Source organism: Cryobacterium sp. Hz9, from assembly GCF_004402825.1.
Lineage (GTDB): Bacteria > Actinomycetota > Actinomycetes > Actinomycetales > Microbacteriaceae > Cryobacterium > Cryobacterium gelidum.
Genome location: NZ_SOFC01000023.1, coordinates 1 through 230,686, shown reverse-complemented (window position 1 = coordinate 230,686; position 230,686 = coordinate 1). Strand labels below are relative to the sequence as shown.

Genomic DNA, 230,686 nt, shown 5'->3' with positions numbered 1-230,686 from the left:
CAAGCAGAGCCAGCTGATCGATGCGGCCATTGCGACGAAACCCGACGGACTCATCGTCTCGATGGCCAACCCCGACGGTGTCAAGAGCGCGGTTGAAAGGGCTGTCTCCGCCGGAATCCCGGTGATCACGATCAACTCCGGGCTGGAGCAGTCCAAGGAATTCGGTGCTCAGACCCACATCGGTCAGAGTGAGTTCATCGCCGGCCAGGGCGCGGGCGAGCAGCTTGCCGACGCCGACGTCAGCAACGTCATCTGCGTCATCCACGAGGCCGGCAACACCGGACTGGAAGAGCGCTGCAATGGTGCAGCGGACACCCTCGGCGGCACGGTCAGCAACGTTCAGGTCGATGTGGCCAACGTCGCAGACGCCCAGAACACGATCAAGAGCAAGCTTCTGGCCGACCCGTCCATCGATGGCGTGCTCACCCTGAACCCGGGCATCGCCGTCGCAGCCAGCCAGGCGATTGAGGAAGCCACGAGCACAGCCGTGCTGGCAACCTTCGATGTGTCCTCCGACGTGACCCAGCTGATCCTCGACGACAAGATCCTGTTCGCCGTGGACCAGCAGCCGTACTCCCAGGGTTACCTTCCGGTGACGTTCCTCACCCTGCAGGCTCGTAACGGCGACGTTGTCGGCGGCGGTCTGCCGGTCTATTCCGGCCCCGGCTTCGTCACCAAGGACAACGCGGATCAGGTCGCGAAGTTCGCGAAGAATGGGACGCGATGACTATCACCGCACCCGCGGTGACCGATGAACGGATCAAGCAGGCCGGTCTGATCATCACGCTGCTGCGCCGACCCGAGGTCGGCGCAGCGGTTGCAGCCCTCGCCATTTTCACCTTCTTCTCGGTCTCGACCCAAGCATTTCTGACCCCGGCCGGGGTGGCCACCTGGCTCTACTCCGCGTCGCTATTCGGCATCATGGCCGTCGCGGTCGCCCTGCTCATGATCGGCGGCGAGTTCGACCTTTCTGCCGGTGCCATGGTCGGCACGACCGGACTGATCGTCGGGATCGTCACGACCGAGTGGGGCGTCAATATCTGGCTCGCCCTGGTCATGGCCCTGGCTATTGCCCTCGCCATCGGTGCCGCGAACGCCTTCGTGGTCATGAAGACGGGCCTGCCGAGCTTCATCGTGACGCTCGCCACCTTCTTTATTCTGCAGGGAGTGAACCTCGCTGTCACGAAAATCATCACCGGCACCGTGTCGATTCAGGGTATGGGCGCAGTGCCCGGCTTCGACGCCGTCAAGGTGTTCTTCGGCTCCTCGTTCAACCTGTTCGGCATGGACGTGAAGGTCTCCATCGTCTGGTGGATCGCCCTGACCGCCCTCGCCACTTGGATTCTGCTGCGTACCCGCTCCGGAAACTGGATCTTCGCGGTCGGCGGCCAGATCACCAGCTCCCGTCAGGTCGGCGTGCCGGTCATGAAGGTCAAAATGGGCCTGTTCATGACCACGGCCGGCGCGGGCTGGCTGGTCGGAATGCTGCAACTGTTCGACGTGTCGACGGTGCAGGCCACCACCGGAATCGGCCAGGAGTTCATCTACATCATCTGTGCCGTGGTCGGTGGCTGCCTGCTGACCGGCGGCTACGGATCGGCCATTGGTGCGGCGCTCGGTGCCCTCATCTACGGCATGACCCTGCAGGGCATCGTGTTCGCCCAGTGGGACAACAACTGGCTCAAGGCGTTCCTCGGTGGCATGCTGCTGCTGGCCGTGCTCGTCAACCTCTATGTACGCCGCCAGGCAGGAGTTCGCTCATGACGCACGCAGAAGCATCCGCTGCCCCGCCCATCCTTGAAGTTCGAGACATCGGCAAGACGTACGGTTCCATCCTGGCGCTGCAGGGAGTGGCCGCCTCGGTGGGTGTCGGTGAGGTCCTCTGCGTGCTGGGGGACAACGGTGCCGGCAAGTCCACCTTCATCAAGATTCTCTCCGGGGCACACGTGCACACCCAGGGCAAGCTCCTCGCCTACGGGGTCGAGCGCACCTTCGGCAGCCCGCGCGAGGCCCTGGACCTGGGCATCGCGACGGTCTACCAGGACCTTGCCGTGGTTCCACTGATGCCGGTCTGGCGCAACTTCTTTCTCGGTTCGGAGTTGACTCGCGGGTTCGGCCCGTTCCGGCAGCTGGACGTCAAGGGCATGCGGCGAATCACCAAGGAAGAGCTCGCCAAGATGGGCATCGACCTGCGTGATGTCGACCAGCCGATCGGCACGTTGTCGGGTGGCGAACGCCAGTCGGTGGCCATCGCCCGAGCCGTGTACTTCGGAGCGAAGGTCGTCATTCTCGACGAGCCGACCTCTGCCCTGGGCGTCAAGCAGGCCGGAGTGGTGTTGAAGTACATCGCGCAGGCCCGCGACCGCGGCCTCGGCGTGGTGTTCATCACGCACAACCCGCACCACGCCTATCCCGTCGGTGACCGGTTTCTGCTGCTCAAGCGCGGAACCAGCCTTGGCAACTTCAAGAAGAGCGAGATCACCATCGAGGAGATGACCAAGCTCATGGCCGGCGGAGCAGAGCTCGACGCTCTGACGCACGAGCTCGCTCGCGCCTAGCCTCGCTTGCTGCGCCAAAAAGTCTGGCCGTCTCATCCCGTTTGGGTCCGGCGGCCAGACCTCGACGTGCTACTTTTCGACCAGCGTCACCTCGAAGGAGTACAAGTCGGGGCGGTAGCAGTGCTGGCCGAACTCGACCGCGCGGCCCGAATTGTCAAACGCAGTTCGGTCCATCGTGAGCAGCGCCGAGTTCTTCTCGATCTCCAGCAAGGCGGATTCTTCGTTGGTGGACTTGCGGGCGCCGATGTGCTGGCGGGCGACCCGCATCGTGACACCTCGTGAACGCAACACCTGGTACAGGCCGTGCGCGACGAGATCACTCGGTTCGATGCCGATGAACTCCTCGGGGAGCCAGTTCTCCATCACGGCGACTGGCACGTTGTCGGCCAGGCGCACCCGCCGGATGTACAGGGTGGGACTGCCCTCGGCCACGCTGAGTCGCTCGGCTGTTTTCGCATCCGCTACCCGGTTTTCCAGGGTGAGGAGGTGTGTCGAGGGCACTTTGTGGGTATTGGTGAGGTCGTCGTAGAGACTGGTCAGTTCAACCTTGCGCGTCACCTGGCCGTGTACGACCTGGGTGCCGATGCCGCGACGGCGTACCAGCAGGCCTTTGTCGACGATTTCCTGGATGGCGCGGCGCACGGTTGGGCGGCTGAGGCCCAGCCGCTGGCCGAGGGCGACCTCGTTCTCCAGCCGTGACCCGGCCGGCAGCTCACCGCTGAGAATGGCCTTTTCGATGCGCTGGGAGACTTGAAAGTACAGCGGAATCGGGCCGGACCGTTCCAGGTCCATGAACATTCCCATGGGGAGGGTGTTTTCTTCCTTCGCGCTCACCTGATACCTCGCTGACAAGCCAACCGGTTTGGCCAATTGTCCTGACAATATCAGGTCATGCTGTAGGTCGTCAGTGATTTAGGCGCCGAGGCTGGCCACCGCGGCGACTGCTGCGCGAACGGATGCTGCCGCCTCCGTCGCCTCCGCCGCCGTCGTGCCAGCACCCAGCGTGAACCGCACCGCCGTCTGGGCCACGTCGGCCGGCCAGCCCATCGCCGTGAGCACGTGCGAGGGCTCGCTGCTCCCGGCAGCGCAGGCAGACCCGCTCGAACAGACGATGCCGCGTTGTTCGAGCTCGAGCAGTACCGCCTCGCCGCTGGTGCCGGGAAAGACAAACGACGCGGTGCCGGGCAGGCGTTCGGTGGGATGGCCGGTGAGCCGGGCTGTCGGTGTTTCTCGTAGTATGGTCGTGACGAACTGGTCGCGGAGAAGGCTCGTGCGCATCGCGGCGTCCGCTCGTTCTTCCGCAGTGAGGCGCAGCGCGACGGCCAGGGCTACTGCTCCGGCAACGTTCTCGGTGCCGCTGCGTTTACCGCGTTCCTGGCCGCCACCGTGCAGCAGCGGTTCGATCGGGAGACGGCCGCGCAGAAAGACCGCTCCGATACCGGGGGGAGCGCCGAGTTTGTGGCCGGACAGGCTGAGCGCGTCCACGCCGAGTGTGCTGACGTCGAGGTCGAGCCAGCCGCCGGCCTGCACCGCATCGGTGTGAAACGGCACACCTATGGTGTGGGCAATCGCAGCCAGTTCGACGAGGGGCTGCACCGTGCCCACCTCGTTGTTAGCGTAGTGCACCGAGACCAACGTGGTGTCGGGGCGCAGCGCCCGGGCGAGGGCCGCGGGGTCGACGCGGCCGTTAGCATCCACGGGTAGCAGGGTGATCTCGAAACCGTGCAGCCGGCGCAGGTAGTCGCAGGATTCGAGTACGGCCTCGTGTTCGATCGGTGTGGTCACGATGTGCCGGCCACGCGGGGCGCCGAGCGAGATGCCCTTGATCGCGAGGTTGTCGCTCTCGGTGCCGCCGCTCGTGAACGTGACCTCGCCGGGGCGGCAGTGAAGCGACCGGGCCACACTGCGCCGCGCCTCCAGCAGCGTGGCAGCCGCCGCCTCGCCGACCTCGTGGTGGCTCGACGGGTTGCCGAAGTTCGGCCCGAAGTGCGGCCACAGGGCCTCGAGCGCCTCGCGGCGCACCGGGGTGGTCGCGGCGTTGTCGAGATAGATCATGGGTTCACGGAGCGGGCGCGAATCCGGCCGGCGTACCGTTCACCCGAATGGCAATATCGAGGCCGAGGTCGAGTGAGTGCACACTGTGGGTGAGCGCACCTACCGAGATCACGTCGACACCGGAGGCCGCAATGTCACGAACCGTCGCAAGCGATACCCCGCCGCTGGCCTCGACGATCGCGCGCCCGGCGACCTGGGTCACGCCCGCCCGCAGATCGTCCAAGCTGAAATTGTCGAGCATGATGGTGTCGATACCCGCCGCGAGCACCTCGTCGATCTGGTCCAGCCGGTCCACCTCCACCTCGAAGTGGGTGGTGTGGGAGAGCCGAGCGCGCACCTCAAGTAGTGCCTCGGTGAGGCTGAGCGGACCGGCTGCGAGCACCGCGAGGTGGTTGTCCTTGGCCATGACAGTGTCGGAAAGGCTGAACCGGTGGTTGTGCCCGCCGCCATCGCGTACCGCCGCTCGTTCCAGGGCACGCAGCCCCGGTGTGGTCTTGCGGGTATCGACGATGCGGGCGTGAGTTCCAGCGGTTTCCGCGACGTATCGGGCGGTGAGGGTAGCGATTCCGCTCATCCGCTGCACGAAGTTGAGGCCGATGCGTTCCGCCTGCAGGATGCCGCGGGCCGGGCCGGTCACCTCGGCGAGCGTCGCGCCGGTGTCGAACCGCTCGCCGTCGGCCACGAACTGACGCACCTCAATGCGGGAGTCGGTCAGCGCGAACGCGGCAGCAAACACGGCGCCACCGCTGAACACTCCCGGTTCGCGTGCCTCGAGCCTGGCCGTGGCGATGGCGTCTTCGGGAATGAGTACCGCCGAGGTGAGGTCGCCCCAGGGGGCATCCTCGTCGAGGGCAGCCTGCACGACAACGTTGATGGAGTGGTCGGTCAGCATGCGATGGCCTCCTTGGCCGGTACGAGTTCGGGGTGTCGGGTTGCGCGGTGACGTGAGTGCGAGCGGGAATGGGCCAGTTCGGGCCGGGTGTCGGCGAAGTCCGAGCGGTAGTGTGCGCCGCGCGACTCTTCGCGGGCGAGCGCTGCCGACACGAGCAGGCGGGCCAGGTCGAGCAGGTTGCGGTCTTCGAGGGCGGCGACCGACCTGCTGGTGGCCGGCGGTGCGGCCCACTCGTCGAGGGCACCGGCGGCGTGGACCAGGCCGACACCGGAGCGGTGCACGCCGGCGAAGTCCCAGAGGAGCTGCTGCAGCTCCCGGCGTTCGACCCGTGGGGAGGAGAGATGTGTGGAACGGGTCGCGGTGTCGGACGGGGCGGATGCACTCGCCGGCCACGGCTGGCCGAGGGCGCGCACGGCGCGGTCGGCGAAGACGGCCGCCTCGAGCAGCGAGTTGGAGGCGAGCCGGTTGGCGCCGTGCGCTCCGGTGCGGGCGGTTTCGCCGACCGCGTAGAGGCCGGGCAGGCTGGTGCGAGCCCAGGCATCTGTGGCGACGCCGCCCATCCAATAGTGCGCCGCCGGCGCCACCGGAATCGGATCGACCGCCCAGTCGAGGCCCGCCACGCGGCAGGCGGCCGTGATCGTTGGAAACCGGGTTTCGAGCAGCGTGCGCCCCAGGGCGGTGGCATCGAGCAACACGGGGGCGCCGCCCTGCAACTTCATTTGTCGGGCGATGGCGCGGGCGACGACGTCGCGCGGAGCGAGTTCGGCGTCGGGGTGCTCCGCGAGCATGAAGCGCCCGCCGCTGTGATTGCGCAGCACGGCCCCTTCGCCGCGCACCGCCTCCGACACGAGCGGCGTACCGGGTACAGCGAGGGCGGTCGGGTGAAACTGATAGAACTCCAGATCGGTCACGGATGCCCCGGCGCGCCACGCCGCCGCCACCCCGTCGCCGGTCGCGACCGACGGATTGGTGGTGTGCGTGTAGAGCGCGCCAGCACCTCCGGTAGCGAGGATCACAGCATCGGCGCTTAGCGCGAGCTGCGCGCCGTTCGGGCCGAGCACCCGAACGCCACGGACCGCCCCCGTCGCGTCGACGTTCAGGTCAACGAGCATGGTGTGTTCCCGCACCTCGATGGCGGCACGGCGTCGCACGGTTGCGACGAGGGCGGCCTCGATGACGGCTCCGGTCGCGTCGCCGCCGGCGTGCACGACCCGCGAGCGCGAGTGCGCTGCTTCCAGCCCGCGGGCCACGCCCGACTCGTCCCGGTCGAAGTCCACCCCGAAACGAATGAGGTCGCGCACCCGCGCTGGACCCTCCGCACAGAGCACCCGCACGGCGGCCAAGTCGCACAACCCGGCGCCGGCGCGCAGCGTGTCGAGCATGTGTGCGTCGACCGAGTCGTCGCGAAACAGGGCGGCGGCGATGCCGCCCTGCGCGTACCGGGTATTGCTCTCGGGCAGCACCGATTTGGTGACGAGCACGACGCGGTGGCCGGCATCAGCTGCCCGCACCGCGGCCAGCAAACCGCCGAGGCCGCTGCCGACGACGAGGATGGAGGCCATGTCAGACGCCGACCAGCTGCGACACGGATGCCGCCAGCATCCGCTCCAGGGCCACCCTGGCGTACCGGGCGATATCAGGCGACACCGTGATCTGGTTGAGTACCTGCGCCGACTGTTCGCCACCGCCGACGAGTGCTTCGAGCACCCAGGCCAGGTAGCCGGCGTGGATGCGGTACATGGTCGAGCAGGGGCAGATCACCGGGTCGAGGCAGAAGATCTCATGCTCGGGGTGTTGGGCGGCGAGCCGGTTGACGAGGTTGATCTCGGTGCCGATGGCAAAGGTCGTGCCGGCCGGGGCTGCGGCGATGGCCTTGGCGATGAAATCGGTCGACCCGGCCGAGTCCGCCGCGTCGACGACCGCCATGGGGCATTCCGGGTGCACGATGACCTGCACGCCCGGGTGCTCGGCGCGGGCGGCATCGATCTGCGGCACGGTGAAGCGGCGATGCACGCTGCAGAAGCCGTGCCAGAGCACGACCCGGGCGGCGTCGAGTTCGCCCCGCGTGTTGCCGCCGAGTGGCCGGGTCGGGTTCCACATCGGCATCGCTTCGAGCGGAACGCCCATGGCCTTGGCGGTGTTGCGGCCCAGGTGCTGGTCGGGAAAGAACAATACCCGCTGGCCGCGTTCGAACGCCCACTCCAGCACGGCCTGCGCGTTCGACGAGGTGCAGACGATGCCGCCGTGCTCGCCGCAAAAGCCCTTGAGCGCGGCGGAGGAATTCATGTAGGTGACCGGAATTACCGGAACGCGGCCGGAGGCATCGGCGTCCGTGCCGTAGAGCTCTTCGAGCTGCTCCCAACACTCGGTGACCGAGTCGATATCGGCCATGTCAGCCATGGAACAGCCGGCGGCGAGGTTCGGCAGAATCACGGCCTGGTCGCGCCCGGAGAGCAGGTCGGCGGTTTCGGCCATGAAGTGCACGCCACAGAACACGATCGCCGCGGCGTCGGGACGGCTCTGCGTGGCCTGGGCGAGTTGAAAGGAGTCGCCAACGAAATCGGCGTGGCGCAGCACCTCGTCACGCTGATAGAAATGGCCCAGAATGACCACCGAATCACCCAGCGCCTGTTTCGCTTCGACGATGCGGGCGCTGAGTTCTTCCGGCGAGGCGGTGCGGTAGCGCTCCGGCAGCGCGCCCTGGCGCGGCGACCCGGCCGGAATCACGTCGCCCATCGAGGAGCCCGGCCCGTAACCGGGCGTGCCGGCATCGAACTCCCACGGCGGAGTCGCCAGGTCGGGGCTGCACGTGCTGCCGGCAGCGGCGCCGGTACCGATGAGACGAATGGTGGTCTCGACCGAGGGAATCGTCATGTTCGTGCTCCTTGCAAGTAACGGGATGAAAGGTAGGGGAGTTAGAGCGTCGGCCCTGGCGGGTCATGCGCGGAGGCCCGATCGTTGTACCGGTAGAGCCGAGCGGGTCGATGCCGGGCCCCGGCCACGTGTTGATCGGTGCCGATCAGGCTGCCAGACGACTCGATCGACCGGCGAAAATTGGCCGGGTCGAGCGCTTTTTGCAGAACGGCCTCGTGTACCTCGCGCAGCTGGGCGAGGGTAAACGTGTCGCCGAGAAAGGCATGCGCGATGCGCGCGTACTCCACCTTGGTGCGTAGCCGCCAGAGGGCGTATTCCACGATGTGGTTGTGGTCGAAAGCGAGCGGCGGAAGCGAGTCGGCAGCGAACCAGCGCACGTTCTCACCGACGGATGCCCGCGCCGCGACCTCGGAACGCACGAGCGCCCAGTAGACGACGGAGACCACGCGCACACCGGGGGAGCGGTCGATATCGCCGAAGGTGTACAGCTGCTCCAGATAGCGCGGGGAGAGATCGGTGGTCTCGCGCAGGGTGCGGGCGGCGGCCGCTGCGAGTTCTTCGTCGGCCGGAAGCCACCCGCCGGGCAGCGCCCATAGGCCGAGGTGCGGGTCGCGGGTTCGGCGCACGAGGGGCAGCCACAGCGTCTTCAGGCCCGACGAATCGTCGGGGCGCAAGGTGAAGATCACGGTCGAGACGGCGAGGGTCGCGCGAACGCTGCCGCGTTTGAACGGGCTCTGCTCGGTCAGGTGGTCCAGCATAAGGATCCAGTCGTAAAGGTCGGTGTGACTTTAACAGCTGGGTCCATCATATAGTCAAATTGACCCAAACACCCGAAGGTGACGAATTCGGCGAGAGTCAGGCTCCGCGTGTGGCCGCAGCTGCCGCGCGGGCACCGGCCCGGCTGATGCCCATGCCGGTCACGCCCCACAGAGTCACCCGAGCCATCGCCTCGACGGCGATGCGCGGACTCATCTTGGACGACCCGCGCACCCGTTCCACAAACGTGATCGGTACCTCGACAACGCGCAGGTCGGCGCGCACGGCGTGCAGCAGCATCTCAATCTGAAAGCAGTAGCCGAGGCTGTCCACACTCGAGAGGTCCATGCGCTCGAGTGCTCGGGCGGAGTAGACGCGGTAGCCGCCGGTGGCGTCCCGTTGCGGCAGCCGCAGCAGCAATCGGGAGTACAGGGATCCACCGCGGGACAGGGCGCGTCGATGCCAGGGCCAATTCTCGATGGCCCCGCCGGGCACCCAGCGTGACCCCATCACCACGTCGGCCGTGTCGGCCGCCGCCAGCAGCCGTGCGAGTTGCTCGGGCAGGTGGGAACCGTCGGCGTCGAGCTGCACCAGTTGGGTATACCCGCGACTGAGGCCCCAGCCGAAGCCGTCGAGGTAGGCCGCACCGAGTCCGGTCTTCTGCGTGCGGTGCAGCACGTGAACGCTCGCGTCGCGCGCCGCAATGCTGTCGGCCAGCGCGCCGGTGCCGTCGGGGGAGGCGTCATCGACGACCAAAATGTGCACCTCGGGCACGCTGAAGCGCAGTCGATCCACGATCGCGGCGATGTTCTCGGCCTCGTTGTAGGTCGGAACGAGTACCAGGGTGGTAGGCGCGGGGGTGGTGGGCACGGGTTACCTCGTCATTTCAATGATGCGGGTGCGGTTCACCAGTGTCGTCTCAGCAACGTGGAATCCCTGGAGTTGAAGGGTGTGAACATTCGTTTCTTTTCGCGAATCTCCACTACCCGAGTTCTGCAGCAGCCAGACCGTGTCAAGGTTCGATAGGGCCGGCAGCACATCGGTCAGCGGTGCGACCTCGTCCCAGAGCCAGCCCGTGTCAGCATACGACCGGGTGAGCGTCACATCCTCGAGGCCGTGAAAGGCATCGGGGTAGAGGTGCATGGCCAGTCGTGGCAGGCGTGATGGCCGAACGCTCTGATCGAACACGATGCCGTCCCCTGGCGTCGCGCGGGCGGCGATGATGTCGGACGCCTGGCGCCAGTCGCTTCCTTCGTTCTTGCCGTAGTCACCGCGCTGCACAGCGTAGGCGGGCACGATGACGGCGACCAGAGCGATGAGGCTGGCGGCGCGCAACCAGTTGTTGGCAAGCGCAGCCACGCCGACGGCGATCACGACGCCCACCGCCGGGGTGCAGAGCGACAGGTAGCGAAGCGAATACATCGGGGTGACCAGGTGGGTACCGATCAGAAGAATGGCGCTGGGCACCACCATCCAAGCCAGAAAAAACGCCAGTCCGGCGCGGCCAGGCAGCCCGGCGGACCGGTGCGTGTGGGGGCGGCGCAGAAACACCGCGACCACGGCGATGGTGATGAGCGCCCAGGCCATGATCGCTACCGGAATCGTGTCGAACCACTGCATCACTGCCGCTTCGGTTACCTTGACCTGCGGCCTGCGGCCGATGAACGCGATTTGCTCCCGCTGGGCCGAGCCGGCGAGAAAAATGGGAAGGGCCAGCGACAGCCCCAGCAGGCTTGCCCCCAGCCAGACGACACGGCTGCGCCAGAACGGATGCTGCCGGCTCGCCGTGAGAACCGCCACCGCGTGTACCGGAAGCAGCAGTGCCAGGTAGAGGAAGACATAGATTCCGACGGCGAGCAGCAGCGAATAACCCAGCCAGAGCACGACCTGGCGGCGTCGGGTACCGGTGCTGCTGCGCAGCGCGAGGACGAGCAGCACGGTGAGCCAGACGCCGATGGCCGTCGCGATCGCGGTGGATCGCGTCTCGGAGCCCATGTAGGTGACGCGGGGCAGAATGGCGAAGACTATTCCGCCGCCGATCGCCACTCGTGGCCCCATGAAGAAGCGCGCCAGAACCACCGTGCCCGCAGCGGCCACACCGATCGCGATCGCGCTCGGCAAACGCGTGGCGAGCTCGGACGCGCCGAAGAGGTCGATCCAGCCGTGCAAAAACAGGTAGTACAGGCCGTGCACAGCATCGACGTTGTCCAGCATGCCAAACAGTGAGGGGAGTGGTCGTTCAGCCGACATGATGCTCGCGGCCTCATCACCCCAGTACGACGGCTGCCAGGACCAGGCGAACGACAGGAGAAACGCCACGAGGCCCACGAGCCACGCTGACAGCCCGGTCGACAGGTCCCGCAAACGGCGTCGCCCGTTCGCCGGGGGCGCTACGACATGCGGGGTGAGAACGGAGGTCACCCAGACAACATACCCAGCATTGGTTAACGCGAGCCATCGAACGCCCCCGAGTTGCCTGCAAAGACCAATCTTTTCGGCGGTTGGCCCCGGCATGGGCACCGGGCTGCGCGCTAGGCTTTCGGCATGACCTCAGTCGTTGAACCCGACGGATCCACCGCGGTCGGCGTGGCGGTCGCTCAATTCGCACCGGGACCGGATCAGGCGCGCAATCACGCCATGCTCCGCAAGCTCGCCACGACGGCCGCCGCGCGCGGAGCACACCTCGTCGTCTTTCCCGAGTATTCGGCGTTCTTCGAACCGAAACTGGGGCCCTCGTTCGTGGCGGCTGCCGAACCGCTCGACGGAGCCTTCGTGTCGACGCTCGCCGCGCTCGCCGCCGAGCTCGGCGTACACATCGTGGCCGGCATGCTCGAGACGACCGACGATCCCGCCCGGTTTTCGAACACCCTCGTCGCCGTCGACCCGACTGGACGGCTCGTGGCGACCTATCGCAAGCTCCACCTCTACGACGCGTTCGGCGACCGCGAATCGGACTGGGTACTGCCCGGCACGGTGACTGAACCGGAAATTTTCGATGTCGGTGGCCTGCGAGTCGGGATGCAAACCTGCTACGACATCCGCTTTCCAGAGGTCACCCGTCGGCTCGTCGATGCCGGGGTGACCCTCGTGCTCGTGCCGGCCGAGTGGGTGCGCGGCCCCCTCAAGGAACACCACTGGCGCACCCTGCTCACCGCCCGGGCACTGGAGAACACGGTTTTTGTGGCCGCCGCCGATCACGCACCGCCAATCGGCGTTGGAACCAGCCTCGTCATCGATCCGATGGGCGTTGCTGTGGCGAGCCTCGGCGAGTCAGTGGATGTCGCGGTCGCATTCCTGACACCGGCACGCGTCGTTGCGGTGCGTGCGATCAATCCGGCGTTGGCCATGCGCCGTTTCACCGTCGTGCCACGCTAACGCTCGGTAACGCTCGCTTTGGTTGATCGGGTTTGGGCGGCTACCCGAATTCCGAGGGCTGGTTCCACCTTGGGCAGGAGATTGGCGTCGACGGTGGCGCTTTCCTCTGCCGTGACCACGAGCCCCTGCGAGCTGTTGGCCGAGCGGGTGAGCTGGGCGACCCAGCTCGGGTTGATGGTGGGTGCGTGGCCCCCGGCGAACTTGAAATACAGCGGGATGGAAGGGTGCAACCATGCGGAGCTGCGGCCGTCGCCGACGATGGCCGCGTCTCGCCAGGAGAGCATGAAGCTCTCGCCGCGGCGCAGCTTTTGAATGATCACGAGCTGCAGGTGCGCCAGCATTCGGTCTTCGAATTCCACGACGACACGATCGTACGTGAGAGAACCCATGAGTGCCACTTCCATTTCATTGGGACCGGTTGCGCCGAGTGAGAACACGGAGGCCGGAACGAATGAAAGTGAAACACGCTCTTTGGCGTGGAACCGGGTACTACCTTCCAGTGTGCCTCGTACGGGGGGTAAATGCAAGGATTTTAGAAAGCATCCCGTGCATTGTCACGTGGTGATCCACGCCGCGCGGGTTCGATCCGGCTCGACATTATCGGCAAGGGAACGGCGAATTCGAGCCGGAGCAGCACCTCGAGGGGGCGTTCGATCTGACCGAAGTGCCCGGCTCCCGGGACCGTGCTGCTCACGCAGTGCGCCACCAGGGCGTGAAGTCGCTTGTCGTCGTCGGCCGTGACAAAGATGTCGTCGTCACCGTGCACCGAGCGCACCGGGCAGCGAATCTGCGCCCACTGCGTGCCGGCGTCGTAGGCGCCGGCACGATCGGCGGCCAGGACGAAGCCGGCCGGGCGCAACTCGGCGCCGAGAGCAGCGATCACTGTAGGGTCGACGGCCCTGGGGCGGCTGAATAGCGGAGCCACGAGCGCTGGTAGCAGACCGAGACACGTGACGGCCCGCACCAGGCCACGGTTGAGGGGGCCGGCGAGCCGCAGCATCCGCATGGTCATGAGCAGTGCCGTGAAAGCGGGTAGCACCCAGAAATCGCGAATCGGGTGACGAACGCTGTTTTGGATCGAAAACGAGGTAGCTGAGACCAAGCCGACGGATGACGTGGCGCTCGGCTCGCTCGCCGCCAGCTGCAGGGCGATGAACCCGCCCATGGAATGACCAACAACGTTCCAGCGTTCGTAGCCGAGGGAGCGGGCCACATCGGCGACCAGCTCCGCCATCGACTCGACACCGACGGACGATTCGTCGGCCGCACGTGGGGAGTCGCCCCATCCTGGAAGATCGGGAATGATGAGATCGGTCAGATCGCGGGCGGTCGCCTCGGCGGCCTGCAACAGGGGAGTCCAGGTCGTCCAAGACCCGGCGGCTCCGTGCAGCAAAATGGTGGCCGTATCGCTATTGCTTCGGCGACCGTGCCGCACGACGACCGTTCCGCCCTTGAGGTGCATTGCACTTGTGGTCAGGCCGAAATGATGAGCGTCGGCATCGAGGGGAAAGGGGCTGTAGCCCAGCGCGATGGCCGGTGGTGCCGGTTTCGGCCTGGTAGCGGGCTGCGGCCTGGCGCCGGGGCGCGGACCGGGCGTCGGAGAGTCCAGGACGCCGACGGATGCCACCGAGTGATTTCGAGTCGCGGGTCGGGACAGCAAGATGCTCATGCCCATAGTTCGGTGCCACGGGCCTAACGGATTGCCCCTGGATCGCTCGAGACGGCAGGGCATGGTTCGTGCAGCGAATTGGCAGGCAGGAATATCGCGCGGTTCGTGTCCGTTGCCGCCTATGGCCGCACAGGAACTCCCTGGTGCTGCCCCAACGAAGGTATCCGGTCTGACTGACCGGCTGAATGTGAGAAAGAAGTGCCCGTGAATCTCTTTTCCCCGCTAAACCTCGGCGACATCGTGCTCCCCAACCGTCTCGTCATGGCGCCGTTGACCCGCATCCGCTCGGGCAAGTCCGGTGTTCCTGGTGAACTCGTTGTCCTGTACTACACGCAGCGCGCCTCGCTCGGCCTGATCGTGAGTGAAGGTACCTACCCGAGTCACGCCGGCCAAGGCTTTCCGGGCCAGCCCGGGCTCGTCGAACCGGAACAGCTCGCCGGTTGGAAGGCCGTGACCGACTCGGTGCACGCCGCCGGCGGTCGTATCGTCGCCCAGGTCATGCACGCCGGTCGGGTCACCCACGAAGCCACCACAGGTGGCTACCCGGTCGTCGGACCGAGCGCCATCGCGATCGACGGCAGCACGCGCACCTATGACGGCAAGAAGGACTATCCGGTACCGCACGCTCTGACCACCGACGAACTGGCCGGCATCGTGGCTGAATTCGTGCTGGCGTCGAAGAACGCCATTGCGGCCGGATTCGACGGCGTTGAGCTGCACGCCGCCAACGGCTACCTGCTGCACGAGTTCCTGTCGCCGGCCTCCAACGTGCGGGACGATGCGTTTGGCGGCTCGCCCGCGACGCGCGCCCGGTTCGTCATCGACGTGGTGACTGCAGTCACCCTGGCGATCGGTGCCGACAAGGTGGGCCTGCGCATCTCACCCGAACACAATATTCAAGATGTGCTGGAAACGGATTCCGACGACGTCAAGGCTACCTATGGTGTCCTCGTCGACGGGCTCGCCTCGCTCGATCTGGCCTACCTGAGCGTGCTCCACGACGACCCGCGCGGCGAATTCGTGCAAAATCTGCGTACCCGCTTTGCTGGTGTCTTCCTGGTCAATACTGGATTCGGCGCCATCACCGCGCGCGACGAGGCCCTCGCCATCGTTCGTGACGACGTTGCCGACGCCGTCGTCGTCGGTCGCGCGGCCATCGCCAATCCCGACCTCGTGCGGCGCTGGCGCGATGACCTGCCGGTGAACGAGCCCAACCCGCTCACCTACTACGCCGACAGCGCAGAGGGCTACACCGACTACCCCGCACTCGCTTCGTAAATTTCCCACGAAGAGCGCAAAGAGTGCCCGTATGACAGGTTCATACGGGCACTCTTGTCACTCTCGCGCCCGGGGGCGCGACAGTGCCGCGAGTTGTGACGAGGCCTGATCGAGCAAGGCCTCTTTCTTGCAGTAGGCGAACCGGAGAAGCGGCGCATACTCGGCCCGGTGTGCGGGAGAGCAGAACGCCGTGATCGGCACCGCGACCACGCCGACCAGCGCCGGCAGTTGCCGGCACAGTTCGGCACCATCCGAAAAACCGAGCGGCGTCGCATCCGCCACGATGAAATACGAGCCCTGTGGCACGCTGATCGCGAAGCCGGCCGCGCGCAGTCCCGCAGCGAGCACGTCGCGTTTGTGCATCATGCTGGACGCGATGTGCGCGAAGTACGAATCGGGCAGGTCGAGCCCGACGGCGATTGCGGGCTGAAAGGGTGCCGCATTTACATAGGTGAGAAACTGCTTGACTGCGAGGATCGCCGTCACGATCGCGGCCGGGGCGCTGAGCCAGCCCACCTTCCAGCCGGTGAGGCTGAAGGTTTTGCCGCCCGATGAAATGGTGATCGTGCGCTCCCACGCCCCGGGGAGGGTTGCGATCGGAATGTGCGGCGCCCCAAAGGTGAGGTGCTCGTAGACCTCATCGGTGACGATGAGCGCGTCGTGCCGGTGCGCGAGTTCCACGATCAGCTCCAGGGTGTGCCGCGGAAAGACCGTCCCCGTGGGGTTGTGCGGATCGTTCACGATGATCAGACGCGTGCGGTCGGTGACCACAGCTCGAAGCGCGTCCAAGTCGGGCTGAAAATCCGGGGCCCGCAGCGGCACCGTGCGGTGAATGCCTCCGCCCAAGCCGATCAGGCCGCCGTAGGCGTCGTAGAACGGTTCAAAGGTGACGACCTCGTCACCCGGCTCGATCAGCGCCAAAATGGTCGCCGCGAGGGCCTCGGTGGCACCGGCCGTGACCAATATCTCACTGCCAGGGTCGACAGGCAGATCATAGAACCGCTGCTGATGCCGGGCTATCGCCTCAAGCAAGACCGGCTGGCCACGGCCAGGCGGATACTGGTTCACCCCGTCGCTGATCGCTTGGCGGGCTGCCTCGAGCACCACAGCCGGTCCGTCTTCATCCGGAAAACCCTGGCCGAGGTTGACGGCTCCGGTGCGCACGGCGAGAGCGCTCATCTCGGCGAAGATGCTGGCCGCAACGGTCCCGTCAGCGGCGAGAAGCCCAGCCCCGCGAGCCGTGCGTCGCCACGCGCCGGAAATGGTCATCGCTGGCTTGCCTGTCTCAAATCCTGCATGGTTCCAAACTACGACATGGGCAAGATCTCGGCTGGATCATTGAATGCTCTCAGGAGGTACATATCGAATGTTCAGGTTCGGGCGCAAAGCTGGCAACGCTTGGAAGGAGCACCCGATGACTGATAACACCCAAGATCCCGGCCCCACCCCCGACAGGTCCGCGAATGCCGCCGATTTTACCGTGAACGAATCCGGCGAGGCAAACTCGCCCACGTCTTCGCCCACGTCTCCGCCCTCTTCTCCGGACGCTCCTCCCGCTCCGCCCGCCCAGCCGGTCAGTTCCCAGCCAGCCGATGCCCGGCCGGTCGAGGAACCCACCGTGCCGGTCGTGGATGCACCGGCCATGCCGGCAGCATCCGCAGCAGCCCAGGGCCAGCCAGACCAGGCCCAGACGGCCGCGTACCCGACGGATGCCTTCGGTCAACGGATCGAGACGGCCACCGCGTCGAACCCGGCCTATGCCACTGCGGATGCTCACCCCACGAACTCTTACCAGTCACAGACGTACCCCGGGCAGCCCGTCGCGTCCAGTATGACCAAGGAATCCGGTCGCCGTAGGGGCAGCGTCGCGCTGATCGCCGCGCTCGCCATCGGTGCGCTGGTCGGTGGATCGTCCGGCGCCGGCATCACCGCCCTCATGATGAGCGGCCAGAATAACGGTGTGCCGATCAGCCAGGCCTCCGGCCCGAGCAACGTCGTCGTCAACAACACTAAGAGCGTCAACCAGGTCACCGCCGTCGCTGCCAAGGCCTCCCCGAGTGTGGTGACCATCGATGTTGCGGGCAGTTCGTCCGGCGGCACCGGATCCGGCGTGATCCTCACCGCCGACGGCTACGTGCTCACCAACACCCACGTAGTCACGCTCGACGGCGCCGCCTCCGATGTGAAAATCGAGGTCAAGAGCAACGACGGCAAGCTCTACACTGCCACCCTCGTCGGCACCGACCCCATCTCCGACCTCGCGGTGATCAAGCTGACCGACGCAAGCGGCCTCACCCCGGTCGCCTGGGGCGATTCGTCCCAGCTCAACGTCGGTGACAGCGCCATCGCCATCGGCGCCCCGCTCGGCCTGTCCGGCACGGTCACCGACGGCATCGTGAGCGCGCTCAACCGCAGCATTACCGTCGCGAGTTCGGCCGCTCCGTCCTCACCCGACACCACCACACCCGACGGGAGCCAGGGCCAGAACCCGTTCTTCTTCGACTTTCCGAAGCAGGACGGCTCGCAGTCGCAGGGTCCCCGGGCCGCTTCTGCCAGCATCGCCCTCCCGGTGATTCAAACGGATGCCGCCATCAACCCGGGTAACTCCGGTGGCGCCCTGCTCAACGGTAAGGGTGAACTGATCGGCATCAACGTTGCCATTGCCAGTGCCGGCAGCACGACGGCCTCGTCCGCGGCGGGCAGCATCGGAGTCGGCTTCTCGATTCCGTCGAACTTTGCCAAGCGCATTTCCGATGAGATCATCGCCAATGGCACCGCCACCCACGGCCTGCTCGGGGCGAGCGTCACAAACGCCTCGAGCTCGACCAGCAGCACGGTCGGCGCCCTGATCAGCGAGGTCAGCTCGGGCGGCGCCGCCGAAAAGGCCGGCCTGAAAGCCGGTGACGTGATCACGAACTTCAACGGTGTTCCCATCACGGATTCGATCGACCTCACCGCTCAGGTTCGCGTACTCGCCGCCGGGGGGACTGCCGACCTCACGTATGTGCGAGGCGGCAAGTCGACCACCATCCCTGTCACGGTCGGCGAGCTCGCGAGCTAACCGCCGGCTCCTTCGCCCACATCGCGTCGCCGGCTCTCCGGCGGCGCGATCGTGCGTTCCTGGCTGCCGGCACTTCACCATTTGCCGGGCTGGTAGGCTCGATCGTCCTACCATCAACCGGAAAGCTGGCTAGCAGGGTGCACCAACGTGGTACGGGATTTCTTGCCGGAGTGTCGTATGTGATGCCTGTGCTCAACGAGGCGACCCACGTGCGTGCCGCTGTCGAGAGCCTATTGGTGCAGGACTACCAGGGCCCATTCGAAGTGACATTGGCCCTCGGACCGAGCATCGACGGTACGACCGAACTGGTCGCAGAAATGGCCGCCGTTGACTCGCGCATTCGCGTTGTGGCCAACGAGGTCGGCTCGACGCCGGCCGGCCTGAACATCGCCATCCTTGCGTCCCAGTATGCGGTGGTCATTCGCGTGGACGCCCACTCGGTACTGCCGCCTGACTACGCGCGCGTCGCGGTGGAGACGCTTGAACGCACCGGCGCCGCCAATGTCGGCGGCATCATGGACGCCCGCGGTATCAGCTCCTTCGAGCGAGCCGTGGCCCGCGCCTACGGCACCCGGATCGGCCTCGGCGGCACACCGCACCACGTCGGCGGGGCGGAGGGCGCGGCCGATACGGTATACCTCGGCTGTTTTCGCACAGAGAGCATTCTCAACGTCGGGCTCTTTGACGAGGGAGTGAAACGCGGCCAGGACTGGGACCTCAACCGGCGTCTGCGCGAAGCCGGCGGTACGGTCTGGTTCACCCCGAAGCTTCGGGTGCTCTACCGGCCGCGGCCGACTTTGGCCCAGCTGGCACGGCAGATGCTGTCGACCGGACTGTGGCGCGGGGAGCTGGCCCGGCGCTATCCGGCGGCCAACGGCCTTCGCTATTTCGTGCCGCCGGCCATGGTGCTGGCAGTGGCTCTCGGACTGCTCCTCGGCCTTGGCGGCCTCGTGCAGGGCGCTCTCGGTGCGGCGCCGTGGCTGCTACTGGGCCTGATCGTTCCCGCCGGCTACCTGCTCATTGTGGTGGGCGCGACGCTCATCGTGGCCAGGCCGGACGGATTTCGTGCGTCCGTGCATTTTCTCGTAGTCTTGCCCTGCATTCACTTCTGCTGGGGGGTCGGGTTCGTGCTCGGTTACCTGAAACTCACCAGCAACATCACGGCACACACGGGAAGGTGAGCAGATGACCAGTTCGCCGAATATCTCACACCAGCGGCCGACCCGACCGGAGTCGATCGCCCAGCTGCGCGCGGTCGCCCAGCCGCCCGAGGTGCGCCTGCGCGCCAATGCTGAGCACTGGACGGCGAGCCTGTACCTGCGGGACCTGTCGCCGTACCTCACCTGGATGCTGCTGAAGACCCGCATCTCCGCCAACGGCGTGACCGCCCTGATGATCCTGGCCGGTTGGTCGACCGCCGCCGCCCTGCTGATCCCCGGAATCTGGGGAGCCCTGCTCGCGCTCGCGCTCAGCCAGGTGCAGATGCTCATCGACTGCTGCGATGGTGAGGTAGCGCGCTGGCGGGGCACCTCCTCGCCCGCAGGCGTGTTCCTCGACAAGGTCGGACACTACTCCACGGAATCGCTCATCCCCGTCGCCCTCGGAATTCGGGCGGCCGCGTCCCCATTCGAATCGCCCGCAGACTTTCTGTGGACCAGCCTGGCGATGCTGCTGGCCCTGATCATCGTGCTGAACAAGGCCCTCAACGATATGGTGCACGTCGCCCGCGCCAACGCCGGCCTCACCCGACTCGCCGACACTCACGGTGAGAAGACACCGACCTCGAGCCTGATCGCCCGGGTACGTCGCCTCGCCCGCTTCCTGCCGTTCCACCGGCTCTACCACTCGGTCGAGCTGACCATGGTCATCTTCGCGGCGGCCGTTGTGGGGTTGGTTCTCGGGCAGCCGGTCGTGGACCGTGCCGTGCTCATCCTCCTGGTCCCGCTTGCATTTTTGTCGCTCATCGGCCATTTCGTGGCGATCATGGCGTCCAAGCGTGTTCGGTCTTAACGAAGCGGCCGGCACTGTGACGGCCGGTACCGTGACGGTCGGTGTCGTGGTGCTCACCCAGGGAACCAGGGCAGATGACCTCGAGCGGGGCATTCGGTCGGTGCTGGCCCAGCAGGGGGTGACTCTTGATGTGGTCTGTGTCGGTAATGGCTGGCAGCCGACAGGTCTGCCTACCGGCGTGCAGTCACTTGGATTGCCGACCAACCTGGGCATTCCGGCTGGCCGCAACCGCGGGGTGTCGCTCGTTACCGGCGAGTACCTGTTCTTTCTCGACGACGACGCGAGCATTCCCGATCCGAACTTTTTGATCGACGCGATCAGCAAGTTGCGCGCCGACCCGACCATCGGAATGCTCCAGCCGCGGGTCGAAGACCCGACCGGTGTGCAATCGCCCCGGCGGTGGATTCCCCGCATCCGCAAGGGTGAGGCCACGACGCCCGGACCGGTGTTCTCCGTCTGGGAGGGCGCCGTTCTGCTGCCGCGCAGCGTCTTCGACGCGACCGGAGGCTGGGCCGAACCGTTTTTCTACGCGCACGAAGGCATCGAACTGGCGTGGCGGGTCTGGGACCAGGACCGGGTCGTCTGGTATGCCGGCGACCTTGTGGCCAACCATCCGGTCATCTCCCCTACCCGGCATGCCGACTATTACCGGTTGAATGCCCGCAATCGGGTCTGGCTGGCCCGCCGCAACTTGCCCGCCCTGCTGGTGCCGCTGTACGTGGGCTCCTGGACGGCGATTCAGATGCTGCGCTGGGCCCCGAGCAACCGGCCGGCACTGCGCGCCTGGTTCGACGGCTGGCGCGAAGGGTGGCGCAGTGACCCGGGGCCGCGGCATCCGCTTCGAGCACGCACGGTCTGGCGGATGACCTGCGCCGGGCGCCCCCCGATCATCTAACGAAAGGTAGTCTTATTCGGTGGTCATTCGGAAAGACGTCAGGCGTGCAGTCAAACTGGTCAAGGATGTTATAGCCTCCCGCAAGGTCCAGCACCAGCTGCGTGGGCCGCTGCAAGCGCGGGAGCTGCGCGAGGACAATCACTTTAAGATCGCCGTCTACTTTGCCGACGGCCCGGTCAACATGTACCAAATGCGGCAGTGGTACCAACCCCTCGCCACCCTCGCCAAAACCTGGCCGGTACTCGTTCTCAGCCGGACCGGTGGTGGAACCCTGAGGCTCATGAACGAGTCGCCTGTGCCGGTGGCCTACGCCCGCACGGTGCCGCAGCTGGAGCAGATTGTCGCCGAGCAGGACATTCGTATCGTGTTCTACGTCAACCAGAACCCGCGCAACTTTCAGATGATGCGCTACGGGCGGTGCTGGCACGTTTTCATCAACCACGGTGAGAGCGACAAAATGTACATGATCACCAATCAGTTCAAGGCCTACGATTACTCGTTCGTGGCCGGTGATGCCGCGCTGGCCCGACTCGACCGGGTGCTGTGGGACTACGACTTCGACAAGCGAGCCATCAAGATCGGGCGCCCGCAGGCCGACTACTTCAGCGGTGAGCTCCCCTACACGCCCGATGAACGCCAGGTCGTGCTCTATGCTCCCACCTGGGAGGGCGACCGGGCCGCCGCGGCCTACGGCTCAGTCGCAACCCACGGGGTCGCGCTCGTCACCGCTCTGCTGGCCAGCGGCACCCACCGGGTCATCTACCGACCGCACCCGCGCAGCGGCGTCGTCGACCATCTCTACGGGGCCGCCAACAAGAACATAATCGCCGCCCTCGCCGCGGCCAACGCCCGCGACCCGCGCGCGCAGCACATCTACGACTCCGGTCCCGATCTCGGCTGGCAATTAGCCGCAGCGGATGTGGCCATCGTCGACATCTCCGCCATGGTCTACGACCGACTCGCCACCGGTAGGCCGCTCATTGTCACCCGGCCGGTGAACCCGGCGGCCATCATCGACACGAGCGGCTACCTCTCCGATTGCGAATGGCTCCCGGCTGAGCGCGCCGACGGCATTGTGGCTGCCGTTGAACGGCTCACTCACGATGACGCGGCGGTGGAACACCTGCAGGGCTGGGTGCAGCGTTACTTCGGAGACACGACCCCCGGTGTAGCGACCCGACGGCTGCATGTGGCCGTGCAGCACCTGATGGATGAGTGGGATCGGTTTGCGGCCGTGCCTGACGTGGGTATCGCACATGTTCGAGATCCCGCAATGATTGCACGCGACGAGCTATAGCGGCGGGTCCTGATCGGGCGCTGGCCGGGGTGCGGCCTGGAGAAACCTGCGTCGTCCCGGGTCGCGCACGGTCTTTTGCAGTACGGTGATCTCCCGTACGCGCGGGTCCAGGTCTGGTTGAAAACCGCTTGGCGCCGGACCGAACGCGAGGCGCGCGGCATGCATGACCTTGTTGCCCAGGATATGGTTTCCTGCACCGCCGATCACCGCTCCGATGCCGAACGGGAGGGCTTTACCGAGCAGGCTGGCGCCGCCGCGGGCGGCGAACTGGCGTAGAAATGCACTCTTGAGGCGGTCGGTGAACGGGCCGAGAATTGCCCGGGGAAGACTGTTGGTGATGAGCTCACCCCAATAGGTGGTGCGTGCTGTGCCCGACCCGGTCACCTGACTGGCGAGCTGCCGCACCAGGTCGCTGCCCTCACGGCCCAGCATCATGGTCATGACGAGGGCGCGGGCGCGGTCGGGGTCTTCCACGGCGATCCCATGCACCTCGCTGACCGATTGTGTGAACAGCGCCGTCGTTTCGAGAAAACCAGCGGTCTCTACCCCCGATAACGCGAGTGTGATTGCGGTACTGACGCCGGGAATGACCGCGGTGGCGCCCACGGCGGCACCGCCGGCCGTGACCGCGGCGAGGTAACGCTTCTCCAGGATGCGCACGATCTGTTCGGGGGAGGCGTCGGGATGGCGACGTCGGAGGCTGCGGATATGCGCAAGCACAACGGGGCGGTGAATGGAAAGCACCCGATCGAAGCCCGTGACGAACCCGGTCGGAAGTGCGCCACCCTGCGGAGTGCCGCCGGTGGACGATAACATCGGTGCGCTCTTCCGTGCCATTGCTCGCCTTCCCTGCATCCGTTTGCTTGAGTGTACGGGGTGAACCGGGGCAGAAGCCGGGGCGCGCGCTGGGCCAGCCTGATCCAAATACCATCTTCCACCAAATGTCCACCCGCTAGTCAAGACCGTTCCGGGCCGCTACAACTGAGGAATGCTTGAGTCTAAATCAGAAGCGTCCCGACTGCTCGGCCTCCGCCTCCGGGAGCGTCGCCTGGCGCTCGGTTTCAAGCAGGAGTCCGTCGCGCTCCTCGCCGGACTCAATGTGTCGAATTACGCCCGCATCGACCGCGGTCACGGCAACCCGACGATGTATACGCTCATTCGGTTGGCGGCCGTGCTGCAAATCGAATTGAGCGAACTCCTGGCCGGTCTCGCCGTCGAGCAGCTTCCGCCTACTCGCGACGCCTACATCGCGATAGATTTTCGTCGATCCCAGGAATCGATAGCCAATCGACGACTCGGCTAGGCTCCAGCCGCGGGTTTGACGCCGTAGTCGGTGTTGTACCGGGCGAGCACCTCGGTGATCGGCCCGTCGAGCACCAGGTCACCCTTGTCGAGGTAGAGACCCCTGGTGCAGAAACGCCGGAGGTCTCGTTCGTTGTGCGAGACGATGAACAGGGTACGACCTCCCGCCAGAAGTTCTTCGATGCGGCGGTAACACTTCTCTCGAAATGCCTTGTCACCTACGGCCAGAACCTCATCGACGAGCAGAATCGGTTCCTCCAGCCGCGAGATCACGGCGAAGGCGATCCGTACCTTCATCCCGCTCGACAAATGCTTGTACGGAGTGTCAATGAAGTCGGCGATCTCGGCGAATTCGATGATTTCGTCGAACCGATCGGTGATCTGCTTGCGCGTCATGCCGTGCAGGCCCGCCGTCAGATAGACGTTGTCGCGCACACTGAGATCGTCGACGAACCCGCCGGTGATCTCAATCAGTGGAGCAACACCCTCGGTGACGTGTACCGAGCCCGTGTCGGGCAGCACGACGCCGGTGACGAGCTTGAGCAGCGTGGACTTGCCCTGCCCGTTTCGACCGACGACGCCAATGGCTTCACCCGGTTGCACCGTGAAGGTCACGTGCTGCAGGGCCCAGAACTCTCCCGGCCGGCTCCGCCGCTTGCGCGCACCGAACAGGTCCTTGAAATTGCGACGCCCGCGCCGATTCCTGCGAAAGCGGATGCCGACGTCGTGCAGCGAGATCACGGGTGCTGCCGAGGGTGTCACTGCCATCGTGGCCACTAGATCTCCTTCAGAACGGCACGTTCACTGCGGCGAAAGACCAGCAGTCCGAGCCCAAGGAACGCGAGGGAGATGACCGCGCTGAGCGTGACCGCGAACCAGTCGAGTTGCTCGGGAAAAAAAGCAGCCCGATACAGGCTGAAAATGCCATTGAGCGGGTTGAAAGCAGCCCAGAAATGCAGTTCAGGCGGCAGATCGGTGGTGCCGTAGATTATGGGGGAGGCGTAGAACAGAAAACGCAGAATGAGTTTGACGGCCCGCTCGAGGTCGCGAAAGAACACCACGAGCGGGGCGACGAGCAGTCCGACGCCAGTAGTCAACATCGCCTGAATCACAATGGCGAGGGGAAAGAAGAACGCCTCGACACCCAGTTCGGCCCCGTACACAATAACGAACAAGACGAGCACCGGGATCGATGCGACGAACTCGATGCCCTTGGACAGCACAAGTCGGTTCACCCAAATGGTGCGGGGGATGCGGGTGGAGCGGATCAGCTTCGCCTCGCGCAGAAACGCCCGGGTGCAGTCGGAGACGGCACCGTTGAACCACATCCAAGGCAGCAGGGCAGCCAGGAGGAACACGATATACGGGCCGTTGCCGACGCTGCGGTCAAATACCTGGGTGAAGACAAACCAGTATATGCCTGCCATCACGAGCGGATCGAGAATGGACCAGAAGTAGCCGAGCACCGAGGTGGAGTAGCGCACCCGCAGATCGCGCTGCGTCAGCAACCACAGGGAATGCCGATAGCGGGCGATCGGCGTGCGCTGTTCGGGGCGCACTTGGGCGTAACTACTCACGCGGTCTATCGTATGGGAGCGCGGGGAGCGTTCCGTGCCAGCCGCCGCCGCGTTGCAGACGCACGGACCACGAAACCCCCATGCCGTGGCGAGGGGGTTTCGGGCGGTGCGGTTTCGCGTCGGTTAGACGAACAGGTTGGCGCGCTCGAGGTCTTCGGCGAAGTCCACCTCGACGGCGTAGAAGTCGGAGATGTTCACCGGCTCCACCAGCATGCGGTTCTGTTCGATGGCCAGCTCAATGCCGCGCTCGAAGTAGTCCTGGTCGGCCACCTTGGTCAGCTGGCGAATGAGGGTCGCCTTATCGGCACCTGAAACGTAATTGATGCCGACGGCTTCGCCGAGGCCGCCCTTCACGGTCTTGGACAGCTCCTTGATGTAGCCTTCGGCGCTCGTGGTGTACTTGACCTCTTCATCGGATACCTTGTCGGTGTTCACGGTGACGAAGGACTGGTCGCGCGCCATCATGGCGGCAGCGCGGTCGAGAATAGCCGGATCGAAGACCACGTCTCCGTTCATCCAGAGCACGCCGCCCGACTTCGAGGCCTGCAGGGCACGCAGCAGGCTCTTCGACGTGTTGGTCTGGTCGTACTCCTCGTTATAGACAAAAGATGCCTGCGGGAACGCTTCGATGATGTGCTCGAGCTTGTACCCGACGACGATCGTGACCTTGGCAGCTTTGCCGAAGGCGTGCGCGATGTTATCGAACTGCTGCTGCATGATCGTGCGGCCATCGCTCAGTTCGGTGAGCGGCTTCGGAAGCGAGCGCCCGAGACGGCTGCCCATACCGGCCGCCAGAATGACTACTTGCGTCGTCACGATTATCTCCTCAAAAATGGTTGGGGCTACGCCTGAAAACCCACTCAGTCAAGAAGAGTTTGCTTAGGATTCACCCACATGTTCATGTAAAGACACACCATTATGTCATCCTCACCATAACCTGTCGGGCAGTTCCGGGGGAGGAAACGGTTCAGCACGTGTCCATTTCGTGACCCGGTACTGAGCGTACTCACAGGTTGTAACGGTTGCTGCGCAGGCGTTCGCGCCCCAGAGGCAACGGTCCTTGATAGGTTAGCGGAGTGACTTTCGTGCCGCCCCACCTCGAACCCGATGACGAGTCTGCCGCGGACCGTGCCGTCGAATCGGAGGCACCGCCCACCGCCAAGTCGACGGCCAGCAAGCCCGCTGTTCGGACGCCAGCGGTACGCAAACCCGCGGTACGCAAACCCGCTGCACGCACACCCGCTGCACGTGAACCCGCTGCACGTGAACCCACTGTGCGCAAACCCGCTGTGCGCAAACCCGCTGTGCGCAAACCCGCTGTACGCCCGGCGACTGCGACCGAGCCGACCGTAGCCAGACCTGCGACCGCGGCCGAGGCGACCGCATCCGGCCCAGAAGTTTTCAAACCGGCCGAATCGCAGCCGACTGCAGAAGCGGATATGAAACCGGTCGTGACCAAACCGGCCGTTCGTAAGCCGGCCGTTCGTAAGCCGGCCGTTCGCAAGCCAACAGTGCGGAAGCCGACGACAACGAAGAAACCGGCTGTTGCCGCGCCGGCGACAGCGCAGATTCTCGCTGAGAACGCAGCCGACGACACTACGCGGCCCTACGTAACCCGCGATGCGCTGGTCACCACGACCGCGACAGAAAAGCCGCTTACAACGCCGATCTCACCGCCGCCTGAACCGGCAGCCACGCCGGCTCCTGACGCGACACCGAAGGCCACGTCAAAGGCCACGTCAAAGACCGCGTCGCAGCCCACGTCGAAGACCGCGTCGCAGCCCGCCGCGAAGACCGCGACCTCACCAGCGGCCACGGCCTCGACGCAGCCGGCACCCCAGGTGGCACCGATTGTTCAAGGCCCGATTGTCATTGAGGCCCGCGGACTGATCAAACGGTTCGGCCATAACGCCGCGGTCTCCAACCTCGACCTGACTGTGCGAGCCGGGTCGTTCTACGGCATCGTCGGACCCAACGGTGCCGGAAAAACGACTTCCCTTTCGATGATCACCGGGCTGCTGCGCCCGACCGCCGGCACGGTCATGGTGCACGGCATCGACGTCTGGGCTCGACCCAACGAGGCCAAACGTGTCATCGGTGTTCTGCCCGACCGGCTTCGGCTATTCGATCGTCTGACCGGCGCACAACTCCTCTATTACGCGGGTACCCTGCGCGGACTCGACAATGACACCGTGCGAAGCCGGTCGGCCGACCTCGCCGCAGCTTTCGGCCTCGAGGATGCCCTCAATCGCCTCGTCGCGGACTACTCCGCCGGCATGACCAAGAAGATCGCCCTGGCCTGCGCGATGATTCATTCCCCACGCGTACTCGTGCTCGATGAGCCCTTCGAGTCGGTCGACCCTGTGTCCGCGGTCAACGTCACCGAGATTTTGCAGAAGTATGTGGCTGCCGGTGGAACCGTCGTGCTGTCCAGCCACGGTATGGACCTGATCCAGCGTGTCTGCGATCACGTCGCCATCATTGTGCAGGGGCGTGTTTTGGCAGCGGGAACCGTCGACGAGGTCCGTGGGCAGAAGACCTTGGAGGATCGGTTCGTCGAGCTCGCCGGTGGTCGCAAGGTCGCGGAGGGCATGGAATGGTTGCACAATTTTTCGGACTGAAACTACGGCTGGTCGCCAATCTGTTTCGTCGTAGCCCGTGGCAGGTCGTCGGCCTCGTTGTTGGCCTGCTGTACGGTCTCGGCCTCGCCGTGGCGCTTCTCGTCGCTCTGATCGGCCTGCGCTTCATCGGTGACCCCGCTCTCGTCCGGGATTCGCTCACGGTGGCCGGATCGGCCGTGGTCCTCGGCTTTCTCGTCATCCCGATTGTGGTCGGCATCGACGACAGCATGGATCCGCGCAAGTTTGCGTTCCTGGGTATTCCCAACCGATCTTTGTCGCTCGGTCTGGCCGGTTCGGCACTGATCGGAGTTCCGGCGCTCGCCTTGACCATTGTGTTGCTCGGCACGGTTTTCACCTGGTCGCGCGGCATCGGCCAGACCCTGCTCGCCCTGGTCTCGGCGGGGCTGATCCTCGTGACCTGCATTCTGCTCTCGCGGGTGAGCGCATCCCTCGCAGCTTTTCTCCTGTCGACCCGGCGTTCTCGGGAGTTCACCGGGCTGATCGGTGTCGTCGTGCTCGTACTGATTTCTCCGCTGGTAGTGGTGCTGCTCAGTACGGACTGGGGCCGTAACGGACGCACCCTGCTGGGCACCGTGGCTGCGATTCTGGGCTGGACCCCGCTCGGTGCAGCATGGGCTGTTCCCGGAGACGCCTCCACGGGCGCCTGGGGTGCGGCGATTCTCAAACTATTCATTGCCGCGGCGTCTGCCTATGTCCTCTGGCTGGTCTGGCAGCTCGTTGTGGCCCGCATGCTGGTGTCACCCGGCCGTGAGGCAGCGGCGAAGCAGTATTCCGGGCTGGGTTGGTTCGACCGGCTGCCGCACAGCTCCGTTGGCGCCATCGCCGCTCGCACCTTCACTTACTGGGCGCGAGACTCGCGGTATTGGATGTCGCTGATCATGATCCCGATCGTGCCGATCATCGCGATTCTTCCGCTGAGTATCGCCGGGGTACCGCTGAACTACCTCGCGCTCGTCCCCGTACCACTCATGTGTGTCTTTCTCGGATGGACCATGCACAATGACGTGGCCTACGACAGCACCGCGATCTGGCTGCACGTGGCGTCGGGAACGCGCGGCATGGCCGACCGTGTCGGCCGACTCCTTCCCGCACTTCTCATGGGCATACCGCTCATTGGTATCGGCTCAGCCCTCAGCATCGCGTTTTACGGAGACTGGTCGGTGCTGCCGTCCATGCTGGGCGTAAGCACGTGCATCCTCTTGGCAGGTTTGGGCTTCTCCAGCTACACCTCGACCCGGTTCCCCTACCCGGTGACCAAACCCGGTGACAGTCCGTTCGCCCAGCCGCAGGCGTCCGACACCGCTTCGGCACTCGTGCAGTCGCTGACTTTCACGGGATCGATCGTCGTGGCGCTTCCCGCGCTCATCTTCGCCTATCTCGGAATCTTCGAGGACCCCGCCTGGCATCTGCGTGCCCTCGGTGTCGGCCTCGGCATGGGACTGGTAACCGTGATCGTGGGAATCTGGGTCGGCTCGCGTACCTTCAACCGGCGCGGGCCAGAGATGCTCGCCTCCGCGCAGCGCGCCTGACCACCAACCGCCACAGTGCTTAGACTGGTCATATGACTGAAATCATTCGTGCGAGCATTGCAGAGCCCGGCCAGCCCGGCGGCGGAACGTCCACGCTCGACCGAGAGCTCGAAGAACTCCTGAACCAGGAGCAGATCGAACCCGGCGACCACGAACGTTTTTCGCACTACGTACCCAAGGACAAAATTCTCGAGTCCGCCATTTCGGGCAAGCCGGTCAAGGCACTGTGCGGCAAGAAGTGGTTGCCGGGCCGCGATCCGGAAAAATTCCCGGTGTGCCCGACCTGCAAGGCCATCTACGAGAAGATGAAGGCGAAGTAGCTCAGCGATACGTGGTCGGAATAACGGCCTCGCCGCGCCCCAACCGAAAAGCCTCGATCGGCAACTCCTGCATAACGGATGCGTTGTGCGCGCGTGCACGAAGCGTTCCGGCTGATCCCAGATAACGCTCGTCGACGGTGCCGTTCGTGATCAGCGGAACGAGAAGCGCTCGTTCCAGCCCGCTTGGGGAATCGCGTTGTGCCTCGGCGTCGGGGCCTTCGCCGAGCAGAATGATTTCTTCCTGGGCTGTGCCACCGGCATCCAGCCGGCGCAGGGCGCTCTTGCGGCCGCCGATGGAAAGTTTTGCGGTCGACGTTTTGGCGACGGAGATCCAGTCGTCGCCATGCCCCTTGTGCGCGACGAGCTTGTACACCAGGCCGGCGGCTGGTTCGCCCGACCCGGTCACGACAGAGGTGCCGACACCGAAGGCATCCACCGGGCTCGCCGACAGAGCCGCAATGGCGAACTCGTCGAGGTCGCTCGTGACGGTGATCTTCGTATTGACCGCGCCGAGTGCATCGAGTTGGGCTCGTGCCGCGGCAACGACAGTGGGCAGATCGCCCGAATCGATGCGGATCGAGCCGAGCTCCGGCCCTGCGGTCTTGACGGCCAGGGCGATTCCGGCGGGAATATCGTAGGTGTCCACGAGCAGCGTGGTTGCGCTGCCGAAGGCATCCACCTGCGCCTGGAACGCCTCTTCTTCGCTGTCGTGCAGCAAAATGAAGGAGTGTGCGGCGGTTCCCATGGTCGGAAGGCCCCACTGGCGGCCAGCTTCCAGGTTGCTTGTCGACGCGAAGCCGGCAATGAACGCGGCACGGGCGGCGGCGACCGCTGAGTGCTCGTTGGTGCGTCGTGATCCCATTTCAGCGATTGGGCGTCCGAGACTCACCGAGACCATGCGCGCGGCGGCGCTGGCCACGGAGATGTCGTAGTTGAGCACGCTGAGAATGAGCGTCTCCAGAATGACGCCCTCGGCGAAGGTGCTTTCTACCAGCAGCAGCGGCGATCCGGGAAAGTAGGCATCGCCCTCCTGGTAGCCCCAGGCATTGCCGCTGAAGGCGTAGTCGGACAGGTAATCGAGGGTGCGCGTGCGTACGATGGTGTTCTCGGCGAGCCAGGTCAGTTCCGAGGTCTCGAAGCGAAACTCAGCGATCAGCTCGAGCAGGCGACCGGTGCCGGCGACGATGCCGTAGCGACGGCCGGCGGGCAGGCGTCGGGCAAAAGCCTCGAACATGCACTCCCGGTCGGCGGTCCCGCTCTGGATAGCGGCATCCACCATGGTGAGCTCGTACCGGTCGGTGCGAAAAGCGGGGGTGTAGGCAGCTGGTCTGCGCTGTGTTGACACGGGGAAAGCAGGGGACGGGGTCACCCGGCACAGCTTAGCCGCTACGTCGGGCTAGGCTAGATCACCGTGACGGATGCACCGATTGGTATTTTCGATTCCGGAGTGGGCGGCTTGACCGTCGCCCGGGCGATCAAGGACCAGTTGCCGGGCGAATCCATTCTCTATATCGGCGATACTGCACACTCGCCGTACGGGCCGAAGAAGATCGCCGATGTGCGTGGCTTCGCCCTCGACGTGCTTGACGACCTTGTGGCGCAAGACGTGAAACTGCTCGTGATCGCCTGCAACACGGCGTCGGCAGCGATGCTGCGGGATGCCCGCGAACGCTACAGCGTGCCCGTGATCGAGGTGATCCAACCGGCTGTGCGCCGCGCTGTCTCAACCACCCGCAACCAGCGGGTGGGGGTCATTGGCACCCTGGGCACCGTCAATTCCCGGGCCTACAATGACGCCTTCGCTGCCGCGCCCCAGATCAGTCTCTTCAGCCAGGCCTGCCCACGCTTCGTCGAGTTCGTGGAGGCCGGCGTTACGACCGGATCCGAGGTGCTCGCCGTCGCCGAGGAATACCTCGCACCGCTGCGCGCCGCTCAGGTCGACACCCTCGTGCTCGGCTGCACCCATTATCCATTTCTGCGCGGCGCGATCTCGTACGTGATGGGCGAGGGCGTCACCCTGGTGTCAAGCGACACCGAAACCGCCAATGACGTCTATCGGGTCTTGGTGAGCCAGGGCCTGGAACGCGCAAGCACAAGCCCTCCCAGCTACCGTTACGAGGCCACCGGCGACAGCGCCGAGGACTTTCTGGCCCTCGCCCATCGTCTGATCGGACCCGAAATCAGCCGCGTCGACCTGATCGAGACCGGCACGCTCAACCTGAGCGCGTTGGCTACACCCCCGCTTTTCACCGGAACCGCCACCGGGGCCCGAACCACTAGGAGTACACCGTGACCGAAATCCTGCGCGCCGACGGGCGCACCAACGACGAGCTTCGCCCGATCACGATCGAGCGCGGCTGGAGTGACCAGGCCGAGGGCTCGGCATTGATCTCCTACGGAGGCACCAGGGTGCTCTGCACGGCGTCGTTCACCAACGGCGTCCCTCGGTGGATGAGCGGCAAGGGTAAGGGCTGGGTCACCGCCGAATATTCGATGCTGCCGCGTTCGACCAATAGCCGCATGGACCGGGAATCGGTCAAGGGTAAGATCGGCGGCCGCACCCACGAGATCAGCCGCCTGATCGGTCGCAGCCTGCGCGCGGTCGTCGATATGAAGGCGCTCGGCGAGAACACGCTCGTGCTCGACTGCGACGTGCTGCAAGCCGACGGTGGAACCCGTACCGCGGCCATCACCGGCGCTTATGTGGCCCTCGCCGACGCCCTGGAGTGGGGGCGCGCCAAGAAATTCATCTCCCAGAAGGCGCAACCGCTCACCGACAGCGTCTCGGCCGTGTCCGTCGGCATCATCGGCGGAGTTCCCATGCTTGATCTCGCCTACACCGAAGACGTGCGCGCCGACACCGATATGAACGTCGTCGTCACCGGTCGCGGCAAGTTCGTCGAGGTGCAGGGCACCGCCGAAGCGGCACCGTTCGACCGCAGCGAGCTCGACACGCTGCTCGACCTCGCCCTCAAGGGGGCCGTCAGTCTGACCGAGTTCCAGACCAGCGCGTTGGAGCGCTGAGCGGTGCAGCTCGTTCTCGCCACGCACAACGCCCACAAGGTTGAGGAGTTGCGGCGCATCCTGGCCCCTCAGCTGCCCGGCATCGAGGTGCTCGCCTACGACGGCCCCGAACCTGTCGAGGACGGCGTCAGTTTCACCGAAAATGCCCTGATCAAGGCGCGCGCCGCTGCGGTTCATACCGGGTTGCCGGCGATCGCCGACGACTCGGGCATCTGCGTCGACATTCTCGGAGGGGCTCCTGGAATCTTCTCGGCACGCTGGTCGGGACCGGCCAAGGACGCCGGCGAGAACCTGCGCCTACTGCTCTGGCAGCTCAGCGACGTTGCCGAGCAGCACCGCGACGCCCACTTCACCTGTGTCGCGGCTCTCGCCTTGCCCGACGGCACCGAGCGGGCCGTCACCGGCGAATGGCCGGGACAGCTTCTGTTCGAACCGACCGGTGCCAACGGTTTCGGTTACGACCCGATCTTTCTCCCCGACGGATACGCCATCTCGGCAGCCGAGCTCTCGGCACACGTCAAGAACCAGGTCAGCCATCGGGCGATCGCGTTCGACGCTCTCGTCCCGGTGCTGCGAGAGGTGCTCGGCGTCTGACTTTGGGGATGCTGAGAACGGCATTCATTCCCAACTAGCCGGTCGGCTGGCAAGCGGCGCGCTACAGGCCTAACGTTGCGCCATGGGCCACGATCACGAGCACGGCACCGGATCGAACCGGAGACGATTGTCGATCGCCATCGGCATCGTGGCATCCGTGCTGCTGGTCGAAGTGATCGGAGCATGGCTCACCGGCTCGCTTGCCCTGCTCGCTGATGCCGGGCATATGCTGTCCGATCTGTTCGGCCTCAGCGTTGCGCTGGTCGCGACCGTGGTCGCGGCCCGGCCGCCGACCGACCGGGCCACCTTTGGGTTTCAACGCGCTGAGGTGTTCGGGGCGCTCATCAATGGGTTGATCCTGATCGGTGTGGCCAGTGTGGTCTCCGCCCTGGCCATCGCCCGGTTGATCAGCCCGTCGGGCACCGAGGTGCTCGGCACGCCGATGCTCGTCGTCGCCATTATCGGACTGGCCGCCAACGTGGCCGCGATGGTATTGCTGCGCCCGGCTGCTATCGGGTCAATCAACATGCGCGGCGCGTACCTCGAGGTGCTCGGCGACGCTCTGGGATCGGTCGCGGTTATCGTGGCCGCCATCATTATTCTGACCACCGGCTTTGCCCAAGCGGATGCCATCGCCTCGCTCGTCATCGCCGGAATGATCTTGCCGCGCGCCTACTTTTTGCTGCGCGACGTCGTGCGGGTGTTCAGCCAGTCGACCCCGGCTGACACCGACGTGAGCGAAATTCGACGCCACCTGCTCGCCACGGTGGGGGTGGTCGCCGTGCACGACGTCCACGTCTGGGCGATCACGAGCGGTGCCCATGTGTTCACCGCCCACATCGTCGTCGAGCCCAACGTGCTCGCTGCCGGTACCGACGCTCTCCTCGATGAGCTGTCGGGATGCCTCGCCGTGCACTTCGACGTGGCCCACTCAAACTTTCAGCTCGAACCAGCCGAGCATGCCGAGCACGAAGACCAGCAGCACCGCTGAGCTGATCAGACCTCGTGACGACCATTGTGATTGGTCTTGAACGTGTCCGGATCGAGCAGGTGGCTGCTCGGTGCGGTGGTCGGCTGGCCGCGCAGGCGACGGGCTTTCAGCATCGACTGCACGTAGTGATACACCGTGGGAATGAGGGTGACGACGACCGCGCCGAGCAGGATGAGGTCGATGTACTTCGTGACGAATTCGGCCACCGGTGGAATGTAGCCGAGAAAGTACCCGCCGAAGGTCAGGCCGGTACCCCAGAGCAGAGCACCGATGAGGTTGTACAGGGTGTACTTGCGGTAGTCCATGTGGCCGACGCCGGCGGCGACCGGTGCGAAGGTGCGCACAATCGGCACGAACCTGGCCACGATGACGGCGACGCCACCGAATCGAACGAAGAAGGCATTGGTGCGGTCGACGTTCTTGATGCTGAACAGGCCGGATTCCTTGCGCTCGAAGACGCGGGGACCAAATTTATGCCCGATCAGGTAGCCGACTTCGCCGCCCAGAAAAGCGGCAAACCCAATAGCCAGGGCCACCCACCAGATGTCGATCTGGATGACGCCGGCGGCGGGGAACGCGAGCAAGCCGGTGATGATGAGGAGGGTATCGCCCGGCAGTAGAAACCCGACCAACAGGCCGGTTTCGGCAAAGACGATCGCACAGACGACGAGCAATGCCCACGGGCCGGCCGATTCAATGATCTGGGTCGGGTCGAGCCAAGGAATCAGAGCGGTGTGAATCACGCGGGTGTGCTCCAGTCGGCGGCGGGCAGACGTTCGGGTAACGACGGCGGATACCGAGACACAGGGTATCGCCTTATGGTGAGAATGCTCCGCCGATTACCCCCTGAAACAGGGGGAGTCGGTCGATTGTGGCCCTGGTTTCGCGACCGTCAGTGGCGGCGTGCGCTCAACGCTGCTGAAATCTGCTCCATGTGCGGGAGAGGGGACTTGAACCCCCACGCTCGAAAGCACAGGAACCTAAATCCTGCGTGTCTGCCAATTCCACCACTCCCGCGGGTGTGGCCCCAGTCTAGTTGGGTTGATCATCGCTGCGAGCGCTAGCTGGGGTGTCGTGGCCGCGCAGCGCGGTCGCGTAGGACGCCATTCGAGCGCGAAGCGCACCCACGAGCGCCGCCACCGCCGGCAGTCGCAGCGATTCGGTGCGCACGACCATCCAGTATGAAAGTCGTTCCTGAAATTGCTCCGGCAGCAGACGCACCAAATCGGCGTGCTGATCGGCCATGAAACACGGCAGAAAGCCGATTCCGGCGCCGGCCCGGGTGCCCTCGACGTGCACGAAGACGTTGGTGGAACTCAGCGACTCCCGCATCTCTGGCACGAGTCGTCGGGGGGCGTCAAGGTCGTCGACCTGCAGCATCGAATCCACAAAATAGACGAGCGGATGCTGAGTCAGCTCGGCAATGGTCCGGGGCGTTCCGTGCGTCTGCAGATAGAGACGGGAGGCGTACATGCCCAGGTTGTAATAGCCGAGCAGAATCGACTCCGCCCGGTGCACTTGCGGCTCGCCTACGACCACTTCGATGTCCAGCCCGGAACGGTGCTGCAGGGCACGTCGGGTGACGGTGACGATTTCGACCCGCAGCAGCGGATGTTGTCGCTGGAGGCCGGCGACAGCGGGGGCGGCGATGAAGGCACTGAAGCCGTCCGTCGCCGACATGCGCACCACGCCGGCAATCTGCTGTGCTTCAGCGGCGGAACCGCGCAGCAAAGCGACGGCGGATTCCACCCCCTCCGCCGCGGTGCGGGCGCGTTCCCCGAGTTCGGTCAGTTCCCAACCAGCCACGGCATGGGCCAGGAGACGACCGTCCAGGGCTTTTTCGAGGGCGGTGATGCGCCGCGACACCGTGGTGTGGTTGAGCCCGAGGCTCTCGGCCGCGGTCGTGAATCGACCGGTGCGGGCGACGGCCAACAGGATGAGGAGATCATCGGGATTGGGGGCGGTGCCAGCCAGCGGAGAGGTCATATCTGCAATTATGCACACGTGCTCTGTCGTTTTGGTTCTTGTTGCCCGTTCGTCGTGCGGGAATACTCAATCAGGTCGTGTTTCTCTAGAGACGACCAAGCTCTTCCCTAGTACTCAGGCCAACGACGTGTCATCGACGACACAAAGGAGATAGACAATGAGTGTCAATCAACGCGTTGGGGCTGCCGATTCCGGCACGGCCACGCGCCTCGCCGGAAGCGAAACCGAAAAATCAGGTTTGAAGAAGATTGTCGCCGCTTCCATGGTGGGCACGGTCGTGGAATGGTACGAGTTCTTCTTGTACGCCACCGCCGCGAGCCTGGTCTTCGGCACGGTCTTCTTTCCGAACGCTGGCAGTGAGCTTGACGGCATCATTGCCGCCTTCCTCACGTATGCGGTGGGGTTCATCGCCCGGCCGCTCGGTGGCATCGTGTTCGGTCAGATCGGCGACAAGCTCGGCCGCAAGCACACCCTGCAGGTGACAATCATCATGGTCGGGGCAGCCACCTTCCTGATGGGCTGCCTGCCCGGTTTCGACACCATCGGCTACTGGGCACCGGCGCTCCTTGTGGCCCTGCGCTTCATACAGGGTTTCGCCGTCGGTGGTGAGTGGGGCGGCGCTGTTCTTCTCGTTGCCGAGCACAGCCCGAACCAATCCCGTGGCTTCTGGTCGAGCTGGCCGCAGGCCGCTGTTCCGGTGGGCAACCTACTCGCCACACTCGTACTGCTCACCATGACCTGGATTCTCCCGCCAGAGCAGTTCCTCAGCTGGGGCTGGCGCGTGGCGTTCTGGCTGTCCGCAATCATCGTCGTGATCGGTTACTACATTCGTACCCACGTCAGTGAAGCCCCGATCTTTCTCGAGGCTCGCGCGCAGGTCGAGGCCGAGAAGGCCGTCAATTACGGGGTGCTCGAGGTTGTGCGCAAGTACCCCAAGGGCATCCTCGGAGCTATGGGACTGCGTTTTGCCGAAAATATTTTGTACTACATCATCGTGAGCTTCTCGATCGTCTACCTGAAAACGGTGCACGAGTACGACACCGGCCAGCTGTTGATTGCTCTGCTGATCGCGCACGTCGTGCACTTCATCGTGATTCCGCAGGTCGGTCGTCTCTCGGACCGCGTGGGGCGCAAGCCCGTGTATCTGGCCGGCGCCGTGCTCGGTGCTACCTGGGCGTTCTTTGCCTTCCCCATGTTTGACACCCTGAACCCTGTGCTCATCATCCTGGCCGTCACGGTCGGGTTGTGCTTCCACGCCCTGATGTACGCGGGCCAGCCCGCCATCATGAGCGAGATGTTCCCGACTCGCATGCGGTACTCGGGTGTGTCGCTCGGTTACCAGGTCACCTCGATCCTGGCCGGGTCGATGGCGCCGATCATCGCCGCCGCACTACTGCAGGAATATGGCACCTGGGTGCCCGTCGCGATCTACATCATGATCGCCTGCGCGATCACGGCGGTCGCTGTGGTCACCCTCAAGGAAACCAAGGAAGTATCGCTGCGCGAGGTCGACGCCGTGGATGCGCGCAAGCATGGGCTCGAGCCCGTCACCCAGAAGAACTGACCGGCTCGATCTGTCGGGGCGAGGCGGTGCCGTTGGTGCCCCGCCTCCCACCGCCCTGCTCGTGCAACAAGCGCGCAATCAAAGGAACAACATGACTGATCTCACCGACGCCGTTGGCGACACGCCTGTGCGCACCAGCGAACAGCCCCTCGCCGGGCGTCGAGCCCTCGTCACCGGCGGAGCGAGCGGAATCGGCGCCGCCGTGGTGCGGGCGCTCGCCGCCGGTGGCGCGCAAGTCGTCGTCGCCGACATCGACACGGCCGGTGCCACCGCCCTGGCGGAGGAGATCGGGGGATCAGTCTGGACCGTCAACCTCATGGACACCGATACCCTCACCGACGATGCCCTCCGACTCGCGCTGGACGGCGTCGACATTCTGGTCAATAACGCAGGAATTCAGCGGATCAACCCGATCCAGGACTTCAAGCCGACCGATTTTCATAACATCCTCACGCTGATGCTGGAGGCGCCGTTCCTGCTGATTCGGGCAGTGCTACCGCAGATGTATGCGGCTAATTTTGGGCGCATCGTCAACGTGTCGTCGGTGCACGGCATTCGCGCCTCACCGTTCAAGAGCGCCTACGTGGCGGCCAAACATGGACTGGAAGGCCTGTCCAAGGTCACCGCTCTCGAAGGGGGAATCCACGGCGTCACGAGCAATTGTGTGGCTCCCGGTTATGTGCGAACGCCCCTGGTCGAAAAGCAGATCACCGACCAGGCGCTCGTGCACGGAATTCCGGAGGCTGAGGTACTGAGCAAGATCATGCTCACCGAGAGCGCGATCAAGCGTCTGGTCGAACCGGCCGAGGTGGGGTCGCTCGTGGCCTGGCTCGCCTCCGACGACGCCGCTATGGTCACCGGGTCGAGCTACACGATGGACGGCGGCTGGTCGGCCCGCTGACGTTGGGTCGGGCGGGCTGGCAGGCTGAGTCGGGCGGGCGGGCAGGCAGGCCGGGTCGGGCACGGATGGCCGCGACGGATGCCGAGGCATTCGCCGCCGCCATTTTTGCTGTTCAGAGCACCGAAAAACAAGCCCTGTGGAGAACTTGCACAAAGAACTGTGAATGAGGCCATCATTCGGGGATGACCGAAGCCGTTCGTATCATTACAGAGCAAGTTCGACTACGGGTGCGCCGCGAGGGCGTTGACCTGTCAGCCAACAACGCGTTGGTGGAGCAGTATGTGCGCGACGAACTGCGTCGTTACAGCGAGCGGGCGCTCGGCGGGCTCGCGCCGATGATCGCCGACGAACACCAGGCCACCCGCGAGGTTGTGGCGGCGCTCACCGGTTTCGGCGTGCTGCAGCCTTTTTTCGACGACCCCGACATCGAGGAGATCTGGATCAATGGCCCAGCCCGGGTGTTCGTGGCGCGCGACGGGGTTCCCGAGCTGACGACGCTGCTGCTCAGAGAGCAAGACGTGCGCGATCTGGTCGAGCGGATGTTGCAGGCCTCCGGTCGCCGGGTCGACCTCTCGTCACCGTTCGTAGATGCCTCGTTGCCGGACGGGTCCCGGCTGCACGTGGTGATTCCGGATATAACGCGCAAGCACTGGGCGGTGAACATTCGCAAATTCACTCGACGTATCCGCGAGCTCAACCAGCTGGTCGGGCTCGGCGCGCTCACCCAGCAGGCCGCCGATTTTCTGCGAATCTGCGTACTCGGCGGGCAGAACATTCTGGTGTCCGGCGCCACTCAGACCGGCAAAACGACGATGCTGAACGCTCTGCTCTCATCTACGCGTCCGGGCGAACGCATCGTGACCGTGGAGGAGACTTTCGAACTGGACCTGTCGGCCCGCGACGTGGTCGCGATGCAGTGTCGGCAGCCGAGCCTGGAGGGAACCGGGGAGATCACCCTGCGCCGGCTGATCAAGGAGTCGCTGAGGATGCGTCCCGACCGGCTGGTGGTCGGCGAGGTTCGCGAAGCGGAAAGTCTCGACCTGCTGATTGCGCTGAATAGTGGACTGCCCGGCATGTGTTCGATTCATGCCAATAGTGCACGGGATGCGCTCGCGAAACTCTCGACCCTGCCGCTGCTTGCCGGCCGCAATATTGACTCGTCGTTCGTGCTGCCGACCGTGGCGGGCTGCATCGACATCGTGGTGCACTGCGAGATCGATCGGCATGGCCGCCGACGGGTCACCGAAATCATCGCGCCGAGCGGCCAGCTGGCAGGCTCGGCCATCGAGGCGAGCCCGCTGTTTCTCTCCCCGCACGGACACCTCGAACCAACCGGTTCGCACCCTACCAAGCTCGCCAAGTTTCGAGCTGCCGGCGTCGACCCGGCGCAGGTGTTGCGACAGGGGGCCGCATGACGCTCGTGCTGGGGTGCCTGTTTGGCAGCGGACTCGTGCTTGTACTCGCACCATTCCTCTGGCCGGCCGGGTCCGTTGCCGAGCGTACGCGCGTGGGTGAGCGGATGCGGGTGCGCCTGGTTCAGGGCGGGCTGCGGTCGGCGCCAGTGCCGGCGTTCCTGGCGCTGTCGGCGATCGTGGGTGTGGCATCCGCTGCCCTCGTGCACGGAATCTTCGCGGTGCTCGCGCTCAGCGCTGTCGCCGGCCTGGCCGGGCTGCTGCTGCCGTGGTTGATCGTGTCGTGGCGGGCTGCGGCGCGGCGCCGGGCTAATCGCACGGTGTGGCCCGACGTTGTCGACCATCTGGTGTCGGCGCTCCGCTCCGGGCTGGCGTTGCCAGACAGCGTGAGCAGCCTCGCCCAGGCCGGGCCGCCCGCGACCCGCATCGCGTTCGCGCAGTTCGAGCGTGAATACCGCGCCACCGGCAATTTCAGCTATTGCGTTGACGAGCTTAAACGATCCCTCGCCGACCCGGTCTCCGATCGTATTCTGGAGACCTTGCGGATGGCACGGGAGGTCGGCGGGAGCGATCTCACGATCGTGCTGCGCAGCCTCGCTGCCTGGCTGCGACAGGATGCCGCGGTGCGGCTCGAAGTGGAAGCCCGCCAGTCGTGGGTGGTGAACGCGGCCCGGCTGGGCGTTGCGGCGCCGTGGATCATCCTGATTCTGCTCGCCTCCCGGCCGGAAGCCGCCATTGCCTACAACTCGCCGGCCGGCGTCGTCGTGATCGCGAGCGGCCTGGCCCTGTCGATCGTTGCCTTTCGCGTCATGATTGCCCTGGGTCGTCTGCCGGAGGAACGCCGATGGTTCGCCTAGACATCAACCTGTGCATAACTCTGACGTGTTTCGTCGCTATGCGTCACTATTCACGCATGACCCCCATGAGTGTTCTGAAGTCGTGGGACCGATGAGCGCCGCGCTGGGCTGGGCCGTGTTGTGCGGAAGTGGCCTCGGCGTGGGGTTGTGGTCGCTCGTGAGCTTGACACCGCGGCTGACCCGGCCCCGCTTGATCGACCGGGTGGTGCCCTATATCCTCGACATTTCCCCGGAAGCGCGCCGCATCGTCGCCCGGCGAACGGTGAATCCGATTCCCGTGCTGGGCAGCCTATTCGCGCCGATGTTCGGTGCGCTCACCCGCGGGCTGTCGAGTCTGCTCGGTGGCAGCGACACCATTGCGCGTCGCCTGCACCAGGCCGGGTCGGTGAAGACGGTCGAGGAGTTTCGCTCCGTGCAGCTCGTCTGGGCGTTGCTGGCCTTTGCCGCCGGAACAGTGCTCACCATCGTCGCCCTCCCCGAGCTGTTACTTCCTGCCCGTCTGTCCGTGCCGTTCGTGGCCGCGGTCGGGGGCGCCATGCTGCGGGATTGGCTGCTCCAGCGTGCAGCCACCGCCCGGCTGGCACGCATGCGAAGCGAACTGCCGACCGTCCTCGAATTCCTCACCTTGTCGCTATCGGCCGGAGAAGGCATCCTGGACTCCATCCGACGCGTATCGCGGACGAGTTCGGGGGAGTTATCGCGAGAATTCGCCGGGGTGGTCGCGGAGGTGCATACCGGGGTTCCGATCGCATCGGCGTTGCAGGCACTGTCGCGGAGTATCCAGTTGCCGGAGGTGACCCGGTTGGTGGACCAGGTCACGGGCGCACTGGACCGGGGGTCGCCGCTGGCCGAGGTGTTGCGGGCGCAAGCGCAGGATTCCCGCGACCAGACCAAGCGCACGCTGCTCGAGCTGGCCGGCAAGAAAGAAGTCGCGATGCTCGTGCCATTGGTCTTTTTGATTCTGCCGATGACCGTACTGTTCGCTGTTTTTCCAGGGCTCGTTGTGCTTCAGGCCGGGTTCTGACGCACCACCGCACCACCGCACCGCTGCACTGCTGTACTGCCTTCGCACCGTCCGCGCTCAAGCTCACGAGAAAAGGGAATGCCATGAACCGATTCACGCTCCGCCTCCGCAGTCTGGTCCGCGATGAAACGGGTGATGTCCCCGGTTGGGTGCTGATCACGCTGATGACAGCCGGTCTGGTTTTGATTATCTGGGGACTCGCGGGCCCCGCCCTCAGCGGGGTGTTCCAGCAGGCCATGGATCGCGTCAGCAGTTTCTGACCGGGCGGCATGTACGAGAGCTGCAAGCGGATGCGACACCGCAACTGGCTGCGCCCGAACAGGTTCCGAGACGAGTCGGGTTCCGCTGTGGCCGAATTTGTCATGGTGGTGTCGCTGCTGACCTTTCTGACGCTCATGGTCATGCAGCTTGCCCTTGCACTGCACATTCGCAATACCGTGCTCGACGCCGCCGCCGAGGGCGCACGCTATGCCGCGCTCGCGGACAGCAGCTTGCTCGCGGGAGCCCAACGCACGCGCGATCTCATCACGACGGCCATTGGAATGACCTACGCCACCGATGTCGTGGCGAAATACGGCGTGAGTTCCGGATACACCACCGTTGAAGTGCGGGTGATCGCGCCGCTGCCGCTCATGGGGTTGCTCGGCGCCCCGCGTAAGTTGGAGGTGGTCGCTCATGCTGCGGTCGAATCGCTGGGGTAGGGGCAGCGCTCGCGCCGTGCTGCGCGATTGGGAGGCTGGCTCGGCGTCGCTCGAGTTCATCACGGCGGGCATGATTCTGCTCGTTCCACTGGTCTACCTGGTGCTCGCGCTGTCGGCCTTGCAGGGCGGTGCACTCGCCGTGGAGGGCGCCGCGCGGCAGGCGGCCCGGGTATACGTGCAGTCCCCGGATGAGGTCACAGGCACGGTGCGGGCTCGCCGGGCCGTCGCGTTCGCGCTCGAGGACTACGGTCTAGACCCGGGCGATGCCGAGGTGCAGATCGAGTGCGCTGGTGGTGCGAGTCGCTGTCTGACCCGCCAGGGGCTCGTGACGGTCACCGTGCGCATTGGCATTTCACTTCCGCTGGTGCCCGACCTGCTCGCGCTGAACCAGAACGCGAGTGTGCCGATGACGGCGTCGTCGACGCAGATCGTGTCCCGGTTTGGAGAGCTCGGATGACCATGCGCCTTTCGCACTCGTCGAACGAAGACGGGTCCACACTGCTGCTCACTATTTTCTACGGCTTTCTGGCCTTGAGCCTGGTGCTCGTAGCCCTGTCTGCGACGTCGCTCTATCTCGAACACAAACGGTTGCTGAGCCTCGCCGACGGGGCGTCGCTCGCCGGGTCTGAGGCGTTCACCCTCGATGCGGTCCAGCTCGGCATCGTTGGACCCCGGCCACAATTGCGATCGGACGCGGTGTCAGCGGCGGTGGACGAGTACCTGCGCCTCGTTCCGCACGACTCGTTCGAGGCGCTCGCCGTGACGAGTGCGGCATCAGCAGATGGGCAGAGCGCGTCGGTGACGTTGCGCTCGTGGTGGCGCCCGCCCGTGCTCACCCTCGTGGTCCCTGACGGTGTACCGCTCGAGGTGACGGTGGTATCCCGGGCGGTGTTTCACTAGCGCCGATTTCAGCAGCACCGGTTACACAGATTCAGCCCACGGAGCCTAGGTGCGCCAGGGTGGTTCTGGCCGGCTGTTGCTGTTGCTGTTGCTGGTGCTGGTGCTGGTGCTGGTGCTGGTGCTGGTGTTGGCGCGGTGGTGCGGGCGGGTCGCCAGGTTTGGGTCGGGTCCCAGATGAGTGGCCCTTGTATCTGGGGTCTTCCTCGGATCATGCGGATTTTCCATCCGGCGGTGTCGATGGTGTGGTGGTGGTACCAGCACAAAAGGGTGCCGTTACCAATGTTGGTGGGTCCGTTCTGCTGCCACGGGATAACGTGGTGCACTTCGCACCAGCGGGCCGGGATGGTGCAGCCGGGGATGAGGCAGCCCTCATCGCGGGCGGCAATCGCGGCGCGTTGCTTCGCGGTGAAGCAGCGGAGTGTATCGCCGAGGTTGAGGACGTTGCCGTTCTGGCCGAGCAGTACTTGTTGGTAGCCGCCGGCGCAGATGAGTTCACTCACGCGGCGGAAGCTAAGGGGGGCGTCGATGCCGTCGATCCAGCCGACACCGCGGCCCTGGTCAAGGTCGACGGCATTGATGTGCACCATCACGGTCGGGGCGGCGCCGCCCATGGTCGGGGTGTGTGGGTCGCGGGCGGCGAATTCGAAGATGGTGCGGAGCATGTCGGCGCGTTTCTCCCCACCGGTGCGGCGGTCACCACTGGTCTGATCAACACCGAAGCGGGTGTCGCCGCTGAACGGTTCGTCGCTGAACGGCTCCGCGCCGGTGCCGGTGCCGGTGCCAGCCGTGCCGTTGAGCAGTTCGGTTGGCAGAAACCTGGGTGTTGTCGACCGCGCCGACAGATAGGTGTCGAACAGGGTGTCCATGATGCCGCGGAGTTCGGGGGTGACGTCGGCGCGCAGCGGGTAGAGCCCATTGCGCAGCAGCCCGAACGTGAGGGTGCTTGTCGCTTCGACGGCATCGTCGTTGGGGGCGGTGCCGTCGGGATCGAGGCGGCCCTGCCATTCCAGGGCTTGCGCCTGTAGCAGGTCGGGCGCAAAGCGGATCCCCGCGCCGGGTAGCCCGGCGGTCTCGGGGGTGATGGCGCCGGTCGCCGAGGCGACGAGGGCGCGTTCGACCCGGTCGAGGTCGTCCTGCCCGACCCGGCCGTGCAACGCGGTCAAGGTGGTGGCGATGATCTCCGCCGACTCGATGCCGAGGTCACCGCTTTTGAGGCCGGCGGCGATGACCGGGTAGCGGGCCGGCACGGGCAGCCCGAGCGGGGTGCGTTCCACGGCGGTCTCACCCAGCTTGAGGCGGCGTTTGGCTTCGCGGGCGGAGATGCCAGCAAGGTGGCTGATGAAATCGACCCGGTTGCGGCATCCGTTCCTGTAGGCGAGCGACCCGGTGCCAAGATCGGCCTCGGCACGAGCACCGAGGTCGGTGGTGGCTCGAAGCCTGGCCCCATCAACCTTGCGACCAAGAGCTTCCAGGGCCGCCATAACCGCGATGGCTTCGGTGTCGTCGAGGTGACCAAACCGCACCCCATCCAACGCCGCAGCCAGAATCGCACCAGCCTGGGCAATCGCCGCGACCCGGGAAACCTCGGGTTCCGGCACAGAGCCGGCTGCGGCGGGCGGGGCGGTGAGGGTCATGGCGGCGGTGCCTCCTTCACCCACAATTATAGCCCAAACCATACCTGAAAACGAGAGAAACTCAGCTTAATGCTGATGTTTTATAAGAGTTGTCTACGATCTTTGAGAGCGGCAAACGGTGTGCTTCACACTCGAGACGCGATCATCGCTCTCGCTCTCGCTCCGTGTCGAGCCATTGCATATGCGCAACCTGTGACCGATATTTCAGGACCCGTCGTCGCCGGCCCGACCCGAGCCTGCATCAATACTCGGGTGGGGGAGCGTTCGGCGGCGCCCGCGTAAGGTAGACGGGTGCCTACACGTCTCTCCAACTACTTTCTCCGTACTCTCCGCGAAGACCCCTCCGACGCCGAAGTGACCAGCCACCGCCTGCTCGTGCGGGCCGGCTACATCCGTCGTCAGGCGCCGGGTATTTTCGCCTGGCTGCCGCTCGGCTTGCGGGTGAAGGCCAAGGTGGAGCGCATCATCCGTGAGGAGATGCAGGCCGCCGGAGCGCACGAGGTGCACTTTCCCGCCCTGCTGCCACGCGAACCCTACGAGGTGACCGGCCGCTGGGACGAATACGGCGAGGGACTGTTTCGCCTGAAAGACCGCAAGGGCTCCGATATGCTGCTCGCGCCGACCCACGAAGAGGTCTTCGCGCTGCTGGTGAAAGACCTGTACAGCAGTTACAAAGACCTGCCACTGTCGATTTATCAGATTCAGGACAAGTACCGCGATGAGGCCCGTTCGCGGGGCGGACTGCTGCGCGGCCGCGAGTTCACCATGAAGGACGCGTACTCCTTCGACTACACCGATGCCGGCCTCGACGTCAGCTATCAGTTGCAGCGCGACGCCTACGAGCGCATCTTCTCCCGATTCGGTCTCGACTATGAGATCGTGCAAGCGGATGCCGGCGCGATGGGTGGCTCCAAGAGTGAAGAGTTCCTGCACCCCACCTCCGTCGGCGAAGACACCTTCGTGCGCAGCAGCGGTGGCTATGCGGCCAACATCGAGGCGTTCCGCACCCTCGTGCCGGCCGACAAAGATTTCACCGCTCTGCCCGCCGCGCAGGTCTTCGACACCCCGAACACCCCGACCATCCAGACGCTGGTCGACAAGGCCAACGCCGAACACCCCCGCCCCGATGGCCGGGTGTGGACGGCAGCCGACACGCTCAAAAACGTCGTGCTCGCGCTGACCAGCCTGGACGGCACGCGAGAACTCATCGCCATCGGCGTTCCTGGCGACCGCGAGGTCGACCTCAAACGCGTCGAGGTGGCATTCGCGCCCGCCGAGGTTGAGGCCGCCAACGAAGGCGACTTCGCCAAGAACCCCGGCCTGGTCAAGGGTTACATCGGCCCGTGGGGCCTCGGCGTCGATGAAACCCGTGGTGCGGTGCTCGGTGAGAAGTCGACCACCGGCATCCGTTTCCTGGTCGACCCGCGCGTGGTCGCCGGCACCGAGTGGATCACCGGCGCCAACGAAGCGGGCCGTCACGTGTTCGGCCTGGTCGCCGGCCGCGACTTCGCGATCGACGATGTGGTCGAGGCCTCCGATGTGCGCGCCGGCGACCCGGCCCCCGACGGGTCTGGCCCGGTCGAACTCATTCGTGGCATGGAAATCGGGCACGTTTTTCAGCTCGGCCGCAAGTACGCCGAGGTGCTCGGCCTCAAAGTTCTCGACGAGAACGGCAAGCTGGTCACGGTCACAATGGGCTCGTACGGCATCGGCGTCACCCGCATCCTCGCGGTCATCGCCGAACTCAACAATGATGCAAAGGGCCTGATCTGGCCCGAATCGGTCACTCCGTTCGATGTGCACGTGATCGCCACCGGCCGTGACGAAATCGTCTTCGACACGTCAGAGGCCGTTGTCGCGGCGATCGAGGCCACCAATCGTGAGGTGCTCTACGACGACCGCCGCAAGGTCTCGCCCGGCGTCAAGTTCGGCGACGCTGAACTCATCGGCGTGCCGTGGATCGTCATCGTCGGCCGCGGCGCCGCCGACGGCATCGTCGAACTGTGGAACCGCCGCACCGGCGACCGCGAGCAGGTCGACGTCGCCGACGTTGCGAAGCACTTCGTCTGAGAGCCGCCCGATTCGTTTGGAACGGATGCTGACCGACTGGCAGCATCCGTTCTGTAGCGAGCCCGCCAGAACCAGCCAGGCACGGCTGAGTGGGTGACGGGGCGCCGCAGAGTCAGGTACCGTAGTATCCAGCCCGCTGCGCGGTTTCGCGGCGGCAAGATCTGAATAGAGGAGGCCGGCCATGGACATCGACCTCAGTGTTTTGCGGCTACTGGAGCGCGAAAAAGAGATTCCCTTTGAGGAACTCGTACAAATCATTGAACAGGCGATTCTGACCGCCTATGTCAAGCACATCCAGCAGGATGTGACAAAGCTTGAAGCTTCGAAGATTGCCGACGCCAATCATTCCAGTCAGGAAGTTCCCGAAGCGCGCGTCGTTCTCGACCGCAAGTCCGGGCACGTCGACATTTACATTCCCGAGCACGATGATGAGGGCAACGTCATCGGCGAGGCCGTCGACAACCCGACCGATTTCGGTCGAATCGCTGCCTTTGCCGCCAAGCAGGTCATCAACCAGCGTCTGCGCGACCTGGCCGACGACGCTGTGCTCGGTGAGTTCAAGGGCCGCGAGGGTGACATCGTTGCCGGGATCATCCAGCAGGGCCCCAACCCGCGCATGATTCACGTCGATCTCGGTACCATCGAAGCGATCATGCCCCCCGAGGAGCAGGTTCCCACCGAAAGCTATGTGCACGGCGCGCGCATTCGCGTGTTCGTCACGGCTGTCGGTCGTGGGCTCAAAGGCCCCCAGATCACCGTGTCGCGCACGCACCCGTCGCTCGTGCGCAAGCTCTTCGCACTCGAGGTGCCCGAGATCGCCAGCGGAGTCGTCGAGATCGTCTCGCTTGCCCGCGAAGCTGGCCACCGCACCAAGATCGCCGTGCGTGCGACCGAGCCCGGCGTCAATGCCAAGGGCGCCTGCATCGGCGAACTCGGCCAGCGCGTGCGCGCCGTGACCGTTGAGCTCAACAACGAGAAGATCGACATCGTCGACTTCTCGCCCGACCTCGCGACCTTCGTTGCGAGCGCCCTGTCGCCGGCCAAGGTGACGAGCGCCTACGTGATCGACGAGTCGATCAAGGCTGTGCGTGCCCTCGTGCCCGACTACCAGCTCTCGCTCGCGATCGGCAAAGAGGGGCAGAACGCCCGCCTCGCGGCCAAGCTGACCGGTGCGAAAATCGACATCCAGCCCGACAGCATTCTGGAGGATGCCGAATAGGGGGTACGATGAAGTCCGTAAGAACGTGTATTGGCTGCCGTTCGCGCGCCCCTCGATCCTCACTATTGCGGATCGTTGCTGGGAATTCAGAAATTGTGGTGGATGAAACCGCCACACTCCCCGGTAGAGGTGCGTGGCTGCATGCCCGCCACTCGTGCTTTCAGGACGCCGTAAGGCGACATGCTTTCGGGCGTGCCTTTCGTGTGACCAGGTCACTGGACGCGAAACAACTAGAGAACAGGCTGAATTGGCTTATGGATAACTAATGAGCGGCTCGAAATGAGACCCGTCCGTTACTAACGGTCTGCCCCTTTCCGGGTGCAGGCCCGGAACAGGAGAATTGTGGCTGCGAAACCACGCGTACACGAGATCGCTACCGAGCTCGGAGTCGACAGCAAGTTAGCTCTTGCGAAATTGAAAGAAATGGGCGAGTTCGTCAAGGGACCGTCTTCCAGTGTTGAACCGCCGGTAGCGCGTCGCCTTCGCGCTGCGCTCGAGGCGGAGAGTGCCGCTGCCAAGGCTGCAACACCCGCGCCCGCCGCAGGTGCTGCCGTTGGTGCCGCCACTACGGCAACGCCCGCTCGTCCGAGCCACGGCGCCAAGCCGGGTGCTCGTCCCGGCCCCAAGCCCGTCGCTGAACCGGTAGCCCCGGTTGTGGTCGAGTCTGTCCCGGCAGCGGATGCGGCGCCCCTTCCGGTAGCGCCGCTGACCGTGGCCGAGCGCCAGGCTCAGGCCGCTGAGAAGGCTGCTGCTGCCCAGAAAGCTGCCGCTGCCGACCAGGTCGCCGCAGCTAATGCCGCAGACAAGCCCGGCACGGACACCCCCGAAGCGAAAACCACGGAACGTTCGGCTACGCCGGTCAAGCCTGGCATGCCTCGCCCCGGAGCAGCACGACCGGGCAACAACCCGTTCGCCAGCAACCAGGGCATGGGTCAGCGTCCCACCCAGCCGCCGCGTCCGGGTAACAACCCGTTCGCGAGTGCGCAGGGCATGGGCCAGCGCCCCGCAACACCCACCCCGAGCAACATTCCGCGGCCGCCAGCGCCTCGTCCGGGCGCACCGCGTCCCGGCGGACCCGGTCAGGCTGCACGCCCGACCGGTTTCGGCCAGCGCCCAGGCGCTTTCCAGCGCCCGGGCGGCGCCCCGGGTGGAGCGGGCGCCGCACGCCCCGGATTCACTCGTCCTGGCGCTCCGGCCGGAGCGCCCGGCTTCGGTCCGCCCCGCCCGGCCGGTGGTGGCGGCGGAGCCGGTCGCGGTCGCGGCCCGGGCGGTGGCACCGCTGGTGCCTTCGGTCGCGGTGGCGGCAAGAACAAGGCGCGCAAGTCGAAGCGTACGAAGAGAGCAGAGTTCGAGCTGCGTGAGGCCCCGTCGCTGGGTGGAGTATCCGTACCCCGCGGCGACGGTGGCACCGTTGTTCGTCTCCGTCGCGGAGCATCCATAACGGACTTCGCCGACAAGATTGACGCGAGCCCCGGAAATCTCGTCACCGTGCTGTTCCACCTCGGTGAAATGGCCACGGCAACGGAGTCCCTCGACGAGGCCACGTTTGACGTGCTCGGCAGCGAGCTCGGCTACAAGATCCAAATGGTCTCTCCCGATGACGAGGACCGTGAGCTGCTGCTCGCGTTCGACATCGACATCGACCAGGAACTGGAAGACGAAACCGATGAAGACCTCGAGATTCGCCCTCCTGTCGTCACCGTCATGGGCCACGTCGACCACGGTAAGACCGCGCTTCTTGACGCGATCCGTAACGCCAAGGTCGCCGAGGGTGAAGCCGGCGGAATCACGCAGCACATCGGTGCGTACCAGATCATCACCGAGCACGAGGGTATCGACCGCGCGCTGACCTTCATCGACACACCGGGCCATGAGGCGTTCACCGCCATGCGTGCTCGTGGTGCGCAGGTCACCGACATCGCCATTCTTGTGGTCGCCGCCGATGACGGCATCATGCCGCAGACGATTGAAGCGCTCAACCACGCCCAGGCCGCCAACGTGCCGATCGTGGTCGCAGTGAACAAGATCGACAAGCCCGGCGCCAACCCGCAGAAGGTGCGTCAGCAGCTCACCGAATTCGGTCTCGTCGCCGAAGAGTACGGCGGAGACGTAATGTTCGTCGACGTGTCGGCCAAGAACAAGACCGGCATCCAGGAAATCCTTGACGCTGTGCTCCTGGTCGCCGATGCCGGACTCGACATGCGCTCCAACCCGAACAAGGATGCCCGTGGTGTCGCCATCGAGGCCCGCCTCGACAAGGGCCGCGGCGCGGTGGCAACCGTGCTCATCCAGTCCGGAACGCTGCACGTGGGAGACTCCATCGTCGCCGGAACGGCCTACGGCCGCGTTCGTGCGATGGCCGACGAAAACGGTGTTGCCGTTCTCGCCGCCACACCGTCTCGCGCCGTGCAGGTGCAGGGTCTCTCGAGCGTTCCCCGCGCCGGTGACACCTTCCTCGTCATCGAGGAAGACCGCACCGCGCGTCAGATCGCCGAGAAGCGTGAAGCCGCCGAGCGCAACGCACTGCTGGCCAAGGCCCGCAAGCGCATCAGCCTCGAAGACTTCACCCGTGCCCTCGAAGAGGGCAAGGTCGAGTCGCTCAACCTCATCATCAAGGGTGACGTTTCCGGTGCCGTTGAGGCCCTGGAAGAGTCGCTGCTCAAGATCGAGGTCGACGATTCGGTTCAGCTGCGGATCATCCACCGTGGTGTCGGTGCGGTCACGGAGAGCGACGTCAACCTCGCGACCGTCGACAACGCCATCATCATCGGGTTCAACGTGCGCCCGGACACGAAGGCCCGCGAGCGTGCTGCTCGCGAAGGCGTCGACGTGCGTTTCTACTCCGTCATCTACTCCGCCCTCGAAGACATCGAGAATTCCCTCAAGGGAATGCTCAAGCCCGAGTACGAAGAGGTCCAGAGCGGTATCGCCGAAATTCGCGAGGTCTTCAGCTCGTCGAAGTTCGGAAACGTCGCCGGTGTCATCGTGCGCTCCGGTACCATCACCCGAAATGCCAAGGCTCGCGTCATTCGCGAGGGCATCGTGGTGGGGGACAACCTGGGTATCGAGTCGCTGCGCCGGTTCAAGGACGATGTCACCGAGGTTCGTACGGACTTCGAGTGTGGTATCGGACTGGGCAAGTTCAACGACATCCGGATTGGCGATGAGATTGAGACCATCGAAATGAAGGAAAAGCCGCGCGTCTAGCGTTTGGCTTTCCGGGGTCGGGCTCCGCTGGGGCCCGACCCCGGTTGGGGTTGGGTCGGTGGGTGGCCGTCCTTTCTCTTCGCGGACAGAAAAGTACAGAGAATGACCGGGCGCCTCGGCGCCCGCTAACAAGGAGTGAGTCATGGCAGATCCGGAACGCGCCAGAAAGATGGCGGACCGCATTAAGGTCATCGTCGCCAAGCGACTGGAACGCGGCCTGCGCGATCCTCGGCTCGGGTTCGTGACCATCACCGACGTGAAGGTCACCGGGGATCTCCAGCATGCCTCGGTGTTCTACACGGTCTATGGCTCGATCGAGGAGCGCACCGACAGTGCAGCCGCGCTGAAGGCCGCGACCGGCCTGATGCGCAGCGAGGTCGGCAAGAACATCACCGCACGGCTCACACCGTCGATCGAGTTCATCGCCGATGGCATTCCCGAGAACGCGGCGCTCATCGACGACCTTCTGCGCGAAGCGCACGATCGTGACAGCGCGACCGAAGACAGTAAGGGCACAGCCACCTACGCCGGCGACGCCGACCCCTACAAGAAGCCGCGCGACTACGACCTCGGCGACGACGAGTCAGACGACCTCGACGGGCCGGACTCGGCCAGCACCGCCAAACACTAGATCCAGCAGCACCATATCGAACCGGGCCCGGGCCCGGAATGCGGCCCATGATCAATCTGGGCTCTCGTTCCGGGCCCAGGCCCGGCCTGGTTTAACGCGCGGGTTCCTGGGCGGGCGAATGCTCGGCACGGCCGCCGGTGCCGAAGGCTCGCTGATAGCGTGCGAAACGAAACGGCAGGCCGGTGCTGGAGCGAAGCCATCCGTGTGCTGGGTCTGAGTCAACGCGGTTCCAGGCCGCGGTGATCGCGGGGGCGATGGTGTCACCGGCAATCTGGGCGTCGATCTCGGTCACCTCGAGGGTGTCGGCGTATGGCAACGCGAGCCGATAGATTTCGGCCCCACCGATCACCCAGACCGGCCCCTCGGTGAGGGCGTGCGCGTCGTCGAAGGTGTGCGCGACGGATGCCCCGGCCCCGGCCCAGCCGCGCTGCCGGGTGATCACGACATTCTGTCGGCCGGGCAGGGGGCGAAAACGCTCGGGCAACGAGTCCCAGGTGCGCCGACCCATGATGACGGCGCCGCCCTGGGTGACGGAACGAAAATGGGCAAGGTCTTCCGGCAGATGCCAGGGCATCACCCCGTTGGCTCCGATGACGCCGGCGAGGGTCTGCGCCCAGATCAGGCCGAGCATCAGACGGCGACGCGCCCGCGGATGGCGGGATGGTGCTGGTAGTTCTCGAGCACGAGGTCGTTGTAGTCGTAGTCGAACAGGCTCCTGCGGCCCGGCTTGATGCGCAGAGTGGGGGAGGGGAACGGGGTGCGGGAGAGTTGCTCGGCAACCTGCTCGACGTGGTTGTCGTAGATGTGGCAGTCCCCTCCGGTCCAGACGAACTCGCCGAGCTCGAGGCCGGCCTGCTCCGCCACCAGCTGGGTGAGCAGGGCGTAGCTGGCGATATTGAAGGGGACGCCGAGAAAGAGGTCGGCGCTGCGCTGGTACAGCTGGCAGGAGAGTTTGCCGTCGGCGACGTAGAACTGGAACAGGGCGTGGCAGGGTGCGAGCGCCATTTTCTGCAGGTCGGCCACGTTCCAGGCGGAGACGATCATGCGACGGGAGTCCGGATCGGTTTTCAGGGTGTCGATCACCTGGCTGATCTGGTCGATGGTGTCGCCGCCGGGAGTGGGCCAGGAACGCCACTGCACCCCGTAGACCGGGCCCAGCTCACCGTTCTCGTCGGCCCACTCATTCCAGATGCGCACGCCCTTCTCCTGCAGCCAGGTCACGTTGGAGTCACCGCGCAGAAACCAGAGCAGTTCGTAGGCGATCGACGCGAAGTGCACGCGTTTCGTGGTCACGAGCGGAAACCCGGCGGCCAGGTCGAAGCGCAGCTGACGGCCGAACACGCTTCGGGTTCCGGTTCCGGTGCGGTCGGCTTTCTTCGCGCCGTTCTCGAGGGTGTCCCGGAGCAGCGCCGAATACTGAGCATCCGCGGTGGGCGAAGATGTGGGGAGTGTCGTTGATGTCACCGGTCAATCGTACGCACTACTCAGGCAGCGTGTACCCGTCGGCCGCCGGTATGGCCAGACCGTCGGTCACGAGGCTGGCCAACGCGCGCCGCAACTGTGCCGGATCGGGCCAGAGTGTCATGATCTCGGCATTCGTTACCGAGCGGTGCGCCCCGCGCAGCTCGGCCATGATCAGGCCGCGCACCTGCCGGTCGCTGCCCTCGAACTTCTTCTGCGCCGTTTTTCGGATCCCGGTGTACTCGGGGTAATCGGCAGCCCGCCAGGCACACGCATTCCGAATCGGGCAGAGGTCGCACTGCGGGCTGCGGCTGGTGCAGACGACCGCGCCCAGTTCCATGATCGCGGCGTTGAACAGGGCCGCTTCGTGCGCGCTCTCCGGCAGCAGCAGTCCCATCGCCTCGAGGTCCCGGCCGCGGCTGGGCGGTGCGGGTTCTCCGGCGCCGGCGATTGCGCGGGCGATCACGCGCCGCGTGTTGGTGTCGACGACCGGATGCCGATGGCCATACGCAAACGCGGCCACCGCCCGCGCGGTGTAATCCCCGATACCGGTCAATGCCAGCAGATCGTCCAGATCGGAGGGGACCACACCCCCGTGAAACTCGGTGATCTGCACGGCTGCGGCATGCAACCACAGCGCGCGCCGCGGGTAGCCGAGGCTGGACCAGGCCCGCACCGCCTCACCGGGGGGCACCGCTGCGAGATCGGCCGGTGTGGGCCAGCGCGCCAGCCACTCCTCCAGCCGGGGAATGACCCGGTTCACCGGTGTCTGCTGCAGCATGAATTCGCTCACCAGAATGCCCCAGGCCCCAAAACCGTCGCGGCGCCACGGCAGGTCGCGCGCGTTGGCCAGAAACCAGGCGTTGAGTGTTGCGCTGACGGTGGCCGAATTCACCTGCGGGGTGTGATTGGCGGGTGTGACGTTCATCCGTTCTAACCTAGGCTCGATTCATGAAGCTGGTTTCCACACCCCGCACGGAGTTCCTGCGCACGATCGCCGCCGAGATTCTGCACAACTACGGTCGCGGCCGCACGATCATCGCCATCGATGGAACGGACGCCCGCGGTCGAGCCGACTTCGCCGACGACCTCGCCGCGGTATTCCACGAAGACGAACGGCACATCTTCCGGGCGAGCCTGCGCAACTTCCAGCACTCTCGCGCCGAACAGCAACGACTCGCGCCGGAACTGCCGGATACCGCCGAGCGGCTGTACCGGATCGGCTACGACTACTCGGCGCTGCGCCGGGTGCTCGTGGAGCCCTTTCGCATGGGCGGCAGCACTGGATTCGTCACCGAAGAATTTGATCCCGACCGGGATGCCTGGATTCAACCCACCTGGCAGACCGCGCCGGCCGACGCCATCCTGATCATCGACGGCGACTACATCAACCGCCCCGAACTACACGGACTCTGGCTGTACAGCGTGTTGTTGGAAGGCGAAGCCGACAGCGGGTCCGCGACTGATTCTGCCGCGCGTTACCTCGCCGAGGTACACCCGCGCGACATTGTGTCGGCCGTCGTCGATACGACGAATCAGCAGGCCCCGCGCCGCGTGCTGACGGACCGCTGCTGAGTGACCGACCGACCGACCGGACTGACCGACCGGACTGACCGACCGGACTGTGCGCCGCTCCGCATCAGCTTGACAGCGCCCGGCCCTTCCTAGGTAAACCGGGCGAGAACGTCTCCCGGCCGCAGGAATTCGCCGCTTCGTTCAACCTCGTGCACGAGTTCGGTCAGCAGCGCGTTCACCGGCGCGGCCACGCCGATTCCTGCGGCGGCCTTCGCCACGGCCCCATTCAGAAAATCGATCTCGGTGCGCTGGCCGCGCCCCAGGCTCTGCAGGGTCGAACCCTGGTTGGGCACCGTGCCCATGCGCGAGCGCATCGACAGCGGCAGCAACTGGCCGGCCCAGAGCGGAGCCAGTGCAAACATACGCAGCCGCCGGTGGGAGAGGCCCTGAAGCGAGCCGAACCGCACTTGCGTTGCCAACCCCACCCGAACGGTTTCGCGCATGCTCCGAGTCATCAACCGGCGCAGGCCCGCCTGCCCGATCACCTCCTGCACGCTGAGCCCGGTGATGGCTGGCAGAGCGTTGAGCATGTTGACGACGAGTTTGGTCCACTGCGCGCCGACGAAGTTATCCACGGCCAGGGTGGGCACTGCGGCGTCGAGAACCGCCTGCCAGCGCAGGGTCGCCGCATCGGCCGGGCCGTCACCGCGCCCGAGATAGCTGGGCGCCGCGGTCGTCACCCGCACCCGGCCGGGCCCCTCATAGTGAGCGGCAATGATCGTGATCAGCCCAAAACACGCGGACTGCGGCAGCAGCCGTCGTGCGGTCGTGACCCCGTCGAGCCCGTTCTGCACGACGATCACCGGGGTGCCATCGAGCACGGCAGCGTTCTCGGCAATCGCCGCCGCAGCATCCTGCGCCTTGGTGCAAACCAGTGCGAGGTCGCACGGCGCAACCAGCCGTTCAACGACCAGCGGCCGCGCGAGCCGGTCACCGTAGCCGCCGATCAAACGGATGCCGTCGGCCTGTACCACCGGCAGCGCGGCCCCGCGGGCGGTCACGATCAGATCGTGCCCCTGCTCCGCCAGCAGGCAGGCGAAGGTACTGCCCAGGGCGCCCGCACCGATCACCGCGATTCTCACGGCACATATACTACGCGTCAGAAGCACCGCCCCGATGTGCACCGCGGCCACGGTCGCACGCTGGTATCCTCGGGAAGTGACCAGCGGCCTTCTACTCATTGACAAGGCGCAGGGCTGGACCAGCCATGACGCTGTCGCTCGTACCCGACGTCTGGCCGGAACCCGCAAGGTCGGTCATGCCGGAACCCTCGACCCGATGGCCACCGGTCTGCTCGTCCTCGGCATCGACAGCTCGACCCGGCTGCTCACCTACGTCGTCGGCCTCGACAAGGAATACCTCGCGACCATCCGCCTCGGCCAGTCCACCACAACGGATGACGCGGAGGGCGACGAGCTCACCCGCGCCGCGCCCGGGCAGGTCGTCGCTCTTGATCCCGCAGCCGTCACGGCCGGCATCGAAGCACTCACCGGCGACATCATTCAGCAGCCGAGCGCGGTCAGCGCCATCAAGATCGACGGCAAACGCGCGTACGCCCGGGTGCGCGCTGGCGAGGACGTGCAGTTGCCGTCCCGCCCGGTGACTGTGAGTGAGTTTGAACTGCGCTCGAGCACACACCGAGACGGTTTTCTCGATCTCGAGGTGCGCGTCGCGTGCGCCTCCGGCACCTACATTCGCGCCCTGGCCCGCGACCTCGGGCTCGCGCTCGGCGTCGGTGGACACCTCACGAGCCTGCGTCGCACCCGCATCGGCCCGTTCCTCATCGCGGACGCCGCCACACTGGAACAGGTCGACGTTGGCGCCGACCTCATTTCTCCAGCGGATGCCGCCACCCGGCTGCTCCCGCGCCTCGACGTGTCGGCAGAGCAGGCGGTCGACCTCGGCCACGGCAAACGCATCCGTGCTGAAGGGGATGCCACCCGCACGGGACCGGTTGCCGCCATAGCGCCCGACGGCCGCCTGATTGGACTGGTCGAATATCGCGGCGACCAGGTCAAGTCGCTGCTGAACTTTCCGCCGGATGAACCAGGCACCACCGAACCGAGGCAGACTTCGTGATCGATTGGTTCACCTGGCTGCAATTGGCCATCGCCGTGCCCGGTGGCCTGCTCTGTGTCATCCTCGGCCTGGTTGGTCGCAAGCCCACCGACCTCACTATGGGGGCGACCGCGCTCGTAGAGTTGTTGTTGATCGTGCAGCTCGCTGCCGCGATCGCGGCGCCGCTGGCCGGCAACAATGCCACCGGCAGCCTGCTCGAGTTCTACACCTACCTGGTCAGCGCCATTTTGCTGCCGGTCGCGGCCGGGTTCTGGGCCCTCGTCGAACGCAGCCGCTGGAGCACGGTCATTCTCGGCGTGACCTGCCTGTCGGTCGCCGTCATGATCTATCGCATGAACCAGATCTGGAACGTGCAGGGAATCTGACCCGTTCCCGGGTTCGCTGCGGATGCTGCAATAATTACCAAGCAATGATGAATGCGAAGCGATGACAGATTCCCAGACCGAAGCGCGCGTGCCCGCCAACCGGGTGAGCGGCATCGGCCGACTCCTCATCGCCGTCTACGGCGTGCTGGCCCTGGCGGCCACCGGACGTTCATTCGTGCAGATCGTCGCGGCGTTTGATGATGCCCCGCTCGCGTACTCGCTGTCGGCTCTGGCCGCCGTGGTCTACATCGTCGCGACAGTCGCCCTGATCAAGCGCAGTGCGCTCTGGTATCGGATCGCCTGGACCACGATCAGCTTCGAACTGCTCGGTGTGCTCGTCGTCGGAACGCTGAGCCTCATCGACCCGGCCCTGTTCCAACACAAAACGGTCTGGTCGGTCTTCGGTCAGGGCTATGGTTTCGTTCCACTCGTGCTCCCGCTACTCGGCATGTGGTGGCTCGCGCGCCACCCGGTGTCGCACGATGAAAGCCACGCATGAAAACCCTCTACGGTGTGGACTCGGTACCGGGTGACTGGCCTGCCTCGGCCGTGTGCATCGGCAAGTTCGACGGCGTGCACGCGGGGCACCGGGCAGTCATCACCGACCTGAAGGCCATCGCCGCGCGGGAACAGCTGACAGCCGTCGTCGTCACGTTCGACCGGCATCCGCTTGCCCTGCTCTCACCGGCAACCTGCCCGAGCACGCTGGTCAGCGCCGGGCAGAAGCTGACGCTCCTGGCCGAGACCGGGGTCGACGCGACACTGCTGCTCGAATTCAACCACGCCCTGTCCAGCCTGCCGCCGCGTGAATTCGTCGAGCGCATCCTGGTTACCGCCCTGCACGCCCGCTTCGTGCTGGTCGGTCGCGACTTTCGGTTCGGCGCGGGTGGCGCGGGCGATGTCGACCTGCTGCGTGATCTCGGCGTGGAGTTCGGCTTCGAAGTACGCACGATCGACGATGTGAAGCCGGACGGGGAACGCCGGGTGTCGTCAACCTGGATTCGCGAGCTGCTCGGCACCGGCGCGGTGACCGCAGCTGGCCAGCTGCTCGCACACCTGCCGACCGTGCGCGGTCTCGTCGTGCACGGTGCTGCTCGTGGTCGCGAGCTGGGCTTTCCCACCGCCAACCTGTCGGCCGATTCCGAGGGCTTGATTCCCGCTGACGGTGTGTATGCCGGCTGGCTGACGGATGGCGGTCGCCGCTATCCAGCAGCGATCTCGGTGGGAAACAACCCCACCTTCGACGGCGTTGCCCAGAAGCAGGTCGAAGCGTATGTGCTCGACGAGGTTGATCTCGACCTCTACGATCACGTCGTCGACGTCTCATTCGTGGAACGGATTCGCGGAATGGTCGCGTACTCGGGCATCGACCCGCTGATTGAGCAGATTCGCGATGACGTCGTTCGGGTGCGTTCGATCCTGGCCCGCGAGAGCTCGCACTAGTCCCGGAACAGCCGGTGTGACGGCGAACCGCGCCGTCACACCGTTGTAGGCTCATTCGTGGCGGTCAGTTCGCCCGGTACGCTGCGGGCACGAGCATTTTCCTGGGGGTTCCATGCCACAACAAATACGAGCGCAAGAAACGCGCGCGGCCATCATTCGCGGCGCTGCGGCGGCCTTTGAACAACGCGGGTACGGAAGCACATCCCTGGCGCAGGTGAGTGCTGCCGCCGGCGTCACCAAGGGTGCGTTGTACTTCCATTTCGATTCCAAGGAAGCCCTCGCGGTCGCCATCATCGATGCGCAGCACACGGAATCGGTCGGTGCCGGTCGAGAGCTGCTCGACAACAACGTGCCGGGCCTGCGTGCCCTCGTCTCGATAACGTACGAGCTGGCTCGCCAGCTGCGTGATGACCTCATCGTCAGTGCCGGGGCGCGACTGACCATCGAGGCCGTCAACTTTTCGACGCCGGTGTCTGCCTCCTATCTCGATTGGATAGCAGCCTGTGAGGAATTCGTGCGCCGGGGGATCGCCGACGGCGATGTGGTTCCAACGGTCGACGTGCGTGCAGCGGCTTGCTTCGTCACGGCCGCTTTCACGGGGGTGCAGGTCGTCTCCGACGTGCTGACCAGGCGTGGGGACATCGATCAGCGACTGACCGAGATGTGGACGCTGCTGCTGCCTGGCCTCGTCGCCCCCGAGCGCTGGGACGACCTGAAAGACCTACCGGAGCGCGTCCAGCGGGAGCGCGTCGCAGCCCGGCCGTAGAATGGTCGAGTGATAACCGCTCTGTCCCGCCGACTGTGGCCGGGACGCGGCCTCACCCTCTTTGGCATTATTTTGGTCGCCGCGAACCTGCGCACCGCCGTCGCCGCCCTCTCGCCGATCGTGGCCGAAATCAATGTCGACATCTCCCTCGGTGCGGTGTCGCTCGGGGTGCTCGGCATGCTCCCACCGGTGTGCTTCGCCCTGTTCGGCATCTTCACCCCTATGATCACCCGCCGTCACGGCCTGGAAGCACCACTCGTGTTCGCACTCGTCGCGATCCTGCTCGGTCACGTCACCCGCGGCCTGTCCGGCTCGATCATCATGCTCATCATCGGCAGCGTCATCGCTTTCGCCGGGCTCGGCATTGGCAACGTGCTGCTGCCTCCGCTAGTCAAGAAGTATTTCCCCGACCGGGTCGGGCTCGTGACGAGCCTCTATGTCACCGTTGTGGCCCTGAGCACCCTGGTACCGCCGCTGATCGCGGTTCCGGTAGCGGATGCCGCCGGCTGGCGCATCTCGCTGGGCATGTGGATGCTGCTCGCCCTGCTCGCTCTGGTGCCCTGGATCACCATGTTGGTGCGGCACCGGGCGCGAACGCCCGGCCCGATCGTCGACGAGGCCGACGCGACCATTCTCGGGCGCCTCTGGAAGTCGTCAATTGCCTGGGCCCTCGCGGGCGTCTTCGCGGTCTCGTCGCTCAACGCCTACGCCATGTTCGCCTGGCTGCCGCAACTGCTCGTCGATACCGCCGGGGTGAGCCCCGCCCAGGCAGGAACGCTCCTCGCGGTCTATGCCGGCATGGGCATTCCGTGCGCACTGATCATTCCGGCTCTCACGGCTCGCATGACCAACGTCGGGCCGCTCGTTTACATCGGTGTGTTCGCGTTTGTCGCCGGTGACCTCGGGCTGCTGTTCGCACCGGAGACCCTGACCTGGCTCTGGGTGAGTCTCGCCGGCCTCGGACCACTGTTCTTTCCCCTCGCGCTCGTGCTCATCAACCTGCGCACCCGCACACACGCCGGTGCAGTCGCCCTCAGCAGCTTCGTGCAGAGCATCGGCTACACCCTGGGAGCGCTCGGGCCGCTGGTCTTCGGCTTGTTGCATGAACTCAGCGGCGGGTGGACCTGGCCGCTCATTTTTCTGTTGGCGACCGCGCTGGCCATCATCATCGCCGGCGCGGTGATCGGGCGTCCGCACATGCTGGAGGACGGCCTGACACCCTCGCACTGAGTGACCTCAGGGCACGAGCTCGGCGCGGTGGATCAGCGCCGCGGCGCCGATCAGCGGGCCGTCGCCTGACAAAGCTGATGGGACCACGCGCACCCGGGTCGCGTAGGCGAACTGCACGCGCTGTGCGATCGCCTCCCTGGCGAACTCGAGCAGGTCCGGGGTGACGTTGGAGAAGCCACCGCCGATGGCGACCAGGTCGAGGTCGAGCAGGGTCGCGGCGGAGGCGATCGCCTGGCCGAGCGCCCGGCCGCTGCGCGCCACCGCCGCCACGGCGCTCTGATCGGCGGCGGCGTAGGCTGCCGCGAGGTCTTCGCCCGATTCGCCGGCGAATCCCTGTGTGCGCGCCCACGCGACGGTCTTCGGCCCCGAGGCGATCGCCTCGATGCAGCCGATTCCGCCGCAGGCGCACGGGTCGTCGAAGCCGCCTACCTCGATATGACCGATATGACCGGCATTTCCGGTCGGCCCCGACGTGGTGACGCCGCCGAGAATCAGGCCGCCGCCGATGCCGGTCGACACGATCATGCCCATCAGGTTATCGATGCCCTGCCCGGCCCCCACCCAGTGTTCGGCGAGGGTGATGCACAACCCGTCCATCCGCAGGCGCACCGGCAGATCCGGCACGAGCGCGGCGACCAGATCTTTCAGGGGGTACTCGCGCCAGACCGGAAGGTTCAGTGGTGACACCGCCCCCTCCCGCAGGTGAATCGGGCCGGCACAGCCGATCCCAACTCCGACCAGGGCCGCGCCAGCGGGCAGGCTCGCGCGGGTCTGGGTCACCACGGTGCGCACAGCGGATGCGAGTTGCTCGCTCGAAGCGTCGGCGCCGGTCTTCGCCCGGTGCCGGCTGGCCCCGAGCACGACTCCCCGGTCGTCCACGAGAGCGGCCTCGGCCTTGGTTCCCCCGACATCAATGGCGAGAACGTAACGGGGCGCTGCACTGCTGCTCATGCACCGATCGTACCGGTGCCCACTGCGGCTGGTGTCTGGTCAGGTCCTCCTGCTCAGATGAGCGAAGATCCCTACGGCTGTTGATTCGCGCGGCCGGTCAACGTAGGCTGGGCGCAAACGATTGGACCGCGACACCTTCATGAGCGACACCGACGAACTCCTGTCAATCCGCGCCGCCGAGCTCTATTACGAAGAAAACCAGACCCAGGACGAGATCGGCGTCATCCTGCGCCTGACCCGCTGGAAGGTCGGCCGGTTGCTCGCGAGTGCCAGGGCCAACGGGTTCATCCGCATCGAGATCGTGCATCCGCGCGCCCGCCGCCTGCCGATCGAGCGGCGTCTCCGCGAATCGACCGGCCTCACCGACGCGATCGTGGTCTCCTCCGCCGGGGTATCAACCGACGCCGAACTGCAGTCGCGCACCGCGCAGGCCGCCGCCGACTATCTCACCAGCCTCCGTCCGATTCCGCGCACCCTCGGCATCAGCTGGGGTCGTACCCTGCACGACGTGTCCCTGCACCTGAAGCAGGGCTGGGCGTCGGGGGTGAACGTGGTGCAGATCAACGGCGGTGTCAGTCTGAATCAGCGCACCGGCACCGCGGCGTCCACTGCCGTCACCATCGCGCACAAGGCCGACGGTTCGGCCACCCTGCTGCCAAGCCCGGCTATTTTCGAACGCCTCGAAACCAAGCAGGCGATGGAAACCGACCGCACCGTCGCCGGGGTACTCGCCCTGGCGCGCGACGCGCAGGCCTACGTCTTCAGCGCCGGCCAGGCGGATGCGAATTCCGCCCTCGTCGACAGCGGCTACCTGACCGTCGACCAGATCAACGACCTCGTCGCGCGCGGCGCCGTCGGCGACGTGGTCGGCCGCTACATCGACCAGAACGGGCGCATCGTCGACCCGGAACTGAACGAACGCACCGTCGGGATTCAAATCGATCAGTTGCGCCGTGCCCCACTCACCATCGCTGTCATCTCCGGAAAGACCAAGCACGCCATCGCCCGCGCCGTCGTACGCAACGGCCTGTGCACGGTGCTGGTGACCGACGAAGATACCGCGAACGCCCTGCTTCACGATTGATTTCTGTGACAACTAAATTCGGTGACAACGCCCAAAAGGACACTCCCATGACCAGTAGCCCCTTGGCGACCTACCAGCCCGATCAGCGCGCCGTCGCGCTGATCGGGGGGGAAGCGACCGATGCCAACCTGCGCCGGTACCTGCACGGCATCCCCGGAATCGACGCCGTCGGCCTCGAAGCCCGCGCTGCCGACCTCGGCACCCGCTCGATCAAAACCAGCTCTAAACGCTGGGCGATCGACACCATTATCGGCCTGATCGACCTCACCACTCTCGAGGGCGCCGACACCCCGGGCAAGGTGCGTTCCCTCGTAGCCAAGGCCCTCGTGCCCGACGCGGGCGACCCCGGCTGCCCCCGTGTCGCTGCGGTCTGCGTCTACGGCGACATGGTCGGTTCCGCCGTCGCGGCCCTCGGCTCGGCCCACGCCGCCGGTGGTGCAGAGGGGGTCAACGTCGCGGCGGTCGCGACCGCCTTTCCGAGCGGCCGTGCCTCACTCGCGGTCAAGCTCGCCGACGTGCGCGACGCCGTAACGGCCGGCGCCGACGAAATTGACATGGTCATTGACCGTGGAGCGTTTCTGGCTGGCCGTTTCGGCCAGGTCTACGACGAAATCGTCGCCGTGAAAGAGGCCGGCCGCCGCGCCGACGGAACGCTCGCCCACCTCAAGGTGATTCTCGAGACCGGCGAACTGAACACCTACGACAACGTGCGCCGTGCCAGCTGGCTGGCCATTCTGGCCGGAGGAGACTTCATCAAGACGTCCACCGGCAAGGTCGCCCCGGCCGCGACGCTGCCGGTGACGCTGTCGATGCTCGAGGTCGTGCGGGACTGGCACCGTCTCACCGGCGTGCGCATCGGAGTGAAGCCGGCCGGCGGCATCCGTACCTCCAAAGACGCCATCAAATATCTCGTGACGGTCGCCGAGACAGTGGGAGAAGAGTGGCTCAGTCCGCACCTGTTCCGGTTCGGCGCCTCCAGCCTGCTCAACGACGTGCTTCAGCAGCGCCAAAAGATGACGACCGGGCACTACTCCGGCCCCGACTACGTGACGATTGACTAGGGAACGACCATGAAATTTCTTGACTACGCCCCGGCCCCCGAGTCGCAAGCCCTGCTCGACCTCAAAAGCGACTACGGGCTGTTCATCAACGGCGACTTCACGGCCGGCCGTGGCACCCCCTTTGCGACCATCAACCCGGCCACCGAGCAGCGGATCGCGATGATCGCCACCGCCAATGAAGCGGATGTCGACGCCGCCGTCTCGGCAGCGCGTCACGCCTACGACGGGGTCTGGTCGCGCCTGTCCGGCAGCGACCGCGGCAAATACCTGTTTCGCATCGCCCGCCTGGTGCAGGAGCGCGCCCGCGAACTCGCCGTCGCGGAAACCCTCGATAATGGCAAGCCGATCAAGGAATCCCGCGACGTCGATATTCCCCTCGTCGCGGCCTGGTTCTTCTACTACGCCGGCTGGGCCGACAAACTCGACCACGCCGGAGTCGGCCCGAACCCGGCCTCCCTCGGCGTCGCCGCCCAGGTCATTCCATGGAACTTTCCCCTCATGATGCTCGCCTGGAAGATCGCCCCGGCGCTCGCCGCCGGAAACACCGTCGTGCTCAAGCCCGCCGAAACGACCTCGCTGACCGCGCTGCTGTTCGCCGAGATCCTGCAGCAGGCCGATCTGCCCGCCGGCGTGGTCAACATCATCACGGGCGACGGCAGTACCGGCCACACCCTGGTCAACCACCCCGGCGTCAACAAGGTCGCCTTCACGGGCTCGACCTCGGTCGGTCGGGCCATCGCCCGGTCGGTCGCCGGAACTGACAAAAAGCTCAGCCTCGAACTCGGCGGCAAGGGCGCCAACATCGTCTTCGACGATGCCCCCATCGACCAGGCCGTCGAGGGCATCGTGCGCGGCATCTTCTTCAACCAGGGCCACGTCTGCTGCGCCGGCAGTCGCCTGCTCGTTCAGGAGAGCATCCACGACGACGTCATCGACCGGCTCAAGCGCCGTATGCAGACCCTGCGCCTGGGCGACCCGCTCGATAAGAACACCGACATCGGCGCCATCAACAGCGCCGAGCAACTGGCCCGCATTCGTGAACTCTCCGACCGCGGTCAGCAGGAAGGGGCCGAGCGATGGAGCGCCGACTGCGAAATGCCAGCGAACGGTTTCTGGTTCGCGCCGACAATCTTCACCAACGTGGCGACCAGCCACCGCATCGCCCGCGACGAGATCTTCGGCCCGGTGCTCTCGGTGCTCTCCTTCCGCACCCCGGCCGAGGCTATTGCCAAGGCGAACAACACGCCGTACGGACTCTCCGCCGGAATCTGGAGCGACAAGGGCAGCCGCATTCTCGCCGTCGCCGACAAGCTGCGTGCCGGCGTGATCTGGGCGAACACCTTCAACCAGTTCGACCCGTCGAGTCCGTTCGGTGGCTACAAGGAGAGCGGGTACGGCCGTGAGGGTGGCCGGCACGGCCTCGCCGCGTACCTCAAGCCCGCCGTGCGCAGCGGCGCGCGGTCGATCTCCGCAGCCGCTGATCACACGACGACACCCGTCAGCAAGAAGTCCGCACCTGCAAAGAAGGCAGCCAAGTGAACCGCCTCGCCATCCCCAAGACCTACAAGCTCTACATCGGCGGCAAGTTTCCGCGCAGCGAATCCGGCCGCGTCTACGAGGTGCTCTCGCACACGGGCGACTTTCTGGCCAACGCCGCCAAGGGCAGCCGCAAGGATGCCCGCGACGCGGTCGTAGCCGCCCGCGGCGCCCTCGGCGGCTGGGCCGGCGCCACGGCGTACAACCGTGGCCAGGTGTTGTATCGCATCGCCGAACTGTTGGAAGGCCGCCGGGCGCAATTCATCGCCGAAATTATGAGCTGTGAGGGCGTGAACGCCGCCGGCGCGGGTGCCCAGGTCGATGAGGCCATCGACCGCTGGGTCTGGTACGCCGGCTGGGCCGACAAATACGTGCAGGTCGCCGGCAACGCCAACCCGGTCTCCGGCCCGTTCTTCAACCTGTCGGTGCCCGAACCGACCGGGGTCGTGGCGATCATCGCGCCCCAGGGCGACGAATCGTTGCTCGGGCTGGTCAGCGCGATCGCGCCGGCCGTCGTCGCCGGCAACACCGTCGTCGTCGTCGCCAACGAGAACGCTCCGCTGTCGGCGATCAGCCTGGCCGAGGTGCTCGCCACGAGCGATGTACCCGGTGGGGTGATCAACATCGTGACCGGTTCGCCGGCCGAGATCGCACCGTGGCTGGCCAGTCACGCCGACGTCAACGCCCTCGACCTCGTCGGTGCCGGCGACCTGGACTGGGTGGAGCTGCAGATCAGCGCCGCCGACACGCTCAAGCGGGTGCTCCCGCCCGAATCAGGTGCAGATGCCGCGGCACCGGCCCTGTCCCGCATCCTCGCGTTCACCGAACTCAAGACGATCTGGCATACCAAGGCCATACTCTGATTCGGTTCGGGGCATCCACTCAGCGCCCGGCCGGGGGAACAAGATAAACTCCGGCGCATGACCTCACGCAGAGCACTTGTCACGGGCGCTACGGGCTACATCGGCGGACGCCTCGTGCCCAGACTACTCGAAGCCGGCTTCACCGTCCGGGTGCTGGTGCGCACCCCGTCGAAGCTGCAAGACGTGCCCTGGGCCGACCAGGTGGAGATCGCGGAGGGTGATCTGGGTGACCTCGCGTCGGTACAGCGCGCCTGTGCCGACATCGACGTGCTGTACTACCTCGTACACTCCATGGGTGCGCCGGGAGACTTCGAGAAAACCGAGCACCTGGCCGCCGAGAACGTCGCCCACGCTGCTGCCGAAGCCAACGTTCAGCGCATCGTCTACCTCGGCGGTCTGCACCCCGACACCGACACGCTCTCCGCCCATCTGCACTCCCGCAGGGAGGTCGGCCGCATCCTGCTTGACAGCGGCGTGCCGACCATCGCGTTTCAGGCCGGCGTGGTGATCGGCTCTGGTTCAACCTCGTTCGAGATGATCCGCCACCTCACCGACGTTTTGCCCTACATGCCCGCACCGAAATGGGTGCGCAACAAGATCCAGCCGATCGCCGTGCGCGACGTACTGTACTACCTGCAGGCCGCGGCCGACCTTCCGCACGAGGTGAATCGCACTTTCGACATCGGCGGCCCCGACGTGCTGCGCTACGGCCAGATGATGAACGGTTACGCCCTCGAAGCCGGCCTCAAGCAGCGAGCCATCGCCGCTTTGCCCGTGCTCACCCCGTGGCTCGCCTCGCAGTGGGTAAACCTGGTCACGCCCATTCCACGCAATCTCGCCATCCCCATCATCGCCTCCCTGCAATACGACTGCGTCATGCACGAGAGCGACATCAACGAGTACATACCGCAGCCGGAGGGTGGCCTCACCGGCTACCGGCATGCGGTGCGCCTGGCGCTTGGCCGTATGCGCGACGGTGACGTCGAGACCAGCTGGCGCAACTCCTCGATCGACGGCGCGTCGAGCAACCCGCTGCCGAGTGACCCGGACTGGGCCGGCCACTCCGTCTACACCGACCTGCGCGAGAAGACGACCTCGGCAGCGCCCGCGGCGCTGTGGCGAGTAATCGAAAGCATCGGCGGCGAGAACGGATGGTATTCCTTTCCGCTGGCCTGGGCCGTGCGCGGTCTCATGGATAAGGCCGTCGGCGGCGTCGGGCTGCGCCGCGGCCGCCGAAATCCCGACCACCTGCACAACGGCGAGGTGCTCGACTTCTGGCGGGTCGAGCGGATCGACCACGGCAGTTTTCTGAGGCTGCGCGCCGAAATGCGCGTTCCCGGCCGAGCCTGGCTCGAGATGAGCGTCACCCCCACGGTTACCGGCGGCTCGGTCTATCGCCAGCGTGCGGTCTTCTTTCCCCGCGGTCTCAGCGGTCGGCTGTACTGGGCGGCGATACTCCCGTTTCACGGCATAATCTTCGAGGGGATGGCCACTCGCATCACGGCGACAGCCGCAGCGGAAAGCGTAGCCGCGGCGCAGCATCCGCTCGCGTCTGTCTAACACGGCGACTGACACCGCGGGTAGAACGTGCGTATAGTCTGAGAATTCTGGCGACACGGCCCGGTTCGGGGCATGATGGTTTATAAGTAGGAGGTCAATATGTCAGTTTCTCTCGTTTTTTTGGGCGACGGCCTCGTTGCGGATGGTCGGTGGGACGAATGGTTTCCCGAGCACGACGTGCACAATCTGGCCGTCAGCGGCAACTCCACCGACGAGGTGATTGCCCAGCTCGAACAGGTGATTGAGCTCGGGCCCGACGCCATCGTGATCGGGGTCGGAACCAATGATCTCGGCTGGCGCAGGTCCGACGAATACGTTGTCCGCAACCTCGAGACCATTTTGTACACCCTGCGTCGCGCCCTGCCGGATACCCGCATCATGGTGCAATCCGTTTTGCCTCGTGACCGGGACTTTGCCGAGACAATCCGCTCCATCAACCGACATGTTTGGCAGTACGCGCCCACCCAGCACGTGCAATACCTCGACCTCTGGCCCGCCCTCGCTCTGCCAGACGGCGAACTCGACCCGGCGCTGGGCATCGACCGCCTGCATCTAAACCCGGCCGGTTATGCGGCTTGGCTGGCCGAACTGAAGCCCGGGCTGGAGATGTTGTTCGAACGCCCGCCGTCGACGACGTCGATCCCTATCCAGCACGCCTGAGGCCCCAGCCCGCGTTGACCGGGAAGTGGCCTGCGCTGCGCGCTCGGTAGACTGACGTCATGCTTTGCTCCGCCCGCCCCGCATCTGTCCTCACTCTCGGTGCCAGCTCATCTTCCGCGCCCGAGACCGCATCGTGCGCAAGGAACTCATCGAGTCCCGGCGGCGGTTTCTCTGGCGGCGGTCTCTCAGGCAGCGGTCTCTCAGGCAGCGGCAGGGGCGTCTGATGGGCACGCCAGCCGCACCGACCTTTACCCGCTCGGCCCTCGCACCCGGCCTGCTCGGTGCCATCGTTCTGCTCGCCGGACTTGCGCTGCTGGACAGTGAAAGTTTCATCATCATCCGTTACGCCGTGAGTATCCTCGCGCTGATTATCTGTGTTTTCGTGATCCAGGCACGCTCTTGGTACTGGCTGATCGGACTCGTTCCGATGGCCATTCTGTGGAACCCGATCGTGATCCTCGACCTCAGCGGTCAGGGCTGGGTCTCGGCGCAATTCATCGCGGCAATCGTGTTCATATTCGTTGGCCTTCGCACCAAGGTGCCGGTTCGCAAGGGTTGAACGTCGGGCGTAGACTACTATCGCGTTGAGAGAACCGGGTCAGGTCCCTACTGTGCGCTCGCACGCGGTGGCAGAACCCGTTGAACCATGTGGGTTGAAACATTCGGGTTGAAACATTCGGGTTGAAACATTCGGATTGAACCATTGGGTCGAACTGCTTGGTCTGATGGTTGTCACCGCTGTGGCAGCATCTGCTTGGCCTCGGGTTCGGCGTGATGATCGTGACCCATGCTGTGTTTCGTGAATCGGTTGTTTCTGGAATAAACGGCAACAATTTGGGGAATGCGGCGTTTTCGGTAACACCAGAATGCCGTGTCCGGCAAGTTCGGTCCCCGTACCGTGCTGCTTCGAAGTGGAGAACAATGGCTTATTCCCGTACCGATGCCTCGAGCAGCCGGAACAACCCCGGCCGTGGCGGAGTCACCCGCAATCGGGCTCACACGCGTTCCCGTGACGATGACGCGCCCATCATTCCCATTCTCGCCCGCAAGGTGCGGGAGGTCGAAGCGAAGGCGCAGTCCGGCACCAAACTCGGACCGACCAACCGCACGAAATATCAGGTCATCGCCCTGCTCATGCGCGAAGAACGTGCCCGTGTCAAAGGCGACAAGGAACTCTCCGACGGTAACCGAGCAGAGTTGCTCAAACGCCTCGACGGGATCGCTCAGATTCTGGCAAAGACCGCGGCCCGTGACACGAGCCTGATCACCCTGCTCGAGCCCGACGCCGGCGTCTCCACCGTGGCTCAGCGCTTTCGCCGGGACTGGCTGCTCGAATCCGGTGCCGAACTGAGCCCCGACGAACTCATCATCACCCGCGAGCCCGAAGCCCAGCCGGTCGTGCTGCAGAACCAGGTCATTCCGCAGTCGGTGAAGGCCCGTCAGCTGGCCAACCCGTTCCTCGCCCCAGACTTCAGCGCCACTGCCCAACCGATCGTGCACCCGCGAAGGCTTGCCAACTGGGAACTGCTCGGCCCCCTGTTTAAATCGTTCGAGTACGGCTCAGGCGGCCAGGCAGCCAGCATGGACATGCCGGAGGCCCCCCGCCTCGATCGGCTCTCGCCGAGCGGCATGGAGCTCATGCGGCACCAGGCCCGTTTTATTGAGAGCGCTCGTCTGGGGCACCGCAGCTACCTGCTCGCCGACGAGCCGGGTCTCGGCAAAACCGCGCAGAGCCTGCTGGCAGCATCCGTTGCCGATGCCTACCCGCTTTTGGCCATCGTGCCCAACGTGGTCAAGATGAACTGGGCCCGTGAAGTGGAATTGTGGACGCCGAACCGGCGTGCGACCGTCATTCACGGTGACGGTGACAAGCTGGACGCCTTCGCCGATGTCGTCGTGGTGAACTACGACGTCCTGGACCGGCACCTGGCCTGGCTCGGCACCCTCGGCTTCAAGGGGATGGTCGTGGACGAGGCGCACTTCATTAAGAATTTGTCATCTCAGCGGTCCAAACACGTACTCTCGCTGGCCAACCAGATCCGGCGGCGTACGCCCGGCGGCAACCCGCTGCTCATGGCGCTCACCGGAACCCCGCTCATCAACGACGTCGACGATTTTCGAGCCATCTGGCAGTTCCTCGGCTGGATCGATGGAGACAAGCCTGCCCCCGCCCTGCTGAAACGCCTGGAAGAGACCGGACTGACCCCGGCCGACATGGGCTTCTATAAGGAAGCCCGCGCCGCCGTCATAGACATGGGCATCGTGCGCCGCCGCAAGGTCGACGTCGCCGCTGATCTGCCGGCCAAGCGCATCGCCGACCTGCCGGTCGAACTGGATGACGACCTCGGCCGTTCCATCCGCCAGGCCGAGCGCGAGCTCGGTGCCCGTCTGGTCACCCGTTATCAAACGCTCGTCGCGGCCCGGCATGCCGGCTCGGGCGGCCCGGCCGTTCCCGACGAAGATCAGCGGGATGCGTACATACGCGCCGTCGCCCACGCCGAGCTCGAGGATTCCAAAGGCCAGACCACCGGCGAGAACGTCTTCACCATGGTGCGCAAGATTGGCCAGGCCAAGGCCGGGCTCGCGGCGGACTACGCAGCGCAGCTGGCACGCTCGGTCGGCAAGGTCGTGTTCTTCGCCAAGCACATCGACGTCATGGACACCGCCGAGGAGATCTTCGCCAAGCGTGACCTGCGCACGGTCTCGTTGCGCGGAGACCAGACCGCACTGGCCCGGCAAGCCGCGATCGACTCCTTCAACAACGATCCTGACGTCGCGATCGCGGTCTGCTCGCTCACCGCGGCCGGTGTCGGCGTCAACCTGCAGGCGGCGTCGAACGTCGTGCTCGCTGAACTCAGCTGGACCGCTGCCGAGCAGACCCAGGCCATCGACCGGGTGCACCGTATCGGCCAGGACGAACCGGTCACCGCCTGGCGCATCATCGCCGCCCACACCATCGACGCGCGAATCGCCGACCTGATCGGTAGTAAGCAGGGTCTCGCAGCGCGCGCCCTCGACGGTTCCCAAGAAGAGTACGCGGCGGCCGATTCTGTGCAGGCGAGTGCACTCATCTACGTACTCACCCAAGCTCTCGATGGAAAGTTGTAGACCGACCGGCCAGGTCGGCGGGGTACGGCCGATTTGAGTCGGACCTACTCGAGGCACCATGATTGTGGCAATGCCATTGTAAGAACATGGTGTGACCGAGCGCGGGTCACGCCATGATTCGTGTCACGCGACGTGTCCCGCTACCAAGATCGGCCAGATATGAAAATCGGTATTCTCACGAGCGGTGGCGACTGCCCCGGACTGAACGCGGTCATTCGCGGCGCCGTGCTCAAGGGTGTGCGCACCCACGATTTTGAGTTCATCGGAATTCGCAATGGTTGGCGGGGGCTCGTGCAGAACGAGTTCATGCCCCTCGATCGGCACAGTGTGCGCGGTCTGTCCCGCCAGGGTGGCACCATCCTCGGCAGCTCCCGCACCAACCCGTTCGAGGGCGAGAACGGTGGCCCGGCGAACATCCAGCGCACGCTCGACGCCAATGGCATCGATGCCGTCATCGCGATAGGCGGCGAGGGCACGCTCACCGCCGCCCACCGACTCACCGAGGCCGGCCTGAACATCGTCGGGGTGCCCAAGACGATCGACAACGACCTCGAGGCCACCGACTACTCCTTCGGGTTCAATACGGCCGTCGAAATCGCCACCGAGGCCATCGACCGGCTGCGTACCACCGCCGAATCCCACGGACGCTGCATGGTGGTCGAGGTTATGGGACGTCACGTCGGCTGGATCGCCCTGCACTCCGGCATGGCGGGCGGCGCCCATGCCATTCTCATTCCCGAACAACCCAAGTCGATCGATCAGATCTGCGGCTGGGTTGAGCACGTACGCGACCGTGGCCGGGCCCCGGTCATCGTCGTCTCCGAGGGCTTTCTGCTCTCCGGCATGGAGGAAGCGCACTCCACCAAAGGTCTCGACGCCTTCCATCGGCCCCGGTTGGGCGGAATCAGCGAGGTGATCGCCCCGCTCATCGAGGAACGCACCGGCATTGAGAGCCGGGCTACCGTTCTCGGCCACACCCAGCGCGGTGGCGCTCCCTCGGCCTACGACCGCGTGCTGGCCACCCGCCTCGGCATGGCCGCCGTCGACGCGATCCACAACGCGCAGTGGGGGTCGATGGTGTCGCTGCGTGGCACGGAGATCGACGTCGTGAGCATCGCCTCGGCCACTATCGGCCTCAAGCGGGTCTCGCCGGCGCGCTACGACGAGGCCGCCGTCCTTTTCGGCTAGGCCCCGTTACGCGGGTCCGACGATCGGGTGAGGACGATCGGGTGAGGACGGTCAGGCGAGTTTAGCCTGCACCTGGGCCAGCGAGGGGTTGGTCGCGGCCGATCCGTCGGGATACAGAATCGTCGGCACGGTCTGGTTGCCGTTGTTGAGGCTCATCACGAGCTCCGGCGTGCCTTCAACCCGCTCGATGTTGACCTCGGTGTATCCGATGCCGGCGGCCTCCAGCTGCTTCTTCAGGCGTTTGCAATAGCCGCACCAATCGGTCGTGAACATGGTGATGGTTCCGGTTGCGGGTACAAAGTCCATGTTCGGAGCATATCCGAGCTGCCTTTGAATTCACTCCGTGCGCGTTAAGCTGGGCCGATGACTTTGCCCCAGGTATGCGTGTGCTATCTCACTCGGCTCTCTCCCGAAGGTAAGCGGCAGGTTTTGCTGGGGCGTAAGAAGAAAGGCCTCGGCGTGGGCAACATAGTCGGCCTCGGCGGCAAGCTCGAAATCGGTGAGAGTGCGGTGGATGCTGCGGTGCGCGAAATCGAGGAGGAATCCGGTCTCGTGGTGGCGGCATCCGCTCTGACCGAACTCGGATTTCTCACCTACCTGTTTCCGCACCGCGAGCAGTGGAGCCAGGAGTCGACCGTGTTCGTCTGCGACGAGTGGTCGGGTACCCCGCGTGAATCGAATGAGCTGAATCCCCTGTGGTTTGACGTCGCGAGCCTGCCGGTTGACGAGATGTGGGACGATGCGCGCCACTGGCTGCCTGGAGTGCTGGCCGGGGTGCCGGTGCGCGCCACGTTCACCTTCGGCGCCGACCTGGAGAGCGTGGTGTCTCGTGCCTGATTCGGCCTCATCATCGTTTTGGTCATCGCGCTCACGCTTATCTTTGACTTCAGCTTGAACGGGCGCGCAAGGCGGCCGCGGCCAACCCGCTGACCTCTGGGCTGAAGCTCGTGGCGCTCTACGGCGGCGACGCCTGCCTCATTCTCTGCGGCGTCTACCCGGTCGTGCCGACCCTGCACCGCTGGTCGCGCCATTTTGCACCGGACCGAACACGTTGGGTGGCCGTTACGCAGTCTTGCGCACCCGACCGAGCCAGGTCATCAGGTGATAGATGACGATGGCGGCGACCGTGCCGAGGGCGATGCCGTTGAAGCTCAGCGCGCCGGCGTTGAGCGTGAAATCCGCGATGCCGATGATGAGCGCGGTCGCGGCCGTGAATTGATTCACCGGCTTCGAGAAGTCGACCTTGTTGTCAAGCCAGATCTTGACGCCGATGACACCGATCAGCCCGTACAACGCCGTTGTGACACCGCCGAGCACACCGTCGGGAATCGTGAAGATGATCGCACCGACCTTGGGGGAGAGGCCGAGCAGAATCGCGACGATTCCGGCCACCCAGTAGGCCGCCGTCGAATAGATGCGGGTTGCTGCCATGACGCCGATGTTCTCGCCGTATGTCGTGGTGCCGCTGCCCCCGCCTAAGCCGGCGAGCATGGTGGCCAGCCCGTCGGCCAGCAGAGCCCGCCCGGTGAGCCGGTTGACTTTCGCACTCGTCATCTGGGCCACCCCCTTGATATGGCCAACATTCTCGGCGATCAGCACGAGCACAACCGGCAGGAAAGCGGGCAGGACGCCAAACACGGCTGCGGGGTTCTCAAACGGATTGGCCGGCGCGATGAACGGCGGCAGACCGATCCACGCGGCGTCGGCGACCCGGCTGAAATCGACCTCGCCAAAGAAAACCGCCGCGACGTAGCCCACCAGCACACCGAGAAAAATCGACAACCGACCGAGGATGCCGCGAAAGAGCACCGTGCACAAAATGACGGCGACGAGGGTGATCAGTGCGGTGAGCGGTGCCTTGTCGAAGTTCGCCTTAGCGACGGGGGCGAGGTTGAGGCCGATCAGTGCGACGATGGCGCCCGACACGATCGGGGGCATGAGCCGGTCGATCCAGCCGGTGCCGGTGAGCTGCACGATGAGGCCGACGAGGGCGAGCAGCACACCGACGGCCATGATGCCGAACAGGGCGCTTCCCATTCCGGCCGAGGCCGTTGCCGCGGTGATCGGTGCGATGAACGCGAACGATGAGCCGAGGTAACTGGGTAGTTTGTTGCCGGTGATCAGCAGAAACAGCAGGGTTCCGATGCCGGAGAAGAACAGTGTCGTGCTCGGCGGAAAGTCGGTGAGCAGCGGCACCAGAAAGGTCGCACCGAACATGGCGACGACATGCTGCGAGCCGATACCGATGGTCAGGGGCCAGCTCAGTCGCTCGCCCGGGCCGACGACATCTTGCGCCCCGACCGTTTTTCCATCGCCGTGCAGGGTCCAGGGCAGTGCCATGTGCGTTCTCGTCTCGTCTGGTACGTGATCAGTTCTGTTGCGTGAGCACTGTCGAGCGTAGTGCTAGCGGATACCGCCTCGAGCAAGCTCCCAATGTGCCGGCGCGCCCCATAGACTCGGGCGTATGAGCCAGCTCGCCGATTCCAGCGCCATGGCGGGTCTTGAGGTGCGCGTGGCGACCGGCCTGCTGCGCGGGGTGCGCGAGCGCGGCGTGCTGGCATGGCGGGGTATTCCCTACGCGGTGGCACCGGTTGGCGATCGACGTTTTCGTGCCCCACAGCCGGCGCCCGCCTGGCGCGGCGTGCGCGACGCGAGTGCGTGGGGCCTGATCGCGCCACAAAGCTACAAGGGCCAGTTTCGTGGCGCTCACCCGCGTATTCCGCAGGGGGAAGATTGCCTCAACCTCAACGTGATCGCGCCCGACGAACGCATGCGACCCGGCGCGCAGGTGCAGGACGCCCTTCGACCGGTGATGGTCTTCATCCACGGCGGCGCCTACAGTGTCGGCTCCAGCCGCGAGGTGCCCCGGCAGGGGGAGGGGCTGGTGCGGCGGGGCGGCATCGTCTACGTCAGTGTCAACTACCGACTGGGCGCTCTCGGATACCTGGACTTTTCCCGGTTTGCCACGCCGGAGCATCCGTTTGAGAGCAATCTGGGGCTGCGCGACCAGGTCGCCGCCCTCCAGTGGGTGCGGGACAACATTCGTGCCTTCGGTGGGGACCCGGATGCCGTCACCCTGTTCGGCGAATCGGCCGGCGGTAACGCGGTCACCACCCTGATGACCGTGCCGAGCGCGGCCGGCTTGTTTCACCGGGCCATAGCGCAGAGTGCGCCGCCCAACGCGGTTTACCCGAGCGACCTCACCGCGCGCTGGGCGGGTGAGTTCGTTGACAGCCTGATCGAGGGCAGCGAGCCTGGCCAGTACAGCACCACCGAGGCCGCGCGGCTGCTACTCGCCGTCGATCCCGCGGTGCTCGCCGCCGCGACGACGGCGCTGACCGTGCGCACGCCGGACCAGGACCCTGGCACGATTCCGCTCTGCCCGGTCATCGATGGTTCTTTTCTCCCGGAACGGCCTCTTGATGCCTTTCGCGACGGCCGAGCCACGCGCATTCCGCTGATCATCGGCACCAACGCGCGCGAAGGCTCGCTGTTCAGCGGCCGGATCGACATTCTCGCCACGACGCCCGCGCGCATCCGGGTCATTTTCAAGAAGACCACCAAGAAAGCGAAGAAGGCCCTCAAAGCACAGTATCCGGGCATTCCGGCGCTGCGGGCCGCGCTCGATTTCGGCGGCGATTACTCGTTCTGGTACCCGAGCGTGAAAGTCGGCGAACGACATTCGCGGTATGCGCCGGTGTACTTTTATCGGTTCGATGCCGCTCCGCGGCTGCTGCGGTTGATGGGCCTCGATGCCACGCACGGACTTGAACTGTTTCCGCTGTTCGACCGGCTCGACGGCTGGTTCGGCCGCGGCATGACGGCGCTCGGTGGGCGTCGTACCTTTCAGGACATCGCCGCGCGGATGCAGGGCTGGTGGCTTGGCTTTGTGCAAGACGGGGTGCCGTCGGACGCGTGGCCGCGCTACGACGAAACCACCCGTGAGACGCTCATCATCGATCAAACCGACCACGTCGAATCCGACCCGCATCGGGAACGGCGCCTGGCCTGGGGACGGTTCGTGCCGCACGTTTGAACCGGCTGCCCGCCCCGGTCGTAGACTAGAGCCTTGCGTTGAGAGCCACGGCACCGGGAGCACACTATTTCGAACACTAAGACAACCAGCGAAGCGGCATCGCCGCAGCCGGCAGCACGGGGCCTGAAGGCACGTCTCGACGCCTACTTTGAGGTCACCAGCCGCGGCTCCAGCTGGTCCCGAGAATTTCGCGGCGGAGTCGTCACCTTCGTCACGATGGCCTATATCGTCATTCTCAACCCGCTGATTCTTGGCGGGTTCAGCGCCGGTCAGGCTGCCGTCGACGTGGAGGGCGGCTGGCTGCCCAACGAGCAGGTCGCCGCGGTCACCGCACTGACCGCGGGCGTCATGACGATTCTGTTCGGCGTCATCGCCCGACTGCCCTACGGTTTCGCGGCCGGGCTCGGCATCAACTCGTTTCTCGCCGTGAGCGTCGTCGGCCAGGTCACCTGGGCCGAAGCGATGGGCCTCGTCGTCATCAACGGTCTCATCATCGTGTTGCTCGCCTCGACCGGCCTGCGCGAGCTCATCTTCAATGCCATTCCCCGCCAGCTGAAAATCGCCATCACGGTCGGCATCGGTCTGTTCATCGCCTTCATCGGCCTGGTCGACTCTGGCTTCGTGCGGGCCAGCGGCGCGAACTCGCCGCCGGTTCAGCTCGGTGACGCCGGCTCGGTCGCCACCCTGCCGACCGCGGTTTTCGTGGTCGGACTCATCATCATCGGCGTGCTCCTAGCCCGCAGGGTCAAGGCCGCCCTGTTGATCGGCATCGTCGCGACGACGGTCATCGCCGTGATTTTGGAAGCCATCTTCAAGGTCGGCCCCTCACTCGGCACCAACCCGGCCGGCTGGAACCTGAACGCCCCCGTGCTGCCGACGAGTGTCGTTGCCCTGCCCGACCTCGGCCTGATCGGTCAGGTCTCCTTCGGCGCATTCGAGCGCATTGGCATGCTCGCCGCCGTCATGCTCGTATTCACCCTCGTATTCACGAACTTCTTCGACGCCATGGGCACGATGACCGGCCTGGCCAGTGAGGCCGGGCTCGCCGACCAGGACGGCAAGTTTCCGCGACTGAAATCCGCACTGATCGTCGAGGGTATCGGCGCCGTCGCCGGCGGCGCAACCAGCGCCTCTTCAAACACCGTATTCATCGAATCAGGGGCCGGGATCGGTGAGGGAGCGCGCACCGGCGCAGCCAACGTGATCACCGGCATCCTCTTTCTGGCCGCCATGTTCTTCACCCCGCTGACCCAGATCGTGCCGCTTGAAGTGGCCGCCGCCGCCCTCGTCATCGTGGGGGCGCTCATGGTGTCGCAGATTCGCCACCTCGACTTCACCGAGTTCTCGAGCACGCTGCCCATCTTCCTGACCATCATCGTGATGCCGCTGACCTACTCGATCGCCAACGGCATCGGCGCCGGGTTCATCAGCTGGGTGCTCGTGCGGAGCTTCTCGGGCAAGGGTCGCGAGATCAGCCCGCTACTCTGGGTGGTCGCGGTCGGTTTCGTGCTCTACTTCGTGCGCGGCCCGGTCGAGGCACTGATCGGCTGAGTGGCCCAGCGAGCGAATGTTGCGGCTCGCCTGCTTGAGATGGGGCGACGCCAGAGGGGCCTAATCGAGAAAGCCGCGCAGGAGCAGGGCGGTACCGCTCAGATGATCGCGCATGGCCTCGGCCGCGGTATCCGGCCGACCGGTGAGAATCGCGATGACGATCTGTTCGTGCTGCTGATTGGAATGTGCGATGTTGGGCGCCAGCAGGGGAATGGCATCGAGCAATTCGTTGACGCGCATACGCACGTCGGCGAGGAGCGGTACGAGCGACGGCGACCCGGCCAGCTCACCGATATACAGGTGCAGGCGGGCATCGACACGGCGGTATTCACCTGCGCCGGCGTTCACGGCCGCTCCGAGGCTGGACCAGAGCAACTCCCGCTCCGGCGGTGACAGCAACCGGCCGGCGGCGGCGCGGGCAGCGCCGACCTCGAGAATGTCGCGCAGGGTGAGCACATCATCGATCTCCGCGGCAGTGATCGACGGGTGCAGGTCGCCAGCTAGGGGCTCAGTGGCATTCACCCGCGGCATGGGAAGGACCTCGCTGACAAAGGTGCCGCCGTATCGCCCGCGCTTGGCGATCAGGTAGCCAGCCTCGGCCAGCGACCCGATCGCCTCCCGCAGGGTGTCGCGACTGACGCGCAACTTGGCCGCAAGTTCGCGCTCCGGCGGCAGCCGAGCGCCCGGAGCGATGAGGCCCAGGCGCACGGTTTGCAGGAGGCGTTGAACCGTCTCCTCGAACGTGTTGGTGCCCGAGACCGGGCCCAACAGCAGATCACTGTTCAGACCCGCTGTCGGTGTCGGCGCACTACTCTGGCGTGACATAGGCCGAGCTGATGCCACCGTCGACGAGAAAGGTCGAACCGGTCATGAAAGAGGAGTCGTCACTGGCCAGAAAAGCAACGGCCGCCGCGAGTTCCTCGGGTTCGGCGAAGCGACCTAGCGGAATATGCACGAGCCTCCGAGCGGCGCGTTCGGGGTCTTTCGCAAACAAGTCCTGCAGCAGCGGTGTGTTGACCGGTCCCGGGCAGAGCGCATTCACGCGAATACCCTGGCGGGCAAACTGTACGCCCAGTTCCCGGCTCATTGCGAGCACTCCGCCCTTGGACGCGGTGTAGGAGATCTGGCTGGTCGCCGAACCCAGAACGGCCACGAAACTTGCCGTGTTGATAATGGAACCGCTGCCCTGCCGAACCATGTGGCGAAGAGCCGCGCGGCAGCAGAGGTACACCGACTTCAGGTTCACGTCCTGCACTTTTTGCCAGGCGGGCAGTTCGGTCGTTTCGATGGAGTCGTCGTCGGGCGGTGAAATACCCGCGTTATTGAAGGCCACGTCCACCGAACCGTAGGTCTCAAATGCGGTGTCGAAGAGGTGGTCTACCTGCTCCTGATCGGTGACGTCGACCCTCACGAACAGACCCCCCACCAGCAGTGCGGCCGCTTGGCCGGCCTCGTCGTCGAGGTCACCGACGACGACCGTGGCGCCCTCGGCTCTGAAACGTTTCGCGGTGGCCAGACCGATGCCGCTTGCCCCGCCGGTGATGACGGCGATCTTGCCGGCCAGGCGCTGGGTCAGGTCGATGGGAGTGATGCTCACAGGTTCTCCTTAGTGTGGGACTAGTCCGCCGCGATGAAAACGTTCTTGGTTTCGGTGAAGTGCAGGGGCGCATCCGGCCCCAGCTCCCGACCGAGTCCGGATTGCTTGAACCCGCCGAAGGGGGTCGAGTAGCGCACCGAGGAGTGCGAATTGATCGACAGATTGCCCGATTCGACCCCGCGTGCCACGCGAATGGCTCGGCCGACATCGCGAGTCCAGATCGACCCGGACAGTCCGTACAGGGAATCGTTCGCCAGCGTCACAGCGTCGTCTTCGTCGTGGAAGGGCAGCACGGTCACAACCGGGCCGAAGATCTCCTCGGTCACACATCGGTCCGTGCGGCTCGGGGGAAGCAGCACTGTCGGAGCCATCCAGAATCCGGCACCGGTCGGAGCGCTGCCGCGGAAGGCGATCGGTGCGTCCTCCGGCAGATACGCCGAGACGAAAGCGTGGTGCTGGCGGGAGACGAGGGGCCCCATCTCGGTGACCGGGTCGGTCGGGTCGCCGACCCGCACCGCGGCCACGGCCGGTTCGAGCAGCTCCATGAACCGATCCATCGCGCTGGACTGCACCAGGATTCGGCTTCGAGCGCAGCAATCCTGTCCCGCATTCTCAAACACGCCGGACGGCGCCGCGGCGGCCGCACGTTCCAGATCCGCATCGGCGAAGACGATATTGGCGCTCTTGCCGCCCAGTTCGAGCGTCACCCGCTTGACCTGGTCCGCGCAACCGGCCATGATCTGCTTGCCGACGGCGGTCGAGCCGGTGAACACGATTTTGCGAACGTCGGGGTGCGTCACGAACCGTGTTCCCACGACCGAACCACGACCCGGCAGTACCTGGAACAGTCCCTCCGGCAGCCCGGCTTCGAGGGCGAGTTCACCCAGACGGATGCTCGACAGCGGTGTCCACTCCGCCGGCTTCAACACCACGGCGTTGCCGGCAGCGAGGGCCGGCGCGAAGCCCCAGGCGCCGATCGTCATCGGAAAGTTCCACGGGGTGATCACTCCGACGACGCCGAGCGGTTCGTGAAAGGTGAGATCGATACCGCCAGAGACCGGAATCTGTTGGCCGAAAAGTCGCTCAGGTGCCGCCGCATAATACTCGAGAACATCACGCACATGCCCGGCTTCCCAGCGCGCTTGCGTGATCGGATGCCCAGAATTGCGCACCTCGATCCCGGCCAGGTTTTCTCGGTCACCGTCCACGACCTGGGCGAATCGGCGCAAGACGCGGGACTTGTCGGCGGGAGCCACGCGCGCCCACAACTTTTGGGCTTGGACGGCGCGGGCGATCGCCTCGTCTGTTTCGTCCCGGCTCAGGTGTTCGACGGTTTCACCGACCGATTCATCGGCCGGGTTGACGACGGTGTAGCTGCTCATGCTGTTGCGTCTCCTTCCACGTAGAGTGCGCGCCCGGACGCGCGCGCCTCTGCTGCGCGGTAGCCGCGGGCGGCGCTGACCAGTCCGGTGAAGAGGCGAAGGTCGTCGGGCGCCTGCTCCGGATGCCATTGCACGGCCACCCCGAACGGCACAGTCGTGAGCTCGATCGCCTGCACAATGCCGGCATGCGTTGTGGCCGTCACCCGCAGCCCTTCGGCGACGCGGTCGATGGCCTGGTGGTGGTACACCGGCACCCCGGGCAGCAGGGTTTGGCCGCCGAGAAGCGTACTGAGCGTCGAGTCCGGTTCAACGGCAACGTCGACGACGTTGAACACACCATTGCCAGCCTGATAGGTCGTGTTGCCAATCAGATCGGGCAGATGCTGGTGCAGGCTGCCGCCGAGGGCGATATTGAGCATTTGCGCTCCCCGACAGATGCCGAGGAACGGCAGCTCGCGGGCGATGGCCTGGTGCAGCAGGACATCCTCCCAGGCGTCTCGGTCGGGTCGGGGGTCGTCGGTGTGGGCGTGCCGAAGCTGCCCGTAGCGGGCCGGGTCGACGTCTTTCCCGCCGGTGATGATCAGGGCGTCGAGCCCGTCGAGCACGCGATTGGCTATGGCGGCGCTCACCGGCTGTGGTGGTAACAGTACGGCTATGCCGCCAGCGCGCGTGATCGCGTCGAAGTACACGCGCGGCAGAATCGCGGCTGGTACATCCCAGACCCCCGTCTGGGCTTGTTCCAGATACGTGGTCAGGCCGATGACCGGTCCGACGTCAGAGTCGCTCAAATCCGCGCACCCGCTCCCAGTCGGTCACGGCGGCGTCGTAAGACTCCACCTCTATGCGGGCGTTGTTCAGATAGTGGTCGACGACCTCGTCACCGAAGGCCTCACGGGCCACAATGGAACCGGCGAACAGTTCGGCCGATTCGCGCAGGGAAGACGGAACTCGCGGCACGTCGCTGGTGTACGCATTCCCCTGGTAGGCAGGATCCAGTTCTAGTTCGTGCTCGATGCCGTAAAGGCCGGCCGCGATCAGGGCGGCAACGGCCAGATATTGGTTGACGTCGCCCCCTGGCACCCGGTTCTCCACCCGCAGAGCAGGGCCGTGCCCGACGACGCGCAGCGCGCAGGTTCGATTGTCGAAGCCCCAGGCCAGCGCGGTCGGCGCGAAACTACCCAGAACGTAACGTTTGTACGAGTTGATGTTGGGTGCGGAGAACAACGTCAGTTCACGCATGAGGGTGAGCTGTCCGGCCAGGAAGTGTCGGAACAACTTCGACATACCGTTCTCGGCCTCCGGGTCGTGAAAGACCGGTTCGCCACCCGGGCCCTGCAAGCTGATGTGGATATGGCAGCTGTTGCCCTCGCGCTCGTTGAACTTGGCCATAAAAGTAAGGCTCTTGCCGTGCGCGTCGGCGATCTCCTTCGCACCACTCTTGTAGACGGAATGATTGTCACAGGTTGCCAGTGCCGTCGCATACCGAAACCCGATCTCCTGCTGCCCGAGATTACATTCGCCTTTCACCCCTTCGCAGTACATGCCCGCGCCGTCCATGGCCAGACGAATATCGCGCAGCAGCGGTTCCATTCGCGTCGATGCCAGCAGCGAGTAATCGATGTTGTAGTCGCTTGCTGGGGTGAGGCCGTGGTACCCCTTTTTCCACGCCTCGCGATACCCGTCGTCGAAGATGATGAACTCGAGCTCGGTCGCGCAAAATGGAGTGAGACCGTGTTCGGCCAGTCGATCCAATTGCCGACGCAAAATCTGGCGTGGCGAGGCGAGCACGGGTTTTTCATCGAGCCAGTGCAGGTCGGCGGTGACCAGGGCGGTTCCGGGGAGCCAGGGAACCAGGCGCAGCGTGTCGAGGTCGGGGATCATGGCCATGTCGCCGTAGCCGTGCGACCAGCTCGACGTGGAGTAGCCCTCGACGGTGTTCATTTCCACGTCGACGGCGAGAAGGTAATTGCAACATTCCGCGCCATGCGCGGCCGCATCCTCCAGGAACAGCCGAGCGGAGAGTCGTTTACCCACGAGGCGGCCCTGCATGTCCGTGAACGCGACGATCACCGTGTCGATCTCGCGCCGGGAAACCAGAACGGTCAATTCGTCGAGGGTCAGGTTTCCGGATCGAGTAGCCACTGAGCTTCTCCTCATTGAGCGGGTCAAGGGGGTAGAGCGGGTCAATCGTGCGATTTTCCACCATTAGACCACACTTCGCCCGCTCAAAGTGCAGCACTACCGCCTGGATCGAGGTCCTCAATTTTTCTCAAAGGTATATACACCGCACCATTCAGCCCCTAGCATCATGCCAACCTCACTGAACGATTGCTCCCCGACCGCAGATTTCGTCATCGGGCGCGCAACGAGCGAAAAGGAATTGAGATGTCCAAAGACACCTTGAAAGTTTCAGGCGTGAAGTACAGCACGGCGCAGGCTGGATATTTTGAGAAGCGCCGGCTGACCCGCAGTGCGGGCATCTGGGGCCTGTGGGGTCTGGCCGTGGCAGCGGTGATCTCCGGGGACTTTTCGGGCTGGAATTTCGGTATCGACTTTGCCGGTTTTGGCGGAATGTTGATCGCCTTCCTGGTGCTCATCGTCATGTATTACGGCATGATCTTCAGCATCGGTGAGATGGCGGCAGCTATGCCGCATACCGGCGGGGCCTACTCGTTTGCCCGAGCGGCAATGGGGCCCTGGGGCGGATTCGTCACGGGGCTCGCCGAGACCATCGAATACGTGGCGACCACTGCGGTCATCGTGTATTTCTCCGCCTCCTACGCCGACGGAATAACGCAGGAACTTCTCGGCATCTCCCTGCCGCCGTGGCTGTGGTGGGTCATACTGTATGTGGCCTTCATCGCTCTGAACGCTGCCGGGGCGGCCATATCCTTCAAATTCGCCATTGTTGTGGCGATCATCTCCATCGTCATTCTGTTGGTGTTTTCGGCCATGGCCGCCTTCTCGGGGTTGTTCAGTTGGGACCGTCTTTTCAACATCGCGCCGGATGCCGGCCAGAGCGCATTCCTGCCCCACGGGATCATTCCGATCCTGTTCGCTCTGCCGTACGCCATGTGGTTCTTCCTGGGCATCGAGGAACTTCCACTGGCCGCCGAGGAATCGCACAATCCGGTGCGAGATATTCCGCGTGCCGGCCTCATTGCCCGCACCACGCTGATCGTCACCGGGCTGCTCGTCTTGTTTCTCAATACCGGCGTAGTCGGCGCTTCCGAGATTGCCGGATCGAGCGAGCCCTTGCTCGATGGGTTTCGGGCTATCGTAGGCGACGGCGCCGCAGCGGTGCTGGCCCTGTTCGCGTTGATCGGGCTTCTGGCATCCTTGCAGGGGATCATGTTCGCCTACGGACGCAACATGTACTCGCTGTCTCGGGCCGGTTACTACCCCAAATTCTTGTCGCTCACGGGCAAGCGGCAGACTCCGGCCATCGCCCTGCTGGTGGGTGCGATTATCGGTTTTGTGGCGCTCGTGCTGGTCGATTCGCTCGGCGGGGCCGGGGGCGTCGCCGGTGCTATCGTGCTCAACATTGCCGTCTGGGGCGCTGTGGTCGCCTACGTGCTGCAGATGGTTTCCTTTGTGCTGTTGCGCAGAAGGTTTCCGAACGCCAGCCGCCCCTACCGCAGCCCGTGGGGGGTTCCCGGAGCTGTTATCGCCGGCATCCTCTCAGTAGCGATCTTCTTCGGATTCTTCATCAACGAGCCGGCCCGGCCAGCGATTGCGGCTATTGCCGTGGTCTACGTCGTCATGCTGGCGGCATTTGCCATCTGGGGGCGCAAACGGCTGGTCCTCTCGCCCGAGGAGCAATACGCGGTTTCGGGCGGATTACACCGAGACCCGCAAGCGGATGGCTACGGCGGCATCGTCGAGGACGAGCTGCTCGCCCTCGACGGTAAGGACGACCCCCGACTTTGACGAGCTGAAGTGAACGCGGTTAGATTTCGCGGCAGTGCGTGGTGAGCATGCCGATCTTGTCGATCGAAATGGTCACGGTCGACCCTTCGCCGAGGAAGATCGGGGGTTTGCGGCTGTAACCGGCACCCCCCGGGCTGCCGGTGGAGATCAGCGTTCCGGGCAGCAGCGTAGACGTTTTCGAGAGGTAGGAGATGATCTCCGCGACCGTGCGCACCATGTCGCCGCTCGACGCGTCCTGCAGAATGCGACCGTCGACGTGGGTGGTCAGCCAAAGGTTCTGTGGATCGCCGATCTCATCGGCGGTGACCACGAGCGGGCCGGTTGGGGTGAATCCGTCGAAGGACTTGCAGCGCGACCACTGTGCCTCGGAGAACTGCAGGTCGCGCGCGGTGATGTCGTTGACGACCGTGTAACCGAAGACATAGTCCAGGGCGTCGGCGACCGACACGTTGCGGGCCGGGCGGCCGATGATGACGCCGAGTTCGGCTTCGTAGTCGACCTGGGTGGTGAGGTCGCGCGGCCAGGTGATGGTTGAGCCGTGCCCGGTGAGCGAGTTCGGCCAGAGCGAGAACACGGTCGCCGACGTTTCGAGGCGCAGGCTCAGCTCGGAGGAATGGGCGGCATAATTGGCGCCGATCGCGATTATCTGCGGCGGTCGGAGCACCGCGGAGGAGTGCCGCAGTTCGTCGACCGGGGTCAGCACGGCACCGTTGGAGACGGCGTCCAGGCTGATCGCGCGGATGCGTTCATACCCGGCGTCGCCCCGTTCGAGCAGGTCTTGCAGGTCGCGGGGGGCGTCGTCCGTGACGTCGTCGAGAAACAGTGCCGCATCGTCGAAGATCACGGCCAATCGTGGAACGGAGGAGCCGTCAACTCTCAGATGCGCAAATTTCACTCTTCTAGGCTAGCTGGCCCTGCCCCGGGGTCGCCCTGTGGGGTACTCCAACCCTCGAACGGTCTGCTTGGAGGATATCGGGGAAGTCGCCAGCCACAGGTGCATTCCGGCATAGCTGCGCCACGGAGCCCAGTCGGCCCCGCGGGCAGCCAGAGCACGCTGTTCCCCGGCGAGCCCGAGACGGACGGCACCCTGCCGCAGCGCCAGGTCACTCGTCAGCAGAATGTCGGGGCTACCGAGCACCCGCATAGCCACATACCCGGCCGTCCACGGTCCGATTCCGGGCAGCGCTACGAGGCTGGCCTCCAGCTCGGCGCGCGTCTGCCCGAACGACAGCGCCAGATCGCCCGATGTCAGAGCCTGCGCGACCCGCAGAATGGTCTCGATGCGGGCACCCGGCCCGCGCAGTACCGCGCGACCGCCCGCGGCGATCTGCGCCGGGGTGGGAAACAGCAGCCGCGGCTCCGGGCCGGGTAGACGCTCACCGAGTGCGTCGGCCAGTCGCGTCAGCGCGGTGCGGGCGGCTGCGACCGAGATCTGCTGCCCGATCAGCGCCCGAAAAAGTGTCTCCTCGGCATCCATGCTGCCCGGCACGCGGATACCCGGGGTCTGGGTGACGGATGCAGCCAGCGCCGGGTCTGCCTCGAGGTGACGGTCGATCGCCGATGCATCGGCATCGAGGTCGAACAACCGGCGCACCCGGCTGACCAGCGGTGCCAGATCGGCGAGATGCGCGAGACGGATGCTGCAGGCCAGCGCGGGGGCCGCCTCCGTTCCCGACAGGGTCACCTCAACCGCGGCCGTGCCGTGCGGCAACCGCACGGTGCGGGCGTAGCTCGTGCCGGTGGCGCTCTCGACGCCGGGCAGCGCGCGCGTGCCGAGAAACCGCAGCACGCCGGCACCGTCGAACGGTGCCCGTGCCGGCAGCTGCAGCGTGATTCTGGTTTCGGCCTGATCGACGACCGGAGCGGCGTGCTCAGGCGCTGTCCGCCGGGCAGCGCGCACTTCGGACGGGGTACGTTCGTACACGGCGACGACGGTGTCGTTGAACTGGCGCACACTGCCAAACCCGGCGGCGAAGGCCACGTCGGTGATCGGCAGGTCGGTGCTCAGCAATAGCAGGCGGGCGGTCTGCGCACGATGCGCCCGGGCGAGCGCGAGCGGACCGGCACCGAGCTCGGCGACGAGCACTCGGGTGAGATGGCGCGGAGTATAGCCGAGTCGGGCGGCCAGGCCCGGAACACCATCACGCTCCACGACACCGTCAGAAATGAGTCGCATCGATCGGGCGGCGAGATCGTCTCGCATGTTCCAGGCGGGGGAGCCGGGTACCGCGTCGGGCAGGCAGCGTTTGCAGGCCCGCAGCCCGGCATCATGGGCGGCCGCAACCGTGAGGTAGAACGAGACATTGCCGGGTTTGGGCGTGGTAGCCGGGCAGCTCGGCCGGCAGTAGATTCCGGTCGTGCGCACGCCGGTGATGAACTGGCCGTCGAACCGGGTGTCTCGCGAACACATGATGCGGTAACGCTCGGCGAAGACCGGGTCGGTCAGCCCGGTCCGGGTGGCGGGAGAGGTGGTCACCCCTTGAGCCTGCCACGCCTGACCGCCCCGGGGTAGCGGAAATCAGACATGGAACGGCTCGATAGGCTGGAGCGATGAACGCACTGCTGCGCCTCCAGTCCGAGCTCGGACGTCTCGTCAGCGTCGACCCCCATGACTTGGCGGCCAGCCGCACCGACAAGTCTGGCTGGGTGGCCGACGGCACACCGCTCGCCGTCGTTCGCGCCACGACGGTGGACCACGTTCAAGCGGTGCTGCGCATAGCAACCGAATTCCGGGTACCGGTGGTAACCCGCGGCGCCGGAACCGGCCTGGCGGGCGGTGCCTGCGGCACCGACGGTTCCATCGTGTTGAGTGTGGCCGGACTGGGCCGCATCCTCGAGATCAACCCCGACGACGAACTCGCCGTCGTCGAAGCGGGCGTGATCAATCAGCACCTCAACGACGTGCTCGCGCAGCAGAACCTCTGGTTCGCCCCCGATCCGGCCAGCAAAGCCATCTCCACCGTCGGTGGCAACATCGCCACGAACGCCGGCGGCTTGCTGTGCGCCAAATACGGGGTCACCCGGGAGGCGGTACTCGGCCTGACCGTCGTGCTCGCCGACGGCAGCCTGCTGCGCACCGGGCATCGCACAGTCAAGGGCGTCACCGGCTACGATCTCACCGCGCTGCTGACCGGATCCGAGGGCACACTCGGGGTCATCGTCGAGGCGACCGTGCGGGTGCGGTCGCTGACCCCGGGCACGGTAGCCACGATCGGTGCGGTCTTTGAGACGGTCACGGCGGCGGCCGCAGCCAGCGCTGCCGTCACGGCTGCACGCATCCGTCCCGCCATCATGGAACTAATCGACCCGGTCGCACTCGGTCTGGTCGCCACCTACCTTGGGCCAGAAGGCTCGGCCGGACTGCCGTTGGGGCGGGGTGCGTTTCTGCTCGTGCAGACCGACGGCCCGGCAGCGCTCGCCGAGGCCGAGGCGGCTCTGGCGGTACTGCGGGCCGCCGGCGGGGAAGCCAGCCTGTCCACGGATGCTGCCTCGGGCGACCGCCTGCTGGCCATTCGCCGTGCCATGCACCCGGCCCTGGAGCAGTTCGGTCGGGTGCTCATCGAAGACGTGGCGGTGCCACGCTCGCGCATGGCTGAAATGTTCGCCGCGATCGCTGAGATCAGCGCCCGCACCGGCATCGCCATTCCTACGGTCGCCCATGCCGGCGACGGCAACCTGCATCCCAACTTCGTCATTCCGCGCGGCGACACTGCGGATGCGTCGGTGCCAGAGGAAATTTGGGCGGCCGCTGATGAGCTGTTCCAGGCGGCGCTCGCCCTCGGCGGCACGCTCACCGGCGAACACGGCGTCGGTGTTCTGAAGCGTCGCTGGCTGCAGGGCGAGATCGGCGACACGAGCCTCGCCTTGCAACGCCAGCTCAAAGCGGTCTTTGACCCGTTGGGTATTTTGAACCCCGGCACCATGTTCGACGCCTGAGTGGCGCGGGCGGTGCCCCGTCGATTTTCACATCGTTCCCGGTACCGGGGCCGGTATTCTCTAATCATGAGCCTCGACCAGCCACCAGGCCACGACCCGGCCCCCGTGCAGAGGCCGGAACAGTCTCTTCCCGTGCAGGCGAGTCCGGCCCCGGTGCAACCGGTCTGGAGTCGGCCGGTGCGCCCGTCGCGCGCCGGCCGCATCGTCGTCGCCGTTGTCGGCATCGTGCTCGCCGGGCTGGCCCTGCTCGTTGTGTTCGTGTATTTGACCACCTTCCTCGGAACCGGCGCGCTGCTGTTCGGACTGCTCCTGGCTCTGCTGCCGCTGGCTGTCGTGCTACTCGCGGTGCGCTGGATCGATCGCTGGGACCCGGAGCCGCGGCCCGCGTTGATCTTCGCGCTGCTCTGGGGTGCCGGAATCTCCATTTTTAGCGCCCTGGTGTTCGACCTCGGCGTGCAGATCACGATTGCGGCCAGCGCGGGCGCGCTCACCGGGAGTGATTTCGCATCCGCTGTTATTCAAGCCCCGATTGTGGAGGAAGTCGCCAAGGGCTTTGGCGTGCTCGTGTTGTTCTGGGCGGTGCGACGACATTTCGGCGGCCCCGTCGACGGCATCGTCTACGCCACCACGATCGCGGCCGGCTTCGCGTTCTCGGAGAATATTCAGTACTTCGGCCTGGCCATGACCGAGGGCACCGCGCAGAGCCTTGGCATCACTTTTCTGCTGCGCGGGGTATTCTCGCCGTTCGCGCATGTCACGTTCACGATCTGCATCGGGCTCGCTCTCGGCCTGGCTGCGCGCCGCGGCGCCACCAAGAGCGCAGCGGTCGGCTACTTTCTGCTCGGCCTGGTGCCCGCGATCGCCCTGCACGCGCTCTGGAACGGCTCAACCTTCGTGCTCGCCGCCGACGCCTCGGTGCTGTTCTACTACGTGGTTGTGCAGGTGCCGTTGTTCATCGTCGCCATCCTGATCGTGGTGTTCCTGCGCCGCCAAGAGGAACGCATCACCCTGCGCCGGCTGCACGAATACTCGCAGGCCGGGTGGTTCACGCCGGCGGAGGTCTCCATGCTGGGAACCGGCGCCGGCCGACGCCAGGCGCTGGCCTGGGGCAGACGACAGGACCGACCGAAGAAACTCGCAATGAGGCGCTTCATAGCGGATGCCACGCGACTCGCCTTCGTGCGCGACCGCCTCGTTCGTGGCCAGAGCACCCCGGCACTGCACGCCTATGAGGCGCGACTGTTCCAGCTCCTGATGAATCATCGGGCCGACGTACTCGGGCCGACACTGCCCGGTGCGGCGCCAGCGGCACGGTAGTCGCGCTCACCCGGACCGCGATTCTGCGGTTGCAAGATCGGCAGCACCAACAGAAACCCGCCGCCTCGGTGGTGTGGCAATGCCGACGACTCTACCGATGCGACGAGTTGGTGTACGTCAAGAGTGCACCCGTCGGCGACCGGGCGCAAGCATTATTTTTGAAGGTCCCGCTCGGTGTGCATTCCGGCGCTGAATCCGGTTGGATAGGGGCATGACTGATTTGAATTCCAAGCCCGAAATTGACTTCCCCGAGGGCGCAGCGCCCGAACAACTCGAGATCACCGATGTCGTCGTCGGTGACGGCGCCGAGGCCACCGCCGGTGCCACCGTTGACGTGCACTACCTTGGCGTCGAGTTCTCGTCCGGCGATGAATTCGACTCGTCCTGGAACCGGGGCCAGTCGATCAACTTTCCGCTGCGTTCGCTCATCGCCGGCTGGCAGCAGGGTATTCCCGGAATGAAGGTCGGCGGCCGGCGCAAGCTCATCGTGCCCCCGCACCTCGCCTACGGGCCAGCCGGTTCCGGCCACCGTCTGTCCGGCCAGACCCTGATCTTCGTCATCGACCTGCTCGGCGTGAGCTAGGCGCAGTCCCACTGAAGTGCCACACCGGCCGGGATGCCGCTGATAAAGTCGCATCTCGGCCGGTGCAGTTCATCGTGTTTGCCCCGGTTCGTGGCGACAGGGGAGCAACGCCACCAGATATCAGCGCAGGGCGGCTAGAGCAGGGTCGCTGCCGGCTCCGGGTCGAGTGGGAACCGCCGTCCGGTGATCGATGCGGGCACGATCTCGACGAAGACCGGCTTGACCGTTGGAATCAGCGGCCGCAACGGCAAGCCCCCGGCAACATCGATCTCACCCTGGGTGTCAAGCGCCCTGGCTGTTCCATGCACGACGACGCTCCACGCGTCGTCCCGGCCCACGCCATCCGTTTCAAAAGCAACCCGGTTGTTGACCGTGAGTTCGACCAGTTTGGTGCCGGCTGCGGTGCGAAACAACAGCCGCCGGTCGGCCGCGATGAAGTTGACCGGAAAAATATCGGGTATCCCGCCCACGGACACCGCGAGGCGCCCCAGACTGGCCGAGAGCAGCGCATCCCAACATTCTTCATCGCTGAGAATCTGCACCGTTACTGCAGCCGCGTTCGCATCGTCGAGAGTCATGATCCATCGTGACACGCCGGAAGCTTCAGGGCGAGGGAAAGAGACCCGATTGCTGTGCTGGAACTGGCCAAAGGCGGCCGGGTATATTGCCCCGACAACGTGGGGCGCGTACCGTCAATCAGGAATTTTTCCGGATCGACGGCCGCGCTGCGCCGTCGCCCCAAAAAACAGCGCCGGCAGCAGCGGTCAGGCGGCTACATGCCGTTGGCGGCCCTGACCCGGTTGACCAGATCGCGCCACGGACCGTTCATCTCCTGTTCGGCGAGCACCACTTCGTGTGGGGCACACCGAATGCGGTAGGCGAACCGGTCGGGGGTGGCCTCGCTGTCGGTGACTTCGTCCCAGGGCAGGGAGTTTAGAAACTCGGTCCAGAGATTCGGGTCGGGTTGTTCTTCGACCTGGACTTCCCAGGTCTGGCGGATGCCCGCCATCCCGCCGCTGCGGGAGACGATGACTTTCATAGCGCGATGTTACTCCGATGGTTGGGGCGGGGGCGGGGCCGGGGCCGGGGTCGGGGCTGGTGGCGTCGGCGTTGTGGGTTGCGTGAGTGCCGGTGCAGGGGATGCCGCCACCACACCGACCGTCGCCCAGGCCTGCAGAACCGCGTCGTGGGCGGTGGAACTGGTGCCGTAGAGACGAGCGGCCGTGTCGGCCGTGGCCGCCGCGAAGGCGGCAAAGTTGCTCCTCCGGTCGAGACCGGTACCGGTCAGCGTGTCGTACCAAATGCGACCGGGTGTTTCCCAGGCATTGCCGCCGAGACTCTCCGCAACCAGGAAGAACGCACGGTTGGGGATGCCCGAGTTCAGGTGCACCCCGCCATTGTCGTCCTCCGTTTCAACGTAACCGGCCATGCTGGCGGGCTGCGGATCCTTACCGAGGACATCGTCGTTGTACGCCGTACCGGGCGCTTTCATCGAACGGAGGGCTTCGCCCTCGACCTGGTCGGTGAACAGGCCTTCGCCGATCAGCCAGCTGGCCTCGGCCGTCGATTGTTTTCTGGCGTGCTGCTCGACCAGGGCGCCGAAGACGTCGGAGATGGACTCGTTCAAGGCCCCCGACTGGCCCCGGTATTCCAGGTTTGCCGTGAACTGAGTGACGCCGTGTGTGAGCTCGTGCCCGATCACACTGAGCGAAATCGTGAATCGGTTGAAGACCTCCCCGTCGCCGTCGCCGAACACCATGCGTTCGCCGTCCCAAAAAGCGTTGTCGTATTGCTTGCCGTAGTGCACGGTCGCGTCCAGCGGAAGTCCGAAGCCGTCGACACTGTCCCGACCGAACTGCGACCAGAACAGGGTCTGGGTGGAGCCGAGACCGTCGTAGGCCTCGTTCACGGCTGGATCGCTACCGGGCGCTTGGCCTTCGGCGCGCACCCGGCGACCGGGCAGGCGCTCCTGGCCGCCGGCATCTGAAATTGTGCGGTCAAACTCGCCCGGGATACGAGTAGGCAGAGTGCGAGCCCCGGAATAGGCAAACGGACGCGCCCCACCGCGCAATTGCCGAATCTGCGAGTCCCGCAGCAGCGACTGCCGCGCGGCCGCCGCAGCCTGTGCGAATCGGGGGCCGTCAAGTTTCGCCAGCCGCACCAGCAGGTACGGCGGAACGATCGTGCAGTGCGGGGGGAGTCTGGGATTCAGCGGAAACGGCGCAGTGTCCATGAACAGAGTCTGGCACCGGCCACCGACATTGCAACCGCTCCGGCGCCGAGCAGTACGGCTTCGATCATGCCTTCACCTCCGATCACCTGTCGTGGCGGTCGCTCGCCGACGGGCCATGGAATGCGACCATGCCCACCCTGACCGCGCGAGCGCGGCATCTTCGCCGGTGACGAATCCATCCCCGACACGGTCGCGGCCACCCTCGAGTGAATCAGCCAAAGAGCCGGTCGATCGAGGTTTCTGCGTAGCGGATGTCTAGGCTGGGTGCATGCGCGCACAAGACGACCCCACGCCCTTGGTTTCTCGTACCCCGCTGACCGACCGACTCGGCTGGCTCGGATTGCGTAGCGGGCAGATTCTGCTCGTCATCCTCCTGTCCGCCGTGGTCATCTACGGGCTGGTGCAGCTCAAGCTCGTCGTTATTCCCGTGCTGATCGCCATCATCCTCGCCGCGGCATTGAGCCCGGTCATCAACGGCCTGCGCCGGCGCGGCGTCGCTGCGATTCTGGCCACCTGGATCACCCTGCTCGGCGGCATTGCCTTTTTCGGCGGCATCATCACGCTCATCGTCTTCGCGGTGCGCGATCAGTGGAACGAGCTATTTTCCTCGGCCTCCCAGGGCATCGATCGTCTGCAACAGTTTCTCATCGAGGGGCCGATCCAGATTGACGAGAAGCAGATAGACGACGCGCGCACCGCGGTGGTTGATTTCCTCACCAGCAGTCAGTTCGGCACCGGAGCGCTCGCCGGAGCGTCGGTAGTGTTCGAGCTGGTGACCGGGGCCGTGCTGCTCGTGGTTATTCTGTTCTTCTTTCTAAAGGACGGCGACCAAATCTGGAACTTCTTCCTGACGCCCTTCAAGGGCGAGCGCCTCGCCCGCGGGCGCCGCATCGGCCAGACCTCGCTGCGGGTGCTCGGCGGCTACGTGCGCGGCACGGCGATCGTCGCCGCCGTCGATGCAACCGCGATCGGTGTCGGCCTGGCCATTCTGCAGGTGCCGCTTGCCCTGCCGCTGGCGGTGATCGTGTTCCTCGGAGCGTTCATTCCGCTGATCGGTGCGACCGCGGCCGGTGTCCTCGCCGCCCTGGTGGCCCTCGTCGCGAGCGGGCCGGGCGTCGCGCTGATCGTCATCATCATCGTGATCGCCGTCAACCAGCTCGAGGGCAATTTTCTGCAGCCGGTTGTCATGGCTCAGTCGCTCAAGCTGCATCCGCTCGTCATTCTGGTGGGGTTGACCGCCGGAACCATCCTCGGCGGCATCGTCGGCGCCGTGCTGTCGGTGCCGATCGCGGCCGTCGCGTGGGCCATCGCCAAGGCCTGGCACGCAGCGGATGTTCCGCGCCCGCGCGCGATCCCGCCCAAGCGTCGCGTACGTAAGCGCTGACCCGGCGCATCCATGTCGCCTCGTCGGTCTACCCGTGCTCGTGCCACCCGCGTGACTGGAGAACAATGACCACGCACAGCCCCTTCCACCTGCCGCGCCCACGCCTGACGCTCGCGCAGGCGACCCAACTTGCCCGCGATCGGTTTGGAGTCACGGGCGCCGTCAGGGAACTCGGCAGCCACCAAGACCGCAACTTTCGCATCGAGACGGATACCGCCACCGTCGTTCTCAAAGTCTCCAACCCGGCCATCGCCACGGTCGAGCTCGAGGCTCAAAACGCTGCCCTGGCGCACCTCGACAGCGCTGGACTCGACGTTCCCGCAGTCGTTGCCGGGATCGACGGCCGTGCGATTCAGCGCGTCACCGTCGACGGACAAAACCTGGACCTGCGCCTGCTGACCTATGTCGACGGGCATCCGCTGACCGACTCCGTGCGCCTCTCGAACGAGCAGATCTGCTCGCTCGGTGACGTGGCCGGTCGCATTGTTCGCGGCCTCGCCGACTTCGAGCACCCGGGAGCCGACCGGTTTCTGCAGTGGGACCTGCGGCGCGGCGGCGAGGTCATCGACGCCCTCCTTCCCGCTGTCGACGACGATGCCCGCCGCGAGCGACTGCGCAGGGTCACCGACGCCGCCCGGCAGCAGCTCGCACGGGTCGCCGCCGACCTGCGGGTGCAGACCATTCACGGTGACCTGACCGACGACAACGTGGTGAGCCGGGAGGACGTCGCCGAGACCATCACCGGCGTGATCGACTTCGGCGATGTGGCCCACGGCTGGATCATCGCCGAGCTTGCCGCGACGTGTGCGTGCGTGCTCTACCGCAGCCCGCAGCATCCACTCGCCATTCTCGACACGATCGAGGCTTTCGCCGCGCAGGTGCCGCTCACCGACGCCGAACTCACCGCCCTGTGGCCCCTGATCGTGCTGCGCACGGCGGTACTCGTCGTGAGCGGCGAACAGCAGGTGCACCTCGACGGTGACAACGACTACGCCGACGCCAACCGTGCCAGGGAGTGGCTCGCCTTCGACACGGCGGCCGACCAAACCGCAGCGCAGATCGAAGCCCTCATTCGTCTGGCGCTGACCGACGAGGGCGCGCCGGTCGTGGCCAGCAACCACCCCCTGTTCGGCCCACTGGAGCCGGCGGCCATCATCGACCTGTCGGTCACAAGCGCCGTGTTCGATGCCGGAAGCTGGCTCGAGCCCGGCATTGACGAGCGGGTGGCAGCGGATGCCGCAGCCCATCTCGGCCACGCCGTCACCCGTTACGGCGAGTACCGGCTGTCGCAGACCCGCCGAGACACGGCCGACGAGTCGATCACCCTGGCTCTCGGCGTCGAGGTGTATCTGTCTGCCGAAAGCCCGGTCATGGCACCGATCGACGCGACCGTGGTGGTGGTCGATGCCGATACGGTTCGGCTGGAAGGCGGCAACTACGACCTCTGGTTGACCGGCGTCGACGCTGCCGCCCTCGACGGCCAGGCCATTCAAGCCGGAAACGCTCTCGGCACGATCTCCGGCGCCGTGGGCGCGCGCTCCATCGGAGCACGGCACGGCACGGCCATCGCCCGCGTGACGGTGCAGACCAGCCGGCTCCGCGGCATCCGCCCCCCGTTTTTCGTCGCACCGTCGAGCGCTTTGCTGTGGCAACGGGTCTGCCCCGACCCCTCTGCCCTGCTCGGACTGGCGACCATGCGCCCGCTCGCCGACCCAGCCGCCCTGTTGCAGCGCCGCGACACGGTCTTCGCGCGCGTGCAGGAACACTATTACGCGGCACCGCCGCAGATTGAACGCGGCTGGAAACACCATCTCATCGACACCCACGGCCAGAGCTACGTCGACATGATCAACAACGTCACGACCGTCGGACACGGTCACCCGCGGATTGCCGAGGCGGCACGCAGCCAGTGGTCGCTGCTCAACACCAACTCCCGTTTTCACTACGAAGAGCTCGTGCGGTTCACCGAGCGCCTCGCCGTACTCGCTCCCGACCCGCTCGACACCGTATTCCTGGTCAACAGCGGCACCGAGGCCGTCGACCTGGCCCTGCGCCTGGCCCTGACCCATACCGGCCATGACACCGTGCTTGCGGTGCGGGAGGCGTACCACGGCTGGTCGATGGCAGCGGATGCCGTCTCCTCCTCGGTCGCCGACAACCCGCGGGCGCTGGAGACGAGGCCGGACTGGGTGCATCTCGTCGAGGCACCGAACGCCGTGCGCGGCAAATACCGGGGCCTGCAGTCGGCGCCGCACTACCTGAGCGATCTCGACGGCGACCTGCAGACCCTCGCCGGAGACGGACGCACGGTCGCCGCGTTCATCGCCGAACCGGTGTTCGGCAACGCCGGCGGTGTGCTGCTGCCCGATGGCTACCTGGCCGGAGTCTACGAGAAAGTGCGCTCGCGCGGCGGGCTCTGCATCGCCGACGAGGTGCAGGTGAGCTACGGGCGCCTCGGCCAATACTTCTGGGGCACCGAACAGCAAAACGTGGTTCCCGACATCATCACCATCGCCAAGGCGATGGGCAACGGGCATCCGCTCGGGGCGGTGATCACCCGCCGGGACATTGCCGAACGTTTCGCCGACGACGGACCCTTCTTCTCCTCCGCGGGTGGCAGTCCGCTCAGCTGCCGCATCGGCCTCACCGTGCTCGACATCATGCGCGACGAAGGCCTGCAGCAAAATGCCGAGGCGGTTGGTCGGCACCTGAAGCGGGGACTCGAGCGTCTCGGCGAACGATTCGATCTGGTCGGTGCGGTCTACGGCACGGGGCTCTACCTCGGCGTCGAACTGGTGAGTGATCGGGCCGACTTCACGCCGGCCACCGCCGTCGCCGCCGTGATCTGCGACGAACTGTTGCTGCGCGGCTGCATCGTGCAGCCCACCGGCGACTTCAAGAACGTACTCAAGATCAAGCCGCCGCTCTGCCTCAGCGTCGCCAGCGCCGACCATTTTTTGCTCGCTCTCGAAGACGTGCTGGGCGTACTCACGACCTGAGACGGGTCTCAAATTCGCCCAGCGTGACCGCGTCGGCCGCCCACTCTGCTAAAGTATGAAGGTTGCCGTTCAACGGCCGCGGATAAAGAGAGCTCAGGCATTCAGCCAAGGGCACCGCGCAGTGAGAGAAAGGGGATCCCACTTTATGGCACTCGAACCAGATGCTAAGAAGGCGATCATCGAAAAGTACGCTACCCACCCAGGCGACACCGGGTCCCCGGAAGTTCAGATTGCAATGCTCACGCAGCGCATTCTCGACCTCACGGAGCACCTGAAAGAGCACAAGCACGACCACCACTCACGTCGTGGCCTGCTTCTTATGGTTGGTCAGCGTCGCCGTCTGCTCGGTTACCTGTCGGACATCGACATTACTCGGTACCGCACACTGATCGGCAGCCTCGGCCTGCGTCGCTAACGTTCTTCCAGCGAATGCAGCGTTGATAACGCGAACTTCTTACAAACGGGTCGTCACCTTGCAGGTGGCGGCCCGTTTTGTTTGCCCCGCGTTGTGAAAACGGATGCCTCTGGCCAGATTTAAACGGAGATGCCGACCCAAAAAACCTCGCCCGGTCGCGTGCGGACCCTCGAGCGCTAGCATGGAGAGTCGGTAATAAACGGATCGGACCCCACCACGCATGAGTCTCTGGCGCATCAAAAGTATTGAAGATTCCATCGCAGACTCGCTGGAGAAGGGCCATAGTCTCAAACGGACCCTCGGCACCTGGGACCTCATGATCATGGGTGTCGCCGTGGCTGTCGGCGCGGGCATTTTCTCGGTCGGTGCCAAGGCAGCGGGCAGTTATGCCGGTCCGTCTGTCACGCTCGCCTTCTTGCTGGCCGCCTTCACCTGTGCCCTCGCCATCATGTGTTATGCCGAGTTTGCCTCCGCTGTGCCGGTCGCCGGCTCCGCCTACACCTTCACCTACGCCACCCTCGGCGAGCTGCTCGCCTGGATCATCGGCTGGGATCTGATCCTCGAGATGCTTACCGCCGCTGCCGTGATCGCCAAGTATTGGGGCATCTACCTCAGCACCGTGTTCGACCTGGCCGGCTGGAACGTTCCTTCTACGATCAGCGTTCTGGGGCTCGACGTCAGCTGGGGCGCCTTCGTCATCGTGGCCATTTTCACCGCGCTGCTCGTGCTCGGCACTCAGCTCTCCGCTCGGGTTGCGAGCGTCTTCACCATCATCAAGGTCGCCATCGTCGTCTTCGTCATCGTCGTCGGGGCTTTCTTCATCAATCCGAAAAACTACACCCCGTTCATCCCGGCCGAAGTTCCCACGACCGGCGGCGGCGATGATGTCTGGATGCAGTCGCTGTTCTCCTTCATGACCGGTGCGGCTCCCGCCCAGTACGGCCTGTTCGGCCTGCTCGCCGGCGCTTCCCTGGTCTTCTTCGCGTTCATCGGCTTCGACGTCGTGGCCACGAGCGCCGAAGAGGTGAAGAACCCGCAGAAGACCCTGCCGCGCGGCATCTTCGCCGGCCTCGCCATCGTCACCGTGCTCTACCTCGGCGTGAGCTTGGTGCTCACCGGCATGGTGCCGTACACGGTGCTGGCCGATGACCCCAATGCCTCCCTGGCGACCGCATTTGTTGCCGTCGGCGCCGGGTGGGCCGCGCAGGTTATTTCCCTCGGAATCCTGGTGGGCCTCACAACCGTGATCATGGTGTTGTTGCTCGGTCTTTCCCGGGTGTTGTTCGCGATGAGTCGCGACGGTCTGTTGCCACGCTGGCTCAGCGTCACGAGCGAGAAGCGCCGCACTCCGGCCCGCATTCAGATCATTTCCGGCACCGCCGTCGCTCTCATCGCCGGGCTCACCGACGTGGGCGTGCTGGAAGAAATGATCAACATCGGTACGCTGTCGGCCTTTGTTCTGGTCAGCATCGCCGTCGTCGTGCTTCGCAAGAAGCGACCAGACCTGCCTCGTGCCTTCAAGGTGCCGTTCTCGCCGGTGCTGCCTATTCTGTCGGCCGGGCTGTGCTTCTGGCTGATGCTCAACCTCACCACGCTCACCTGGGCGCGGTTTGCGGTCTGGCTGGCCGTCGGCTTCATTGTCTACTTCGCCTACGGTCGTCGCCATTCCGTGCTCGGCATCAAGCAGCGTGCTGCCCTTGCGGAGAGCGCAAAAGCGTCGGTCACCCAGCCTTAGGGCCGGGGACCGGGGCAGCCACCAAGATCCATTCGGCACCGACCGCGGGCCACGCCGATGCGCGCGCCCCTGCTGCCGTGCCAGGACCGACGGTTTCTGGAGGGTCTGTTAGAATTAGGGCGGTTAATCTTGGGATTGGCCGGTTATCTGGAGCGGCCCGGTAGAACGCTGGTTGTCGGTGGTGATTTTCCAACACGGTTTGCACGTGCTGGTGAGTTTCTTCTGATGGCCAGCGGTTACGCCGTTTGACACTGCTCCCTGTCCCACTCGCCTGCCATATGGGCACGCGAGCCTTCATCGCCAGCATGGCGAGAAGCAAACCTAAAGGAGAAAACCCCCACATGGAGGGTCCAGAAATCACGTTCGCCGAAACCGTTATCGATAACGGCAAGTACGGCAAGCGCACCATCCGTTTTGAAACCGGGCGTCTCGCCCAGCAGGCGCAGGGCTCTGCCGCCGCGTACATCGACGAAGAGACGATGCTGCTCTCCGCCACGAGCGTCAGCAAGCAGCCGAAGGACAACTTCGACTTCTTCCCGCTCACCATTGACGTCGAAGAGCGCATGTACGCTGCCGGCCGCATCCCGGGCAGCTTCTTCCGTCGCGAAGGTCGTCCCTCGACCGACGCGATCCTCACCTGCCGTCTGATCGACCGGCCACTGCGCCCGTCGTTCGTCGACGGTCTCCGTAACGAGATCCAGGTTGTCATCACCGTCCTGGCCATCGAGCCCGACGAACTCTACGACGTTCTCGCCATCAACGCGGCCTCGATGTCGACCCAGCTCGCCGGTCTTCCGTTCTCCGGACCGATCGGTGGCGTTCGTGTCGCCCTGATCCCCGACGAGAACGGTGGCGGCCAGTGGGTCGCCTTCCCGAAGCACTCGCAGCTGGACGATGCTGTGTTCAGCATGGTCGTCGCCGGCCGCGTGGTCACGGATGCCGCCGGCGCGCAGGACGTCGCGATCATGATGATCGAGGCCGAAGCGACCGACGCCGCCTGGAACCTGATCAAGGGTGGCGCCATTGCGCCGAACGAAGCCGTTGTCGCTCAGGGCATTGAGGCCTCCAAGCCCTTCATCAAGCAGCTCGTTTTCGCACAGCAGCAGGTAGCCGACGCTGCCGCCAAGCCGACCGCCGACTTCGCCCTGTTCCCGCCGTACCAGCCGGCGACCTATGACGCCGTCGCCGCGCTGTCCTACGACCAGCTCAAGACGATCTATGCGATTGCCGACAAGGTCGAACGTCAGAACGCCGACGACGCGCTCAAGGCATCCGTCAAGACCGCCATCGCCGCCAAGGTCGACGCCGGTCAGCTCGACGCGAGCGCCAACAACCAGGTCAACGCGGCGTACAAGTCGGTCACCAAGCTCGTCGTGCGCTCCCGCGTTCTCGACGAGGGCATCCGTATCGACGGTCGCGGGCTGGCGGACATCCGTCCGCTTGACGCCGAGGTTGCGGTCATCCCGCGCGTGCACGGCTCGGCCATCTTCCAGCGCGGCGAAACCCAGATTCTGGGAGTCACCACCCTGAACATGCTCAAGCTCGAGCAGTCGATCGATTCGCTGAACCCGGTCACCAAGAAGCGCTACATGCACAACTACAACTTCCCGCCCTACTCCACCGGTGAAACCGGTCGGGTCGGAACGCCGAAGCGCCGCGAGATCGGGCACGGAGCGCTCGCTGAGCGCGCCCTGGTTCCGGTCCTGCCGACGCGTGAGGAGTTCCCGTACGCCATCCGTCAGGTCTCCGAGGCGCTCAGTTCGAACGGATCCACCTCGATGGGTTCCGTCTGCGCCTCCACCCTGTCGCTACTGAACGCCGGAGTGCCGCTGCGCGCCCCGGTCGCCGGCATCGCCATGGGCCTGATCAGCGACACCGTTGACGGCCAGACCCGCTACGCGGCCCTCACCGACATCCTCGGCGCCGAAGACGCTCTCGGCGACATGGACTTCAAGGTGGCCGGCACGAGCGAATTCATCACCGCGATCCAGCTCGACACCAAGCTCGATGGCATCCCCGCCTCGGTCCTGGCTGGCGCACTGATGCAGGCGAAAGACGCCCGCACCACGATCCTCTCCGTGCTCAACGCGGCGATCGACGCTCCCGACGAGATGGCGCCCACCGCGCCCCGCGTCATCAGCGTGCAGATCCCCGTCGACAAGATCGGCGAGCTGATCGGCCCGAAGGGCAAGACCATCAACTCGATCCAGGACACCACCGGTGCCGACATCTCGATCGAGGAAGACGGCACCGTGTACATCGGCGCCGTCGACGGACCGTCGGCCGAAGCCGCTCGCGCCCAGGTCAACGCCATCGCGAACCCGACCAACCCCGAGGTCGGTGAGCAGTTCCTGGGAACCGTCGTCAAGATCGCCGCGTTCGGTGCCTTCGTCTCGCTGCTTCCGGGCAAGGATGGTCTGCTGCACATCTCTGAGGTGCGTAAGCTTGCAGGTGGCAAGCGCGTCGAGAACGTCGAAGACGTGCTCGGGGTCGGCCAGAAGGTTCTCGTGGAAATCACGAAGATCGATGACCGTGGCAAGCTGTCGCTCGCCCCGGTACTCGACGAAGCTGCTGACACCGAAGGTCGCGCTGCGGCTTCCGACAGCGCTGACGCTTCGATCGAGGACTAATACCCCGGTCCAACCTGCCCCACTAGATCTCCCGATCACCTCTCGCCAGGTCGGTCGGGTAGACGGAAGGCCCGCACTGCTTGCAGTGCGGGCCTTTTCGCGCCTGCGGGCCTGCAGAACCGCGACCATGCCTTGCCGACTTCCCGCACCGGGTTTACCGTTCAGCGCATGACAAATCATCGGTTAATCGTGCGCTTCCTGTCGCGCCTCGGCGCCCTCTCCCTGCTCACCGTCGGCCTGGTCGCGGGCGTGGCAACCGCTCCGGCGCTCGCGCAGTCCACCGCGCAGTCCAGCGCGGCATCGGCTCTGGGCTATGTCGCCCTCGGTGACTCATTCACGGCCGGTCAGGGCGCCCCGCCGTACGCGAGCGACGGCACCTTGTGCCTGCGCAGCAAGCGGGCGAGCTACCCGGTGATCGCGGCCCTGGTCAGCCCGTATCGGCTGGTCGCCAACCGGGCCTGCTCCGGCGCCAGCACGGCGGATATCCCGGCTCAGCTCCTCGGGGTCAGCACGCGCACCGCACTGGTCACCCTGACCGTCGGTGGCATCGATGCCGGCTCGAACGCCGTTCTGGCGGCGTGCGCCCCCGACCCGACCAGCCCGGTCTGCGGCGGCGCCATCGATAACAGCCTGGCCGCGCTCGGTGTTCTCGCCCCGAAGCTCGTGGCCACCTATTCAGCCGTGGCGGCGGCCGTCCCGCAGGCGAAGATCGCGGTACTGAGTTACCCGCGCCAGTTCAAACCCGGTTTCTCCCCGCTCGGCGATCTGGTGAACACGGCGACCGACGCCCTGAACGGCGTCATCGCCGGGTCCGTCGCGGCCATGGCGACTCCGCGCATCCGCTTTGTCGACGCCGCACAGGAATTCGCCGGACACGGTATCGGATCCGTGATTCCGTACTTCGCATTTGATCCGCTGAACCCGCTTGCGGTGGCGAACTTTCACCCGAACACGCTCGGAAACAGCCTCGGTTACACGAGGGCTCTCGCCAACGATGGGGTGTTGCGTCGGCCGTAGCCCGCGTCGCGGCATAATCTAAATGAAGGAATTATAAAGTAGCGATATACTAAAGCTGTGATGTCTTCTGATCTCCCCGCCGCGCAATTGAAGTCCGAGTTGTTCAAGTCGCTCGGGCATCCATTGCGCGTGCAGGTTTTGGAGCAGCTCATTGCTGGGGAACGTTCGGTCGGTTCGCTGGCTGAAGGGCTCGGCTGCGAGCTGTCCAACCTCTCACAGCAGCTCGCCGTGCTGCGCCGCGCTGGCGTGGTCGCGACCCGCCGCGAGGGCAACTCCATCTTCTATGCCCTGCGAGACCCGAGCGCGGTCGAGTTGCTGGCGGCGGCCAAGCGCATGGTGCTGGCCAACCTGACCGACTCGCACGCCATGCTCCAGCACCTCGAGAAGGAATAGCGTCTCGGTACGCTGTGCCGACAGGAGTCAGACAACTGTCGGCCCGTGTCGCTTATGTGATCACCTCATCGCTCGCGGCTACTTCGCGCAGTGAGACCTTCGCTATAGGTCGTTCCCGGCGTAGGAGAGGTTGAAGCTCTTGTTGGCCAGCGGAAAGTCAGGAACGATCGTCTCTGACAGGGCGTGCGGTACGGCGGGCCAGTTGAAGAAGGACGGGTCGACGATTTTCACCCGGGCGAGCGTGCCGTCTGCGGCGAGTTCGACCCGGTGGGTGGCGGTTCCGCGCCACGCCTCGACCAGGCCCAGCCCGGTGCCGGCCGACGTCGGATTCACGATGAAGGCCGTTCCGGTGTGGCCGTGCAATCGCCGCAACAGGTCCAGGGCGAGGGCGATGGAGACCTCCACCTCTCGGGCGCGCACGGTGTACCGGGCTAGGACATCGCCACCCTCCTCGGTGACGACGTGGAAGACCTCGCCGAGGTTGACGAACGGATGCTGGATGCGAGCATCCGTAGCGATGCCGGACGCGCGGGCGACGTAGCCGAGGGTTCCGATCGTGGTCGCGTGCTCGTTGGAGAGCCGGGCAGTGCCGGTGAAACGACCGCGCACGATGGCGTGGCCGAGCGTGATGCCGACCAGTTCGGCCATGGCCGCGCTCACGCTGGTGAGCTCGGCCGCATCGGGGAGTGCGTTCACCCGCGTGCCGCCGACGCTGAGGGCGCCGCGCAGCAGGCGATGCCCGGTGACCGATTTGTTGATGCGCAGCAGTTGCTCGCGCAAACCCTGCGCATGGGCGTCGATGATGCCGAAGCCCACGTCATTGGCGAGGGAACCGAGGTCGGTTACGTGGTTGTACAGCCGTTCGAGCTCCAGTAGCAGGGCGCGCAGCAGCCGATCGGGCTCGGAGACCTCGATACCGGCGGCCTGCTCGACGGCCATGACGTAGGCGAGGGAGTGGCCAACGGCGGTGTCACCGCTGATCTGCTCGGCCAAAAGCACTCCCGCGGCGGCGGTCTTGCCCTCGAACACCTTCTCGACGCCGCGGTGCAGATACCACTGGCGGGCTTCCATGCGCACGATGGTCTCGCCGACGACCGAGAATCGAAAGTGACCCGGCTCGATGATGCCGGCGTGGATCGGACCGACGGCAATCTCGTAGACGCCGGGGCCTTCCACCGGCACGAACGGGAACGATTCGACGTCGGGCTCGAACTCGGGCACGACGGCGTTGGCACGCAGCATCGGGTACCAGCCGCGCGGCCAGTGGCCGTGGCGCACCAGGCGGTGCGGCTGCGGGTGGTTGCGGGGAACGACGCCATACAGGTCGCGTAGTTCGCGCTCGAAGTTGCCGGCCGACAGGGAGATTTCGGCGAGGCTGGGGATCCAGGCGTCGTCCCGCGGCACCCTGACCGAGAGGTCGGCGCGTTGCGACGGGGTGACTCCGACGAAGGAATAGACGATGCGAAAGTCGTCGTCGTCCTCGTGGCAGGCGACCAGGGCCAGGCGGCTGCCGGCGTCCAGCAGTGCGCCGGCGTCGCTCGGAAGTTGGGAACGGTCGAGGTGGCGCAGTTCGACCTCGCCAGCAGCCAGGTTCGTGTCGGCGGCCGGGTCGTGGGGCGTTCGCTCGTCAGTCATCAGTTGGTACCTCCCAGAACGGCTGTGGCCTGCAGCAGCAGGGTGCCGACCGGTTCGGCGACGAACGCGACCGTCGCCGTCGTCGCCAGGGCCAGAATGATCGGCAGGCGTGGCCCGTGGGCCGAGTAGTCGGGCGTGAACGCAACATCATCCGGGGGAGCGCCGACGGTCATCTGCACGGTCAGTCGGGTGAACGCGGCGAAGATCACGAGCAGCAGCACGAGGGCCGCTGCGACGACGCCGCCGAGGCCCACCGACCAGCCGGCCATGAAGATGCCGATTTCGGAGAAGAAGATGCTGAACGGCGGAAAACCGACGATGGCGGCCATGGCAATGAGCCACGGTACGGCGAGGCCGGGCCGTCGCACTAGCAGGGCGCGCACGTCCGAGATCACCGGGGTGCCTTCGACCTGGAGGATGCGTCCGGAGATCACGAACAGGGTCGCCTTGATCAGGCCGTGGCCCAGAATGTAGAGCAGTACCGAGGGCAGCGCGGCCGGTCCGATGGCGACACCGATCGCCATCAGACCCATGTGTTCGATGCTGGAGTAGGCGAGCATCCGCTTGTAGTCGCGTTGGCGGATGAGCAGGGAAGCCGCCACGAGCAGGGAGAGCAGGCCGCCGATGCTGAGCATGATGCGCAGAAACTCCGGGCCGATCACGAGGTTGGTGATCGACTGGATGCGCAGGATGGCGTAGAGCGCGACCGAGAGCAGTACGCCGGACATGAGGCCGGAGACCGGCGCCGGGGCCTGGCTGTGGGCGTCCGGCAGCCAGCTGTGCATCGGGGCGAGGCCCGCTTTGGTGGCGAAACCGAGCACGGCGAGGGCGCCGCCTGCGGTGATGAGCGCCGGGTCGAGGCCGAGGTCGGACCGGCTCAGCAGCAGCCAGGACAAGGTCGGTGTGTCGGTGCCGACCGAGGCGGCGTAGATGAGCACGATACCCAGCAGCGCGATGGCCACTCCGACCGAACCGAGGATGACGTACTTCCAGGCGGCTTCGAGCGATCGGCGGGTGCGGTGGTGACCGACCAGGAACGCGGTCGCGATGGTCGTTGCTTCGACCGCGGCCCACATCAGGCCGATGCTGTCGGCGAGCACGGCGAGTGACATCGCGGCGAGGAACAGGGCGATGAGCGCCTCGTAGCCGGCGGCATCCTCGGTGGGGTGGGGCGCAGCGGGGCTGAGACCGCCCCAGGTGGAGATGAGCCCGACCACCCCGACGACGCCGAGCATGTAGGCCGAGAGCGCATCGGCGCGCAGCATGCCGCCGCCACTCGACGGCACGGTGCCGTCGAGCACCGCGCTGACCAGGAGCAGCCCAGAAACGAGCACGGCGCTCGACGCGGCCACGCCGACGAAGCGGTGGAGCGTCGACGTGCGCAGCAGCAGGCCGAGGCCGGCTAAAGCGAGCGGGCCGACGAGGGGAATCCATAGAACCAAGGACATCAATCGTGCAACTCTCTGAGCTGATCGACGGAGGTGCCGCCGAACTTGGTGCGCATACGGCCGGTGAACACGTGCAAAATAAGCACGACCAGCAAAACGTCGAGGGAGAACGCGAATTCGAGCAGAATCGGTACCCCGCCGCTGGTGAGAAAGGTAATGGTCGCGATGCCGTTGTCGAGCAGCAGAAAGCCGATGAGCTGCGAGCGGGCGCGGCGCCGGCTGATCAACAGGAGAAAGCCGATCAGCACCATGGCGAGGCCGATCGGGGCGGCATGGCCGGTCTCATTGTCGCCGAGGCCGAAGACGCGGCTGACGACGACATAGCTGAGGATGGTCAGCAGGGTGACCATCAAGAGCGCGGCCGTCGGGTTGACCCGGGGCGATTCCTGAATCTGCTTGATCGACGCTTTGGACTGGTGCGCAAGCACCCAGGGCAGACCGATGCCCTTCACCGAAAGGATGAGGAGGGACACGAGCACCAGCTCAGATTCGCCCTCGGCGATGCCGATCACGGCGACGAGCGCGGCGAGGGCGATGCCCTGCAGCGCGAGTAGCCGGATCGACGCGAGCAGGGAGTGCCGCCAGACCATCAGCGCGCTCGTCAGCAGCAGGGTCCCGGTGCACAGGCCGATCAGTTGGGGATAGAAAGTTTCAAACACGACGGATGCTCCTCAGGCGACCAGGTAGGAGGCGGTGACGGCGAGGAAGGCGAGGGCGAAAGAACCCGCGAGCAGCTCGGGCACCTGGAACAGGCGCACCTTGGCCAGGAAGATCTCGCCGATGCTCAGCATCACGCCGAGCACGAGTACCTTCACGGCAATGCTGACGACGCCGACAGCCAGGCCGAGGGCGCTGAAATCCGTGACGACGCCCCACGGCACGGCCAGGTTGCTGACCAGGCCGAGCAGGGCGGCCAGCTTCAGCCAGGAGCCGACCTCGAGCCAGGCCAGGTCGCGCCCGCTCGCCTCGAGGGTCATCGCCTCGTGCAGCATGGTCACTTCGAGGTGGGTACCTGGATTGTCGACCGGCAGACGACCCGTTTCGGCCATGATCGCGATCGACAACGCTACGAGGGCCAGCACGCTGACCGGCGAGATGATGATCTCGGGGGAGAGCAGGCGGGTTTCGACGATGGCAGAGATGGTGCTGGTTCCGGCCGGGATCGACAGGGCGTAGACCGAGAGCAGCAGCGTCGGTTCGACGAGCGCGGCGACCGTCATGTGCCGGCTGGAGCCCATGCCGCCAAACGCCGTACCGCCGTCGAGGCCGACCAGGGCCAGTGCGACCACGCCGATCAGCATGACCGAGACAACGACGAACAGGTCGCTGGGAATGGTCAGGAACGAGATGGTGCCCACGAGTGGAAGCAAGACGCACAGCGACAGGCTCGAGACCGTCAGGGCGACCGGCCCGGCCCGCAGCATCCAGCTGCTCTCGGCGGCGCGCACCGGGTCTTTCGCGAGCAGCTTGCGCAGGTCCCGCCAGGGCTGCCAGATTCCCGCACCGGCGCGACCTTCGATCGTGGCCCGAACCTGGCGGATCACCCCGATCAGCAGTGGGGCGAGGAAGACGAACAGAACGACCTGCACGACGGCGATGATGATGGCGCTGAAGACGGCGTTCATAGCGAGACCACGATCAGCACGATCAGTAGAGCAACGAAGGAATAGGACAGGTAGCGGTGGATGCTGCCGTTGGCGACGTGCCGCACGACGATTCCGTAGCGTTGGAACAGGTTGAGTACCGGCCGATACAGCCGGGTTTCAAAGACGTCCGAGACGCGCTGTTCCACCCGCACCCGTTCCACCAGATAGCGGGACTCGGCCACGTGGGTGACCTGCACGTCACGCGACGGCTTGAGCACGTCGTCGAAGACCCGCACGAGCGGCTCGGCGTAGGAGGTCGCGGTGTACTGCATGCGCGGCCTCGCCCGGGAGCCGCCGCCGCCCCAGGGCAGGTCGACCGTGCGATGCGGATGCCGGCGGGCGGACACGATGATCGAGACGATCACCGGGATGGCGACTAGCGCCGACAGCACGACGAGCATGATCGGGTCGAGCACCGCCCCGATACCCGGCAGCGAGACGCCGCCGAGGCCGATGGACTGCACGGCGGCGCTCGGGTTCGAGCTGACGGTGTGCGCGACGAGCGCGGCAATCGGCCCGGGGAGCAGCCCGAGGGCGAGCACGAAGAGGGCGCCGAGGGCGAGCGAGAGCTGCATGAGCGGCGGCACCTCGCGCGCCTTTGCTGCTTCAGCGCTGCGCGGTCGGGCCAGAAACGCGATGCCGTAGGCCTTGACGAAGGTGAGCAGCGCGAGGCCGGCGGTGAGGGCGATCACGGCGACCGCGAGGGGCATGGCAACGGATGCCGTGACCGAGACGACCGCCCCGTTCAGACGACCGCCGTGAATGAGCGACTGCAGCAGCATCCACTCGGCGACGAAACCGCTCGTGATCGGGATGGCGGCGGCGCCGAGGCTGGCCACGCCGAACGCGGCGGCGGTGACGGGCATACGGGCACCGAGCCCGCCGAGCCGGTCGAGGTTGCGTTCCCCGGTAGCGTGGATGATGGCGCCGGCGCCCAGGAACAGCGTCGATTTGAACGCGGCGTGGCTGACGGCGAGGAGCAGGGCGGCCACGAGCGCGGCATCCGCTGCCGCTGTGGCGTCGTAGCCGCGCAGCAGCAGGCTGGCGCCGAGCCCGAGAAAGACCAGGCCCATGTTTTCGGTCGTCGAGTAGGCGAGCAGAACCTTGAGATCGCTCGACACGGAGGCCTGCAGAATGCCATAGAGAGCGGACGCGCCACCGACCACCATGATGGCGATGCCCCACCAGGCGGGCCCGTCTGGCAGCAGCCGAATGCACACCAGCAGGCCGCCGTAGACACCGATCTTGACCATGGCGCCACTCATCGCGGCCGAAACGTGGCTGGGCGCTTCGGGGAGCACCCGTGGCACCCAGACGTGCAGCGGCACCAGTTCGGCCTTGCCACCGAAGCCGAGCAGGAACAGCACGAACGCCACGTTCGCGGGCCCGGGTTCGATCGCTTGCGGGTTGCTGAAGCTCGTTCCGCCCGAGGCGGCGGCGAGCACGGCGAAGCCAGCCAGAATGAAGAAGAAACTCAGCTGCGACATGGCCGAGTACCAGATTCCCGCCGAGGCGACAGTGGCGCGGCTGGCATGGTCGGCCAGCAGCAGCACGGTGGAGCCCAGGGTCATGATTTCCAAGGCCAGCAGAAACGAGACCGAATCCGTCGCGGCCGGCACGAGCTGCATGCCAACCAGGAACACCGGCATGGCGACCCAGGCGGTGCGGCTCGCGTCGGGTCCATGGGTGGAACTCATCGAGTAGAGCGACACGAGAATGCCGACACCCGAGACGATGAGCATGAACAGGCCGCCGAGGCGGTCGGGGGCCAGCAGCAGTGGGTCCATGGGCAGGGCGATCGAAATGCGCAGGCCACCGGTGCCGCCGAGCATGGCCGCGAGGCCGGTCAGAAAGCCGGTCACCGCGATGAGGGTGCAGAGGATGCCGACCGCCCGCGACCGCAGAAACGGTGCCGCTGTCAGGGCGGTCAGCACGGCCAGCGCGCCGAACCCGAGTTGCAGCAGCAATCCTGCTTCCAGTCCGGTTTGTGGGATCAGTCTCGCTTCGATTTCGGTTTGCAGGAGCAATCCTGCTTCCATTCCGGTCATCGGCCGGTCATTCGGCGCAAGGCTCGCACAATATCGGTCGGCTCTGGCGGGCTGCCCGGCACCTCGATATCCACGTGCACGAAATCGGAAACGGGCCCGATGACGCCGTAACCATCGCGGAAGGCGCCGCCGTGCACGGCGCAATCACCGACCGCGATCACGAACCGGGGCGTGGGGGTGGCCTCGATGGTGCGCAGCAGCGGCTGGGCCATATTGCGGGTCACGCTGCCGACGATGAGCAGCACGTCGGCGTGTCGCGGCGAGGGAACCAGGCGCACGCCGTAGCGTTCCACGTCGTAGACCGGGCCGAACGCGGCTGCCACCTCGAGCGCGCAGTCGTTGCAGCCGCCGGCGTTGATGAAGCGCACCTGCACGCTGCCGCCGAAGACCTGCGCGCCGTCGAACAGGGGCGGAGCGATCGCGGCCGGTTCGGCAATGCGCGCGCCGTGCCGAATAAGCGTGGCCAATCGCAGGAAACTCACACGAGCCCCCGGTCTGCATGGATGTTCACGAAGCTGATGCCTTCTGTGGGGAACCCGACGTCGAAGGGTGACGGGCAGGTGACGGATTCTGCCGTGCGTCTGGTGACGACAAGACGACCAACGCATAACTTCATTACTTCTTTATATAACTATATGAAGAATTTAGCAAATAGATTGTGGCGGGCGGGTACCGCCTACCCGCGTCGGTCGAGCAGTGGAGTGAGCCGATAGGGAATGACCTCGCCCATCGCGAGCGAGGTCTCGGTGCGTTCCACACCATCGCAGGCGAGGATTGTGCCGTCGATGCGAAACAGATCGGCGGCGTCCGTGCAAACCACCCGCACGAGCAGATCGGCCTGCCCGCTCATGCCGTGTGCCTGCACGATCTCGGGGATCAGGGCGAGATCGAGCACGATCTGGGCGAGCCGTTTCTGCTGCACGTGCACCTCGATGAACGCGGTCAGGGGGTAGCCGAGGGCGGCCGGATTGATGCGGCGATCAAAGCCGAGAAAGGCGCCGGAATCTTCCAATCGTTTCATGCGGGCCTGCACGGTATTGCGGGAGAGACCCAGGGTGTCGGCGAGCGCGACGAAGGTGCTGCGCGGGTCGTCCGAGAGCGCTTGGAGGAGCTTGGTGTCGGTCTTATCAAGGCTGTACATAGTGCAAAACATTAACATGGTCTGGCGAGTCTGAATAGGGCACTCTGCTCACTATTTTTGACGGCAGTTGTGCTCTCTGTCTGGTCGACATAGGCTCACGTCAACTTTAGCAATGACGCTCGGAGCGAACCATGATCGATTTCTCCCCCCAGCTGGTGCAGCTTCTCTCGCTCGATGGCGAACGGATGCCCAGCGGCGACTTCGACCCCTGGGTCGCCGACCTTGACGGGCCGGCCCTGCTCGCGCTCTACCGGGACATGGTCGTGGTGCGTCGCATCGACACCGAGGCGACCGCCCTGCAACGCCAGGGCGAGCTGGGCTTGTGGCCGCCGCTTCTCGGCCAGGAAGCCGCCCAGATCGGCTCGGCCCGCGCCCTGCGCAGCGACGACTTCATCTTTCCGAGCTACCGCGAGAACGCGGTCGCGTACTGCCGCGGTGTCAAGGTGAGCGACATCGTGAAGGTCTGGCGCGGCAACGCGCAGTCGGGCTGGGACCCGTACACGGTCAATATGGCGACCCCGGCGATCATCATCGGCGCGCAGACCCTGCACGCCACCGGCTGGGCGCTCGGCGCCCAGCGCGACGAGGTCGACTCCGTCGCCATCGCCTACTTCGGTGACGGCGCCACGAGCGAGGGCGACGTCCACGAGGCCATGGTCTTCGCGGCGAGCTTCCAGGCCCCGGTGGTCTTCTTCTGCCAGAACAACCAGTGGGCCATCTCCGAGCCGGTCGGTGTGCAGGCGCACCGCAACATCGCCGATCGTGCCCCGGGCTTCGGCATCCCGAGCCTGCGCATCGACGGCAACGACGTGATCGCGGTGCTGGCGGCGACCCGCATCGCGCTCGACCGGGCCCGCACCGGAGGCGGCCCCACCTTCATCGAAGCCGTCACCTACCGCATGGGGCCGCACACCACAGCGGATGATCCCACCCGCTACCGCGATCCGGCCGAACTCGCCGAGTGGAAGACGCGCGACCCCGTGCTGCGCCTGCACCGGCTGCTGACCAGTCTCGGTGAAATCACCCCGGAGGTCGAGGCGCAAACGGCGGCCCTCGCCGACGCCGCAGCCGCCGAACTGCGCGCCGGCTGCATCGGCATGGCCGACCCCGAGCCGCTCACCGTCTTCGACCATGTCTACGCGACCCCCAACGCAACCCTCGAACGCCAGCGCAGCGATTATGCCGGCTACCTCACGAGCTTTGGCACGGAACACGATAGTGCCGAACAGAACCGAAAGGCGTGACGACCATGGCCACCCTGATCACCCCGGCAATCGTGTCGACGGTTCCCGGTCTCAATGCGCCGAAACCTACCCCGCTGAGTGAGACGAAGACCCTCACGGTGGCGAAGGCCATCAACGAGGGCCTGCGCCAGGCCATGCTCGATGACCCCAAGGTCGTGCTGCTCGGAGAGGACATCGGCGCCCTCGGCGGTGTCTTCCGCGTGACGAGTGAACTGCTCGCTCAATTCGGTGCTCGCCGGGTCATCGACACGCCGCTCGCGGAATCCGCGATCGTCGGCACCGCAGTCGGCCTCGCCTACCGCGGCTACCGCCCGGTCTGCGAGATCCAGTTCGACGGCTTCATCTTTCCCGCTTTCGACCAGATCGTCAGTCAGGTCGCCAAATTTCACTACCGGACCCAGGGGGCCGTGCGCATGCCGATCACCATTCGGGTGCCGTTCGGCGGCGGCATCGGCGCGGCCGAACACCACTCCGAATCGCCGGAGGCTTACTTCACCCACACCTCCGGCCTGCGCGTCATTGCCGTCTCCAACGCCCAAGACGCCTACAGCCTCATACGGCAGGCCATCGCGAGCGACGACCCTGTGCTCTACTTCGAACCCAAGCGCCGTTACCACGTGAAGGGCGAGGTCGTGCCAGAGCTCGGGCTTGTGATGGAGCGGGCCGTCATCGTGCGACCGGGAACGGATGTCACACTCCTCGCCTATGGCGCGCTCGTGACGACCGCGCGGGACGCGGCGCTCGCCGCTTTCGACGAGGGCATCTCGATCGAGGTCATCGACCTGCGCTCACTGTCACCGGTGGATTATGCGGTGGTGGAGGCATCCGTTCGTAAAACCGGGCGACTCGTTGTGACCCACGAGGCGGCGCAGTCGGGCGGTCTCGGTGGGGAGATCATCGCGACCATCACCGAACGCTGCTTCAGCTTTCTGGAATCTGCGCCGGTGCGGGTCACCGGCTTCGACGTGCCATACCCGCCGGCCAAGCTGGAAAGCCACCATCTGCCCGATCTTGACCGCATTCTCGACGGTGTCGACCGGGTTATGGGGCGACGATGATCAAGGTCTTCAAGCTGCCCGACCTCGGGGAGGGGCTAACCGAATCAGAGATCGTCGCCTGGCTCGTGGCGCCGGGCGATGAGGTCACGCTCAACCAGCACATCGCCGACGTCGAAACGGCCAAGGCCGTGGTCGAGCTGCCGAGCCCGTTCGCCGGAGTCGTGCGCGTGCTGCACCAGCCGGCCGGTGTGGTCGTGCACGTCGGCGAGCCCATCGTCTCGTTCGACATCGGCGGCGCCGCTGAACCCGATTCTGCTCCAACAGCGGATGACGCCGCTCCGACCCCCGCGTCGGGTCCAGCTCCGGCCGAGCAGCGCGAAGCCAACCTGGTCGGCTACGGCGCCGCGGTGGAGAGTGGCGGCCACCCCCAGCGTCGCGCCCGCCCGGGCGCTGCCGCGACCCCTGTGCCGGCGGCCGACCAGGCTGACCAGCGTGTGGTCGCCGTGACGCCTGCTGCGACATCGGCCGGAGAACGCCCGCGCTCGACGCCGCCGGTGCGTTCCCTGGCCCGTGACCTCGGGATCGACCTCGCCGCCGTCACCGGAACCGGACGGGATGGCCTGATCACCCGGGATGACGTGCGTGCCCACGTCACGGAGTCGGTTCCGGCGCCCGCGCTGCACGGGGCCCCGGAATCATTCCCGGAGCAGGGCGCGGTTCTAGGCGCCGCCGAGCGCGAGACACGCTCGCCGATCAAGAGCCTGCGCAAGCTCACCGCGGCGGCCGTGGTGCAGAGCGCGTTCACGGCGCCGCACGTCACCGAGTTTCTCACCATCGACGTCACGCCGACCGTCGAGCTGCTCGATTCCCTGCGCGCGGACCGGCGCTTTGCCGACGCCGGAATCGGAATCCTCGCCGTGGTGGCCAAGGCCCTCTGCCTGGCAGTGGGCCGCACCCCCTCGGTGAACACCCGGTGGGATGAGCGGGCCGGCGAAATCGTGCAGTTCAACCACATCAATCTCGGCATCGCCGCGGCGACCCCGCGCGGGCTGCTCGTGCCGAACATCGTCGATGCCGACCGGCTCGACCTGCGCGGCCTCGCTGCCGCGCTCGCCACGCTCACGACCGCGGCGCGGGCTGGCACGACCACCCCGACGGCGCTGTCCGGGGGCACGATCACCATCACCAATATCGGAGTGTTCGGCATCGACGCCGGCACGCCCATTCTCAATCCGGGCGAGGCGGCAATTCTTGCGATGGGCGCCATCCGCTCGCAGCCGTGGGAGTATCGCGGGCAGGTCGCGCTGCGCAAGGTGCTCACGCTCAGCCTGTCGTTCGACCACCGCCTGGTCGACGGCGAGCAGGGTTCCCGATTTCTCGCCGACATCGGAAGCATCCTCGCCGACCCCGCCCGGGTACTGACCATGGTCTGACGGTTGACCGCGGTGCGGCGGCGGAGGACAGTGGAGACATGAACGCTCACGACGGACTCCTCACCCCCTCAACGACGAAGAAGCAGCTGGCGGGCACGGCTTTCGTGCATCTCGACGGATCCCTGCACGCCACGTTCGCCACGGCGGACTTCGCGTCGGCTCTGGAACTCGTCAACCGGGTCGGCGAGGTCGCCGAGGCCCTGAACCACCACCCCGACGTGCGCCTCGGCTACGGCACGGTGTCGCTCGTGCTGACCTCGCACGATGCCGGGGGAGTCACCGTGCGCGACCTGGACCTCGCGGCCCGTGTGCAGCAGATCGCCGACACCCTCGACGCCTCGGCACGGGCCGAGCCACCAACCCGCTACGACATCGCGATCGACTGCGCCGACGCGGATGCCGTGCGCCCCTTCTGGCGGGTCGGCCTCGGCTACAGCGAGGTCACCGGCGACGATGGTGTAGAACTGCTCGACCCGCGTGGCCTCGCCCCCAAGATCTGGTTTCAGCACATGGAGATCGCCCGCACCGAACGCAACCGTATCCACCTGGACGTCTACGTGCCGAGCGACGCGGCCGAAGACCGGGTTGCGGCCGTGCTCGAGGCCGGCGGTGTACTGCTCAGCGACGAACACGCGCCCGACTGGTGGGTACTCGCCGACGTCGAGGGCAACGAGCTCTGCGTCTGCACCGCAGCCTTCTGAGCTGCTAGAACGGTCGGAGAGCCGTTCGACCGTCGATCGTCGCCTCGGGGCCAGGTCGACCAGACGACCGCCGGCGATCTCGCCGGCGCACCGCTGCGCAGGAAACATGCCCCAACCGAAGCCCAGAGGACCTAGCGTTGCACGGGTGACGACAACTCTGCTGCCGGCCCTGCTGGGACTCGCGACCGGGCTCTCCCTCATCATCGCGATCGGGTCGCAGAATGCGTTCGTGCTGCGCCTGGGCATCGAGGGGCGTAGCCGGGTCATCGTTCCTGTCGTTGTGATCTGCGCGGTGTCGGATGCCGTGCTGATCCTGGCCGGAGTGCTCGGACTGGGGGCGGTCATAGCCGCAGCGCCCGTGGCAATCGTTGTGATCCGCGTGCTGGGCTCCACGTTCCTGATTGCTTACGGGCTGTTGGCGGCTCGCCGGGCGATTCGCCCCGGAGCGCTGCTGGTGTCGGGGGTCGTGGCCCCAACCGGAATGCGGGTCGCGGTCATGTCGGTGCTCGCCCTCACCTGGCTGAATCCACATGTCTACCTCGACACCGTGCTTTTACTGGGTGCCGTCGCGAACCAGCAGGGCACGGCGGAACGCTGGTGGTGGGCCGGAGGCGCCATTACGGCCAGCGTCATCTGGTTCTCGGTACTCGGCTTCGGGGCGCGCCTACTCCGCCCGTTGTTCGCCAGGCCGGCATCGTGGCGGGTACTCGATGCTGTGATTGCCGTCGTGATGATTGCCCTCGGCGTGCGCCTGGCACTCGGGTATTAGTTCACGCCTGAACGTCATGCGCCGGGCAGGCCGAGGGCTGCGAGGGCCATCTCCTCGAGCAGGGCGCGCACGGCGGGCTGCACCGAGGCGCGTGCGCTGTGTGGTGTCGAGTTCACCAGCCCGAAGGTCGCGTGCGCGCGAATGCGCAGTTGTGCCTCGTCGACCGTCGGGTGCACTCGTTGAAGCACCTGCACCCAGAGTTCCACGTACTCGCGCTGTAGGGCCCGCACCCGATGCCGGTCCGACACGGCCAGGCTGTCGAGGTCGCGGTCCTGCACGCGGATCACGTCCGGATTCGCCAGGGCGAAATCAACGTGAAAGCGCACGAGGCAGTGCAGGGCGGTCGCGGCATTCGTCGTCGCTATGACAACGGTGCGGCCCCCGGCGACGAGGTCCTCGCTCACGCCGACCAGCAGGGCCGCGAGTACGGCCTGCTTGCCGGTGAAATGGCGGTATACCGCCGGTCCGCTCACTCCGACGGCGGCACCGAGGTCTTCGATCGAGACACCGTTGAAGCCCGAACGCGCAAACAGCGTGGCCGCTGCGCCGAGCAGGGCGGTGCGCCGGTCGGCCTTGGCCTGGCTGCGCGGAGTGGACGGGCTCTGTTTGCTGGACATTTCAGTTAACAATAGCTAACCTGATCTGAGTTACCGATCATTAACTGTGATTGGCGCCAAGTCGAAGGAGACGCGGGCCGGGATGCACGTACTCACCAGTGAGCTCGATCACAACGCCCCGACCTTTCAAGCCAACGACACCGAGCAGCGCGCCCTCGTCGCCGATCTCCGCCTGCGCCTCGCCGCGGCCGCGCTCGGTGGTCCGGAGGCCTCCAGGCAGCGGCACATCGCGCGCGGCAAGCTCCTCCCGCGGGAGCGCGTCGATCGCCTGCTCGATGAGGGCAGCCCCTTTCTCGAAATCGCGCCGCTCGCCGCCACCGGCGTCTACGACGACGACAGTCCCGGCGCCGGACTCATCGCCGGAATCGGCCAAGTGCACGGCCGCCCCGTGCTCGTCATCTGCAACGACGCCACAGTCAAGGGCGGCACCTACTACCCCCTCACTGTCAAGAAGCACCTGCGCGCACAGGAGATCGCCGCCGAGAACCGGCTGCCGTGCGTCTATCTCGTCGATTCCGGCGGCGCCTTCCTGCCGCGTCAAGACGAGGTCTTTCCGGACCGTGACCATTTCGGTCGTATTTTCTACAATCAGGCACGGCTGTCAGCAGCCCGCATTCCACAGATCGCCGCGGTGCTCGGCTCGTGCACGGCCGGCGGCGCCTACGTTCCCGCGATGAGCGACGAAACCGTGATCGTGCGCGGCCAGGGCACCATCTTTCTCGGCGGACCCCCCCTCGTCAAGGCCGCGATCGGTGAGATCGTCTCGGCCGAGGATCTCGGCGGAGGTGACCTGCACTCCCGCGTTTCCGGCGTCACTGATCACCTCGCCGAAAACGACGAACACGCCTTGCAGATCGTGCGTGACATCATGTCGACCCTGCGCCCGCCTGCCAGGTCCGCCTGGCCCGTGCTGCCCGTGCGCGAGCCAGCCGCACTAACCGCCGACCTCTACGGCGTCGTCCCCGTCGACGTGCAGCAGCCCTACGACGTGCGCGAGGTCATCGCCCGACTCGTCGACGCGAGCGAGTTCCACGAATTCAAAAAGGAATACGGCACCACCCTCGTCACCGGGTTCGCCCACCTGCACGGCCACCCGGTCGGTATCGTCGCCAACAACGGCATCCTGTTCGCCGAATCAGCGCAGAAAGGCGCGCACTTCATCGAGCTGTGTGACCAGCGCGGCATCCCGCTGATCTTTCTGCAGAACATTTCCGGCTTCATGGTCGGTAAAGACGCCGAGGCCGGCGGCATCGCCAAACACGGCGCCAAAATGGTCACCGCCGTTGCCACCACCCGCGTCCCCAAACTCACCGTCATCATCGGCGGCTCGTTCGGCGCTGGTAACTATTCCATGTGCGGCCGCGCCTACTCGCCGCGCTTTCTGTGGATGTGGCCCGGCAGCCGCGTGTCGGTGATGGGTGGCCCGCAGGCCTCCGCGGTCCTCGCGACCGTCAAACGCGAACAGATCCAATCGCGCGGTGAGGAATGGCCGGCCGAGGCCGAAACGGCGTTCAGGAAGCCGATCGCCGAGCAGTACGAAGAACAGGGGAGCCCGTACTATTCAACCGCCCGGCTCTGGGACGACGGCGTCATCGACCCGGCCGACACCCGCACGGTGCTCGGCCTCGCCCTCGGCGTCTGCTCAGCCGTACCCCTGCCAGAGCCCGCCTTCGGCCTGTTTCGGATGTGAACTGATGCCCCGGAACACCCTCTTCGATACCGTGCTCGTCGCCAATCGTGGCGAGATCGCCTGCCGCATCATGCGCACCCTGCGCGCGCGGGGCATCCGCTCGGTTGCCGTCTACAGCGACGCCGACCGTGCAGCCAGACACGTGCAGCTGGCGGATGCAGCGGTGCGTATCGGCCCCGCCGCTCCGGCCCAGAGTTACCTCAGCATCGACGCCATTCTCGCCGCCGCCGCGCAAACCGGCGCCCAGGCCATTCACCCGGGCTACGGGTTCCTCAGCGAAAACCAGGCCTTCGCGCAGGCCTGCGCTGACGCCGGCCTTGTCTTCATCGGGCCGAGCGTCAACGCGCTGGCCGTGATGGGCGACAAGATCCGCTCGAAGAACCACGTCGCCAGCTTCGGTGTGCCGATCATTCCGGGAATCGCGCGCCCGGGGCTCAGCGACGAAGAACTCATCCGGGCCGCGTCCGAGGTGGGGTATCCGCTGTTGATCAAGCCGTCCGCCGGCGGCGGCGGCAAGGGCATGCAGATCGTGGAGAGCGCCAACAACCTTGCCGACGCTCTCCTGACGGCCCGCCGCATCGCCGGGACGGCGTTCGGCGACGACACCCTCTTTCTGGAGCGACTCGTGGCCACTCCGCGCCACATCGAGGTGCAGGTGCTGGCCGACAACTACGGCGCCGTCATCCACCTCGGTGAACGCGAGTGTTCATTGCAGCGTCGACACCAGAAGGTCATCGAAGAGGCACCGTCGCCGCTGCTCGATGCAGCGACGCGGGCTCGCATCGGCGAGGCCGCGTGCGCTGCCGCCCGCAGCGTCGACTATCGCGGAGCTGGCACCGTCGAATTCCTGGTCGCCGCCGACGTGCCCGACGAGTTCTTTTTCATGGAGATGAACACCCGCCTGCAGGTCGAGCACCCGGTCACCGAACTCGTCACCGGCGTCGACCTGGTCGACTGGCAGTTGCGCATCGCCGCGGGGGATCCGCTCACCCTCCACCAAGTGGATGTCCGCCTGAGCGGGCATGCAATCGAGGCGCGGGTCTACGCCGAAAATCCCGATCGAGACTTTTTGCCGATGACCGGCACGGTGCTGGCCCTACGCGAGCCGGTCGGCGACGGCATCCGTGTCGACAGCGCATTGCTGCCGGGCCTTCCGATCGGCAGCGCGTACGACCCGATGCTGGCCAAGGTCATCGCCTGGGGCTCCGACCGGGACCTCGCCCTCGCCCGTCTCGACCGTGCCCTCGCCGACACGCTCGTACTCGGCGTCCATACCAATCTGGAGTATCTTCGCCTGCTGCTGAACGAACCCGCCGTGCGCGCCGGGCAGCTCGACACCGGATTGATCGAGCGCACCCTGCCGCACCTGGCTTTCCGGCAGGCCGACGACCATGTGCTCGCGGCCGCGGCTCTTCTCCTGCATGCTGCCACCGAGCCCGAGACGTCGATCTGGCAGCGGCCGAGCGGCTGGCGCCTCGGCGAGCACCGACCCGCCCGGTATACGTTCAGTGTGGACACTGCCAGCGTGCTCACCGTCGGCGTTCTCGGGGATCCGGGCGCAGCATCCGTCACTGTCAGCGAGCACCCGTCGGCCGTCGGCCGCCTCGCGACCGTGGGCGCCGACCGGATCCGCGTCGAGTTCGGGGGCGTGACGCGACTGTACGACGTGGCACGCACCGATAGCCACCTGCATCTCGGCCACGACGGTGTCGCCTTTGACCTGGGGTTGCCCAGCCGCGCCGAGCAACTGGCGGAGCTGCTCACCGGTCGCAACCGGGTTGCGGGCACACTGCGCCCTGAGGTGCGCTCCCCGATGCCGGGCACCGTCGTCTCGGTGCCGGTCAGGACCGGAGACCGGGTGGTCACCGGGCAGACCCTCGCCACTATCGAGGCCATGAAAATGGAGCACAAACTCGTGGCGACCCTGCCGGGCACGGTCACCATCACCGTCACCCCCGGCGATCTCGTGAGCCTCGACCAGATCGTCGCGACAGTCACCCCCGCGCCCGCCGACCCCGCTGCCGAACCCGGCACCCGTCCACACCCAGACCAGGGAGACCACGAATGAGCTACGAACTCAGCCCCACCCAACAGGCCCTCAGCGATCAGGTGCGCGACTTCGCCGACACCGTCGTCGCCCCGGCCGCCTACGAGTACGACACCAAGCGCAGCCTGCCCTACGGCATCATCGACCAGATGGGCGCGATGGGATTGTTCGGCCTGCCTTTTCCGAAGGAATACGGCGGCCAGGGCAGCGACTACTTCTCACTCTGCCTCGCCGTCGAACAGCTTGCTCGCGTCGACCAGAGCATCGCCGTCACCCTCGAGGCCGGCGTGGGCCTTGGCATCATGCCGGTCTACCGCCGTGGCACCGAGGAGCAGAAGCAGGAATGGGTTCCGCTGCTGGCCAGCGGAAAAGCGCTCTCGGCCTTCGGACTCACGGAAGCGGATGCCGGCTCCGACGCCGCCGGAACCAAGACCACCGCAGAACTCGAGGGCGGCGACTGGGTGATCAACGGCAGCAAGCAGTTCATCACCAACTCCGGCACCGACATCACCCGGCTGGTCACGGTCACCGCGGTCACCGGCCAGTCGACCCGCCCGGACGGCTCGGTCAAGAAGGAGCTCACCGCCATCCTGGTGCCGACCCCGGCTGCAGGTTTCACGGTGCTGCCCGCCTACGACAAGGTCGGCTGGCACACCTCCGATACGCATCCGCTGATCTTGGACAACGTGCGCGTGCCAGAGGCCAACCTGCTCGGCGAGCGTGGCCGCGGGTTCGCTAACTTCGTGCAGACCCTCGACGAGGGACGCATCGCTTTCGCGGCGCTGTGCGCCGGCGCGGCCCAGGGCTGCCTAGACGAGTCGGTGCGCTACGCCAAGAGCCGCAACGTGTTCGGTCGCGCCATCGGATCCAACCAGCACATCGCCTTCAAACTCGCCCGCATGCAGGCACGCGTGCACAGTGCCCGACTCGCCTACTACGACGCGGCGCTGACCATGATCAGCGGTCGCCCGTTCAAGATGGAGGCGTCGATCGCCAAGATGATCGGCAGCGAAGCAGCCATGGACAACGCCCGCGACGCCACCCAAATCTTCGGCGGCTACGGCTTCATGAACGAAAATCCGGTCGCCCGGCACTATCGTGACTCTAAAGTGCTCGAACTGGGCGAGGGTACGACCGAGGTGCAGCTCATGGTCATCGCACGATCGCTCGGCTTCGCGGCCTGATATGCCTGAGCGGCCCGATAAGGCTGAGCGGCCCGATAAGGCTGAGCGGCCCGATAAGGCTGAGCGGCCCGATAAGGCTGAGCGGCCCGATAGAACTGAGGAGAAGCGGATGCCCGACCCCGGTACCCCCGACGCAGAGACTCACGCCGGTCCGCCCAGCGTCGGGGGGCGCTACCCGGTCGAACAGCGCGGCCTCTTCTTCGAGGAGTTCGACGTTGCCGCCCTCTACCAGCACCGTCCCGGTCGCACGGTGACCGAGGCCGACAACGTGCTGTTCACGACGATGACCATGAACACCCAGGCGTTGCATCTCGATGCGGCCTGGTCGGCCACCCAGCCATTCGGCGAGCGGCTGGTGAATTCGATGTTCACCCTCTCGACCATGGTCGGCAGCTCGGTCGCCCAGCTCACCCAGGGTACGATCGTGGCCAACCTGGGTTTTTCGGCCGTGACCTTTCCGCATCCGCTTCATCACGGCGACACCCTGTACTCGGAGACCATCGTCACCGACAAACGGCTCTCCAACAGCCGCCAGGGGCAGGGGATCATCACGCTCGAACACACCGGCCGCAACCAGCACGGGGTCGTGGTCGGCACGGCCGTGCGCACCGTGCTGGTCTGGTGCCGGGAGGCAGCGCTATGAGCGGCCCGTTCGAGGGCGGCCCCCCCGATGACCCGTTCGATCAGGATTTTGACGCGGCTGGCCCCGACCCCTTCGACGACAGCCCCTCCGGGCTCAGCCCGTTCACCCCGGCCCCGTTCACGCTCGGGCCCGCCCTGCTGTTCTGCCCGGCCGACCGGCCCGAACGCTACGCGAAGGCGGCCGAGCGCGCCGACGCCGTCATCCTCGACCTCGAAGATGCCGTGGCGCCCGCCGACCGGGCCGCTGCGCGGCGCGCGCTGATCGAGCATCCGCTGCAGGCGTCCCGCACGATCGTGCGTATCAATCCGGCCGATAGCATCGATTTCGCGCTCGACCTGGCCGCGCTCGAGCGCACGGACTACCGCGACGTCATGCTCGCCAAAACTGTCAGCGCCGGCCAGGTCGAACAGCTCGCTGAGTACCGGGTGATCGCCCTGTGCGAAACCGCCGCCGGCATCGTCTCGGCGATGGAGATTGCCGCCGCACACAACGTCGTCGCGCTCATGTGGGGTGCCGAAGACCTTATCGCCTCACTCGGCGGCACGTCCAGTCGGTTTCCCGACGGACGCTACCGGGACGTCGCCCGCCAGGCCCGCGCGCTGGTGCTGCTCGCGGCCGGAGCCCACGACAAGGCCGCCATCGACACCGTGCACCTTGACATTACCGATGTGGCCGGACTCGCGTTCGAGGCAGCGGATGCCGTCGCGAGCGGATTCACCGCCTCGGCCTGCATCCACCCCAGCCAGGTCGCCGTTGTTCGCTCGGCCTACCAGCCGACCACTGCCGAAGTCGACTACGCCCTCGGACTGCTCGAGGCCGCCGCGAGTGCGCGCGGTGTCTTCCAATATGAGGGCCGCATGATCGATGGCCCGGTTCTGCGTCATGCCGAGGCCGTATTGCGTCGAGCAGCTCGCTGAGCCCGCCTTGTGAGCCCTCGATCGCGCGAGGGGTCAGGCGACCTTGTCGGCCAGGACCTTTTCGATCGCGTTGACGATCTCCGGCGACTCCGGCTCCACCGACGAGGCGAAGCGGTCCACGATCACACCGGCAGGTGTCACCAGAAACTTCTCGAAGTTCCATTTGATCAGTCCGGGGAACAGTCCCTGCTTGAACTTCGTCAGCTCTGCATAGAGCGGATGCTGGTGCTTACCCCGCACATCGACCTTGGCCGTCATCGGAAAGGTCACCCCGTACGTCATCCCGCAGAATGCCGCAATGTCGTCTTCGCTGCCGGGCTCCTGTCCCATGAACTGGTTGCTCGGTAATCCCAGCACGACCAACCCATCGTCGGCGTAACGCTGGTACAGCGCTTCGAGTCCCGCGTACTGCGGGGTGAAGCCGCACTTCGATGCCACGTTGACGACGAGTATCGCTTTGCCCTTGAAGGCGCCGACGGTGGTTTCGGTTCCATCGATGAGGGTGAGGGGAATGTCGTACAGCGCGGAAGCAGTCATATCGAGAACTTATCGATCCAATCTCCGAGCTTGCTGCACGATGTCTGTAGCTGCACGATGTCTGTCCAGCTGCACGATGTCTGTGCCTGTCTGGCTGCACGATGTCTGTCTAGCTGCGCAATGCCTGTGTAGATGGTGTGTTTTCCCCGACGGGCGACGCTGTCACCTAGTCTGGTATCAGTTCAGAAATCATGGCGATCCATTAGAGGATCCGGGTTTCTCAGCCCGCGCGGCGCAGCGCATTTCTCGCCGAACGGGCCAACACCCCAGTTTCACTCGAACCAGTCAGCCAAGGAGCGCACCTAGCGCATTCCTGCGGACACTCGAGTGGTCTGGGTCATGTCATTGCTCTGGCCCCCGGTCGGCATCCGTTATCACCAGATCGCACCAGGAGCATCATGAATTCTTACGTATCGCACACCACCGCCCGTACCACCCTGCCCAACGAGTTCATCTCCCACACCGCACGGCGTATGGTCACCGGCAGCGGCAGCGGCTACGTCAGCGGAACCGCGCAGCACCTCGACGCCGGTGAGTATGTGTCGCGCCGCCGCGTGACCTCGGTGCCGACGCCTCGCGTCGCGACGTCACAGCTGGCCGACAGCCGACACTTGGCCGCGGCAGCCTAAGCCAGCACGTTCCGGTCGCGCCGGAATCGACAGACCGAAAGAGGGACTTCGCCCAGCGGAGTCCCTCTTTTGCTGTCTCTACGCGTCGCACCGGCGGCACCGAAACGACGGTCGCCGACGCGCCGGTACACTAGAGACGTATCTGGCCGGTATTTCGATTGCCCGCCAGGCATGACACGAGGTACGCGTATGCGCGCTGAGGCCCCCCTGAGTATTTCTCGCAGGCTTCGCATGCCCGAGCTCGGTCCCCACACACCTGGACATGCAGTACCGCAGACAACGAAATGAGATTCATGAATAACCACTACCTCGACCTGAGCACTCCGCCGGCCCTGCCGGCTCGCGGCATGCGCATCATCCCGCTCGGAGGTCTCGGCGAGATCGGCCGCAACATGACCGTCTTCGAGCACAAGGGAAAGCTGCTCATCATCGACTGCGGCGTTCTCTTCCCCGAAGACAACCAGCCCGGCATCAACGTGATCCTGCCCGACTTCACGGCCATCCGGGACCGTCTGCAGGACATCGAGGCCATCGTGCTCACCCACGGCCATGAAGACCACATTGGCGCCGTCCCCTACCTGCTCAAGGAACGCGGCGACATTCCCGTCATCGGCTCCAAGCTCACCCTGGCCTTCCTCGCCGCCAAGCTGCAGGAGCACCGCCTCAGCCAGAACTTCATCGAGGTGAAAGAGGGCGAGCGCCGCACCGTCGGCCAGTTCGACCTCGAGTTCATCGCCGTCAACCACTCCATCCCCGACGGACTGGCCATCGCGATCCGCACCGAAGCCGGCCTCGTGCTCGCCACCGGTGACTTCAAGATGGACCAGTTCCCGCTCGACAAGCGTCTCACCGACCTCGGCGCCTTCGCGCGTCTGGCCGAAGAGGGCGTCGACCTGTTCATGACGGACTCGACCAACGCCGAGGTTCCCGGCTTCACCACCGCCGAGAAGGACATTGGACCGGCGATCGACACCGTGTTCCGCACCTCCCCGCGCCGCATCATCGTGTCGAGCTTCGCGAGTCACGTGCACCGCATCCAGCAGGTCATCGACGCTGCCGTCAAGCACAACCGCAAGGTGGCCTTCGTCGGCCGTTCCATGGTGCGCAACATGGGAATCGCGAGCGAGCTCGGCTACCTGAATATTCCCAAGGGCCTGCTCGTCGACATGAAGGCGCTCGAGCGCATGAAGGACGACAAGGTCGTTCTCATCTGCACCGGTTCGCAGGGCGAGCCGATGGCTGCCCTCTCGCGCATGGCGAACCGCGAGCACGTGATCAAGATCGGCGAGGGCGACACCGTGTTGCTCGCGAGCTCGCTGATCCCCGGCAACGAGAACTCCATCTACCGCGTCATCAACGGCCTGATCCGTTGGGGTGCCAACGTCGTGCACAAGGGCAACGCCAAGGTACACGTCTCCGGCCACGCCAGCGCCGGCGAGCTCGTCTACTGCTACAACATCGTCAAGCCGGTCAACGTCATGCCCATCCACGGTGAATGGCGTCACCTCACGGCCAACGCCGACCTCGCCATCCAGACCGGTGTCCCCGAAGAGAACGTCATCGTCGTTGAAGACGGCGTCGTCGTCGACCTCATCGACGGCCACGCCAAGGTCACCGGGCGTGTCGTCGCCGACTACATCTTCGTCGACGGTATGACCGTCGGTGGCGCATCCACTGCCGCGATGGAAGACCGTCGCAAGCTCGCCGAAGACGGCACCATCACCATCCTCGGCATTCTCAACGCCAAGACCGGCACGCTCTCCGAGCCCGTCGAGTTCCTGGCGCGCGGATTCGTGCACGACGACGAGTGGGTCAAGGGCGCGACCAAGGTCATCGATGAGGCCATGAAGGCCGCGAACCGCATCAAGATCGTCGACGGCGCCGAGCTCGAAGACCTCTTCACGCAGTCGGTGAGCCGTTGGATGAACCGCAAGTACCGTCGCAGCCCGGTTATCACCTCCGTGGTCGTCGACGCGTAACCAGCACCGACAGACACGCAAAAGGCCGCGTCCTCTACGAGGATGCGGCCTTTCTTTTTCATCGAACCAGTTACATGAAGTCGTCGGCCGTGGCGTTGGCAATGTCGATCAGCACGAGCTTCGGGTTCTCCTTGGAGATCGCCTGCAACCGCCACGGGGTGCTGAACAGAGCGAGCAGCGTGCCGTCCGAGCGGGTGAAGACTTCCACCTGACGGGTTCCAGCGAGCACGAGCGCGCTCTCCCTGTCAGTCTTGCGGGCCACCTGGTACGGGAGCGCTTCCATGCGGATATCAGCGTGGAAATCGTGCACCATGCGGTCTTCGACGACCTCGAACTGCATCGGACCGACCGCTCCGAGCACCGGTGCCTGTTCGCCGCGCACCTCGGAGCGCATCACCTGGATGATGCCCTCATGGTCGAGCTGGTCGATGCCACGGCGAAACTGCTTGTGCTTGCTGCTGTCGACCGGACGAATCGCTCGAAAGTGTTCGGGGGAGAACAACGGGAGCGGCGGAAACTCCACGCGCTCGTCTTCGAAGATCGAGTCGCCCACGCGCAGCGCCGACGCGTTCACCAGCCCGACGATGTCGCCCGGCCAGGCCTGGTCCGTGACGGTGCGTTCCTTACCGAAGAGCTGCTGGGCGTATTTGGTGGCAAAGGGGCGACCGGTTGCCGCGTGGGTGACGACCATGCCACGTCGAAATTCGCCGGAGCAGACGCGCACGAAGGCCACGTGGTCGCGGTGCGCCGAGTTCATCCCGGACTGCACCTTGAAGACGAAACCGGAGAACGGGGAGGTGACCTTGCGCGGGTTGCCGTCGATGTCGATGCGGGCTTCGGCGGGCGGTGCGAACTCGACCAGGGTGTCGAGCAGCTGCTGCACCCCAAAGTTTGCTACGGCGGCGCAGAACAGCACCGGGGTGGTCTGCCCGTCGAGGAACAGCTCGGAGTCGTGATTCTGGGACTCCGCGTCGAGCAGTTCAGATTCTTCGACAGCGGATGTCCAGGCCGGGCCCTCCTCAATCGCCGCGTCGGCCGCATCCAGCCGCACCGATTCGGCCACGGTCGCGCCGCCCGCGGTGCGGGTGTAGCGCAGAAAGTCGCCCGAGCGGCGATCGAGCACGCCGCGCAGGTCGCCGGCTTCGCCGACCGGCCAGTTCAGTGGAGTCGGCAGCAGTCCGGTGCGGGTTTGGATCTCATCCATCAGGGCCAGGGGAGCGTCGCCAGGGCGGTCCCACTTGTTGATGACGGTAATGACGGGAAGCCCGCGCTGTTTGCAGACCGCGAACAGCTTCATCGTCTGCGGCTCGAGGCCCTTGGCCGCGTCGACGAGCATCACCGCGGCATCCACTGCGGACAGCACTCGAAACGTGTCTTCGGAGAAGTCGGCGTGGCCGGGGGTGTCGACCAGGTTGATCACGGCGTCGTGGTATTCGAACTGAATCGCGGCGCTCGTCACGGAGATGCCGCGGGCCTTTTCCATCTCCATCCAGTCCGAGACGGTGCCACTGCGGCCGGCCTTACCGTGCGTGGCGCCGGCGGAGGTGATTGCGCGGGCGTGCAGCAGCAGGGCTTCGGTCAAGGTCGACTTGCCGGCGTCGGGGTGGGAGATCACGGCGAAGGTGCGGCGCCGGAGGGCTTCACGGGGAACCTGGGGGTTGGGCACGTCGGCGAGGGTGGTCATGGCTGCTTTCCTGCGGCTGGTTCGGGCAGGATACCTCGCCAGCAATCAGTCGATTCGGTGGCCGGCGGCCCAGGGCGGATGTGCACCTGCACATTCGGCCCAATTTTCGCGCAACGGCAAGTCTAACAAATCAAGCGTGTACCGACTTGCGGGCCCCGGCCGACTCGCAAAACACCAGTCGCAGAAACTGCGCGCATGCGGCTGGTCGCCATCGACACCAATGTGCCCGCAGCCGACGTACATTTTGGTAACGATTAGGCGTGCCGTCCGGAAATGTCGGTGGGCTCGTCTAGGGTCGGGCCAAGAGCAGATGACGAAGAGAAAAAGCGGTAGACGACCGATCCGGGCTAACCCGCCAAGAGGAGAACATCATGACCCGACAGGCTGTTTCGTCCTCTCTCAATGCGATGTCGATCGACCGATCGGAGCAGGTCGAGACCACGGTCGGCGCAGGCCCGGTTCGTCGCCGGATAGCGGGAACCGAGTTGTGCGTGCACCCTCTGGCCCTGGGCTGCAACGCCTTCGGCTGGACGGCGAGCAATGAAGCGTCCCTGGCTATTCTCGACGCACACCACGACCTCGGCGGCAACTTTCTCGATACCGCCGACAGCTTCGCCGCTGGGCGCAGCGAAGTGATCATCGGGTCGTGGCTGCGTTCGCGCGGCACGCGCGCCGACACCGTACTGGCCACCAAGATCGGTCACAATCTCGACAATCCCGGACTGACCCAGCGCAGCATCGTGGCCGCCGTCGAAGCGAGCCTGGTGCGGCTCGGAACCGACTATCTCGACCTGCTCTACTTTCACTTCGACGACAAAACCGTCAATCTCGAAGAAAGTCTCGTTGCCGTTGACGCCCTCGTGCGCGCCGGCAAGGTGCGTTATCTCGGGGCCAGCAATTTCTCGGCGGAACGGCTTATGGAAGCCCGCGTGCTCTCGGCCCTCGGCCTGCCCAAATTCGTCGCCGCCGAAACGCCCTACAACCTCGTGCACCGCGCGGAGCTCGAGAAAGACGTCGCCGTCGTGGCCCGCGCCCAGGACCTCGCCATTATGCCGGGCTTTGCTCTCGCCCACGGTTTTCTGGCCGGCGCGTTCCGCACCAAAGCGGATGCCGCCGGTACCGCGCGCGGGCAGCTCGCTGCGGTCTACCTGAACCGTCGATCGCTGCGCGTGCTCTCCGTGGTCGACCGCATTGCGGCCGCGCATGCCGCGGCGCCGGCGTCGATCGCCCTGGCATGGCTGCTCGCTCGGCCCAACGTGGTGGCGCCGGTCGCCGGCGCTGGACGGGCCGACCAGGTACTCTCCCTGGTCGCGGCGGCGGACATCCGTCTCGGCCGTAACGACCTGATCGATCTCGACCGGGTGTCGGCCCACTGAGCGTTGGTACTACTGAGCGTTGGTACTACTGAGCGCCGGTACTACTACGCGCCAGCATTACTGGGCGCTGGCACTACTGGGCGCTGACACTTCTGAGCGCCGGCACTCGTAAGTGCCGGCACTCGTAAGCGCCGGCACTACTGAGCGCCGGTCCTCGACTGTTAGGCGCCGGACTCGTCGAGTACGCGCTGGATGGCGCGCAGCAAAGCGGTATGGGCACCGATCGGGTCGCCGAGGTTGGCGCCGGCGAAAGCGCCGTCTCGGGCGAGAAAGAAGTCGTCGGCCGCGTCTCCGGGGCGAGCGTGGCCCATGCCGCGGAACATGTCTTCGATCGATCGAACGTACCAGTCGCGGTGTGCGGTGACCGCCTGGCGCACCGGGTGGGTCGGGTCGGTGAACTGAGCGGCGGCGTTGATGAAGGGGCAGCCGTGAAAGCCGTCGCGAATGACCTGCGCCGAGATCTCGCTGACGACGCCGCGCAACCGCTGCTCAGGGGTATCGAAGCGGGTGTCGAGGCTGGCGAGAAAATCGCGGGCGATCCGGTCCCTGCCCTGCAGGTACACCACGATGAGGGCATCTTTCGAACGGTAGTACTTATAGAAAGTGGCTTTGGTGACCTTGGATTCACTGATGATGCGGTCCACACCCACGGTGTGCACTCCCGCGGTATAGAACAGACGGTCGGCGGTGGCGAGGATGCGCACTTTAGCGTGCGTCGCCGGCCGAACGGGTTCGGTTGTCAGCGTGGTCATGCGGCACTCCTTCGTCGGGGGATGACATCAGCCCCAGCTGAGCGCAAATCCGGAAGTTTCCCGGGCGGCTCCCAGACTGTAACACACCCTAGACAGACCAGTCTGTGGGAACGGACCACCCGGGCAGTTTCGGCCAAACTGGGGGGTCGCACTCCGGCACCGGTCTCCCCGATCGGGTCTTGTAAGGTGGTGGATGATATGAACGGTGCAGTCGACTTTCCCCTAGATCAGGCCGAACTCTCGTTTCGGGCCGCCGGCGATGCTCTGGTACGTCGTACCGTTCTGCCGAGCGGGGTACGCATTCTCAGTGAGCAGGTACCGGGTGCTCGCAGCCTGACCATTGGCTACTGGGTAGCCGTCGGGTCCCGTGACGAACAACCGGGGCACTTCGGCTCCACCCACTTTCTCGAGCACCTGCTCTTCAAGGGCACGCCAACGAGGTCCGCCCTCGATATCGCGATCTCCTTCGACGCGGTCGGCGGTGAACACAACGCCATGACCGCCAAGGAATACACCTGCTACTACGCCAAGGTGCAAGACCGCGACCTCGGCATGGCCATTGACGTTCTTACCGACATGCTGACCTCCTCAAAATTGGACGCCGGTGAGTTCGAAACCGAACGCGGTGTCATCCTCGAGGAACTCGCCATGGCCGACGACGACCCGGCCGACGTGGCCAACGAGCGATTCTTCGAAGCCGTGCTGGGCACGCATCCGCTGGGGCGACCGATCGGCGGCAGTGCCGACGATATTCGCGGCGCCACCCGCACCGCCGTGTGGGAGCACTACCAGGCCAACTATCGCCCGCAAGACCTCGTCGTCACGGTCGCCGGTGCCGTCGACCACGATGTGCTTGTCGCCGCCGTCACTCGCGCACTCGACCGTGCCGGCTGGGACCTCAGCATTCGCCACACCCCGGTCAGTCGTCGCGGCGGTGCGCCCGCCGAGATTCAGCAGGGCCAGGCACTGACCATCGTCAAACGTCCGCTGGAGCAGGCGAACCTGCTGCTGGGCATGCCCGGACTGCTGGCTACCGACGAGCGTCGCGTCACCATGAGCGTGCTCACCTCGATTTTCGGCGGTGGCATGTCGAGCCGCTTGTTCCAGGAAGTGCGGGAGAAGCGTGGTTTGGCCTACTCGGTCTATTCGTTCGCGCCCGGTTACTCCGACGCGGGCCTGTTCGGCATGTATGCCGGATGTACTCCGGCTAAAGCCGGGCAGGTCGCCGAGCTCATGCTCAGCGAACTGCACCGCCTTGCCGATGGCGGCGTCACCGCCGACGAGATGCAGCGGGCGTCTGGCCAGCTGAGCGGAGCATCTGCTCTGGCCCTGGAAGACTCCGACACTCGCATGTCACGGTTGGGACGCTCCGAGATCACCCTCGGCGAGTTCGCCGACCTGGACGAAGCACTGCGCCGTCTTGCGCGCGTCACCGCGGCCGACGTGCAGGAGCTCGCCGCTGAGCTCGCGAGCGGCTCGGTATCGATTTCCGCGGTCGGCGCCCTCGAAGACGACGCGTTCTCGGCTATCCTCCCGGGCTGATCGCCCCAACACAGCTTCTGAACGCTCCGGCCCGACCGGATTCCCCACACGTGAAATGGACAATGATGCCCCAGTACATCTACCTGGTACGCCACGGCGAGCAGCAGGATGCCGAACACGGCCTGCACGACGGCCCGCTGTCGCCGCGGGGCAAACGCCAGGCACTCTTGATCGCCGACCGGCTCAGCGGTGTGCCATTCTCGGGGGCCTGGCATTCGCCGCTCCAGCGGGCCGCTGAAACCGCCGAACTCATCACCAAACGCCTGCCGGCCCTGCACAGCGAAGCCTCCCCGTTGCTGTTTGATTGCATTCCGTCCGGGCGGGCACCCGAAACACCGTCGGCCTACCATCCCTTTTTCGGCTCGGTCACCGACGATGAGATCGCCGCCGGTCGCGCCCAGATGGAAGACGCCGTCGCGGAATTTCTGCAGCCCCGCCGCACTCAGCGCCACGACCTGTTGATCACCCACAATTTCGTGATCGCCTGGTTTGTTCGTGAGGTGCTCGGGGCTCCCGACTGGCGTTGGGTCGGTATCAACCAGGCCAATTGTGGCTTGACCGTGCTGCAGCAAAAACCTGGCCGCCCGTGGACACTGGTCACCCACAACGACCTCGGCCACCTGCCGGTCGAGCTGCGTACCGGGCTGCCTGAACCGTTGATGTTCTAAATATCCAGACGCTTGCCGTACCAGTGCGTGGCATTGGGATTGTCATTGTAGGAGGGGATGCTCTCGTACCCGGTGCTGTGATAAAGCGCCCCGGCGATGGCGAGGCCCACATTCGTGTCGAGCACAACCTCGGCGGCTCCGAGGTGCGCCGCCCGTTGCTCGAGCTCAGTCAGTAGCATGCGCCCCCACCCACGCCGGCGGGAACTGGGTTGCATCCACAGGTGCTTGACCTCGAACCGCACCGGCTCGTTCTCGGCATTTTCCAGCCGGCGGATGCCCCCGCACCCGACGTACGCGCCGCTCGCGTCGTCGGCCCGGTCGTCTTTTTCATCGAGTACCACGAGGAACACGCCGTGCGGGGGCACGAATTGCTCGGCCAGCGGATAGGTCGGGTGGTAGGTGCCCTGGGCTTGCCGAAACGACAATTCGGGGCTGCGAAAATATTCGGTGAGCAGGGTGAGGGCGGCGGCATCCGCGACGGACACGGCCTGAAACTGAGGCATCTCCCTAGGCTATGGCGCGGGCACGTGATGCCGGATTGAATTGATAGATTGGTGTCATGACAACGACGGTGGCCATTATCGGCGCAACGGGCAAGATGGGCCGCCTGGTCTCCGACTTGATCGACCGAACCGAGGGCTTCGAGGTCGTCGCCCGGCTCGACTCGCACAGCGAGCTGAGCGAAATGCTCGGGGCGCAGATCGCCGTCGATCTGACCCGGCCCGACGTGAGTCGTGATGTCGTCGACTTTGCAACCGAGCACGGTTTGCGGGTGCTTGTCGGCACCTCCGGCTGGAGCCAGGACGGTATCGCGTCCCTCAGCCGCCGACTCGCGGGCCGCGACGACACCGGCGTCATCATCATTCCGAACTTCTCAATCGGGTCGGTGCTCGCAACGGCGTTCGCTGCCCTGGCCGCCCGGTTCTACGACTCCATTGAGATCGTCGAGGCTCATCAGCCATCCAAGGTGGATTCGCCGTCGGGCACGGCCGTGCGCACCGCCGAATTGATCGGTCGGGCACGCGCCGACCTCGGCCCGGTCTCGGCGCCGCATACCGACCAGCGTGCCCGCGGCCAGCAGGTCTCGAGCGTGCCCGTGCACAGCCTGCGCCTGTCCGGCCTGCTGGCCCGCCAGGACGTGTTTCTGGGCGGCAACGGGGAGACCATCACCATCAGCCACAACACGCTGTCCCCGAGCGCCTACGAGAGCGGCATCCTGCTGGCCCTCGCGGCAGCACGAACCATTACGGGTGTGACAGTCGGCCTCGACCAGATCGTCGACCTGGGGTTTGATTCCGCCGTTGCTCCAGCCAACGATTCGGGAGCCTCCTGATGAAGGGCAAGATCGCTGTCATCGTCATGGCGGTACTGCTCGTCTTCTACCTCGTTCTGGCCGGAGTGCGCGCCACGCTCTTTATTCAAAGCGGTGAGCCGGTCGGTATCCTCATCGGGTTGGGGCTGCTCATTTTGCCGCTGATTGGCTTCTGGGCGCTCGTGCGTGAGGTTACGTTCGGCATCCGCTCGGAACGTCTCGTGCGTCAACTCGACGCGCTCGGGGGACTTCCGGCCGCCGACCTGCCAACACGCCCGAGCGGTCGTCCCTACCGGGACGCCGCCGACGAGCATTTTCCGGCCGCGCAGGCCGAGGTCGAGGCCGAACCCGGGAACTGGCACGCCTGGCTGCGGCTCGGCCTCGCTTATGACGCATCGGGCGACCGCAAGCGTGCCCGCCGAGCGATCCGCACCGCGATCGCCCTCGAGCGCACCCCGAAGTAGCCGCAGGCTACCGGCTACCGGCTACCGGCTACGGCTGGCGCAGCATCCAGGCGATCGCGGTGGCCGGCGTGCGATGGGCGAACTCGAACCCGTCTCCCAATAGTTTCTGGGCGCTGACCTGCTGGTCGGCGAGCAGCAGTTGGCGGGCGGCGTCCTGCAGCAGCAGAGTCAGGATTCGCTCAGGAACCGGCAGGAAAAACGGTCGGTGGAGGGTGGTGGCGAGCCGGCTGAGGATGTCGTTTGAGGTCGCCGGGGTGGGCCCGACCAGGTTGACCGGGCCGACGAGCGTCGAAGTCAGCAGATGCACGATGGCGGCAGCCTCGTCGTGCAGGCTCACCCAGGCCCAGTGCTGGGTTCCGCCGCCGAGCGGTCCGGCCAGGCCGAGTTTGGCCAGGGGCAGTACCGGTTTGAGTGCACCGCCCTTGGCGAGCACGAGGCCGGTGCGCAGCGTCACCACCCGCGTCGGTTCCGGCGCGAGCCGGGCCGCGGCCTCCCACTGAATGACGACATCGGCCAGAAAATCGGTTCCGACAGCGGATGTCTCGCTCAGGATTTCCCCCGGCCGATTGCCGTAGACCCCCACGGCCGAGCCGTTCAGCAGGACCGTCGGCGGAGTGGCTGCCTGCGCCAGCGCGTCGGTGATGGTACGGGTGGCCAGCAGCCGGGAGCTCAGGATTTCTTTGCGATAGCCCGTCGTCCACGGCAGCCGCGCCAGCGAGGCTCCCGAGAGGTTGACGACCGCGTCAATGGTGTCAAGCACGCGCGTATCCAGAACCCGGGCGGCCGGATCCCACCGAATCTCGTTCTTGCCGACGGCTTCGCGGCGCACCAGTCGTACCGGGGTGTGGCCAGCGCCGGCCAGCTGCCGGCTCAGCTCCCGGCCGATGAGGCCGGATGCTCCGGCGATCAGAACGCGCACCGCAGGGTCCTAGGCCAGCTCGGCTTCAATGGTGATGGGGATGCCCGCGAGTGCCTTGGAGATTGGGCAGTTGGCCTTGGCGTCCTGGGCGAAGACCTCGAACTCGGCCTCGGTCATACCGGGGATCTTGGCGCTCACCAGCAGGTGGCTGCCGATAACCCCGGTGCCGGCGGCGAACGTCACGGCGGCCGTGGCCTGGATGCTCTCCGGCGAGTAGCCGGCTTTGCCGAGCGCGTTGGCGAGGGCCATGGAGAAACAGGACGCGTGGGCGGCACCGAGCAATTCTTCGGGGTTGGTGGTGCCGGAGACCCCCTCAGCGCGCGCTTTCCAATTCACGGAGAATTCGGCGGCGTGCGAGGAATCCAGAGTGACGGTGCCGGAGCCGGACATAAGATCGCCGGTCCAGACGGTGGTTGCTTCACTGGTGAGCGTCGTGGGCATGGTGTTACCTCCAGGTCATGTGCGTCCCACCCTATCCGTCGCGCGTGCCCCGCGAACGTGTCCCGTCTGAGAATTGCCTGAGGCCGCAGACGAGCCCGCACCACAGCCAACGCGCCAAGCCCGGTGCGTCCTTAGCTGTAGTAGGACGTTCTGGCGGTGTGACTCATGCTTGCCTGGCCGGTCGGCCGCCCCGGTTCAGCACACCGAACCGCACGAGCAACAGGTAGATCTGGCAGCCCAGGCAGTAATCGAAGACCGCGTTCAGAAAAGCCGCGACGAACGCCGCGGCCGCAGCGATGCCGATGGAACCGGGCACTCCGGCCAGGCCCAGAACGAGACCAACCAGGCACACTGCCAGGCCGACAGCCTGCGCGAAGGTTGGTGGGGCAGCATCCTCGAGCTCGGTCGGAGGTGCGAGGCGCGGTCGAACGAAGCGCTTGAACACCAGGCCGTACGGGTGACGCCCGGCCCCGGCCAGGGCGCCCCACGCAAACAGCGCGGAAATGGCCGCCAACAGAGCCAGCGCGGCAGTGGATGCACCGGTGAGCGAGAGAAATACCACAGCCAGCAACAGCACAGCCGTGATGGCCGCGCCGAAGCGGGGCCCACGCGGATCGAGTGGGGGGCGACGGCCCGTGGGCGCGGTCGCTGTCCTAGCGGTTGCTGTTTCAGCGGTCGACATGCGAGCTCCCTGGCGTGATAGTGAGTGTGCGGGTGGCGGTGTTCTGCGCGATCGCGTCGAGCGTCGAGCTGATGTCGGCCCGGTTCGGTGGGCCGCCCACGCGGGCCCGTACCCGGCCGGCCCCGTCCAGAATCAGTGTCGTGGGTGTTTGCAGGATCGAATACCGCTTGGCGAGATCGGCGCGGTGGGTGAGATCCACGTCCACGTGCACGACACCGGGGCGGGAATCCGCCACGGTGCCCAGCAGCCGGCGGGTGCCAGGGCACCGGGCGCATAACTCGGTCGAAAATTGCAGCAGGGTTGCCGCGGGACCGAATGCGGTCGTGGTGGCGACATCCGCTGGCGTGACGATGTCACCGGTCACGCGGGACACTCGCCCCTGGCGTGCCCGCCACAGGAGCCCCAGAACGGTCGTGGCAGCCAGTAGCGCGAACAGCAGTCCGATCGCTTCGAGTGGTTTCATATCATCGACGCTACGTGGGTGCGGGCCTGTTCGGGGGACTGTGACGAGACATTACGGGCACGCCCGGGCGGGACGGCCGGCAGACCGGCTAGCCTGAGGCCGTGGCCGATGTTGAGTTCCGATCTGAAATGACCGTGGAGCTGGTGCGCGCGAGCGCCCACGACTCCGACGTATTGTTTGCCGCCCGGGTGTCGACCCTGGGGGAGCAGACCCTGGAGCAGAGCCAGCTCGACGGCTTCGAGAGCGAGGCTGACGAGAAGCGTGATCGCGGGCTGATCAACTACCTCATGCGCGATCGGCACGGTTCGCCGTTCGAACACAACTCGATGACGTTCTATGTGCGCGCGCCTATTTTTGTGTTTCGCGAGTTCATGCGGCACCGCATCGCCTCGTACAACGAAGAGTCGGGCCGGTACCGGGAGCTTAATCCGGTATTTTATGTGCCGTCCGCCGAACGCAACCTCCTCCAGGTCGGCAAGCCGGGCGCGTACGACTTTCTGCCCGGCTCTGCCGAGCAGACCGCGCTGGTGCAGCAGCAGACCCGCGCCGCCGCAATCCATGCCTACGACGCGTACCAGCGGATGCTTGAAGCCGGCATCGCCCGCGAGGTCGCTCGTATCGTGCTGCCGCTCAACATCTACTCGTCGATGTACGTCACGCTCAACGCGCGCTCACTGATGAACTTTCTCAGCCTGCGCACCAAGCGCGAAGGCTCATCGTTTCCATCGTTCCCGCAGCGCGAGATCGAAATGTGTGCCGAGCAGATGGAAACCCACTTCGAGACGCTGATGCCACTGACCTACGCCGCCTTCAACAAGAACGGCCGCGTCTCGCCGTAGCCCTTCGCGAGAGTAGGAAAAATGCCGGTCTGACCGATTCAAACGGGCTCTTTTTGCGCGCTCACGGGGCACCGAGCGAGGAGGCGATAGCCTGTACCTCGTGTCTACCTCTACGAATCCCTTTGGCCAGGTGCTGGTCGCACTGGTCACCCCGTTTACTTTTGATGGCGAAGTGGACTGGGCCGGGGTGGAGAAGCACATCGACGACGTCATCAATGCTGGCGCCGACGGCATCGTCGTCACCGGAACAACCGGCGAGACCAGTACTCTGACCGACCCAGAGAAGATCCGCCTGGTCGAGGTCGGCAAGTCCGTCGCTGACGGCCGTGCCAAGATCATCACCGGCGGCGGTTCCAACGAGACCGCCCACGCCATGCAGCTCGCCCGCCAGAGTGAGAAGGCCGGCGCCGACGGCAACATGATCGTCACCCCGTATTACAACAAGCCGACCCAGGCCGGCATCCTCACCCACTTCCGCATGATCGCGGATGCGACCGACCTCCCCGTCATCCTCTACGACATCCCCGGCCGCACCGGTGTCGCTATTGCCTACGAGACCATCCTGCGCGCGGCCAAGCACCCCAACATCCTGGCCATGAAAGACGCCAAGGGCGACTTCGCCCAGGTCAGCCGGGTGCTCAACCAGACCGACCTCATGTACTTCTCCGGCGACGATCCCAACGTGCTGGCCCACTTGTCGATCGGCGCGACCGGACTGATCGGCGTCACCGGGAACATCACAGCGACCCCGTACCGGCACATGGTCGACGCGGTCAACCGGGGCGACCTCAGAGTCGCCACCGCCGCCCATCAGCAGCTCGAACCGCTCGTGCGCGCCGTGATGACCCACGTACCCGGCACCGTTGCCGTAAAGTACATCCTGCACGGCCTCGGTCGCATCGGCAGCCCACGGGTGCGCCTGCCCCTGGTCGGCCCTGAAGACTCCGAAGCGGCCCAGATCGAAGATGAACTCTCGCTGGTGCAGAACATTCCCGGCGTGGACTTTTCCAACTTCAGGCCCGACCGAAACGCGGCCGCCGGTGGATCGCTGCCCAAGGTAGCCGGTACTACGCGCTGAAGGCGCAGAGCTGGCGCAGAGCTGGCGCAGAGCTGGCGCAGGGCTGGCGCAGGGCTGGCGCAGTCGGGAAGCCAACTCGTCGCGGTGTCGCGCCCCCGCTCGCTCCGGAGATGGCCGGCCCCGTTACCTTGTTTGTAACCTCGGATGGTGTGAGTATCTGAGGGAGTTGGCCTGTCGGGTCCGGCATGATTGTTGCCCCCAGTCGTTGATGATCCGGGGGGTGTTGTCACCGGACTCGATTGGCGTCGGGTGATCGCTGATAGGGGCTCGACTAGGCGTAAAGCCGAGGTCGTTCGTAACGTGGATGCCGAGACTTGACGCCGTAGACCAGGCCACGAATACAAGTGGATGGGAGCAGTCATGATCGAAAACTATGACAGCGTCGACGTGTTCGTCGGTGTCGACGTTGGCAAAGGCGAGCACCACGCCGTCGCCCTGAACCGGGCCGGCAAGGTCCTCTTCGACAAAGCATTACCGAATGACGAAGGCAAGATGCGGGCGGTGCTGCAGAAGCTGAAACAGTCCGGCACGGTGCTCGTTATCGTGGATCAGCCGGCCACGATCGGCGCCTTGCCGATCGCCGTCGCCCAAGCCGAAGGAGTCCTCGTCGGCTACCTGCCTGGCCTGGCGATGCGGCGCATCGCCGACCTCCACGCGGGTGAGGCGAAGACCGATGCCCGCGACGCAGCGATCATCGCCCAAGCCGCCCGGACGCTGCCGCATGCGTTGCGGTCGATTCAGCTGGCTGATGAGTCGGTCGCGGAGCTGTCGATGCTGTGTGGTTTTGACGATGACATCGTGGGTCAGATGACGGCGACCAGCAACCGAATTCGCGGGCTGCTCACCCAGATTCACCCAGCGTTGGAGCGGGTCGTGGGCCCGCATCTGGACCACCCGGCGATGCTAGATCTGCTCCAGCATTACCCGTCACCCGCGGCGATGAAAACAGCCGGCACCACGCGGATGGCCACCCGGCTGCTAAAGCTGGCCCCACGGATGGGCCGCCGCCTGGCAGAAGAAATCACCCAGGCACTGGGCGAACAAACTGTCGTGGTCGTCGGCACCCATGCCGCAGCGACGGTCCTACCGCGCTTGGCTGAACAACTCGCCGCCTTGCGCCAACAGCGGTCCGACATCGCCGTCGAGGTCGAGAAGCTGGTGAACGACCACCCTCTTTCCCCCGTCCTGACGAGCATGCCCGGAGTCGGCGTCAGGACCGCAGCCCGGCTCCTCACCGAGGTCACCGGAAAGCACTTCGAAACCGCCGGCCACCTCGCCTCCTACGCCGGCCTTGCACCCGTGACCCGACGCTCCGGCAGCTCAATCCGCGGCGAACATCCCTCCCGTCGAGGAAACAAGATCCTCAAACGCGCCCTGTTCTTGTCCGCCTTCGCAGCACTCCGAGACCCCGTCTCACGGACCTACTACGACCGAAAAATCGCCCAAGGCAAACGCCACAACCAAGCCCTCATCGCACTCGCCCGACGCCGGTGTGATGTTCTATTCGCCATGCTGCGAGACGGCACCCTCTACGAAACTGAACACCAACTCGCCGCTTGACAAAAACATAGGGGCACCCCCGGGAGCCAGCCATTTCTCCGGGTCGAGCCGGCCACAACCGCCGTCGACCGGCGTGCGTCGGACTCGGAAACGTGCAAGTCCGTCCGAACGCACGTTCGCACAGAAATCCAAATCTATCTGAGAAACTCTCGACTCCGGCTCAGGGTTTTGATAAAATAAAACCATGAGCCAGAGCGGCGATATACCCGAATCGGGCTTCGTCGATGCGTTCTTCGCGGCCCACGGAACCTGGCCGGTCACGGCCGAGGAGCGCGCCGAGTTCAACGCTGCCGAGTTCAACGCTGCCGATGATAATTCGAAGGGCTGCAACTCGGAGGGCGGCAACGCTAACGGTTCCGCCTCCAACCCGGCGGGTGACCTGGATCCGTTCCAGTGTCGGCAGGCGCAGTTCGTGGATCGGGCGGTATATTTCGAGAGGGTCATAGCATGGGCGCAGGCGGGCAAAGCGGATACCCTTGCCGAGGCCTGGCATTACACGTCCGGTACCGCTGAGACGGGTCGGCCCCTGGCGGGTCCGGGCCGGGAGCATGACTGGGATGCGACGTTTGCAGCGCAGCAGGGCCTGGTCGCGGAGATGGCGTGCGCGTTGCGCATCCCGTATGGCACCGCGTCGGGGTTGATTCGGCAGAGCCGGACCCTGGTCGAAGACCGGCCCCGCACCCTGGGCGCCCTCCGGTGCGGGCAGATTTCGCTGCGGCAGGCGGGGCGGCTGCTGGACCAGCTTGATTCGGTGCCGAAGCCCGCGCAAGCCGGGCTGGAGGCGGTGTTGCTGCCGCACGCGATGAAACTCACCGCGGCGCAATTCGAGGGTACGGCCCGCAAGATCCGCGAACACTTCCATCCCGACAGCATCACCGTTCGCCGGGCCCGCTGTCTGGCAGACCGAAAGGTCATGCTCTACCCCGATAACGACGGCATGGCCACGCTCTGGCTGCGCGCCGCCAGCGATGACCTCACGGCCGTGTATCACCGCGTCACCGACGCCGCCCTCAGCTTGCAGGGTCCGGATGAATCACGCACCCTCAGCCAGCTCCGGGCAGATGTCGCCATCGACCTGCTCGCCAGCGGCGTCACCGCCACCGGCCTCGGCGCCGGCATCGGCGCCACGGTGAACGTGACCGTGCCGGTGCTGACCCTGATGGGTAAGAGCGAGGAGCCGGGCGAGCTGGACGGGTACGGGCCGATCGATGCGGAAACCGCTCGCCGGCTCGCCGGCACCGCGACGAGCTTCCTGCGCATCCTCACCCACCCGCACACCGGCATCGTCCTCGACGTCAGTGCTACCGCGTTTCGGGTGCCGGCGGCGCTGAAGAAGTACCTGCAGCTACGCGATGGAACCTGCCGGTTCCCCGGCTGCAACCGCTCCGCCCGGCACTGCGACCTCGACCACACCCGCGACACCCAATTCGGCGGCCCCACCACCGCCACCAACCTGCATCACCTCTGCCCGGCCAACCACAACCTGAAGCACTTCAGCGCCTGGACCGTCACCGCCACACCCGACGGCACCCTGAACTGGACCAGCCCCGCCGGCAAGCACTACGCCACCGACCCCGCCACCCGCATTCGCCCCCACCCACAACAGACAGCACCAGCACCGCCCGCACCCGCCCAGCCGAATCCGCCCCTGCTCGACCCATGGAACTCCGCCTGGCGCATCGACGACCCCGTCCCCCAACCGTTCTAATCCGATCGATCGCCGGTGCGCCCGGTGGCATACCCTCGCCTGCTCGCGGACAGAAATTTCACCTCGATAGACTGTGCCAACGCTTACCCCTCCTCAACCGCATCGACGCGGAAAGGTCTTTCATGCCCCGAACGGATTCGATTGGCAGCCCCTCGGGTGAGAAGACGGTAGCGGCGCCCAGCGCCGCCGCATCCGTTGGCACAGACGATGAGGTGCTGCTGCAGCGTGGCGGACAGCTGGCCCGCATCATTCTGAACCGGCCACAGGCCCTGAACGCGCTGACCCACGGCATGATCCGCTCCATTGCCGCCGCCCTCACCGAGTGGGCCGACGATCCCGCCGTGCACACCGTTCTCCTTACCGGGAACGGAGACCGCGCCCTCTGCGCCGGCGGCGACATTGTGTCGATCTACCGCGACGCCCGCACGGACACCGGCGGCGTCCCCGACGAGAATGCCCGATTCTGGGCCGACGAGTACACGTTGAACGCCCAGATCAAGCGGTATGCCAAACCATTCGTCGCCCTTATGGACCGCATCGTGCTCGGCGGAGGAGTCGGCCTCTCCGGCCACGCCTCCCACCGCGTCGTGACCGAACGCACCACAGTCGGTATGCCCGAAACCACCATCGGTTTCGTGCCCGACGTCGGTGGAACCTTCCTCTACTCGCGCATACCCGGCGAACTCGGCACCCACCTCGCCCTCACGGCCGCGACCATGACGGGCACCGATGCGATCGCCCTCGGCCTCGCCGACAGCTACGTCGACTCCGCCCGGCTCGATTCCCTGGTCGACGCCCTCAAACGGATGCCCGCTGCCGATGCCATCGCCCAGCACGCCGCGTCGGCTGTGCCGCCGGCACCGCTCCTGGCGGAGCGCGCCTGGATCGACGAGTGCTATGCCGGCACCGACCTTCCCACCATCATTGACCGGTTGCAGAAATCGCCCGTAGCCGCAGCCCGCGAGGCGTCCGCCGCGATCCTGGCCAAGTCGCCGACCGCCGTCACGGTCACCCTCGAATCGCTCCGCCGCGCCCGCGCCCTCGGCAGTCTCGAGGAAGTCCTCGAACAGGAATACCGGGTGTCCCTGCGCATGGTGGCCGGCCACGATGTCCTTGAGGGTATTCGCGCCCAGGTCATCGATAAGGACCGCAATCCCTTGTGGCAACCAAGCACACTTGACGCCGTTTCCGGCGCCGACGTGCAGGCACACTTCACATCGCTGGGGGAGCGCGAGCTGCGCTTGTCGCGCGTGCATACCAGCGGAAACGAACCCAACGAGCAAGAATCCACCGAACGAGAGGCCACGGCGTGAGCGACACCACCCCGACTGACACCACCCCGACCGACATCCATTTCTACGAAAACATTCTGCTGGAACGTCACGGTCGCGTCGGCGTGATCACACTCAACCGGCCCAAGGCGCTCAATGCCCTCAACTTCGCCACGATGCAGGACGTCGTCGGTGCTGCCACCCAGCTCGATGCCGACCCCGAGATCGGCGCGATCGTCATCACCGGGTCGGAGCGGGCCTTCGCGGCCGGCGCCGACATCAAGGAGATGTCGACGATGAGCTATATGGACATGTACCTCAAGGATTGGTTCGCCGGCTGGGACAAACTCGCCGCCGTGCGCACCCCGGTCATCGCCGCGGTCTCCGGCCACGCCCTCGGCGGCGGCTGCGAGCTGGCCCTGATCTGCGATTTCATCATCGCCTCCGACACTGCCACCTTCGGGCAGCCCGAGATCAAGCTCGGTGTGATTCCCGGCATGGGCGGATCCCAGCGTCTCACCCGCGCCGTCGGCAAGGCCAAGGCGATGGAAATGATACTCACCGGCCGCACCATTGGCGCGGTCGAAGCTGAACGCGCCGGCCTCGTCGCCCGCATCGTGCCCGCCGCCGACCTGCTCGCCGATGCCCTCGCGACCGCGGCCGACATCGCCGCGAAATCGGCGCCGATCGCCATGCTCGCCAAGGAGGTCGTCAACGCGGCCTACGAGTCGATGCTGAGCGGCGGCATCCACTTGGAACGACGCCTGTTTCACTCGGTGTTCGCCACCGACGACCAGAGCGAGGGCATGGCCGCCTTCATCGAGAAGCGGCCACCGGTTTTCACGAACCGCTAACGCCCGCTCGTCCAGCGGTACTCGTTCTCGGGCCGCCCCGGCGTGCCGTAGCGCGGTGCGCGCAGCACGAGGCCGGAGTCGGCGAGATACTCGAGGTAGCGCCTCGCGGTCACCCGTGACAGCCCGAGTGGCTCCATCAACTCACTCGCCGACACCGGCGCGGCTTGGGCCTGGAGGAAGGCGACTACCGGGCTCAGCGTCGAGTCGGCCAAACCCTTCGGCCGCGGGATATCGGTCGGTGCGCGCAGGCTCGCAAACGCGTGATCAACTGCGGACTGCGTCACGACGGATGCCTGCGCGTCAAGTTTCGTACGAAAGTCCCGGTAACTGGTCAATTTCGCAGCAAAGGTCGAATAGGTGAAGGGCTTGATCAGGTACTGCACGACGCCGGCCGCGATCGCTCCGCGCACATTGTCGAGGTCGCGTACGGCGGTGATGGCGATGATGTCCGTGGCGAGGCCGGCCGAACGGATGCGCCGACTCACGTCGAGCCCGTGGCTGTCGGGCAGGTTCATGTCCATGAGCACGAGGTCGATCGGGTTTCCAGCCGAGGCAGCGGCTGCGACGCGACGAAACGCGTCCTGCCCGGTGCTCGCCGTGCCGACGAGCTCGAAACCCGCCAGACGGCCGATATAGGCGGCGTGCGCCTCGGCGGCGAGCGGTTCGTCCTCAACGACGAGCACGCGAATGACCGTAAGCCTGCCGTCAACCATGATTGCCCCCCGCCGTGGTCACGACCGAACGAGTAAGGGCCGGAATCGTCACGGTGAAGACGGCGCCCTCGCGCCGGGCGATGGTGAGCGTGCCGCCGAGGCGGGTCACCGCCTGCCGAACCAAAGCCAGGCCGAGACCGCGGCCGCCGATCGAACGGCCCGGCGCCGTGCCGCCCATCCCGTGTTCGCCCGTGGGGCCCGTTTCCGTGAAGCCGGCGCCCTTGGTGCTGAAACCGAGACGAAGCACATCGTCAATGATGTCGGGAGCCACGCCACAGCCGCTGTCGGCGACCTCGATCATTACGGCCTGCTCGGTAGATGACACCGTGACAGACACCCGACGAGGGTCCGGGCCAGCGGCCGCCGCATCAAGAGCATTGTCGACCAGATTGCCGAGCACGGTCACCAGATCCTGAATCGACAGCCCGGACTGGGCGAGCGTGCCCGACGCCGTGACGGTCAGGGCGATTCCCAGCTCATTGGCCTGCGCCGATTTGCCCATGATCAGGGCGCTGATCACCGGTTCGTCTACCGAACCGACCATCTCATCGGCGAGCCGTTGGCTCAGCTCGAGATCTTCTGTGGCGAATTCGAGGGCCTGATCGGTGCGGCCGAGCTCCATCAGCGACACGATCGTGTGCAAACGGTTGGAATGCTCGTGGGTCTGCGCCCGCAACGCGTCGGACAGGGTCTGCATCGACTGCAACTCGCTGCCGAGGTTCTGCAGGTCGGTGTGGTCGCGAATCGTCGCCACGAATCCCATCGGGATTGCCCTGGGTCGAGTCGCCGAAGTCGACGAGGCGATCGCGGGTTCCTGGCTGACCACGAGTACCCGCGTGCCGGTGACATGAATCTCATCGAGCGCGGTGCGGCCGCTGCGCAACAACTCGCCGAGGCTCGGCGGCAGACTCAATTCGGTGAGGGTTGGCGGTCGCTCGTCGCTGCCCGCAGTCGGCCGCGGCGGAATTCCGAGCAGGCGCGACGCCTGATCGTTGTACAGGACAAGGTCGCCGCGCAGGTCGACCAGCACAAGCCCCTCACGAACCGAGTGCAGTACCGAATCGTAATAGACGAATAGTTGCGCGAGACGTTCCGGTCCCCAGCCCAGGGTCACCCGGCGTAGGTAGCGCCCGAGCAGCCAGGTCACCACTGACCCCGACGCGAGCAGCCCGAGAGCCAGACCGAGCACCGAGGGCAACCGGGCGTTCAGAGCGATCGTGATGTTGCTCGTCGTGGTGCCCACCGCGACGAGCGAGCGCACGGTGCCGTCGGTATCCGTTACCGGCACCACGGCACGAACGGATGGCCCGAGCGTTCCCGTGCTGATTTCGGTGAAGGAGGTTCCGGAAAGAGCCGGCTCGATGGCGCCGATGTAGTCCCTGCCGATCTCTGTGTCGGTGGGGTGGGTCCAGCGGGTACGGTCCGGGGCCATGATCGTGATGAAATCGAGCCCCGCGTCGGCGCTCAGCTGGAGCGCATAGGGCTGCAGGGACGCGCTCGGGTCGGCCGACTCACTCGCCGCGAGCACGAGTGGACTGTCGGCGATGGCGGTGGCGACCGCGAGCATCCGGTTGCCGGTCTCGATGTAGCCGCGATCACGCGCGTCGACGAAGAAGGCCGTTCCGACGAAGACCGTGAGCACGACGATGAACAGTGCGTGCGCGAAAAAGAGCCGTCGAGCGATGCTCCATTCCTTACGCACTGCCTGCCTCTTTCGTGAGCTCGTGAACAATATGACCGTAACCGTGCGCGAGTGCGCTGCGTCGACCAATGTGGAACGACTTGCACCGACCGGAGCCCGTGGTGGGCCAGGTTAAGCCTAGACATAGGAGTCTGACATGGCATCGACGCCATCAACCGAAACCAAACTCAACAAATCCGGTAAGCCGAAGAAGCGAATCGACTCATCCCACTACCTCTACATGGCCGTCATCATCGCGGTTATTCTGGGTATCATCGTCGGCTTGGTCTGGGGCGGACCGGAGGGATTCGCGGTCTCGCTCAAGCCGCTCGGAGATCTGTTCATCGCCCTGATCAAGATGATGATCGCCCCGATCATCTTCTGCACGATCATTCTCGGCATCGGCTCCATCGCCAAGGCAGCCACCGTCGGCAAGATCGGTGGCCTGGCCCTCGGCTACTTTCTGATCATGTCGACCTTCGCACTTGGCATCGGACTGGTCGTGGGCAACATGATTCATCCGGGCGAGGGCATCAACCTGTCGGATGCCACCTTTGAGGCCACCGAATCAGCCGACACCAAGTCGTTCCTGCTCGGGATCGTTCCCACCACCCTGTTCTCGTCGCTGACCAGCGGTAACATTCTGCAGACGCTGCTCGTGGCACTCATCGCCGGCTTCGCGCTGCAGCGCATGGGCCCGGCCGGCAAGCCGATTCTCGATGGGCTAGCCCACGTGCAGGCTCTGGTCTTTCGCATTCTGATTATGGTCATGTGGCTCGCCCCGATCGGTGCTTTCGGTGCGATCGCCGCGGTCGTCGGTGCTACCGGCATCCAGGCCGTCATCAGTTTGTTCACGCTCATGGCCGCCTTCTACATCACCTGCATCATCTTCATCGTGGTCATCCTCGGCGGCCTGCTCAAACTGGTCACGGGTGTGAACCTGTTCAAGCTCATGCGCTACCTCGGCCGGGAATACCTGCTGATCGTATCGACGTCGTCGTCCGAAGCCGCGCTGCCGCGACTGATCGCCAAGATGGAACACCTCGGCGTCTCCAAGCCCGTCGTTGGTGTCACCGTGCCCACCGGCTACTCATTCAACCTCGACGGCACCGCGATCTACCTCACCATGGCCTCGCTGTTCATCGCCAACGCGCTCGGTCAGCCGCTCGCCCTCGGCGAACAGATTGGGCTGCTCATCTTCATGATCATCGCCAGCAAGGGCGCCGCCGGAGTGTCCGGCGCCGGCCTCGCCACCCTGGCCGCGGGCCTGCAGGCCCACGCCCCGCAACTCGTTGGCGGCGTCGGCTTCATCGTCGGCATCGACCGCTTCATGTCTGAAGCTCGCGCGCTGACCAACTTCACCGGCAACGCCGTGGCAACCGTCATGATTGGCTCCTGGACCAAGGAACTCGACCGGGTGCAGGTTGATCGCGTGCTGGACAAGCTCGAACCGTTCGACGAACGCACCATGCTCACTCATGGTCATGTCAGTGCCGCGGAGAGCCAGCGCACTGCCGAGCAGGCTGCGCAGTCCAAGGTGTTGGAACGCGCCTAAGCAGAAAACGCGCGCATTAGACTCGCGCTACGGGTGTCGTCCGGAGAAGTCGTCCCGGGCGACACCCTTTTTTTCGTTGTGCTTTTTTCGGTGCACCGAAAAGTCGGTATGTTAGGATTGTTGACGGTCTTACAACCTTCACCAGGACGCGCAGGCGTAGCCACCATTTGAGATGGAACGGCCGCCTGCGTATGGTGAGGCGCCGACGGACGCGGTCCCATGATCGCTCCAGCCCACGCTGATTCTCGCGTTCGGGCCGCTCGGTGCCTACCCGTCCGACAAGAGAGCACCGCGCTTCGTAGACCGTGAAATCGGCTACGGGGGCGTGCACCGGAGAACGCGTGACCGACAATATCCCTCATCCAGGATCCATCGCCGTCAAGGCAGATCACCTCTATAAAGCCTTCGGGCGCCGCCCGCACGAAATCGTCAAGAAGCTCAAAGCGGGCAAGAGTCGCGCAGACACCTCTGCCCTCGGAGTGGCCGCCGTCATTGACGCCTCATTCGAGGTCAAGAAGGGCGAAATCTTCGTCGTCATGGGCCTGTCCGGCTCGGGCAAATCGACTCTCATCCGCATGCTCAACGGACTGTGGGAGGCCACCTCCGGCACCGTGACCGTCGGCGGCACCGATATCACGGGCGTTTCCGCCAAGGAACTGCGCGACATACGTCGCAAGAGCATCTCGATGGTGTTCCAGCATTTTGCCCTGCTGCCGCACCGCACGGTGATCGACAACGTCGCCTATGGCCTCGAAATTCAGGGCATGGGCCGGGAACAACGCCTCGCGAAAGCGCAGACGATCATCGATCTGGTCGGGCTGGCTGGCTGGGCAGACAACCTGCCCTCGGAGCTGTCCGGTGGAATGCAGCAGCGGGTCGGCCTCGGCCGTGCTCTCGCGGCCGACACCGACGTACTGCTCATGGACGAGGCCTTCTCGGCCCTCGACCCGCTGATTCGCCGGGAAATGCAGGAGCAGCTCATCGAGCTGCAGGCCGCGCTCGGCAAGACCATCATCTTCATCACCCACGACCTGAACGAGGCCATGTTTCTCGGCGATCGCATCGCCGTCATGCGCGATGGTCGCATCGTGCAGATCGGCACGCCCGAGGAGATCCTCACCGACCCGGCCAACGACTACGTCGCCCAGTTCGTGCAGGATGTCGACCGGGCGCGCGTGCTCACCGCCGCGAGCGTGATGGAACCGGTGCGTTCGGTCATCACGAAGACCGCAGGCCCACGGGCGGCGCTGCGGACCATGCGCGACCTGCAGACATCCGTCACTTTTGTGCTCAACCGCGACCGCAGCTTCGCCGGTATCGTGCGCGACCGCGATGTACTGAGAATGGTCAAAGCCGGCGAGACGGATCTGCGAAGCATCATTCGTGACGACGCTAACGCGGTGCTCCCCGAAACCGCCCTGGTCGACCTTGTCGAGCCCTCGGTCGAGAGCGAATTGCCGATCGCCGTCGTCGATGAGAAGAACCGTCTGCTCGGCGTAATTCCTCGCGTGACCCTGCTCGCCGCCATCGGGAACGTCACGACGAATACCGGCCCACTGCCGGTCGTGATGCCGCCTGCCACCATCTCGATCAGCCAGATCACCGACATATTGGGCGATACGGCCGATGACGCCCTGTTCAATGTCGAAGGAGCGCGCGCATGACCGACTTTCGTCTTCCCCTGGGTTCCCTCATTGAATCCTTCGTCGACTACATCACCGATACCTTCGGCTTTCTGTTCGGCTTCATTCGGGCACTCTTCGACGGCGCCTACGAATCCGTGGAATTCCTGCTCGGAGCGCCGCCGTTTTGGGCGATCATGCTCGTGCTGGGCGTACTCGCCTTCGGAATTCGTGGCTGGAAGTTCGCGGTCGGAACGGTTGTCGGCCTTCTTGTCATCCTTGGCGTCGACCAGTGGGAGAACGCCATGGACACGCTCGCCCTCGTGCTCGTCGCGAGTGTGCTGGCGATTGTCATCAGCGTTCCCGTTGGCATTCTCGCGGCCAAGTCCACGCTCGCCTCGAACATCATTCGCCCGGTACTCGACTTCATGCAGACCATGCCGGCGTTCGTCTACCTCATTCCGGCCCTCATCCTCTTTCGCGTCGGAGTGGTACCCGGCATCGTCGCGACCATCATCTTCGCGATGGCTCCCGGCGTGCGCCTGACCGAGCTCGGCATCCGCAGTGTGGACCAGGAAGTTGTCGAGGCCGGGCAGGCTTTTGGAGCGTCCCCGTGGCGTATCCTGCGGCAGATTCAGTTGCCGCTGGCAACCCCGACCATCATGGCCGGCGTCAACCAGGTCATCATGCTCTCGCTCTCCATGGTGGTTATTTCCGGCATGGTCGGAGCGGGCGGTCTCGGGGCGCAGGTTGTGGCAAGCCTCAACCGCATCGACATCGCGCTCGGTTTTGAAGCTGGACTGGCCGTCGTGATCCTCGCGATCTTCCTCGACCGCATTACCGCGTCGCTCGGCAGCACCGATTCAACGGGCTTCTTCGGCGGCCTCCGGCGCACCCTGCGTGCGCGTCGGGCCACCGATGCCATGGCATCCACTGCCGAGCCCGCTCGCGCCCCGCAGCCGGTCGGTGAACCGGCCCGAGTCTGACCGGCGGCAACGCAGGTTTACGGATGCAGCCGCATCCGTTCAACAGTGCGGCTTTCGCCGTATGCACCAAGCGTCAACCCCAGTCACCCACAGCAGGTGGCACGAAAGGAAGACCCATGAAGAACCGTTCTCAATCACGTATCAAATCGAGCTTGGCACTGGGAGCCGTTGGTATTCTGGCTCTCACCGGCTGCGCCGCCTCCGGTGAGACCGAAACCGTCGGAAACGGCAACGAAGACCAGAAGGATATGTCGATCGCCGTGTTCAACGGCTGGGATGAGGCCATTGCAGCCTCCGCGCTGTGGAAAGCTATTCTCGACGAGAAGGGCTACAACGTCGAGCTTGAGTACGGGGACGTCGCGCCGGTGTACTCCGGCCTGTCGACCGGTGATTACGATCTCAACCTGGATGTCTGGTTGCCGGTAACGCACGCATCGTACCTCGAAGAATATGGCGACGACATCGTCGACCTCGGTGCCTGGAACAAGGAGTCGCGCAACGCGATCGCGGTCAACGCGGATGCCCCGATCGACTCGCTCGAGGAACTCGCGGCCAACGCCGACCTGTTCGACAACCGCATCGTCGGCATCGAGCCCGGCGCCGGCTTGACCCTCGCGACCACGGACAACGTTATTCCGGGCTACGGCCTCGAGGACATGGAATACCTCACCTCGTCGACGGCGGCCATGCTGACCGAATTACAGACGGCCACCGACAACGGCGAGAACATTGTCGTCACCCTGTGGGAGCCGCACTGGGCCTATAACAAGTTTCCGCTCAAGAACCTCGAAGACCCGCAGGGAGCCCTGGGCGGCGTGGAAAGTATCCATTCCTACGCCAGCACCGACTTCAAGACGGACTTCCCGCAGGCGGCGGAGTGGATCGAGAACTTCGAGATGGACCTCGACACGTTGTACTCGCTTGAGCAGGCCATGTTCGTCGACTACGAGGGCCAGGACTATGCTCCGATCGTTGCCCAGTGGATGGAAGACAACCAGGAGTACGTGGACGGCCTTACCAGCTAGTCACGGTTTCGCACGACGAACGGCCCGCGTCTTCGGACGCGGGCCGTTCTGTTTATTGTCGCGGCGGAGTAGAACTCGCCACTGGCTACATGGTGTTGCAATGTTTTCGCTGTGACCAGTCACCGGGTTGGCATTGAGTTCATCGGCGTGACCACCGGTAGAGCCGAGGCGCTGAACGCCATGTCGGGCGTGGAATCCCCGACGGTGTCGATCAAGCCGAGTCGCGCCAGATGATAGGGGTCTCGAGCAGGATGCCGTCGGCCGGTTGCTCCTCACCGCGCAGCTGGCCGAGCACGCACTCGGCTGCTCGCTCGCCCAGGCCGAAGGCTGGCTGGTGCACGGTCGAGAGGTGTGGCTGGGTGCGCAGCGCCCAGGAACTGTCGTCAAATCCGACGATGCCGACGTCACCGGGCACGCTGCGCCCGGCATGGCGGAGCGCTTCGAGTGCTCCGGCAGCCACGGCGTCAGAAGCCGCGAACACCCCGTCAATCAGTGGGTCACGTTCGAGCAGTGCGCACATGCCCTTCACCCCATCGGTGAAGGTGTAGAGCGGTACTCGGGCAACGAGAGCCGGGTTGAAGCGGTCGCCCAGGGCATCCGTAAAGCCGGCCAGGCGGTCCGCGCCGGAATCGCGATCGAGTGCGGCGGCAACCATGCCGATGCGCTGGCGTCCGGTCTGCATGAGGCGTTCGGTGATCGCGCGCGCCGATGCCCGGTTGTCGATGCCTACGAACGGCAGAGGGCTCTGCTCTGGCGGATGTCCAACGAAAGCGGCCGGAAGGCGCAGCTTCTCGATAACGCGGGTGATGGGGTCTTCCCGGCGGGCGGAGACGATGATGACCCCGTCGACGAAACCACCGCTGAGATAGCGGGCGACGCGGTCGGTGTCGCGCTGGGAGTCGATGACGAGGCTGACCATCTGGTAGTCCGAGCGGGAGAGCACGGTGTTGGCCCCGAGCAGGATGCCGCCGATGTTGGGGTCATCCAGAAATAGTGAGTGTGGCTCGTGCACGATGAAGCCGACCGCTTCCGAGCGCTGCATGACCAGGCTGCGCGCGGCGTTGTTCGGTACATAGCCGACCTTCTCGATGGCGGCTTCGATGGCAGTCCGGGCTGAAGCCGAGACGTAGGGCTCGTCGTTCACGACCCGGCTGACCGTGCCGCGGGACACGCCGGCCTCGACGGCGACATCGTGGATCGTCGCGCGTTTGCTCCGAGACGGGATTGTCACCATTTGATAACCATAACGCTCCCGAACGAAGACCGCGCTTGACAGGATCGGCGGGATATACCTAATCTGTGTACGTTCACAGAAAACCCAACGGTGAGTTTTGCTCCCGACTCTGTGCACGTTCACAGAGTCGTCAGCATGGTGTCGCCAACACGGCGTACACACCACGGTCAGGGAGCACATGAATTCGCGAACAGCCTCTTCGAATGGTTCGGCTCCGGTGACCCCATTCGTTCACGAGGGGTTCGCCTACGGCTGCGATTACAACCCGCAGCAGTGGGGTCCCGACGTCTGGATCGAAGACGTGCGCCTCATGCACGAGGCCGGCGTCGACCTGGTGGCCATCAACATCTTCGGCTGGTGCGACATCGAGCCGCACCCCGGGGAGTACGACTTCACCACCCTCGATACGATCATCGAACTCCTGCACAGCAACGGCATCCGGGTCAACCTCGGCACCGGAACCTCGTCCCCTCCGCCATGGTTGACCACGCTGCACCCCGAGATCCTCCCGGTGAGTGATGACGGCACCACACGATTCCCTGGCGGTCGGCAGGCTTGGTGCCCGAGCTCGGCCGTGTTCCGCGAGCACGCGCTCGCCCTGGTGGAGAAGGTCGCCAAGCGTTACGGCCACCACCCGGCCATCGCCCTCTGGCATGTGTCCAACGAACTAGGCTGCCACAACGCGCTTTGCTACTGCGATGAAACCGCGGCTGCGTTCCGCCTCTGGCTGCAAGCGCGCTACGGCACGATCGACGCCCTCAACGCAGCCTGGGGTACCTCGTTCTGGAGCCAGCGCTACGGCCAGTGGTCCGAGATCCTCACCCCGCGGCTCACGCGCTCCAGCAGGAACCCCGGCCAGGTGCTTGACTTCCACCGGTTCAGCTCGGCCGAACTGCTCGACTACTACCGCCGCGAGACCGCGGTGCTGCGCCGCCACACCAACGTAGCCGTGACCACCAATTTCATGGTCACGGCGCACATCCGCAACCTCGACTACTGGTCCTGGGCCGGCGACATGGACATCGTCGCCAACGATCACTACCTCGACCACCGCCTCGCCGATCCGGCCATCGAACTCGCCTTCGCCGCCGACCTCACCCGTGGACTCGCCCAGGGGAAGCCCTGGCTGCTCATGGAACAGGCCACCGGCGCCGTCAACTGGCAGCCGCACAACCTGGCGAAGGTGGCAGGCGAGATGACCCGCAACTCCCTCGCCCACGTCGCCCGTGGCGCCGACGGCATCTGCTTCTTCCAGTGGCGCGCTTCCCTGCAGGGCTCAGAGAAGTTCCACTCCGCCCTGGTGCCTCACGCCGGCACCGACACCGTGCTCTGGCGCGAGGTCGTGGCCCTGGGGGCGACCCTCGATCGTCTCGCCGAGGTCGCCGGCAGCCGGGTCGTCGCGGATGCCGCGATCATCTTCAGCTGGGAGGCCTGGTGGGCTGGCGACGGAGAATCCCGTCCCTCCCATGCGGTGCGCTATCTCGAGCAGGTGCACGCCGCCTATACGGCCCTGCACCAACTCGGCGTAACGGTCGACATCGTCTCGCCAGACGCCGACCTCTCCGCTTACCGCCTCGTCGTCGCCCCGTGCCTCTACCTGGTCTCTGACGCGCAGGCCCAGAACCTGGGTTCCTATGTCGCGGCCGGCGGCCACGCCCTGATCACTTTTTTCAGCGGCATCGTCGACGAAGACGACCGGGTGCGCACCGGTGGCTACCCCGGCGCGTTCCGCGAGATCCTCGGCATCACGGTGGAAGAATTTTCCCCACTGCTGCCCGGCCACGTTCTGACCCTCGACTCCGGCGCGTGCGCGAGCCTCTGGAGCGAACGCCTGCGGATCGACACCGCCGAGGTGATGGCGCGCTACCTTGACGGGCCGCTGCCCGGCATCCCTGCCATCACCCGCAACGAGCACGGAGGCGGCACCGCTTGGTACGTTGCGACCGCGCTGGCGGCCGGTGCCCTGAGGGACCTCGTGCGCACGATTGCCGAGGCGGCACGCGTTACCGCGGTTGGCCCGGAGAGTGCGGGAACCATCGAGGTCGTTCGCCGAGTGAAGTCCACCAGCAGCTACCTGTTCATCATCAATCACGGTCACGGCGACGTTGAGCTTCCGGCCTGCGGCCACGAACTCGTCACCGATGCACCCGTCGGTCGAATCGTGCGCGTGCCCGCCGGAGCCGTCCGCGTGATCAGAGAGGACCCCGCATCATGAGCGCACCTGCCGTTCCCCTGACGGATGCCCCGGGCAACGCCGCCCGGAAGCCCCGCGCCGCCCAGCCAGCCAAGGCCCGCGGAGCGAAGCCCCGCGTGCAGCACAAGGGAGCGATCCTGGCGTTCGTGCTCCCGTTCGGCGCACTGTTCGCCCTGTTCTACCTGGTGCCGATCGGCTACGCGATCTACCAGTCTCTGCTCGTGATCGAGCGTGAGGGCACCTTCGGCCAGGCCACCCAGGTCTTCGGTGGACTTAGCCAGTACATCCTGGTCTTCCAGAACGGGCCGTTCTGGGCGTCGATCAGTCGGGTGCTCGCCTTCGGCGCCGTGCAGGTGCCGATCATGCTCGGCCTCGCACTGGTATTCGCCCTGCTGCTGGACTCGCCGCTCGTGCGCGGCAAGAAGTTCTTTCGGCTGGCGTTCTTTGTTCCCTACGCGGTGCCCGGCGTCATCGCCGCGATCATGTGGGGCTACCTCTACTCACCCAACCTGTCACCGTTCAGTGCCGTCACCGAGAACATCAACTTCCTCTCGGCGGACCTCGTGCTCTGGGCCATCGCCAACGTCGTCACCTGGGTGTTCGTGGGCTACAACATGCTCATCATCTACTCGGCGCTGCTGGCAATCCCGGCTGAACTCTACGAGGCCGCCCGCCTCGACGGCGCCGGTCAGCTCCGCATCGCCTGGTCGGTGAAGATCCCGCTGATCATGCCGGCCATCATCCTGACCGCGATCTTCTCGATCATCGGCACCCTGCAACTGCTGGCCGAACCCCAGGTGTTCCGCAGCTTCAGCTCGGCCGTCACCAGCACGTTCACCCCGAACCTGACGGTCTACTCCACCTCATCCATCCCAAACTTCAACCTGGCCGCGGCGTTCTCCGTGGTGCTGGCCCTCGCGACGTTCATCCTTTCGTTCACATTCCTGAAGTTCACGCAACGGAAGGAAGCCAAGTGAGCACCCTGAGTACCGTGACCTCCACCACTGTCGGCAAGTCGGCACGCAGCATCCGTTCCCGGCAGGGCAAGACGCCGCGCGCGCAGCGAGAGAGCCCGTTCGCTCGGGTCAGCGCCATGGTCGTCATGGGCGTGTTCACGCTCTACTTTCTGGTGCCGATCTGGTGGCTGGTGGTCGCGGCCTCGAAGAACCGCTCCCAGTTCAACAGCACGAACCCGCTCTGGTTCGCCGACTTCTCCCTGTTCGAGAACATGGCAAACCTGGTGGCCTACCGTGACGGCGTCTACCTCAAGTGGATGCTCAACAGCGCGCTGTACGCCGGTGGCGGCGCCCTCGTTGGTACGCTCATCGCCGGTATGTGCGGGTACGCCCTGGCCAAGTACAACTTTCCGGGCCGTGAACTGATCTTCAACGTCGTGCTTGGCGGCGTGCTCGTGCCCGCGACGGCGCTGGCGCTGCCGCTGTTCCTGATCTTCAGCCAGATCAGCCTGACGAACACGTTCTGGTCGGTGTTCCTGCCCAGCCTGGTCAGCCCGTTCGGGGTCTACCTCGCCCGCATCTACGCCTCGGCCAGCGTGCCCGACGAATTGATCGAGGCCGCCCGCCTCGACGGCGCCGGCGAATTGCGCACCTTTTTCACCGTCTCGGTGCGGATGATGGTGCCCGCCCTGGTCACGGTCTTCCTCTTCCAGTTCGTCGCCATCTGGAACAACTTCTTCCTGCCGCTGATCATGCTGCGCGACGAAACCCTGTTCCCGGTCACGCTCGGCCTCTACGCCTGGAACTCGCAGGTCAACCAGATCCCTGTGCTGCGCGACTACGTGCTGATCGGCGCGCTGCTGTCGATCATCCCGCTGATCATCATCTTCCTGCTGCTCCAGCGCTTGTGGCGTAACGGCCTCAGCGCCGGTTCAGTGAAATAACCACCTCAGCCACACCACCCCGGCCGGATATTCCAGTCGGCTCATTCCCTCCACCAAGAGAAAAGAAGGACAATGCGAATCAAGAAGAGAGCAGCCACCGTCGCTTTGCTCACCGCAGCCACGGTCGTGCTGGCCGGCTGCGCGTCAGGCTCGACCACACAGGACGGCGGCGACGCCGCAGCCTGTGCACCCTCGGACGGCAAGGTCGACCTGACCTTTACGACCTGGATACCTGGGATCGAGGAAGTCGTCAAGATCTGGAACGATGAAAACCCCGACATTCAGGTGAAGGTGCAGACCGGCCCGAACGGAAACGGAGGCACTTATCAGAACTTTTTCAATCAGCTCAAGGCCGGCAACGCGCCCGACCTCGGCCAGATCGAATACGACGCCCTCCCCAACTTCCGCGTGCAGGACGGCCTGACCAACCTCGCTTCCTGCGCGGGTGTACTCGACGCCCAGGACGACTTCGTGGACTGGACCTGGGGTCAAGTCAACTTCGGCGAAGAGGACGCCGTCTATGCGGTGCCGCAAGATGCCGGCCCCATGGCGATGTTCTACCGCGCCGATCTCTTCGCGGCCAACAACATTGCGATCCCCACCACGTGGGAAGAGTTCGCCGTTGCAGCGGAGGCGGTACGCGCCACCGGCGGGTACATCACCAACTTCTCGCAGAGCGACATCAACCAGTTTGCCGGATTCGTCTGGCAGGCCGGCGGAACCTGGTTCGAGAACGACGGTGACAACTGGACCGTCGATCTGACCAGCCCGGAGTCCGTCAAGGTTGCCAACTACTGGCAGGACCTGATCGACCGCGATCTCGTTTCAACCAACCCGCCGTGGACCGACGAGTGGAATAACGCCTACAACACCGGATCCGACTGGACCTGGAACTCGGCGGCCTGGGGTGCGAACTCCATCGCCAGCGGCGCTCCGGACACCGCCGGCAACTGGTCCGTCGCGCTCTCCCCGCAGTGGGCTGATGGCGAGAGCGCCGCTGGCAACTGGGGTGGCTCGTCCACCGCCGTGTTCAAAGGATCCGAGCACCCCTACGAGGCTGCACAGTTCGCGCTCTGGCTGAACACCTCTGATGAGGCGCTCACGATGCTGAACAAATCGGCCAACCTGTACCCGGCCGCCAAGAGTGGCCTGGAACTGCCGGCCCTGAAGGAAGGCGTCGAGTTCTATGGCGGCCAGGCGATCTACGATGTGTTCGCCGAGGCGTCCGCTCAGGTATCGCCCGACTTCATCTGGGGCCCGACCATGACGCAGGTCTATAACGACACCTCCGACGGTTTCAAGGGTGCAGTCACCGGTAACGGCACGCTGACGGATGCTCTCACGAGCGCCCAGCAGAGCACGATCGACGCCCTCCAGGCACAGTCGATCCCGGTCAACAAGTAGCATCAGCATCACTGTGTCGATTCCCTACCTCCGTGCCGCGGGCACCAGCCTGGTGCTGGATGCCCGCGGCACGGGCGTGCCCGTCATCGTGCACTGGGGTGCCGACCTGGGCGAATTGACCGGCGCTATGCTGACCACGTTGGCCGACGCATCCGTGCCGTCGATCGCACCAAGCTCGATCGACGTGCCCCTGCGGCTCACCCTGTTGCCCACCCTCGCGCAGGGGTGGAGCGGACGACCGGGAATCAGCGGTTTCCGGCCCGGCCGGGGCGGCTCGGCCATCGATCTGCGCCTGGTAAACGTTCGGGCGGGCGAGCGCCCCACGGGACGCTTCGCATTGCCAGGAACCCAGACCCTGACGCTCCTGCTGGCGGATGCCGCGGCCCAGATTTCCGTGCGCACCGATCTTGAAATCTCGGTTCAGGGGGTGCTTCGGCTGCGCCACACCGTGACCAACACGAGTACCACCGCCGGCGACGCAGCCTTCGAACTGGGTTCGCTCGACGTCATACTGCCGGTACCCGGTCGGGCCGGGGAACTGCTTGACTTCACCGGGCTGTGGACTCACGAGCGTCGGCCGCAGCGCAGCACGCTCGGCCACGGCGTGTGGAGCCGCGAGTCCCGACACGGCCGCCCCGGGCATGACGACTCCTATCTCATGGTGGCCGGTACACCCGGATTTGGTTTTCGTTCCGGGGAAGTGTGGTGCACTCATCTTGCCTGGAGCGGTGACAAGCGCGCCTGGGCTGAGAACAGCCCCCTGGGCTTTTCGCTGCTCGGAAGCGGTGAACTGCTGGCTCCCGGCGAGCTGGGTGTGGCCGCCGGTGCAAGCCACAGCACCCCGTGGACCGTGGCCGTGTACTCGGATGCCGGGCTCGACGGGCTGTCGGCGCGGCTGCATCCGTGGATCCGCTCGTGGTCGACCATTCGGACGCCGCGCCCGGTCGTGCTGAACACATGGGAGGCCGTCTACTTCGAGCATGATCTGCCAACCCTGGCGTGCCTTGCGGATGCCGGGGCGCAGACCGGCGTGGAACGCTTCGTCCTCGATGACGGCTGGTTCACCGGCCGCCGGGATGATCGCCGTGCCCTCGGCGACTGGTTCGTCGATCCCGTGACGTGGCCCAGTGGCCTGCATCCTCTGATCGAACGTGTGCACGCGGCCGGCCTGGATTTCGGCCTCTGGGTCGAACCGGAGATGGTGAGTCTCGACTCGGAGGTTGCCCGTGCGCACCCGGAGTGGGTGCTCGGCGGCGTCCCGGAACCCTCAGCCACTGAAACACCGGCGCTGACCTGGCGGTTCCAGCGTGTGCTCGATCTGAGCCACCCGGACGCCTTCGCCTGGGTCTTCGCCCGACTCAACGCTCTGCTCACGGAGTACCCGATCGCCTACCTGAAGTGGGACCACAATCGCGACCTGCTGGCCGCCTCCGCTCACCGCCAGACTGCGGCGCTCTACAGTCTGATCGATGCGGTACGCGCGGCACACCCGGGCATCGAGATCGAGTCCTGCGCGTCGGGGGGAGCCCGGATCGACCTTGGAATCCTCGAGCGCGTCGACCGGGTCTGGACCAGCGATACCAACGACCCGTTCGAGCGACAGCAGATCCAACGATATACGGGCGTGCTCGTGCCGCCGGAATACCTCGGCGGGCATCTCGGCGCGGCCACGGCGCACACCACCGGACGCACCTCCGAGCTCAGTTTTCGGCTGGCGACCGCCCTGTTCGGTGCGGCCGGCATTGAGTGGAATCTCATCGATGCGAGCGCCGAAGAGCTCGGGCAGATTGCCGAGTGGATCACGCACTACAAGCGGCTGCGCCCTCTGCTGCACTCCGGTGTTGTCGTGCGGGCCGACCCGAGCGACCCCGCCCTTCTGCTGCACGGCGTCGTCTCGCGCGACCAGAATTCGGCCCTCTTCGCCCAGGTGGCTCTCGCAGCCCCGCATGACGCCGTTCCGGAGCGGATGCGATTTCCCGGGCTCGCGCCCGAGCGGCGCTATCGAGTGACGCCCCTGCTGCTCGGCGCCCCGCGCACAATCCAGGACGCACCGCCAGCGTGGTACGCCGGGTTGGAGGGCTCGACCGCAACTTCAACCACCCCCGCCGATGCTGCGAGTGGCGGTGGCGGTGGCGGTGGTGGTGACGGTGGTTCGGTCATGCTGACCGGAGCGGTGCTCGCTCTCGTCGGGCTGCCCGCGCCGCTTCTTGCCCCGGAGCAGGCCGCACTTTTCGCCATCGACGCGGTTGGCTGAGCGAGCCTCGCCTCTCCGAGAGTTAGGCGGCCTCGAGCTCGCGAACCTGCTGCAGCCAGCCGTCGAACAGGTCGCTGTTGAAGTCGTCGACGCTTTTCAGCTTGAATTCGCTCATCTCCGCCGACCCGCTCGCGTTGAGCTTGCCCGAGTCATCGGTGATGGCCTGGCCGCGCCAGAACAACACGGTCACAAAAGTCGGATATGCCTTGAATCCGGCTACCGGCAGGTCATTCTCGAGCCAGACCGGATGTCCGTGCCACAGTTCCGTCGATGTCTTCGGCAGGCCCAAGTCGAATTTGTCCCGGAGCAGCCTGGCGACGCTTGCCAGCGGCTCGGTGGGAGCGGCAACATATTCGTCGATGGTCGTCGGCTTGAGAGCGGATGCGACGAGTGCCGGATCGGCGATCTGAAATTTGGTGGGAGTAAACGTCGAAGTGAATGTGGATGTCAGGTGAATAGCCTCTTTCGGTGGTCAAATTCACGCCTGGCCGGTGCCGGGCATGTTGGTACCTGTATTCCACACTGTCACGCCGATGCACCCTGCGGCTGGGCAGACGCTCAGGAACCGGTCCTCGCTGGGCAAAAAAACACCGCCCGTCGGCCCAAAGGTCGACGGGCGGTGCCCAGGTAGAGGAGGTGCTTTTTAGGCCTTCGGGCCGCCCTCGGCAGCAAGAATATCGATTACGAACACCAGGGTGTCGGTGCCCGAAATGCCTTGGGTGCCGGCTTCGCCGTAGCCGAATTCCGGCGGAATCACGGCGAGGACCTGCGAACCGACGGTCTGGCCGACGAGCGCCTGGGTGAAGCCTGGGATCACGCCGCCCGTCGGGAAGACGGTGTACGGGGAGCGGCCCCAGGAGGAGTCGAAGGTTTCGCCGGTCGCCCAGAGCACACCGGTATAGGCCACTGCCACGCTCGCACCGTCGGTGACGACCTTCCCGTCACCCTTCTTCAGGGTGGAGATCTTCAGATCCGTGGGAGCCTCGGTGGCGGGAACGGTTACGGTCGGTGCGCCATCAGCAGCAAGAGCGACCGTCGGGAGACCGGTCTCGGCAGGCTGGTCGGTTCCTGACGCCTTGGTCGGTACGGATTCGATCACCTTGACGACGTCCATGACAAAGATGACTGGCTCGCCCGCAGCGACGCCGGTGGTGCCCTGATCGGTGAAGGCATCCGCTGCCGTACTCACGGTCACGATCCGGTCGCCCTCGACGGCGCAATTGGCCGATCGAACAAGACCATGCAGCAAGCCGGTGTCGTTGATGGGAATGACGAGACTGGCTCCGTCGGTGGAGTACGTCGTCGGCTGCACGATTTTCTCGGTTTTGGCGTTGTAGAGGGTGATCGCGACTTCCACGATCGAGTCTTTCTTGGCCGTGTCGGTGCCGGTTCCCTCAATCGCCACCGTGCGCTGGGTGGTGGTGGGCGCGAGCGGTGCATCGATCGCGATGTCGAGGGGCGCGCCGAAATCACCTGTGACCTTGACGCTGTCGGAGAGCTTGCCCGGTTGCGTGCAGTCCGCAGAGGGGGAACTGGCAGCGGCTGCATCCGTTGCTTGAGGAGTGTCGCTGCTTCCACAAGCGGTCAGTGCGAGCGTCAGGCCCACAATGGTCAGAAGTGCGGGAATTTTCGACACGGGGCCTCTTTCGAGAGCGTAGCTGCGGGTAGGCTTTTTTCGGTAGCTGTCTGGTGGCGCGAACGCCCAAAGCCCTACTCTGCCACGGATCGCCTATAAAGCGGCTGAGTGAATGCCCCGGCGTGCCGCCCGGGCCAAGGCCGGTCAGTCGTCGAGGCCGCGGGCGACCAGGGCCTCGCCCAGGGCATCCGCTGCGTAGAGCGACCGCACGACCACCGGAACGGCGATCGACAGGAGCGAGCCCCGCGTACCGCGGGCCGTGCGGGCCTCGAACACCTCGCGAACGATATCGCTCACCAAGGGAATGCAGCGGATGGTGAGCGCGACGAGCAGTCCTACCCGGTCGGTGTCGATGAACCGGCGGAACGGTCGCAGCAGTTTCTGGAACGCTTCGAGCACGGCGGTGACCGTCGTGCTCATCGTGAACAGGGTGGCGAGGGCCACCGCTACGAGCAGACGGCCCGCCATCAGAGCGGCGACCGTCCAGCCGGAGAGCAAACCCTGGATTGGCACCGCGACCAGCAGGATCAGCAAAATCGGGGCGATCTGGGCTGCGGCCGCTCGCACCGGAACTCGCGCCGCCAAAAACAGCAGCACGACGCCGGCGGCCGCGCCGCCGACGATCCATGGATTGGGCGAGGACCCGATCAGAACGACGCAGAGCGAGAGCAGAAACAGCTTGAGCAGAGTGGGCGCCCGGTGAATAAGCGAGGTTCCAGGGCTGTACAGGCCGATCATCTGCCGCTTCTCACTGCAGCAGGGCGCGATACGCCGCCAGGGACTGCGCGGGCGCGCCGTCGGCGACGACCATGCCCTCCTCGATCACGATCACGCGGTCGAATTCTTCGACCAGATGCAAGTGGTGGGTGACGACGATGACCTGCTGGGGAAGCGTGTGCAATAGCTCACCGATGCGCCGGGCATTGCGGGCGTCGAGCAGGGTCGTCGGTTCGTCGGCGACGATCGTGGCTGGACGTGCCACCAGGACGGAGGCGAGGGCGAGCAGCTGTTTCTGCCCGCCGGAGAGGCGGTGCGCCGGGTGTTCGGCGTGCTCGCTCAGCCCGAACTGTTCCAGGGCGGCCGCCGTGCGCTCAGCGATTTCGGCGGGGGAGAGGCCGCGTCGGCGCAGGCTGAACGCCACGTCTTCCTGAACGGTGGGCATCACGATCTGGTTGTCGGGATTCGTGAAAATGAACCCCACCTTGCGACGCACGTCGCGGGCATGGCGAGACACGTCGAGCCCGTCCACCGTCACGGTGCCGCTCGTCGGAGTGACGAGCCCATTGATCATGCGCACGAGCGTGGATTTGCCCGATCCGTTCGCGCCGACGATGCCGATGCGATGCTCGGTCAAGCTGAGATTCACGTTGCGAAGCACGCAGCGGTCACCGAATGACTGCCCGACCTGCTCGAAGCGGATGCTGCTCACGCGTCAGTCAACTTCCCGACGGCCCTTCGGCAGCGCGATCAGACCGGGGTAGGCCTTGTGGACCTGGCGGGCGACCAGCACGGTCACGATGACCTTGATCAGGTCTCCGGGTATGAACGCGAGGTTCAGGCCGATCGTGGTCACGAGCGGCAGGCCGAGGTTGAGGGCCATGACCGGAATACCAACCAGGTAGACGGCGACGATGCCGCCGAGAATCGTGGCGCCGAGGGCGGGCCAGAACGGGTATTTCGGCAGCAGGCGGGCGGTGAGGTATCCGGTCACGGCAGCACCGAGCAGCCAGCCGTAGAGGTAGCCAGCGGCCGGACTGACTGTGAAGACGCCGATGCCGCCACGAGCGCCGGCGAGCAGGGGGAGACCCACCGCCGTCAGAACGAGAAACAACAGCACGGCGAGGGTTCCCTTGCGCGGACCGAGAATGGCCCCGGCGAGCATCACGCCGAGGGTCTGCAGGGTGATCGGCACCGGCCCGATGTTAAGGGGTCCCGCCAGGCCGAGTGCCGCGATGAGAGCGGCGAAGATGGCGATCTGGGCAAGATCGCGGGCGGGCATAATGCGCCCCGTCGGGGCGCTCGAACGAACGGTGTCAGTCATGGTTTAAATCTAGAATTTGGCCCACACCCGCTGCTGAAGAATACCTACAACAAAATGCCGGGAAGTGTAGAGGTCGTGATTGTGATCAGGAGCCACCGGCCATAATCGCATCCGCTGCGCGCACCAGAGCCAGATGCGAGAGCGCTTGCGGGGTGTTGCCCATCTGGTGCCCACTGGTCACGTCGTACTCCTCCGAGAGCAGCCCGACGTCGTTCACGAAGCCGAGCAGCCGGTTCATGAGCGCATTGGCGTCGTCGAGTCGACCCGACGTGGCGTATTGCTCAACCAACCAGAAGGAGCAGGCCAGAAACGGATGCTCACCCGGCGGCAGTCCGTCCACCGCGGTGTGCGTGCGGTACCGCAACAGCAGCCCATCCCGCATGAGGTCGGCCTCGATCGCGGCCACGGTGCCGAGCATGCGTGGATCGGTGGGTGCGCAGAAGCCGACCTGCGGGAGCACCAGGAGCGAGGCATCCACTTCCGTGCTGCCGCAGAACTGCATGTAGCTATTTCGATCCGCGTCAAAAGCGCGAGTCTCGATGTCGGTGCGCACTGCGTCGCGCAGGGCCTTCCAACGGTGGAGCGGACCGTCCAGGCCGCACTCTTCGATGCCCCGCACCGCGCGGTCGAAGGCGGCCCAGACCATCACGCGCGAGTGGGTGAATTCGCGAGGCTGGCCGCGGACCTCCCAGATGCCCTGGTCCGCGCGGCGCCAGTTCTTCTCGAGAAAGCTCATGAGAGCGCGCTGCAGCGGCCAGGAGAACTCGTTCTCGCGCACGCCCGCAGTACGGGCAGCATGCAGGGCCACCATCACCTCGCCGATCACGTCGGATTGGAACTGGTCGACCGCGCCGTTTCCAACACGCACGGGGGAGGCGCCCTGATAACCGGCCAGGCCGGTGAGTTCATGCTCGGGCAGGTAGCGCTCCCCGGAGAGGCCGTACATGATCTGTACGTCGTTGGGATCTCCGGCAATGGCACGCAGCAGCCAGGCTCGCCAGCCGTCGGCCTCCACCTCGTAGCCGTGGCTGAGCAGAACCGCGAGCGTGAGCGAGGCGTCGCGCAACCAGACGTAGCGGTAGTCCCAGTTGCGGGTGCCGCCGCTCTGCTCGGGCAGGGAGGTCGTCGCGGCCGCCACAATGCCGCCGGTTCGCTCATGCGTCAGTGCACGCAGCACGAGCAGCGAACGAACCACCTGGGCGCGCAATGGTCCCTGATGGCTGCAGCACGACGCCCATTTCCGCCACCAGGCGCAGGTCTCGGCGTGGGCAGCATCGATATCGATGGCGGGTGGCGTATCGCGGTGCGAGGGATACCAGGTCAGATGCGCGTCGATCGTGTCGCCGGTGCTGACGTCGAAATGGGACACGTGGCGGTGGTCGGCGGCGCGCAGATCAGGGCCGCGCACCACGATGGCGTCGGGCCCGGCGATCGCGACGAGGCCGTGCGCCGACTCGCCCTTGAGCTGGCGCACCCACGGCATCGTCGTGGCATAGCCGAAGCGGATGCGCAGATCCTGGGTCATGTGCACCGTGCCGCTGATGCCGCGCACTCGGCGCACCAGATCGGCCCGGCCGTTGCCGTGCGGCATGAAGTCGAGTACCTCGACCTGGCCGGTGGTCGTGGTCCACACCGTGGACAGCACGAAGGTATCGCCCTGATAACTGCGGCTGGCGGTGGCGGTCGTATCGGCCGGGGCCAGCAGCCAACGACCGTCGTTCTCATCGCCGAGGAGCGCACCGAACATCGAGGCGGAGTCATAACGCGGAAGGCATAACCAGTCGATGCTGCCGTCTCGACCGACGAGCGCCGCCGAGTGACAATCACTGATGAGTGCGTAGTCCTCGATATTGAGTGCCATCAGGCCATACTGTCAGCACCAGAGTGAGAATTGGCCGACGATCGGGCACCGAAGATTGTCGCCGATGTGGTCAGGCGACGAGACGGGCCGAGGCGAGAGTCGCGGAGGCCTTATCGATCCAGGCAGCGGATGCTGCAGCCAGGTCGTCATCGCTGGTTTCGATCCGCGTGGCCTCAATGGGCGGGGCGTCGACCGGGGCTGCCGCGCGTGGCGAGGTCTCGTTCACGGCCGGTTCGTTCCAGGTCGTGATTGGCGCGGGCGTCCAGGACAGCGCGGTGGGCTCGCCGCTGCTCTCGCCGCGCAAGGCTGCTTGTTCGGTCATGATCGCCTCGGTCAGCTCGGTCGCGATCTCCCGTGCCTTCAACCCGTGGAAGATGACCTCGGTGTCGTCCGCGCTGCGGGCCACCAGAGTCCAGGCGCCGTGCTCGCCGACCAGGGCTTTGAGCTTGTCGTGCAGCAAATCGAAAATTTGCTCGTCGTGCAGCACCGGAGCAGGGGCAACCGTCAGCGCAGCATTCGCGGCCAAACGTCGGCGTCGGCGACCAAACATGACAAACCCCTTCGAGTGCACGGCGTTTGAGCCACACCGTGTGCAGCCGCATTAGCTGCACTTTTCATTTTCGGGGACGAATCGTCGTCTCGCCGGGGGACACGCCGCCGGACAGGCCAATTCGGAGCTGAATTCAGCTCTCGATTCGACGTTTATTCGCGTCTTCGATGATCGTGCCGATAGCGACGGCGGCGCTCAGTCCCCAGCCGAGCCACAGCATCACGAGGCGCCAGTCCCGCGGACCGTGCCGCGTGGCCTGTACGGTGTTCCATCCACCGGCAATGACGCCGATCATTGCACTGCTGAACACGAATTTTCGCATGTCAACCTCCGGAATCAGGCTACCCGGCACCGGCCCGACCGCGGATAAGCTCGCAACCGACTTTTGCTGGGAAGAACCCGTGAGCTGATCGACGAGACTCCGGGCGCGTCAGTCGCGCCCCGAACGGCTGTGGGCCGGACTGATAACGTTGGGGGGCAGCACAGGTGCGCACCCCGGGTGTGCCCGGAACGGATGATCCATTACACTTCCAGCCGAATCCACACGGTCGCAGATCGACCCATCCCCCGTCGTGCCCGCCGATGCCCCGGCCGGCACGTACGTTCTCGTCGTCGTCTCCAACCGGCTGCCGGTGGATTACGAAGAAGCCGAGGACGGCTCCGTCAACTGGCGTACCTCGCCCGGCGGGTTGGTCACAGCGCTCGAACCGCTGATGCGTTCCTCGCACGGAGCCTGGGTGGGCTGGCCGGGTGTCGCCGATCGCGATTTCGAGCCGTTCGAGAATGCCGGGATCTCGCTCGTGCCGGTGCGGCTCAATGAAGCCGACATCGAGGACTACTACGAAGGTTTCTCCAACGACACGCTCTGGCCGCTGTATCACGACGTCATCGCACCGCCGAGCTTTCACCGTGAGACGTGGGAAGCGTATATCGCTGTCAACCGCCGATTCGCGGCGGCGGCCGCCGCGGTCGCCGCCCCGGGGGCAACGGTCTGGGTGCACGACTACCAGCTGCAGCTCGTGCCGCGCATGCTGCGCGAAGCCCGTCCCGACCTCGTCATCGGTTTCTTCAACCACATTCCCTTTCCGCCGTACGGGATCTTTGCGCAGCTGCCCTGGCGCAAACAGATTCTGCACGGGTTGCTCGGCGCCGACGTCATCGGCTTTCAACGGCTGGCGGATGCCGGTAACTTCTCCCAGGCGGTGCGTCGCCTCTACGGCTATCCCACCCGCGGCGTCGTCATCGATGTGCCGATCGGTGAGACCGACCAGGGCGGCCAGAACGGGGAGTCCCGCCGCGTCATCGCCAAACACTTTCCCATCTCGATCGACTCGGCCGGCTATGAAGAACTTGCCCGACGCCCCGACATTCAAGCCAGGGCTCGCCAAATTCGCGAAGACCTCGGCAACCCCAAAACCCTGATGCTCGGCGTCGACCGGCTCGACTACACCAAGGGCATCGGCCACCGTATCAAGGCCTTTGGCGAGCTGCTCGCCGACGGTCGGTTGAGCGTCGAAGACGTCACCCTGGTGCAGGTCGCCAGCCCGTCCCGCGAACGCGTCAGCACCTACATGGCCCTGCGCGACGAGATCGAACTCGCCGTCGGCCGGCTCAACGGCGATTTCTCGACCATCAGTCACACCGCCATCAGCTACCACCACCACAGCTATCCGCGCGAAGAAATGGTCGCGATGTACCTCGCCGCCGACGTCATGCTCGTCACTGCCCTGCGCGACGGCATGAACCTCGTCGCCAAAGAGTACGTGGCCGCGCGCTTTGATGTTGACGGGGTGCTCGTATTGAGCGAGTTCGCCGGCGCCGCCGACGAACTCAAACAAGCTATTCTCATCAATCCGCACGACATTGATGGCACCAAGGACGCCATCGTGCGAGCGGTCGAGATGCCCAAACGGGAGCGCACGCGGCGCATGCGGTCGCTGCGACGCAAAGTCGCCGAAAACGATGTCGCCGCCTGGTCGGACTCCTTCTTGAGAGCCCTCACCGGCGGCGCGGCCGTGCCCGCCGGCATTTCTGACGACCTCGACCTGGCCCTGCAGAGCATTGCCGGCGCCGAGAACCTGCTCATCGCCCTCGACTTCGACGGCACCCTGGCGCCCCATGTCGACCATCCCGAAGACGCCCGTGCCATCGCCGGCAACCGCGAAGCCGTGCAGGCCCTGCTTGACCTGCCGGGCGTGCGTGTTGCCCTCGTCTCCGGACGCGCCCTGGTGAGCCTGCAACACGTCGCCCAGCCGCAGAGTTCGGTACTGCTCACCGGCTCGCACGGCATCGAGGTGCAGCTGGACACCCCCGAGATCGAGCTCAACCTGCTTTCCTCCGAGCTCGAGCAACTCGATACCCTCACCCGGGTGCTCGAGAGCATCTCCGGCTCGATCGCCGGCACCACAATCGAGCGCAAGCCCGCCGGTCTGGCCCTGCACACTCGCCTCGCAACCGAGGAAGACGGCGAGAGAGCCGAGCGTCAGGCTCGTGAGCAACTGGGTGATCAGCTGCCCGGGCTGACCATTCGAGAGGGCAAGAACGTGCTCGAGTTCTCGGTGCGGTCGAGCACCAAGGGCGACGCCCTGGAGAAGCTGCGCAACTACACCGGCGCCGACCGCGTGTTCTACGCCGGTGACGACGTGACCGACGAGGATGCCTTCGGGGCCCTGCACGACGACGACCTCGGGCTGAAAATTGGGCAGGGTGCCACCCTCGCCGGTTACCGGGTGCGCAGCCCGCACGAGGTCACCCAGGTTCTGGTGCGTATCGCCGCCCTGCGGGCAGGGCAGGTGCACTGACCGGTTCGCTGCGGCCCGTGAGCTGAATCGCGGGAGCCTGCCGAGGTTCTAGACTCGGAGGCATGTCTGAGATCGATGTGAAACCCCGTAGCCGCGACGTCACCGATGGGATCGAGGCCACCACTTCTCGTGGCATGCTCCGTGCTGTCGGCATGGGCGATGCCGACTGGGAAAAGCCCCAGATCGGTATTGCGAGCTCGTGGAACGAGATCACACCCTGCAACCTCTCGCTCGACCGCCTGGCGCAGGCGGCCAAGGAGGGCGTGCACTCCGGCGGCGGTTACCCGCTGCAGTTCGGCACCATCTCGGTCTCCGACGGCATCTCCATGGGTCACGAGGGCATGCACTTCTCCCTTGTCTCGCGTGAGGTCATCGCCGACTCGGTCGAGGTCGTCATGCAGGCCGAACGTCTCGACGGCAGCGTGCTGCTCGCGGGCTGCGACAAGTCGCTCCCCGGCATGCTCATGGCCGCCGCCCGACTCGACCTCGCGAGCGTGTTCCTCTACGCCGGATCGATCGCGCCGGGCTGGGTCAAGCTCTCCGACGGCACCGAAAAAGACATCACCATCATCGACTCGTTTGAAGCCGTCGGCGCGGTCAAGGCCGGCCGGATGAGTGAAGCGGATGCCAAGCGCATCGAGTGTGCGTTCGCTCCCGGCGAGGGTGCCTGTGGTGGCATGTACACGGCGAACACCATGGCCAGCGTCGCGGAAGCCCTGGGAATGAGCCTGCCCGGCTCGGCGAGCCCGGCATCCGCTGATCGTCGCCGCGACTACTTCGCCCGCCGTTCCGGCGAAGCCGTCGTCAACATGCTGCGCCTCGGCATCACGGCCCGCGACATTCTCACCCGCAAGGCGTTTGAGAACGCCATCGCCGTGGCCATGGCCTTCGGTGGCTCGACCAACGTCGTGCTGCACCTGCTCGCCATCGCCCGTGAGGCCGAGGTTGAACTCACCCTCGACGACTTCAACCGCATCGGCGACCAGGTTCCGCACATCGGCGACCTCAAGCCCTTCGGCAAATACGTCATGAACGATGTCGACCGTCAGGGCGGCGTTCCCGTTGTCATGCGGGCGCTGCTCGAAGCCGGTCTGATCCACGGCGACGCGCTCACCGTGACCGGTAAGACCGTGGCCGAGAACCTCGCCGAGATCGACCCGCCCGCTCTCGACGGGGAGGTGCTGCGCACCCTGGACAACCCCATTCACAAGAGCGGTGGCATCACCATTCTCAAGGGCACCTTTGCGCCGGAGGGTGCCGTGGTCAAGACCGCCGGATTCGATGCCGCAGTGTTTGAAGGACCAGCTCGGGTGTTCGAGCGGGAGCGCGCGGCGATGGACGCCCTGACCGCGGGCAAGATCTACAAGGGTGACGTTGTCATCATCCGCTATGAGGGCCCGAAGGGCGGTCCGGGCATGCGGGAGATGCTGTCGATCACGGCCGCCATCAAGGGCGCAGGGCTCGGCTCCGATGTACTACTATTAACGGACGGTCGATTCTCAGGCGGCACAACCGGACTGTGTATCGGCCACATAGCACCCGAAGCGGTGGACGCAGGTCCCATCGCCTTCGTGCGCGATGGGGATCTGATACGGGTCGATATCGCCGCTCGCACGCTCGACCTACTGGTCGAGTCCTCCGAGTTGGCCGCCCGCCGAGATGGCTGGGCGCCCCTCCCGCCGCGCTACACCCGTGGCGTACTCGCAAAGTACGCCAAGCTCGTGCATTCCGCCGCTGAAGGCGCCATCACCGGCTAGCCAGCGTGTCCAGAGTGGGCAGGCTCAGAGATGAACGAAACGACCGATTTCGAAGTTGGGATTCAACGACCATGACCACGGAAACCACTCCCGTGCCCTCGGCTCCCGCGTCTGCGGAACCGGAGATGCTCACCGGCTCTGGCGCGATCATTCGTACCCTCGAGCTGCTCGGCGTCACTGACGTCTTCGGCATCCCCGGCGGCGCCGTCATTCCGCTCTACGACGAGCTCATGACGCAAACCAAGATTCGCCACATTCTGGTACGCCACGAACAGGGCGCCGGCCACGCGGCTGAGGGCTATGCCTCCGCGACCGGACGCGTCGGCGTCGCTATTGCCACCAGCGGCCCGGGTGCCACCAACCTCGTCACCGCCATAGCGGACGCCTACATGGACTCGGTTCCGTTGCTCGCGATCACCGGCCAGGTGTTTTCCACTTCGATGGGAACGGACGCCTTCCAGGAGGCCGACATCATCGGTATCACCATGCCGATCACCAAGCATTCCTTTCTCGCCCGCCGCGCCGAAGAGATCCCGGCCGCGATCGCGTCGGCGTACCACATCGCTTCCACCGGCCGCCCCGGCCCGGTGCTCGTTGACATCACCAAGGACGCGCAGCAGAACCTGGCGCCGTTCATCTGGCCCCCCAAGCTCGACCTGCCCGGCTACCGCCCGATCGTCAAGGCCCATGGTAAGCAGGTGCAGGCCGCGGCCCAGCTGCTGCTGGCCGCGAAGAAGCCCGTGCTCTACGTCGGTGGCGGCGTCATCCGCGCCCACGCCTCGCCCGAACTGCTCGAGCTCGCTGAGTCGACCGGTGCACCGGTCGTGACGACACTGATGGCTCGTGGTGCCTTTCCTGACTCGCACCCGCAGCACCTCGGCATGCCGGGCATGCACGGCACGGTCCCGGCCGTGCTCGCGCTGCAGGAGAGCGACCTCATCATTTCGCTCGGAGCACGCTTCGACGACCGGGTGACCGGAAAGATCAGCGAATTCGCGCCCACCGCGAAGATCGTGCACGTCGACGTCGACCCGGCCGAGATCTCCAAGATCCGAATGGCCGATGTGCCCATCGTCGGTGATGCCAAGGACGTCATCGCTGACCTCATCCTGGCCTATGCGGATGCCGCCAAGGGCGCAGCACCCGACATCATCGTGCCAGACACCGCCGAGTGGTGGACCTACCTGCACGGCCTGAAAGAAGAGTTCCCGCTCGGCTTCACCGAGCCGACCGACGGACTGCTGGCCCCGCAATACGTGATCCAGCGTATCGGCGAGCTCACCGGTCCCGAGGCGGTCTATGCGGCCGGCGTCGGTCAGCACCAGATGTGGGCGGCGCAATTCATCAAGTATGAGCGACCCAACTCGTGGCTCAACTCCGGCGGCGCCGGCACCATGGGCTATTCCGTTCCAGCCGCGATGGGAGCCAAGGTCGCCGAGCCCGATCGGGTGGTCTGGTCGATCGACGGCGACGGCTGCTTCCAGATGACCAATCAGGAACTCGCCACCTGCACGATCAACAAGATCCCGATCAAGGTCGCGATCATCAACAACTCCTCGCTCGGCATGGTGCGCCAGTGGCAGTCGCTGTTCTACGACGGACGCCACTCCTTCACCGACCTCAACACCGGTCATGGAACCGCCATGGTGCCCGACTTCGTCAAAATGGCGGATGCCTATGGCGCGCTCGGAATTCGGGTCACCAGCAAGGACCAGGTGGATGACGCCATCAAACTGGCCCTCGCCACCAATGACCGGCCGGTCGTGATCGACTTCATCGTCAGCCCCGGTGCCATGGTCTGGCCGATGGTTCCGCAGGGAGTCAGCAACAGTTTTGTTCAGTACGCCAAAGACCACGCACCGACCTGGGAAGAAGAGTAACCGTGACGAGCCACGTTCTGAGTCTGCTCGTCGAGGACAAACCCGGCCTGCTCACGCGCGTCGCCGGCCTGTTCGCGCGTCGCGGCTTCAACATTGAAAGCCTCGCCGTGGGACACAGCGAGATTCCCGGCCTCTCCCGCATCACGATTCTCGTCGACGTCGACGACGTGCCACTCGAGCAGGTGACCAAGCAGCTCAACAAGCTGATCAACGTCATCAAGATCGTCGAGCTCGACGTGGCCCAGTCGGTGCAGCGCGAACATCTGCTGATCAAAGTCAAGGTCGACAACACCACCCGCTCGCAGGTACTCGAGGCGGTCAACCTGTTCCGGGCCCGCGTCGTCGACGTGGCCACGGACGCCGTCGTGATCGAGGTCACCGGCGACAGCGGCAAGACCCAGGCGCTGCTGCGGGTGCTCGAACCGTTCGGCATTCGGGAGCTCGCCCAGTCGGGTCTGCTGGCCATCGGCCGCGGATCGAAGTCGATCACCGAGCGCGTCTTCAAAAACTAACGTTTTCAGTTTTTCTAACCATCAATGCACGAGGAGAGATACACATTGTCTGAGATTTTCTACGACAAAGACGCCGACCTGACGATCATCCAGGGCAAGAAGGTGGCCGTCATCGGGTACGGCTCGCAGGGTCACGCCCACGCGCAGAACCTGCGCGACTCCGGCGTCGAGGTCAAGATCGGTCTGAAGGACGGCTCCAAGAGCACGGCCAAAGCCGAAGAAGCCGGCTTCACCGTGCTCTCCACAGCGGATGCCGCTGCCTGGGCCGACGTCATCGTCATCCTCGCTCCCGACCAGGTGCAGCGCCACCTCTACAAGGACGACGTGCTGCCGAACCTGAGCGCCGGCAAGGTGCTGGTGTTCGGACACGGCTTCAACATCCGTTTCGGCTACATCACCGCGCCGGACGGCGTCGACGTCGTCATGGTCGCGCCCAAGGGACCTGGCCACACCGTGCGCCGCGAATTCGAAGCCGGTCGCGGCGTTCCCGTGATCGTCGCGGTGGAGAAGGATGCCTCGGGCAACGCCTGGCCGCTCACCCTCAGCTATGCCAAGGCGATCGGTGGGCTGCGTGCCGCCGGAATCAAGACCACCTTCACCGAAGAAACCGAAACCGACCTGTTCGGCGAGCAGGCCGTGCTCTGCGGCGGTACTTCACAGCTGATCCAGTACGGCTTCGAGGTTCTCACCGAGGCCGGCTACCAGCCGCAGGTCGCCTACTTCGAGGTACTGCACGAGCTCAAGCTCATCGTCGACCTCATGTGGGAGGGCGGCATCGCCAAGCAGCGTTGGAGCGTGTCCGACACTGCCGAGTACGGCGACTACGTCTCCGGCCCGCGCGTCATCGACCCGAGCGTCAAGGAGAACATGAAGGCCGTTCTGGCCGACATCCAGAGTGGCGCGTTCGCCGAGCGTTTCATCGCCGACCAGGACAACGGCGGAGTCGAGTTCCTCGCCCTGCGCAAGAAGGGCGAAGAGCACCCGATCGAAGCCACCGGCCGCAGCCTGCGCAAGCTCTTCGCCTGGAACGCGTCAACCGACGACGACTACACCGACGGCTCGGTCTCGCGCTAAGGATCAGCTGAATCGATCCGCTGTACCTAGGGGACCCTCGTTCGCGAGGGTCCCTTTGTGCGCTACGCCTGAAAGACCGGTGAGTATGGCTGTCAACAGCATGAGCACACGCGCGTTGGGTGTATGGCGACGCCGCAGCGCGACGGCCGCCATGGTCGGCGTGCTGCTCTACGTTCTCGTCGACGTCGTACTGCAGTTTCTGCCGCCGCACTACAGCCCGATCAGCGACGCCGAGAGCAATCTCGCCGTCGGTCCCTACGGCTGGATGATGAACCTCAATTTTCTGGGCTGGGCGGTAACGTCGAGCGCCGCCGTCGGAGCACTTTTCGCGACGGCGCGCACGAATCATCCGGGTGCCCGCGTGCCCTGGCCCCGCCTCCTGGGTGCGGGCCTGGCACTGTTGGCGCTTGGCGGCGTCTGCTCGGGTGTGCTTGCCTTCTTCCCGACCGATGTGGTGACTGCAGAAAACGACGCAGCAGCGGTCACGGCCGATCAGGGCGTGGTCGCCGAGACAACGGCCGGTACTGTCCACCTCGTCGTGGCCACTGTGGGCTTTGTCGTCGCCTTGGTCGCGCTGGTGCTGCTCACCGCCTGGCTCTATCAGAGCGGACAGCTACCCGCGGCCCGGGGCCTGGCCCTCGCCTTCACCACCCTCGCCGTGCTGGGCCTGGTCTTTCTCGGGCTCAGCCTCACTGTGCAGCCCGCGCTGTTGGGGCTCGCCGAGCGTGTCTGCCTCCTCGGCATCCTGGGCTGGACATATTCGGTTGCCGGCGGCATCCGTCGTCTCGATCAGCCCAGCATGGAAAAACACGCGACCGACGATGAGTCGCACAGGCGATCGCGGTATACGTTCAGCGCACGTTCGCGCGGCTGAGCGCCCTGAAAGGGCAGTACGACCCCCGACAACCCGCTTCGGCTGAACCAAGACACTCCACCGGCGTCGAACGGCACTCCCTGGCCCAACACGTAGACTTTCAGTACGTTGGGGGCGAGAACATCGCTTTTTTCAGGTCCTGTGCCCGGATGCACAGCTGTGCCGCAGCGTGGCGGGCGTCTGTCACCAGATGTGCCACGCGCTGGGGGGCCATCCGCTTCACTCGCGTAAGGCCGGCACCACCATGACCTCAGGCAATTACACCGACGACGACAAGCTGGTCGCACCAGCAGCGCCAGGCGATGGCCCACTACCCAAGTGGAAGATCGTCGGCCCCGGCCTCGTCGTGGCCGCCACCGGTGTGGGAGCGGCCGATATGGTCGCTACCCTCGTGGCCGGCTCGCGCTACGGCTACGCCCTGCTCTGGGCGGTTATTCTCGGCGTGATCCTCAAGATCGTGCTGGTCGAGGGTGCCGGCCGATACACCCTCGCCACCGGCAAGACCATCTTTGAGGGCTGGCGGTCCCTCGGCAAATGGACCACCTGGTATTTCGGGCCGTACATCATGTTGTGGGGCTTCGTCTACGGGGCCACGGCCATGTCCTCGGCCGCCCTGCCCCTCGCGGCACTGTTCCCGGTCTTTCCACTGCCGGTCTGGGCCGTTCTCATGGGTCTCGCCGGTCTCACCATGGTCTGGTTCGGCCGCTACGCCTTCTTCGAGAAGGTCACCGCCGTGCTCGTGGGCATCATGTTCATCACGGTCGTCGGTCTCGCCGTCATCGCCGTGCCCAACTTTCCCGACATGCTCGCCGGCCTCGTGCCGATCATTCCCGAGGGCGGCGTGCTCTACACCCTCGCCCTGGCCGGCGGTGTCGGCGGGACCATCACCCTCGCCGCTTACGGCTACTGGCTGCGCGAAAAGGGCTGGTCCACCCCGCGCTGGATGAAAGTCATGCGCATCGACAACCGCATGGCCTACGTCATGACCGGCCTCTTCGTCGTCGCCATGCTCGTCGTCGGCGCCGAGGTGGTCGCCGCTGCCGGCATCACCCTGAGTGCGGGCGACAAGGGATTGCTCGACCTCTCCACGGTGCTCAACGAGAAGTACGGCGTCGTCGTCGGAACCGGGTTTCTGGTGGGCTTCTGGGCGGCATCCTTCTCATCGATCATCGGTGTGTGGAACGGCGTGAGCCTCATGTTCGCCGACTTCTGGGGCAACATGCGCGGCAAGAAGTCTGGCCACTCCGACACCCTCGTCGGTGGCAAATACTTCAAGTTCTACCTGTTGTGGCTCACCTTTCCGCCCATGATCCTGTTCCTGCTCGGCTCACCGATCGGCCTCATTCTGGCCTATGGCGTGCTCGGCGCACTGTTCATGCCGTTTCTCGCCGTCACCCTCCTCGGACTGTTGAACGGCAAGCGCGTCCCACGGGATTGGCGCAATAAGTGGTTCACGAATGTGGCGCTCGGAATCTGCGCGCTGCTTTTCATCGTGCTCGGAGTGCAGCAGCTGATCACGGCCCTGGCTCCGCTGTTCGGCTAGGTGGCAACCGGATACTCTGTATGAATGAACGCCACACGCGACGACGATGCGCTGAACTGGGCCGGTGACGATGATCCAACCCTGGCGCCGGGAGACAACGGCAAGGCAGCGCCGAACACGACCGCCCTGCCCGAGGGGTGGACCATCCCGCACCAGACGGTTTCGGCCAACCTCCCGGCCGCAACCGGCCAGACGACGGATGCTGACACCGCCGCAGCTGACACCGCCGAATCTGACACCGCCGAATCTGACGACGCCGCAGCTGACGACACCGAAGCGGACGGCGCGGCACTGAGCTCCGCCGCCCTGGTCGGCATGGGGATCCTGGCCGGCATGTACCTGCTCTATACGATCGGGTGGTTCATCGGGGTCGCACGTGGTGCAGCGCCCGTCGGCGACCCGGTCGCTGAATTCATGTTCTCGCTCGGCGCCTGGCTGGCGGTCGCAGCGCCCCTGGCCTGGTTCGGCGTCACCTGCTGGCTCACCAGGGGCCATCAGCGGGTCCGACTGGCCTGGCTGTTGATCGGGGTCGTCGTGCTCGCCCCGTTGCCCTTCATCATCGGATCGGGAACTGGCTCATGAGCAACGCACACAACGGCACCCGCGACGACGCCGACACGATCACGGCCAGCCGGCGTCAACCGCCGCGCTGGCTGCTGCTCGCTATCGCGCTCTTCCTCGGGCTGTTCTATGCCTACGACGTCTGGGAAGCCGTCGGCAACCTGGTCGGCCTGAACCTGCAAGCGCAGTCCCTCGATACCCAGCTGAGCGGCGTCGGCTGGGCAGTGCTGATTTTTGCCGTGGTCCTGCCGGTCCTGGTCTACACTCTGGCCTACTGGCTCGGACGCAATCGCGCCTTCGGAGTGCAGGCACTGACCCTCCTCGTCGGGCTCTGCGCGGTCGCCGCCGTTTCGCTCGACATTACCGCCGCGTTCACCCTGGGCCGATTGATCCTCTAGAAGTCAGAGCACCGCCAGAACGATCAGCACCATCAACGCCAGCTGCGCGATGAGCCGGGGAACCAGGGGAATCGCCACCCGCCCGAACCGTTTCGGGTGCCGTGCGGCATAGGCGTTGGCGGGAAACACCGCCGCGAGAAAGAGCACGAGCGCCCCGGCGGCCACCACCATGGTCGGGGGATACAACAATCCCAGGCCACCGGCCACTTCACACAGCCCCGTGAACACGACGAGATTGACCGGGCTGGCCAACCCCCTGGTGCGCAGGCGCGGCGGTATCATCGCCGCCATCGTGCGTTGCACCGAGGGGAAGAAGTGGGTGATACCGGCGCCGATGAAAATCAGCGCCAGAATCACGCGCAGCACCAGTTGGAGTCCGTCGATTACGTCGCTGCTCATTGGTCTATTGTGCAGCCGGTAGGGTGGGATCCGAGTAGCGCCCTTCGTCGCGCCACCGACAAATGCAATCTAAGGATCCGATTTTATTGTCGAAGCCCGTCGTCCTGATCGCCGAAGAACTTTCCCCCGCCACCGTCGATGCCCTCGGGCCCGACTTTGATATTCACCACGTCGACGGCACGGATCGCTCCGCGCTGTTCGCCGAGCTGGCCACCGCCCAGGCCGTCTTAGTGCGTTCTGCCACCAAAATGGATGCCGAAGCCATCACGGCTGCGCCCTTCCTCAAGGTCATTGCCCGCGCGGGCGTTGGCCTGGACAATGTAGACATCAAGGCTGCCACCGCGGCCGGCGTCATGGTCGTCAACGCTCCCACCTCCAACATCATCTCGGCTGCGGAGCTGACCGTCGGACACATTCTGAGCCTGGCCCGTCACATTCCGGCGGCCTCGGGCGCCCTCGCCGACGGACAGTGGAAGCGGTCCAAGTACACCGGCGTCGAGCTCTACGAAAAGACCATCGGCATCATCGGCCTCGGCCGGATCGGTGCTCTCATCACCTCCCGTATGCAGGCCTTCGGCACGAACGTCATCGCCTACGATCCCTACATCACCTCGGCCCGGGCCCAGCAGCTCGGTGTGACCCCGGTTACCCTCGACGAGCTGCTCGCGCAGTCTGACTTCATTACCATTCACATGCCGAAGACTCCCGAGACCACCGGCATGATCGGCGCAGCCCAGCTCAAGCTGATGAAGCCGACCGCGTTCGTCGTGAACGTCGCCCGCGGCGGACTCATCGACGAAGAGGCGCTGCACGAGGCCCTCGTCGCCGGTACCATCGCCGGCGCCGGCCTCGACGTGTTCGTCAGCGAACCGCCGACCGGCTCACCGCTGCTCGGACTGGACAACATCATCACGACCCCGCACCTCGGCGCTTCCACCGATGAAGCGCAGGAAAAGGCCGGCGTCTCCGTGGCCAAGTCGGTGCGCCTCGCGCTCTCCGGCGAGCTCGTTCCCGACGCGGTCAACGTGGCCGGCGGGGTCATCGACCCGTACGTGCGCCCCGGCATCCCGCTGGTGGAAAAGCTCGGCCAGGTATTCTCCGGCCTCGCCGCACACAGCCCGCTCACGAGCGTGGACATCGAGGTGCGCGGCGAGCTCGTCGAGTTCGACGTCAGTGTGCTCAAGCTCGCCGCGCTCAAGGGCATCTTCACCAACGTGGTCAGCGAAACCGTTTCCTACGTCAACGCTCCGCTGCTCGCCGAGCAGCGCGGTGTCACCGTGCGCATGCTCACCGACGCCGAATCGCCCGAGTACCGCAACGTGATCACCTTGCGCGGCGCCCTCGCCGACGGTTCTCAGGTTTCCGTCTCGGGTACCCTCACCGGTACCAAGCAGATCGAGAAGATCGTTGAGATCAACGGCTACGACGTGGAGGTTCCGTTCGCCAAGAACCTCATCGTCATGTTGTACGCCGACCGTCCCGGAATCGTCGCCGTCTACGGTCGCGAATTCGGCGAGGCCAACATCAACATTGCGGGCATGCAGATCGCCCGCCACGAGGCTGGCGGCAAGGCGCTCAGCGTACTGACCGTCGACTCCGAGGTTCCGGCCGGGCTGCTCGCCTCGGTGCGTGCCGCGATCGACGCCGAGATCATGGTGGAGATCGACCTCACCGACTGACACCCTGCGCCGTCGAATGCGGGCGTGAGAACGGATGCGAGTGGGCGCCTGCCATGCGGTCGCCCACTCGTGTGTCCGGGTGCTCGCTGCTCGCTGCTAGATGCAAGCCGCTAGGTGCTCGGAAGGAGTCGGCCGATCAGGGCGATCAGCCGGGTCATGGCCTCGTCCGTGTGAGTCGGTGGCGTCAGTTCGCGCTCGGCAAGCGAGCTGTTGACATAGAGACCGTCACTGATCAGCATGATCGCCTGGGCGGTATCCGTGTCGTGCACGGCGTCTTCGATCACCGAGAGCCAGCGTCGGCGAATCTCGGTGAGCACCTGCCTGGCGCGCAGATCCCGGCCCTGGGCGAGTCGAGACCCGGCGATGTAGGCACGGTCAAGCGGGCTGCCGGTATGCACCGAGGTGCGAATGAGGTAGTCGACCGGGCCGGCCGGGGCCGTGCGGATGTTTTCGGCGTCTTCGCGGGCGAGCGCAACGAGGCGGGCCAGCATGGCGTCGACCAGGGCGTCCTTCGACGCGAAGTGATACAGCAGTCCGCCCTTCGACACGGCGGCGGCGGCCGCCACGGCGTCAAGCGTCGCCGAGCGTTCCCCGCCCTCGACCAGCAGTTCCTCGAACGCGTCGAGAAGGCGATCCCGGGTGGGAACGGGCGGCGCGGCGGGATTTTTGGACATAAGGGCCATGGTAACGAACACGCAAACTGTCGGTGGGGCACACGAGCGGACTAGACAAGTATACCGTCTAGCCGGTACAGTAAAATCTATTGTCTTGATCAGGAGCCAGTCGAGCAAGAGCCGAGAAAGTGATGTAGATCGTGTCTGTCCCCGCTGTTCCCACTAACGCCATCGCGCTGACCGCCCGGGCAATCGGGGGAGCGGCATCCACCCTGCCGGAGCGGCAGGACCGTCGACGCTGGTGGGCGCTCGCCGTGCTGATGCTCCCGGTACTGCTCGTGTCGATCGACAACACCGTGCTCAACTTCGCGCTGCCGGCGATTTCAACGGCGACCCGACCGACCGGCGTGCAGCTGCTGTGGATGGTCGATATCTATCCGCTCGTGCTCGCCGGGCTGCTCGTGGCCATGGGCAGTCTCGGCGACCGCATCGGGCGACGCCGCTTGCTGCTCATCGGCTCCGTCGGATTCGGTGTGGTGTCGGTGTTCGCGGCGTTCTCGCCGAGCGTCGAGGGCCTGATCATCGCTCGGGCGGCGCTCGGATTCTTCGGTGCGATGCTCATGCCGTCGACCCTGTCGTTGCTGCGATCCACCTTTGTAGACCGTGACCAACGCCGCCTCGCTATTGCCATCTGGGCCACGGGCTTTGCGGCCGGCAGCGCGCTCGGCCCGGTCGTCGGAGGCATCCTGCTCGAGCACTTCGCCTGGGGCTCCGTGTTCCTGATCGCCGTGCCGGTCCTGTTGCCGCTGCTGGTGCTGGCACCGATCCTCGTGACCGAATCGCGCGATCCGAAACCCGGTCGCATCGACATTGTGAGCATCGCCCTGTCGCTGGGTACCATGTTGCCGATCGTGTACGGCATCAAGACCATCGCCGAGACCGGTGCGAACGTGCTCACCCTCGCTCCGGTGGTCCTCGGGCTGATTCTCGGACTGTGGTTTGTGCGCCGGCAGCTGCGCCTGCCCAACCCCATGCTCGACATGGGTCTGTTTCGACGCGGCGCGTTCAGCGGCGCCGTCGGTGTCAACCTGCTCAGCGTGACGGCCCTCGTCGGCTGTCTGTTCTTCATTTCGCAGCACCTGCAACTCGTGCTCGGACTCTCACCGCTCTCGGCCGGGCTCGTGCTGGTGCCCGGCCTGGCGGCGATGATCGTGGCCGGACTGCTGATCGTGCCGATCGCCCGCCGGGTGCGCCCGTCCCGGGTGGTGCCGATGGCGCTGCTGATATCGGTCGCCGGGTTCGCGTCGATCGCGCTGCGCGGTGGGCAGATCGATGCCGTCTCGATCGGTTTCGCTTTTGTTTTGCTCGGTATCGGAATCGGCGCTGCCGAGACCGTGTCCAACGAGTTGATCGTGGCGACCGCGCCGGCAGACAAGGCGGGGGCAGCATCCGCCGTATCGGAAACGGCCTACGAGCTGGGGGCGGTACTCGGAACAGCGGTGCTCGGCACCATTCTCACCGTGTCGTATCGCGCAGCGGTGCTCCTGCCCGAGGGCCTGAGCGCGGCCGAACGGGTTGCCGCCGGCGAAACACTCGGCGGAGCCGTGGCTGTCGCCGGGCACCTTCCGGCCGGTATGGCGGAGCAGCTGCTCGATTCGGCGCGGCATGCTTTCGACAGTGGTGTGGGACTGACCGCCTGGATCGGCGTTGCGCTCGTGCTCGCTGCGGCCGTCGTGGCGCTTGTCGCGCTTCGACGCGCTCGCTAGCCGCCGCCCACTAGATATCGTCGATCGAGCTCTCGCGGCGCGTGACCTGGTCGCCGTTCGCCGGATCGGCGATCGTGCGGGTCGTACTCACGCTGCTGCGACGGCGGGTCATCAGGACCAGGCCGAGGATCACCACGAGTGCGCCAGCCGCGAGCAGAATGTAGCCGATGAGCTGCAGATTGACTCCGGTGACGGTCAGGTCGAGTGCCCACACCAGGACGGCGCCGACGACCAGGAGAAAGATTCCAAGTCCGATACTCATGATTACCCACTTTCACTTGGTGGTGCGCTTCGCTCCAGCCTAGGCACTTCGGTGAGAAAGGTAAGGTTTGTCTATACGCAATCCAAGTTATTGTCGACCGGTTCGGAGTCGCATGTCTCGTACTATCAAACTCGCTGTCATTCCCGGAGACGGAATCGGACCGGAAGTTGTCGCCGAGGCCGTGAAGGTGCTCGCCGCTGTCACCGCCCGCGACGACGTCACGATTGACACGAGCACGTTTCAGCTGGGCGCCGCGCGGTTCCTCGAAACCGGGGACGTTCTCACCGACACCGACCTCGCGTCGATCCAGCAGCACGACGCCATCCTGCTCGGCGCTGTCGGTGGTGTCCCCGGCGATCCGCGCCTGAAGGACGCGAATATCGAGCGGGGGCTGCTGCTCGGCCTGCGCTTCGCACTCGACCACTACGTCAACCTGCGGCCGTGCACGATCTACCCCGGTGTCACGAGCCCGCTCGCGATCCCGGGCGTCGTCGACTTCGTCGTGGTTCGGGAGGGCACCGAGGGCCCCTATGTCGGCAACGGCGGCGCAATCCGCCGCGGTACCCCGCAGGAGGTCGCCAACGAGGTGTCCGTGAACACCGCCTACGGAGTCGAACGCGTCGTGCGGTACGCCTTCGAAGTGGCCCAGGGACGCGAGCGCAAACGACTCACCCTCGTGCACAAGACCAACGTGCTCGTCTTCGCCGGCAGCCTGTGGCAGCGCATCGTGAACGAGGTGGCTGCAGAGTACCCCCAGATTACGGTTGACTATCTGCACGTCGACGCGGCGACGATCTTCTTCGTGACAAATCCGAGTAGATTCGATGTACTCGTCACCGACAATCTCTTTGGCGATATCCTCACCGACTTGGCAGCGGCAATCAGCGGCGGCATCGGCCTGGCGGCCTCCGGCAATATCAACCCGACGGGTCGCTTTCCCAGCATGTTCGAGCCGGTGCACGGCTCGGCCCCCGATATCGCCGGCCAGCAACTCGCCGACCCGACCGCGGCCATCCTCTCGGTAGCGCTTCTGCTCGATCACCTCGGGCTGACGGATGCCGCGGCTCGCGTCAACGAGGCGGTGGCTGACGACCTGCTGCGTCGCTCCGAGAACGCCCCGCTACGACGCAGCACCGCTGAGGTGGGAGACGCCATCGTGACCCTATTGACAGACAAGGTACTCAAATGAGCAAGACCGACTCGACAGTGACTGACCCGCTGAGCTTCGCCCTCACGCCGTCGACCGACGCCCGCGCCGAAGTCGAACGCGAGGAGATTCTTGCCGACCCGGGCTTCGGCAAGCACTTCACCGACCACATGGTCACCATCGATTGGTCGATCGAGGCCGGTTGGCACGACGCCCGCGTCACGCCGTATGGCCCGCTGCTGCTCGATCCCGCCTCGTCGGTGCTGCACTACGGCCAGGAGATCTTCGAGGGCCTCAAGGCCTATCGGCACGCCGACAACTCGATCTGGACCTTCCGGCCCGAGAAGAACGCCGAGCGGCTGCAACGCTCGGCGCAGCGCCTCGCGCTGCCCGAACTCTCGACCCCGGACTTCGTCGAGTCGGTCAGGCAGATGATTGCCGTCGACGGCGACTGGGTGCCGTCCGCGCCCGAGACCAGCCTCTACCTGCGCCCGTTCATGATCGCCAACGAGAGCTTTCTCGGGGTACGCGCCGCCCACAAGGTGAGTTTCTACGTGATCGCAAGCCCGGCTGGTGCTTACTTCGCAGACGGCGTGGCCCCGGTGAAGATCTGGTTGTCGACCGAATACTCCCGCGCCGGTCGCGGTGGTACCGGCGCCGCCAAGTGCGGCGGCAACTATGCCGCCTCGCTGCTGCCCCAGATGCAGGCGTACGAGAATGGCTGCGCCCAGGTGCTCTTTCTCGACGGTGAGACCGGAACGAACGTCGATGAACTCGGCGGCATGAACGTGTTCTTCGTGCACGGCACCGACACGATTGTCACGCCTCGCCTGACCGGATCCATTCTCGAAGGCGTCACCCGCGACAGCATCATGCAGCTTGCCCGCGACCGCGGTATGACCGTGGAAGAGCGCGAAGTGACGCTGGCGGAGTGGCGTGAGGGCGTCGCATCCGGTGCCATCACCGAGGTTTTCGCCTGCGGAACCGCCGCCGTCGTCACCCCGATCGGCCAGCTCAAGGCCAGGGACTTCACGGTCGGTGAACCGGATGCCCCAGCGGGCGCGATCACGCTGTCGCTGCGCCAGGAGCTCACCGACATTCAGTACGGACGCCTGCCGGACCGTCACGGCTGGCTCACCCGCCTCGACTAAACTGAACCTTTTGGCCCCGCTTCGGCGAGGCTACGACAGGTGGGAACGAGACACGTGAAGATCGCACGATACAGCTACCAGGGTGCCATCGCGTTTGGCATCGTCGATGACGATGAACTGGTCGTTCTGACGAGTGACCCGATGTTCGCCGGATTCGACACGACCGGTGACCGGGTGGCCCTGGCCGACGTGAAACTGCTCGCTCCGGTGATTCCTCGCTCGAAGATCGTTGCGGTGGTGAATTCTTCGCCCGAACCTGCTTTCGTTCTGCGGCCGAATACCGCCGTCGTGGGCCCTGGCGATGCCATCGTGCTGCCGGCCGCCTCCGACCAGGTTGAGGTCGACGGCCAGCTCGCCATCATCATCGGCAAGATCGCCAAGAACGTCTCGGCAGCGGATGCCGCGAGTCGCGTCTTCGGGTACACCGTGGCAACGGTCGTGACTGCCGCCGACCTCGCCGAGCGCTCGGTAACCCGCGCCGGTGCCTTCGACACCTTCTTGCCGCTCGGACCGATCATCGAGACCGACTTCGACGCGGCGGCCACACCGTTGCGCGGGCTCATCAACGACGAGGAGTTCCAGGCGGTGGAATTCGGCGACGACGACGCGACCCCGACCGAGGAAACCGTTGCGGCGCTCGTCGCGTTCGCCTCGAGCGTGTTCACGCTGCTGCCGGGCGACGTGATTCTGGCCGGGCCGATGGACACGGCGGCAGCCGTCGTCGATGGCGACACGGTCTCGATGTCGATCGCCGGGATCGGAACGCTCGTGAACCCGGTGGTTCGCCCGGCCTGATGCGCGCGGCCTGCCGCGCGCGCCTGGAATGCGCGGGCACCAATCAGGGACGGAGAGCGGCGAGGGCCAGTGCCACGTCGTCTTCGTCGTTGAAGAGGTGGAAGGCGACGCGGGCGCGACCGGCCCGACCCGAGGCGGTGAGGCCGGCGGTGGTGAGGCGCGCGAGATCGCGGCCACCGGCATCCGGCCAGCTGATGATGGCCTGACCGAGTCGGGGCAGCCCCAGACCGTCAGAGAGGGCATGACCGAGGCCCACAGAGTGGGCGCGTACCTCGGCCAGATCGAGGCTGCGGAACAGGTCGATGGCCGGCTCGGCGCCGACCCAGGCGGGCCAGGCCGGTGACACGTCGAAGCTGCGGGCATTGGAAGCGAGCGTCATAGCCGGGCCGTAACAGGACGCCCACGGGTCGTCTCCGGCGTACCAACCCGCATTCACGGGGTGCAGGTGTGCAGCGAACGCTTCGGAGACGGTGAAGAAGGCCACTCCGCGCGGTGCGCCGAGCCACTTGTAGCTGTGGCAGATGGTCGCGTCGAACACGGCGGCGTCGACGGGCATCCACCCGGTCGCCTGGGTCGTGTCGCACAGGGTGAAAGTACCCGTGGCCCGCGCGGCCGCGGCAATGGCGACGCTGTCGGCCACGGTTCCGGTGGCGGACTGCACGAGCGAGAATGCCACCAGCCAGGTGTTCCTGGTGAGGCTCGCGGCGAGGTCGGCCAACTCCACCTGACGCACGATCACACCGCGGTGGGCCTGGGCCAGGAAGGGGAAGACCATTGAGCTGAAGTCGCCGATCGGCAGCACGACTTCGGCGCCGTCGGGGATGCTCACCGCGACCGTGCCGGCCATGACCGAGGTCTGCGATCCGGTCGCCACCCGATCGGGAGTGACGCCGACGAGCTCGGCATAGCCGGCACGCACTCGTTCGACCACCGCGCCGTAGTAGGAGGCGCAGGCCTCGCCGCGGGCCCAGGCCGCGGTATCGGCTCGCATCGCGGCGGTAGTGGCGATCGTCGGCAGCCCGAGGGTGCAGGCGGCGAGGTAGCCGCGACCAGCGGTGTAGCGGGTTCGGGCGTCGGCGAGGGTCACGGTGCTCGTGCGCGTCGGTGCGGAGATCATGAGTCCAGTCTTACCAAGAGCTATTCATGCGACAATGGCCAGTTTTCGATGCAATGTATAAGTTTTGGTTATGATTAGCGGCATGAGCCACCTGCCCGGGCAGAGTCCCGATCTCGATGCGCACGCCCTGCGGGTCGTTCGAGCGGTGAACGAAACCGGCTCCATCACTGCCGCCGCAGCTGCCCTGGGCTACAGCCAGCCGGCCGTGAGCCAGCAGCTCAACCGGCTCGAACGCCGGCTCGGCCTCGCCGTGGTCGAGCGGGTCGGCCGCGGCGTCCGCCTCACCGAGGCCGGCCTCGTGCTCGCCCGGCATGCCGTGACGGTGGCGAGCGCGCTCGATGCCGCAGCGGGGGAGATCGCCGAGCTTCAGGGGCTGCGCTCCGGGCTCGTGCGGCTGGCGGCGTTCCCGTCGGCATCCGCCACCCTGGTGCCGAGCCTCCTGGCGCGGATGAAAGCGCGGCACGCCGAGATCAGCATCACCTATCTGGAAGCTGAACCGCCCGAAGCCGTTTCCGCCGTGCGGGAGAACCGCGCCGACCTGGCCATCACGTTTAGCTACCCGGGGGACCGGGTGGATCCGCACCGGGCGAGCGCACAGGGACTGCGGGTGGCGACACTGCGCCGAGACGAGATGCTGCTCGTGCTTCCGGTCGGGCATCCGCTCGCCACAGGCGCACCCGGCGCCATTGACCGGCCCGCCGTCGATTATGCGGCCATTGATCTGGGTGATCTCGCCGACGAAAACTGGGTGGCCGGCTGTCCCCGCTGCCGCGGGCATCTGCTCGACCTCTGCGATCGCCGCGGATTCGCCCCGCGCATCTCTTATGAGACCGACAATGTCGCCGCCGTGTTCGGTCTGGTCGAGGCCGGTATCGGCGTCGCGTTACTGCCGGCCCTCGCGATCGAGTCGGTCGGCGCTCGCTCCGGTGTTGTGATTCGCGCCACGACGGGGCGTGACCATCGCACCCTCCACGCCGTGATGGCGGTCGGCGCCGAGCGCGTGCCGGCCGTGGCAGCCGCGCTGCGCGCGCTGGTCGGGATCTCCTCGCCCGTGGTCGGAGTGCCGCGCAACTAGAATCAAAAGTAATGTCTGACACCACTGCACACCCGTTTTCTACCGCCACCGGAACCGACGTTCGCGTGCGGTTCTGCCCCTCGCCAACCGGAACGCCCCACGTGGGCCTCGTTCGCACCGCCATGTTCAACTGGGCTTACGCCCGGCACACCGGCGGCACGATGATCTTTCGCATCGAGGACACCGATGCCACCCGCGACAGCGAGGAGAGCTTTCTGCAGCTCGTCGACGCCATGCGGTGGCTGGGACTCGACTGGGACGAAGGCGTGGATGTCGGCGGGCCCCAGGCGCCGTACCGCCAGTCCGAGCGCTACGACATCTACCGCGGCGTCATCGAGCAGCTGAAGACGAGCGGCCACATCTACGAGAGCTTCGTCACCGGCGAGGAGATCGAGGCCCGCAACGTGAACCTCGGCCGTGACCCGAAAATGGGCTACGACAACTTCGAGCGCGACCTGACCGATGAGCAGAAGGCCGCGTACCGTGCGGAGGGTCGGTCCCCGGCTCTGCGCCTGCGGGTGCCAGACACCCAGCTCTCCTTCGACGACCTCGTGCGCGGTGAGATCACCTTTCCGGCCGGCTCGTTCAGCGACTTCGTGGTCGTGCGTCCGAACGGGCATCCGCTCTACCCCTTCGTCAACCCGGTCGATGATGCTCTCATGGGCGTCACCCATGTGCTCCGCGGCGAAGACCTGCTCTCGTCGACCCCGCGCCAGATCGCGCTCTATCACGCGCTCATCGATATCGGCGTGACCACCTTCGTGCCCCGCTTCGGCCACCTGCCCTACGTCATGGGCGACAAGAACAAGAAGCTGTCCAAGCGTGACGCCGAAGCGAATCTGTTTCTGCACCGCGACCGCGGGTTCATTCCCGAAGGCCTGCTCAACTACCTCGCGCTGCTCGGCTGGTCGCTCACCCACGACCGCGATGTGTTCTCGATCGACGAGTTTACGGCCGCGTTCGACGTCGTGAACGTCAACCCCAACCCGGCCCGATTCGACCTCAAGAAGGCCGAATCGATCAATGGCGACCATATTCGCCGGCTCTCGGCTGCTGACTTCGCCGCCCGGCTGGTGCCCTACCTGGTGACCGCCGGAGTGCTTGGAGAGACCCCGACCGAGGCCGACCTGGCCTTGCTCGCCCAGGGGGCGCCGCTCATCCAGGAGCGCATCGCGCTCCTCGGCGAAGCGCCCGCCATGCTCGGTTTTCTGTTCGTTTCCGGCGACGATCTGACCCTCGAAGCGGATGCAATCGCCTCGCTCCCGCAGAACGCCGCCGACATTCTCGGTGCATCACGCACCGCCCTCGAAAGCATTCCAGAATCGGAATGGGGCACCGACCGGGTGCACACGCTGCTCACCGAGACCCTCATCGAGGGGCTGGGCCTCAAGCCGCGCGTCGCCTTCGGACCGCTGCGCGTCGCGCTATCGGGCCGCAAGATCTCCCCGCCGCTGTTTGAATCCATGGAAATTCTTGGACGGGCCGAGACCCTGGGCCGCCTCGATCGGGCGCTGGCCGTGACCACTTCTGCCTGACTTCGTGGTCGGGGCCGGTGAGACTCGCCGAGGAGCGCCTCGGTTTGGCCTCTCCGGCCCGAGTGGGCTAGGCTACTACTCGGCCCGATCTTCGGATTAGGCATTGGGGTATGGTGTAATTGGCAACACGGATGATTCTGGTTCATTTGTTCTTGGTTCGAGTCCAGGTACCCCAGCACTAACAGGCGCAGGATTCCGCGGCGAAATCACTTATCGCCCAACCTGTCCGACAGGCCTGAAACAGGCCGAATAACCGTAAACTACACCAAAAACCCCCTCGGGGACTGTTTGGGCGTTGTTCTGCCCGGCCCAATACGGCCCTGTCCTGGCCCGGTCGGACTACTCACGAGTTCCCTGGCGCACCTAGTGTGCATGGACGCGACGACGCAAATCACTCCCACGTTTCTCACCCAGCGCGAACTTTCCGAGCTGCTGCGACTATCCGAGCGCACGCTTGAGGACTGGCGCCTTATGCATGCCGGACCGTCCTATATCAAGCTCGGCCGGCATGTGCCGTACGACGTGCAGGACGTGCTCACCTGGAGGCAAAACAACCGCCATGGTTAGACCACAGATCGCCGCCGGCGAAGTGGGCTCCATCGACGTGCGACAACTGGCCAGTGGCCGATATCGTGCCCGTGCCACCAACCGCGACGACAGCGGGGCTCTGCACCGCCTCGCTGTGACCGCCGACACCCGGGACGAAGCTATCGCCGAGATCCATCGACAAGCGAGGGCGATGGCCACGGGTGGTGCCGGAGCGCTTTCGCCGTCGAGCACCGTCGCCGACAAGGTCGAGCTCTGGTTGTCACAAGTACTCACCCGCGCCAAAGCGGGCAGCCTGTCGTACTCGACCTACGAATCGTACGAGACAACGGCCCGTGTGATCATCGTGCCGCGGTGTGGGGGAGTGCGGCTCGACCACCTGACCGTCGGTCGCTGCGACCGTATTTTGCAGCGGATTTTGGAGGAAGAAACGATCTCGAAAGCCCGGCGAGCCCGCGCGGTGTTGAGCCTTCTCTGCGGCTACGCCGTGCGCGACGACGCCATGCCCCAGAACCCCGTGCGCGACGTTCAACGCCTGCCGATGTCACCGCGCAAGGAATCCGCCCTCACGCCGGTGCAGATCACCGGCATTCGCGGGCGCATGCAAGTGTGGCGGCTCACACGCGATGATGGCCCACGACCCAACTACCGTGCCCTGATCGATGGCATGGACATCATGCTGGGCACCTCGGTGCGCATCGGCGAGTGCATCGGCCTGCGTCGCTGCGACGTGGACATGACGACTCAGCCGCCGACCCTCATCGTCAGCGGCACAATCGTCAGCACCAAGGCGCAAGGAACGCACCGGAAGAATTCTCCCAAGCGCTCTCGACAACGACGGAGCATTGCGCTTTCGTCCATGGCAGCAGCGGCCGTGCGCCGCCGTCTGGCGCTTGCCGAACCCGACTCAGAGACGTTCCTGTTCCCCACCCGAACTGGCCGCTCGCTGAGCGTCAGCAACTACGAGCGCCTGCTTCGCGCATTCGTCGAGGACGAGCGCATCCAGCTGTTCAAATTCGGCGTTGATGTCGACGAGCACACGACGCACATCTACCGGCGCACGGCCGCGTCGCTAATCGAGCGAGCGGCTGAGATCACACTCGCCTCCCGACTTCTCGGCCATGCGAATGAGCAGATCACCCGTAACAGCTACATGGTCACGGCCGACATGGTCGACCTGATAACGGCGGAGATCCTTGATGGGGTGCTCGGTGCGTGACTGCCTTCGGCTCAGCAACGGACAACACACCCTTGACAGGGGCTGAGCATGTCGATCCAATCGAAGGAATACCTGATCGGTTTGGCTCGGACCCTTGAAAACGGTGAGGTTAGGTATGGAGTACGGCCCTCTCTAAGCCGTATAGCTCGCGGAGCTTACGACGGCCGCAAGGCTAGAACCGCTCCGAGTCTGCAGTGGCTGCGTTTATGCCATAGACGCCACGCGCCCAGGGGTGCGGTTTCGGTCCTCGAATACCGACGCTACGCGCCCAGCGATAGCCACTGCCTCGGTTGATGCCAAACTCAGCCGAGGCAGCAATCACGTCACCAAGTCGCTCCAGCAAAGCCAGAAAAAACGCCTTGTCCGTGCTCAGATTCTTCACGTCGGTCGAGGGCTCATTCGACAGGTTTGACATGGTCATACAAACTCGCGAAAGTCTGGTGTTGCAACGTTCACTCGAACCCAAGGCGATACTGGCCCTATTTTCAGTTGGCGTGAACGTGAGGGTCCCCTGGCCGGATTATTTGTGTCTTGAGGCTCTCTAGTGCAAACTCCGGCACGTCTGGCTTCTCGCTTATGGCGACTTCCAGATACTGAGCTATCCAGAGTTTGAGATCTCAGTCGCCCTCCCTAGGGAGGCCGTAGCTGGCGAAGTCCGCTGGTTTCAGAGGGATTCCGGACGCAGGCACAGTTTCGAGTGTCAGCGCTCTTTGAAAAGTAGGCCATTTTCGCACTTTGAAAAGTAGACCACCCACCACGATTGGATGGGTGATTACAGTGCAGGATTGGGCAGAGATTCGGCACCTTCACGTCAGTGAAGGCATGTCGGTGCGGGCGATTGCGAAGCAGCTGGGATTGTCACGGACGACGGTCACCCGAGCGGTTCATTCGGCCGGACCGCCGCAGTATCGTCGAGATCCATGTTCGGAGGTTGCCGTTTGCCTCGGGGTCACCGACGTCGTGCCCGCATCAGGAGGGTGCTTCACTTCCCCGCCCAATACTGGGACTTAAAGTCGTCCGGAAGGTCATTGTTGTATGGCGACGCGTAGGCCGGTCCTTGTCCCGGATTTGGGGACCACCACGTGACCATAGTGTCATCGGTGACGGTTGAATCATCTGAGATCTCGGTGTAGAAGTTCGCCGGCGTGGTCTTGCGGAACGCTTGCAACGTTTCCGGCGCGTCGCTCAGAGCTCCGAAATACTCGAAGGTCCCAGGGTCGCCGTCAACGCCGAAACCCGTTTCCCCGCACGCTCGATTAATCCCGACTAGATAACTGCGCCAGTTGTTGCCGCTGCGGACGCCATCGACAGAAGTTTCAATTAGCTGACCCAGACTGCTCCCTGTTCCCCCTTCGAGGTAATACAGCTGCCTTTCATTCGGGTCGAAATCTGCGTCGGGCGCGGACTCAGCATTCGCGATGTTAGGGCCTTGCAGCGTTACGGTCGTCCCCGAAGAGGTCGTTATCTTCAAGTTCGCATTTGGCAGGCAACTCATCACCGAATACAAAATGATCTGGTCGCTCGTGTCCACAACGGCAGTTGAGGCGACGTCTTGTCGCACGTAGGTCTTCTGTACCCAGTTCTGGTCACCGGGGACGGGCTCCGACTTAATAGGATCACCGAAGATTTCGACGAGATTTGACCCAGGCTGGCCAACATGAATTGATGCGGCACGCAGTGCTGTCGCACTGGCGAGTACCGGCGGTGCCGGTTCCGGCTGTGGTGTGAGCGCAACGACTAGGGCCACGATTGCGGCCAGGCTAGCCAGAAATACAACACCCCCGTTTATCAAAGCAACGACCGGGTGTTGGATGAAAGCCACGAGTTTCGAGGGTTCCTTGTGATTTGGCTCGCCCACTGGCTGAACTCGCTCAGTTGGATCTCTCTGAATTGGAGTTGAAACGGATGGATTTGTTGGCACTAGCTTCGGCCCTACCGGCTCTGGTTTAGCAGTCGCACGCTTCACGTCGCGATTGTTTCCTGGTCTATTGGGCACTATTTTGCGATTCGCCAAGGCTCTCCTAACGGACGAAAGGCCACAGGACGTCCTACGGCGTTTTCCCAGGTGCGAGGTCATCGTAGCGGGCGCCGCTGCTTCTGCAACGCTTGACCGGGTTTTTTCTGCAACCGGCTGGTCTGCGAGGTGATACGCCTACAGGATGAATCCGGTCAGAAAGGAGCTTTGGGCATCCAACGAGCGATCCCACTTGAGTGCGAGCGACTGTGCGGCGCTCTTGCTCAGCGTGATCGTAAGAATTCCAGCAGACCGGTATTCGACTCGGCTTCGAATGCGAGGTCGAGGCGGCCCAGTAAAATCGAATATGCGCAGCTAAGTGCGGACTGAAAATACTACGAGGGCAGTTTTGGGACTGAGAGTCAAGGAAATTCACGTTAGTAGTGTTCGAGGGATTGGTGATCCGCTCACGAAACAGAGTGAGCATAAAGGTGCGTCAGTACTCCTTTTGGGTAAAAACGGTACGGGGAACAGGGTCACGTCCCGCTGAGTGGTGTAATTCCTCGTCACCATGCGGGTCAGAAGTTTTAGCTTAAGCCGCAGCGAGTTCTGGGAGCATCACCGCCTCATCGATGACCTCGATGGGATTGTTCATTGTGGTCAGCTCGAGCATCGAGCCTTGTGAGAAGTAGCGTCGTTCGCCGGCCTCCCACTCGTCGTGTTGCTCGATCAAGACAGACCCCGACAGGCGGAGGAGGGCGGCAGCGTTGGGGAACACGCCGACAACGTCGGTGCGGCGTTTGATCTCCTTGTTCACCCGTTCCAACGAGTTCGTCGACCAGATCTGACGCCAGTGCCGCCGCGGAAAAGCGGCGAACGCGAGCAGATCGGGCTGGGCATCGGTGAGCATCGCCGCAACTTTGGGGTGCGAGCGAGCGAGCATGGTGGTGACCTCACGAAACTGCTTCTCGATGTGCTCACGGTCGGGCTGGGCGAAGATAGTGCGGATGATCGACGCGACCATCTCCTGGGACCCCTTCGGGACCACGGCGAGGACGTTGCGCATGAAGTGCACCCGGCATCTCTGCCAGCCGGCGCCTTGAAAGACCGTCCCGATGGCTTTCTTCAGCCCGGTGTGGGCGTCAGACATGACCAGCTGCACCCCGTCCAGGCCCCGAGTCTTCAACGACCGCAGGAAACTGGTCCAGAAGCCTTCGTTTTCACTGTCGCCAACGTCAAACCCCAGAACTTCCCGGCGCCCGTCGGCAGCCACGCCGATCGCGACAACGACTGCTTGAGAGACGATGCGGTGCCCGACGCGGGCCTTGCAGTAAGTCGCGTCGAGGAACACGTAGGGGAAGTCCTGCGCGGCCAGGTCCGGTCCCGAAACTCGGCCACTTCCGCGTCGAGGCCGGCGCAGATGCGGGACACTTCGGATTTGGAGATCTTGGTGTCAGCGCCGAGGGCCTTGACGAGGTCGTCGACTTTGCGGGTGGAGACGCCGTGCACGTGGGCCTCCATCACGACGGCAAACAGGGCTTGGTCGACGCGGCGGCGCCGCTCCAAGAGAGCGGGAAAGAATGACCCGGCCCGGAGTTTCGGGATCTTCAGATCGAGGTCCCCGGCCGTGGTGCTCAAAGTCCGTGGCCGGGTGCCGTTGCGGTGGGTGGTGCGGTCGCCGGAGCGTTCGAACGGGGCGGCGCCGATGAATGCGGTCGCTTCTGCATCGATGAGTTCTTGATACAGGGTTTCGGTCGCGACGCGGATGCGGTCGGTGACATTGGTGAGTTTGAGTTCTCCCAGCAGGGTGAGCAGGGCAGACTGGTCTAGAGCCATCTCTAATGGTTAGTAGCTGGCCTGGGGCTGGCTGGCAAGCTGGTATCGGCCTTTCCCAACGTGACTCAAGAGCCATCTGTCCCGCGAAAGCGGTGGCTTTCACACGACCTGTCCGCTGGGCTAGGTCGGTGCCGGCCTGACCCGTTTCGATGGCTTCATAGAAGGTTGTCCACCCACGCTCCGGCGGGGGGTGTGACTCATTAGAGATCTGCCTCGCGACAATTCTCCCAGGCCCGGATAACGAACCATTTACCGGAAGAAGACACTTCGTGAGCACCGTGGCTGACACATACAAATACGTCATCGGCGTGGATACCCACGCCAAAACGCACACCTATGCAGTCGTTGCTGCCGCTACTGGCGCAGTCATTGACACCGCTTCGTTTCCCACCACCGACGCTGGCACCGCCCGCGCGATCGCATGGATTGAGCGACGCTCGGATGGGCAGCAGCTTGCCGCTGTCGAGGGCACCGGCTCCTACGGAGCAACCGTGACTCGCGCTCTCACCACCGCGGGGATCCGCGTCTGCGAGGTCAAACCACCCAAACGGCAGGCCCGGGATGGTCACGGTAAAACCGACCAAATCGATGCCGTGGCTGCCGCCCGCACCGCGCTTGGCACCGATGCGACCGCGCTGATTCTGCCGCGCGCCGACGGGCTTCGCAGCGCCCTTCGAGTTCTGCTCGTCGCGAGACACAGTATCGATTCCCAACGCACCAGCGACCGCAACGCGCTCAACGCGCTCCTGCGGATAATCAACCTGGGCCTCGACGTCCGCGCACCCCTGACCAACACTCAAGTCGACATCATCGCCGCATGGCGCGATCGCTCCAGCGATGACATTGCCGCTGCCGTCGCCCGATCTGAAGCCCGCAGGCTCGCCTCCGCGATCCACCAGCGCACTCGCGAGTTGGAAACGAATCACGCGGCCCTGTCAAAGCACGTCGACGAACTCGCTCCAGGCATCCAGGACATCCCCGGTGTCGGACCATTCACGGCCGCTATCATCCTGACCGCTTATTCCCACCAAGGCAGAGTGCGCTCGGAAGCCGCCTTCGCGGCGTTGGCTGGCGTTAGCCCAATTCCGGCATCATCGGGAAATACGACCCGGCATCGCCTCAACCGCCACGGCGACCGTCAACTGAACCGAGCGCTCCACATCATTGCCCGCTGCCGCATGATCACCGACCCCACGACGAAAAGCTACGTTGACAGAAGAACCGCCGAAGGCAAGACCCGGCGAGAGATCCACCGCTGCCTCCCGAGGAGATCGATCGTCATGATCTTGCTGTGGGCGGAGAATTTTTCAGCACGCCGGACCTGCGGAGTCGCTCATTCACACTCCCACCCGCGAGCTGGCCATAGGAAGGCATCTGTCTTCGTGATGCCCCTAAGCGCATAAACATGCTCTTGCAGCTACCAGAACCCGGGCACGCACGTAGGAATGATGAACGTGATCACAGGGATATAGCAGGGGCTGCTGCCACCTTTCCCGCTGACCACGCCCTGGCGTAAGGGCCGGTTCGTGTTGGGACCCCTCGGCCCACCAACTCGAGCAGAAAAGGCGGCCGTCACTCGTGGCGATGCCGGCCTGCACCCACGCCACCGTGACGGTCGCGGCAAACCGACGGGGAGGCTACTCGCTATTCGACAGTCTCGTTGGGGTCTTCATCCAGCCGGCTCTCGGTCGCGCTGCCGACCTGCAGGGCTTCGGCGCCTCTCTCGTGATCGGCGCTGCCGTCGAACTCATTCGGACCCATTCTGGAAGCACCCCGGCGACACCAGCACCATGCCAGTGGATGTCGCTGCTCCCGCCGGATAGACCGAATCGCTCTCATCCCGCCCTGAGTAAGATCGTCACTATGTCCAACGAGCAAGGGGAACTCATGGCCACCGGTGAGACGCAGATCGACAATGGTATTTTTCGCGTGACCAAGTGGACGATTGAACCGGGAGGTGCCATTCCGATGCACGTTCATAAATTCGAGTATGCGGTCGTGCCCCTCGTCAACGAAACCATGCACGTGATCAACTCCGACGGCTCAGAGATCGTCGCGGAAATTCGTACTGGCCAGAGCTACACCCGGCCGTCTGGAGCCGAACACACTGTCGAGAATCGTGGGTCGCGAGCCATCGAATTCGTGGAAGTTGAAAAACTCGTCTGACGACTCACCTACTGGGCCTGTTATTCAATCTAGTCCTGCAAGGCCAGCACCTCATCCTGGAAGGCCAGGAAAAGCTGAACGGATGGCTCCTGTCCGTCTACCTCGGCGGCTTGATCGCAGCCGTCATCTGGGCTGGTGTGCAGTACGGCTTCACCAGCACCTGGCTCACCCAGCAGCCCGAATCCGGACTCGCCGTCGTCATGGGTGGCCCGGGGTGGCTCGCCACATTCGCTGCGTACATGGGCGTGTGGATCATGATGATGTTCACCATGGACTACGCCGCACTCGGAAAGCGCGAGGACACTAAATTCCACCAGCGGTGGAGCTTCGGCGGGGTGGTCTACATTCTCGCTTACGCTTTCAGCGCCTTAGTGGGCATCTTCCTCACCTTCACCATCCCGGGACTCGAGGCTTTTGAAACTGGCATCGCCGGTGTGGGCGCGACGTGGGGCCCCATTCTCACCGCTGTCGTCGCCTCCGCCGTTTACGGTGGGCTGTGGAAGACCACTGCGGGTGAGACGGCTCCGGTCACGGCGCTTGCCGGTACCAAGTAACAGGATTGCACTGCTGCTGCGGCGTGGGAGTGCCTTCGGGCATTCCCACGCCGTTGCTATTTGTCGTCAAGGTCGACCAGACGCAAAGCAAACAGGCAAGTGGCCTGACCTTCCACGGAGCTGAGGTTCAAGCGCAACAGCGATTCGATCTTGCGCAGTCGATAATTGAGCGAGTTGCGATGAATGAACAACGCGCTGCAGGTCTTCGACGGCTGTGCGTCATTGCGCAGGTACGCACGCAGCGTCTCCACCAATGGGCCGGTGCGCTTCGAGTCATATTCCCAGAGCGGGGCGAGAAATTTGCGCGCTGACTCCTTTGACCCCCGTCCGGCGGTCGCCGTGACGACGGCGCTGAGTCCGAAGTCCGGGGCAAGCTGGGGCCGATCGATCCTTTGCACCATTTGGAGAGCGTGCACCACCGACAATCGAAGCTCGAACAGGCTGAGCGTGGGACGTTTCAGAACTAGTGGCTGCCGATCATGGATGTGGAGCAGGCGCTCGACGACGATATCGAAGTCAACACGAGGGTTTTGCGCCAGCGCGACCATACGGTCGCCGAACTCGGTAACCCGAACAGTCTCAAACTTGTCGTGCAGGGCAACCCGCAATTGCCAGGATGTCGAGGCGAACTCGCCGCTCATATCCGCGACCAGAACGGTCGTCTCCTCACTCGCATCCAGGCCGATGTCCTGAAAGGTCCGCCTCACGTCGAGATGCGTCGCTTCCTCCCAAGACTGGCAGGCGATCACAAAATTCTTGATCTCGTGCTGACGGCTGGCATCAACAATCACCGATCGGTTGAGTTGCAGCGCAATGATGGACGCGACCGGTCCCAGCAGAGAGGCGAGTGGGCTGTCGCTGTCCTTGTCTCGGATGGCCAGGCGGCAGGGATTATTGAGTCCCATCGGCAGGGGAATATTCAACACTCCCACCTCCGGCTTTGTTCTGATTCCCTCCGTCCACGACGCGATTGCCGGGTATTGCGCAATCACCGTGCCATAGGCGTCGTAAACGGCCAGGGGAGACTCGATCGTGTTGAAGATGGTGGCAAGCAGGGTCACCACCTCGGCATCCTGGTTGGCAAGCCGGGCGCATTCATCGGCAAGCGTCCAGCCCTGGTTGACCACGGCCAGCCGTTCGGCGTGCATAACGCTCTCAATGAAGCGATTCACCTGCAATGGGGGAACCGCTGCAGGCACTTCCAGCAGGGGGATATCCCGCCTAGTGCAGGCGGCGACCAAGCCGGGAGGAAGGACGCGATGGGCCATCCCCGTCGCGAAGACTATGGCGCAGACGGGTACCTCGGCGAGGCGCTCAACGAAAGCGTCCCAGGTACGCTCATCGGAGAAATTCATTCCGATACCGCTGGTCAGTAGCAACGCATGCGGATCAAGGAACGGCGTGGGATCCATCAGTTCGGTGGGAGCGCATCCGCTGAGTTCGGTCGCCAGACGCGCCTCCGACGAGGGCGTTTGCAGCAACAACTGCAGGGACCGTTCCAGAATCAGGTCGACAACGCGCATCTGAAAATCCAGTCTAATCGGCAGTTTGCACAAAGTTTTTTACAAGTTTAGTGCAGATGCCCACTGGGCCGTGCCGCCTGCGCACCGTAGCGTGGGGGGATGGTAGATGTGAACAGCAGGTCGAACATCAGCGTGAACTCCGATATGGGGGAAGCCCTCGGCATTCACAGTTTCGGAAATGACGAAGCCCTTATGAAACTGGTCGACGTGGCGAACGTTGCCTGCGGCTTTCATTCCGGAGATCCCGACACAATGGACACCACCGTTGCGCTCGCCCGCCAGCACGGGGTGCTCGTCGGAGCGCATCCGGGGCTGCCCGACCTGGTCGGGTTCGGTCGCCGCGAAATGAAGTTGATGCCCTCCGAGGTGGAATCGATCATTCGGTACCAGGTGGGCGCACTCGTTGGTTTTCTGCACAAGTACGACATGCCACTCAACCACATCAAGCCGCACGGTTCCCTGTTTGGAATGCTGTCCCGAGATGAGTCGCTCATGCAGGCGGCAGCGAAGGTTGCCAAGTCGTATGGTGTGCCGATTTTCGGTCTCGCCGGCACCGCGCACGAGACGGTTACCGAGCGCGAAGGCGTGGAATTCGTATCGGAACTCTACGTGGACTTGAACTACAACGCTGAGGGTGGCCTGATAATTCTCCGTCGCCCGGAGAACACTGACCCGGCTCAGGCTGCCACCCGGGTGCGCCGGGCACTCGCGGACGGTACGGTGCTGGCCAACGACGGTACCGAACTCCAGATCCCCTTCGGCAGCGTATGCGTGCACTCCGACACCTCGAACTCTCCAGCCGTCGCCGGTGCCGTGCGTGAGGCGCTCGGCCGATGATTCACCACGCCCGATGGGTGCCCCGAGCGGCTTCCGCGTGCGTTTCCACTCCCAACCGCTCGATGAAAGTGAACCCATGAGCCACCAGATCATCTCCCCGCTTCCCGGAATTTTCTATCGCAAGCCCGGTCCGGGCAAAGACCCCTACATCAACGAGGGCGATACCGTCTCGGCAGGGCAGACCATCGGCCTCGTGGAGATTATGAAGCAATTCAGCGAAGTGCGCGCCGAATTCGACGGTGTGCTCGAAAAATTTGAGGTCGACGACTTCGGCGTCGTCAACCCCGGTGACGTGATCGCCCTCACCTCCTGAACGTCGTCTGCAGAGATCCGCGCCGCCCCGCCATCGATCACGTTTCACTCGACTCACTGGAAGACTCAATGAAAAAACTCCTCGTAGCCAATCGCGGCGAAATCGCCGTTCGAATCATCCGCACCGCTCGCGAAATGGGGCTCGTGACCGTCGCGGTCGTGAGCGAAGCCGACAAAGCCTCTCTCGCCGCAGACCTGGCCGATGAGGTCATCGTGGTAGGGCCGGCCCCGGCGGGGCTCAGCTATCTCAACCACGATGCCGTGTTGAAGGCCGCCCTCGACGGCGGCGTGGATGCCGTTCATCCCGGTTACGGTTTTCTGTCCGAGAATGCCGAGTTCGCTCGCAAAGTACTTGCCGCCGGTCTTATCTGGGTGGGGCCCTCCCCGGAATCGATCGAACTCATGGGAGACAAGTCCCGTGCTCGACGGGCGGCGCTCGACGCCGGTGTTCCGACTCTCCCCGGTACCGAAACGGCACTGCAGGACGACGATGATCTCGAAGCCATTGCGGCACGCATCGGATACCCCCTGGTGGTCAAGGCTTCTGCAGGGGGTGGGGGGCGCGGTATCCGTCTGGTGGAAGACCCGGCACAGTTGCGCGCGACGGTGGAGATAGCGCAGGCGGAAGCGCTCGGTGCCTTCAACTCTTCCGATGTGTACTTCGAGAAGTTCGTGACGCAGGCCCGCCATGTTGAGGTGCAGATTCTGGGAGACGGTGAGACGTACGTGCACCTCGGGGACCGAGACTGCTCCATGCAGCGCCGGCAGCAGAAAATTCTGGAGGAAGCCCCAGCGCCCAGTCTGCCGGACGCCGTACGGGAACGGATGCGCGACTCATCGGTGGAGCTGGCGCGCAAGGCGAACTATGTCGGTGTGGGTACCATCGAGTTTCTTTACGATCCGGCCAGCCATGAGGTCGCTTTTATTGAGATGAACACGCGTATTCAGGTAGAACACACCATCACCGAGGCCATCACCGGAATGGACCTGGTGCGTGAGCAGTTGCGGATCGCCGCCGGTCAGAAGCTCGACATCACGCAGAGTGACGTTCACTTCGTCGGCCACGCGCTGGAATTTCGCATCAATGCAGAAGATCCCGACAACAACTTCATGCCGAGCCCCGGCCTGATCAAGGCCATGACCCTGCCCGGAGGCGCGGGCGTGCGTTCGGATTTCGGTTTCACCGCGGGCAAGACCGTGGCCCCGTTTTACGATTCGCTGCTCGGCAAGATCATCGTCTGGGCACCGACACGGGAGCTGGCCATCGCCCGGTCGCAACGGGCCCTTGACGAAGCGCAGATCGACGGTGTAAAAACCACCATCGGGCTGCTTCGCTCACTGGTTGCCCTGGATGACTTCGCCGAGGTCAACCACCACACCAAATACATCGAGACCGTCTTAAGCCCGTTGGGAGACGCCGCGTGATGCAGCAGACCATGGCCCGATACACCTGGGGTGGCGACGAATTTCTCTTTGTCGAAATCACTGAGGGCATGTCACTCGAAGCCAACTTCATCTCCAACAGCATCGCGAATGCCTTGGAATTGCAGCAACTCGCGGGCATCGTGGATATCTGCCCGGCCAACGCGTCACTCCTGGTGCGGTTCGACCCGGACATCCTGGACTGGCAACAACTCGAACGAGCAGTACGCGCCCTGGAGCAGGAGGTGCGAGCGGCCACCGACAAGGTTCTCCGAACGCGCATCATCGAGATCCCCGTTTGGTACAACGACCCGTACACGAACGAAACCGGTGCCCGGTTCCGTGAGGGCTACCATCAGCGGCCCGAAGGCAACGACCTGGACTATGCCGCGGAGGTGAATGGGCTGGCCGATGCCGAGGAATTCATCAAACGGCACCATGAAACTCCGTGGCTGGTATCCATGGTGGGCTTTGTGGCCGGTCTGCCCTTTCTCTACCAGCTGGTCGAGCGCGAGCAACAACTCCAGGTTCCCAAATATCTCAGCCCCCGAACGGATACCCCGGCGCTGACGGTCGGCTACGGAGGCTGCTTCAGCTGCATCTACTCGGTGCGCGGTGCCGGTGGGTATCAGATGTTCGGCGTGGCGGCCGCCCCGATCTTCGATCCGGCCCAGCGACTGGACGACTTCTCGGACTTCATGATTTTCTTCAAGCCGGGTGACATTGTGAAGTTCAAGCCGATTGACGAGGCAGAATATCGGTGCATCCAGACAGAGGTCGATGCCGGAACCTTCCGGTACCGACAAACACCCATTGATTTCGATTTAAGTGCGGCTCTGGCCGACCCCAATAAGTACACCTTGTCGCTTCTGGAGGCACTCAATGGCATTTGACGTTATCGAGCCCGGCTTGTCCACAACAGCGCAAGACCAGGGACGTATCGGTTACTACAAATTTGGCCTTCCGCAGGGCGGATCGATGGACCAGTATTCGGCCACTCTCGCCAACCGTCTAGTCGGTAACACGGTGTCTGATGCGGTGCTGGAGTGCACCTATATCGGTCCCAAACTCGTGTCCACAACCAACGCGGTCATTGCCGTAACGGGGGCTCCGGTCGATGTGTTCGTCAACGGCCAGCTCGTACCCCAATACGAACGGATCGAGCTTTTGGCTGGAGACGAGCTGAAATTCGGTGTGATCAAGGGCGGCACCAAGTACTTTATCGCCGTGCACGGTGGAATCGATGTCCCGGAGGTTCTCGGTTCGCGCTCGACCTATCCCATCGGAGCCATCGGGGGAGTCGACGGGCGTGCGCTCGTTGCCGGAGACGTGGTTCCGGTTGGTGTCGGCTCAGATAACGGCCTCCCGGTGGTCACGTCCATCGCCGTTGACGATCGTCCCGTCTTTTCCAAGGATGTGAAGGTGCGCGTCATGCTCGGGCTGTACGATCACAATCTTTCTGCCAAAGGATTGGACAGCCTGTTGAACAGCGAATGGATGCTAACTCCTGTCGCTGACCGGATGGGACTACGGTATAGCGGACCCGGAGTTGAGTGGAAAGACCGCGAGCAGCCCTTCGGAGCCGGGCAGGATCCTTCGAATATCGTCGACGCCGGATACGCTGTCGGTTCCATTCAGATTCCCGGCGGTACCCAGCCCATCATCCTGCACCGCGACGCTGTCTCCGGCGGCGGGTACGCTATGGTCGCCACGGTCATCTCCGCGGATATGGACCTGGTCGCGCGTTGCGCGCCGGGCACGAAGACCCGATTCGTCGCTGTGAACATGGAGGAAGCGCTGGCTGCGCGCCAGGAAAACAACGCCCGAGCCGCCCGAATCTGGTCTTAATCGGGCGTCGGTCGGCCAGGAAACGTCGAGATTCGGTATTGCGCCACGTTCCGCTCTGCGGCCTGCGCGCTATGAATGTTTCACGCATCCTGCCCCACCGCCAGCGTTCCCTCGTTGACGCCCGTCTCGGTCACGGGGACGCCCCGACCATTCATCTGCCTGAACGTCAGGCCCCGTCGCTGACCCGCTACGACCAGCTCCTCACTCCGTTCGGAGGTTCCCGATGAGCACCACCACCGCCACGATCACCGAACCGGCCGCGCACGCCGCGATCACCGCCGACTGCAAGGCCCTGGACCTGCCCGGCATCCAGGAGGTCGCCGAGCCCCTGGCTGATGCCGTTGCCCGGCAACACCACACCCATGCCCGCTACGATCGTCGAATTGCTCGTCCAGATCATCACAGCCCGGGAGGAACGCGCATCCATCGCCTGCGGCTCCAACGTCCCCCTTCAGCGAATGGGCCGCATCTACAGCGATTCCCGATTGGCTGCTACGAGCGCCTGCCCGCGCATTCGTGGAGTCTGAGCGCACTCATCCGGTCGAGATGGGTATTGACGGGGAAGAGTACACGACGCGCATCTACCGCCGCGCGGCCGCGACGCTCATTGAGCGGGCGGCTGGGATTGTGCTGGCCTCACGACTGCTCGGTCACGCGAACGAGCAGATCACCAGGAACAGCCACGTAGTCACGGCTGACATGGTCGACCGGGTGACGGCCGAGTTCCTAGACGCGGTGCTCGGTGGTTGACCACAGTCGACACGAACCAAACGCGTAGCTCAAATGCTGTCTAACTGGCTTGCCAGCGCGGGCTCTAGAACCCAGATGAAGGGGCTATTTCGTTCGTCGAGACCAGGTTCTCTGAGCAGATTGGCAGGGTGTACCCAACCTCAGATCCGCGATGCGCAGACGCTCGTCCTGGCCCAAGTAGAAGCAACCACCGTTCAATTTCGGTGCGTCCACTGACTGTCTCATGGCTCCATCCGGGAACTTCGACTTGCATCTTTGAAAAAAAGTTTGACTGCGTTACGGATCGTGTGTCATAGTTCAGACCACCAGACCATCAGATAACCTACCTTCGCAACATCTTGAATAGAAAAGAGACAATGTTGTCCTCGCTCGATTTCACATACGAAAACATTGACAAAGTAATCAATCGGTCCTCCTGGGTGTCGCCTACGATCGACCCGAAGAAAACGATGTTGCTCGTGCTCGACATGCAGAAGGCCTGCGCCGAGGTCGGCGGGGCCATGTATATCGAGAGCGTCGGCGGCGCGCCCGAGGGTAAAGACACCGTTCAGCCGGTCCTCAATGTGCTCAATGCTTGCCGGGAGATCGGTATCCCCGTTGTCTGGTCCCTCTGGGGGCTGCGCGGCGATGGTAAAGACGCCGGATTTGCCGACGTCAAGTGGGGCTTAGAGGGCCAGCTGGACAACTTCCCGGGCGCTTGGGGCAACGGCGGTGACGAACTAGTCGACGAACTGGTTCCGGCGTCGGATGAACCCGTTATGCGTAAGCACCGCTTCTCCTCGTTCTTCGGTACGCCGCTAAACGAGTACATGCGGCGCGCTGGTGCTGACACCCTCGTCGTAGCCGGTCTCTCCACCGGCAACTGCCAGATCGCTACAGCTATCGACGGTGCAAACCAGGACTACAAGATCATTGCGCTGGCAGACACCACCGCAGCAATCCCCTCGGGCCAGGACGACCCGCTCGGTTACGGCCAGCACTGGGAAGCACTGCGCAACATTCAGGCCAACCACGGCGATGTGCGCACCAGTATCGAGTTCCTCGAGATGCTCGCCAAATAATTCACTTCGCCGTTCACCCCTCGCGCCCCACAAGACAAGATGTAGAAGGACACCAGTAATGACACTTTCCGGAAAAAACGTTGCTCTGTTGATCGAGGATGAGTACCAGATCCTTGAAGGCTGGTACCCCAAGCTTCGCCTCGAAGAGGCCGGAGCGAAGGTTACCGTCGTCGGTAGTGGAACCAAGAAGAGCTACGACTCCAAGGAGCACTATCCGATGGACGTGGATGTTGACGCTGCGGACGTTACCTCAGCGGATTTCGACGCCGTCGTAGTCCCGGGTGGCTTCGCGCCCGACAATATGAGGCTGCACCCCGAGATGATCGCTCTCGTTCGTGATGCCCACGAGTCCGGCAAACTTGTTGCGTCGATCTGCCACGGCGGTTGGATCTTGGCGTCTGCTGGCGTGCTCAAGAATGGTCGAAAGGCAACGGGCTACCTACCCATTAAAGATGATGTGGAAAACGCCGGGGGAGTCTGGGTTGACGAATCAGTTGTCATAGACGGCAACGTCATCACCTCCCGCACTCCGGTAGATCTGCCCGCATTCGGTGCGGCGTTGGTTTCCTACCTCGAGACTCACTAGGTAGCACGCGGCCCAGATGAGTTGCCGGTTCGTTCATTTCACCGACAACTCATCGTCGGATCATCCGGCGGACGACGACATCCGCATCTGATGACCTGAACAGAAGCAAATAAGAAGTCACCAACGTCGTCTCAAGGAGGAGAACAAACATGCTGAATCGGAAAAAGCCCGAGATCGTCGACGCGATTGTCGTGGGGCTTGGGGCTAACGGCGGTACCGCTGTTAAAGTGCTGGCTGAGGCTGGCCTGAAGGTGGTGGGCTTCGACCGTGGTCCATGGCTGCGCCCCCTGGAGCATTATTCCGGCGACGAACTGAAGTTTGTAAATCGTGACTACATGTGGCCGGACCCGAAAATGTTCCCACGCACGGTGCGCTACGACGAAAACGCAGTCGCGGAGAGGTTCCCCTTCTCGCCTCTCCCGCAGATGGTCGGCGGTGGCACCAACCACTGGGCCGGCTGGGTGCCGCGCCCTCGCGAGTCTGACTTCATGATGCGTTCCCTCCACGGTGACATCGAAGGCGCTAGCTTGGCGGACTGGCCCTTTCGTTATGAGCACCTCGAGCCCTACCTCACCAAGGTTGAGTGGGCGTTTGGTGTATCCGGCATCGCGGGTGCTGACAAATATGAACCACACCGCAGCAAGGGGTACCCCAGCCCCCCTCTCCGACCGACTCAGTACGGCAAGCGCTTTTACGATGCCTGCAACAAAATGGGAATTAACGCCTTCCCCATCCCTCACGCCATGGTGACCAACAAACACAATGGACGCGACCCGTTCAATCAGACCAGTTTCTGGAACCAGTACGGTGACCCGAGCGGTGCCCGCTCCAACACTCTGACCTCCTTCATTCCCGAAGCTGTGGCAACTGGGAACCTGGAGGTACGCGCCGAGTGCTTTGTGCAGTCGGTGAAGTTGGGTCGAGACGGCAAAGCCACTGGCGTCATATACATCGACCCGGACGGCAACGAAGTGGAGCAGGACGCGCGCGTCGTCATTCTGACTCTCGGTGCCATCGAATCCGCCCGCCTTATGCTGATGTCGAAGTCCCCGCGGTTTCCCGATGGCCTCGCCAACGGCAGCGGTCTAGTGGGGAAGAACGCTACGTTCCACGAGTATCTCTTCGCGGTAGGCCTCTTCGACAAAGACATCGACGAGCCACTCAACGGCTTTGCCGGCAACTACATCAGCGGCGGTTCGCTGGAGTTCTACGAGACCGACGAGAGCCGTGGCCACATCGGCGGTTCCATCATCTCCGCCTCTCAAACCTGCCATCCAATCAACTGGGTCTTCCCGGGCCGTCCGACCTGGGGCGAGGCGCTGAAGGATGCCGATCGCAACTACTACAACTACGCGATGAAGATTGGTCTAATCCTGCATGACCTTCCGGTGGAGTCCAATCGTGTGGACCTCGACCCGACGGTTAAGGACGCCTTCGGCCTGCCGGTTGCGCGCATCACGCATAGCCCGCACCGCAACGACATCGCCATGGGTAAATGGCAGGTCGACAAGAACGTCGAAATTCTGGAAGCGGCCGGAGCACGCAAGACCGTCCCCGTCTACCTCGACAAGATGACTGGCAACACGTGCCATCAGCACGGCACCGCCCGTATGGGCGCCGACCCAGCCAAGAGCGTGCTGAACGAGTGGGGGCAGGCCCACGAAGTGGACAATCTTTTCGTTCTGGATGGATCCGGCTTTCCAACGGCCACTGGCGTGAACCCGACGCTGACCATGATGGCCAACGCCTGGCGCTGCAGCGAGTACATTGCCGAGGTTTATTCCAAGGGACGCGAAGAACGTCTCGTCCTCTCGAACAGTATGCGTTGAACTAGGAAGGAACATACTCGTGACTTTGAAATCAGAATGGGAGATCGTTGGGGCTCCGGTCGACCCGGACTCCACCGACCGTCTTTTCTTTACCGCCCATGAATGGGCCACCGTGGAAGCCGCGACGGCTCGGATCATGCCGACCGACCAAGACGCGGGCGCGCGCGAGGCCAAGGTTGTAGTTTTTATTGACCGTTATCTCTCGGGCATCGACTACGTCTACGCAGCCGCCGACGGCAGTGGATTCCTGAAGATAACAGGAAAATATGCAGATGCTTGGCGGGCACGAATGAACGAAATGCAAAACGTCTACCGACATGGCCTGGCCCAGCTGGATGCCCTGGCGGAGGCAAAAGAGGGTAAGCGCTTTGCTGAACTCAGCGACCAGGGGGCAGACCGCGTGCTGGAGCTCTTGTCCGGAGCCCCGAAGCCGGGCCATGTGACACTCGGCACGAAGGAGCCGGTCACGACATTCCTGCAGGGTTCCTTTGACGAGGGGCTCGACTTCTTCAGCGCCCTCTGCCTACACACGCGCCAAGGTTTCTATTGTGATCCGGTCTATGGCGGCAATAAGGACCAGATGGGCTGGAAATTCATCGGATTCCCGGGGCCGAAGTCACTCAAGGACACCATGGACGGCACCTACAGCACCGCCGAGTATTTCTATCAGGGCGACTTCGATTGGGAAGACCTAATTCCGCAGCTACGGGCCTACCGTCAGGCGGGCGGCACGCTCTAACCAGCTGCAATATGCAGCGGCGACCGGGATTCCGGTAGCCGCTGCTAACTAGACAAGGGAAAATCATGAAGATCACTGAGGTCACGGCCTTCCCCGTGGGGGTCGCACTCGATGAACCACTGCGGTGGGGTGCGATGGCCGTCAATTCCAAAGGCGGGATTGTCGTGCGTATTCGCACTGACGAGGGTTTCGAAGGAATCGGGGAAGCGGGATTCTCATCGGAGTACTTCTCCACCGTTGGTCCGATAATCAATGCCCAACTCGGCCCGATGATTATCGGTCGGGACCCGCAGGACATTGCGGCGCTGTGGCAGGACATGCTAAACGCGACCCACATGTGGGGGCGACGTGGCATCGAAACCTACGCTCTGAGCGGCATCGACATCGCCCTGTGGGACCTGCTCGGCAAGCTGAGTGGTCAGCCGGTATACCGCTTGCTCGGAGCGGCCAAGTCGAAGGTGCGCGCCTATTTTGCCCCCTCGCTGAAGGCTCCCCACCTCGTGGTTGAGGAAGCCATTCAGGCCGTCGGGCAGGGTTTTACCGCCATGAAACTTCGCCACGGTCCCGACCTCAAGGCCGGTGTTGACATGGTCGCCGCTGTCCGTACGGCCGTTGGGCCAGACATTGACATCATGGTTGACGCCAACATGGCTTTTGATAGGCGAGAAGCTCTGACGCTGGCCCGCGAGCTGGAACAGCTTCAGGTGGCGTGGTTGGAAGAGCCGATTCTGTCTCGCAGTCTCACCCAGTACGTGGACGACCACACCTGGCTCTCTGACCGGGTTTCCATCAATCTGGCCGGCGGAGAATCCCTACTGACGCGGTTTGAATACCTCGACCTGCTCAAACGCAAAACGTTCGATATTCTTCAACCTGACTGCACCAGTGTGGGTGGAATCTCGGAGGCCAAGCGAGTCGCCGACATGGCCAGCTCGTGGAACATCAAGTGCGTTCCCCATATCGCGTGCTCCTCGGGAACGGGTATCGCCTTGGCAGCCGGGCTGCACCTCATTTTATCTTGTGACAACGCCCCCATGATCGAGTACGACGCATACGGCGGACCTGGTTGGGATGGCCTGCTTGCTTCGCCGCCCATCTTGAGAGATGGCTTCCTCGAGGCGAGCGATGCTCCCGGTTTGGGGATCGAATTGACCACTGATGCCTATGGTCGATTTGCCCTCGCGACCGTTGCGGCGCTGGTCTAGGCTCTGTTGCCAGTCGCCCTGAGTGTATTTGCATTAGACTCTTAGTGTTCATACCTCCAGACCAGTAATATGCCAGAACTACTATTGTCTTTATAGCTATATTCCGCAGGGAGACTTCATGTGTGCCAACAAGCTGATCGAACGCGTACCCCGGGTCAAGTTAGCGGACGCCGTGGCACTGCAACTAGAACGCCTCATTGTCGAAGGGGAATACGAAGTCGGAGCAAAGCTTCCCCCGGAACGCATTCTCGCTGAGGACTTCGGGGTGGGTCGAAGTTCCATGCGGGAAGCGCTCCGTATGGTGGAGGCCGGCGGTCTGCTCAGAACCGACCACGGCATTGGTGTGTTCGTCGTTAGCAATGAGAAAACGACGCTGCTGCCTTCGGACATGATTTTGACCGGTGATTACTCGGTTTCCGATCTTTTCGAAGCGCGCTTAGCTCTCGAACGGGAGGGTGCTTCGATCGGGGCGAGACGGATATCTGCAGAACAGGTCGCAAACCTACGCAGAATTCTCCAAAAGGCCGCAGTTCCGGGCATCACTGACGATGCATTCATCAAGCTGGACGGTGAACTTCACCAAGCAATATCTGCGGCAAGTGGCAACCAGCTGCTCGTTGACCTGTCCAAAAGCATCGAGCACCTATTCGTGATGTATTCACACCGAGTGATTCGACTGCCTGGACGACGGGAAACGGCTCATGCGGGTCACATGAAAATAGTAGAGGCCGTCGCGGCCGGAGACTCCGCGGCCGCCGAAATCGCCGTAACCGACCACCTGACTGAAGTTCAAAAGGATATCCAGATGCACCTTGAGAGTGCCTCCTAAATCCTCTGCTAGTGCGTACGGCAGCCTACCGATGCGAAATGGGGCACTGACGAGCCCGAAGCGGGTCCGACAGCGCAGAATCGTCTCCTACAACTCTTAAATCGGCACTCCCTCTAGAAACTTCTTGACAACCCAGAACTATGCTGAAAGAGTTCAGACCACCTGATTACCTCTTAACCAGATCTCCACTCTCGTGAAGTCGCCATCCTAGGTACCTTCGTCCTCATTACATGCAAAGGAGCATGAATGTATTCCACCGATATGAAGATGGCATCAGAGCCCAGGCTCGGCACGTTGCCGGCGATCGTGGAAGCTCGCGGGCTGGGTAAGCGGTACCCCGGGGTCGTTGCCCTTGACGATGTAAGTCTGGTCCTCCGCGCAGGAGAGATCCATGCCCTCCTTGGAGAAAATGGTGCCGGCAAGTCGACTCTAATTGGCCTGTTGTCCGGAATTACCCCTCCCGACAGTGGAGAGATGCTCGTCGACGGTCAAGTGCGCAATTTCACCAGCCCCCGGCAGGCCCAGGACTTGGGCATCAGTACCATCTACCAAGAGCAGACCTTGGCTCCTCACCTGACTGTAATCGAGAACGTATTCTTCGGCCGCGAACTCAAGCGCGGTCCGTTCCTAGATGAACGGGCCATGCGTCGCCGTGTTGAAGCTCTCAGCGACGAATTCGGTCTGAGCAAAGCTGACCTGGAGCTGCCGACGGGCAGCCTCGGAGCCCTCAAGCAGCACGTTGTACAGATCCTCAAAGCGCTTGCTTTCGACGCTCGAGTGGTTATCTTGGACGAGCCCACGTCCGGCTTGGAAGACAACGAACGGCAGATGCTGTTTGATCACATGCTGCGCATGCGAGAGCGTGGTGTGGCCATATTGTGGGTGACTCACCGCCTTGATGAACTATTCGGCCTTGCGGATGTGATTACTGTTCTCCGTGACAGCCGTTGGGTGGCCCACGTGACCCCGGCCGACCAGACCCCCGACTCTCTGGTGCGACTTATGGTTGGCCGCACCCGCAATTTAGGGGAGTTGTCCAGTGTGCATGACGGGCGCGTGACCTCCTCTGGCACCGAGCAGGCAGAGGTGCTGCGGATGAGTGACGTCACTCGGCTGCCCCTGCTGCGAGACATTTCGCTGACGGTGCGACAGGGCGAGATTCTCGGCATTGCCGGCATCGCCGGCGCCGGCCGCACCGAATTGGCCCGAATCATTCTCGGCGCGGACCGCCCCGACAGCGGTGAGGTCTTCGTTCGAGGCCGCAAAGTTTTGATCAAGAATCCCCAACAGGCCTCCCAGCTCGGAATCTCCCTCGTTCCGGAGGAGCGAAAAACGCAGTCCATCCTGGGCACGATGTCGATCGAGCAGAACATCTCCATTTCTAGCTTGCACACGGTCTCGACCGGCGCCATCGTGCTGAACAACCGCAAGGAAAGGACCGCGGCCCGGCGCATCGTCACGGAGCTGGGCATTCGATGCAGCGCTGTGACGCAGAAAATCGGCACTCTCAGCGGTGGAAATCAGCAGAAAGTGATCATCGCACGCAGCCTTTTCAGCCAGCCGTCGCTGCTGATCTTTGATGAGCCGACCCAGGGGATCGACGTTGCCGCAAAAACCGACATCTACCGCCTCATCTATGAGTTCGTAGACCAGGGCGGCGCCGCAATTGTGATCTCCTCCGAATTGCCGGAACTCGTGAGCCTTAGTGACCGCATTGTCGTCATGCGTGAAGGGCGTCTGGTGGGCGAACTTGCCGGACGTCATAGAAATACCGGTGTCGAATCCGATAACGAACTGGCGGAAAACATCATGGCTTTGGTGGCCCGGGCAGCGAAGCAAACCAATCCCGCTGCGGCCGAAGCAGATTCAACAGTTGCAAATTCAGCGCAGAAGAACCGAGCAGACGAGGAAACACGATGAGTGTCCGGGAACGACTGACTCAGGTGGTCGCGATCGACGGGTTACCCGTTGCCGCTGGCCTGGTGCTCGCCACGGTCTTCTTCACCATGGCCTCGCCGTTCTTCCTGACTCAAGAGAACATCGCCAATCTGCTGACCCAGTCGGTCTTCATCATTATCCTCGCGGCGGGCATGACCTTTGTGCTCATCGTAGGTGGGTTCGACCTATCCGTGGGCGCGGCCACGGGGCTGAGCGCCGCAACTACAATGCTGGTCCTGATGAACGACGGGCCCCTGCCGCTCGCGGTACTGGCGGGTGTCGGAACGGGAATGATTTTTGGGATCATCAACGGCTTCGTGATCGCAGTCATGGAGATCAACGCCTTCATCGTGACGCTGGCGACGCTCAGCATCGGGGCCGGTGCCTTACAGGTGCTCACTAACAGCACGCAGCTGACCGGTGTGGCTTCGCCCGCGTTCGCCTGGCTCACGAAGGGGAGCATTCTGGGCATCCCGAGCGGTGTGGTGATCACGCTGATCATCGTGGCCGTACTCGAGTGGATGCTGCTCTTCACCACGTTCGGCCGCAGGGTCTTCGCCGTCGGCACGAATCCTCGGGCCGCCTTCTTAGCCGGTGTGTCGGTACGTAGCCTCACTTTCAGCGTCTATTTGCTCTCGGGCACGATCGCCGGACTTGCCGGCGTGCTCTTGGCTTCACATCTGAACTCGGTGCAGCCGGGCCTTGGCCAGGGGTATGAATTGAGCGCCATTGCGGCCGCGGTTTTGGGAGGCGTGTCGCTTGCGGGTGGCCGCGGGAGCGTCTGGCGAGCCGTTATCGGCGCGCTGTTTTTGGCCACCATGGCCCAGGGACTGCAACTGATCGGGGTTGATCCGCTGTGGTTCAGCATCGTTACTGGCGCCAGCATCGTCATCGCCGTGGCCTTCGACCGCGCGGTACAGAAATGGGTCATCAAACAGTTGGCTGCAGCCACCCGAAAACGTGGCGTTCCGGCTGAGACGGATGACTTGAGCTCCGTTTCTCCCGCAGTTCCATCAACATCCGGTACCCGTTCGTCTGTGAGGAACACGATATGAAGCCCACTTCTGCCCCGAGCCCGCGGTTCACCCGACTCATGGCGAACCCAAGTTCTGGTGCCATCTTTCTGCTGGTTATCCTCATCGTCGTCATGTCGGTGGCCTTCCCTAATTTCTTCACCGCTATCAATGCAAGCAACGTCTCCAACCAGATGGTGTTCGTCTTGTTGTTGGCAATCGGCATGACCGTGGTACTGATCACCGGGGGTATCGATCTCTCGGTCGGCTCGGTCATGGGATTAAGCGCTGGGGTCGGGGCTTACTTGATCGCTGGCGGTGCGCCGCTGATTCTCGGCCTTGTGGCCACGATGGCAGCCGGAGCGTTTCTCGGCTTGGTAAACGGACTCATGATCACCCGGCTGGGACTGCCCGATTTTATCGCCACTCTGGCAATGCTCGGTGTAGCTCGCGGAGCGCTCTTCTTGTGGACCGGGGGTATACCGATCATCGGCTACATGCTGCCGGAATATTACGTCATCAGCGGCCTCGCGCAACCGTTTGGTTTCATCACCGTGCCCATTCTGATCGCAATTGTCGCCGTTGTCGTTGTCGCCGTTGTATTGAAGTACACGAGTTACGGACGGCACGCCTATGGGCTCGGCAGCAACCCTCACGCCGCCGTGCTTTCGGGCGTCCCCGTTGCCAGAGTAAAGGTGATCGCCTACATGATCAGCGGGCTGATGGCCGGGGTGGCCGGCATGATCATGGCCGGGCGAAACACCACTGTCGCCCCCACTATGGGTCTCGGTTACGAGGTTGCCGCCATCGCGGCCGCAATCATCGGGGGTGCCGCACTCGGTGGCGGCCGGGGAACCGCCTTCGGGGCCGTAATCGGGGCCCTAGTGCTCAGCCTTACTGCGAACGCCATCAACATCGCTGGGGTGAGTTCGAGCTGGCAGCAAATTGTGACCGGAGGGGTTTTGCTCCTGGCCGTTCTCTTCGACCGAATGAGTTCGCTCATCAGAGCTCGCTCGGTACGGCTCACGATGAGGCTGGCACACGCCTGACCTTGCCGGTACACCCAGACCGTCGACTCCGACGAGCTGAAACTCACTACACAAAGCGAAAGGTAGAAAAAGTGTCTGCTTCAGAAAACATTTCCGAGCCCAAGAAAAGCGGAGTATCACGCCGTAGCCTGCTCACCTCGATGGGACTGGGGGCTGGGGTTATCGCCACGACGGGTCTTCTCTCGGCATGCACGACGGTGGCCTCAACCGGATCCGGCGCCACTGGTGGTGGCGTCGCGGCCGGCAGCATAGGCGGCTCGTCTTACGACGCCGAAATCAAGAAGCTCGTCGCTGGTCGTGAGCTACAAATTGGCTGGACCCCTCCGATTCTGTCGGAGTTCTTCAAGCAGATGGAAAGCGCAGCCTTCGGCAGGATGGCAGAGCTGGAAGCGGCGTACGGTGTGAAGTGGAAGTGGGAACGCTCCTCACCCACCGGGAACTTTGATGCTGTCGAGCAGCAGATCAGCACCGTACGCGGTTGGACCACCCGCAAGTTCGACGCGGTCCTGGTGTGCACCGGAGCAAACTTCGCCACGATGCAAGACGTCTATCAGGAAGCTTCGGCTAGTGGTACGGCCGTTTTCCAGTTCAACCAGCCCGTGGAGATCTATGCGCCAGAGCAGATCAGCACTGTCTCCAACATCGGCTACGACAATCGCTGGCAGTCGGGCTATCTGGCCGGCAAATTTATCGCGGACACGCTCGGCGGCAAGGGAACGGTCATTCAAATCATGGGCCCGTCGGGATCCGATTGGACCAAAGCTCGCCTGATTGGATTTGCCAAGGCTATGGAAGAAAACCCCGGCATGAAAGTTGTCGGCACCGCCGACGGTGGCTATGTTCGGGAAAAAGGCCTGAACGCTGCTCAGGACCTGCTCACCCGGTTCCGTGACGTGAACGCCATCTACGGTGAAAACGAAGATATGGCCCTCGGAGCGCTGCAGGCCGTGGACGCAGCCGGGTTGAAGTCGTGGGACGGCAAAGAAGGCATCGTTATTGTCGGCGCCGACGGGCTGATTTCGGGCATGGACTCCATCGCCGCCGGCAAACTGACAGCCACCATCGACGTGGGATCCGTAGATCAGGGGCGCACCTTCATCGACACGATTTTTCAGAACGTTGTTCTGGGTGAATCGGTCGGCAAATTCATCGATGTCCCCACCCGGGTCGTAACCAAGAAGAACGTAGCGGCAGCTCAGGCGTACATCAATAATGCCCTGCAGCCCTCCAAAACGTACTAGTTCTTGGCATTGAGCTGATTTGGCCGGTCCGAAGCGTCGTCCTGTTACCAATAGCAAAGGAATAATCCACACCATGGCACTTCGGGCCAGCACCTCACGTACCTTTCCTTCCTCCGCTCTTCTCGAATTCCCACTTATTGCCGTCCTGCGGGCACCACATGCACGCAACTATGCCCCGGTCGTTCGTGTTCTCGCTGCCGCGGGCATTCGGTCCATCGAGTTGACCTTGAGCACACCGGGAACTGTCGAACTTTTCGCAGAACTCCGCCAGCTCATCCCTGCCACTGTGGACCTCGGCGTAGGCACTATTACCAACCTGAATCAGGCGGAGCTCGCTTTGGAGGCGGGAGCCGACTTTTTGGTGACTCCCACAATGAACGTCGACTTAGTGCATCTAGCGTGCGACCGAGGCGTACCGGTTTATCCTGGCGGTCTTACGCCCACAGAACTACACCAGGGCTGGACGGCTGGCGCCACGGCGGTGAAGATATTTCCGGCGTCAACCGTAGGCGTTGACTATGTTGGGCAACTGCGCGGTCCCTTTCCTGATATTCAGATCATTCCTTCCGGTGGGGTAAATCTGGATGATGTGCTGCCTTGGCTTCGAGCGGGGGCGTTGGCGGTCTCGGTGGGGGGGCCACTCATTGGGGATGCCTTCACGGGCGGCAGTCTGAACGAAATGAAGAAAAGAGCCGATCGAGCCGTGCAACTTATTGCCAGCCATCGGAGCGCTTCATGACCGAAGGAGTCAGGACAGGCGGCGTTCCCCTCGGAGGCGTGGTGACGTTTGGCGAAACCATGGGACTCTTTCGAGCCTCAGTGCCCGGAATGCTCGCTCTCAGCCGCCACGTTCAATTGGGGATGGGCGGCGCGGAAAGCAACGTTGCAATTGCACTAAGCCGCCTCGGCACCCCTGTCACTTGGCTGGGCCGGGTGGGGCGCGATAGTCTCGGGGATCTTATTAGGCGGGAGCTGGCCGCTGAAGGCGTGAACACGGTCGTTATAGTCGACGATGACGCCCCCACCGGTCTAATGATCAAGGAACGCCGGATGGCCTCGGCCACCAGAGTGTGGTACTACCGAGCGGGCAGTGCCGGTTCTCGACTTGAGCCCGCAGATATGCCGGAGGAACTAATTCGTCGAGCGGGCCTGCTGCATGTCACCGGGATAACCCCCGCTCTGTCGGAGTCTGCCGCGCAAGCTACCCGCCACGCCATGCATAGTGCCCGCGAAGCGGGAGTCCTCGTGTCGTTCGACCTCAACTACCGTTCAAAACTCTGGGGTGCTGAAGAGGCTCGTCACACATACCTCGACTTGATCGGGCTCGCAGATGTCGTTTTCGCAGGCGAGTCCGAGGCAGCCATTGCCGTAGGCGTTACCGGAAGTGTGGCTGAGACCGCCCGACGCCTGGGTGATCTGGGTCCAAAACAGGTCATCATTAAACTTGGCGAGCACGGATGCTTCGCCCGCGTCAACGAGATCAGTTACGAACAGGCCGCCGTCCCCGTCACCGTTGAAGATACCGTGGGCGCAGGCGACGGATTCGTTGCGGGCTACTTATCGGAGCTTCACCGTGGTTCACCAGTAGCCGTACGTTTGATAACGGCGGTGTCCGTTGGCGCCTTCGCGTGCACGGTAGCCGGCGATTGGGAGGGAATGCCTTTTCGAAGCGAACTCGGCCTCCTCGGTGCGACGGAACCCGTGATCCGCTGAGCTTAGCCGGCAAAGCGGTGTGGGGCCAGGCCGTTAACTTGCGGGTCGACTACAAAGATCGACCCGGCGAGGGGTTCGCGTTCCAGTTGATTCGGAGTTAGCCCTGCACGGGCAGACGTGATGAAGAGTTGATCTAGGCGCACACCGCCGAAAGCAACACTGGTGACCCGCGAGACGGGCAGATCAATCACCGTCAACAGCTCACCCGTGGGGCTATACCGACGTACGCTGCCACCATCCCACATCGCAACCCACAAGCAGCCCTGCGCGTCGACGGCCATTCCGTCAGGAGTGGCCACTTCATCGGGGGTTTGCACAAGCGTCCGACTGTTGCTCAGAGATCCGGTCCCGGCTTCGAAATCCCAAGCGACAATTTTTCGAGTCAAGGAGTCGATGTAGTACATGGTTTGACCGTCAGGACTCCAGTCGAGGCCATTAGAGATCGACACCGGTGAAATTATCTTCGATGAGGCCAGATCAGCCGATACGCGGTAAAGGCTTCCAGCCCCACGGCGCAAATTAGTGTCCATCGTGCCGACCCAGAGCCGGCCCTCGGCGTCACAAGCGCCGTCGTTCATACGGTTAGTTATGCGATCTAATTCGATGGGAAGAGCCAGTTCGAACGCCCCCGTCTCTAGATTCGCAAAGCCAATCCCGTCTCGCACCGCACAAGCCACACCGCCAGACCGCCGACCTACCACTGCCCCGACCGGCTGGCCCACGCTCATGCTGCCGTCACTGCCGGAAACCGGATCAAAATAATGGATCTCTCCTCTGGGAATATCTACCCAGAGCAGTTGCGCCCGCTCGGTGTCCCACCATGGACTTTCGGCAATGTCGGACGCGGCTTCGAGCGCCACGTGGACCTTGGGCGAAGCGTGAGAATCAATGTTTGGTGCGCGCACGAGTCAGATTAGGGTGGTCGCGGCTGCGCGAAGCACTAGGGCCATTGATGTGGCGCCTGCATCGGCGTAGCCGATAGTTCGGTCACCAAGATAGCTCGCCCGTCCCTTGCGAGCAGCCAAAGCCACGGTGCTGTCCCGCCCGGCGTCGGCGGCTTCGGCCGCCATTTGCAGGGCGCTGGCCAAAGTTTCGCCGGCGACTAAAGCATTATCTAGGGCAGCGATAGCCGGCGCTAACGAGTCATAGAGAGTTTTATCACCGACCTGCGCTCCACCGCGATCGATGATTCCTTGGCCCCCAGCTCGAAGCATCTGGGCAAAAGTAGCGCCGTCCACCCACTTGAGTTCCCCGCTTGCTAACGCCATGCGCAAGAAGAAGGTGCCATAAAGAGCGCCGCTAGAACCACCTACGATGTCGACGATCGTCGAACCCACATGTTTAAGAAGTTCGCGCGGTGATGTCATTTTTTCGCTGAAGCCTGACGCAGTCGCGGCCGTGAAGCCGCGTTCCAAGTTGGAGCCGTGGTCGGCATCCCCACCCGTCGCATCCAAATCATTTAACGTGTCGATGTGCACGTCGGTCAGACGGGAACATTCGCACATCCAGGCGGCTAATTGTGCGGTATCTACGCGACCGTTCATGCTAAGCGCCCCACGTAATCGAGGAAGTACGCACCGGTGCATCCCACAAAACTGTCATTTCGTCGTCAAGTTCGAGAATGGTCAGGGCTGCCCCGGCTTGGTCGAGGGAGGTGACATAGTTCCCCACAAGGCTGCGCACCGGGTTCAGCCCTGCCGAGCGGAGCGCTTGATCACACTCTCCGTAGAGCACGTATAGCTCGCTAAGCGGGGTCGCGCCCATCCCATTGACCATGACGAGCAGCGCAGCGCCCGGAGTTGGCCGCAGATCGGCCAGGACTTCAGCAATCATGGTTCTGGCGATTTCTTGGACATTTCTCATAGCCACGCGTTCCCGACCGGGTTCACCGCTAATACCGATGCCGAATTCGATCTCGTCATCGGGCAAGTCATATATCGGCTTTCCGCGAAGCGGCGGCGTGCACGAGCTTAAACCAACCCCGAATGTGCGCGTGCGGGCATTCACTCGGCGAGCAATACACGTTACGGATGCCAGGTCATCGCCGCGCTCGGCCGCGGCCCCCGCGATCTTTTCAACCAGCACGGTAGCCCCTAGCCCTCGTCTTCCGGCCGTACCTGGCATGTCCGGAATGGAGACGTCGTCGTCAATAAGCACGGAGTCAATCGCAATTCCTTCGAAAGCAAGCAGTTCGGTGGCCATACCGAAGTTCATCACCTCGCCGCTAAAATTCTTGATCACGTGTAGTACTCCAGAGCCGCGGTCCGCTGCTCGTGTCGCGGCCACGATCTGTTTCGGAACCGGGGAGGTGAAAATTTCGCCGGGGCAGGCAGCGTCGAGCATGCCGTGACCCACGAAACCGGTATGGAGCGGCTCGCAACCAGAACCTCCCCCCGCAATCAGCCCGACCTTGCCGGTCCGGGGATCCGCTGCGCGCACAATGATGCGGTGGGCGGCATCAAATTTCACGATCGTCGGATGCGCTGCGGCCAAACCTACGAGGTAATCCGTCACGGCATGCGCCGGGTCGTTCAGGAACTTCTTCATCGAGGGCACCCTTCGCTCCATCGCGTGGTTCTGAATCCAAACACCGCAGCGCTGCGTCTCAGGTGAGAACAGGTAATCAGATGGTCTGAACACTAATGGACATAGATGTTCGTGTCAAATGACCGATTCAACGCGCCCAGTGAGTTTGTTAAGGTGCAAATTGTCTGGGTTGATGCGTACTCACCTGATCAACCGATCCGCTCACTTCAAAACCTTGTGGTCAAGAAACCTTGAATCCCGCCACATTTTAATGTGACCAGAAACGCGCCCAGACCCCCGGAATGCGCGCAGAATCCGCCTGTAGATCTCCGTACAATGCATACACTGACGAGCATGNTGACGAGCATGACGAGCATGACGAGCATGACGAGCATGACGAGCATGACGAGCATGACGAGCATGACGAGCATGACGAGCATGACGAGCATGACGAGCATGACGAGCATGACGAGCATGACGAGCATGACGAGCATGACGACCGAGGAATTCCGCCCCTTTTGCGGGTTCGCGACAAGGCCAAGACGACTACCATTCAGTCTTGATTCGAGTCCAGGTACCCCAGCACTGACAGGCGCAGGATTCCGCGGCGAAATCACTGATCGCCCATCCTTTCCTTCAGGCCCAAAACAGGGCCGATTACCGGAAATTACAACAAAAACCCTCTTCGGGGTTACTGGTGGCTTCTGCTGCCCGGGCCGACACGGGCCTGTCACGGCACAGGCGGGCTGCTTGTGACGTCGTTCGCGCACCTGTTGGGTATGGACGCAGCGACGCAAATCACTCCCACGTTTCTCACCCAGGGCGGGCTTTCCGAGCTGCTCCGTCTGCCCGAGCGCACGCTGGAGAACTGGTGTGTGATGCAGGCAGGGCCGCCGTATCTGAAGCTCGGCCGGTACGTGCGTTCCGACCTGCAGGGCGTGCTCACCTAGGTTCAGGAGCATCGGCATGGTTAGGCCGCAGATTCTCGCTGGTGAACTGGGCAACATCGTCGTCGATGTCCTTCCGAGCGGCCGGTATCGTGATCGCGCATCCATGCGTCACGACAGTGGCGCCGTGCATGGCCTCTCTGCCGTGGACGACACCGAGGAGAAGGCGCGCGCTGATGTCCGTCGGCAGGCGATGGCACTGACTACCGGTGGCACCGGAGCGCTCGCGCCGTCGAGTACGATCGCTGACGCCGTCGAGCTGTGGCTTTCGCAGATCCTCACCCGCGCGAAGGCGGGCAGCCTGTCGTACTCGACCCACGAGTCCGACGAGACGACTGCCCGCGTAATCATTGTGCCTCGGTGCGGGGGAGCGCGGCTGATTGGGTAGAGGCCTGTTGGATCACTTCCTCCTGCGCCGGCAACGGTCTGATTTCGCCGTCGAGGTCGAGAAGCTGGTGGAGGCGCACTTCTTTTCCTTGCCCAGACGAGCATGCCCGGAGTCGGCGTCAGGGCCGAGCCCGGCTCCTCACCGAAGTCGCCGGCAAGCACTTCGAAACCGCCGGCCACCTCGCCGCTTAATCCTGTTCGCCTTGCTGCTGGCCATGACACTGATCAGCCGTGGCGCCACCCGAGAGGACAAGTGATGATCTGCACCACTGCGATTCCCGGTCGGCGCAAAATGTCAAAGGGCACACTGCGCAACCGCACCATCCTGCACGCCCTGCTGATCCTCGGTACCGTCACCATGACGTTTCTTGTGCCTTGATTTGCGCTCCTGCAAAGCGGTTCCAGGGCCCATACCTCGGTTGCATGGATTTTCGAGTGGATTGATAATCCACAGGCAGATCTCCGGTGGGTCTCATTAAATCATCTCGTGAAGAGAATTCTCCAAATCCAAAAGACAGCCACGAGGACCGAGAGGATGAGGCTGAAATTGAGCCTAAGCCAGCCCGGGCGAAACCACGGGGTGAGCGCCAGAGCCGCGAACATGCATACCCCCGCAACGATTGCCGCCGTGACTCCGTTTGACGCGCTTGGTGATGCGAATCCTCCGGGGTCACCAAGGCACTGATCGATCCCGCAGCGCTCGAATCGCGCCAGTGAAGCCGCAACATAACCGGGTGCTAATGCCAGAGGCACCGTCCAGAGGAGGTGCAGACTGTGTCGGCTGACATGTCCTTTGTCGACGTCATTCATTGTGGACCGTGACCATGCCAGAGGCTTTGACGCAGCCGACGTCTCCGCTTGCGTTTATGGTCTTTGGGCCATTTATTGAGAGGGCGCCGGGAGTGATTAGTCTGAGTGTAATTTTGGAGTCCGTTGTGGTCTTCGCTCCGACCGTGATTGCGCCGGCCTGGCAAGAAACACTGGAACCAGGAGCAACGAGGTCGATGTAATGCTGTTGGCCGTCGCCGGCAACGAACTTCGTACCATTCAGGGTGACCACGACTCGGCCGACGCCGGCTACCCACACTTGCACGTCCGCTGAGCTGGACGTGTAGGCTCTGACGGCCAATTGGGACTTTCCCATGTCCCCACCCCCGCAGAGAACCGGTCGCAGGGTGCCAGTGATCTTGTCCTCAATATCTGTACGAGGCTTGAAGGCCGACGCCAAGGGCGGCGACGAACCGGCCACCATTAGCCAAGCGGCCGGTCGGCGAGGCGTGACATTCTCCATGTGGGCGTGATCATCGATGACGCCCACATGCGCATTTCCGTTGACGGTCACATCGTGAATTGGGCGCCCCTGTCTCTTGGCCCGTAAGTATCAAGCATCGCTCTCCGGTTGTAGTCAGTTCTCGACATGACCATGGTCCCCGATCATGCCGACGGTGTCACCGTTTACGGTGACCGTGTGTTTCGCTGTCCCCTCGCCGCGTTGGCTTCCTCCAGAAGATTGTCAACGGATCGACAGCGTAGGCCGCCGGCATGCTGACGAGGGGCGCCAAGAGCGCCGTCATCGCGCCTAGGGCCAGGAAAAGCTTCGGCTTACAGAATTACCCCGTGTAGTAGCTGTAGCAGGATATTTCGGACAGGTGGAAAAGCGACGCGGCTCATTGCCGCGATGAATCGGTCTCAAGCTACATGTGGGGCGCCCCGCGCACGTACCCCCACTTCGCGCCAGCACACGGCGCGTGAGCGGGGAGTTTTTTCGCCTAGGTGCCCGCGTTCAGGACGGGCGCACGCTCAACGCCATCTGGAGACCAGCCAGCTCGCTGCTCACCGTCAGCTGGTACTTGTAGCCGTCCTTGGTTGCGTACCCGATGCACAAGGTCGTGGGCCCGGTCGCCGTGGCTGGCCGCTGACACGTCCCCTCCACGGAAAAGATGACGTCCGCCGGAGCACCAATCTGTTTTACATCTTGGACGGTCATCGCCGTGTCTGCTTGCCAGCGCCGGGCGATACTCGGGTTCGTGCTCATGCTCATGCACAGAAATTGTTCGCGGCGGACGATGTCGTCCAGCGGCTCCCAGTCCCCGGGGATTGCCAGCCTCGACATCTGCGCCACGAACTCGTCGGTGACCCGGTCCTCGAGGGATCTGACGATGAAGAACGCCGACAGTGCGATGACAACGATGCAAATGAGTATTGCACCCAAGATCTTCTTCACGGCATCCCCACTGAACTTGGAGCGATGATGTACGAGTCGACGCGGTATGACAGCTCCTGCACTCTATCGTCCACAGGCGAAAGCCTCCCGCCCCTGAACGGGTGCGGAAGCTAAGGAACGCCCGAGAGCTCGGTGTCTCGTAGGACGAAGCCCAGCGAAGCTCCATTGCCCGGCAAAGCGTAGCTGCCAGGTTGAGCTCGGAAGGAGTCTTGAAATCGGAGGGCTACTCGGAGGCTGAGCCATCGGCGACACCGCGTGCCGTCGCGTCAGCGCCCAGAACGAGTCGGTCATCGGGCGTCTTCTGGGCGAGAAATGTTGTGGGCTCCAAGTCCACCGTTGGTCTTTCTTATGCTGCCCACATATCCAATGTCGACGCGAGGGTGACAGAGACTGTCCCTTGATCGGTGTTCCGGTTTGACGCGCCGGACTGGGGTCTAACTGAGTCACTCCGACGGGACCGGCGTGTCCGGTGATTTCCACGATCAGGCCCGCGCACCATGGCGCTTCGATTAGTTCAAGTGAATTTTAAGGCTCGGGATGACTCAGCGCTTGGCCGGTTTTGGGCGGAAGTGATTGGTTGGGGTGTGTCCAGCGAGGGATCGGGCGTGACCGACGATCTGGCGAAGTTGCGAAGTTGCGAAGTTGCGACGAGCTGCGGGTGTCGGTCCGTATCCGGAGTTTGTTCGCATGCCCGATATAACCGTGTGGACCCGCATCCACCTCGACCTGCGACCGTACCCATTAACAACCAACCGGCAGAGGTGGCCCGGCCGCGCGCTCGTGGTGCGGAAGCGGCTGATATTGGGCAGGACGACGTGCGCAACGGATGGAGCGCTGCGATGACCGTGAGCCGCGATCACCGATCGTGGTCGAGTTAATGGAATCGTCGCGGTCGCCGATGAGGGTCGAGAGGTCGTGCAGGTCGCTTGAGTTGGATCGGTTCCGCCGATCACGATCTTGACGATCGAGGAGTCCCAGATGGTTCCGGCCGCGTTGTCGCTCCAGTTCGTGCGTGCCTGGGCGAGGGATTGCAGCACCGGCATGGTCGTAATGCCGGTGCCGCCGCCTTCCGCCATGAGCGTGGGAAGCAAGGAGAGTGGCGCCAGGTTGCCGAACTCGTCGAGGGCGAGCAGCGGCGGGTCGAGTCGTGCACCCGCGCGCTTCGAGCCGCGATGCGGCGCCCGGTCTCCATGAGGTCCTCGACAAACGCCGACACGAGTGCGGCCGAGTTGTTCGACCCCGCGCCAATTGCGAGCAGGTAAAGGGTGCCATTGCTGCGCAAGAACCCGCAGGGTCGAACTCCTCGCCTTCCGGCGGTGAGACGGGGTCCAGCACTCGTGGGTCAGCGAAGGCACCCAATGACAGGGAGACGCCTCGCCAGATTGAGTCGCGTGTGCGTGGGTCGGCTTCGAGCATGGCCCGGAGCGCGTCGCCCCAACCGGTGGCCGCGGCGGGAGTGCTCAGCAGGATGGAGACCGCGTCATGGGCGGCGGCCGGGTCGAGAGTCCACCGAAACAGTTCGGCGGGCGGGCAGTGGTCGAGCGCTGCGGCGTGCAGCAACGACTGTAGGGCTGTGCCGGTTTTGGCTTCCCAGAATCCTCCGCCGTCGACGCCGCCAGCGGCCAGTCCGGTTCCGGCGGCGAGCCCCGCTGCGCGGATCATGCCCGTGAGTGGGTCTTTGCAGCCGCGAATCGGTGACCACCGCAGCCCCACGGGCACGCCGGCCGCCAGCTGTCGGATCGAACACCGCGACGGGTCCAAGCTGTTGACGGGCGCGCAGCGTGGTCGTGAGGTTTTCGGGGCGCGTCGAGGTGGTCACGACCGGGCCGGGGGCATCGAGGATGGCGTTGATCACGATGTGAGCCCCCTTGCCGGAGCGCGGCGGGCCGATGACCAGGATCGAGTCCTCAACACTCGCCCAGACCTCGGTGTTGCGCGATCGGCCGATTCGATACCCGACGTCGCTGGGGCCGGCTTTCGTGAGGGACGGCCGAAGGTGCGCTGCGCGCTTGAGGATGCATCTCGCTATGCAGGAGTCCATTGCGCGCGTGCCCACAAACCGGGTTGCGCTCGAGGATATCCGGGGTGCTGCTTATATCGTGCGGCTGCGCATTGCGACGTCCATCCCAGCGATTTCGGCAGCGGAATTTGATTTGATCAGCCGAAGTCTTGGCAACCACCACTGTCAGGAAGCTCGATTTGCGGATACTCTTCGCCGCAAGCGTGCGTGCGTGCGAAAAATGCCAATGCATTTGGCTGAGGGCCACGTATCACCGCTGTCGCATTGATCGTCGGGATCGTCCCGATGGGCGAGGACACATAGGAGTGAATCGTGAAGAAGAACATCAAGCTGGTGCTCGGCGCAAGTGCAGCCGCGCTAATCGTCTTGTCGCTGGGCGCTGCGCCAGCGTCAGCGCATGTCCCGAAATCGGTGCGCGGTAACGTGGTGCTGACCGCCCACCTCACGGAGCTTAACGACTCTGGAGCGTCGGGTAAGGTCATCGCCGTCGTTCGCGGCGAGACAATCCGGGCGATCGGAATCCGCGCGAAGGGTTTGACGCCCAATGCTCCCCACGCCCAGCACATCCACTACGGCCAACAGGCCATGAATGAGTGCCCTACGCTGGCGTTGGACAGTAACGGCGACGGACGACTGAACACCGCTGAGGGTGTTCCGGCCTACGGCCCCGTTGTTGTGTCCTTGAACACCAGCGGAGACACCACGCCGGCCAGTTTCCTGGACGTTTCCCGGTTCCCCGTCTCGAAAAACGGCACCTATAGCTACCTTCGCACCAACATCCGATTCACGGACGTGGCCGGAACTGGCTATCCGGGAGCCGGAGGGCTCGGCACTGCCGCGCAGATCGCCAAGGCCATTCGCGGTGGCGAAGGCGTCGTAGTGATCCACGGAAACGACTACGACGGCAACGGAACGTACAACTTCAGCGATCCCCAGGGTGCGAGCGAGCTCGACCCCACCCTCCCCGCTGAGGCGACCGACCCGGTCGCCTGCGGAGTTCTGCACTAGCTAGAAGCGTCTGGCCAAGGTTGAGGTCCAGGCGCCGTGCGAGCGCGCACAGTGCCGTACGGTCCTGGATCTCATCCTTCGATAGAACGCCTCTATTCCGGCGCCTGCTCGGGCATGCTCGGGCCGGTAGCCGTGTAAGCCGCTTGGTGTTCCGCGGCGAGAGAACCGACGTCGGAGTCGGACGCGCTGGCGTTCCATACCGCGCCAGCCACGACGACGCCACTTCCCAGACTGCACCGCTACACAGGCCCCCGGAGACGCCCTCACCACCGTTGGCAGCCTCTGCGTCAACGCGAGGCCAGAAGACAATCCTCGATGAACTCACGAAAAGCACCGCTAACCGCAGTGACAACGTGCTGTACGGCGGCTAACCGCAGTCGGGCGTTGCGTTCGCGGGGTTCGAGATCGACACGATCCATGCGGAGCTAGCTGAAAACCTCGCGCCGCCCGCGGGCGGTGAGAAGTTCAAGCGGGGTGTGCAGATGCACTGCTGACTTGCTGGGATGTCGGCCAAAACGTCGTCGACATGCATGTCGCATCCGGTTCAATCAGCTAGGTCGGTATCGCCTCCTCGAGGGGTGCTTAGACACCGTGAGACCGGCGCCGATAAGGCCGTCGGGAAGACGGAACTGCGGGAGGACGAACCTTCCCGCCAGCACGCTCGCAAAAACCAGAGATCCGGCCGCGCTGGCACAGTGGATGATCACGGGCCCGGCGGGCGCTTGGGCGTGGCGCTGGCTCAGCTCGGCGAGGGGAATCCTCAGCGAGCCCGGGATCGCGCCCCCGTTCACCCTATTGACTGGAGATTTATTATGTAACGTTCCGTCACCTGCAAGGTGTGCAAAAAACAACGTGGGCGGGCTGCGGCCAGCACATTGATCAGGTAATGCGCGGCGTGCCACGCAACCAACAATGCGCCGGGCACGTGAACGAAAAATCGACCGGGTCATTCTGGTCCCGGTTACTCGGACGCTAACGCCTGACAACGGCCGGGGTGAGGACATCCTCGTTCCGAGGTCTGGTAAGGGCGCGGCTTTCGCGTCAGAAAAAAGCGCCGCTACACGCTGCGTTGCACAGATTCAGCGACGAAGCCCGCACCGTGCTTCAGCGGACCAGAGCGCATATTACTCGCTTCTGTTTTCTCCTTGGAGAGATCATTCCGCTGTCTTCGTGGTCAAGGATGTGGCAGTGGTACACGGTACGTCCGCTGAAGTCGTCAAACGCGATACGTACACGCACGGTGCTGCGTGCCGGGATGTTCACGACGTCCTGCCACATGATGGTTTCGACGGGCTGGCCTGACTGTTCAATGATCTGCATCGGCCACACGTGCAAGTGCATGGGGTGATCGAGCGGGCTGGTATTCGTCAGCAACCAGTCCTCCACGGTGTCGAATTGCACGGTCGTGTCGATCCGGGTGGCATCGAATACCTGGCCGTTGATCGTGGCTGACATCATGCCCCCACCCATGCCGCCATCCGTATCCCCGCCCATTCCCATCGCGAAGATCAACTCGCGTCGGGCGGTTACGGTAGCCGCGCGTAGGTCACGTGGAACGGGCTGGCCGGGTGTCGCGGCGACTATGGCGACGGCGTCACCGTCCACGGTGAATGTGGCCAGCGCGATGTCGGCGGCTCCAGCGGAGCCTGCGCCTCCCATCATCATCCTGCCGGAATGGCCTCGGTCATAGGCGTGGGCGCGCAGTACGGAGGTGCCGGCTGTGCCGGTGACGAAAAGGTCGGCCCGGTTTCCAGGAGCCAGCACAACCTCATCGACTTCGTGCGCGGCTTCGAAACGTCCGGAGTCGATTGCGAGAAGGGACATCTGCTGCCCGTCGAGGCGCAGCCGCAGATAGCGGGACACGCAGGCATTGATGATGCGCCATCGTTCCCGTTCGCCAGGACGGGCAGTCATGCCGGGGGTGAGTTGTCCGTTGACGAGGACCAGGTCTCCCTCGCGTCCGGACATTTTCTCCATGGCTGTGGCCGCCGGGATAGTTCCCGTGGAATCGAGGGT

General features: G+C 64.7%; 213 protein-coding genes, 2 tRNA genes and 4 pseudogenes (1 of these 219 cut by a window edge). 140 read left to right on the top strand and 79 right to left on the bottom strand.

Annotation, left to right across the window (positions count from 1 at the left end; translation table 11 throughout):
- The 3 genes in view from E3N85_RS13555 to E3N85_RS13545 are tightly spaced (each overlapping or abutting the next) and all read left to right on the top strand, a layout consistent with a single transcriptional unit that may run on beyond the window.
- Positions 1–727, top strand: the 3' portion of a protein-coding gene (locus E3N85_RS13555) for a sugar ABC transporter substrate-binding protein (protein ID WP_134464016.1). The gene continues 245 nt to the left of window position 1, outside the view; the window shows 727 of its 972 coding nt (coding positions 246–972); the start codon falls outside the window, past its left edge; it ends in the stop codon at positions 725–727.
- The gene (locus E3N85_RS13550; protein WP_134464014.1) at positions 724–1,764 is read left to right on the top strand and encodes an ABC transporter permease; all 1,041 of its coding nucleotides are present in this window, start codon (positions 724–726) and stop codon (positions 1,762–1,764) included. The genes E3N85_RS13555 and E3N85_RS13550 overlap by 4 nt, the downstream gene beginning before the upstream one ends.
- Positions 1,761–2,558 carry an ATP-binding cassette domain-containing protein gene (locus tag E3N85_RS13545; protein WP_134464012.1) on the top strand — a complete coding sequence of 266 codons (798 nt, stop codon included), beginning with the start codon at positions 1,761–1,763 and terminating at the stop codon, positions 2,556–2,558. The genes E3N85_RS13550 and E3N85_RS13545 overlap by 4 nt, the downstream gene beginning before the upstream one ends.
- 69 nt (positions 2,559–2,627) lie before the next feature.
- Here E3N85_RS13545 and E3N85_RS13540 read toward each other — a convergent pair whose 3' ends face one another.
- The 8 genes from E3N85_RS13540 to E3N85_RS13505 form a co-directional block, all read right to left on the bottom strand.
- A complete protein-coding gene (locus E3N85_RS13540; protein WP_134464532.1) occupies positions 2,628–3,362 on the bottom strand; it encodes a GntR family transcriptional regulator in 735 nt (244 codons plus the stop codon).
- A 108-nt stretch (positions 3,363–3,470) separates the two neighbouring features.
- Positions 3,471–4,613, bottom strand: coding sequence for a cysteine desulfurase family protein (locus E3N85_RS13535; RefSeq protein WP_134464010.1), 1,143 nt, complete (start codon positions 4,611–4,613; stop codon positions 3,471–3,473).
- Between the two features lie 4 nt (positions 4,614–4,617).
- Entirely contained in the window at positions 4,618–5,505 is an 888-nt protein-coding gene (gene nadC / locus E3N85_RS13530) for a carboxylating nicotinate-nucleotide diphosphorylase (RefSeq protein WP_134464008.1), read from the bottom strand.
- Positions 5,499–7,067: an L-aspartate oxidase gene (gene nadB / locus E3N85_RS13525; RefSeq protein WP_134464006.1), complete on the bottom strand. Its 1,569-nt coding sequence runs from the start codon at positions 7,065–7,067 to the stop codon at positions 5,499–5,501. Before nadB ends, nadC begins: the two co-directional genes overlap by 7 nt.
- 1 nt (position 7,068) lies before the next feature.
- Complete coding sequence (gene nadA / locus E3N85_RS13520; protein WP_134464004.1) at positions 7,069–8,379, bottom strand: quinolinate synthase NadA; 1,311 nt, start codon at positions 8,377–8,379, stop codon at positions 7,069–7,071.
- 41 nt (positions 8,380–8,420) lie between these two features.
- Positions 8,421–9,137 (bottom strand): NUDIX domain-containing protein, encoded by a 717-nt coding sequence (locus E3N85_RS13515; RefSeq protein ID WP_134464002.1) that lies wholly within the window; start codon positions 9,135–9,137, stop codon positions 8,421–8,423.
- A gap of 97 nt (positions 9,138–9,234) precedes the next feature.
- Positions 9,235–10,005, bottom strand: a complete 771-nt coding sequence (locus E3N85_RS13510; protein ID WP_134464000.1) for a polyprenol monophosphomannose synthase — start codon at positions 10,003–10,005, stop codon at positions 9,235–9,237.
- A 3-nt stretch (positions 10,006–10,008) separates the two neighbouring features.
- On the bottom strand, positions 10,009–11,556 hold the full coding sequence (locus E3N85_RS13505; protein WP_166783963.1) for a glycosyltransferase family 39 protein: 1,548 nt from the start codon (positions 11,554–11,556) through the stop codon (positions 10,009–10,011).
- Between the two features lie 123 nt (positions 11,557–11,679).
- On the opposite strand from E3N85_RS13505, the gene E3N85_RS13500 reads away from it, so the two are divergent.
- Entirely contained in the window at positions 11,680–12,510 is an 831-nt protein-coding gene (locus tag E3N85_RS13500; RefSeq protein WP_134463996.1) for a carbon-nitrogen hydrolase family protein, read from the top strand.
- Here E3N85_RS13500 and E3N85_RS13495 read toward each other — a convergent pair.
- Both E3N85_RS13495 and E3N85_RS13490 read right to left on the bottom strand, forming a co-directional pair.
- Positions 12,507–12,899, bottom strand: coding sequence for an ATP-dependent DNA ligase (locus E3N85_RS13495; protein ID WP_241978505.1), 393 nt, complete (start codon positions 12,897–12,899; stop codon positions 12,507–12,509). The two genes, E3N85_RS13500 and E3N85_RS13495, sit on opposite strands and share 4 nt — an antisense overlap.
- Before the next feature lie 143 nt (positions 12,900–13,042).
- Positions 13,043–14,179: an alpha/beta fold hydrolase gene (locus E3N85_RS13490; protein ID WP_166783962.1), complete on the bottom strand. Its 1,137-nt coding sequence runs from the start codon at positions 14,177–14,179 to the stop codon at positions 13,043–13,045.
- A gap of 204 nt (positions 14,180–14,383) precedes the next feature.
- On the opposite strand from E3N85_RS13490, the gene E3N85_RS13485 reads away from it, so the two are divergent.
- Positions 14,384–15,457 (top strand): alkene reductase, encoded by a 1,074-nt coding sequence (locus E3N85_RS13485; RefSeq protein ID WP_134463992.1) that lies wholly within the window; start codon positions 14,384–14,386, stop codon positions 15,455–15,457.
- 57 nt (positions 15,458–15,514) lie between these two features.
- On the opposite strand, the gene E3N85_RS13480 is transcribed toward E3N85_RS13485, so the two are convergent.
- On the bottom strand, positions 15,515–16,726 hold the full coding sequence (locus E3N85_RS13480) for an aminotransferase class I/II-fold pyridoxal phosphate-dependent enzyme (RefSeq protein WP_134463990.1): 1,212 nt from the start codon (positions 16,724–16,726) through the stop codon (positions 15,515–15,517).
- Between the two features lie 145 nt (positions 16,727–16,871).
- On the opposite strand from E3N85_RS13480, the gene E3N85_RS13475 reads away from it, so the two are divergent.
- The 5 genes from E3N85_RS13475 to E3N85_RS13455 all read left to right on the top strand — a co-directional run bounded on the left by E3N85_RS13475 (position 16,872) and on the right by E3N85_RS13455 (position 22,720).
- On the top strand, positions 16,872–18,518 hold the full coding sequence (locus E3N85_RS13475) for a S1C family serine protease (RefSeq protein WP_134463988.1): 1,647 nt from the start codon (positions 16,872–16,874) through the stop codon (positions 18,516–18,518).
- A gap of 182 nt (positions 18,519–18,700) precedes the next feature.
- Positions 18,701–19,699, top strand: coding sequence for a glycosyltransferase family 2 protein (locus tag E3N85_RS13470; RefSeq protein WP_134464530.1), 999 nt, complete (start codon positions 18,701–18,703; stop codon positions 19,697–19,699).
- Positions 19,700–19,703: 4 nt separating this feature from the next.
- Positions 19,704–20,528, top strand: coding sequence for a CDP-alcohol phosphatidyltransferase family protein (locus E3N85_RS13465; RefSeq protein ID WP_134463986.1), 825 nt, complete (start codon positions 19,704–19,706; stop codon positions 20,526–20,528).
- The gene (locus E3N85_RS13460) at positions 20,515–21,423 is read left to right on the top strand and encodes a glycosyltransferase family 2 protein (RefSeq protein WP_241978504.1); all 909 of its coding nucleotides are present in this window, start codon (positions 20,515–20,517) and stop codon (positions 21,421–21,423) included. The genes E3N85_RS13465 and E3N85_RS13460 overlap by 14 nt, the downstream gene beginning before the upstream one ends.
- A 19-nt stretch (positions 21,424–21,442) precedes the next feature.
- Positions 21,443–22,720, top strand: coding sequence for a CDP-glycerol glycerophosphotransferase family protein (locus E3N85_RS13455; protein WP_166783961.1), 1,278 nt, complete (start codon positions 21,443–21,445; stop codon positions 22,718–22,720).
- Here E3N85_RS13455 and E3N85_RS13450 read toward each other — a convergent pair.
- Positions 22,715–23,536, bottom strand: a complete 822-nt coding sequence (locus tag E3N85_RS13450; protein ID WP_370289306.1) for a hypothetical protein — start codon at positions 23,534–23,536, stop codon at positions 22,715–22,717. The genes E3N85_RS13455 and E3N85_RS13450 overlap by 6 nt on opposite strands.
- 172 nt (positions 23,537–23,708) lie before the next feature.
- On the opposite strand from E3N85_RS13450, the gene E3N85_RS13445 reads away from it, so the two are divergent.
- Positions 23,709–24,023 (top strand): helix-turn-helix domain-containing protein, encoded by a 315-nt coding sequence (locus E3N85_RS13445; protein ID WP_134463984.1) that lies wholly within the window; start codon positions 23,709–23,711, stop codon positions 24,021–24,023.
- Here E3N85_RS13445 and E3N85_RS13440 read toward each other — a convergent pair.
- From E3N85_RS13440 to E3N85_RS13430, 3 genes are all read right to left on the bottom strand, one after another.
- Entirely contained in the window at positions 24,020–24,790 is a 771-nt protein-coding gene (locus E3N85_RS13440; protein ID WP_134464524.1) for an ABC transporter ATP-binding protein, read from the bottom strand. The two genes, E3N85_RS13445 and E3N85_RS13440, sit on opposite strands and share 4 nt — an antisense overlap.
- 8 nt (positions 24,791–24,798) lie before the next feature.
- Positions 24,799–25,599, bottom strand: a complete 801-nt coding sequence (locus E3N85_RS13435) for an ABC transporter permease (RefSeq protein ID WP_241978502.1) — start codon at positions 25,597–25,599, stop codon at positions 24,799–24,801.
- 123 nt (positions 25,600–25,722) lie between these two features.
- Complete coding sequence (locus E3N85_RS13430; protein ID WP_134463982.1) at positions 25,723–26,415, bottom strand: NTP transferase domain-containing protein; 693 nt, start codon at positions 26,413–26,415, stop codon at positions 25,723–25,725.
- Positions 26,416–27,224: 809 nt separating this feature from the next.
- Between E3N85_RS13430 and E3N85_RS13425 the strand changes: the two genes are divergently transcribed.
- Genes E3N85_RS13425 through E3N85_RS13415 form a run of 3 tightly spaced genes read left to right on the top strand, consistent with a single transcriptional unit; the run spans position 27,225 to position 30,090 of the window.
- Entirely contained in the window at positions 27,225–28,220 is a 996-nt protein-coding gene (locus E3N85_RS13425; protein WP_241978539.1) for an ABC transporter ATP-binding protein, read from the top strand.
- Positions 28,196–29,770, top strand: a complete 1,575-nt coding sequence (locus E3N85_RS13420; protein WP_134463980.1) for a hypothetical protein — start codon at positions 28,196–28,198, stop codon at positions 29,768–29,770. The genes E3N85_RS13425 and E3N85_RS13420 overlap by 25 nt, the downstream gene beginning before the upstream one ends.
- Before the next feature lie 32 nt (positions 29,771–29,802).
- Positions 29,803–30,090 carry a DUF3039 domain-containing protein gene (locus tag E3N85_RS13415; RefSeq protein WP_174722491.1) on the top strand — a complete coding sequence of 96 codons (288 nt, stop codon included), beginning with the start codon at positions 29,803–29,805 and terminating at the stop codon, positions 30,088–30,090.
- 1 nt (position 30,091) lies between these two features.
- Here the strand turns inward: E3N85_RS13415 and E3N85_RS13410 are convergent, their stop codons facing one another.
- A complete protein-coding gene (locus E3N85_RS13410) occupies positions 30,092–31,369 on the bottom strand; it encodes a nicotinate phosphoribosyltransferase (RefSeq protein WP_134464516.1) in 1,278 nt (425 codons plus the stop codon).
- A 132-nt stretch (positions 31,370–31,501) separates the two neighbouring features.
- On the opposite strand from E3N85_RS13410, the gene murI reads away from it, so the two are divergent.
- The 4 genes from murI to E3N85_RS13390 all read left to right on the top strand — a co-directional run bounded on the left by murI (position 31,502) and on the right by E3N85_RS13390 (position 34,699).
- Positions 31,502–32,383: a glutamate racemase gene (gene murI / locus E3N85_RS13405; protein ID WP_134463978.1), complete on the top strand. Its 882-nt coding sequence runs from the start codon at positions 31,502–31,504 to the stop codon at positions 32,381–32,383.
- Positions 32,380–33,114, top strand: a complete 735-nt coding sequence (gene rph / locus E3N85_RS13400; RefSeq protein WP_134463976.1) for a ribonuclease PH — start codon at positions 32,380–32,382, stop codon at positions 33,112–33,114. Before murI ends, rph begins: the two co-directional genes overlap by 4 nt.
- Before the next feature lie 3 nt (positions 33,115–33,117).
- Positions 33,118–33,708, top strand: coding sequence for an RdgB/HAM1 family non-canonical purine NTP pyrophosphatase (gene rdgB, locus E3N85_RS13395; RefSeq protein ID WP_134463974.1), 591 nt, complete (start codon positions 33,118–33,120; stop codon positions 33,706–33,708).
- A gap of 82 nt (positions 33,709–33,790) precedes the next feature.
- Positions 33,791–34,699 carry a cation diffusion facilitator family transporter gene (locus tag E3N85_RS13390; RefSeq protein WP_134463972.1) on the top strand — a complete coding sequence of 303 codons (909 nt, stop codon included), beginning with the start codon at positions 33,791–33,793 and terminating at the stop codon, positions 34,697–34,699.
- A gap of 5 nt (positions 34,700–34,704) precedes the next feature.
- On the opposite strand, the gene E3N85_RS13385 is transcribed toward E3N85_RS13390, so the two are convergent.
- The 3 genes from E3N85_RS13385 to E3N85_RS13375 all read right to left on the bottom strand — a co-directional run bounded on the left by E3N85_RS13385 (position 34,705) and on the right by E3N85_RS13375 (position 36,685).
- Positions 34,705–35,439: a DedA family protein gene (locus tag E3N85_RS13385; RefSeq protein ID WP_174722497.1), complete on the bottom strand. Its 735-nt coding sequence runs from the start codon at positions 35,437–35,439 to the stop codon at positions 34,705–34,707.
- A gap of 195 nt (positions 35,440–35,634) precedes the next feature.
- A tRNA-Leu gene (locus E3N85_RS13380) sits at positions 35,635–35,716 on the bottom strand.
- Positions 35,717–35,731: 15 nt separating this feature from the next.
- Positions 35,732–36,685, bottom strand: a complete 954-nt coding sequence (locus tag E3N85_RS13375) for a LysR family transcriptional regulator (protein WP_134463968.1) — start codon at positions 36,683–36,685, stop codon at positions 35,732–35,734.
- Positions 36,686–36,842: 157 nt separating this feature from the next.
- Between E3N85_RS13375 and E3N85_RS13370 the strand changes: the two genes are divergently transcribed.
- The 9 genes from E3N85_RS13370 (at position 36,843) to E3N85_RS13335 (ending at position 44,044) form a co-directional block, all read left to right on the top strand.
- On the top strand, positions 36,843–38,249 hold the full coding sequence (locus tag E3N85_RS13370; RefSeq protein WP_134463966.1) for an MFS transporter: 1,407 nt from the start codon (positions 36,843–36,845) through the stop codon (positions 38,247–38,249).
- A 91-nt stretch (positions 38,250–38,340) separates the two neighbouring features.
- Positions 38,341–39,150 carry a 3-hydroxybutyrate dehydrogenase gene (locus E3N85_RS13365; RefSeq protein WP_134463964.1) on the top strand — a complete coding sequence of 270 codons (810 nt, stop codon included), beginning with the start codon at positions 38,341–38,343 and terminating at the stop codon, positions 39,148–39,150.
- Between the two features lie 182 nt (positions 39,151–39,332).
- Positions 39,333–40,565 carry a CpaF family protein gene (locus E3N85_RS13360; protein ID WP_134463962.1) on the top strand — a complete coding sequence of 411 codons (1,233 nt, stop codon included), beginning with the start codon at positions 39,333–39,335 and terminating at the stop codon, positions 40,563–40,565.
- The gene (locus E3N85_RS13355; protein ID WP_134463960.1) at positions 40,562–41,419 is read left to right on the top strand and encodes a type II secretion system F family protein; all 858 of its coding nucleotides are present in this window, start codon (positions 40,562–40,564) and stop codon (positions 41,417–41,419) included. The genes E3N85_RS13360 and E3N85_RS13355 overlap by 4 nt, the downstream gene beginning before the upstream one ends.
- Positions 41,420–41,510: 91 nt before the next feature.
- The gene (locus E3N85_RS13350) at positions 41,511–42,443 is read left to right on the top strand and encodes a type II secretion system F family protein (protein WP_134463958.1); all 933 of its coding nucleotides are present in this window, start codon (positions 41,511–41,513) and stop codon (positions 42,441–42,443) included.
- An 83-nt stretch (positions 42,444–42,526) separates the two neighbouring features.
- On the top strand, positions 42,527–42,703 hold the full coding sequence (locus tag E3N85_RS16380) for a hypothetical protein (RefSeq protein WP_166783960.1): 177 nt from the start codon (positions 42,527–42,529) through the stop codon (positions 42,701–42,703).
- A gap of 87 nt (positions 42,704–42,790) precedes the next feature.
- Positions 42,791–43,144, top strand: a complete 354-nt coding sequence (locus E3N85_RS13345) for a TadE/TadG family type IV pilus assembly protein (protein ID WP_241978501.1) — start codon at positions 42,791–42,793, stop codon at positions 43,142–43,144.
- Entirely contained in the window at positions 43,119–43,601 is a 483-nt protein-coding gene (locus E3N85_RS13340) for a hypothetical protein (RefSeq protein WP_134463954.1), read from the top strand. Before E3N85_RS13345 ends, E3N85_RS13340 begins: the two co-directional genes overlap by 26 nt.
- Positions 43,598–44,044: a pilus assembly protein TadG-related protein gene (locus E3N85_RS13335; RefSeq protein WP_134463952.1), complete on the top strand. Its 447-nt coding sequence runs from the start codon at positions 43,598–43,600 to the stop codon at positions 44,042–44,044. The genes E3N85_RS13340 and E3N85_RS13335 overlap by 4 nt, the downstream gene beginning before the upstream one ends.
- An 8-nt stretch (positions 44,045–44,052) precedes the next feature.
- Here the strand turns inward: E3N85_RS13335 and E3N85_RS13330 are convergent, their stop codons facing one another.
- Entirely contained in the window at positions 44,053–45,678 is a 1,626-nt protein-coding gene (locus E3N85_RS13330) for an HNH endonuclease signature motif containing protein (protein ID WP_166783959.1), read from the bottom strand.
- Between the two features lie 291 nt (positions 45,679–45,969).
- Here E3N85_RS13330 and E3N85_RS13325 point away from each other — a divergent pair, with 291 nt between their 5' ends.
- The 5 genes from E3N85_RS13325 to rbfA all read left to right on the top strand — a co-directional run bounded on the left by E3N85_RS13325 (position 45,970) and on the right by rbfA (position 52,805).
- Positions 45,970–47,748: a proline--tRNA ligase gene (locus E3N85_RS13325; protein ID WP_134463948.1), complete on the top strand. Its 1,779-nt coding sequence runs from the start codon at positions 45,970–45,972 to the stop codon at positions 47,746–47,748.
- 181 nt (positions 47,749–47,929) lie between these two features.
- Positions 47,930–48,967 (top strand): transcription termination factor NusA, encoded by a 1,038-nt coding sequence (gene nusA, locus E3N85_RS13320; RefSeq protein ID WP_134463946.1) that lies wholly within the window; start codon positions 47,930–47,932, stop codon positions 48,965–48,967.
- A gap of 8 nt (positions 48,968–48,975) precedes the next feature.
- Positions 48,976–49,233: a YlxR family protein gene (locus E3N85_RS13315; protein WP_134463944.1), complete on the top strand. Its 258-nt coding sequence runs from the start codon at positions 48,976–48,978 to the stop codon at positions 49,231–49,233.
- 76 nt (positions 49,234–49,309) lie between these two features.
- On the top strand, positions 49,310–52,174 hold the full coding sequence (infB, locus tag E3N85_RS13310) for a translation initiation factor IF-2 (protein ID WP_134463942.1): 2,865 nt from the start codon (positions 49,310–49,312) through the stop codon (positions 52,172–52,174).
- Positions 52,175–52,316: 142 nt separating this feature from the next.
- Positions 52,317–52,805, top strand: a complete 489-nt coding sequence (gene rbfA / locus E3N85_RS13305) for a 30S ribosome-binding factor RbfA (protein ID WP_134463940.1) — start codon at positions 52,317–52,319, stop codon at positions 52,803–52,805.
- A gap of 91 nt (positions 52,806–52,896) precedes the next feature.
- Here rbfA and E3N85_RS13300 read toward each other — a convergent pair whose 3' ends face one another.
- The 3 genes from E3N85_RS13300 to E3N85_RS13290 are packed head-to-tail and all read right to left on the bottom strand — an operon-like array spanning position 52,897 to position 55,194.
- Entirely contained in the window at positions 52,897–53,436 is a 540-nt protein-coding gene (locus E3N85_RS13300; protein ID WP_166783958.1) for a dihydrofolate reductase, read from the bottom strand.
- Complete coding sequence (locus tag E3N85_RS13295) at positions 53,436–54,269, bottom strand: thymidylate synthase (protein WP_134463938.1); 834 nt, start codon at positions 54,267–54,269, stop codon at positions 53,436–53,438. Before E3N85_RS13295 ends, E3N85_RS13300 begins: the two co-directional genes overlap by 1 nt.
- Before the next feature lie 16 nt (positions 54,270–54,285).
- Complete coding sequence (locus E3N85_RS13290) at positions 54,286–55,194, bottom strand: A/G-specific adenine glycosylase (RefSeq protein ID WP_134463936.1); 909 nt, start codon at positions 55,192–55,194, stop codon at positions 54,286–54,288.
- Positions 55,195–55,217: 23 nt separating this feature from the next.
- Here E3N85_RS13290 and E3N85_RS13285 point away from each other — a divergent pair, with 23 nt between their 5' ends.
- The gene (locus tag E3N85_RS13285) at positions 55,218–55,841 is read left to right on the top strand and encodes a hypothetical protein (protein ID WP_134463934.1); all 624 of its coding nucleotides are present in this window, start codon (positions 55,218–55,220) and stop codon (positions 55,839–55,841) included.
- Positions 55,842–55,930: 89 nt separating this feature from the next.
- Here the strand turns inward: E3N85_RS13285 and E3N85_RS13280 are convergent, their stop codons facing one another.
- The gene (locus E3N85_RS13280; RefSeq protein WP_134463932.1) at positions 55,931–56,923 is read right to left on the bottom strand and encodes a ketopantoate reductase family protein; all 993 of its coding nucleotides are present in this window, start codon (positions 56,921–56,923) and stop codon (positions 55,931–55,933) included.
- Between the two features lie 34 nt (positions 56,924–56,957).
- Here E3N85_RS13280 and truB point away from each other — a divergent pair, with 34 nt between their 5' ends.
- The 6 genes from truB (at position 56,958) to E3N85_RS13250 (ending at position 61,724) form a co-directional block, all read left to right on the top strand.
- Positions 56,958–57,920, top strand: a complete 963-nt coding sequence (truB, locus tag E3N85_RS13275; protein WP_134463930.1) for a tRNA pseudouridine(55) synthase TruB — start codon at positions 56,958–56,960, stop codon at positions 57,918–57,920.
- Positions 57,917–58,285, top strand: coding sequence for a hypothetical protein (locus tag E3N85_RS13270; protein WP_134463928.1), 369 nt, complete (start codon positions 57,917–57,919; stop codon positions 58,283–58,285). The genes truB and E3N85_RS13270 overlap by 4 nt, the downstream gene beginning before the upstream one ends.
- 61 nt (positions 58,286–58,346) lie before the next feature.
- The gene (locus E3N85_RS13265; RefSeq protein ID WP_134463926.1) at positions 58,347–58,784 is read left to right on the top strand and encodes a hypothetical protein; all 438 of its coding nucleotides are present in this window, start codon (positions 58,347–58,349) and stop codon (positions 58,782–58,784) included.
- Positions 58,781–59,728 (top strand): bifunctional riboflavin kinase/FAD synthetase, encoded by a 948-nt coding sequence (locus E3N85_RS13260; protein WP_134463924.1) that lies wholly within the window; start codon positions 58,781–58,783, stop codon positions 59,726–59,728. Before E3N85_RS13265 ends, E3N85_RS13260 begins: the two co-directional genes overlap by 4 nt.
- Positions 59,729–59,840: 112 nt before the next feature.
- The gene (locus tag E3N85_RS13255; protein WP_134463922.1) at positions 59,841–60,494 is read left to right on the top strand and encodes a ScbR family autoregulator-binding transcription factor; all 654 of its coding nucleotides are present in this window, start codon (positions 59,841–59,843) and stop codon (positions 60,492–60,494) included.
- Between the two features lie 9 nt (positions 60,495–60,503).
- A complete protein-coding gene (locus E3N85_RS13250; protein ID WP_198412114.1) occupies positions 60,504–61,724 on the top strand; it encodes an MFS transporter in 1,221 nt (406 codons plus the stop codon).
- A gap of 6 nt (positions 61,725–61,730) precedes the next feature.
- Here the strand turns inward: E3N85_RS13250 and E3N85_RS13245 are convergent, their stop codons facing one another.
- Positions 61,731–62,675: an ROK family protein gene (locus tag E3N85_RS13245; RefSeq protein WP_134463920.1), complete on the bottom strand. Its 945-nt coding sequence runs from the start codon at positions 62,673–62,675 to the stop codon at positions 61,731–61,733.
- Between the two features lie 139 nt (positions 62,676–62,814).
- On the opposite strand from E3N85_RS13245, the gene E3N85_RS13240 reads away from it, so the two are divergent.
- The 9 genes from E3N85_RS13240 (at position 62,815) to E3N85_RS13200 (ending at position 73,735) form a co-directional block, all read left to right on the top strand.
- Positions 62,815–63,759, top strand: a complete 945-nt coding sequence (locus E3N85_RS13240) for a sugar-binding transcriptional regulator (protein ID WP_134463918.1) — start codon at positions 62,815–62,817, stop codon at positions 63,757–63,759.
- Positions 63,760–63,806: 47 nt separating this feature from the next.
- On the top strand, positions 63,807–64,820 hold the full coding sequence (gene deoC / locus E3N85_RS13235) for a deoxyribose-phosphate aldolase (RefSeq protein WP_134463916.1): 1,014 nt from the start codon (positions 63,807–63,809) through the stop codon (positions 64,818–64,820).
- 9 nt (positions 64,821–64,829) lie between these two features.
- Positions 64,830–66,359, top strand: a complete 1,530-nt coding sequence (locus E3N85_RS13230) for an aldehyde dehydrogenase family protein (RefSeq protein ID WP_134463914.1) — start codon at positions 64,830–64,832, stop codon at positions 66,357–66,359.
- Positions 66,356–67,219 carry an aldehyde dehydrogenase family protein gene (locus E3N85_RS13225; RefSeq protein ID WP_134463912.1) on the top strand — a complete coding sequence of 288 codons (864 nt, stop codon included), beginning with the start codon at positions 66,356–66,358 and terminating at the stop codon, positions 67,217–67,219. The genes E3N85_RS13230 and E3N85_RS13225 overlap by 4 nt, the downstream gene beginning before the upstream one ends.
- Before the next feature lie 57 nt (positions 67,220–67,276).
- The gene (locus E3N85_RS13220; protein WP_134463910.1) at positions 67,277–68,779 is read left to right on the top strand and encodes an SDR family oxidoreductase; all 1,503 of its coding nucleotides are present in this window, start codon (positions 67,277–67,279) and stop codon (positions 68,777–68,779) included.
- Positions 68,780–68,878: 99 nt separating this feature from the next.
- Positions 68,879–69,439 (top strand): GDSL-type esterase/lipase family protein, encoded by a 561-nt coding sequence (locus tag E3N85_RS13215; protein WP_134463908.1) that lies wholly within the window; start codon positions 68,879–68,881, stop codon positions 69,437–69,439.
- A gap of 223 nt (positions 69,440–69,662) precedes the next feature.
- Positions 69,663–69,998, top strand: coding sequence for a DUF6804 family protein (locus E3N85_RS13210; RefSeq protein ID WP_241978500.1), 336 nt, complete (start codon positions 69,663–69,665; stop codon positions 69,996–69,998).
- A 362-nt stretch (positions 69,999–70,360) separates the two neighbouring features.
- On the top strand, positions 70,361–72,547 hold the full coding sequence (locus E3N85_RS13205) for a DEAD/DEAH box helicase (RefSeq protein WP_134463906.1): 2,187 nt from the start codon (positions 70,361–70,363) through the stop codon (positions 72,545–72,547).
- 159 nt (positions 72,548–72,706) lie between these two features.
- A complete protein-coding gene (locus E3N85_RS13200) occupies positions 72,707–73,735 on the top strand; it encodes a 6-phosphofructokinase (RefSeq protein ID WP_134463904.1) in 1,029 nt (342 codons plus the stop codon).
- Between the two features lie 51 nt (positions 73,736–73,786).
- On the opposite strand, the gene E3N85_RS13195 is transcribed toward E3N85_RS13200, so the two are convergent.
- Entirely contained in the window at positions 73,787–74,041 is a 255-nt protein-coding gene (locus E3N85_RS13195) for a mycoredoxin (protein WP_134463902.1), read from the bottom strand.
- Between the two features lie 57 nt (positions 74,042–74,098).
- Between E3N85_RS13195 and E3N85_RS13190 the strand changes: the two genes are divergently transcribed.
- The gene (locus tag E3N85_RS13190; RefSeq protein ID WP_134463899.1) at positions 74,099–74,572 is read left to right on the top strand and encodes an 8-oxo-dGTP diphosphatase; all 474 of its coding nucleotides are present in this window, start codon (positions 74,099–74,101) and stop codon (positions 74,570–74,572) included.
- 225 nt (positions 74,573–74,797) lie between these two features.
- Here E3N85_RS13190 and E3N85_RS13185 read toward each other — a convergent pair whose 3' ends face one another.
- Positions 74,798–76,075 (bottom strand): uracil-xanthine permease family protein, encoded by a 1,278-nt coding sequence (locus tag E3N85_RS13185; RefSeq protein ID WP_134463897.1) that lies wholly within the window; start codon positions 76,073–76,075, stop codon positions 74,798–74,800.
- A gap of 124 nt (positions 76,076–76,199) precedes the next feature.
- On the opposite strand from E3N85_RS13185, the gene E3N85_RS13180 reads away from it, so the two are divergent.
- Together E3N85_RS13180 and E3N85_RS13175 are read left to right on the top strand one after the other, a co-directional pair.
- Positions 76,200–77,771 carry a carboxylesterase/lipase family protein gene (locus tag E3N85_RS13180; RefSeq protein ID WP_134463895.1) on the top strand — a complete coding sequence of 524 codons (1,572 nt, stop codon included), beginning with the start codon at positions 76,200–76,202 and terminating at the stop codon, positions 77,769–77,771.
- A gap of 66 nt (positions 77,772–77,837) precedes the next feature.
- Positions 77,838–79,322 (top strand): NCS2 family permease, encoded by a 1,485-nt coding sequence (locus E3N85_RS13175; RefSeq protein WP_134463893.1) that lies wholly within the window; start codon positions 77,838–77,840, stop codon positions 79,320–79,322.
- A gap of 60 nt (positions 79,323–79,382) precedes the next feature.
- On the opposite strand, the gene E3N85_RS13170 is transcribed toward E3N85_RS13175, so the two are convergent.
- The 5 genes from E3N85_RS13170 to E3N85_RS13150 are packed head-to-tail and all read right to left on the bottom strand — an operon-like array spanning position 79,383 to position 84,458.
- A complete protein-coding gene (locus E3N85_RS13170) occupies positions 79,383–80,147 on the bottom strand; it encodes a FadR/GntR family transcriptional regulator (RefSeq protein ID WP_134463891.1) in 765 nt (254 codons plus the stop codon).
- Entirely contained in the window at positions 80,131–80,898 is a 768-nt protein-coding gene (locus tag E3N85_RS13165) for a 3-oxoacyl-ACP reductase (protein ID WP_304991318.1), read from the bottom strand. Before E3N85_RS13165 ends, E3N85_RS13170 begins: the two co-directional genes overlap by 17 nt.
- 41 nt (positions 80,899–80,939) lie before the next feature.
- Entirely contained in the window at positions 80,940–82,301 is a 1,362-nt protein-coding gene (locus tag E3N85_RS13160) for an aldehyde dehydrogenase (RefSeq protein WP_134463889.1), read from the bottom strand.
- A complete protein-coding gene (locus tag E3N85_RS13155; RefSeq protein WP_134463887.1) occupies positions 82,298–83,089 on the bottom strand; it encodes a gamma-glutamyl-gamma-aminobutyrate hydrolase family protein in 792 nt (263 codons plus the stop codon). The genes E3N85_RS13160 and E3N85_RS13155 overlap by 4 nt, the downstream gene beginning before the upstream one ends.
- Positions 83,076–84,458: a glutamine synthetase family protein gene (locus E3N85_RS13150; RefSeq protein WP_134463885.1), complete on the bottom strand. Its 1,383-nt coding sequence runs from the start codon at positions 84,456–84,458 to the stop codon at positions 83,076–83,078. Before E3N85_RS13150 ends, E3N85_RS13155 begins: the two co-directional genes overlap by 14 nt.
- A gap of 228 nt (positions 84,459–84,686) precedes the next feature.
- Between E3N85_RS13150 and E3N85_RS13145 the strand changes: the two genes are divergently transcribed.
- A complete protein-coding gene (locus tag E3N85_RS13145; RefSeq protein WP_134463883.1) occupies positions 84,687–86,231 on the top strand; it encodes an amino acid permease in 1,545 nt (514 codons plus the stop codon).
- A gap of 19 nt (positions 86,232–86,250) precedes the next feature.
- Here the strand turns inward: E3N85_RS13145 and E3N85_RS13140 are convergent, their stop codons facing one another.
- The gene (locus E3N85_RS13140; protein ID WP_134463881.1) at positions 86,251–87,126 is read right to left on the bottom strand and encodes a fumarylacetoacetate hydrolase family protein; all 876 of its coding nucleotides are present in this window, start codon (positions 87,124–87,126) and stop codon (positions 86,251–86,253) included.
- A gap of 9 nt (positions 87,127–87,135) precedes the next feature.
- Positions 87,136–88,707 carry an AlkA N-terminal domain-containing protein gene (locus E3N85_RS13135; protein WP_255453894.1) on the bottom strand — a complete coding sequence of 524 codons (1,572 nt, stop codon included), beginning with the start codon at positions 88,705–88,707 and terminating at the stop codon, positions 87,136–87,138.
- Positions 88,708–88,781: 74 nt separating this feature from the next.
- Here E3N85_RS13135 and E3N85_RS13130 point away from each other — a divergent pair, with 74 nt between their 5' ends.
- From E3N85_RS13130 to E3N85_RS13120, 3 genes are all read left to right on the top strand, one after another.
- On the top strand, positions 88,782–90,167 hold the full coding sequence (locus E3N85_RS13130; protein WP_134463879.1) for an FAD-binding oxidoreductase: 1,386 nt from the start codon (positions 88,782–88,784) through the stop codon (positions 90,165–90,167).
- A gap of 66 nt (positions 90,168–90,233) precedes the next feature.
- Positions 90,234–91,484 carry a PrsW family intramembrane metalloprotease gene (locus tag E3N85_RS13125; RefSeq protein ID WP_134463877.1) on the top strand — a complete coding sequence of 417 codons (1,251 nt, stop codon included), beginning with the start codon at positions 90,234–90,236 and terminating at the stop codon, positions 91,482–91,484.
- 211 nt (positions 91,485–91,695) lie between these two features.
- Entirely contained in the window at positions 91,696–92,067 is a 372-nt protein-coding gene (locus tag E3N85_RS13120) for an FKBP-type peptidyl-prolyl cis-trans isomerase (RefSeq protein ID WP_134463875.1), read from the top strand.
- A gap of 134 nt (positions 92,068–92,201) precedes the next feature.
- Here the strand turns inward: E3N85_RS13120 and E3N85_RS13115 are convergent, their stop codons facing one another.
- From E3N85_RS13115 to E3N85_RS13105, 3 genes are all read right to left on the bottom strand, one after another.
- A complete protein-coding gene (locus E3N85_RS13115; protein ID WP_134463873.1) occupies positions 92,202–92,645 on the bottom strand; it encodes a pyridoxamine 5'-phosphate oxidase family protein in 444 nt (147 codons plus the stop codon).
- Between the two features lie 194 nt (positions 92,646–92,839).
- The gene (locus E3N85_RS13110) at positions 92,840–93,106 is read right to left on the bottom strand and encodes a protealysin inhibitor emfourin (RefSeq protein WP_134463871.1); all 267 of its coding nucleotides are present in this window, start codon (positions 93,104–93,106) and stop codon (positions 92,840–92,842) included.
- Positions 93,107–93,115: 9 nt separating this feature from the next.
- Positions 93,116–94,300 carry a M4 family metallopeptidase gene (locus E3N85_RS13105; RefSeq protein WP_134463869.1) on the bottom strand — a complete coding sequence of 395 codons (1,185 nt, stop codon included), beginning with the start codon at positions 94,298–94,300 and terminating at the stop codon, positions 93,116–93,118.
- A gap of 268 nt (positions 94,301–94,568) precedes the next feature.
- On the opposite strand from E3N85_RS13105, the gene E3N85_RS13095 reads away from it, so the two are divergent.
- From E3N85_RS13095 to E3N85_RS13065, 7 genes are all read left to right on the top strand, one after another.
- Positions 94,569–95,684, top strand: coding sequence for an AI-2E family transporter (locus E3N85_RS13095; RefSeq protein ID WP_134463867.1), 1,116 nt, complete (start codon positions 94,569–94,571; stop codon positions 95,682–95,684).
- 65 nt (positions 95,685–95,749) lie between these two features.
- Positions 95,750–98,683: an aminotransferase gene (locus tag E3N85_RS13090; protein WP_134463865.1), complete on the top strand. Its 2,934-nt coding sequence runs from the start codon at positions 95,750–95,752 to the stop codon at positions 98,681–98,683.
- A gap of 145 nt (positions 98,684–98,828) precedes the next feature.
- On the top strand, positions 98,829–99,098 hold the full coding sequence (rpsO, locus tag E3N85_RS13085) for a 30S ribosomal protein S15 (RefSeq protein ID WP_092112143.1): 270 nt from the start codon (positions 98,829–98,831) through the stop codon (positions 99,096–99,098).
- Between the two features lie 220 nt (positions 99,099–99,318).
- Positions 99,319–100,833 (top strand): amino acid permease, encoded by a 1,515-nt coding sequence (locus E3N85_RS13080; RefSeq protein ID WP_134463863.1) that lies wholly within the window; start codon positions 99,319–99,321, stop codon positions 100,831–100,833.
- 341 nt (positions 100,834–101,174) lie between these two features.
- Positions 101,175–103,463, top strand: coding sequence for a polyribonucleotide nucleotidyltransferase (locus E3N85_RS13075; RefSeq protein ID WP_134463861.1), 2,289 nt, complete (start codon positions 101,175–101,177; stop codon positions 103,461–103,463).
- Positions 103,464–103,631: 168 nt separating this feature from the next.
- Entirely contained in the window at positions 103,632–104,480 is an 849-nt protein-coding gene (locus E3N85_RS13070; RefSeq protein ID WP_134463859.1) for an SGNH/GDSL hydrolase family protein, read from the top strand.
- A gap of 60 nt (positions 104,481–104,540) precedes the next feature.
- Positions 104,541–104,873 carry a metalloregulator ArsR/SmtB family transcription factor gene (locus E3N85_RS13065; protein WP_134464504.1) on the top strand — a complete coding sequence of 111 codons (333 nt, stop codon included), beginning with the start codon at positions 104,541–104,543 and terminating at the stop codon, positions 104,871–104,873.
- 102 nt (positions 104,874–104,975) lie between these two features.
- On the opposite strand, the gene E3N85_RS13060 is transcribed toward E3N85_RS13065, so the two are convergent.
- From E3N85_RS13060 to E3N85_RS13030, 7 genes are all read right to left on the bottom strand, one after another.
- On the bottom strand, positions 104,976–106,508 hold the full coding sequence (locus E3N85_RS13060; protein ID WP_134463857.1) for an NADH-quinone oxidoreductase subunit C: 1,533 nt from the start codon (positions 106,506–106,508) through the stop codon (positions 104,976–104,978).
- Positions 106,508–107,956 carry a proton-conducting transporter membrane subunit gene (locus tag E3N85_RS13055; RefSeq protein WP_134464502.1) on the bottom strand — a complete coding sequence of 483 codons (1,449 nt, stop codon included), beginning with the start codon at positions 107,954–107,956 and terminating at the stop codon, positions 106,508–106,510. Before E3N85_RS13055 ends, E3N85_RS13060 begins: the two co-directional genes overlap by 1 nt.
- On the bottom strand, positions 107,956–108,615 hold the full coding sequence (locus E3N85_RS13050) for a hypothetical protein (protein ID WP_134463855.1): 660 nt from the start codon (positions 108,613–108,615) through the stop codon (positions 107,956–107,958). Before E3N85_RS13050 ends, E3N85_RS13055 begins: the two co-directional genes overlap by 1 nt.
- A gap of 12 nt (positions 108,616–108,627) precedes the next feature.
- A complete protein-coding gene (locus tag E3N85_RS13045; protein WP_134463853.1) occupies positions 108,628–109,581 on the bottom strand; it encodes a respiratory chain complex I subunit 1 family protein in 954 nt (317 codons plus the stop codon).
- Entirely contained in the window at positions 109,578–111,650 is a 2,073-nt protein-coding gene (locus E3N85_RS13040) for a proton-conducting transporter membrane subunit (RefSeq protein ID WP_198412112.1), read from the bottom strand. The genes E3N85_RS13045 and E3N85_RS13040 overlap by 4 nt, the downstream gene beginning before the upstream one ends.
- Positions 111,647–112,132, bottom strand: coding sequence for an NADH-quinone oxidoreductase subunit B family protein (locus E3N85_RS13035; protein WP_241978497.1), 486 nt, complete (start codon positions 112,130–112,132; stop codon positions 111,647–111,649). Before E3N85_RS13035 ends, E3N85_RS13040 begins: the two co-directional genes overlap by 4 nt.
- A 194-nt stretch (positions 112,133–112,326) precedes the next feature.
- A complete protein-coding gene (locus tag E3N85_RS13030) occupies positions 112,327–112,791 on the bottom strand; it encodes an Lrp/AsnC family transcriptional regulator (RefSeq protein WP_134463849.1) in 465 nt (154 codons plus the stop codon).
- Between the two features lie 131 nt (positions 112,792–112,922).
- Between E3N85_RS13030 and pdhA the strand changes: the two genes are divergently transcribed.
- From pdhA to E3N85_RS13005, 5 genes are all read left to right on the top strand, one after another.
- Positions 112,923–114,035 (top strand): pyruvate dehydrogenase (acetyl-transferring) E1 component subunit alpha, encoded by a 1,113-nt coding sequence (pdhA, locus tag E3N85_RS13025; RefSeq protein WP_134463847.1) that lies wholly within the window; start codon positions 112,923–112,925, stop codon positions 114,033–114,035.
- A gap of 5 nt (positions 114,036–114,040) precedes the next feature.
- The gene (locus E3N85_RS13020) at positions 114,041–115,093 is read left to right on the top strand and encodes an alpha-ketoacid dehydrogenase subunit beta (protein ID WP_134463845.1); all 1,053 of its coding nucleotides are present in this window, start codon (positions 114,041–114,043) and stop codon (positions 115,091–115,093) included.
- On the top strand, positions 115,090–116,466 hold the full coding sequence (locus E3N85_RS13015) for a dihydrolipoamide acetyltransferase family protein (protein WP_134463843.1): 1,377 nt from the start codon (positions 115,090–115,092) through the stop codon (positions 116,464–116,466). The genes E3N85_RS13020 and E3N85_RS13015 overlap by 4 nt, the downstream gene beginning before the upstream one ends.
- A 38-nt stretch (positions 116,467–116,504) precedes the next feature.
- The gene (locus E3N85_RS13010) at positions 116,505–117,167 is read left to right on the top strand and encodes a VOC family protein (protein WP_134463841.1); all 663 of its coding nucleotides are present in this window, start codon (positions 116,505–116,507) and stop codon (positions 117,165–117,167) included.
- 145 nt (positions 117,168–117,312) lie between these two features.
- The gene (locus tag E3N85_RS13005) at positions 117,313–117,936 is read left to right on the top strand and encodes a LysE/ArgO family amino acid transporter (RefSeq protein WP_134463839.1); all 624 of its coding nucleotides are present in this window, start codon (positions 117,313–117,315) and stop codon (positions 117,934–117,936) included.
- A 14-nt stretch (positions 117,937–117,950) separates the two neighbouring features.
- On the opposite strand, the gene E3N85_RS13000 is transcribed toward E3N85_RS13005, so the two are convergent.
- A complete protein-coding gene (locus E3N85_RS13000) occupies positions 117,951–118,553 on the bottom strand; it encodes a TetR/AcrR family transcriptional regulator (protein ID WP_134463837.1) in 603 nt (200 codons plus the stop codon).
- Positions 118,554–118,635: 82 nt separating this feature from the next.
- On the opposite strand from E3N85_RS13000, the gene E3N85_RS12995 reads away from it, so the two are divergent.
- The 5 genes from E3N85_RS12995 (at position 118,636) to E3N85_RS12975 (ending at position 125,034) form a co-directional block, all read left to right on the top strand.
- The gene (locus tag E3N85_RS12995; protein ID WP_134463835.1) at positions 118,636–120,243 is read left to right on the top strand and encodes a carboxyl transferase domain-containing protein; all 1,608 of its coding nucleotides are present in this window, start codon (positions 118,636–118,638) and stop codon (positions 120,241–120,243) included.
- 4 nt (positions 120,244–120,247) lie between these two features.
- Positions 120,248–122,311 carry a biotin carboxylase N-terminal domain-containing protein gene (locus E3N85_RS12990; RefSeq protein ID WP_134463833.1) on the top strand — a complete coding sequence of 688 codons (2,064 nt, stop codon included), beginning with the start codon at positions 120,248–120,250 and terminating at the stop codon, positions 122,309–122,311.
- On the top strand, positions 122,308–123,474 hold the full coding sequence (locus tag E3N85_RS12985) for an acyl-CoA dehydrogenase family protein (protein ID WP_134463831.1): 1,167 nt from the start codon (positions 122,308–122,310) through the stop codon (positions 123,472–123,474). Before E3N85_RS12990 ends, E3N85_RS12985 begins: the two co-directional genes overlap by 4 nt.
- A 109-nt stretch (positions 123,475–123,583) precedes the next feature.
- Complete coding sequence (locus E3N85_RS12980; protein ID WP_134463829.1) at positions 123,584–124,117, top strand: MaoC family dehydratase; 534 nt, start codon at positions 123,584–123,586, stop codon at positions 124,115–124,117.
- On the top strand, positions 124,114–125,034 hold the full coding sequence (locus tag E3N85_RS12975; protein ID WP_134463827.1) for a CoA ester lyase: 921 nt from the start codon (positions 124,114–124,116) through the stop codon (positions 125,032–125,034). Before E3N85_RS12980 ends, E3N85_RS12975 begins: the two co-directional genes overlap by 4 nt.
- 33 nt (positions 125,035–125,067) lie before the next feature.
- Here E3N85_RS12975 and E3N85_RS12970 read toward each other — a convergent pair whose 3' ends face one another.
- A complete protein-coding gene (locus E3N85_RS12970) occupies positions 125,068–125,571 on the bottom strand; it encodes a glutathione peroxidase (RefSeq protein ID WP_134463825.1) in 504 nt (167 codons plus the stop codon).
- Positions 125,572–125,969: 398 nt separating this feature from the next.
- Here E3N85_RS12970 and E3N85_RS12965 point away from each other — a divergent pair, with 398 nt between their 5' ends.
- Together E3N85_RS12965 and E3N85_RS12960 are read left to right on the top strand one after the other, a co-directional pair.
- Positions 125,970–126,200, top strand: coding sequence for a hypothetical protein (locus tag E3N85_RS12965; protein WP_134463823.1), 231 nt, complete (start codon positions 125,970–125,972; stop codon positions 126,198–126,200).
- Between the two features lie 293 nt (positions 126,201–126,493).
- Complete coding sequence (locus E3N85_RS12960) at positions 126,494–128,179, top strand: ribonuclease J (protein WP_134463821.1); 1,686 nt, start codon at positions 126,494–126,496, stop codon at positions 128,177–128,179.
- A gap of 70 nt (positions 128,180–128,249) precedes the next feature.
- Here the strand turns inward: E3N85_RS12960 and E3N85_RS12955 are convergent, their stop codons facing one another.
- Positions 128,250–129,863, bottom strand: coding sequence for a peptide chain release factor 3 (locus tag E3N85_RS12955; protein ID WP_134463819.1), 1,614 nt, complete (start codon positions 129,861–129,863; stop codon positions 128,250–128,252).
- 371 nt (positions 129,864–130,234) lie between these two features.
- Here E3N85_RS12955 and E3N85_RS12950 point away from each other — a divergent pair, with 371 nt between their 5' ends.
- A complete protein-coding gene (locus E3N85_RS12950; protein WP_241978496.1) occupies positions 130,235–131,239 on the top strand; it encodes an aldo/keto reductase in 1,005 nt (334 codons plus the stop codon).
- A 161-nt stretch (positions 131,240–131,400) separates the two neighbouring features.
- On the opposite strand, the gene E3N85_RS12945 is transcribed toward E3N85_RS12950, so the two are convergent.
- Entirely contained in the window at positions 131,401–131,991 is a 591-nt protein-coding gene (locus E3N85_RS12945) for a TetR/AcrR family transcriptional regulator (protein WP_134463817.1), read from the bottom strand.
- Positions 131,992–132,189: 198 nt separating this feature from the next.
- Here E3N85_RS12945 and E3N85_RS12940 point away from each other — a divergent pair, with 198 nt between their 5' ends.
- Both E3N85_RS12940 and E3N85_RS12935 read left to right on the top strand, forming a co-directional pair.
- Complete coding sequence (locus E3N85_RS12940) at positions 132,190–133,533, top strand: pitrilysin family protein (protein ID WP_134463815.1); 1,344 nt, start codon at positions 132,190–132,192, stop codon at positions 133,531–133,533.
- A gap of 65 nt (positions 133,534–133,598) precedes the next feature.
- Positions 133,599–134,201, top strand: a complete 603-nt coding sequence (locus E3N85_RS12935) for a histidine phosphatase family protein (RefSeq protein WP_134464496.1) — start codon at positions 133,599–133,601, stop codon at positions 134,199–134,201.
- Here E3N85_RS12935 and E3N85_RS12930 read toward each other — a convergent pair.
- Positions 134,198–134,704 (bottom strand): GNAT family N-acetyltransferase, encoded by a 507-nt coding sequence (locus E3N85_RS12930; protein WP_134463813.1) that lies wholly within the window; start codon positions 134,702–134,704, stop codon positions 134,198–134,200. The genes E3N85_RS12935 and E3N85_RS12930 overlap by 4 nt on opposite strands.
- Positions 134,705–134,760: 56 nt before the next feature.
- On the opposite strand from E3N85_RS12930, the gene dapB reads away from it, so the two are divergent.
- Both dapB and E3N85_RS12920 read left to right on the top strand, forming a co-directional pair.
- The gene (gene dapB, locus E3N85_RS12925) at positions 134,761–135,534 is read left to right on the top strand and encodes a 4-hydroxy-tetrahydrodipicolinate reductase (RefSeq protein WP_134463811.1); all 774 of its coding nucleotides are present in this window, start codon (positions 134,761–134,763) and stop codon (positions 135,532–135,534) included.
- Positions 135,534–135,977, top strand: a complete 444-nt coding sequence (locus E3N85_RS12920) for a hypothetical protein (protein ID WP_134463809.1) — start codon at positions 135,534–135,536, stop codon at positions 135,975–135,977. Before dapB ends, E3N85_RS12920 begins: the two co-directional genes overlap by 1 nt.
- 28 nt (positions 135,978–136,005) lie before the next feature.
- Here E3N85_RS12920 and E3N85_RS12915 read toward each other — a convergent pair whose 3' ends face one another.
- The 4 genes from E3N85_RS12915 to E3N85_RS12900 all read right to left on the bottom strand — a co-directional run bounded on the left by E3N85_RS12915 (position 136,006) and on the right by E3N85_RS12900 (position 138,482).
- Positions 136,006–136,896 carry a TIGR01777 family oxidoreductase gene (locus tag E3N85_RS12915; protein WP_134463807.1) on the bottom strand — a complete coding sequence of 297 codons (891 nt, stop codon included), beginning with the start codon at positions 136,894–136,896 and terminating at the stop codon, positions 136,006–136,008.
- A 9-nt stretch (positions 136,897–136,905) separates the two neighbouring features.
- Positions 136,906–137,337, bottom strand: a complete 432-nt coding sequence (locus tag E3N85_RS12910; RefSeq protein ID WP_134463805.1) for an OsmC family peroxiredoxin — start codon at positions 137,335–137,337, stop codon at positions 136,906–136,908.
- Positions 137,338–137,500: 163 nt separating this feature from the next.
- Positions 137,501–138,019, bottom strand: coding sequence for a DUF4395 domain-containing protein (locus E3N85_RS12905; RefSeq protein ID WP_134463803.1), 519 nt, complete (start codon positions 138,017–138,019; stop codon positions 137,501–137,503).
- A complete protein-coding gene (locus tag E3N85_RS12900; RefSeq protein ID WP_134463801.1) occupies positions 138,006–138,482 on the bottom strand; it encodes a thioredoxin family protein in 477 nt (158 codons plus the stop codon). The genes E3N85_RS12905 and E3N85_RS12900 overlap by 14 nt, the downstream gene beginning before the upstream one ends.
- A 128-nt stretch (positions 138,483–138,610) precedes the next feature.
- Between E3N85_RS12900 and thyX the strand changes: the two genes are divergently transcribed.
- The 6 genes and pseudogenes from thyX (at position 138,611) to E3N85_RS12870 (ending at position 145,792) form a co-directional block, all read left to right on the top strand.
- Entirely contained in the window at positions 138,611–139,321 is a 711-nt protein-coding gene (gene thyX, locus E3N85_RS12895; protein ID WP_241978536.1) for an FAD-dependent thymidylate synthase, read from the top strand.
- A gap of 100 nt (positions 139,322–139,421) precedes the next feature.
- Entirely contained in the window at positions 139,422–140,399 is a 978-nt protein-coding gene (gene dapA / locus E3N85_RS12890; protein ID WP_134463797.1) for a 4-hydroxy-tetrahydrodipicolinate synthase, read from the top strand.
- 304 nt (positions 140,400–140,703) lie between these two features.
- Positions 140,704–141,959: pseudogene (locus tag E3N85_RS12885) on the top strand (IS110 family transposase).
- Positions 141,960–142,143: 184 nt separating this feature from the next.
- Complete coding sequence (locus E3N85_RS12880; protein ID WP_134463793.1) at positions 142,144–143,667, top strand: HNH endonuclease signature motif containing protein; 1,524 nt, start codon at positions 142,144–142,146, stop codon at positions 143,665–143,667.
- Between the two features lie 122 nt (positions 143,668–143,789).
- Positions 143,790–144,980 (top strand): enoyl-CoA hydratase/isomerase family protein, encoded by a 1,191-nt coding sequence (locus E3N85_RS12875; protein WP_134463791.1) that lies wholly within the window; start codon positions 143,790–143,792, stop codon positions 144,978–144,980.
- On the top strand, positions 144,977–145,792 hold the full coding sequence (locus E3N85_RS12870) for an enoyl-CoA hydratase (protein WP_370289286.1): 816 nt from the start codon (positions 144,977–144,979) through the stop codon (positions 145,790–145,792). The genes E3N85_RS12875 and E3N85_RS12870 overlap by 4 nt, the downstream gene beginning before the upstream one ends.
- Here E3N85_RS12870 and E3N85_RS12865 read toward each other — a convergent pair.
- Positions 145,789–146,505, bottom strand: a complete 717-nt coding sequence (locus E3N85_RS12865) for a response regulator (RefSeq protein WP_134463789.1) — start codon at positions 146,503–146,505, stop codon at positions 145,789–145,791. The genes E3N85_RS12870 and E3N85_RS12865 overlap by 4 nt on opposite strands.
- Positions 146,498–148,207, bottom strand: a complete 1,710-nt coding sequence (locus E3N85_RS12860) for a sensor histidine kinase (protein WP_134463787.1) — start codon at positions 148,205–148,207, stop codon at positions 146,498–146,500. Before E3N85_RS12860 ends, E3N85_RS12865 begins: the two co-directional genes overlap by 8 nt.
- Before the next feature lie 136 nt (positions 148,208–148,343).
- On the opposite strand from E3N85_RS12860, the gene E3N85_RS12855 reads away from it, so the two are divergent.
- From E3N85_RS12855 to E3N85_RS12840, 4 genes are all read left to right on the top strand, one after another.
- The gene (locus E3N85_RS12855; protein WP_134463785.1) at positions 148,344–149,741 is read left to right on the top strand and encodes a cation:dicarboxylate symporter family transporter; all 1,398 of its coding nucleotides are present in this window, start codon (positions 148,344–148,346) and stop codon (positions 149,739–149,741) included.
- A 341-nt stretch (positions 149,742–150,082) separates the two neighbouring features.
- A complete protein-coding gene (locus tag E3N85_RS12850; protein WP_174722489.1) occupies positions 150,083–151,405 on the top strand; it encodes a glycine betaine/L-proline ABC transporter ATP-binding protein in 1,323 nt (440 codons plus the stop codon).
- The gene (locus E3N85_RS12845; protein WP_134463783.1) at positions 151,402–152,349 is read left to right on the top strand and encodes a proline/glycine betaine ABC transporter permease; all 948 of its coding nucleotides are present in this window, start codon (positions 151,402–151,404) and stop codon (positions 152,347–152,349) included. The genes E3N85_RS12850 and E3N85_RS12845 overlap by 4 nt, the downstream gene beginning before the upstream one ends.
- A 116-nt stretch (positions 152,350–152,465) precedes the next feature.
- Positions 152,466–153,374: a glycine betaine ABC transporter substrate-binding protein gene (locus tag E3N85_RS12840; protein WP_134463781.1), complete on the top strand. Its 909-nt coding sequence runs from the start codon at positions 152,466–152,468 to the stop codon at positions 153,372–153,374.
- 211 nt (positions 153,375–153,585) lie between these two features.
- Here the strand turns inward: E3N85_RS12840 and E3N85_RS12835 are convergent, their stop codons facing one another.
- Entirely contained in the window at positions 153,586–154,608 is a 1,023-nt protein-coding gene (locus tag E3N85_RS12835) for a LacI family DNA-binding transcriptional regulator (RefSeq protein WP_134463779.1), read from the bottom strand.
- A gap of 178 nt (positions 154,609–154,786) precedes the next feature.
- Here E3N85_RS12835 and E3N85_RS12830 point away from each other — a divergent pair, with 178 nt between their 5' ends.
- From E3N85_RS12830 to E3N85_RS12810, 5 genes are all read left to right on the top strand, one after another.
- The gene (locus E3N85_RS12830; RefSeq protein ID WP_134463777.1) at positions 154,787–156,823 is read left to right on the top strand and encodes a beta-galactosidase; all 2,037 of its coding nucleotides are present in this window, start codon (positions 154,787–154,789) and stop codon (positions 156,821–156,823) included.
- Positions 156,820–157,779 carry a carbohydrate ABC transporter permease gene (locus E3N85_RS12825; protein ID WP_134463775.1) on the top strand — a complete coding sequence of 320 codons (960 nt, stop codon included), beginning with the start codon at positions 156,820–156,822 and terminating at the stop codon, positions 157,777–157,779. Before E3N85_RS12830 ends, E3N85_RS12825 begins: the two co-directional genes overlap by 4 nt.
- A 116-nt stretch (positions 157,780–157,895) precedes the next feature.
- Positions 157,896–158,702, top strand: coding sequence for a carbohydrate ABC transporter permease (locus tag E3N85_RS12820; RefSeq protein ID WP_134464490.1), 807 nt, complete (start codon positions 157,896–157,898; stop codon positions 158,700–158,702).
- Positions 158,703–158,774: 72 nt separating this feature from the next.
- Positions 158,775–160,106 carry an extracellular solute-binding protein gene (locus E3N85_RS12815; RefSeq protein ID WP_134463773.1) on the top strand — a complete coding sequence of 444 codons (1,332 nt, stop codon included), beginning with the start codon at positions 158,775–158,777 and terminating at the stop codon, positions 160,104–160,106.
- A 13-nt stretch (positions 160,107–160,119) separates the two neighbouring features.
- Positions 160,120–162,360, top strand: coding sequence for an alpha-galactosidase (locus tag E3N85_RS12810; protein WP_174722488.1), 2,241 nt, complete (start codon positions 160,120–160,122; stop codon positions 162,358–162,360).
- 22 nt (positions 162,361–162,382) lie between these two features.
- Here the strand turns inward: E3N85_RS12810 and E3N85_RS12805 are convergent, their stop codons facing one another.
- The 8 genes from E3N85_RS12805 to E3N85_RS12770 all read right to left on the bottom strand — a co-directional run bounded on the left by E3N85_RS12805 (position 162,383) and on the right by E3N85_RS12770 (position 168,770).
- Positions 162,383–162,649: a DUF1801 domain-containing protein gene (locus E3N85_RS12805; protein WP_134463769.1), complete on the bottom strand. Its 267-nt coding sequence runs from the start codon at positions 162,647–162,649 to the stop codon at positions 162,383–162,385.
- Positions 162,650–163,003: 354 nt separating this feature from the next.
- Entirely contained in the window at positions 163,004–163,996 is a 993-nt protein-coding gene (locus E3N85_RS12800) for an FKBP-type peptidyl-prolyl cis-trans isomerase (protein ID WP_134463767.1), read from the bottom strand.
- Positions 163,997–164,140: 144 nt separating this feature from the next.
- Positions 164,141–164,734, bottom strand: a complete 594-nt coding sequence (locus tag E3N85_RS12795) for an energy-coupling factor transporter transmembrane protein EcfT (RefSeq protein ID WP_134463765.1) — start codon at positions 164,732–164,734, stop codon at positions 164,141–164,143.
- A 10-nt stretch (positions 164,735–164,744) separates the two neighbouring features.
- Positions 164,745–165,425 carry an energy-coupling factor ABC transporter ATP-binding protein gene (locus tag E3N85_RS12790; protein WP_134463763.1) on the bottom strand — a complete coding sequence of 227 codons (681 nt, stop codon included), beginning with the start codon at positions 165,423–165,425 and terminating at the stop codon, positions 164,745–164,747.
- Positions 165,426–165,428: 3 nt separating this feature from the next.
- Entirely contained in the window at positions 165,429–166,037 is a 609-nt protein-coding gene (locus tag E3N85_RS12785; RefSeq protein ID WP_134463761.1) for a biotin transporter BioY, read from the bottom strand.
- An 85-nt stretch (positions 166,038–166,122) separates the two neighbouring features.
- A complete protein-coding gene (locus E3N85_RS12780) occupies positions 166,123–167,898 on the bottom strand; it encodes a glycoside hydrolase family 15 protein (RefSeq protein ID WP_134463759.1) in 1,776 nt (591 codons plus the stop codon).
- 70 nt (positions 167,899–167,968) lie between these two features.
- Positions 167,969–168,448 (bottom strand): hypothetical protein, encoded by a 480-nt coding sequence (locus E3N85_RS12775; RefSeq protein WP_134463757.1) that lies wholly within the window; start codon positions 168,446–168,448, stop codon positions 167,969–167,971.
- 133 nt (positions 168,449–168,581) lie between these two features.
- A complete protein-coding gene (locus E3N85_RS12770) occupies positions 168,582–168,770 on the bottom strand; it encodes a hypothetical protein (RefSeq protein WP_134463755.1) in 189 nt (62 codons plus the stop codon).
- Between the two features lie 250 nt (positions 168,771–169,020).
- Here E3N85_RS12770 and E3N85_RS12765 point away from each other — a divergent pair, with 250 nt between their 5' ends.
- The 9 genes from E3N85_RS12765 to E3N85_RS12725 all read left to right on the top strand — a co-directional run bounded on the left by E3N85_RS12765 (position 169,021) and on the right by E3N85_RS12725 (position 179,848).
- Positions 169,021–171,249, top strand: a complete 2,229-nt coding sequence (locus E3N85_RS12765) for a bifunctional alpha,alpha-trehalose-phosphate synthase (UDP-forming)/trehalose-phosphatase (RefSeq protein WP_241978495.1) — start codon at positions 169,021–169,023, stop codon at positions 171,247–171,249.
- Between the two features lie 62 nt (positions 171,250–171,311).
- A complete protein-coding gene (gene ilvD / locus E3N85_RS12760) occupies positions 171,312–173,006 on the top strand; it encodes a dihydroxy-acid dehydratase (protein WP_134463751.1) in 1,695 nt (564 codons plus the stop codon).
- Positions 173,007–173,077: 71 nt separating this feature from the next.
- Positions 173,078–174,886, top strand: a complete 1,809-nt coding sequence (locus tag E3N85_RS12755) for an acetolactate synthase large subunit (protein WP_134463749.1) — start codon at positions 173,078–173,080, stop codon at positions 174,884–174,886.
- 2 nt (positions 174,887–174,888) lie between these two features.
- Positions 174,889–175,398 (top strand): acetolactate synthase small subunit, encoded by a 510-nt coding sequence (gene ilvN, locus E3N85_RS12750; RefSeq protein WP_134463747.1) that lies wholly within the window; start codon positions 174,889–174,891, stop codon positions 175,396–175,398.
- A 45-nt stretch (positions 175,399–175,443) separates the two neighbouring features.
- On the top strand, positions 175,444–176,472 hold the full coding sequence (gene ilvC, locus E3N85_RS12745) for a ketol-acid reductoisomerase (protein WP_134463745.1): 1,029 nt from the start codon (positions 175,444–175,446) through the stop codon (positions 176,470–176,472).
- 100 nt (positions 176,473–176,572) lie between these two features.
- The gene (locus E3N85_RS12740) at positions 176,573–177,346 is read left to right on the top strand and encodes a DUF998 domain-containing protein (RefSeq protein WP_166783957.1); all 774 of its coding nucleotides are present in this window, start codon (positions 176,573–176,575) and stop codon (positions 177,344–177,346) included.
- 244 nt (positions 177,347–177,590) lie between these two features.
- Positions 177,591–178,889: an Nramp family divalent metal transporter gene (locus E3N85_RS12735; protein ID WP_134463741.1), complete on the top strand. Its 1,299-nt coding sequence runs from the start codon at positions 177,591–177,593 to the stop codon at positions 178,887–178,889.
- Positions 178,890–178,913: 24 nt separating this feature from the next.
- Positions 178,914–179,471, top strand: a complete 558-nt coding sequence (locus E3N85_RS12730) for a hypothetical protein (protein WP_134463739.1) — start codon at positions 178,914–178,916, stop codon at positions 179,469–179,471.
- Positions 179,468–179,848 carry a hypothetical protein gene (locus E3N85_RS12725; protein ID WP_134463737.1) on the top strand — a complete coding sequence of 127 codons (381 nt, stop codon included), beginning with the start codon at positions 179,468–179,470 and terminating at the stop codon, positions 179,846–179,848. Before E3N85_RS12730 ends, E3N85_RS12725 begins: the two co-directional genes overlap by 4 nt.
- Before the next feature lie 3 nt (positions 179,849–179,851).
- On the opposite strand, the gene E3N85_RS12720 is transcribed toward E3N85_RS12725, so the two are convergent.
- A complete protein-coding gene (locus E3N85_RS12720; RefSeq protein ID WP_134463735.1) occupies positions 179,852–180,247 on the bottom strand; it encodes a DoxX family membrane protein in 396 nt (131 codons plus the stop codon).
- A gap of 86 nt (positions 180,248–180,333) precedes the next feature.
- On the opposite strand from E3N85_RS12720, the gene serA reads away from it, so the two are divergent.
- Positions 180,334–181,926 carry a phosphoglycerate dehydrogenase gene (gene serA / locus E3N85_RS12715; RefSeq protein WP_134463733.1) on the top strand — a complete coding sequence of 531 codons (1,593 nt, stop codon included), beginning with the start codon at positions 180,334–180,336 and terminating at the stop codon, positions 181,924–181,926.
- 110 nt (positions 181,927–182,036) lie between these two features.
- Here serA and E3N85_RS12710 read toward each other — a convergent pair whose 3' ends face one another.
- The gene (locus tag E3N85_RS12710) at positions 182,037–182,600 is read right to left on the bottom strand and encodes a TetR/AcrR family transcriptional regulator (RefSeq protein WP_134463731.1); all 564 of its coding nucleotides are present in this window, start codon (positions 182,598–182,600) and stop codon (positions 182,037–182,039) included.
- Positions 182,601–182,776: 176 nt separating this feature from the next.
- Between E3N85_RS12710 and E3N85_RS12705 the strand changes: the two genes are divergently transcribed.
- Positions 182,777–184,306 (top strand): MFS transporter, encoded by a 1,530-nt coding sequence (locus E3N85_RS12705; RefSeq protein WP_370289364.1) that lies wholly within the window; start codon positions 182,777–182,779, stop codon positions 184,304–184,306.
- A 10-nt stretch (positions 184,307–184,316) separates the two neighbouring features.
- Here the strand turns inward: E3N85_RS12705 and E3N85_RS12700 are convergent, their stop codons facing one another.
- The gene (locus tag E3N85_RS12700; RefSeq protein WP_134463729.1) at positions 184,317–184,568 is read right to left on the bottom strand and encodes a DUF6458 family protein; all 252 of its coding nucleotides are present in this window, start codon (positions 184,566–184,568) and stop codon (positions 184,317–184,319) included.
- A gap of 112 nt (positions 184,569–184,680) precedes the next feature.
- Here E3N85_RS12700 and E3N85_RS12695 point away from each other — a divergent pair, with 112 nt between their 5' ends.
- From E3N85_RS12695 to E3N85_RS12685, 3 genes are read left to right on the top strand one after another with little or no spacing between them, the layout of a single operon-like run.
- Positions 184,681–185,757 carry a 3-isopropylmalate dehydrogenase gene (locus E3N85_RS12695; protein WP_134463727.1) on the top strand — a complete coding sequence of 359 codons (1,077 nt, stop codon included), beginning with the start codon at positions 184,681–184,683 and terminating at the stop codon, positions 185,755–185,757.
- On the top strand, positions 185,754–186,866 hold the full coding sequence (locus E3N85_RS12690; RefSeq protein WP_134463725.1) for a branched-chain amino acid aminotransferase: 1,113 nt from the start codon (positions 185,754–185,756) through the stop codon (positions 186,864–186,866). Before E3N85_RS12695 ends, E3N85_RS12690 begins: the two co-directional genes overlap by 4 nt.
- Positions 186,867–186,920: 54 nt before the next feature.
- On the top strand, positions 186,921–187,661 hold the full coding sequence (locus E3N85_RS12685; protein WP_134463723.1) for a fumarylacetoacetate hydrolase family protein: 741 nt from the start codon (positions 186,921–186,923) through the stop codon (positions 187,659–187,661).
- A 43-nt stretch (positions 187,662–187,704) separates the two neighbouring features.
- Here the strand turns inward: E3N85_RS12685 and E3N85_RS12680 are convergent, their stop codons facing one another.
- A complete protein-coding gene (locus tag E3N85_RS12680) occupies positions 187,705–188,778 on the bottom strand; it encodes an aminotransferase class V-fold PLP-dependent enzyme (RefSeq protein ID WP_134463721.1) in 1,074 nt (357 codons plus the stop codon).
- 82 nt (positions 188,779–188,860) lie between these two features.
- Here E3N85_RS12680 and E3N85_RS12675 point away from each other — a divergent pair, with 82 nt between their 5' ends.
- The 5 genes from E3N85_RS12675 to E3N85_RS12655 all read left to right on the top strand — a co-directional run bounded on the left by E3N85_RS12675 (position 188,861) and on the right by E3N85_RS12655 (position 193,153).
- Positions 188,861–189,853, top strand: coding sequence for a LysR family transcriptional regulator (locus E3N85_RS12675; protein WP_134463719.1), 993 nt, complete (start codon positions 188,861–188,863; stop codon positions 189,851–189,853).
- Positions 189,854–189,864: 11 nt separating this feature from the next.
- The gene (gltX, locus tag E3N85_RS12670; RefSeq protein WP_134463717.1) at positions 189,865–191,388 is read left to right on the top strand and encodes a glutamate--tRNA ligase; all 1,524 of its coding nucleotides are present in this window, start codon (positions 189,865–189,867) and stop codon (positions 191,386–191,388) included.
- A gap of 104 nt (positions 191,389–191,492) precedes the next feature.
- Positions 191,493–191,564: transfer RNA gene (locus tag E3N85_RS12665), tRNA-Gln, on the top strand.
- Between the two features lie 196 nt (positions 191,565–191,760).
- The gene (locus tag E3N85_RS12660; RefSeq protein WP_134463715.1) at positions 191,761–191,955 is read left to right on the top strand and encodes an AlpA family transcriptional regulator; all 195 of its coding nucleotides are present in this window, start codon (positions 191,761–191,763) and stop codon (positions 191,953–191,955) included.
- Positions 191,948–193,153, top strand: coding sequence for a site-specific integrase (locus tag E3N85_RS12655; RefSeq protein WP_134463713.1), 1,206 nt, complete (start codon positions 191,948–191,950; stop codon positions 193,151–193,153). Before E3N85_RS12660 ends, E3N85_RS12655 begins: the two co-directional genes overlap by 8 nt.
- A gap of 172 nt (positions 193,154–193,325) precedes the next feature.
- Here E3N85_RS12655 and E3N85_RS12650 read toward each other — a convergent pair whose 3' ends face one another.
- On the bottom strand, positions 193,326–193,574 hold the full coding sequence (locus tag E3N85_RS12650) for a hypothetical protein (RefSeq protein ID WP_134463711.1): 249 nt from the start codon (positions 193,572–193,574) through the stop codon (positions 193,326–193,328).
- Between the two features lie 347 nt (positions 193,575–193,921).
- Between E3N85_RS12650 and E3N85_RS17180 the strand changes: the two genes are divergently transcribed.
- Entirely contained in the window at positions 193,922–194,164 is a 243-nt protein-coding gene (locus E3N85_RS17180; RefSeq protein WP_166783956.1) for a helix-turn-helix domain-containing protein, read from the top strand.
- Here the strand turns inward: E3N85_RS17180 and E3N85_RS12640 are convergent.
- Together E3N85_RS12640 and E3N85_RS12635 are read right to left on the bottom strand one after the other, a co-directional pair.
- Positions 194,136–194,975, bottom strand: a complete 840-nt coding sequence (locus E3N85_RS12640; protein WP_134463707.1) for a hypothetical protein — start codon at positions 194,973–194,975, stop codon at positions 194,136–194,138. The two genes, E3N85_RS17180 and E3N85_RS12640, sit on opposite strands and share 29 nt — an antisense overlap.
- Before the next feature lie 724 nt (positions 194,976–195,699).
- Positions 195,700–196,943: pseudogene (locus tag E3N85_RS12635) on the bottom strand (IS256 family transposase).
- Between the two features lie 269 nt (positions 196,944–197,212).
- Here E3N85_RS12635 and E3N85_RS12630 point away from each other — a divergent pair.
- From E3N85_RS12630 to E3N85_RS12620, 3 genes and pseudogenes are all read left to right on the top strand, one after another.
- Positions 197,213–198,211, top strand: a pseudogene (locus tag E3N85_RS12630) (IS110 family transposase); the annotation flags it as partial.
- A 595-nt stretch (positions 198,212–198,806) separates the two neighbouring features.
- Positions 198,807–199,109: a cupin domain-containing protein gene (locus tag E3N85_RS12625; protein ID WP_241978494.1), complete on the top strand. Its 303-nt coding sequence runs from the start codon at positions 198,807–198,809 to the stop codon at positions 199,107–199,109.
- 110 nt (positions 199,110–199,219) lie between these two features.
- Complete coding sequence (locus E3N85_RS12620) at positions 199,220–199,663, top strand: hypothetical protein (protein WP_134463703.1); 444 nt, start codon at positions 199,220–199,222, stop codon at positions 199,661–199,663.
- 56 nt (positions 199,664–199,719) lie between these two features.
- Here E3N85_RS12620 and E3N85_RS12615 read toward each other — a convergent pair whose 3' ends face one another.
- Positions 199,720–201,186, bottom strand: a complete 1,467-nt coding sequence (locus tag E3N85_RS12615; RefSeq protein WP_134463701.1) for a PucR family transcriptional regulator — start codon at positions 201,184–201,186, stop codon at positions 199,720–199,722.
- 99 nt (positions 201,187–201,285) lie between these two features.
- Between E3N85_RS12615 and pxpA the strand changes: the two genes are divergently transcribed.
- The 5 genes from pxpA (at position 201,286) to E3N85_RS12590 (ending at position 205,605) form a co-directional block, all read left to right on the top strand.
- Complete coding sequence (pxpA, locus tag E3N85_RS12610; RefSeq protein ID WP_134463699.1) at positions 201,286–202,023, top strand: 5-oxoprolinase subunit PxpA; 738 nt, start codon at positions 201,286–201,288, stop codon at positions 202,021–202,023.
- A gap of 76 nt (positions 202,024–202,099) precedes the next feature.
- Positions 202,100–202,336 carry an acetyl-CoA carboxylase gene (locus E3N85_RS12605; RefSeq protein ID WP_134463697.1) on the top strand — a complete coding sequence of 79 codons (237 nt, stop codon included), beginning with the start codon at positions 202,100–202,102 and terminating at the stop codon, positions 202,334–202,336.
- Positions 202,337–202,404: 68 nt separating this feature from the next.
- Positions 202,405–203,760: an acetyl/propionyl/methylcrotonyl-CoA carboxylase subunit alpha gene (locus tag E3N85_RS12600; RefSeq protein ID WP_134463695.1), complete on the top strand. Its 1,356-nt coding sequence runs from the start codon at positions 202,405–202,407 to the stop codon at positions 203,758–203,760.
- Complete coding sequence (locus E3N85_RS12595) at positions 203,760–204,650, top strand: allophanate hydrolase subunit 1 (protein ID WP_134464486.1); 891 nt, start codon at positions 203,760–203,762, stop codon at positions 204,648–204,650. The genes E3N85_RS12600 and E3N85_RS12595 overlap by 1 nt, the downstream gene beginning before the upstream one ends.
- Positions 204,640–205,605 carry a biotin-dependent carboxyltransferase family protein gene (locus E3N85_RS12590; RefSeq protein ID WP_134463693.1) on the top strand — a complete coding sequence of 322 codons (966 nt, stop codon included), beginning with the start codon at positions 204,640–204,642 and terminating at the stop codon, positions 205,603–205,605. The genes E3N85_RS12595 and E3N85_RS12590 overlap by 11 nt, the downstream gene beginning before the upstream one ends.
- 187 nt (positions 205,606–205,792) lie before the next feature.
- Here E3N85_RS12590 and E3N85_RS12585 read toward each other — a convergent pair whose 3' ends face one another.
- The gene (locus E3N85_RS12585; RefSeq protein ID WP_134463691.1) at positions 205,793–206,032 is read right to left on the bottom strand and encodes a hypothetical protein; all 240 of its coding nucleotides are present in this window, start codon (positions 206,030–206,032) and stop codon (positions 205,793–205,795) included.
- A 119-nt stretch (positions 206,033–206,151) separates the two neighbouring features.
- Here E3N85_RS12585 and E3N85_RS12580 point away from each other — a divergent pair, with 119 nt between their 5' ends.
- From E3N85_RS12580 to E3N85_RS12520, 13 genes are all read left to right on the top strand, one after another.
- Positions 206,152–206,355: a hypothetical protein gene (locus E3N85_RS12580; protein WP_206751246.1), complete on the top strand. Its 204-nt coding sequence runs from the start codon at positions 206,152–206,154 to the stop codon at positions 206,353–206,355.
- Positions 206,356–206,711: 356 nt separating this feature from the next.
- Positions 206,712–207,416: a cysteine hydrolase family protein gene (locus tag E3N85_RS12575; RefSeq protein WP_134463687.1), complete on the top strand. Its 705-nt coding sequence runs from the start codon at positions 206,712–206,714 to the stop codon at positions 207,414–207,416.
- 58 nt (positions 207,417–207,474) lie between these two features.
- A complete protein-coding gene (locus tag E3N85_RS12570; protein WP_134463685.1) occupies positions 207,475–208,002 on the top strand; it encodes a type 1 glutamine amidotransferase domain-containing protein in 528 nt (175 codons plus the stop codon).
- Positions 208,003–208,151: 149 nt separating this feature from the next.
- Positions 208,152–209,831, top strand: coding sequence for a GMC family oxidoreductase (locus E3N85_RS12565; protein ID WP_134463683.1), 1,680 nt, complete (start codon positions 208,152–208,154; stop codon positions 209,829–209,831).
- A gap of 19 nt (positions 209,832–209,850) precedes the next feature.
- On the top strand, positions 209,851–210,570 hold the full coding sequence (locus E3N85_RS12560; RefSeq protein WP_134463681.1) for a gluconate 2-dehydrogenase subunit 3 family protein: 720 nt from the start codon (positions 209,851–209,853) through the stop codon (positions 210,568–210,570).
- A gap of 65 nt (positions 210,571–210,635) precedes the next feature.
- Positions 210,636–211,775 carry a mandelate racemase/muconate lactonizing enzyme family protein gene (locus tag E3N85_RS12555; RefSeq protein ID WP_134463679.1) on the top strand — a complete coding sequence of 380 codons (1,140 nt, stop codon included), beginning with the start codon at positions 210,636–210,638 and terminating at the stop codon, positions 211,773–211,775.
- Between the two features lie 118 nt (positions 211,776–211,893).
- Positions 211,894–212,604 carry a FadR/GntR family transcriptional regulator gene (locus E3N85_RS12550; RefSeq protein ID WP_134463677.1) on the top strand — a complete coding sequence of 237 codons (711 nt, stop codon included), beginning with the start codon at positions 211,894–211,896 and terminating at the stop codon, positions 212,602–212,604.
- 246 nt (positions 212,605–212,850) lie between these two features.
- A complete protein-coding gene (locus tag E3N85_RS12545; protein WP_134463675.1) occupies positions 212,851–214,524 on the top strand; it encodes a sugar ABC transporter ATP-binding protein in 1,674 nt (557 codons plus the stop codon).
- Between the two features lie 62 nt (positions 214,525–214,586).
- Entirely contained in the window at positions 214,587–215,597 is a 1,011-nt protein-coding gene (locus E3N85_RS12540; RefSeq protein ID WP_166783955.1) for an ABC transporter permease, read from the top strand.
- Positions 215,594–216,604 carry an ABC transporter permease gene (locus tag E3N85_RS12535; protein ID WP_134463671.1) on the top strand — a complete coding sequence of 337 codons (1,011 nt, stop codon included), beginning with the start codon at positions 215,594–215,596 and terminating at the stop codon, positions 216,602–216,604. The genes E3N85_RS12540 and E3N85_RS12535 overlap by 4 nt, the downstream gene beginning before the upstream one ends.
- A gap of 2 nt (positions 216,605–216,606) precedes the next feature.
- Positions 216,607–217,845 carry a sugar ABC transporter substrate-binding protein gene (locus E3N85_RS12530; RefSeq protein ID WP_134463669.1) on the top strand — a complete coding sequence of 413 codons (1,239 nt, stop codon included), beginning with the start codon at positions 216,607–216,609 and terminating at the stop codon, positions 217,843–217,845.
- A 73-nt stretch (positions 217,846–217,918) separates the two neighbouring features.
- Entirely contained in the window at positions 217,919–218,584 is a 666-nt protein-coding gene (locus tag E3N85_RS12525) for a bifunctional 4-hydroxy-2-oxoglutarate aldolase/2-dehydro-3-deoxy-phosphogluconate aldolase (RefSeq protein ID WP_134463667.1), read from the top strand.
- A complete protein-coding gene (locus E3N85_RS12520) occupies positions 218,581–219,558 on the top strand; it encodes a sugar kinase (RefSeq protein ID WP_134463665.1) in 978 nt (325 codons plus the stop codon). Before E3N85_RS12525 ends, E3N85_RS12520 begins: the two co-directional genes overlap by 4 nt.
- Before the next feature lie 2 nt (positions 219,559–219,560).
- Here the strand turns inward: E3N85_RS12520 and E3N85_RS12515 are convergent, their stop codons facing one another.
- From E3N85_RS12515 to dhaK, 3 genes are read right to left on the bottom strand one after another with little or no spacing between them, the layout of a single operon-like run.
- Positions 219,561–220,418, bottom strand: coding sequence for an SMP-30/gluconolactonase/LRE family protein (locus tag E3N85_RS12515; protein WP_166783954.1), 858 nt, complete (start codon positions 220,416–220,418; stop codon positions 219,561–219,563).
- A gap of 48 nt (positions 220,419–220,466) precedes the next feature.
- Entirely contained in the window at positions 220,467–221,102 is a 636-nt protein-coding gene (gene dhaL / locus E3N85_RS12510; protein WP_134463661.1) for a dihydroxyacetone kinase subunit DhaL, read from the bottom strand.
- A 1-nt stretch (position 221,103) separates the two neighbouring features.
- Positions 221,104–222,105, bottom strand: a complete 1,002-nt coding sequence (dhaK, locus tag E3N85_RS12505) for a dihydroxyacetone kinase subunit DhaK (protein WP_134463659.1) — start codon at positions 222,103–222,105, stop codon at positions 221,104–221,106.
- A gap of 731 nt (positions 222,106–222,836) precedes the next feature.
- On the opposite strand from dhaK, the gene E3N85_RS12495 reads away from it, so the two are divergent.
- From E3N85_RS12495 to E3N85_RS17000, 3 genes are all read left to right on the top strand, one after another.
- The gene (locus tag E3N85_RS12495; protein ID WP_206751245.1) at positions 222,837–223,034 is read left to right on the top strand and encodes a DNA-binding protein; all 198 of its coding nucleotides are present in this window, start codon (positions 222,837–222,839) and stop codon (positions 223,032–223,034) included.
- Positions 223,035–223,050: 16 nt separating this feature from the next.
- Positions 223,051–223,419: a hypothetical protein gene (locus E3N85_RS12490; protein WP_134463653.1), complete on the top strand. Its 369-nt coding sequence runs from the start codon at positions 223,051–223,053 to the stop codon at positions 223,417–223,419.
- Between the two features lie 255 nt (positions 223,420–223,674).
- Positions 223,675–223,797, top strand: a complete 123-nt coding sequence (locus tag E3N85_RS17000; protein WP_255453892.1) for a hypothetical protein — start codon at positions 223,675–223,677, stop codon at positions 223,795–223,797.
- A gap of 1,404 nt (positions 223,798–225,201) precedes the next feature.
- Here E3N85_RS17000 and E3N85_RS12485 read toward each other — a convergent pair.
- Positions 225,202–225,642, bottom strand: a complete 441-nt coding sequence (locus tag E3N85_RS12485; RefSeq protein WP_134463651.1) for a hypothetical protein — start codon at positions 225,640–225,642, stop codon at positions 225,202–225,204.
- A gap of 822 nt (positions 225,643–226,464) precedes the next feature.
- Positions 226,465–227,659 (bottom strand): annotated as a pseudogene (locus E3N85_RS12475) (type IV secretory system conjugative DNA transfer family protein); the annotation flags it as partial.
- Between the two features lie 10 nt (positions 227,660–227,669).
- Between E3N85_RS12475 and E3N85_RS16375 the strand changes: the two are divergent.
- Both E3N85_RS16375 and E3N85_RS12470 read left to right on the top strand, forming a co-directional pair.
- Positions 227,670–227,930, top strand: a complete 261-nt coding sequence (locus E3N85_RS16375) for a hypothetical protein (protein WP_166783951.1) — start codon at positions 227,670–227,672, stop codon at positions 227,928–227,930.
- A gap of 44 nt (positions 227,931–227,974) precedes the next feature.
- Complete coding sequence (locus tag E3N85_RS12470; protein WP_134463649.1) at positions 227,975–228,670, top strand: hypothetical protein; 696 nt, start codon at positions 227,975–227,977, stop codon at positions 228,668–228,670.
- Between the two features lie 1,104 nt (positions 228,671–229,774).
- Here the strand turns inward: E3N85_RS12470 and E3N85_RS12465 are convergent.
- Positions 229,775–230,686 (bottom strand): multicopper oxidase family protein (locus E3N85_RS12465; RefSeq protein ID WP_166783953.1); only part of this gene is annotated, 912 nt, incomplete at its 5' end.

Bases quoted from the DNA above. Each gene is read 5' to 3' on its own strand.
- E3N85_RS12795 (WP_134463765.1), bottom strand. From the start codon at position 164,734: ATGATCGGCCTGTACAGCCCTGGAACCTCGCTTATTCACCGGGCGCCC.
- E3N85_RS12965 (WP_134463823.1), top strand. From the start codon at position 125,970: ATGAATTCTTACGTATCGCACACCACCGCCCGTACCACCCTGCCCAAC.
- E3N85_RS12940 (WP_134463815.1), top strand. From the start codon at position 132,190: ATGAACGGTGCAGTCGACTTTCCCCTAGATCAGGCCGAACTCTCGTTT.
- E3N85_RS13030 (WP_134463849.1), bottom strand. From the start codon at position 112,791: ATGTACAGCCTTGATAAGACCGACACCAAGCTCCTCCAAGCGCTCTCG.
- E3N85_RS12605 (WP_134463697.1), top strand. From the start codon at position 202,100: ATGAGCCACCAGATCATCTCCCCGCTTCCCGGAATTTTCTATCGCAAG.
- E3N85_RS16375 (WP_166783951.1), top strand. From the start codon at position 227,670: ATGCAGGAGTCCATTGCGCGCGTGCCCACAAACCGGGTTGCGCTCGAG.
- E3N85_RS12735 (WP_134463741.1), top strand. From the start codon at position 177,591: ATGACCTCAGGCAATTACACCGACGACGACAAGCTGGTCGCACCAGCA.
- E3N85_RS13130 (WP_134463879.1), top strand. From the start codon at position 88,782: ATGAACGCACTGCTGCGCCTCCAGTCCGAGCTCGGACGTCTCGTCAGC.
- E3N85_RS12595 (WP_134464486.1), top strand. From the start codon at position 203,760: ATGCAGCAGACCATGGCCCGATACACCTGGGGTGGCGACGAATTTCTC.
- E3N85_RS12680 (WP_134463721.1), bottom strand. From the start codon at position 188,778: ATGATCTCCGCACCGACGCGCACGAGCACCGTGACCCTCGCCGACGCC.
- E3N85_RS13350 (WP_134463958.1), top strand. From the start codon at position 41,511: ATGAGCGCCGCGCTGGGCTGGGCCGTGTTGTGCGGAAGTGGCCTCGGC.
- E3N85_RS13480 (WP_134463990.1), bottom strand. From the start codon at position 16,726: ATGACCATTTCCGGCGCGTGGCGACGCACGGCTCGCGGGGCTGGGCTT.
- E3N85_RS12950 (WP_241978496.1), top strand. From the start codon at position 130,235: ATGACCCGACAGGCTGTTTCGTCCTCTCTCAATGCGATGTCGATCGAC.
- E3N85_RS13355 (WP_134463960.1), top strand. From the start codon at position 40,562: ATGACGCTCGTGCTGGGGTGCCTGTTTGGCAGCGGACTCGTGCTTGTA.
- E3N85_RS13390 (WP_134463972.1), top strand. From the start codon at position 33,791: ATGGGCCACGATCACGAGCACGGCACCGGATCGAACCGGAGACGATTG.
- E3N85_RS13075 (WP_134463861.1), top strand. From the start codon at position 101,175: ATGGAGGGTCCAGAAATCACGTTCGCCGAAACCGTTATCGATAACGGC.
- E3N85_RS13115 (WP_134463873.1), bottom strand. From the start codon at position 92,645: ATGACTCTCGACGATGCGAACGCGGCTGCAGTAACGGTGCAGATTCTC.
- E3N85_RS12815 (WP_134463773.1), top strand. From the start codon at position 158,775: ATGCGAATCAAGAAGAGAGCAGCCACCGTCGCTTTGCTCACCGCAGCC.
- pdhA (WP_134463847.1), top strand. From the start codon at position 112,923: ATGATCGATTTCTCCCCCCAGCTGGTGCAGCTTCTCTCGCTCGATGGC.
- thyX (WP_241978536.1), top strand. From the start codon at position 138,611: ATGACCGTGGAGCTGGTGCGCGCGAGCGCCCACGACTCCGACGTATTG.
- E3N85_RS13170 (WP_134463891.1), bottom strand. From the start codon at position 80,147: ATGTCACGCCAGAGTAGTGCGCCGACACCGACAGCGGGTCTGAACAGT.
- E3N85_RS13470 (WP_134464530.1), top strand. From the start codon at position 18,701: ATGCCTGTGCTCAACGAGGCGACCCACGTGCGTGCCGCTGTCGAGAGC.
- E3N85_RS13545 (WP_134464012.1), top strand. From the start codon at position 1,761: ATGACGCACGCAGAAGCATCCGCTGCCCCGCCCATCCTTGAAGTTCGA.
- E3N85_RS12990 (WP_134463833.1), top strand. From the start codon at position 120,248: ATGCCCCGGAACACCCTCTTCGATACCGTGCTCGTCGCCAATCGTGGC.
- E3N85_RS12575 (WP_134463687.1), top strand. From the start codon at position 206,712: ATGTTGTCCTCGCTCGATTTCACATACGAAAACATTGACAAAGTAATC.
- E3N85_RS13080 (WP_134463863.1), top strand. From the start codon at position 99,319: ATGAGTCTCTGGCGCATCAAAAGTATTGAAGATTCCATCGCAGACTCG.
- E3N85_RS12655 (WP_134463713.1), top strand. From the start codon at position 191,948: ATGGTTAGACCACAGATCGCCGCCGGCGAAGTGGGCTCCATCGACGTG.
- E3N85_RS12550 (WP_134463677.1), top strand. From the start codon at position 211,894: ATGTGTGCCAACAAGCTGATCGAACGCGTACCCCGGGTCAAGTTAGCG.
- E3N85_RS13365 (WP_134463964.1), top strand. From the start codon at position 38,341: ATGACTGATCTCACCGACGCCGTTGGCGACACGCCTGTGCGCACCAGC.
- E3N85_RS13440 (WP_134464524.1), bottom strand. From the start codon at position 24,790: ATGGCAGTGACACCCTCGGCAGCACCCGTGATCTCGCTGCACGACGTC.
- E3N85_RS12875 (WP_134463791.1), top strand. From the start codon at position 143,790: ATGCCCCGAACGGATTCGATTGGCAGCCCCTCGGGTGAGAAGACGGTA.
- E3N85_RS12535 (WP_134463671.1), top strand. From the start codon at position 215,594: ATGAAGCCCACTTCTGCCCCGAGCCCGCGGTTCACCCGACTCATGGCG.
- E3N85_RS12920 (WP_134463809.1), top strand. From the start codon at position 135,534: ATGAAGGGCAAGATCGCTGTCATCGTCATGGCGGTACTGCTCGTCTTC.
- E3N85_RS13125 (WP_134463877.1), top strand. From the start codon at position 90,234: ATGAGCCTCGACCAGCCACCAGGCCACGACCCGGCCCCCGTGCAGAGG.
- E3N85_RS12900 (WP_134463801.1), bottom strand. From the start codon at position 138,482: ATGAAACCACTCGAAGCGATCGGACTGCTGTTCGCGCTACTGGCTGCC.
- E3N85_RS12825 (WP_134463775.1), top strand. From the start codon at position 156,820: ATGAGCGCACCTGCCGTTCCCCTGACGGATGCCCCGGGCAACGCCGCC.
- E3N85_RS13220 (WP_134463910.1), top strand. From the start codon at position 67,277: ATGACCTCACGCAGAGCACTTGTCACGGGCGCTACGGGCTACATCGGC.
- E3N85_RS13095 (WP_134463867.1), top strand. From the start codon at position 94,569: ATGCGCGCACAAGACGACCCCACGCCCTTGGTTTCTCGTACCCCGCTG.
- E3N85_RS12710 (WP_134463731.1), bottom strand. From the start codon at position 182,600: ATGTCCAAAAATCCCGCCGCGCCGCCCGTTCCCACCCGGGATCGCCTT.
- E3N85_RS12695 (WP_134463727.1), top strand. From the start codon at position 184,681: ATGTCTCGTACTATCAAACTCGCTGTCATTCCCGGAGACGGAATCGGA.
- E3N85_RS12845 (WP_134463783.1), top strand. From the start codon at position 151,402: ATGACCGACTTTCGTCTTCCCCTGGGTTCCCTCATTGAATCCTTCGTC.
- E3N85_RS13450 (WP_370289306.1), bottom strand. From the start codon at position 23,536: ATGTTATCGTCCACCGGCGGCACTCCGCAGGGTGGCGCACTTCCGACC.
- E3N85_RS12835 (WP_134463779.1), bottom strand. From the start codon at position 154,608: ATGGTGACAATCCCGTCTCGGAGCAAACGCGCGACGATCCACGATGTC.
- E3N85_RS13215 (WP_134463908.1), top strand. From the start codon at position 68,879: ATGTCAGTTTCTCTCGTTTTTTTGGGCGACGGCCTCGTTGCGGATGGT.
- E3N85_RS12720 (WP_134463735.1), bottom strand. From the start codon at position 180,247: ATGAGCAGCGACGTAATCGACGGACTCCAACTGGTGCTGCGCGTGATT.
- E3N85_RS12660 (WP_134463715.1), top strand. From the start codon at position 191,761: ATGGACGCGACGACGCAAATCACTCCCACGTTTCTCACCCAGCGCGAA.
- E3N85_RS12520 (WP_134463665.1), top strand. From the start codon at position 218,581: ATGACCGAAGGAGTCAGGACAGGCGGCGTTCCCCTCGGAGGCGTGGTG.
- E3N85_RS13200 (WP_134463904.1), top strand. From the start codon at position 72,707: ATGAAAATCGGTATTCTCACGAGCGGTGGCGACTGCCCCGGACTGAAC.
- E3N85_RS13410 (WP_134464516.1), bottom strand. From the start codon at position 31,369: ATGGTGGATGCCGCTATCCAGAGCGGGACCGCCGACCGGGAGTGCATG.
- E3N85_RS12930 (WP_134463813.1), bottom strand. From the start codon at position 134,704: ATGCCTCAGTTTCAGGCCGTGTCCGTCGCGGATGCCGCCGCCCTCACC.
- E3N85_RS13240 (WP_134463918.1), top strand. From the start codon at position 62,815: ATGAGCGACACCGACGAACTCCTGTCAATCCGCGCCGCCGAGCTCTAT.
- E3N85_RS13445 (WP_134463984.1), top strand. From the start codon at position 23,709: ATGCTTGAGTCTAAATCAGAAGCGTCCCGACTGCTCGGCCTCCGCCTC.
- nadA (WP_134464004.1), bottom strand. From the start codon at position 8,379: ATGACGATTCCCTCGGTCGAGACCACCATTCGTCTCATCGGTACCGGC.
- E3N85_RS12960 (WP_134463821.1), top strand. From the start codon at position 126,494: ATGAATAACCACTACCTCGACCTGAGCACTCCGCCGGCCCTGCCGGCT.
- E3N85_RS13360 (WP_134463962.1), top strand. From the start codon at position 39,333: ATGACCGAAGCCGTTCGTATCATTACAGAGCAAGTTCGACTACGGGTG.
- E3N85_RS12970 (WP_134463825.1), bottom strand. From the start codon at position 125,571: ATGACTGCTTCCGCGCTGTACGACATTCCCCTCACCCTCATCGATGGA.
- E3N85_RS12865 (WP_134463789.1), bottom strand. From the start codon at position 146,505: ATGGTTGACGGCAGGCTTACGGTCATTCGCGTGCTCGTCGTTGAGGAC.
- E3N85_RS12650 (WP_134463711.1), bottom strand. From the start codon at position 193,574: ATGACCATGTCAAACCTGTCGAATGAGCCCTCGACCGACGTGAAGAAT.
- E3N85_RS13335 (WP_134463952.1), top strand. From the start codon at position 43,598: ATGACCATGCGCCTTTCGCACTCGTCGAACGAAGACGGGTCCACACTG.
- E3N85_RS13535 (WP_134464010.1), bottom strand. From the start codon at position 4,613: ATGATCTATCTCGACAACGCCGCGACCACCCCGGTGCGCCGCGAGGCG.
- E3N85_RS13055 (WP_134464502.1), bottom strand. From the start codon at position 107,956: ATGTCCTTGGTTCTATGGATTCCCCTCGTCGGCCCGCTCGCTTTAGCC.
- E3N85_RS12625 (WP_241978494.1), top strand. From the start codon at position 198,807: ATGTCCAACGAGCAAGGGGAACTCATGGCCACCGGTGAGACGCAGATC.
- E3N85_RS12525 (WP_134463667.1), top strand. From the start codon at position 217,919: ATGGCACTTCGGGCCAGCACCTCACGTACCTTTCCTTCCTCCGCTCTT.
- E3N85_RS12755 (WP_134463749.1), top strand. From the start codon at position 173,078: ATGACCACGGAAACCACTCCCGTGCCCTCGGCTCCCGCGTCTGCGGAA.
- E3N85_RS12565 (WP_134463683.1), top strand. From the start codon at position 208,152: ATGCTGAATCGGAAAAAGCCCGAGATCGTCGACGCGATTGTCGTGGGG.
- E3N85_RS12700 (WP_134463729.1), bottom strand. From the start codon at position 184,568: ATGAGTATCGGACTTGGAATCTTTCTCCTGGTCGTCGGCGCCGTCCTG.
- E3N85_RS16380 (WP_166783960.1), top strand. From the start codon at position 42,527: ATGAACCGATTCACGCTCCGCCTCCGCAGTCTGGTCCGCGATGAAACG.
- E3N85_RS12840 (WP_134463781.1), top strand. From the start codon at position 152,466: ATGAAGAACCGTTCTCAATCACGTATCAAATCGAGCTTGGCACTGGGA.
- E3N85_RS12770 (WP_134463755.1), bottom strand. From the start codon at position 168,770: ATGCGAAAATTCGTGTTCAGCAGTGCAATGATCGGCGTCATTGCCGGT.
- nadC (WP_134464008.1), bottom strand. From the start codon at position 5,505: ATGCTGACCGACCACTCCATCAACGTTGTCGTGCAGGCTGCCCTCGAC.
- E3N85_RS13540 (WP_134464532.1), bottom strand. From the start codon at position 3,362: ATGGGAATGTTCATGGACCTGGAACGGTCCGGCCCGATTCCGCTGTAC.
- E3N85_RS13515 (WP_134464002.1), bottom strand. From the start codon at position 9,137: ATGCTGGACCACCTGACCGAGCAGAGCCCGTTCAAACGCGGCAGCGTT.
- E3N85_RS13110 (WP_134463871.1), bottom strand. From the start codon at position 93,106: ATGAAAGTCATCGTCTCCCGCAGCGGCGGGATGGCGGGCATCCGCCAG.
- E3N85_RS13370 (WP_134463966.1), top strand. From the start codon at position 36,843: ATGAGTGTCAATCAACGCGTTGGGGCTGCCGATTCCGGCACGGCCACG.
- E3N85_RS12570 (WP_134463685.1), top strand. From the start codon at position 207,475: ATGACACTTTCCGGAAAAAACGTTGCTCTGTTGATCGAGGATGAGTAC.
- deoC (WP_134463916.1), top strand. From the start codon at position 63,807: ATGACCAGTAGCCCCTTGGCGACCTACCAGCCCGATCAGCGCGCCGTC.
- E3N85_RS13010 (WP_134463841.1), top strand. From the start codon at position 116,505: ATGAACGCTCACGACGGACTCCTCACCCCCTCAACGACGAAGAAGCAG.
- E3N85_RS12740 (WP_166783957.1), top strand. From the start codon at position 176,573: ATGAGCACACGCGCGTTGGGTGTATGGCGACGCCGCAGCGCGACGGCC.
- E3N85_RS13000 (WP_134463837.1), bottom strand. From the start codon at position 118,553: ATGTCCAGCAAACAGAGCCCGTCCACTCCGCGCAGCCAGGCCAAGGCC.
- E3N85_RS12880 (WP_134463793.1), top strand. From the start codon at position 142,144: ATGAGCCAGAGCGGCGATATACCCGAATCGGGCTTCGTCGATGCGTTC.
- E3N85_RS12820 (WP_134464490.1), top strand. From the start codon at position 157,896: ATGGTCGTCATGGGCGTGTTCACGCTCTACTTTCTGGTGCCGATCTGG.
- E3N85_RS13290 (WP_134463936.1), bottom strand. From the start codon at position 55,194: ATGAACGTCACACCCGCCAATCACACCCCGCAGGTGAATTCGGCCACC.
- E3N85_RS12690 (WP_134463725.1), top strand. From the start codon at position 185,754: ATGAGCAAGACCGACTCGACAGTGACTGACCCGCTGAGCTTCGCCCTC.
- E3N85_RS13190 (WP_134463899.1), top strand. From the start codon at position 74,099: ATGACTTTGCCCCAGGTATGCGTGTGCTATCTCACTCGGCTCTCTCCC.
- E3N85_RS12785 (WP_134463761.1), bottom strand. From the start codon at position 166,037: ATGACTGACACCGTTCGTTCGAGCGCCCCGACGGGGCGCATTATGCCC.
- dhaK (WP_134463659.1), bottom strand. From the start codon at position 222,105: ATGAAGAAGTTCCTGAACGACCCGGCGCATGCCGTGACGGATTACCTC.
- E3N85_RS13375 (WP_134463968.1), bottom strand. From the start codon at position 36,685: ATGACCTCTCCGCTGGCTGGCACCGCCCCCAATCCCGATGATCTCCTC.
- E3N85_RS12945 (WP_134463817.1), bottom strand. From the start codon at position 131,991: ATGACCACGCTGACAACCGAACCCGTTCGGCCGGCGACGCACGCTAAA.
- dhaL (WP_134463661.1), bottom strand. From the start codon at position 221,102: ATGAACGGTCGCGTAGATACCGCACAATTAGCCGCCTGGATGTGCGAA.
- E3N85_RS13420 (WP_134463980.1), top strand. From the start codon at position 28,196: ATGGTTGCACAATTTTTCGGACTGAAACTACGGCTGGTCGCCAATCTG.
- E3N85_RS13465 (WP_134463986.1), top strand. From the start codon at position 19,704: ATGACCAGTTCGCCGAATATCTCACACCAGCGGCCGACCCGACCGGAG.
- E3N85_RS12555 (WP_134463679.1), top strand. From the start codon at position 210,636: ATGAAGATCACTGAGGTCACGGCCTTCCCCGTGGGGGTCGCACTCGAT.
- E3N85_RS12955 (WP_134463819.1), bottom strand. From the start codon at position 129,863: ATGACCACCCTCGCCGACGTGCCCAACCCCCAGGTTCCCCGTGAAGCC.
- E3N85_RS13210 (WP_241978500.1), top strand. From the start codon at position 69,663: ATGGGCACGCCAGCCGCACCGACCTTTACCCGCTCGGCCCTCGCACCC.
- E3N85_RS13265 (WP_134463926.1), top strand. From the start codon at position 58,347: ATGACAGATTCCCAGACCGAAGCGCGCGTGCCCGCCAACCGGGTGAGC.
- ilvD (WP_134463751.1), top strand. From the start codon at position 171,312: ATGTCTGAGATCGATGTGAAACCCCGTAGCCGCGACGTCACCGATGGG.
- E3N85_RS13015 (WP_134463843.1), top strand. From the start codon at position 115,090: ATGATCAAGGTCTTCAAGCTGCCCGACCTCGGGGAGGGGCTAACCGAA.
- E3N85_RS13195 (WP_134463902.1), bottom strand. From the start codon at position 74,041: ATGGACTTTGTACCCGCAACCGGAACCATCACCATGTTCACGACCGAT.
- E3N85_RS13550 (WP_134464014.1), top strand. From the start codon at position 724: ATGACTATCACCGCACCCGCGGTGACCGATGAACGGATCAAGCAGGCC.
- E3N85_RS13160 (WP_134463889.1), bottom strand. From the start codon at position 82,301: ATGAGCAGCTACACCGTCGTCAACCCGGCCGATGAATCGGTCGGTGAA.
- E3N85_RS13475 (WP_134463988.1), top strand. From the start codon at position 16,872: ATGACTGATAACACCCAAGATCCCGGCCCCACCCCCGACAGGTCCGCG.
- E3N85_RS12490 (WP_134463653.1), top strand. From the start codon at position 223,051: ATGGTTAGGCCGCAGATTCTCGCTGGTGAACTGGGCAACATCGTCGTC.
- E3N85_RS13045 (WP_134463853.1), bottom strand. From the start codon at position 109,581: ATGAACGCCGTCTTCAGCGCCATCATCATCGCCGTCGTGCAGGTCGTT.
- E3N85_RS13330 (WP_166783959.1), bottom strand. From the start codon at position 45,678: ATGACCCTCACCGCCCCGCCCGCCGCAGCCGGCTCTGTGCCGGAACCC.
- E3N85_RS12935 (WP_134464496.1), top strand. From the start codon at position 133,599: ATGCCCCAGTACATCTACCTGGTACGCCACGGCGAGCAGCAGGATGCC.
- E3N85_RS13150 (WP_134463885.1), bottom strand. From the start codon at position 84,458: ATGAGGAGAAGCTCAGTGGCTACTCGATCCGGAAACCTGACCCTCGAC.
- E3N85_RS12580 (WP_206751246.1), top strand. From the start codon at position 206,152: ATGGGTATTGACGGGGAAGAGTACACGACGCGCATCTACCGCCGCGCG.
- E3N85_RS12775 (WP_134463757.1), bottom strand. From the start codon at position 168,448: ATGTTTGGTCGCCGACGCCGACGTTTGGCCGCGAATGCTGCGCTGACG.
- E3N85_RS13105 (WP_134463869.1), bottom strand. From the start codon at position 94,300: ATGGACACTGCGCCGTTTCCGCTGAATCCCAGACTCCCCCCGCACTGC.
- E3N85_RS12780 (WP_134463759.1), bottom strand. From the start codon at position 167,898: ATGGCACTCAATATCGAGGACTACGCACTCATCAGTGATTGTCACTCG.
- E3N85_RS13185 (WP_134463897.1), bottom strand. From the start codon at position 76,075: ATGGCACTGCCCTGGACCCTGCACGGCGATGGAAAAACGGTCGGGGCG.
- E3N85_RS13060 (WP_134463857.1), bottom strand. From the start codon at position 106,508: ATGACTGACGAGCGAACGCCCCACGACCCGGCCGCCGACACGAACCTG.
- rbfA (WP_134463940.1), top strand. From the start codon at position 52,317: ATGGCAGATCCGGAACGCGCCAGAAAGATGGCGGACCGCATTAAGGTC.
- pxpA (WP_134463699.1), top strand. From the start codon at position 201,286: ATGGTAGATGTGAACAGCAGGTCGAACATCAGCGTGAACTCCGATATG.
- dapB (WP_134463811.1), top strand. From the start codon at position 134,761: ATGACAACGACGGTGGCCATTATCGGCGCAACGGGCAAGATGGGCCGC.
- E3N85_RS13065 (WP_134464504.1), top strand. From the start codon at position 104,541: ATGTCTTCTGATCTCCCCGCCGCGCAATTGAAGTCCGAGTTGTTCAAG.
- E3N85_RS13255 (WP_134463922.1), top strand. From the start codon at position 59,841: ATGCCACAACAAATACGAGCGCAAGAAACGCGCGCGGCCATCATTCGC.
- E3N85_RS13300 (WP_166783958.1), bottom strand. From the start codon at position 53,436: ATGCTCGGCCTGATCTGGGCGCAGACCCTCGCCGGCGTCATCGGAGCC.
- E3N85_RS12855 (WP_134463785.1), top strand. From the start codon at position 148,344: ATGGCATCGACGCCATCAACCGAAACCAAACTCAACAAATCCGGTAAG.
- E3N85_RS12980 (WP_134463829.1), top strand. From the start codon at position 123,584: ATGCCCGACCCCGGTACCCCCGACGCAGAGACTCACGCCGGTCCGCCC.
- E3N85_RS13120 (WP_134463875.1), top strand. From the start codon at position 91,696: ATGACTGATTTGAATTCCAAGCCCGAAATTGACTTCCCCGAGGGCGCA.
- E3N85_RS12910 (WP_134463805.1), bottom strand. From the start codon at position 137,337: ATGCCCACGACGCTCACCAGTGAAGCAACCACCGTCTGGACCGGCGAT.
- E3N85_RS12905 (WP_134463803.1), bottom strand. From the start codon at position 138,019: ATGTCGACCGCTGAAACAGCAACCGCTAGGACAGCGACCGCGCCCACG.
- truB (WP_134463930.1), top strand. From the start codon at position 56,958: ATGTGCACCGCGGCCACGGTCGCACGCTGGTATCCTCGGGAAGTGACC.
- rpsO (WP_092112143.1), top strand. From the start codon at position 98,829: ATGGCACTCGAACCAGATGCTAAGAAGGCGATCATCGAAAAGTACGCT.
- E3N85_RS12730 (WP_134463739.1), top strand. From the start codon at position 178,914: ATGAACGCCACACGCGACGACGATGCGCTGAACTGGGCCGGTGACGAT.
- E3N85_RS13245 (WP_134463920.1), bottom strand. From the start codon at position 62,675: ATGAGCAGCAGTGCAGCGCCCCGTTACGTTCTCGCCATTGATGTCGGG.
- E3N85_RS13090 (WP_134463865.1), top strand. From the start codon at position 95,750: ATGACCACGCACAGCCCCTTCCACCTGCCGCGCCCACGCCTGACGCTC.
- E3N85_RS12545 (WP_134463675.1), top strand. From the start codon at position 212,851: ATGTATTCCACCGATATGAAGATGGCATCAGAGCCCAGGCTCGGCACG.
- nadB (WP_134464006.1), bottom strand. From the start codon at position 7,067: ATGGCCTCCATCCTCGTCGTCGGCAGCGGCCTCGGCGGTTTGCTGGCC.
- E3N85_RS13315 (WP_134463944.1), top strand. From the start codon at position 48,976: ATGAAGTCCGTAAGAACGTGTATTGGCTGCCGTTCGCGCGCCCCTCGA.
- E3N85_RS13020 (WP_134463845.1), top strand. From the start codon at position 114,041: ATGGCCACCCTGATCACCCCGGCAATCGTGTCGACGGTTCCCGGTCTC.
- E3N85_RS13340 (WP_134463954.1), top strand. From the start codon at position 43,119: ATGCTGCGGTCGAATCGCTGGGGTAGGGGCAGCGCTCGCGCCGTGCTG.
- E3N85_RS13180 (WP_134463895.1), top strand. From the start codon at position 76,200: ATGAGCCAGCTCGCCGATTCCAGCGCCATGGCGGGTCTTGAGGTGCGC.
- E3N85_RS13070 (WP_134463859.1), top strand. From the start codon at position 103,632: ATGACAAATCATCGGTTAATCGTGCGCTTCCTGTCGCGCCTCGGCGCC.
- E3N85_RS13230 (WP_134463914.1), top strand. From the start codon at position 64,830: ATGAAATTTCTTGACTACGCCCCGGCCCCCGAGTCGCAAGCCCTGCTC.
- E3N85_RS12725 (WP_134463737.1), top strand. From the start codon at position 179,468: ATGAGCAACGCACACAACGGCACCCGCGACGACGCCGACACGATCACG.
- E3N85_RS13205 (WP_134463906.1), top strand. From the start codon at position 70,361: ATGGCTTATTCCCGTACCGATGCCTCGAGCAGCCGGAACAACCCCGGC.
- E3N85_RS13285 (WP_134463934.1), top strand. From the start codon at position 55,218: ATGAAGCTGGTTTCCACACCCCGCACGGAGTTCCTGCGCACGATCGCC.
- E3N85_RS13495 (WP_241978505.1), bottom strand. From the start codon at position 12,899: ATGGGTTCTCTCACGTACGATCGTGTCGTCGTGGAATTCGAAGACCGA.
- E3N85_RS13260 (WP_134463924.1), top strand. From the start codon at position 58,781: ATGAAAACCCTCTACGGTGTGGACTCGGTACCGGGTGACTGGCCTGCC.
- E3N85_RS12615 (WP_134463701.1), bottom strand. From the start codon at position 201,186: ATGCGCGTTGTCGACCTGATTCTGGAACGGTCCCTGCAGTTGTTGCTG.
- E3N85_RS12995 (WP_134463835.1), top strand. From the start codon at position 118,636: ATGCACGTACTCACCAGTGAGCTCGATCACAACGCCCCGACCTTTCAA.
- E3N85_RS12590 (WP_134463693.1), top strand. From the start codon at position 204,640: ATGGCATTTGACGTTATCGAGCCCGGCTTGTCCACAACAGCGCAAGAC.
- E3N85_RS13415 (WP_174722491.1), top strand. From the start codon at position 29,803: ATGACTGAAATCATTCGTGCGAGCATTGCAGAGCCCGGCCAGCCCGGC.
- E3N85_RS12830 (WP_134463777.1), top strand. From the start codon at position 154,787: ATGAATTCGCGAACAGCCTCTTCGAATGGTTCGGCTCCGGTGACCCCA.
- E3N85_RS12975 (WP_134463827.1), top strand. From the start codon at position 124,114: ATGAGCGGCCCGTTCGAGGGCGGCCCCCCCGATGACCCGTTCGATCAG.
- E3N85_RS12675 (WP_134463719.1), top strand. From the start codon at position 188,861: ATGAGCCACCTGCCCGGGCAGAGTCCCGATCTCGATGCGCACGCCCTG.
- E3N85_RS13490 (WP_166783962.1), bottom strand. From the start codon at position 14,179: ATGAGCATCTTGCTGTCCCGACCCGCGACTCGAAATCACTCGGTGGCA.
- E3N85_RS13500 (WP_134463996.1), top strand. From the start codon at position 11,680: ATGACCTCAGTCGTTGAACCCGACGGATCCACCGCGGTCGGCGTGGCG.
- nusA (WP_134463946.1), top strand. From the start codon at position 47,930: ATGGACATCGACCTCAGTGTTTTGCGGCTACTGGAGCGCGAAAAAGAG.
- E3N85_RS12600 (WP_134463695.1), top strand. From the start codon at position 202,405: ATGAAAAAACTCCTCGTAGCCAATCGCGGCGAAATCGCCGTTCGAATC.
- E3N85_RS17000 (WP_255453892.1), top strand. From the start codon at position 223,675: ATGATCTGCACCACTGCGATTCCCGGTCGGCGCAAAATGTCAAAGGGC.
- gltX (WP_134463717.1), top strand. From the start codon at position 189,865: ATGTCTGACACCACTGCACACCCGTTTTCTACCGCCACCGGAACCGAC.
- E3N85_RS12985 (WP_134463831.1), top strand. From the start codon at position 122,308: ATGAGCTACGAACTCAGCCCCACCCAACAGGCCCTCAGCGATCAGGTG.
- E3N85_RS12585 (WP_134463691.1), bottom strand. From the start codon at position 206,032: ATGGATGCGCGTTCCTCCCGGGCTGTGATGATCTGGACGAGCAATTCG.
- E3N85_RS13040 (WP_198412112.1), bottom strand. From the start codon at position 111,650: ATGACCGGAATGGAAGCAGGATTGCTCCTGCAAACCGAAATCGAAGCG.
- E3N85_RS13145 (WP_134463883.1), top strand. From the start codon at position 84,687: ATGTCCAAAGACACCTTGAAAGTTTCAGGCGTGAAGTACAGCACGGCG.